Below are 230,686 nucleotides of genomic sequence, written 5' to 3'. Positions count from 1 at the left end.
ACAACTACATTTGCTGTTTTTCTCCCTACTCCTGGTAATTTCGTCAACTCGTCACGGTCTTCTGGAACTTTTCCATTGTAATCATCCAGCAACATCTGACACAATTTTTGAATGTTTTTTGCTTTATTTCTATACAACCCAATAGAACGTATATCTTGTTGTAACTCTTCCAAAGATACACTTAAATAATCTTCTGGTGTTTTATATTTTTGAAATAAATTTTTCGTCACTTTATTTACAAGTGCATCTGTACATTGTGCAGATAGTGCCACCGCGATTACTAATTCAAAAGGATTCTCATGAATTAATTCACAATGTGCTTCTGGATACATATCCGCCATTGTGTCTAAACAATAGCGAATTTGCGTTTTATTTAACATATACTTCCTCCTATATTACTGCTCCAACCAATTATAAAAAGGCACTTTTCCAGTAAATTTCGTCTCTTGTTTTGTCATTTGTTGTGCTCTTTGTTGATTCGCTCTAAATTTTTGACCTTGATTTTGAGCCTGATCTACCGTTTTAATTCCATTCTTTTTCCACTCAAATAAAATACGATCAATATATCGGAAATTTAGTTTTCCACTCATTACAGCTTCTCTAAGAGCCGCTTGAATTAAATTTGGATGATGTTGATCTTGGTCCTCCCACATTCCTAACGTTTCACATTCGAACGGCGAAAGTGGTCTTCCAAATTCTTTTTCAAATACTGTATATAAATTTACTTGCAGCTGTTTTTTTTCTTTTTGCTCTTCCTCTATTGATTCATCCATTAAGAAATGTAATATTTTTTCCCATAACGGTTGTAAAGAATAACTTTCGCACATCATCGCTTCTGATCTTTGTCCACCTTCTAGTGATAAAAACCCTTTTTGAATCAATGCTTGAATTACTTCCATACATTTCATTTCCGTTATCGTCATCCGTTCAGAAATCTCTGATGGAGTCGGAAACGAATTACCTGATTCTAAAAATGTGTGTACATGAAGTACGACCATAAATTCCGTCTCATTTAAACCTAATTTTTTATAATGCATCATAAGTAATTTTGGAATTGCAATGCTTCCCTGCTCAAACCACTGTAACATCATTTTCTTTTTCATCACCAAACACCTCGCTCTCTAGTATAACACACCTTTAGCTATTTCTTTTTGCCACAATTCGTCAAAAAAACCTCCCTATTAATGGGGAGGTTTTTTATATTACATGAATGAAATATAAAATTAAGCTTGCACTTTACTTTTCATAAATGTATGGATACGCTCTAATGCTTTCTCTACTTGTTCAAGAGATGTCGCATATGATAAGCGAACATTATTTGGAGCACCAAATCCTGTACCTGGTACAAGAGCCACTTTTTCCTCTTCTAATAGAGCTTTTGCCCAATCATCAACTGTTGCATATCCTGATAAAGCTACAGCTTCTTTTACGTTAGGGAATAAGTAAAATGCACCTTGCGGTTTAATGCAAGTAAAGCCAGGGATTTGAATTAATTTATCATAAATGATGTTTAATCTCTCTTCAAAGGCTTGACGCATTGTTTCCACAGGTTCTTGTGAGCCTGCATATGCCGCAATTGCGCCGTATTGAGCGATTGAAGTAGGGTTTGACGTACTATGACTCGCTAAGTTCGTCATCGCTTTAATAAGCTGCTTATTTCCTGCAGCATATCCAATACGCCATCCTGTCATAGAATGAGATTTAGATACACCATTAATAATAAGTGTTTGTTCTTTTAATGCATTAGAAAGCTGGGCAATTGAAGTATATTCTACGCCACCATAAATTAATTTTTCATAAATTTCATCAGAAACGATTAAAATATCATGTTCTAAACATACTTCTCCAAGCTGTTGTAATTCTTCTTTGCTATAAATCATTCCTGTTGGATTGCTCGGTGAATTAATAATAACTGCTTTCGTTTTCTCTGTAATTGCCTCACGCAGCTGCTTTGCTGTAATTTTGTACTCATTGTCTTCTAAACCTTCTACATAAACCGGCTTACCGCCAGCAAGCTTTACTTGCTCTGGATAGCTTACCCAGTAAGGAGTTGGGATGATAACTTCATCTCCCTCATCAAGTAATACTTGGAATAATGTATACAATGCATGCTTTGCACCATTACATACAATAATTTCAGATGGATCATACGCAATACCTTGATCGCGAGTAAATTTCTTCACAATTTCTTGTTTTAACGATTGTAATCCACCTGTTGGTGTATACTTCGTATGCCCTTCTAACATCGCTTTATGTGCAGCATCCATAATATGCTCTGGTGTATTAAAGTCAGGTTCCCCTGCCCCTAATGCAATTACATCATGACCCTCTGCTTTTAATGCTTGTGCCTTTGCTGTAATTTCTAAAGTTGAAGACGGTGTTAAAGCAGCTACTCGCTTTGCTAATTTCATTTGTAGTTCCCCCTACATCTATTTTTCAATGCTATATCGTCTTAAAAATTTTCCATCTTTAAATTCAAGATAGTAATAACTATAACGATTGTCATCATCAATATATGTAACTTCCCATAGTGGTACATCATTTTCAAAGCCTAATTTCACTTTCATAATCTCTTTCGGCTTACTTTTTGATTCCTTACTTTCATTGCCGACTTGCTCTATTGTTCTTTGTATAGCCTCTTTTTCAGAAATACCTTCGCTCTTTTTCCTTACTACAGTATCCCCTTTTTTCTCAGGCACCCAAACGATAAGTTGTTCTCCCTTTTCATCTGTACCTTGCACGACTATATATGCAGATTTTCCGTTGTAATAATCAACAGATTTCACCTTTGTAAGCTTTGCTTTTTCTTTAGCAATTTCTACAAATTTCGACTCTTTTGGAATTTTCTTTCCCATCGCTTTATTATAAACATACGCCCCATATATTCCGCTAGCAACGATAACAATAATGATTGCAAAGATCCACTTTTTCATTGTATCACTACGTTCTGTAAATCGTAAATACAGCTGTTTCTTTATCTTTTTCGTCTAATGCTAGTCCGAACATGAGGTCCTGCTCTTTTAACGTACGATTTAAACTATCAACAATTTTATACAAATCCGACGAATATTTAATACGCGTCGTTGATAGTACTTCGATTTTCTTCTCCATGAAAAAACTCCTCCGTTACACAAAAATTTCTAATTATAGAAGAACGCAATGCGGTTACAATAAGAGTACATTCTTTACAACCCCTGCTTCATCACCCATCTATTATAGCAGGACATGTACAGCAAAAAAAGGTTTCAAGTCGAAAACCAACACATTTTGTATACAAGAAGTAAGAAAAATAAAATTCCTCCTACCCACATTTTTTACGCCTGAAGTTTATAAGTACTTCAGGCGTATTTTTCTTCCATTTTTATTCATTTGGTGGTTCTTCTAATTGTACTAACAATTCTTCTAATGGCCCTTCATAAAGAGGTACGTTAGGAATCGATTGTAGAAATCTTTTTCCATAGGAAGAACTCGTCAAACGACGATCTAACACTACTACCGTTCCTGTATCTGTATTCGTTCGAATTAAGCGGCCGAATCCTTGTTTGAAACGTAATATTGCTTGTGGAAGCGCTAATTTAGCAAATACATCTTCACCTTGATTTTTTAGCCACTCACCTTTCGCTTCCATCATCGGCTGATGAGGAGGTGTAAATGGTAGACGGACTATAACAAGACAACTTAAGGCATCTCCCGGAATATCTATTCCTTCCCAGAAACTGCTCGTCCCTAATAAAATTGATTTGTCGAATTCTTGAAACTTTCGAATTAAGCGGCTTCGACTTCTATTATTCACACTTTGGGTCAGTAATAAATACCCCTCTAATTCATCATTATTTTTTAAATTCGCATACGCTTCTTTTAACATTTCATACGAAGTGAATAAAACGAGCATTCTGCCTTTTGTGGCTTTCGCTATCTTTGCAATATGTTCCGATACAGATTCAATATATCGCTCATTACTTACTTGCTTAATAAAAGGTACATCCGTTGACACCATTAATTTCATCTGTTCATCATAACGAAATGGCGACGGAACCTTTAAAGTATTTGGAGCGAAATCATGTAAACCAAGTTCCTCTTTTATATAATCAAACGTATCGTTAACTGTTAGTGTTGCGGATGTAAAAATAACACTCTTTTTTTCTGTTAAAAATTCATCAGCAAATCTTTCACCAATATGAACAGGCTGTGCATATAGAACTGTTGAATGAATCGTCCCTTTCGTTTCAGTCTCCATCCAAGTTACATACGAATTCTTTTCTAATACGAGTAACTGTAATGATTCTGCCATCTTTCTCAGCAACTCAATTAAATGCATAAATTCACCTGTTACAACATGCATCTCCCATTCTAACTTACTTTGCAATATATCCACTTGCTTCTCAAGAGCAGTTACTACCCTTCTTAATTCATATATAAAACGATTTGTTAATTCGACGATACTATCCCACAACTTACCTTTTTCTAGTTCTGCGTTATACCTATAGATGAGCGGCATATTATTCGTTCCTTGCTCTTGCTTTGTTTGTTTAAATATAAAAGTACGTAACATTTGGAAGAGTTCATCCGCATCAAACTTAAGTTCCTTCAAACTATAACTTATCATACGGAAAGTTGAACGAGATGCTTGCTCTGATTTTTTCATCATTTTATATACTTTGGAGAGTACATCTTCTGTTTCTAGTGTCCCAAGACGAGATATAACCAATTGAAAATACATACAAGAGAACTGTTCACCCAATGTTCTACTCGCGGCTTCTTCAATATGGTGAGCTTCATCAAAAATAATATGTTCGCATGAAGCAAACAACGGTTCTTCACTTGAAAAATCTTGAAATAATAACGCATGATTTGTAATAACGATATCTGCAAATAAAGCTTTATTCTTCGCTCGCTGGTAAAAACAACGACTAAACCAATTACTTTGCATACCGCCTGGACTATACGCATCGCTACAAATACGATTCCAAAGTAACTTTCCGCCCTCAGGAATATTTAATTCGTCTCGATCACCTGTTTCAGTTTGCAATAGCCAAACTAAAATCTTCGCCTTTGTAAGTGCCATATCATAATTTTTTTCTTCCTCTTGCAAAGCATACTCAAATTTATGTAAGCATAAATAATGCTTTCTTCCTTTTAGAAGAGCTACCTCAAATGAAAATGGCATTATTTTTTGTAATAACGGAATTTCTTTTTCTAATATTTGTTGTTGGAGTTGTACCGTTTGTGTACTTATAATGACAGGTTCTTCTTTTCTCTTTGCAAAATAAAGACTAGGAAGCAAATAAGCGAGAGTCTTTCCTGTTCCTGTACCGGCTTCAATTAGTGAAAAACGAGAATCTCTTAACGCCGTATATATCTCTTTCATCATCAGTTGTTGACTTTCTCTTCTTTCAAACTTTGGCATATGTGATTCCAATTTATCCATCGTTTTATTCAAGAAAGCATCAAACTTTGATGAACACGTTTCTCCAAGGTTTAAGGAATAGTTCCGCTTTTTCAGCGCAATATTTCGATGTATTTCATACTCCGCTATATCTTCTTTACCGTGCATTACTTTCTTTAAAATATTTTCAGAAAGCACATCAGCTATATCGCTTTGGAACACATCACTTAATTCATAAAGCGATTGCAACGTGACAAGTGGTAACTTTACAATTTCATTTAAAAATTGTAAAAATAATTCCGCTGTTGCAAGAGCATCACTATCCGCACGATGTGGTTGATCGTGCTCTAGTTCATGCTTTTTAGCTAAATCACGTAATTTATAACTATCGGCTGTCGGCAAAAGAATTTGAGCCAATTCAACCGTGTCGATTTTCGGACAATGTATTTCTGTATATCCAGCTTGCCTTAATTCTTCATTTAAAAAATTCCAATCAAAGTGAACATTATGCGCAACGAAAGCCGCACCTTGTAATAGCTCAACAATCATCGGGGCTACATCTTGAAATAACGGGGCTTGTTTTACAAGACTTTCATCAATCCCTGTTAATTCTGTAATAAATGGTGGGATCTCTCTCTTTGGATTAACAAAAGACGAAAAAATCTCCAATATCTCTCCATCTTCTACTACAACAGCTGCAATTTGGGTAATTTTATCCTTCCCATCTTTCCAGGAGTTCCCTGTCGTCTCTAAATCAACAACGACATAACGCTTACTCATATATGTAACACCTCAATTTCTTACCTTTCAAACAACAATAATTTATATAATGTTACTATACCACGTTTTATCTCATCTTAATGAAAAGATGCACAAAAAAGCTATCTCCGCAATGGAGATAGCCTTTCTACTTATAATATCGTACCCGCTTTTTCAGCACCTAACATTTCAATAATTTGATTATTATCGTCTAGTACTGCAATTTTTGGTTCTTGTGTATGAATCTCTTCTTCCGTAACTAGCCCATAACAAATAATAATTACTTTGTCCCCTGGTTGTACAAGTCTTGCCGCCGCACCGTTTAAACAAACAACACCACTACCGCGTTCCCCTTTAATAACGTATGTCTCTAAGCGAGCACCATTATTATTATTTACAATTTGGACTTTTTCGTTTTCTACAATATTTACTGCATCCATTAAGTCTTCATCAATTGTAATACTACCTACATAATTTAAATTTGCCTCCGTTACAGTTGCACGATGTAACTTTGCTCTCATCATTGTGCGAAACATAGATGCTCCCCCTTATTTAACCGTTAATGTTATATTGTCAATTAATCTTACATTTTCAAACTTAACTGCAATAGCTAAAATGATTCTTCCTTCGACTTTCTCTACCATTGTTAATGACGGATATGCATATAAATCCGCATAATCTACAGTGCCTTTCGTATGCGTCTCAATATAATCTTTCACAAGATTTGTAATGATTTCCGGATTACGTTCACCTGCCTCAATTCTTTCTTTCGCTATACATAGGCTGCGGTATAAATGAAGAGCTTCTTCACGTTCATCTTGTGATAGGTACACGTTACGAGAACTTTTCGCTAAACCATCTTCTTCCCTTACAATATCAACTGGTACGATTGTAACTGGAATATTGAAATCAGTTACAAATCCTTCAATTACTGCAACTTGTTGAGCATCTTTCATACCGAAATAAGCACGCGTTGGCACCGTAATATTAAATAGTTTCATCAGTACAGTTGCAACACCAGCGAAATGACCAGGTCTTTGTTGACCGCATAATACGTCCGTGCGCTTCACAACTTCTACTGTTGTTGTTTGTTCTGCTGGATACATTTCTTCTACACTCGGATAAAATAAATAATCTACACCGTTTTCTTTTGCTACATTTTCATCTCTATCAATATCACGAGGATATCGATCTAAATCTTCATTTGGGCCGAATTGTAGCGGGTTTACAAATACACTTAAAACTACAATTTCATTTTCTTCTCTTGCCTTACGTAATAAAGTAGCATGGCCTTCATGTAAATAACCCATTGTTGGAACAAAACCAATACTCTTTCCACTTGCACGAAGTTCGCTTGTAATTTGCTGCATCTCTTGCACTGTAGTTACGATTTTCATTATTGTTTTCCTCCGTATAACGCTAAGCATTCTTCCTCTTTCATTGTGAACGAATGTTTTTCTTCAGGAAATTGCCTTGTCTTTACTTCAGTAACATATTGTGAAATCCCACGCACAATCTCCTCTTGAACAGACGTATATTGCTTCACAAATTTCGGAACACGATTTACGCCGTATGAGATAAGATCATGATAAACAAGCACTTGCCCATCTACTTTTTGTCCTGCACCAATCCCAATTGTTGGTATTGTTAGTTGCTCTGAAATAAGTTCTGCTAACTGCATTGGTACACATTCTAACACAAGCGCTATTGCACCAGCTTCTTCACATTTCTTTGCATCTTCTATTAATTTTTTTGCACTCTCCGCATCTTTTCCTTGCACTTTATATCCACCCAACACTCCTACAGATTGAGGGGTTAAACCTAAATGCGCTACAACAGGAATTCCTGCGTTCGTCAAATATTGAATCGTCGATATAACTTCTCCAGCACCTTCTACCTTCAGTGCGTGTGCCCCGCTCTCTTGAACGATGCGACGTGCATTCACCATCGTTTCTTGTAATGATACGTGATACGACATAAATGGCATATCAGTTACAATAAACGTCTCTTTCGCTCCACGGCGTACAGCTTTCGTATGATGAATCATATCCTCTACTGTTACAGGTACTGTTGAATCGTATCCGAGTACAACCATTCCAAGAGAATCTCCAACTAGAATCATATCAACTTCAGCTTCTTCTGCTAATTTAGCAGATGGATAATCATACGCCGTTAGCATTGTAATCGGCTCACCTTGCTCTTTCATCTTCAAAAAATCTGTTTTTGTTTTCAAAAACTACTCCTCCTTTATGCAGGAGAGAGGAGATGGCCGAAATCATATAAAAAACCCCTCTGACCATAAAAGGGCAGAAGGGTTGTGTGTTAGTCGGCATTATTCATCCCTCTGTCCCAGTCCGTTATTGGATCAAGGCAGAATCCAAGTTATTATTTTTCGTATGACTTCGAATCATGGTGCAGTTCGCTCTGATACTGCCCACATTCGAACTAATTATAGCAAACTACAAAAAGGAATTACTACATTTTTTTGAAAAAATAATTTTTTATTCTTATTACGGTATATGAAATTTAACACGAGAGTATATATGCTATACAGTTTTTATGGAGAATTCAATCCTGAAAAGATACATGTTTTTTCAACGCATGCTAAAAAAGTCCAAGTTAATTTTTTCTGTAATCCATTTAACTGTATAGTATAACTCTTAAACTAATGATGCAGGTTAATTGAGGAAAGTACTTAACAAAGGAGAATTGCAGATGTCTATGAACAGGTGGTTATTTCGATTCAGCAGTTTGCTTGTAATGATTGTATGGTGGATGTCTTTAGGATCCTCCCATGTATTTGCCTCAGTTACTGTCGTAACACCCCCCACCGATTTAACGAAAGTGATTGAGGTTGAACTAAATGATGATTACTTTAATCCAAATGTTATCACGATTCCGCTTGAAGGATCAACAACATTACTATTGAAAAATAAAGGTAAAAACGAGCACACCTTTACAGTGAAAAAACTCGGCATTGACGTCGTAATCGAGTCAGGAAAAGAAAAGCATATTACCGTGAAACCTAAAAATACTGGTACATATGAATTAATATGTCGATACCATCTTCTTAAAGGAATGGCAGGCAAAGTAATCGTCAAATAACATGCCCTGCCAACTAGGCGGAAGATATTTTGAAATGAACTTTAAATATGAAAAAAATTTATTATCATGTTACAAATTCAACTCAAAACTATTGAAATAAAAAGAAGTTCCAAAAGAGGAACTTCTTTTACTTAATTTCAATATCTGCAGAATGAATATGATGTACTTTCCCCTCATGATCCTCCAGAAGTAATACACCATCCTCTGTGATTCCTTTTGCTAACCCCGTAATTGTCTCTCTCATCGTTCGAGCGGTAATTTCTTTCCCGATGCTCACAGCGTAACTTTCCCAAAGAATTTTAATGACAGAGAAACCATTTTGTAAATACTCTTCATATAATTTTTCTAGTTGTAAATAGATTTGTTGCATAAGTTCTGCACGAACAATCGGCTTACCTGATTCAATCGCTAATGAAGTAGCAATGTGCTGAATTTCTTCATCAAAATGTTCTTGCTTTTGATTCGCATTAATACCGATGCCCATAATGACAGCATTAATTTTATCAGGATCCGCTTGCATTTCTGTTAATATACCTACAGCCTTTTTACCTTGAATTAAAATATCATTTGGCCATTTTATTCCTACGTTTACACCCGTGCATTTTTCAATTGCCTGTGCAACACTAACGGCCGCTAACAAAGTAAGTTGCGGTGCATGATGAACTGGGATTGATGGGCGTAAAATAATACTCATCCAAATCCCTGTTCCTTTTGGTGAATGCCATTTTCTGCTTAAACGACCTCTTCCCGCTGTTTGTTCTTCTGCTACAACGACTGTTCCTTCTTCTGCACCTTCATAAGCAAGTTTTGCTGCAATGTGCTGCGTTGATTCAACAGTTTCTTCAAAATACACTGTTCTACCAATCCGCTTCGTTTGTAGCCCTAACTGAATTTCATTAGCGGTCACTTTGTCTGGCTTACTTGCAATTCGGTAACCTAATCGACGCACAGCTTCAAGTTCATATCCCTCACTCCGCAGATCCTCCATATGTTTCCACACAGCAGTTCTTGAACAACCAAGTTTATCACTAATTGTTTGGCCGGATACAAACTCGCCATCCGCTTCAGAAAAAACTTGCAATAACTGCTTTCTTATAGTAGATTGCATCCTTGTAGCCACTCCCTTATACGCTCTTTCTCATTAACTACGTTTCCTTGTACGATTGCTTCTTCGATTTTCTGAAGCATCTCAGCAACCCACGGACCAGGCTTTTTGTTTGCCCAGTTTAATAAATCATTACCAGTCACATTCATTTCTTGACGCTCCTGGATTGGCAATGCATGAAACATTAATTGTACTCGTTCAACAGATGTAGGGTCATAGCGTTCAATCATCGCTTCATATACTCTCTCTGCCATTTCAGCGATATGAATTCCCGTTTTATAAAGAAGGACTGTATCCCAATCCTTCTCCTTTCTAGTACGGATTGTCAATAAAACTGCAACAATATCTTTTATTTTTTTATTCGAAAACTTCCATTGACGTAAAAAGACAGATGGATGTTCTTCTCCGATACAATATAAGAAAAATGCCCACGCCTCAATATCCGTTTCGAAAGAATCCCATTTATACTGCGTAGCTTTTAACAGTCTCTCTTCTGACATTTGTAAATATGGCAAATGAGAAAATAGCTTCGTCTCTACTAATTCTTTGAGACCTTTCACACAATATGTACCAGTTAACAGTTTCTCAAACTCTACTGTAATACGCTCAATTGCTATATGTTCTAGCAAATGCCCATACGTTTCAATCGCTTGCTTCGTTTTCATTTCTAATGAAAAACCTAACGTGCTTACAAACCGAATACCACGCATCATTCGCAGGGCATCTTCTTGAAAACGATCCGCAGCATTTCCAACTGTCACAATTTCTCTCTGTTGAATGGCTTCCTGTCCAGCAAATAAATCGACCATTTCGCCTTCTTCTGTCATAGCAATTGCATTCATCGTGAAATCACGACGTTTTAAATCCTCTTCTAATGAACGAACAAATTGAACACTACTAGGTCTTCGAAAATCTTCATATTCGCTTTCTGTTCGAAAAGTAGTTACCTCATAGGGCTCACCATTTTCTACAACAATTACAGTTCCATGCTCAAGACCAACAGGAACATTTCTTGGGAATATAGCCATCACTTCTTCTGGTAGAGCAGATGTCGCAATATCAATATCTCCAATCGGCCTATCGATAATAAGATCTCGTACGCTCCCACCAACAAAGTAAGCCTCATGTCCTTGTTGCTTTAATGTCTCAATAATAGAACTAGCTTTTTTAAATCTTTCCATTTTTGTCATCCCTTAGTACGTCATAGTAAATCGTTTCATATTGTGAAACAATTTTTTCTGAGCGAAATTGCTCATAAACACTTTCTCTTGCTCGTTCTCCCATATTACGGTGAAGTTCCTCGTCCTTTAATAGCTGAATAGCTTGATTTGCCACTCCTGTTGTATCGCCAACTTCACATAAATATCCTGTTTCCCCGTGTTGAATAACCTCTGGAATACCTCCAACCCGTGTTCCGATACAAGGTACACCACACGCCATTGCTTCTAATAAAACAAGACCAAAACTTTCCTTCTCTGATAGAAGCAACATTAAATCACTCATCGCAAGTAGTTCTGCAACATTATCTTGCTTCCCTAGGAATAAAACGCGATCTTCAATATGTAAATTCTTCACTATCTGTAAAATCGTACAGAATTCTGGTCCGTCTCCAACAAGAAGCAACTTCGCATCTACTTCTTTAACAATTTTAGCAAATGCCTGAACAACATCCTGCACACGTTTCACTTTACGGAAATTCGAAATATGAATAAGTACTTTTTCACTCTCACTTATACCATATTCTTTCTTTAATTGAGACATATTACGCTTGAAATATACACGTTCGTCTATAAAGTTATATACCGTTTGAATTTCTTTACTTGGTTTTACAAGCTCATGTGTTTCGTTAATTAATGAATGCGAGACAGCAGTAACAACATCCGATTGCTCAATACCAAAACGAATTAAATTATTTAACGAAGGGTCGGAACCTAACACAGTAATATCTGTTCCATGTAAGGTTGTAACAATTTTAATACGCTCTCCGATCATTTGTTTTGCTAAATATGCACAAATTGCATGTGGTATTGCGTAATGCACATGTAAAATGTCTAAGTTTTCTCTTTGTGCAACCTCGGCCATTTTACTTGCTAACGCTAAATCGTATGGTGGATATTGAAATACAGAGTATTGATTTACCGTCACTTCATGAAAATAAATGTTTGGATATACTTTATTTAACCGGAATGGTAAACCCGATGTAATAAAGTGAATTTCATGCCCACGTTCCGCCAATTGCTTTCCTAATTCTGTTCCAACAACTCCAGAACCACCTACAGAAGGATAACATGTAATACCTATTTTTAATTTCATTTACATCCCCCTAATAAATCAGCATGTAATAAAACCGGTTTCTTACTCATAAATCCTTCGGCATACAAGACTCCAACTTCTTTTCCAAACATCTTCTCACGAGCAATCACAGTTTCAACGTAACCTTCTGTTAACGGTGTCTTAACACCATCACTCCCTGTTGAAAACTGACTTTCATACGCTTCTAATGCTTCCACCTTTATAGAGAGGTACTCACTTATATCTATACAAAAATTCGGTTTATGAAAACCATTAATCATATAATTATAAAAAGACTCCACACGATGTGGTGAAAGTTCCGGCATATATTTACGGATTCCTGCTGAAAAAATAGCCTCTTCCACAAGCTTTGCACAATTTGCATGATCTGGATGGCGATCTTCATAGTACGGCGCAAAAACTAGTTTTGGTTTATATGTACGGATCACCTTGACAATTTCACGTATATACTCTTCTTTCATATACAAACCACGGTCTGGCATCGCTAAATTCAGCCTCGTTTTTACTCCCACTATACGAGCTGCGACCTTCGCTTCTTCTTTTCTCAACTCTATCGTTCCATTTGAAGAAAGATCAGCTTCTGTTAAATCACAAATACCTACTTCATACCCTTGCTTTGTATATTTAGCGATGGTACCAGCCATGCCGATTTCAACATCATCGGCATGAGCACCAAACGCTAATATATGTAATCCACTCATAATTGTTCCCCTCATTTTCTTAACTTACGATAATCTAAATCTCCTCGCTCTAATGCGTGCATTAACATTTCAGCACTTGCCATATTCGTTGCAAGTGGAATCGCATATACATCACATAAACGAAGTAATGCATTCACATCCGGTTCATGCGGCTGTGCTGTTAATGGATCGCGGAAGAAAATCACCATATCTAAATCGTTCTTTGCAATCATTGCACCAATTTCTTGATCTCCACCAAGAGGGCCAGATTGATATCTTGTTACAACTAATCCAGTCGCTTCCATAATGCGAAGCCCTGTCGTTCCTGTTGCAAATAATTCATGTTGTTCAAAAATTGGTTTATATGCGTATGCAAACGAAACCATATCATTTTTCTTTTTGTCATGTGCGATTAAGGCAATTTTCATCCGTTGTCTCCCCTTTAGTCGATAATATTTTCTAAACCGTACACAAGATGATCAAGGTTCATTACTGTCTCAATTGATAGTTTTACACCTGACATAAATGATGCACGATTGAATGAATCATGACGAACTGTTAACATTTGTCCATCTCCACCAAACATTACTTCTTGGTGTGCAATAAGCCCTGGCAAACGTACACTATGAATGTGAATACCGTCTACATTTGCACCTCGTGCACCTGCTAGTTGCTCTACTTCATTTGGATGACCTTGCTGCTTTGATTCACGATTTTGGCGAATTAACTCTACCGTTTTTACAGCTGTACCAGATGGTGCGTCTAATTTTTGATCATGATGTAATTCAATTACCTCAACATCTTGGAAATATTTCGCTGCCATTTGTGAGAATTTCATCATAAGAACTGCACCAATTGCAAAGTTTGGAGCAATAATTGTTCCTACTGCTTTTTCTTTTGCATTCTCTGTTAAACGTGTCAATTCTTCTTCTGTAAATCCAGTTGTACCAATAACCGAACGAAGTCCACGCTCAACTGCAAGTGTAACGTGTTGTTTCCCCACTTCTGGTGTTGTTAAATCTAACAACACATCTGCTTCTACTTCATCTAAACAAGTATGTAAATCAGCGTAAATCGGCGCATGTAATGCTGGCATGCCAGGTAAATCAGAAATCTTCTCACCACCATGCTTATAATCCACTGCTGCTACTAAATTAAAATGTTCCGTTCTTTCCATAAGAAGGACTGCTTCATGTCCCATACGTCCTCTTGGTCCGGCGATAATTACTTTAATTTCTTTCATTATTCTTTCTCTCCCTCATCAATACGTGTCCAGCGATCTTTATCACGTGTATTAAATTTATTCATTACAATGTTATGTGCTGTCTCTAAATCAATATTTAAACTATTTGCCATACAAATCATAACAAATAATACATCTCCAAGCTCTTCTTCAATACTTCTTTCTTTTTCAGTTGTTTTCTTCGGTTTCTCACCATAATAATGATTTACCTCTCTTGCAAGCTCTCCCATTTCTTCCGTTAAACGAGCCATCATTGCAAGCGGACTGAAATAACCTTCTTTAAACTGACCAATATATGCATCTACTTCTTTCTGCATATCTTTCATCGTTTTTGCTTCCATACTATTCACCTCTAATCCTTCCTCTTTCATGTTAGCCAATTCATCGCGATTTGACAAATATTATTCCCCGCCAAACACCTATTTGCGACCCATTTTTGGATAGACTATAATAAAGTGAAACTTCTTTTGTGATTTTTTTGCAAAAGATTAGTTGAACTAATCGGGTTCCTACGGCTGGTTTGCCTTTCTTCAGAGGTTTATCTCCTACCAGCCGTTGGTACGGGGTAAAGTGAAACTTCTTTTGCGATTTTTGCAAAAGATCAGCCCACACCAATCGGGTTCCTACGGCTGGTTTGCCCCTCTTCTTTGCTTCATCTCCTATCAGCCTTTAGAGCGGGATAAAGTGAAACTTTCTTTTGCACTTTTCACAAAAAATCAGCCCACATCAATCAGGTTCTTACTATTTTCACTAGCAACTAGAAATTACTTATTATTATGTTTTACCGTTTCAGCGGAGCAATGCAATCATTACATAATTAGGGGGATTTCTATATGACATCAAAATTGAAGATGCGAAATATTATTTTTATTTTAATTGGTTCCGCTATATTTTCTTTCGGTATTGTCAATATCAATATTGAAAACCACCTTGCAGAGGGTGGGTTTACTGGTATTACACTATTATTGTATTTTTTATTTAAGTTTGATCCTTCCTACTCAAACTTAATTTTAAATATCCCTATATTTTTTATTGGCTGGAGGTTACTTGGCAGAACGACATTTTTATATACATTAATTGGAACCTTTAGCGTATCTTTATTTCTATGGATTTTCCAGCGTTACGAAGTACTCAACTTACATTTAAACTTGCAAAATGATATGACACTCGCAGCTTTATTCGCCGGGGCATTTATCGGTATCGGCCTTGGAATAATATTTAAATATGGCGGGACTACTGGCGGTGTAGATATTATCGCACGACTAGCGCACAAATATGTTGGCTGGAGTATGGGGAAAACAATGTTTATGTTTGATGCTGTCGTTATCGTCGTCTCTATTCTTACCTATTTATCATACCGTGAGGGCATGTATACGCTAGTTGCTGTTTTTATCGGTGCTAAAGTCATTGATTTTATGCAAGAAGGAGCTTATGCTGCCAAAGGAGCGACTATTATCTCAGAGAAAAACGATGAAATTGCTGCCAAAATTTTATCTGAAATGGAGCGCGGAGCAACCTTTTTAAAAGCTGTTGGATCGTATACAAAAGTGGAACGTAATGTATTGTATTGCGTTGTTGCTAAAAATGAAATCGTGAAATTAAAGAATATCATTACTTCTGTAGATCCTCATGCTTTTGTCGCTGTAAGTGATGTACATGATGTAGTTGGTGAAGGGTTTACGTTAGATGAAAATAAAAACCCTTTACATAATTAAATATAACTAGAAAAGCGCCTTAGCTTTTCTAGTTTTTTATTACAAGTCTTTTAAGCTTCTCAAAATCCTCATGAATAAGCTCCAATAAACTCCGATTATAAAAAATGGAAGCTGGATGAAAAGTCGGAAAAACATGATATTCTTTCTCTGACCATGTAAACTCTGCACTTTGCATATCCTTTAATTTTTGAATGGGCTGTTTTAATAATTGCCCGTGTACATCTGTGATTTTTTTATTTTTTCCTGTTAAACGTTGAAGACCGATATTTCCAAGCGTGACGATAAGCTTCGGATGTATTTTCTCTAATTCATAATCTAACAAAGGCGCATGGGCAACTATTTCTCCCTGATTTGGCGTTCTATTATACTTTTTTTGTATGATTTCACCATTTCGTTCTTTTTTCTCTCGCCATTTATAAGGTCTACTCCGAACAGCGCTCGTAATATATACTTCTTCCCTTGTAACGTGGATACGCTCTAAAAAAACCATTAATTGTTTTCCCGCCCTCCCGCTAAACGGAATCCCATTATGAATTTCTGTTTCACCAGGTGCTTCTCCTAACAACATAAATTTGGGATTTTCAGGACCTTGTCCACTTAAAAAACCTTCTAGTTGATAAGGAGCACTACGCTCTTGTACTTGTTTTACTAAATGGTCTGGATATTTCATTTCCCCCACCACCTTTCCGCATTACTTCTATTATTTCTATTTGCAATACATTATATAATTCAATCCACACAACAAAAAAAGACTATCAAAATTGATAGTCTTTAGTCGTCGCTACGCTGCATACCAGTATACATTAATACGAGACGTAATAATTCAAATACCGCTACAGCTGCAGCTGCTACATATGTTAATGCTGCCGCATTTAATACTTTACGAGCTTGCCCATATTCATCTGTTGATACAATACCTAACGCTTCAATTTGTTGCATTGCGCGCTTTGACGCATCAAACTCAACTGGCAATGTAACGAGCTGGAACACAACACCTGCTGCCATTAAAATGATACCTAATAACAATAGTTTTGACATTGTCGCAAATATACCAATCATAATAAATACCCATGATATATTCGATCCAAAATTAGCCACAGGAACTAACGAATGACGAATACGCATAAAGTTATAATCTTGTGCATCTTGAATTGCGTGTCCTACTTCGTGTGCTGCAACTGCTGTACCAGCAACTGAATGTCCATAATAGTTATCTGTTGATAATCGAACCGTCTTAGCGGTTGGATCATAATGGTCTGATAAATGACCTGGTGTTTCTTCGACAGCTACGTTGTATAATCCATTTTCATCTAAAATTTTTCGAGCCACTTCCGCTCCTGTCATACCTGATGTTGAATAAACTTGTGAATACTTGCTATAGGCACTACGTACTCTTGACTGTGCATACAACGGTATGATCATTATGATCGCGAAGTAAATTAAATAAAACATCATGAACCTCCATTGAAGTTTTAATTATAGTACTTCTCATTCTATTTTCTTCTGCCACTATTGTCAATGAATAAACCTTACAATCCATATCTTTATTTATTGCATTATCTATTTTTAGAATGTACATTACTTTTTCTTTTTTCTCTCTCTCCTTTATACTTTCTCCATCCAACATAAGTTAATGTGAATAAAATAAGTCCCCCAGTAATTGTCATAAACCAAATGAGAGAGGGTGCAATTTCATCTTTTTTTACTGTGTGAAATATCTTTTGCAAATCCCCTTTAATAATCCCTAATTGCATTTGGCCGCCTTTCGTTTTTAACATAACGTTACGAAATTCATCTAAATAAGATAAATGAACATTTACACGCTGGACCTCGTTTTCTGGCAAAGCAATCATTAAGCTTGGATAAATAATATTGAATTCATTTAAAAACGTATTTAACGTTTGTTGAAACTGCCCAGCATCTTCTTTTTCCATCGCTTTTTCCATTTGAGAAAAGGCATCCATTACTTTCCTTTCTCTTTCCATCCAAAGTGGTTGATATTTCGATACTTGTGCATCAACAGCAAGTTGTAATGCCAGCACATTATCAATTTTAGCTTGCTTACCTAAACCTTCTTCAGAGAGCGATTGTTGCGCCTTATCGTAAGCTAAAGAAATAACTCTAACTTGATCTGGTGTTACTTCCTGCTTCTTTTCATTCCCCTTTATTAAAAACTGCTCCGAGAAATGTTGTAATACTTGTACCGCTTTTTCATCTTCATTACGCTTCACTAACTGTAACGAGTCGTCTAACAACCCTGTTAGCTCATTCCACTCTTCAGCATATATACGTAACGGAAACATTATAATTAGAAATGCTATCAATCCAATTAATGTTCTCTTCATCCCGGTCCCCCCTTAACTACTAGTACAAAATATGTTAATTTGGACAAGAATAGAACAGAACTAGACCGAAAAATATATTATCGTTTTACAAAGAAAAAAATTCTCTTTAAGCAGAGAATTTTTTCTGTGACATCCTTTTCTTTTTTACGAGATATCTATATAAGCTGTAACAAAGTATACTCCCACCTAAAATGAATAATAAAATAGCACACGCAGCATGCATAAAGAACTCTTCTGGTAACATTAATATAATTGGATCCTTTTCAGGATCAAAAACCCAATAATCATTACTAAATAAAAGTTTATGGAATAATACAAAACTCTTTTCAAAATTAATAGCAATTGGTAACATAAGCGCTATCGGAAAAATGATTGTTAAAATCGATCCGTGCAGTAAAAACTTTTCATTTTTCTTTTTTAATAAATAAATTCCGCCTATCACTGCAATCATAATTGTCGCATACATCACATATTGAATCTTTACTAAAATATTTTTAACATCTACAAAATGAATACGGCCATTTGTGGACATATCTAATGTGGGCAAATGTAATGCTCCGTCATAAAACGGGGATAAATATGTAATAAGCACATCGTAATTTCTTTTAATTTCATCCTTCGTCATATCCGCTAAATCAGCAATATTTAAAAAATCAATTTCAAAATAATACAACCATTTTCCATATACAACTGCCGTTGTTGCGAGTGCAAAAATAGAAAATGCTATGCTATATGAAACAACTAAAGTAATTAATCGATCCAATATTTTTGTACCACTCTTATTTTTCTCCATGTTCTCCCCCTAAATGTTCTAACCATCATAAAGAAAATTGTTTTCTTTGCTCACGTAAGCAACAATAATATGTAATACATAGTACAGCAATACTTAACCAAAACGTAAAATAACCAATTTCCTCTACAAACAAATGCATAATTCCATATCGCGGCATTTGCCAAAATAAATAATCAATTGCATCGTTATGCAACGTCCACACAGCTGCTACTATAAAATGCCATTTTTTTATACGATAGAATGGAGCATATAAAAATCCTTGTATTGCCATCGCGAAGTGCGAAAGCATTAACATGTAGCCCATAAGGCCTATAGGCCCTTTTACGTAAATCATAATCGCGTTTACAACAACAGCCCAAATACCATATTTTATTAAAGTTACAATCGCTAACGCTTCTATTAATCCCCAGTTTCTCTTTGCCAAAAAAGCAATTAAAACAAAGACAAAAAAGAGAGTCGCCATAGGACTATCTGGTACAAACGGCCAAAATATAGGTGACGTTTCTTTCAATTGATTTCCGTACCATATAAATCCATAAATTGTACCTAATAAGTTAACAATTAATAAAAATAATAATACCGAGCGTTGTCTTAACATTGCATACAAGTACACCAATCCGTATGTCCAACACCTTTCAAGCAAAGTAATTCATTCACTAAATCCTACTCTATTATAACAAACTTCATCCAACTAAATAGAAAAGCTGACTACAAATTTTGTAGTCAGCTTTTTTATTATTTTTTATTATACTTTGCAACGAATTCCGAAAGCTTCTTCAGTTCCTCATCCGTACCTTTAAATACACCTTTAGGCATTGAACCTTTTCCCTCTTTCGCAATTTTAGCAATTTCTTCTGGCTTTAAAGTTAAGTTTTGCAGTGCCGGTGCTGCTGCCCCGCCTTGTAAATTGTCACCATGACATGTTAAACAAGTATTTTTTTGCATTAATTTATAGCCATCATCATTTTTATCAACTGGCGCTGTTTTTACAATTGCTCCTTGTTTTTTTGCAGCTTCCCAGTCGTGGTGTGCTACAGATTCCCAAGTTAAAAAGATAATCGATGCAATTGCTAAAAGCATAAATCCAGTTGCCACAGGACGCTTCAATGGACGTCTTTCTGGACCTCGATCAAGAAATGGAGCTAACAGTAATGCTCCAAACGCAATCCCTGGCATAATAAATGCTCCAATTACAGTAAATGAACCGGAAGCATACGAATACTTTAATAACTGATACAAGAATAAGAAATACCAATCTGGAAGTGGTATATATCCAGCATCTGTTGGGTCCGCCATTCTCTCAAGCGGCGACGGATGCGCCACTGTTAAACATAAATAACCGATTAAAAAAACTGCACCAACCATCCATTCTTTTAACAAGAAGTTCGGCCAAAATGCTTCTGTTTTCCCTGGGTATTCAGAATAGTCTTTTGGAATATTTGGTTTCCGAGCTACTGGTACCCGAGAATCTCCTACAAACTTCATCCCTTTGCCGCGATGCATAATCTCCCTCCTTTAGTTCTTTCCCCTTTAATTTAGCAATCTCTTATAGTGGACCGGAAATACCTTGTTTGCGAATCATGATGAAGTGGAAGGCCATTAAACCTAGAAGTGCTGCTGGTAAGAAGAAGACGTGAATAGCAAAGAAGCGAGTTAATGTTTGAGCGCCAACAATTTCGGAATGACCAGCGAGTAATGTTTTAATATAAGGACCAATGAGCGGTGTTTGCTCTGCAATTTGAATCCCTACTTTTGTAGCAAATAAAGCTTTCATATCCCACGGTAATAAATATCCGGTAAAACCAAGACCTAACATAACAAAGAAAATAAGAACACCAACAATCCAGTTTAACTCACGGGGCTTTTTATACGCACCTTGGAAGAAAACTCTGAGTGTATGTAAAAACATCATTACAATTACGAGACTAGCACCCCAGTGGTGCATACCACGAACAATTTGCCCATAAGCAACTTCATTTTGTAAATAGTAAACTGATTCCCAAGCATTTTTAATATCAGGCACATAATACATCGTCAAAAACATTCCAGATAAAATTTGAATTACAGTAACGAAAAAGGTAAGTCCTCCAAAGCAATAGACGAATGCAGAAAAGTGATGTGCCGGGTTTACATGTTCAGGTACTTCATGATCAGCGATATCACGCCATATTGGTGTAATATCTAATCTTTCATCCACCCAATCATAAATTTTATTTAACATCTACTTTGCACCCCCTCTTGGCTTCGCTTTTCCTAGATACAGCGTTCCATCTTTCACTTTAGACTCGTACACATCAAGCGGAGCAAGGGGTGGCGTACCTTTAATGTTAATCCCATCTTTTGTATAACGACCCCCGTGACATGGGCAAAAGAATTGATTCGGATGTGCTTTGTCCGAATTCCAGTTAACTGTACATCCTAAATGTTTACATACTGGAGAGAACGCAACAATGTCTCCGCTTTCATCTTTATGAACCCAAGCTGATTTTGGTTCTTCAGACTTGTACCAACCATCAACCTGCTTCACTTTAAAATCGAAACGCTTCGGCTCTGTTGTAATATCCTTTACTTGCGCAACAGCAACCATATCCGTTCCCGCTTCTTTTCTTAACACCGGATCAAGCGCAAATCGCGTCATCGGCATTAAAATACCGGCAGCCATAAAGCCTCCTACCCCTGTGAGTGTGTAATTTAAAAATTGTCTTCTTGACACGCGATGTTCTTTCTCGCTCACGAAAATTTCCCCCCTCTATCAGAAATTGTCCCCTCGTGATAAATTATATAAAAAATAAAAACTAGGACACTATCATGATATAATACGCTCATGCACAGGTCAATATCATACTACTCATAATAATAAGAACTTTCTGTTTATTATGAGTTTCCCCATTTCTCTTCCAACATCACCATTATATTTTTTATATGTGCATGAATAACTTCTCTTTTTGCTTGATCACTAAATTGTTCTAATGCTAATGAAGGAAACCAAAACAAATCTCCCTGTAACTCTTGCATATCCTCTTTCCATGAAAAATCACTTGTAACATAAGCAATATGCTTAAAACCTTCACTTCGTAAATGATTTGTCCATTCTTGCAAACGACCTTTTTCATTCTTTTGACTTTCTACCAAATACGTAAACGCAGGCAGTAAAAGCACTCTTCCCTTATACTCTCTTTCCAATTCCGTGCTCAACAATTCGATAAATTCACCTTGTTCTACAACCATTTTCATTTCTTTTGCTGCCGAAATTGATAACAGCGGTATTACTCCTGTATCAACATACTCTCTTGCTTGCTCAAACTGTTCCACATCTTTTACAATCCACTTCAAATTCCTTCCCTCCTTCACTTACAAATGACAGAACTTTCACTTTATATATATTAAACCATACTAAAAGAGGTAAAAAAAGAAAAACTACCCAATATAGGTAGTTTTTCTTGATGAAAGTCTGAAATTTGTAAAAATTTATTAATCCAAATAAATTCTATAAAGTTTTTAACTCTGCCGTTAATCTATGAAACGCTTCCTTATCTTGCTTATCTAACGCTTCATCAATTTGTTTCAAAAGGCGTTCTCTCCTAAACGAAAATACACTTTCTTCCAAAAACCTTTCTGCAAGTAAACGATCTTTTTCATTTACTTCAATATGCTTTGGTAGATATGGGTTTTCTTCTAATACAGCTACATAATTCGCATTTTGAAACGATGATTTAAAGTTGAGTTGAATATAAATATCCTCATCTCGATTTAAACGAATATCATGAAACGATTTTTCAGCATCTGTTGTCATAACATTTTGTTTAAAAAAGTGAAACGGTGTGTCTTTCACACAATTTGCTGACATCACTAAGCCACGCGGACAATATTTTGCATGCTCTACGAAGTGGACTTTATGCATCAATTGGTCGTGACTCATTAAATAATTCAGAATCCATACACATTCACGCTGTTTCAGTTGGTAATTATTCAAAAACCATTTTACAAAATCCTTCTTCTCGTTTACAGAAACAGGGGTATTCATAGCAATTAAGTCCCTCCTCTGTCTTTCTCTTTTCTTTTTAGATTCAAGAAGCGGCATTCAGTTTCCTTCCAACTTATGAAAAATCCTCTAAATTATATAACAACTCTTCAATATGAATTTGTGTCGGGTCTAGTTGTAATAACTGGGTAAATACTTCTTTCGCCTCTTTTCGTTTTCCTTCTTCCAATAAGAAATAACCGTACTCTTCTAAGAAGTCTGGATGATTCTTAAAAGAAGTATATGCACTTTCATAGTGTTTTAATGCATCCGAATACATTTCTAATTGTTTTTTTGCATACGCAAGATCCCAAAGTAGTTGTGTATCTGGTTCTCCACTATCAATAGCACGCTCTACAATTGCAATTAACTCTTCGTACTTTTCTTGTTCTTTTAAGATATATGCATATTTTAATGTTGCACCTAAATGCCCTGGATCTAACTCAAGCGCTTTTTGAAGAACTTCCTCTGCTTCTACTATTTTTCCTAATTTCGCCGCAATGTTCGCTAACTCTACATAAAATGGAACTGAAAGCTCATCTACTTTAATTCCTTCATGAAGCGTTTCATAGCTTTCTTGAAGCATTCCTTCTTTTTCATAGCTTTTCGCTAAATACATGTACAGTGATGCGTACTCAGGGTCTAATTCTTTTAGTTCTTGCCAAGCACCAATTGCTCTCTGATATTCTTCACCTTGGTATAATGTGAAGGCATATCCAAATAATGAGTGAATATCTTTTTGTTCCTCTAGGCCTGCTTCATAATAAGAAATCGCTTCTTCCCAGTTTCCGATCGCGCTTAACGTTTCTGCGAGGCGAAGTGCGATCACAACACCACCCATTACTTTATGTTCCGCTAATAGCGATTCATAATAAGTAATTGCCTTTTGTTCTTCACCTTTACTACTATATAATTCTGCTAACCCAAACGTAATAACAGGTTCATCAGGCATCATTTCTTTCGCCTTTAATAGTTTTTGCTCTGCTACATCATCAAAACCTTGCATTTGGAATAAATCTGCAACAAGTAATAACGATTGAACATATAAATCGTCATTTTCTGGAATATCATGAAGCACTTCAATCGCTTCATCTTCTTTATCTAGATCAATATATAATTCTGCTAAAAATACAGTGAATTCACTTTCTTCTGGATACAGTAAACGTAAGTCTTCAGTAATTGCTAATGCCTCATCTGTAAATCCAAGTGTATGATAGTAACGAGCGATATCATACTTCTCTTCATCATTCGCAATTTTTAATTGTTCTTTTAATAATTGTAATCCTTTTTCTGCTTCACCATTTTCAATATATGAAACAGCTTGTTCAAACTTTTGCATAAACGTCTCCTTTAATTCTAAAAAATATTCTCTTCTGTTCATTTATCATAAGCAACTCACTGTTAGAACGCAACCTTTAGAATGAGCATGCTTCTTCTTATACTTCTTCCTACAGAGTAGTTAATTGTTCAAAAGGTTCGGATATGACACCGATACCTTATCATCATCTTCTATTGTACCGCTTTCTTTTATGACCGTGCAAATAACTTCTCTCACTAATTATCAAGCCATACAAACCGTGGTTTACAGAATAACTTAATTAGCAGTCTTCAACCTTTATTTTGAATGCGATAAAAAAGGCTCCTATAATAGGAGCCTCCACAATCTCTTAAGAATATGTTTCTTCTTTCTGTACTTGCTCATTTACAAGCTCTTTCAGTAACTCTATAATTTCATCATTTTCTTCCTTCAAACCGACAGTAATACGAATACCATCATCGATACCAAATGCAGCACCAGAACGAACGATATATCCTTTTTTCATTAATCGTTCGAAAGCTTCATTACCTGGTATACCGAGTTTTAAGAAAATGAAATTTGTTTGAGATGGATAATAGAATACGTTATATTCTTTACAAAATGCATAATACTGATTTAAACCTTCAGCATTCTTTTGCACACACTCTTGTAAAAAAGCTTGATCTTCTAATGCAGCGAGTGCTACAGATTGGGCTACAGTTGATGTATTGAATGGTAACCTAGCTACTTCTAGCTGTCCGATTAACTTCGCATCCCCAATCGCATATCCGATACGAAAAGCAGCTAAACCATATGCTTTTGAAAACGTGCGTAAAACCATAAGATTTTCATACTTTTCAAGAAGTGGTAATGTTTGCGGATAGTCTTCTGCTTCCGCGTATTCATAATATGCTTCGTCCATAATAACGAGAGCCGACTTAGGAACTGATTCTAAAAATGAAAGTAATTTTTGTTTCTCAACATATGTACCTGTTGGATTATTCGGATTACAAATCCATACAATTTTCGTTTTCTCATCTACTTGCTCTAGCATTGCATCTAAATCGTGAATACCATCTTTAAGTGATACTTCACGAACTTCTGCTCCTTCAATAACAGCATGGTGATGATATTGTGAAAACGTAGGATTCGCCATTACAACGTTTGTTCCTTCATGTAGTAACGCTCGGCTAATCATTTGAATGACTTCATCTAATCCACTACCAAATAGTAGTTGTTCTGCTTTTACACCTAAATGTTCCGCTACTTTTGTCCGAAGTTCAAAGGCATATCCATCTGGATAAAGGGCATATTGGCTCGCTAAAGAAGTTAATGCTTCTGTCACACGTGCTGAGCAACCGAATGGATTTTCGTTGGATGCTAATTTCACAATTTTTGATAAACCATATTCTCTTTTTACTTCTTCAATGTTTTTCCCAGGCACATACGCTCTCAAAGTTAACAATTGCTCTTTCACTCTCATTTTTCTTCCCCCAGTCATTTCATTCAATTTGATTACAATACGGTTATAGCCCCTTACTGTAATCTTTTGTCATAACCGTCACTATTACGAGAATACCTCTAAATGAGCACTTCACAGCACTTCGCTATCATTTTAAACCATATCTTTTTGAAATGCCTCTAACGCAATATGAACAGTCTCATCTGAAATAGATACGACATTCACTACCCCATATTCCTGCATAAGCACCATATGAATTGCTCCTGCATTTGCTTTCTTATCTTGTTTCATCAATTGAACGAGGCGCTCTACATTCAAATCTCCTGGCATTTTTGGATAGCCGTATTTCAAGAACCACTGCTTCATATCTTCATAAGCAAGATCAACCTTGTACACTTGCTCACTTAAAAATATGGCGAATAACATTCCAACCGCTACACCGTCACCGTGAGTAATATTTCCATACCCTAGCTCTTTTTCAAGAGCATGTCCTAACGTATGTCCAAAATTCAAATGAGCACGTACACCCTTCTCTGTTTCATCTTGTGACACAACATTTGCCTTTACAGGAATCGCCTTCGTTAATATATGGATTAACTTCTCATCATGAAGATCCGCTAATGTTTGCACTTCTTCTTTTAACCAATGGTATAGCTCCACATCACCGATAAGAGCATGCTTTATCACCTCTGCATAACCTGAACGCCACTCTTTTTCAGGAAGAGACTGTAAAAACGGTGTATGATATACAACTGCTTCTGGCTGATGGAATGCACCAATCATATTTTTACCTAACGGATGGTTAATCGCTACTTTCCCACCCACTGCGCTATCGTGCGCTAATAAAGTTGTCGGAACCTGCACAAAGCGAATACCACGCATAAACGATGCAGCAACAAAACCAGCTAAATCTCCAATCATTCCGCCTCCAAGTGCAAGAATTAAAGAATTTCTATCTAATTTATTTTCAAGAGCTGACGTATGAGCCGCATAGAAATTTTCGAAAGACTTCTCTTTTTCGCCACTTGGTACAACAAACGAAAACACGTGCTGCTCTACTTGTAATGCATCGATAACTGTCTGTAAATGTAGTGATGCAACAGCTTCATCTGAAATAATCATTACGTTAGATACCGCTGGCTGCATATTTTGAACGATCGTTGTTAAGTTTGACAACACTTCTTTACCAACATGTACATCATATTCTTTTGATTTCGTTTGAATATGTATGTTTCCCATTAAAATCCCCTCGCATATTCATTATGTTTCTCAATATTTTCACGAATTAGTTCCATACGATCTAATCCGAATTGTTCTATTAAAGCTGTCGCTAATTCCCAAGCCACAACCGCTTCTGCAACGACACTAGCTGCTGGCACTGCACAACTATCTGAACGTTCAATGCTCGCTGTAAAAGGCTCTTTCGTATCAATATCTACACTTTGAAGAGGTTTATAAAGTGTAGGTATCGGTTTCATCACACCGCGCACAACAATTGGCATTCCAGTCGTCATACCGCCTTCTAATCCACCTGCATTATTTGTTCTTCGTGTATATCCATGCTCCTCATTCCACAGAATTTCATCATGAACTTCACTTCCTGGTCTATGCGCTGCTTCAAAACCAATTCCAATCTCGACACCTTTAAAAGCATTAATACTCATAATTGCAGCTGCTAATTTCGCATCCAGTTTTCGATCATAATGCACGTAGCTACCTACTCCAATTGGCATCCCTTCCACAATTACTTCAACGATTCCACCAATTGAATCACCATTTGCTTTCGCATCATCAATCGCTTTCATCATTTGGTTACCAGCTTCGTCATCTAAGCAACGTACAGGAGATGCTTCGGTAATACTCTTTAATTCTTCAATTGAACTATACGTAATCTCCTTAGCTTGTACACCGCCAATTTCAATTACATGGCCCGCTACTTTAATACCAAGTTCTGCTAACACCTTTTTAGCAACCGCACCAGCAGCAACACGCACCGTCGTTTCGCGCGCTGACGAACGTTCCAGTACATTCCTCATATCTCTATGACCATATTTAATCGCACCATTTAAATCAGCATGCCCAGGCCTTGGTTTTGTCACTTTCCTTTTCATCTCTTTTTCTTCTTGCTCAGTTAAAGGCTCCGCCCCCATAATTTTTGTCCAGTGTGCAAAATCACGATTTTCAACAACAAGTGCAATAGGGGAACCTAATGTTTCTCCATGTCTAACACCACTTAAAATTTGCACTTGATCCGTTTCAATTTGCATGCGTCTACCGCGCCCATATCCCTTTTGCCTTCTAGCTAACTCTTCGTTTATATCATCTGCTACTAAAGACAATCCTGCCGGAACACCTTCTATAATCGTTGTAAGTTGTGGACCATGAGATTCACCAGCTGTAATATATCGCATACGTTATTCCTCTTTTCGTATATGTATTTATCTCACTATATTAACTTTTATCATTCTAAAAATATTAAAGAAATTATATCATAAATCGACCATTTTCTTATTCTATATTTCCGATAGTCCTAATTTAAATATCAACATATCATAACAGTTCAAACTTCGTAACTAACTGAAAATAAAAAAAGTGCAAGAAGAATACCCCTATTCTCCTTGCACTTTTTACTATTATCACAGTGATTAAAGCGTTTACAAATTATTTCAAAATAATTAGTAAATCCATTCATTCATTATTTTTGAGTAGTCAACTAATTCTTCTTCTTTAAAGAAAATAGCAATCTCGCGCTCTGCGCTTTCTAAAGAATCAGAACCATGGATAATGTTTTTCGCAACAGTTACACCGAAATCTCCACGAATTGTTCCAGGAGCTGCTTCATGTGGTCTTGTTTTCCCCATCATGTTACGAGCTGTATCTACTACACCTTCACCTTGCCATACCATTGCGAATACAGGTCCAGATGTAATAAAGTCTACTAACTCACCAAAGAAAGGTTTTTCCTTATGCTCAGCGTAGTGTTGTCCAGCAATTTCTGGAGTGACTTGCATTAATTTTGCACCAACTAATTGAAAGCCTTTTTTCTCAAAACGAGCTACAATTTCCCCAATGAAGGCACGTTGTACACCGTCTGGTTTTACCATTAGAAATGTTTTTTCCATAAAAAATCTCTCCACTTCTGAATTATGTATGTAATTGTATATCCCCACACACATATTATCACCCTTATCACAATTGTGCAATAGTTTTGAAATAGAGAGATTATTTTATTTTTTAGAATAAACCTTAAAATTTTCGTTTTCCAATATACTTTGCAACATTTTGTAATGCGTACTTTGCTTTTCCACGTGGGAGTGGTTTTATTATTTCTAAAGCTTTATGTAAATAACGTTCACTAAACGCAAATGCTTGATCAATTGCTGTACTATTTTTTACAGCATCAATAATTTCTTGCATTTCACTTGCTGTTGAATTTTCATGTACAGATGTGATTTTCTGACGAAGTACGGGATCTTCCATCGCATATAAAGCAGGAAGTGTAATATTCCCTTGTAGTAAATCCCCACCAGCAGGTTTTCCAAGTTTCTCTTCTGTAGAAACGAAGTCTAAAATGTCATCAATAATTTGATAAGACATTCCTACAAAATACCCATACCAAAATAGACGATTTACCGTATCACGATTAGCACCAGCAGCAATCGCTCCCAATTGACAACTCGCGGCAATTAATAATGCTGTTTTTCGCTTTATTCTTCTTAAATACGTTCTTAAATTTTGGTCATAATTGTATTTATCTTTAATTTGTTCAATTTCACCTTTACAGACTTCTAAAATAGTATGTGATAACGCTTGATGTGCCTCTGGAATTTCGATATTGGTTATACATTCAAGAGACTTAGCGAACAGATAGTCCCCTGTATACATCGCAATACGATCTCCCCATTTCGCATTCACAGTCGCACTGCCGCGTCGTAAAAATGCAGCATCAATAACATCATCGTGAACAAGAGAAGCCATATGAATAAGTTCTAACGCAACAGCAACATGCTTAATCGCATCTAACTTATAATCTCCAAATTTCCCTGCAAGCAACACAAATACAGGACGAATTCGTTTCCCACCAGCTTCAATAAGCTGTAATGCTGCCTCTTCTACTAATGGCTGTTCAGAAGCGACTGTCTTTTTTAATTCTTTTTCTATCACATTAATATCCGATCGTAAAAAAGAGTACATAAGTTGTAACTTCATATTGTTCACCTTAACCTAAAACTTCTTTTTTCTATTTTGATTCTGGTTTAATTCCTAAATGCATTGCTGCTACCCCAAAAGTAAATGGTTTCACTTGCACACGTTCAAGTCCAGCTTGCTCAAACATTTGAGCCAATTCTTTCATCCCTGGGAACGTACTAGCAGATTCTTGAAGCCATGAATATTCTTTATAACTTTTCGCAAACATCTTTCCAAATAACGGCATGATATATTTAAAGTATAAAATATACCCTTGTCGAAAACCAATCATTGTTGGTTGAGATGTTTCTAAACAGATTACTTTTCCACCTGGTTTTACTACACGCGTCATTTCTTTTAATACGTGCATATAATCCGGTACGTTACGTAAACCAAACCCAATCGTCACATAATCAAACGTATTATCTTCAAACGGAAGTTCCATTGCATTCCCATGTAGAAGTTCTACTTGTTTTAATTGTAACGCCTCTACCTTTTGCTTACCAACAGATAACATATTTTCACTGAAGTCTAAGCCAACAACCTTTCCTTGCTCACCTACGGCTCCAGCTAGCGCAATTGTCCAATCTGCGGTTCCACAGCATACATCAAGCGCTTGACTGCCTGGTTGTACATCCATAATTCGCATCGTTTCTTTCCGCCACGCTTTATGTCTTTGAAAACTAATTACAGAATTCATCACATCGTATTTATCAGAAATCTTTTCAAATACGTCATGTACTCTTTCTTCTTTTGATTGTTGCATGCTCGTACCTTCTTCCAATGTAAAATTGCTTATGTCTTCTATTTATTCCTTAACACAGAATTTATTTCATTTATGTCTGTGTGATTTTCTAAAAATTGTTTTTCTTTCTTTCTCAATTCCTTCATCCAACCATTAATCACTACTTCTGCTTTATCCCCTAAAGCATCTTGCATAGCTTGAAAAACAGGTGAATGTTGCTTATCAGCATACAATTGAATTTCTTTTTGAAGGCGATTTCCACCTAATACGTATGTGATAAATGGCTTCCAATGTGATAACTGAAAATGATCACATGTTTTTTGAAGGAGCGCAGACTCAATCGTTACTATGCTTTTCATTATGTCATCCGTCGTTTCATGCGCTTTTTGGTATAACATAATTTTGTGTTCATTTATCTCTTTAATTCCTTCAGCAAGTGCACGAATTAAAACAATATCACGATTCATAGACAATAAATAATAATATAGTCCACTATAGTAATCGCCTGCAAGTACTGTTAATTGACGACATTTATGGAATTCAATCTCTTCCTCGCCTGCTTTATTTGATACCCTTTCATGCGTATCAAGCGCAATTTGTACAAGCATAATTGTTACTACGTAATGCTCAATTTGTTCTATATGTAAGTTTGCACTCTTTAAAGCACCATATAACAATGCTATCTTTTCTTCATCAATAAATGGTTCTTCAATATAGTTTATAAAATAAGGATGGCGTAATTTCTCCATCAATTTTTCTTTTATACCCGCATACCCTCCGTAGATGTCACACACAAAAAATCACCCTTGTTTTCTAATTCATAAAACTTATTATAACACATACACTCTATTTTCTATAACCAAAACTTGGCTACACCTACCATTCATGTAAGCAATCTTTCTAATCTCACTCTGTCTAGTTAAAACTATATCATTTATTTACTAAAAAAAAAAAAGAAAAGCAGTTTCCCGCTTTTCTTTACTTCGTTTTAATAAACGATAAAATTTCACTGCGCGCTGCAGCATCATTTTCAAGCACACCACGCACTGCTGTCGTTACTGTTTTCGCACCTGGTTTTTTCACACCACGCATCGTCATACACATATGTTCTGCTTCTACTACTACCATTACACCATGAGGCTCTAGTACTTCCATAATAGAGTTCGCTACTGTTGATGTAATACGTTCTTGCAGTTGTGGGCGACGTGCAATTGTATCTACGGTACGAGCTAATTTACTTAACCCTGTTACCTTTCCACCTTGCGGAATATATGCAACGTGAGCAACTCCATAGAATGGTACTAAATGATGCTCACACATCGAATAAAATGGTATATCTTTTACTAGTACAAGCTCTTCGTGATCTTCTCCGAATACTTTATGCAAATGCTCTTTCGGATCTTCATGCATACCTGAGAACACTTCTGCGTACATTTTTGCAACACGCTTTGGTGTATCAAGTACTCCCTCACGATTTGGGTCATCCCCAATCGCCTCTAAAATAAGGCGTACTGCATGTTCAATTTGTTCTAAATTAACTTTTGCCATCCGCTAGCCCTCCCGAAAACCTAAAAGTGATACGAACACATTCTAGCATATTTATGTTTTTAAAAGCAAAAAGAAGAGTTCCCAAAAAGGAAACTCTTCTTCCCTGTTAATATGTAAGGATTATTTAACCGCATCTTTTAACGCTTTACCAGGTTTGAATGCAGGTACTTTACTTGCAGCGATTTCAATCTCCTCACCTGTTTGTGGGTTACGACCTTTACGAGCCGCACGCTCACGAACTTCGAAGTTACCGAATCCGATCAGTTGTACTTTATCACCTTGTTTTAAAGCTTCTAAGATAGAATCAAAAACAGCGTCTACTGCTTTTGTTGCGTCCTTTTTAGAAAGGGAACTTGCTTCTGCAACAGCATTGATTAAATCTGTCTTGTTCATGCCATTCACCTCCTCCCAAAGATAAGACTGTATAATGATCATAAAATGAGTCTTACTTTCATTTGTAGGCAATTTTTGCAAATTCTATACTACAAAGATGTAGATAAATCATTATCAACGCCTATATTATACGATTCTCCTTTATAATTCAATATTTTTAAGGAAATTGTTACTCTTAAAATGTGAAAATCTGATGAAACTTGACAATTTACAACAATGTATTAGATAATGACTATTTATTTTTCTATTTTATAATCAAAAAAAACAAAAAATCCCTCTACAATGAGAGGGATTTTTTCTTATAGTATAATCGCAATTAATCCGCCAGATCCTTCATTAATAATTCTTTCTAGCGTTTCTTTTAATTTATATCTAGCATTTTCTGGCATTAAAGATAATTTCGCCTGAATTCCTTCTCGAACAATCGAGCTAAGTGAACGTCCAAATATATCAGAATTCCAAATTGATAACGGGTCATCTTCAAAATCTTGCATTAAATAACGAACTAATTCTTCACTTTGCTTTTCAGTACCAATAATCGGCTCAAACGTTGACTCTACATCTACTTTAATCATATGAATAGATGGCGCTACCGCTTTTAACTTCACACCAAACCTTGAACCGTGACGAATAATTTCTGGCTCATCTAAGCTCATATCCGCTAATGCAGGTGCTGCTACACCATATCCTGTTTGCTTAACCATACGCAGTGCATCCGCCACTTGATCGTACTCTATTTTCGCATGAGATAAATCGAGCATAAGCTTTAACAAATGATCTTTCCCTCGAATTTCTACTCCTACTACTTCTTTTAAAATCTGATCATATAATTCATCTGGCGCATATAAATCAATCTCCGCCACACCTTGCCCCATATCAATGCCAGCTAGGCTCGCTCGATCAATAAATTCATATTGACTAAACTGCCAAACAACGCGATCCACATCACGAAGACGTTTTATATCCTTCACAGTTTCTTGAACTGCTTCTTGATAACTTTGACGCAACCAATGCCCTTCATTTAGCACCATTACCCAACTCGGAAGGTTCACATTCACTTCTAATACAGGGAATTCAAATAGCGCTTCACGAAGTACATTATATACATCTGTTTCTCTTAAACTCTCCACACTCATTGCAATAACCGGGATATCATATTCTTCTGATAAACTTTGGCGTAATTGCTCTGTATCTGGATGATACGGCTGTACCGTATTAATTATCATAATGAAAGGTTTTCCTACTTCTTTCAACTCATTTACAACGCGTTCTTCTGCCTCTATATAATCTCTTCTTGGAATTTCACCAATTGTTCCATCTGTTGTAATTACAACACCAATTGTTGAATGTTCTTGAATTACTTTACGCGTGCCGATTTCTGCAGCTTCATGGAATGGAATAGGTTCTTCATACCAAGGGGTATTAATCATACGCGGGCCATTCTCATCTTCATAGCCCTTCGCTCCAGGAACCGTATATCCAACACAATCTACTAATCGAATATTCACTTCAAGTCCTTCATCTACTTCGATAGAAACCGCTTGGTTTGGAACAAACTTCGGTTCCGTCGTCATAATTGTACGACCAGCAGCACTTTGAGGCAATTCATCCTGCGCTCTTTGACGGTCAGACTCATTCTCAATATTTGGAATAACTACAAGTTCCATAAATTTTTTAATGAATGTTGATTTCCCTGTTCGAACAGCTCCTACAACTCCAAAATAAATATCACCGCCTGTTCGTTCTGCAATATCTTTAAAAATATCTACCTTTTCCAAGTGATTCCCTCCCTCAAAATTTTTGGGAATAATTCCACGTTTATAGTCAACTAATACCTTCTCTAACGTTGCCTATAATATCTGATATAATATAATGGTATTCTAGAAGTTCGGACAATATATCATATAATTTTGTCCAATTTCATATGACTATTAAAAAATATCTTTTGTTTGCATCGTAAGTTGTATAACATAAAAAACCTTTCTTCTAGAACTTATTCACTAAAAGAAAGGTTCATGACTTATCATTTTAAAAAAATTGGTTCTCCGTCCTTTACTGTGTACGGTAAAGAATAAGCTGGTACAAACGGGGAACCTTTCGAAAGTATATTTCGAATATCTTCTCCCTCTGTAAACTGCCCTTCATTTTTTTTCAAAGCGTCATATAGGTCGATTCTATAATCAACAAAAACTTCTCCTTTTTCATTAATTACAAAAGGAAGTCCTTTACCAGAATATGGACTTGTCACTTGTGGCACATCTTTATATCCTAGTTTTTTGAAATCCAATTCATATACACCATCTGAAATTACTTTTTTAAAAGGTGGATATTGATGTTCATCACGATACATCCTAAGCTTTAAAGATAGTTCCTGAATTTGTTCAGCCATCCTAACATCAATTAACTTTACTGTCGGATTTGTTTCAACGTCTATTAATACGTATTGATATACTCCTCCACTTTCATACGCATTCCCTGGCGCTTCTTGTATGTAACGCGGGGCAATCTGTTGAAAATCGATTGGATACTTTTGATAAATAGGTGTACTCATATCCCTCGTCTTAATTGGCAATATCCCATCATTTTGCTCCTTAAATGTCACAACAGCTTTTTGAACAACCTGTAGCTGATCTTCATAAGGAACCGCATTTTGCTTCATATTTTCTTTCGGATACAGACACCCCGTTAAAAGGCTCATACAACAAAATATTAAAATAATATGGAATTTTTTCACTAGCATCACCTTTTCATACTAATCTAATTTGCTCCGTATGTAGTATTTTCGAGACCATTCCATTTACTGCTGTACAGGTCCACTAAATACAACAAGAAAAATAACAATTCCTGACACAATCATAAGGGTGTACGCTACTAACGCTGTAATCCCTTTCAAAAATTTATTCTTTATTCTATGTCTACTTAATAAAATAAAACTTACTGCAAAAAACATAAATCCAATTGCCCCTAAAGCCAGCCACATTTTCATAAGCCCTTCTGACATATACACACCCCCTTTTATTAATCTATTTTTATACTATTTTAACAAATTAAAATCTTTAAACAAATACAAAAAGAACATTTTACTACAAATCGCGAGTATGTAACTTTAATCAATAGGTTTTCCAGCATTTCTCACCAATCTAGGCAAAAATAAAACCGAAGCGATTGTATCTCTCGCTTCGGTTGACCAAATATGCCCAAAAACAGCTCTATTCCCATTCTTTCATGGCTATCATATGCAATCTCCAAACTCTTTGTTTCTCATAATTTATTTTTTAAACATTTTGCTTAACGAACCAAAATCTGTTGGCATATTATTATTAATAATCGCTTTTACAATTTGATCCTCTTGCTCTTTCGGCACTTCACGTCCCGCCATAAGAGCCACTTGATGAATTAATTGACGAAGTACAGTTTCATCACGTAAATTCGCATTTTGCACGGATGATGCTAATTTAAAAATATCCTCTTTATTTACTTTCGCTTCCTTCTCAATATTATTAAAAATATTATTATCCATTCTTTTCACCCTCTCCTCAAGTTACTCTTCATCCTATGCAAAAATGAAAAAATGGTGAAAAGACCCAAAAAATAAAAAAGCGACAGAAGTACAAATGTACTTCTGTCGCTTTTCTTTACAGTAAATCAGGTATAGCTTCCACTTCATGTTTTCGAACACGTCCCATCAATGAGCCTACTGCATCTTTTACGTTATTCCCATTGAACAGCACGTCATATAAAGCAGCTGTAATCGGCATTTCAACTTCCATTTTCTCTGCCAATTCATGAGCAGCTTTCGTTGTTCTTACACCTTCCACAACCATACCCATACTTTCTAACACTTCTTCTAAAGAGTGTCCTTTTCCAAGCATATTTCCAGCGCGCCAATTTCGGCTATGAACACTTGTACAAGTTACAATTAAGTCTCCCATACCAGTTAGACCAGCAAACGTTAACGGATTCCCGCCCATTTTTCTTCCTAAACGAGCAATCTCTGTTAAACCACGTGTCATCAATGCCGCCTTTGCATTATCACCTAATCCAAGACCATCAGTTATACCAGCAGCTAATGCGATAATATTTTTTAACGCACCACCAAGTTCAACTCCAACGATATCTGGATTTGTGTATACACGAAAATAACTATTCATAAATAAATCTTGTACTTCCTCAGCCGCTTCCATACGCTTTGCTGCAGACGTAACTGTTGTCGCTTGTCGTAAACCGACTTCTTCAGCATGACTCGGTCCAGACAGTACAACAACATCTTTAATTAAGTGCTCTGGAATTTCTTCCTCAATCACTTCCGAAATACGTTTTGACGTACCAGGTTCAATTCCTTTGCTCGCATGAATCCAAGTAATTGGTTCAGTAACAATTTCTTTCATCTCTTGTAATACATCTCTGTACGCTTTCGTTGGTACTACTAGCAGTACTGTATTTACATCTACTAATGCTTCTTCTAAAGAAGAGTAGGCTACGATTGTGCTTGGCAATGTAATGCCTGGGAGATATCGACTATTCTCATGTTTCGTATTAATTTCATCCATAAGTTCTGGGCGATTTCCCCAAATACGTACATCATGTCCATTGTCAGCTAATACCATCGCTAACGCTGTTCCCCAGCTACCTGCTCCTACTACTGTGATTTTTGTCATAAAATCACATCCTCTCCATTAGTCTCTTGCTCTAGCGATAATGTGAATCGGCGTTCCTACGAAGCCAAATGATTCACGTAAGCGATTCTTTAAGAAACGCTCATATGAGAAGTGCAATAATTCTGGATCGTTTACAAACACAACAAATGTCGGTGGTTTTACCGCAACTTGTGTTGCATAGAAAATTTTCAGACGGCTACCATTATGAGTTGGCGTCGGATTCATCGCTACCGCATCCATAATTACATCGTTTAATACGTTCGTTTGAATACGGATACTATGACTTTCATTTACCTCATCGATAACCGGTATTAATGTTTGTGTACGTTTTCTCGTTTTTGCAGATAAGAAAACAATTGGTGCGTATTCTAAGAATTGGAAATGAGCACGGATATTTTCTTCAAATGCTTTCATTGTTTTTTCGTCTTTTTTCACTGCATCCCATTTATTTACAACGATAACAACAGCTCGCCCTGAATCATGAGCATATCCAGCGATTTTTTTATCTTGCTCAATAATTCCTTCTTCACCATCTAAAACGACTAAAACAACGTCAGAACGTTCAATCGCTCTTAGCGCACGAAGTACACTATATTTTTCTGTACTTTCATACACTTTTCCTTTTTTACGCATACCAGCTGTATCAATAATTACATAATCTTTTCCATCTTTACTATATGGTGTATCGACAGCATCACGAGTTGTTCCTGCTACATTACTAACAATTACACGCTCTTGACCAAGAAGAGCATTTACAAGTGATGATTTCCCTACGTTTGGACGTCCAATTAAAGAGAAACGAATTGTGTCTTCATCATATCCGTCTTCTTCAATCTTTGGAAAATGTTGTGCAGCTTCGTCTAGTAAGTCACCTAACCCTAATCCGTGTGTACCTGAAATTGGGAATGGTTCGCCAAATCCTAATGCATAAAAGTCATAAATGTCACTGCGCATTTCCGGATTGTCTACTTTATTTACTGCAAGTACAACCGGTTTATTTGAACGATATAAAATTTTTGCAACTTCTTCATCAGCTGCTGTTACACCGTCACGACCGTTTGTCATAAAAATGATAACATCCGCTTCATCAATTGCTACTTCAGCTTGTTGACGAATTTGTGTCAAAAACGGCTCGTCTCCAATATCAATTCCGCCCGTATCAATAATGTTAAATTCATGATTTAACCATTCTCCAGCGCTATAAATACGATCGCGCGTTACACCTGGAATATCTTCTACGATTGAAACTCTTTCTCCAACAATTCTATTGAAAATAGTAGATTTCCCTACGTTCGGGCGACCTACTATCGCTATTACTGGTTTCGGCATATACTTTCATCCTTTCAACTTGCTTCTGTTTATTATGTAAAAAACCCTTCTTTGTGCAAGAAGGGATTTGCATTCCAGAATATTTCTCAACGTATCAAAACACCTCACATTATAACACACGTTGCTAATGTTTCACAATAATATATACATTCTCTTGTAAGCGATGTGCTATACCATCTAAAATTGCTTCTAAATTATTTGCAACAAATTCTAGTTCCTCCGTCGATTCGCAAACGAATAAAGGAGCACCACCTGCAAATTTTTCTGGAGTCGTTGTTATAACTGCCAGAATAACACTTTCTAACATCATCTCTTATCTCCCCTTCCTTTTGGGGCTTCCGATGACATATGGACAGCACTTTCTAACGTTGGTACATTTCCTATGACACCTATCGCTTTCTCTGCATCTTGATCTTGCGGCAGGACAAAAATCCCAACCCTGCCATCCTCTAAATCACGCTTTGCTAACGGTACAAGCGCTGGTGTACCAGAATCTCTATAAATCCCTAACGCTACTGAAACATCGTGTAAAATAGCTTGTCGTTGCCCTAAATTTGAGATTGTAACCATCGCATCAATTGATTTCGGCTTTAAAATAAAACCCATACCATATTTCATAATTTCTTCTTGTCTTGCTGGCAATCCAATATTCATAATGTAAATATTGTCAATATAAAGCCCTGCTCCTTCAAAACGAAGCGGAACGTGCTCAATTTCAACAAGATCATGTAGCCTTTTACCAGACATTAATTTTTTCGCGATAAAAAATGCGATTATAGCCATAATTACTCCTGCAATCCATGAACGGAATCCTATATACGCAAACGTCGTTGCAAACGACGTTAACATTGCCAAATAGTTGCGACTTTCAAAAACCAATGCAATTCCTTCAATGTATGTATTTCCACGCGGTACGAGCTCATACCCATCTAATTGTTGAAGCGTATTTCTTTCCATATTACGTACATCACGAAATTGTGTCGCTGCTAATGTAAGAAATGTAATGGCAGAAAAATCTTTTTTCAAAATAGACGGGATTGCAATCGCTCCTAAAGCAGCTGCAATTAACCCCATTGCAATATGAATAATTTTCCCATGTAGCCTCGTCGGATATTGCCGCGTATCCGTCCGAAGCATTAGCACCCTTGTAACTGTCCCCGCTATTACGCCGCATAAAATGGCTGGTGTATATTCAGTCATGTATTACCCTCGCCTTTCTTTTACGTGTTTTTCTCTTAAACCGTTCCATGTATACTGATGCTTTTGCAATCCAAAACAATATTGCCATGAATAATGTAGAAATGGCGACGATATCAAAAAATGCTAAACTACCGTAATCATATGGAAAATTCAATTTCCTAAAAATAAATGTCACTAGCAGCTCTCCTTGTAACATCCCTACATATAGAGAACATAATCGTAATATGCGATCCCCATGCAATAACACCGATGCATACACAAGAGCACTACTTAGCAGAAACACTCTATCCACCACAATCCAAATCGGATCATATATTTCTAACAGATGAAAACTTGTATATAACATTGCAATAATAAGTGCTGAAAGTAAGCTATACAATTTTTTCCAGACGGAATATAGCGTGATCCCTATAAAAGAAATAATACAAAGTAAAAGAGCATTTACTGATACCACGAATGAGGCAATCGTTACATGTAACGGAGAGCAAATTATAAAAATCAGTATACAAGCGCCTAACTTCCACCGGATAGGGTCCTTTTTCATAAAAAAGGTTACAATGATCCACCCTATCCAAGCTACAAAATAAAAAGTACTTCCATCCATCAACTTCACCTCCTATGTTTTCCATTATGGGAACTTTTTATGAAAGTTAATCCACTTTATTTACGCATAGTTTTTTCTTATAACAGCAACACTTTTAACAAGGAGGTGTTATTCATTATGGGTAAAGATCGCCAAGAACGAAAACTACGAGAATCACGCCGCGTTGAATCCGATCGTGATCAATCACTACAATATCCAGGTGCAACTGGACTTGATACACCAGAACAGGCTCGAAAACAAAACCAGCACTAATTAATACAAAAAGACGGTTTCTATATTGTACGAAACCGTCTTTTACATAATCAGTTTAATGATTTCTATTTATATCGAAATAATATTTCGCATACTATATCTTCCCATTACTTCTTTTTACCTTCACCTATTCCCATTAAAAATTAAGTTCTCTCCAGTAATTCGACAACACACCATCTACATTTTTCAACCCTTTTTCAATTACAATTTTTACGAAATTATATTTTTATATAATACTAATTCCATTCTCCACTTTATATTACGAAAAAGAATAGAACAAAAAAAATCAACCGAATGGTTGATTTTTTATCTCCTACTATAATGCGCAGTATCAATACCACGCTGCATTAACCAATGATATGTTTCACCCTTTACAACAAGAGGTACAGATTGCAACTCTTCTATCGTCTTCGCACCAAGAGCTGTCATTATAAATTTCAAATCTGTATGTAGAAGCTCAATTTCATCTACTAACTTCTCGATACCATCTTGCATTAAAATACGTAAAAAATAACCAGCAAACGCAGTTGTATTCGCCCCTAATGCGATTGCTTTCGCTACGTCAAGCGCTGTTTGTATACCCCCAGATGCAATAAAAGAGAGGTTATTATTTGTAGAGGTTGCTTCAATAATCGAGGTTGCTGTTTGTATGCCCCAGTTATTAAAATAAGAAAGCATTCGCTGTCTTCTTTCGTTTTCAACAGCAGCAAAATTCGTACCACCTTGCCCACCAATATCAATTGCTGTTACACCTACGTTCACTAACTGTTGCATTGTTTCCTTACTCATCCCAAATCCAACTTCTTTTACAATGATAGGAACTTTACTATTTAAAACAATTTTCTCAATGCGCTGAAGTACTCCAGTAAAATCACGGTCTCCTTCTGGCATCGTTAACTCTTGTATGACATTTAAATGAATTTGTAATGCATTCGCTTCAATCATATCAACGGCGCGCTCTGCCTGCTCGATAGTTGCCTCACTACCTAAATTAGCAAAGAAAATACCATTTGGGTTTACCTTTCTAATCACCTTATAAGAAGCAGCTTCACTTTCATCTTTTAACGCCGCCATTTGCGAACCTACAGCCATAGCAAGGTTATGATGTTTCGCTACATATGCTAATTGCTCATTAATATGTAACGTTTTCTCTCCCCCACCACCAGTCATCGCATTGATAAAAATCGGCGAACTTAGTGAAAGTTCGCCGATTTTTGTTTCACATGTTATTGTGTCATAATTTGAATTTGGCAAGCTTTGATGCACAAAATCAATATCATGAAAGCCATGCGTACGAGACTGACCAGTAGAAAGAGCGTATTCAATATGATCTAATTTACGTTTTGCCCTTACCACTTGTACCCCTCATTATTTCTTTAATTTTTTCAGTTGTTCACCAATAATATCACTTAATTGGAAAGTAGCAGAATCAGCATTTGGCTCATACTGACTATAATCTTCAGTTACATTATTTTCCTCAAGCGCTTCTTTTATACTTAAAGAAATACGTTTCTCTGCTACGTGAACTTCAAGTACTTTCACTTTTACTTCTTGTCCCATTTCCAATACTTCATTCGGATTTTTCACGTGACGATTTGCAATTTGAGATACGTGTACAAGCCCTTCAACGCCCGGTAAAATCTCAACGAATGCACCAAATGTAACAAGGCGTTTTACTACTCCCTCACGAATATCTCCAGCTTTTATTTCGCCAGCAACGTTTTCCCAAGGTCCTGGTTGAGCTGCTTTAATTGATAAAGAAATACGTTGTGTATCAGCATCAACAGATAACACCTTTACCTTAACCTTTTGACCTTGCTCTAACACTTCAGAAGGTTGCTCTACACGTTCGTGTGAAATTTGTGAAATGTGAACTAAACCGTCCACTCCACCAACGTTAACGAATGCGCCAAAGTCAGTTAATCGTTGTACTGTTCCTTCAACAACGTCCCCTTCTTTTAATGAAGAAATTGCTTCTTTTTTCTTAGAATCTAGTTCTAATTCTACTACCGCTTTATGCGAAAGGATTACACGATTTTTTTCACGGTCTAATTCAACAATTTTCACCGCTAATGTTTTACCTTTATAGTCAGTAAAGTCTTCTACATAATGTACTTCTACAAGTGAAGCTGGAATAAAACCGCGAACACCAAGGTCCACAACTAATCCGCCATTCACAATATCTTTTACAGTAACATCAAATACATGACCAGAAGTAAATTTCTCTTGTAGTTCTACCCAAGCTTTTTCTGCATCAACAGCACGTTTAGATAAGACAAGATCATCTTCTTCTAATTTAATAATTTTCAACTCTAGTGTTTGATCTAATTCTACAACATCGCTTGCTTTTTCAATATGAACGTTAGCTAATTCACTAATTGGAATTACGCCATCTGTTTTGTATCCAACATTTACAAGCACTTGTTTCTCTTCAACCTTCGTTACAGAACCTGTAACAACGTCACCAACTTGTAATTCTTTTGAATCCATAACTTCTTCATTCATTTTCTCTACCATGGAAATACCTCCCTACAGAATTGACAAAGCATTTTTTATGTATATACGAAATGAAAACAAAGTTTTCATTTGCATGTTTAAGAATTTCTCATCACATACTCTTTTTCAATAACATTCACAAGAAAATATATTAAACCTATATAAATAGTATACAGCAAAACCAGCTTGAAAAAAGTATGTTTTGAAATATAATAGCGAATATATTCTGACAGTTTTATTCCTCTTTAACTAACTTCTTACAAATCAGCTCATTTGTCAAGGAAAGAGACTCACAATTCACGTATCCTTTACATTTCTATTTAAACAAAAAAAGAAAGAGGACTATCCCCTTTCTTTATTTCGCAAACACTCCAGAAACAATGCTCATAATTTTTTGGACAACTTCTTCAATTGATAAAGAAGTCGTATCTAATTCCAATGCATCATCAGCCTTTTTTAGTGGAGAAACTTCGCGTTCTGAATCTAATTTATCACGCTGAGCAATTTCTTCTTTTAGCTGCTCTAAATTAGAATCGAAACCTTTATTTAAATTTTCTAAATGTCTTCTTTCCGCTCTTTCTTCAACAGAAGCAAGCATAAAGATTTTCACTTCAGCATCCGGTAATACATGTGTACCAATATCACGGCCGTCCATTACAACGCCGCCTTTTTTCGCTAACTCTTGCTGACGACGTACCATTTCTTCACGAACAAGGCGATGTTTCGCTACAATAGATACTCGATTCGTCACATCAGGTGTACGAATTACTTCAGAAACATCTTGTCCATTTAAAAATACAAGCTGTGTATTTTCTCCTTGCTGAAACTCAATATTTACATTCTTTACAACTTCCATTAACTGCTCTTCATTTTCAATGTCTACTTTTTGTTCAAGGGCTGCATATGTAAGCGTACGGTACATTGCGCCTGTATCAATATAAACGTAAGAAAGTTCCTTCGCAACAACTTTTGCCACTGTACTTTTCCCAGCAGCTGCTGGACCATCTATAGCAATTGAAATTCGTTTATCCATTGTAACACCTCATTTTTTCACTTATAAAACAAAACGAAAAGCAGGTGTTCACCCTGCTTCTTCTCATTTGCTTCACGTCATTAAATCCTCAATTATTGTAGCATAATCCTTCATAGAAGAAAATGAAAACTACCTATTCACCTGCAAGATTTCCACTTTGTTTTTTACCATGACACCCTCATAATAAACAATTTTAGATAAATATTTCACTGATGACTTATGTATAAATAACAATTGCACAACAGAAAGACAAATGAATTGTATTATTAATATACGAATAAAAATTCTTTCCATCTTTTTCACCGGAATTCTTCCCTCCTATACTATATTTGCACATTTCGTTTCATGATTTTATACATCGTACATATAGCAGTTAATTTTATTGTCATTTTCGAGGCATACTTTTATACATTTCCATTGTCGAATTTACTCAAAACATGTTATGTTCTAAATGTATTTTTTTACTTGAAAGGGGTATAAGCATTGAAAAGAATCCTAGTTTTACACACAGGTGGAACAATTGCAATGGAGGAAGATAAAGAAACTGGGGTCGTACAACCAGGTGAAAAAAATCCTCTTTTAAAATTCATTCCTGATTTAGAAGGCGATGTTGATTTAATCGTTGAAGATGTGTTCCACCTACCATCTCCTCATATGACACCGAGCGAAATGTTACAATTACAAGTCATCATTGATGAAAGAGTAAAACAAGACAACATTCATGGCGTAGTCATTACGCATGGCACGGATACATTAGAAGAAACAGCTTATTTCTTAGATTTAACAGTACAAGCAACTATTCCGATCGTAGTGACAGGTGCAATGCGCTCTAGCAATGAGTTAGGTGCTGATGGTCTATATAACTTCTTATCAGCTGTAAAAGTTGCTAGTTGTGATGAAGCTGCAGAAAAAGGTGTTTTAGTCGTATTAAACGACGAAATTCATTGCGCTACAAATGTAACGAAAACACATACAAGTAATGTTGCAACATTCCAAAGCCCACAATACGGACCAATTGGAATGGTAACAAAACGCGGCGTTGTCTTCCATCACGCTTTAGTACATCACGAAACATATACGATAAACAAAGTGTCTAAAAATGTAGTTGTTCTAAAAGCATATGCTGGCATGGATGATACATTATTAGCAGCAATCGAAAATCTTCCTGTAGACGGCATTGTTATCGAAGCTCTTGGACAAGGTAATCTCCCTCCAAGAACACTACCTAGTCTAGAAAGATTATTAAATAGAGGTATTCCTGTCGTATTAGTTTCTCGCTGTTTCAACGGTATCGTTCAAGACGTATATTCGTATGAAGGTGGCGGTAAACACTTAAAAGATATGGGCATTGTATTCACATACGGCTTAAATGCACAAAAAGCACGCATTAAATTACTTGTTGCATTAGAGAATACAAATTCTCATGAATCCATTCAAAATATGTTTATGCACGAATAAAAAGGAGCTGTCGAGGTTTTCCCGACAGCTCCTTTTTATTTTTCTCTTGATGCAATGGTTTGCGCAATCGCATCTCCATGAAATCTTCCGTTCTCGATAAATATTTCATTTGCATTATTTCCAGCAGCAATGACACCTGCAATGAAAATATTTTCAGCATTCGTTTCCATTCTATCCTCTGTATAAATTGGACGTCCTGTTTCTTCATCAATCTGAACACCCATCTTCGTTAAGAAGCTATGATCAGGATGATAACCAGTCATCGCAAATACAAAATCGTTTTTGATTGTAAGAGCTTCACCATCAACTGTAAACGTTAATGTATGCTCAGTAATTTCTTTCACATGAGCCCCAAAATGCATTTGAATTGTACCATTTCGTACTAACGCCTCAAATTCCGGCAAAATCCAAGGCTTTACGCTTGGTGAATACTCACTTCCACGATACAGTACCGTTACACGTGCACCAGATTTAACAAGTTCTAACGCGGCATCTACACTCGAGTTTTTCCCACCTATAACTACTACATCTCGATCAAAATAAGGATGCCCCTCTTTAAAATAGTGAGCTACTTTCTTCAATTCCTCACCTGGAACATTCATATAATTTGGATTATCATAATATCCAGTTGCTACAACAATATATTTCGCTATATATATTTCCTTACTTCCGTCACGCTTTGTCGTCTCAACCTGAAAAGCTTCTCCATCTTTTTGAACTTTCTCCACTCGCTCAAAAGCATTTACACGTACAGATTTACGTCTTACTACTTCACGATAATACGCAAGCGCTTGATTTCGAACTGGCTTACGATTTTCTGTAATAAAAGCTACATCACCAATTTCTAATTTTTCACTAGAAGAGAAAAATGTTTGATGAGTTGGATAATTATAAATGGCATTTACAATGTTTCCTTTTTCAATTACTAACGGATTTATCCCTACCTTTTGCAACGAAATTGCAGCCGCTAATCCGCACGGACCGCCTCCGATTATAATAACTGTTTCTTTCTGCATACTCGTCCACTCCTAGTCTTCTACCAATACACTATTTATAAAAACAAGAAAAAACCTACTTACAGCAGTAGGCACCTATCTTTATTGTATTCATTTTTCATATATTTGTCATCTAAACGAAACGTACATACGATAGACATCTGCTAAAAACTGCTGAAATTTAATACCTTGTTTCCCTAATACATTCTCAGGATCAATCTTTCTAGCTGGATCAAGCGTTTTATGTGACACGATATCTTTTTTCGGATTTAAGCCAAAGTTTTGGCATAAATACGCATGATACCATGTAAAACGATTATATGCTTCCCAAAAGTTAACATCACCACCATAACAAAGTTCCACTCCAATGGCCGCCTTATTCGCGTCATAGCCATATAAGTCATTATCCGTCGGCACACCATATCGAACATGATACGCAACTTCATTTATAGGAATAATCTCCAATATTGTTTTATCATCTATAAATGTATGCGCCGAAGCTTTCGGTTGTAATTCATTAAAGTAATCTCGATTCCCTATCGCATTGCTTCCAGGATTCCCCGTATCATGGCTTACAATAAATCTCACTTTAGTCAGAGGAATCCCCGGTCGTGAACTTCCATATCCAATATAGTTGCGCTCTATAGGAAACATCGCCATTGCTACCAACTCCCGCTCTAGAAGATTACCTTACTTCCTTATATATGTATTCGGTAGCAATGTCCTTATCGCATATTTCTTACGCGAAGAGAAAATCGAAAATATTTGAAGTGAACACCATAAACAACAAGATACTTACAGCCACTCCATAAAAACCGTAAAACCAAACACAATCTTCTTTCGTATCTAAACCGAAAAATTTATTTACCGATTGTAATAATGTGCCACGCTTGCTTTGTTTGTTTCGTAATACTTCCACTCGCTCTACAACATCTGCTGGCATCATAAATCTTTGGTCTACTGTCATTTTCATCATTTATCTCTCCTTAAAATCATTTCCGTTTTGTTTATCTAAGGAGAGTATAGCACGTTTGTTCGCATAGAACAAGCGTTCTTTTTATTTTTATTTTATTTTATTTTTCAGCAAGCCAAGTAAAAAATTTAGATTACAACGGCAATAATCGGCCCTACTACAACCACACCAAATACCAAAAACAGTAGCCCTTCCCCGAACATCCGAACGGTACTTATTTTTCGAGCTTTCATCGTTCTTGCAAGTTCTCCCTCTAACCTCTTAACCTTCTCTTCTAATTGTTCTACTCGTTCCAGCATTTCATTCTCCATATACAACACCTCATTTAATACTTCAACAAAAAAACGTGATTCCCTCGAAAGGAAATCACGTTTTCTCAAGATATAATATTTTATACCCAACCTCTGAAGCGGCTTGCTTCAGCCATTTTACGAACACCAACCATGTACGCCGCTAAGCGCATGTTCACTTTACGAACTTGTGCTGTTTCATAAATAGAATCAAATGATCTTACCATTACTTTTTCTAAACGTTGTTCTACTTCTTCTTCAGTCCAGTAGTAACCTTGGTTGTTTTGTACCCACTCAAAGTAAGATACTGTTACACCACCAGCACTTGCTAACACGTCTGGAACAAGCAAAATTCCGCGATCTGTTAAAATTTTAGTCGCTTCTAATGTTGTTGGACCATTTGCAGCTTCAACAACGATTTTTGCTTTAATATCATTAGCATTTTCTTCTGTAATTTGGTTCTCAATTGCAGCTGGTACTAAAATATCGCAATCAAGTTCTAACAATTCTTTGTTTGAAATTGTATTGTTAAATAGCTTTGTTACTGTACCGAAGCTATCACGACGGTCTAATAAATAATCAATATCTAATCCGTTTGGATCATGTAACGCGCCGTAAGCATCTGAGATTGCAATAACTTTCGCACCTGCATCATGCATAAATTTAGCTAAGAAGCTACCAGCATTACCGAATCCTTGAACAACAACGCGTGCACCCTTAATATCAATACCACGTTTTTTAGCAGCTTCGCGAATACAAATTGTTACACCTTTCGCTGTTGCTGTTTCACGTCCATGTGATCCACCTAATACAAGCGGTTTACCTGTAATAAATCCTGGTGAATTAAATTCATCAATACGGCTATACTCATCCATCATCCACGCCATAATTTGAGAGTTTGTGAATACATCTGGAGCTGGAATATCTTTCGTCGGACCTACGATTTGGCTAATTGCTCGTACATAACCGCGGCTTAATCTTTCTAACTCACGGAATGACATTTCACGTGGATCACAGATAATTCCACCCTTACCTCCACCATATGGTAAATCAACAATACCACATTTTAAACTCATCCAGATTGAAAGTGCTTTCACTTCATTTTCTGTTACATTCGGATGGAAGCGAATTCCACCTTTCGTTGGACCAACAGCATCATTATGTTGCGCACGATATCCTGTAAATATTTTAACAGTCCCGTCATCCATACGAACTGGTATTTTCACTGTCATCATACGAATTGGTTCTTTTAATAATTCATATACTTCGTTTGGATAACCCAATTTTTCTAACGCTTCACTAATAACAATTTGTGTTGAATTCAATAGTTCAAAATGTTGTTCCCTTTGTTGTTGTGTTTTTGTTTGAGTTCCCTTTTCGGCTACCATAGTAAGTAAACCCCCTGTAATTTCACTTGTTTAGTAAACCTTCATTGCCTAGTATACACCCTTAAATTTGGAATGCAATAGAAAACGCTAACAAATATATACAAACTATTTTCTGTTGCAAGCGTTTTCACTATTATTATAGTCCTTTTATTACTTTTAGAAAAGTAAAATACTTAAATATTTAAATATTTTTTATTTTCATCAACCACACTCCCATAAAACTGCATATTTTATTTTCAAAAAGTATGTTCGAGTATTTACAATCATCCCTTCCCTTCTCCAAATAAAAACAAAACCTCAGCTATGTTGTATTAGCTGAGGTTTTGTTTTTTCACAAAGTAATTGTGTATTTGTTCTATCGCGTTAACATCCATTAATTCTTTACCGTACTCCATGATGCGATAAATGGTTGCTGTAGACGGATTACCGTATTCCGCTAAAATAGCTATAAAATCCGCCTTTAACAATTGAATTTGTTCCTCTTCTTCCACCCAAAGATAGAAGCGCTCATCCCACGTATATAGCTTTCCGCCAGTTACACCAAGGTTATATAAGCGATTCGACAGGTTAATTACGTCATCTAGCGTAGCAAACTCATATAATATATGCTCACTTTCATCTAGAGTCACTTGCATTTCAATAAACTCGTCACGGAACTCATCATCTGTATCCATTTCTTGATTTTCTTTCGTTACAATTACAACCATCCCTTGTGCTTGTAGAGAAAACACTTCAACTGCAATCGGACCATCTGCTTCAAACCCTAATTCCTTATTTGCTTCTTGCATCATATCACGAAATAATTGCTGTACTTTCGGTGCATTTCTCCATAAATCTTCTTTCGTTAATCCTCGTTCAGATAAATCATCAAATGTTAGAAAAATTTTTATCTTATTGTAATTTAATCGTTCCAGCCTCATCTCATACCCTCCCTACGTAACCAATGCATCTAATTTTTATTATATGAAATAGAAAATAGATGGTTCTTTTCGAACAACTATTCCGACATTTTTAACCATCCATCCCATTCTTCTTTCGTATCACCAATTAAGATTGTTTCAATGTCCAACTGGTTTAGAACGCCTAGCTTTCCGATAAATCCAACAGAAAGAGATTCCCTTTTTTCTTGTAATAAATTTATAAAGTTCATCGTCTTTTTCATTTCTTGTTCGTCAGCAAAAGATATAAATACATATTTCGGCTGTATTTCCTCTACCGCTGATAACATACCATCTTCAGCTAAGCTTGTCCTAATATATATCGCCTCATATCCTTTTAAGCGTAAATAAGTTGAAAAAATAAATCCTTTCAATGCATCCTTTTCTAACACAATAACTTTGTATAAAGAGGAAAACATTGAGGCATTGTGATACACCATCCCTAGACGCGTTTGTAAAAATGATAGTGCATATTGAAATTGCACCATTGAAATCTCATTATTATTTTTTGACGTTAATAATTTGTCTGTCACTCGAAGAACGATACTGGCAACAACCTTTTCTGTTGAATATATACTAAAAGCTTCGTTTAATAATGCAGCAATTGTAATTTCATCAAATTTTAACAAAGCTTGTAGCAAATCGTCCACTAAAACAACTTCTTTATCGAAATGTATCTCTTTTTGAACTGTACTCTGCAAACGATTCTCTTCTAATAACTGAACTGCTTGTCCAATCATCATACCGGAAGAAACTTTTTCCATTAACCATTTTAAAATTTGAATATGCTCTTCTGTATATAAGCGATGCCCAGCTTGATTCCGCTTTGGGGCAATAATTTGATATCGTCTTTCCCATGCACGAAGCGTACTCGGCTGAACTCCAATTATATTCGAAACGGCTTTTATATTATATTTCCCACTAAGAGTTGGCATCATTTCCCTCCGCACAATGTAATGATATGTGTTTGAGCAGGTGCTCGGAAACGAAGTGGTATCAATGTTGTTCCATACCCATTACTAACAAAGAGAATCGTATTCAAATGGTTATATACGCCACCTTTTAAATATTTTTTAGATGGGAATAATCGGATTTGTCCTCCATGCGTATGTCCACTTAACACAAGTGAAATCTGTTCATTTCCAGACATTTTTTTTATTATATCAGGGTTGTGACTAACTAGGATACGAAAACCCTCTTCTTTACAATCCGCCAATGCCAAATCTAGACGATCACGGTGCAATCCAACATCATCTATACCGAGCAAACAAATTTTCTCTCCTAATTCAGACTCAAATACCACTCTTGTATTATCTAAAACTTTTACGTTATTTTCTAATAATAACGCATCTAATTCATGATATTCTATCTCATAATCATTGTTTCCCCACACAAAATATACAGGACCTATCTCTCTTAACTTTTGAATATTCGCAGAGATTTTTGATAAAGAGACACCTTTCTCTGCTAAATCTCCTCCGATAATTACGAGATCTACTTTTCCTTTTACTTGTTCAATTAACAAATTCGAAATGACCCTTCTATGAATATCAGAAATAAAAAACACATTTACTTTTTGAAAACTTTTCGGAAATTCTTTAAATACTAAAGTATGTTCCAACACCGTATTACGCATCGCTTCTTTATACATCACAAAAAGTAATAAAATCCCCATGCCTATGAGAGTACTGAATAATATAATCCATATCATATTTTTGACTCCCTCCTCATAAAGATAATCCTAGGCTTTTATAACAAACTGTGATCGCTTAACTCGCTAGCTTTCTTGCTTTGTGGACTTATCTTTTATCGGAATTTTTAATTCTTGACCTGCACTCACTTCATCTTCCTGCAAGTTATTATACTTTTTAATTACTTCAATTCCATTTCCATCTGAAAAATATTGCTTCGCTATACTTTCTAAAGTTTCTCCCTCTTTCACAGTATGCGTTATTAATTTTTCAGAATGTTTCTGCGACTCAGATTTAGCTGAATCAAAGAAGATTACTTCAAACGCACTTTTTCCAGCATTATTACTATCACCCTTCACCTGAATATATTTATCCGTGTACCACAAAATACTAATCGGCAGAAGAATGAATAGAAATGTTAAAACCCGGACGAAAATGTGATTTATTTTAAACTTTTGTTTTTTCTCTTTATTTCTATGAATTTCACTACGCGGCGGTAAACTTTCTTTTTCTTCCACTCGCTCAACTTCTAATTCCTCTTCAAAATCAGGAATTCGTTTCCTCATGTTGTTCACCACCACCTTCCATTTATTTTCTTAATTGGAGTCCCATTATAAAATCAACAAGAAAGTGTGCAAAGATTGTTATAAACAAATTTCCTGTCCATTCAAATACATAACCAAAGACAAAACTAATGAAACAGACGAAACAAAATAAAAATGGCTTTGTTATATAACGAATATGTAACACTGCAAATACGAAGCTCGCAATTACAATTCCAAAATGAGTCTGTACTACACCTCTAAATAAAAATTCTTCTGCAAAACCAATCAAGAACGTAATAACGAGTAAGTGTAGAACGGACATTCCTCGAAACATCTTATCGTTAATACCACCATCATCAAACCATGACTCCGGAAACACTCGCATTGCAACATAATCTAATAACACAATACCAATCGCTAACAAACCACCTATAATAAGTATAGATACTGGTTCCCATTTCCATAAATTAAAGACTTCTTTTACATCTTGAAATAATATATATGCCAGTAAACAGCCAATACCGATAATAATTAACTGTGTTATATATAGATTCAGCCTTATTTCCTGCGGACTCATATCTTCAACATTATGCCTTTGAATGTTCATCATTCCTCCATCTTTTCTAGGCCGAAAAGCTTTTGTAACTCTGTTTCCCAATTATAGTCGAAATCCGATTGTTGCGCTCGTCTTTTTTTATAATCTTCTTTGGTAATACCGCAATAATCGCAGCAATTAATTAACTCTTGCTCTTTCCTATAACCGAACTGTTGCAGCACATATTCACGTCTACACCCTTTAACTTGTATCCATGACTTCATATTTTCTAGCTCACTATATTTATTACGCAACCTTATTTCTACTTCAGCTATTAATCGGTTCATGATTTCATCTGACAAACCTTCTAATAATAATCTTCGTTGTTGTATAATTCCAACCTGTTCGAGATGATAACGAACGAAACGCCAATATTGCTCATTAAATCTTGCTGCATTATAACAAATTTCTTCTACATCTTCTATTGGTAATTCCTTCGTTTGAAATATTCTTTCTTGTAGTAAAGAAAATAAAAATTTTATTTGTGACTTACTTGGCAATTCATCCTCAATGATTGAAATTGGTAAATCATGATCCAACGGACTACATAATAAAATAGCTATACTCGGTTCGCCATCTCTTCCAGCTCTTCCGATTTCTTGTAAGTAAGAGGCTATATTAGTTGGATAATGAAAATGAATAATATATCGCGTATTCGCCTTATTTACCCCCATACCAAATGCACTTGTGCATATTACAAGTTGCAATTGATCGTTCATAAACTGCTGTTGAATTAACATACGCTCTTCATGTTCCATACCACCATGATAAAAAGCTACACCAGTAACACCTTTCCCTCTCAAGTATTCCGTTAACCTTTCTGTCCACGCTCTACTTGAGCAATATACAATCCCCGGCCCTTGTAAATACATCACCTGCTCTAAAAGCGCCACTTTCTTTTCTTCTATCGTCTCTACAAATTGCACATCCATTGCAATATTAGGACGATCAATAGAGTATACATGTTCCGCGGCACCCTTTAAATTTAAACTATCTGCGATATCCTGCAGTACCCCTTTTGTCGCTGTGGCTGTCAATGCTAATACTGTAGGAGAACCAATATTTTCAATAACTACATTTAGTTTTTTATAGTCCGGTCTAAAATCATAACCCCATTGAGAAATACAATGAGCCTCATCAACAACAAATAATGAAATATGAATTTTCTTCAATTCCCTAATTAATAACTCCGACTGCAACATCTCTGGTGAAACAAAAATAAATTTATATGAAGATAATTTTTTCATCGCTTCTCTTTTTTCATTTAATGTCCGAAAACTATTAAATGCTATCACTCGGTTTTTCACAACATACTTTAATTGTGTCACTTGATCTTCCATTAAAGATAATAACGGTGATACAACAAGCACTGTTCCTTCTCGCATAAGCCCCGGAAACTGATAGCACATAGATTTCCCTCTTCCAGTCGGAAGCATTGCTATCACATCTTTTCCTTCTAATAAATCTGTAATTACTCCTTTTTGACCTGGACGAAATTCAGAATATCCAAACCACTTATATAAATATTCTTCAAGTTTCATTTACACCCTCCATCCGCGCTAATACAAGACGAACTTCAAAATAAGAGATATCTTCTCCAACCGCTTGTTTCAAAACACGTAACTTCCGCGTTTGCAATGCTTCAATTACTTTTATTACTTTGTCTATCTTTTCTTTTTCCATAAACATTTCAATAGAAAAATCTTTTTCTCGCAAAGCAATTTCAACAAAATGATCTTCTATCGTTGCAACCTTTAAATTCCGAATCGTCGCTATTTCTTCTAAAGAACGTCCTTGTCTCCAAAAATTATATGTTTTTTTCGTGGATAAACTAAATAATTCAGCTCTCTCATTTGGATAAGATATAATTTCAGCTAATAGTGGAAATTCATTTTCTTTATCACGAACTTCTTGTATAAAGAAATGTATTGTACCCCAAAATAAAAAATACACCCTGAATATATCTTGTTTCGTAATTTCTGCTAATTGTTGCAATGTACAACCAATGCGTTCATAACCCGTTAATCGATATGTTACAATCGTCGCTTCTATCGCATTACTCTTTTCTAAAAGATTATGTACTTCCGTCCATAGTTTTCTCGCCAACTCACTTCTCTTATATGGCCTTCCTGTTAGAAAACGTTTCACCCACATCATTATTTCTGTATCTTGCTGAATTGGAATAAATCTCGTATTATTCTGTTGTAAATTTGATATGGTTTGAATAATTAATGATAATCTTTTCCAAAATGTTTCACCTAATTCACCATAATGTAAACCATGCAAATGCGCCGGAAAAGCATAAACTTCCTCCCATTTATGTAACTGCATTTTACCCGTAGGTGTTAACACATATGTATTTTCATGTATTTCTTGAATAAAATCCGCTTGCAACAACTTTGCAACTTCACCATCATAGTCATTTCTATTTAATGATTTATATATTCCGAACAAAAAAGAAATTCGGAACATATTTCCATCTTGTAAAGTTTGCGAAGAACGTTTGCCCTTTAGTAAATAATAAATAGAAGAAACGGTTCTTTCACCATTCAATTGTTTTAAACAATGCAACAAAGTATATTGTATTTGCATGACCGCTTCCACCTTCCAATCTTAACTTCATTCTTTTCAGTACAATTACACTATCTACTGTCGCTCATTAAACTTATCATATAAGAACTATATACTTGTATATATTCTATTGTATCAAACGAAATCATATTTACGTATTTTGAAAATCTTATGACATAATTCAAAAATAAGTTGACACTCTAATTGATAAGCATTATCATTATAATTTTATGTTGAAAAGTTTTACAAACCGTTTTACAATAAGGTTATAATTTTTATGGCGAGCTTTTCACATACATATTATCAGGAGGGAAAAAAGATGGCAAAATATACAATCGTTGATAAAGATACTTGTATTGCATGTGGTGCTTGTGGCGCTGCTGCACCAGACATTTATGACTATGATGATGAAGGTATTGCATTTGTAACATTAGATGATAACCAAGGTATCGTTGAAATTCCAGATGTATTAATTGAAGATATGATGGATGCATTCGAAGGCTGTCCAACTGACTCAATTAAAGTTGCTGACGAATCATTCGACGGAGACGCTTTAAAATTCGAATAGTCTTTTATTAACTTCAAAAAACGCCCCTCCTATTGATGAGGGGCGTTTTTTGTATCTAAATTTTATTTTCCTTAATAAAAAACCATTAGTAGTTTCACACTACTAATGGTTTTAGTATATATTATGCATTTTTCATTTTTGCAAACACCCATACTTTCAGGCGTGAAAATAATGCTACAAATACAATTGTTACAACAATCCCTTTAATTAAATTAAATGGTAAGATTGCCGTTACAACCGTTGTTTTTATAGCTTCGCTAGACATAGCTGGTGAATTTAAAAACCAAGTGTACGCCGGGAATATGATGATGTAGTTTAATACACTCATAATAAGTGCCATTGTAATTGTCCCTAGCATTAATCCTGTAGTTAAACTCTTCACAGTACGATACTTTCTAAATAAGAAAGCTGCTGGCCCAATAAATAAACATCCTGCAATAAAGTTTGCAATTTCTCCAACTGGTACTCCCGTTAAACTTCCTTGAATCCCGTAATGTAAAATGTTCTTTATCGCCTCTACAATCACTCCTGCTACTGGTCCAAAGATAATTGCCGCAATTAGAGCTGGTACATCACTAAAATCAATTTTCAAAAATGGCGGAAGCCCTGGGAACGGGAAATCCAACATCATTAGTAAATATGCAATACTACTTAGCATCGCTACACTCACCATCTGCACTACACTGTTTTTTTGTTTCATCTTTCTCTCTCCTTTTCCATCGATCATCTCATGGAAAGTGGAAAGGTTCTGCTATGCCTATTTTTTCATAGAACGAAAAAACCCTTTGTGTTTTACACAAAGGGAGAATTTAAGGCACATCAAACAGACGTTCAAATCCATATCTTTTTTGAACGCTTGAACCTCCATCTTCTCCCATCCAGACTATACTGTCGGCTTTGGAATCACACCAAATCCTGCCTTAACGGCTCGCGGGCTTAGAACAAAATCATAAATAGTTCATCACCGCCGGTCGGGATTTTCACCCTGCCCCGAAGATAGACCGATATTCTATTTTCCCCTTCATTATACAACAACCTCATAACATTGTGAACTAAAAAATTGTAACTTATTTAAAATTAGTTATTTATTTTTCGTAACAACAAATAAATTGCGAGATATTTTACAATACAATCCATATTTTTTATTATTCGGCATTTCTCTTTTGAATTACCTAGTCATATATAATTAAAAGTGATAAGATATTGAATTGTTAAGATAAGAACATTTTCTGAGTTATGGAGGAAATGTCATGAAAAAAGACAAGAGACATTCTATTCGAGAAGCAATGAAAAAAAACTTAAGAAAAGAATACTTTTACTTAAAAAAAGAATTACTTTTCTACTGCCCAATTGATTTAGGCACATTCTCAAACGAGACATACTATGCTACTTTCGATGAAGATGGCATCAGTATTTATCAGTATGATAAAAAAACAGAAAGTAAATTAAAATTGTGTGAGCGTCATCCGTGGAAGAGTTGGAATAAAGTGAAGATTGATCACTATTTGACAACTTCTCAATTTATTTTTCAGGGTGAGCGAAATTGGATCTTATCTCTTTTTCAAAAAGGAAAAGAAGCTCAAAAAATTATTGAAGAGCATACATCTTTACAAACAGAAGTTGTTTCCCGCTCTTTCTTAAAAAAACTTCCTGGTTTTCGTTCTAATACACCACTGAATAAATACATCGGTAGTATTTGTTACACTGCACTTATTGCATTTTTATTAAAATGGATGATTCCATTTCAAGCACCACAAATCGCCCTGTATTCTATCTCGATTGGTTGTATGCTTCTTGGCCTACTTTGTTTGACAATCGGTTTAATTGAACCGACTATCGTACTGTTTCGAACAAAAGAGAAAACAAGAACAAAAGTTTTTTACTTATATAGCTATTTAGCTATTTCTGGATTTATATGTGTCTTTATTTTTTGGTAAAAGAAGCCGTCCCAAAATAAATTTTGGGACGGTTTTCTTTTAGATATAGATGCTCTGATTCACTCAATTGTTCTAGCAAAAGCGCCCATATAATTTCATTTACATTGAATCTTATTTAAGAAGAACATAAATTTGTTCAAAGTTTAATTTTTGAAGCGTTTCCTTTACTTAACATATAATTGTTGATTAGGATAAATTAGCTCTTGCTGCAATCCATTTTTTTCTTTAATTTCCTTAAGTGTCATACTAAATTTCCGTGCAATACTAACTAAAGTATCCCCTTTTTGTACGACATATAATGACGAAGAAACAACTTCATTTCTTTGTTCACTTAAAACAAGCAATGGGTTCATCGCATTCTTTTTCGCCATCGTCCATCTTCCTTGATGAAGTTCTAGATGTAAGTGCGCACCTCGCGATTCTCCCGTGTTCCCTACTTCTCCAATTTTTTCTCCTTTGGAAATATAATCTCCTTGATCCACATATCTCTTATTTAAATGTGCATATACAGCCTCATATTCTCCGTGTTTAATAAATACAACATTTCCATAACTACTTGAATAATAAGATCTCGTTACCTTACCATCTTGGATAGCTGCCACAGGCGTTCCAATCGGCGCAGCTACATCAATACCGTAGTGTTTTCCATGCCTTGTCCCAAAATAATCACTTATCTGACCTTCAACAGGCCATGTCCATCGATTTTCTTCTGCATAAACATGTAATTGAGATACAAACAGTATACTCAATAACATGACACCGCATTTTAAAACTTTCATATACATCCTCCGTTTTCTAATTACCACCATACCTTCTCTATTTTGGTATATTACAGAAAAAAGTATACAAAAAAAGAAAGTGAATTACTCCACTTCCTTCTCTTTCTTATCACGAAAAACTAATGCACTACGGTTATACTCCACATCTTTCACTTGTAATCGGGCATTTATTACTCGAGCTACCGCAAACAAATAATCAGATAATCTATTTACATACTTTAATACAACTTCATTTATTTTCACTTCTTTTTGCAATGATACTATAGAGCGTTCTGCTCTCCTTACAACAGTACGTGCAATATGAATAGTAGCCGCTGCCTCGCTACCACCTGGCAAAATAAAGCGTTCTAGTGGCGGGGCTTCTTCTATATATAAATCAATCTTTCTTTCTAAACTTTCAACCATCACAATTGTCACTTTATAAGGAATTTTTTGTTCCACTATTGCCAAGTCTCCTCCGCAATCAAATAGTTCATGTTGAATATTTTCGAGCTCATTGTAAATATCTATAAAAGCCCCGCCTTGAAGCTTAGTCATTGCATATCCAATATGAGAATTTGCCTCGTCTATTGTTCCATACGCTTCCACACGGATATCATCTTTATCAACCCTGCCACCTATTACACTTGTCGTTCCTTTATCTCCTGTTTTTGTATATAATTTCATTTCTTCACAGCACCTCTCTTGTTATTCTTTATTCGAGCAACATAGAAAAAAGTTCTACCATTCTTTATTTAATTGAGTTTACAAAAAAATAAAAAACAGCAGAACTTTATTCATTATCAACTTTAAAAACGCATATCTAAATTATACGATTCGGTAAATATACAGAGAATGTAGTTCCTTCTCCAACAACACTTGATACAGAAATTTTACCATCATGGCCTTGCACAATATTTTTCGCAATCGCAAGCCCGAGTCCTGTTCCACCCTTTTTCCCACGTGTTCTTGCTTTATCAGCTTTATAGAAACGATCAAATAAAAATGGAATATCTTCTTCTGGAATGCCTGCACCCGAATCTTGTACTTCAAAAATAAGACCGTTATTTTTCGTATCAATTACAAGCGTTACATGTCCGCCTGCATTCGTATGACGTATTGCGTTATCAATTAAATTCGTCAATACTTGTTCCATACGATCTGCATCAAACGGGTATTGTTCAATTGGACCTTTGAAATCAACCGTTAACGCGACCTCTTTATCCTTTGCAATCCCTTGGAATTTACGACCAATTTTTTCAACAAACGGATGTATATCCACTTCACCAATATGTAACTCTACATGACCGCTTTCCATACGAGCTAAATCTAACAATTCATTTACAAGTTTACCTAAACGAACAGATTCATCATAAATAATTTGAACAAACTCATCTATTTCCTCTTTCGTTTGCACAATATCATCTAAAATCGCTTCACTATACCCTTGCAGCATGACCATTGGTGTACGAAGTTCATGTGATACATTCGCAATAAAATCTTGACGCATCTTTTCAAGACGACGTTCTTCCGTCATATCTCGCAGCACTGCTACAGCTCCACGAATTTTCGTTTGATTGTAAAGCGGCGTCATAAGAACTACATAGTTTCCTTTTTGTAAATTAATTTCAACAACTTGTTGTTGTTCGCTTTCTACAACGAGATGGAATAATTCCACAAGTTCAGAAGGTAGTTTTTTACTGAGCTCTATCTCTTTTTCTTCTTGCCAAACTTGTAAGAAATGTTCGGCCGGCGGATTGATTACAACGACTTCACCTTCTTGATTTAACGTAATAACCCCATCTGCCATACTACTCAAAATACTTGCTAACTGCTCTTTTTCTTGTTGCAAGGCGTTCATATTAAACTTCAACTGTTTTCCCATTTGATTTAAGGCCGTTGCAAGCTCACCAATCTCATCCTGAGATACCATAGGAGCCTTTGCATCAAACTTCCCACGTGACACTTCAAAAGCAACCTCACGCATTTTACGAAGCGGTGCTGTAATCCGAGTAGATAAGAAGAACGCAAAGAAAGTTGTTAATATAATCGCAATTCCAGCCGATAAGAAAATAAAATCAGTTGTTCTTTCCATACCTTGTATCGGTACTTGTAAAGATTCATATACGAACACTGCACTTTGATTTTTTGATTGCACTGGTTTTCCGACGATCATAATATCATTTTCGGTGTTTTTATTCTTCCTACTATTAGACGCTTTTCTAATATTATTCTTAATTTCTTTTTTGTCTGTAAACACAGCCGCTAATTCTTTATCTTCTTTTAAGTCATCCATTGTAAGAGTGACTAACCCTTCTTGTTTCGGTGAAGAAGAGATTTCTTTACCATCTTCTACAATAATAATCCTTGAAAGTGGGTCAGAGAATTTGTAAGCGATATTCTCAATCGTTTTTACATCGGCACCTTCTTCAATTAACTCTGAAACACTTGTTGCAACTTTTTGAAGCCTAGCTTCACTCATATCAACATAATACGTTCTAAAAAACTGTGAAAGTAAAATCGCAACAAATCCAAGAACAAACGAAACGAGAAGTAATATGGTCATCCATAACTTCCCTACTACACTTCTCCAAAGCATCAGTCGTTCACAACCTCAAATTTGTAACCTACACCCCAAACAGTAACGATCATTTTCGCTGCATCTGGTGATTTTTTGCTTAACTTCTCACGTAAACGCTTTACATGTGTATCAACTGTACGTAAATCTCCGAAGAATTCATATTGCCATACTTCTTTTAACAGTTGCTCACGATCGAATACTTTATCAGGAGCTTTCGCTAAAAATAATAGTAACTCATATTCTTTCGGCGTTAAGTTTACTTCATTACCATCTGCAGTAACACGGTGTGCATCGTTATCAATTGTTAAGTGCGGGAATACAGTAACATCTTTTGTCGTTGTATCTTGTGTAAAGAATGTTGTTGGTACAGCACGACGTAATACCGCTTTCACACGTAGTACGACCTCACGTGGACTAAATGGCTTTACAATATAATCATCTGTTCCAACTTCAAATCCTTGTACTCTATTTACTTCTTCACCTTTTGCTGTCAGCATAATAATTGGTGTCGCTTTCTTCTCACGAACCCCTTTACATACTTCAATGCCATCTTTACCAGGCATCATAAGATCTAATAAGATTAAATCGTAATCATTTTGCAACGCCATTTCTAAAGCTGTATCACCATTATCTGCTTCTTCAATCGTATATTGTTCTCTTTCTAAGTACATTTTCAATAAACGACGAATACGATCCTCATCATCTACAATTAAAATTCTTGATTCATTTTCCATCTCTACCCGCTGCGCACTCTCACCTCAGCGGTTCACACCTACCCTTCTTTAACTATTATGTTGCGCTATTCTCGTTTATTTAAGCAATCTTCTAAATGTTTCACTTCCCATATTATGCTTCACAAGAATAATAAATTTTGTTCAATTTTTTTCCAAAACTATGTATTTTTTTTGAACAGCATATAATGTCCTCGACATCATTTTACAAAATCAACCGCTACTTTGTCATGTTTTTCTCAAAAAAGAAGAAAAGTTGACAAAAATAAAATAGGAAAGTGACATGCACTCCCCTATTTTATTTCTCTATGCATATGAATGTAAACCGGCAATAATTAAGTTTACTACAATAAAGTTAAACATAATGATTGCAAAACCAATTACTGCAAGCCAAGCTGACTTCTCTCCATGCCATCCTTTTGATAGGCGTAAATGTAATACTGCCGCATAAAAGAGCCAAGTGATAAGTGCCCAAACCTCTTTTGGATCCCAGCCCCAAAAACGTGTCCACGCTATTTGTGCCCAAATCATCGCAAAAATTAATGCACCTAATGTGAACACTGGGAATCCAATTGCAATAGATCGATATCCGATTTCATCTAGTAAATCACTATTCGTATTCTTTACTAACGGCTGAAGTGCCGCCGATACTCGCTTCCGTAAAACAAGTCTTAATACAATATACAGTAATGTTCCAACTAACACTGACCAAATAACAGTATTTAATTTTTTCGCATTTACAATCGCTGGAACTTCAACTGCCGGTTCTAATTTATTTTCTGTCAGTAACTTCCCTTCGTGCGGTCCAACTAAAGCCGGAAGATTGTATTTCATTTCCACTTGTTGTTCATTTTTATCAATCCATTGAAACTTCGCTTCATATTTCATACTAGAAAATACCGTTGTTACTCCAATAAATCCAACTGTACAAACAAGTGTAAATACTACCGTCTCTAGCCAAAATGTACGTTTACTTCTCGTCGATTGATCTACATTTTTCAATAAATACATAACACCTGTAATAAAACTAATCGCTAAAATGGCTTGTCCTGCTGCTGCCGTCGTCACGTGAATATGTAACCAATTACTTTTTAAAGATGGAATAAGCGGAGATATTTCCCTCGGAAACATACTTGCATAGGCAATTAATAAAAGCGCAACTGGTAATGCAAATAGTCCGATTATGCTTACACGGTACATAAAATACATGACAATAAATGCTCCTACAAGCATCATGCCGAAAAATGTACCGAATTCAAAAAAGTTACTAACTGGCGCATGTCCTGATGCAATCCACCTTGTAACAAAATATACTGTTTGTGCAATAAACCCTAAAATTGTAATCGTTATTCCTACATTTGCCCATTTATGACCCTTTTCTTTAATTGCTCCCCCGAAAAATAGAGTGGCAATTAAATATAAAATAAATGCGGTAAAGAGAAAGTTACTACTTATTTGCACCATATCGTTTCCCCACCTTAACTAATTTTTTTATCAATTACTTTATCATTTGGCTGTGGAATTGCTGTACCTTCTAGTACTCTTTCAATATCTTTCTTTAAACCGAACCAATTTTTATTTGTATGCCCTGCAATCCACCATTCATCATTAACACGTTGTATCCAAATACGGCGATGATTCCAATACATACCTTGAATGACACCAACCATAAATATAAATCCTCCAATGCCGAGAATCCAAAGCGTTAAATCTTTTCTTACAGTAAGTGCTGTTGCATTTTGCATTTCAACACCTGCAAACGACATTTTATATTTGTTGTTTCCATCTGGTTCTATATTTTGCTGAATACCAACAAAACTCACTTCACCATCTGGTGTTTCAGGTGTAAACATTTTAAATACAAATGCAGGATTGTTTGGTAATTTCGTTTTTGTATTTGGTTTTCCATTCTCATCAAAATAAAAATCAGGAAAATAGCTTAATAGTTCTAGAGAATAACCATTTCCTAAATCATATTTTTCCTTAGGATTCGTTAAATCTACTTTAATTGGTCCCCACTTTTGATTATTTTCTTTATTTTGCAAGTTAAAGGACATACTTTTAAATTCACTTTCTTTATAATCCACTTGATACACTGCAAATTGATCAAATTTCAGTGGTTCATTCACTCGAATTTCCGCTTCTTTTACTTTTTCTAATTTCGGTTTTTGTCCTGCTATATTTTCTCCTACTGCTTTATATAATACGGCATTCGTTTGGAAGTTTTTCGCAATCATTTTATCGCCTACACGATCAATCGCTTCATCAAAAACTTCCTTGTCCTTACTTTTATCATAAACTTCTTTTATAAATTTCTCGTTTTTTAAGTAGTATTGTCCATCCGTCCCTGGTATTTCTTTCGTTTCACCGTCACGTAACCAAAGTGCTTCGTCTACGTACATACTCGGTAAAAAACGAAGCATCGCACCGAATAAAAAGATAATAAGACCGATATGATTTACATATGGACCCCAACGCGAGAAGCGTCCCTTTTCTGCTAAAACGTTTCCGTCTTCCACTTTCACGTTATAGTTTCTTTTCTTTAAATTCTCTTGCACTCTTTCCAGGTCACCTTCTTGCGGTATACCAGTCCCATATAATCTCTGTCTCTTTAAAAAACTAGGATGTCTTTTTACGCCTTGCTTTTTTAAAGCTTTATAAAGTGGAATAACGCGGTCTAAACTACATATCACAAGTGAAATACCGATAGAAGCAATCAAAATCATATACCACCATGAACCGTATAAATTATTAAACCCTAATTGATAGTATAATTGTCCTAAAAATCCATATTCTTGTTTATAATATTCAGCTGGTGCAATACCTGGAGTTATGTACATTTCTTGCGGAAATATAGTTCCTATCGCTGATGCAGCTAAAGTTATTACGATTAGCCATACACCTACTTTTACAGAAGAGAAAAAGCTCCAAATTTTATCGACTATCGTTTTTGTCTGCGTGAGAGATCTCCGTGCACTCCCCTCATAGCGCATATCCAATAGTTTTGCATTTTCATTGCTTTCAAATGGTTTCCCGCAAGCTTCACAAAAAACAGTTCCTATCGGATTAACATGTCCACATTCACATTTAATTTCTTTCAACACTCTCACCGCCCCTGTATCTATATGTACTATTGTATATTCTAACCTCAAGTTACCGCAATACTCAGAATTTTTAAACCAGAGGCACTATAAACACGCACCCCTTATGTAAAGGCTTTCTTTATTACGGAGTAATTTTCTTTAAATACCCTTCTAACTGTTCTTTCGTTTGTTCCCCTATAATTTGCTCCACTACTTTTCCATCTTTATCAATCAAAAAGCTTGTCGGTAAAGGACCTACTCCATATGTTCCTATAATCTTTTGTCCTTTATCAATGGCAACTGGGAATTTCAAACCATATTGGTTCACAAAGTTCTTTACTGCAATATCCGTTTCATCTGCATCTAACGCTATGATTTCAACGCCTTTTTCTTTATACTTTGGATATAATTCATTCATATAAGGCATTTCTTTTTCACAAGGTTTACACCACGTGCCCCAAAAGTTTAAAAATACACCTTTTCCCTTTAAATCTTTTAGTTCAATTTTCTTTCCTTCTAAATCCGTCACAATAAAGTTAGGTGCTTCTTTTCCGATTTGCATTTTCTCTTTATTAGCAAAGAATCCTTGATAAAGGGTAAATCCTACAGCACCACATAAAATGAGTAGAATAATAACGCGAAATAATAAGCGATTTTTCTTCATATTACCTCTCCTCTCCTCGGTAAATGTTATGTATTATCTTCTGTAAATGTTGTATTGAATAAATCACCAGCAGAGCACTCCACTGGTGAATTTTTAACTCTATAGCTTATCTTGGCTTTGTAGAAGCAAGCGCGCGTAATTGTTTCACCTCATGTGGTGTCAATTCTCTCGCATCACCAGGTCGCAGGCTTCCTACTTCTAAGAAAGCATAACGTTCACGTTTTAATTTCACTACTTTACAGTCTAACGCTTCAAACATACGACGTACTTGACGATTACGTCCTTCATGAATTGTTAATTGTACAATAGCCATCTCTTTACGCTTGTCCCAAGAAATAATTTTCACACGTGCTGGTGCTGTTTTACCGTCTTCTAACGTAACACCGCGTTCTAACATGCGAATTTTCTCACCTGTTAATGGCCCTTTTATTTTTGCAACATATGTTTTTTCAACTTTATATCTAGGATGCATTAATACGTTTGCGAAGTCCCCATCGTTTGTCATTAATAATACGCCAGACGTATCATAATCTAAGCGTCCGATTGGGAATAAACGTTGTGTAATTTCCGGGAAAAAGTCCGTTACAACACTTCTTCCTTTATCGTCTGATACACTTGAAATTACGCCAGTTGGTTTATATAGTAAAAAATAAACAGGTTCTTCTTTTTCAAGAGGGATATTATTTACTTCTACTTTATCTTGAGGAGTTACTTTTGTCCCTAACTCTTTCACTATTTTTCCATTAACTTTCACTTTTCCTTGCTGAATTAATTCCTCAGCCTTTCTTCTCGATGCAATACCTGCTTGCGCAATCACTTTTTGTAATCGTTCCATTTCTTTTTTTCACCTCGAATTTATCTTACCTTACATTAGAAAGACTTGGCAACCGCATACGCTTTACGGCTATTCGCTTCATCTTACTTAAACAACATAGCGATGATAATAAACATATAAAGGTCAAATCATGTTTTTACCCTTTATTATTGTCCATATTTTTCATATTTCTCACAATAAAAGTTCATCATTTTGTCAAAAATACCACATAAAAAAACCACTATTAAGCTACACCTTAATAGTGGTCGTATACGTATTATAAGCGAAATAGCGTAAAAAATGAATAGTATTACTGAAACAATAAAGAAACGAACACAATTGAGCATATAATCCCGATTAAATCTGCAAAAAGTCCTACTTTTAGTGCATCCCCCATTTTTCTAATCCCAACCGCTCCAAAATATACAGTTAAAATATAGAAAGTCGTATCTGTGCTCCCTTGCATCGTAGAAGCCAATCTCCCAATAAACGAATCTGGCCCATATGTTGCAATTAAATCGGTCGTAATACTTAAACCAGCAGAGCCTGAAATAGGGCGTATAAGTGCTAAGGGTACAATTTCTGCTGGAACATGGATCAAATCTAACATTGGCTTCATTACCGATATCATTGCATCTAACGCACCTGAAGACCGGAATATAGAAATAGACACAAGCATTCCAACCATAAACGGTAAGATGGAAATTGCAATTTGAATCCCTTCTTTTCCTCCCTCAACGAACGATTCATACGTCGGCACTTTCTTTATTGTGCCATATAAAAGGATAAAACCAATTACACAAGGGATTACCCATAAGGAAATTGTATTTACAATGCTCATTTTTTCCGCCCCTTTCTACTCCTTCTTCGGTAAAAATAGCGGTCAATCCAAATTGCCCCAATCATAGAAAGTACTTGTGCAATAAATGTTACCCCAACAATTTCAGTAGGATTCGCTGATTCATACGTCATTCGAATGGAAATGACTGTCGTAGGAATTAATGTAATAGCTGATGTATTTAATGCTAGAAACGTCACCATAGAACGGCTCGCCGAATCCTTTCCTCCATTTAACTCTTTCAGTTGTTCCATCGCTTTAATACCAAGAGGGGTCGCTGCATTACCTAGACCAAAAAAGTTTGCCATCATATTTGATAGAATAAATCCCATAGACGGATGATCCTTTGGTATTTCTGGAAACAACCTTTTTACTATCGGCATAAAAAGTGTAACTAATTTTTTTAACAATCCGGCTTCCTCTGCAATTTTCATTAAACCGAGCCAAAATACTAAAACACTAATAAGTCCTATACAAATCGTTACCGCATCTTTTGCTCCGTCAAATACAGCTTTATTCACTTCTTCCATCGTTCCATTTATCATGGCGTATACAATCCCAATGACAGCCATCGCTACCCATACGAGATTAACCATCGTTCCCAACACCTATCATGTAAGAAAAAATTTCTTTCACATTATTCCAGTAAAGTCCCGTTGTAGCTACTAACTTTCGTTTACTATAAAATAAATTCCGTTCTCCAACTTTTTCATTACCAACATAAATGTCTGTCTTCCCAACCTTTACTCCATCCGTAAGTTTTGTACTTTTATCGAGTTCAACTTTTAATACTACGTTCTTTTTTTCTTCTTCAGTTAACGGTACCGAAAAACTATTTTTCGTATAAACATGGTTGGCATACTTCTTTTCATTTATTTCAGCAATTGCTCCTTGTCCTAAAACCTTCGTTTGTTTGAAACGGTCAAAACCTTTATCAAACAAATTCATATGATCATCCCAATCACTAGAGGCACTCAAAGTTACGACAATTAAATCTAGTCCACCTTTTGATGCCGTTGTAACAAGCGTTCGCCCAGCTTTCTTCGTAAAGCCTGTTTTTCCCCCTGTTGCAAATTCATAATAAGACGTTACCAGCTTATGTTTATTTTTCCACGGGTAATCCCAAGAATCTGATTTATATGTTTTGGTTCCAAAGATTTTCTTAAATGTCTCGTTTCCCATTGCATATTTCGTTAATAATGCCATATCGTAAGCCGACGAATAATGTGATCCATCTCCATCTAAGCCATGAGGGTTTGAGAAGTGCGTATCTTTCATTCCAATTTCTTTCGCTTTTTGATTCATTAAATATACGAATCCATCTATACTCCCACCCACACTTTCAGCAATTACTTGCGCTGCGTCATTACCAGATCTAAGCATGAGTCCGTATACTAAATCTTCTAACTTCACTTTTTGTCCAGGCTTTAAATAGATTGCCGATCCTTCCACCCTCACCGCTTCATTACTAACTGATACCATTTCTTTCATCTTCCCTGATTCAGCAGCTAATAAGGCGGTCATAATTTTTGTTATACTAGCAATTTTTTGAGGCTCATGTTCTGCCTTTCCGTATAATACACGACCAGACTGTTGCTCCATTAATACAGCATTTCGAGCACTAACATTGCTGTTCATCTTTGCATATGTAGGAATCGGCATAACGCTTGCATACATCATAAGAAGCGTAATGATTACACAAATTCGTCTCATATTTCCCCCCACGTCCTTTTGGCACTTTTTGTACAAGTGTATGCTTGGCCTTTTAAAATATGAACGAAATCTTCCTTCTACTTCCATTAAAAAAGACGCAGAGAATTTGCGTCTAATATGGTGTCCATTCAATTTGTTTCGCAGTTTCAAACCTTTTTTCTACATCAGGCCAATTTACAACATTCCACCAGTTTTTAATATATTCATCTTTTCGATTTTGGTATTGTAAATAATACGCATGTTCCCAGACATCTAGTACAAGGAGCGGTATCGTATCCCATTGTGTAAATAATTGATGAAGTGTACTTTGCAAAATTTCTAACCTTCCAGATCGGGGTACCCAAACGAGAATTGCCCAGCCTGAACCTTCTACTTTAGAGGCTGCTTCTGTAAAATGTTTTTGGAAACGTAAAAAGCTCCCAAAATCTTGTTCAATTTGTTGTGAAAAAGTTCCTCTTGGACTTCCACCACCGTCTTTTTTCATGTTATTCCAAAATATCGTGTGTAAGTAATGACCTGACCCATGAAAAGCCGCTTCCCTTTCCCAATGCTTAATTAAATCAAATTTATTTGTTTTTCTCGCTTCTTCCATCATCTTCTCTGCTTTATTTAATCCTTCCACGTAACTCCGATGATGTTTATCATGGTGTAACATCATAATTTCTTTAGAAATATACGGTTCTAACGCATTATATGGATAAGGTAATGGCGGGAGTGTATGTCCTCCAATTGGGACAGCTCGTTCACTATCCCCTCTTTCATATAATTCATATTCCTCTTCTTCTTGCATAAATACTTCCTGCAAGTGATGCTGAATATGTTCTACATCATCGCTTATTTCATACATAAACTCTGCATCTGTTTCATACTCATGCTCTTTCATACGCTCTAATAACGTCTGAATTTTATAAGCAAGCATATGGACATCATACACTTCCATTGCGCGACTATCTAATACGTGAAGAACACTTTCACACCAATTTTCTACTTCATGAAAGTAATCTGTAAATACACCTTGCTGATTCATGTTGCACCTCCCTAATGCTATCCACTTAACTATATTCAATGAAAATCCCTTATATAACTGTACAAAAGGAAAAGAAGCTAAGTCACCTTAGCTTCTTTTCCTCAATCAATATTTGTGTAACATCTTTGTCTGATAATCCGTCTCATAATATTCTAGTTCTTCACGCATCAATTGAAATTTACCTTCTAAACTCTTCATCACTTGCTCTAAAGATGCAGGTGGTGTTTGTTGAAAAACGATAGAATTTTTCCCTGTATATGCAGACCGACTATTTTCATACCAATGATCACTCTTCGGTGAAAAAAACTCTGCAATTACTTGATGGTAAATCTTATATAAAATTTTTTCAGCTGCTGTTTTTCGAAATGGCTGGCTATTCAACAAAACAAAACATGCATCCTGTCCTTCTTCGCAAAAAACGAGAAGTCGTCTCATTGATGCTAATAACCCTTTATAATATCGCTCATTCCCTGCTGGTGTTTCCTCTAATAAAGAAGGTAACGTATGATAATTTACATAATTGGTTATCAAATTAATAGCATCTTCTAAAAATATAGAAACTTGTTCTGTTTGATTTTCAACCATAAAATTAGACATTTTTTCTCTCTCCTTTGCCATTTCACGCTATTTCTACTCTTTTATTTTTATGTAATTCAGCCAATATTTCTTGTACTTTCGACACCGTTCCCTCATCAAAATATTGTTGAAATTCTTCCATATTATTTAAATACAAACGTTTTTGCGCACGAAGCTCCTTATCTTTCATTAAACAACATATCGCTACAATATCGCGCAAATATATGTTTTGTTCTTCTACTTTATACACTGGATTTCCTTCAAAAGGAGTAATTTCTTGTAAAACTTCTTCAAAATATCGAACGTATAAAACCGAAAAAGTTTTCTCTTTACCATTTAATATATATGTCACTTCAGATCTGTTAAAAAAATCTTCTGATGTATTAGGTTTCTCTTTTTCTAACTCATATCCTACGTAACCTTTTATAATCATATACTCCCCCCTCAACCTTCTTTCACCTTATTCTAACTTAATTTTCTGATAAACAAAATATTCTTTTAAATATACCTATATAAAAAATAGCTCCCCTATACAGGAAATTACCTTTTTATTTTTCTTGAAGTTTGTCATAATAATATTATTGTCTCAGTTTTCTTATACAAGGAGAGTTGTATTTATGTCGTTTTCATGGAAACGTTTCTTACAAATCGGGAAAATTATCTTCCCATTTGTTGTATTAACAATTGTATTCTTTCAAGCAAAAAAAGAATTAGCGGGCATTTCTTTTTTAGAAGCGATTGATACAATTAAAAACATTCCAACTGGAGGAGTTTTTTTAGCAATTACACTTGGTGCATTCGCTGTATCAACAATGTTCTTTTATGACTATGTTATGCTTCGTTACTTAAAAGCTGACATTCCTGTCCAAAAGATTTTCCGTATCTCGTGGATTGCTAATACTTTAAATGGATTTATCGGGTTTGGTGGTCTTGTTGGAGCCGGCGTACGCACAATGCTTTATCGTCCATATATAAAAGAAAATGGAAAACTTATTAAAAGTATCGCTTGGATGACAACTGCCTTTATTAATGGATTAGCCATTCTTTCATTTCTTGGTCTTATCGGAATATTAGACACGAGATTTATTTTGCATGAAAAACCATGGCTATGGCCTGTTCTTATCTTCTTCGCTCTTTTCGTCCCTATATATATCGGATTTTCTAAATTAAAAAATAGAAAAGCGACGCAAACAGAGGAACAAGAAGAAGAGGAGAGAAACCCAACTGTTTTATACTCATTAGTTTCATTAGTCGAATGGGTATCTGCTGGTATTGTTATGTACGTCATATTACTATTATTTGGCATTGAAATCGAATTCCAAAAGTTTTTAGGCGTATATGTTATTGCTGCTTTAGCTGGTGTCGTTAGTCTTGTTCCTGGTGGCCTTGGATCATTTGATCTTGTCTTCTTAACTGGGCTTGGGCAATACGGCATCGATACAGGTGTTTTACTCCCTGCTATGTTATTATATCGTCTCGTCTATTACATCTTGCCCTTCTGCCTTGGTCTCATTTTTGCAGCTTTTGAAATGACAGGAGTAGCCATTAAAAAGTTTGAAGATAAACCTTTTATTGCGCCTGCATTAGAGACAACTGGTGTTATATGGACTTTGCAGCGTGACTTTCTAGGAAAGTTAGGTTCTTGGGCATCTGCTGCTTTAACAGTATTTGCTGGCTTAATGGTTATTTTATCAACCATTCTACCGACAAGTATAAATCGGGCACACGCCTTACATATTCTAGCTCCAAAACATCTTATTCAATTTTCTTTTAGCTTATCGCTAACATTCGGTATTCTCCTCCTCATTCTTTCGCGGGGGATATATTACGGAACAAAACGTTCTTATTATATGACGATTGTATCTTTAATTGGAGCGGCTATTTTTAACACACTAAAAGGAATTGATGTTGAAGAAACTTTTATTTTATTAATCGTACTCGCTGTATTGTATATGCTTCGTAAAAGGTTTGTACGTGAGAAAATGGAAGTCTCACTTTCCGATATCGTAAAAGTTTTTATATTCCTACTTGTAACGTTATATTTATATAAAAACTTAGGTATTTTATTTGCAGGTGCAAAAGAAGCTTTCAAACCTGATTTTGTCGTTCGTAATATTACACAAGTAAAACGAAGTGCATTAGCAGCTGCCTTTTTTGTTCCTACTTTTTTACTAATTGGTTCACTCATTGCAAATCGTTATCGAAATGAATTTCCCGGACAACCAGCTAATGATAAACGATTACAAAACTTCTTAGATGAACATGGTGGAAATGTACTTAGTCATTTAGGTTTTTTAGGAGATAAACAGTTCTTTTTCAGTAGTGATGGAAAAGCACTCATTCTCTTCTCAATAACTGGAAAACGACTTATTGTACTGGGTGATCCAATTGGGGACCCTTCCTCCTATCGTACTGTATTGCAAGAGTTTTTAGCTGAGGCTGATCGATTTGGATACATTTGTGTATTCTATCAAATTGAAAGTAAATGGATGAGTTTATACCACGATTTTGGTTATAACTTCTTTAAGCTTGGTGAAGAAGCTGTTGTTGATTTAAATACCTTTACAATAACAGGAAAGAAACGCGCTGGCATGCGAGCTACTTTCAACCGTTTTGAAAGAGAAGGCTATACATTCTCTATTCATGAGCCATCTTTCTCCGACGAATTATATGAAGAGTTAAGAAAAGTTTCAGATGCATGGCTTGGTGGAAAAAAAGAGAAAGGTTTTTCACTCGGATACTTCGATCGTGAATATATTAGTCGCGCTCCTATCGCAACATTATCTGATGCGGATGGAAAAATTATTGCATTCACAACATTCATGCCTGTATATCAAAACGGATCATTATCTGTCGATTTAATGCGATATTATCCAGATGCGCCTAGCGGCATTATGGACGCAATTTTCATCCACTTATTCCAGTGGGCAAAAGAAAATGAATACCACTCCTTTAATATCGGTATGGCACCACTTTCAAATGTTGGTTTATCCACACAGTCTTTCTGGTCTGAACGAGTGGCTGCTGCAATCTTTAATAACGTTCGTTATACGTATAGTTTCAGCGGATTACGACATTTTAAAGAAAAATATAAACCAGCATGGAGCGGTAAATATTTAGCATTTAGGAAGAATCATTCTTTACCAATTACAATGCTCTCTGTAACAAAATTAATAGGAAAAAGAAAAAACAGCTAAATTCTTAGCTGTTTTTTCTTTTTTGAACTTGTACAATAAATTCTTTTTCATACTTCTTACCATTTATATAGAAATTCCCCCACATTTTATACGTGCCCTCGGCAGGAAATGTAATTCGGTATTGTAATTGCTCATCCGTATCTACAGGCATAGCGTATAAAAAATTCTCCTTCGTTTCATCCACTATATAGAGTGACTCTACTTCTCCTCTCTCTGAATGCAATTTCAATTTTTCACCCTTTTTCGCTTGAAACTGAAATGTTAACGTAACTGGTTCATTCGGATGTAATGCGCCAAATAAAAGAGAAACTTCATACTCTCCTATTTTTTTTGTAAGTACACTGTCGATTGGAAATTTCACTTTTTTCTTATTGTTCTCCTCTTTCGTTCTACCAAAATTCTTCCTAGCGAATGACTCTACGGACTTATTTTTGTCTTCGTATAAAAATATTGTATATTCTTCGTCTTTTGCTATTTTGGAAGATAACTTATATGACCCGTTCCCTGCAAATGTGGGTTTAATTTGTTGTATGTTTTTTAACTGTCCATCTACAATCACTGCCCGCATTTGATCATTTACACCACGAATTTCATTATTCTTGTTGTTTAACAACTGAAATACAATATCTACTTTCTCATTTCCCTTTCCATTTGAAACATCCCACTTTACTTCCTGAACATCTCCTACAGTCTCTTCGTTTTCTTGATATTTTTTTATGTAAAATCCTCCTGCCACAATAAGTACTAACGCAATAAGCCCAATGACAAGATTTTTCAAAACATCACCTACCATTTTTATTGTCTCTATTCATACAAAACTTCTTAAGATATATATTCTAGATTATGATTTATGAAATCCTCCTATTTTGCACATATTACAAATAATAAAAAGATTTTAATTGAAAGGATTCGTAGTGTATAATGCAAATGATATTGATTTCTATCAATACATTATAAGGAGGACTTTTTTATGAGTGTACATATCGAAGCAAAACAAGGCGAAATCGCTGAATCTATTCTATTACCTGGTGATCCATTACGTGCAAAATATATCGCTGAAACATTTCTAGAGGACGTTACTTGCTATAATAATGTGCGTGGTATGTTAGGTTTCACTGGAACTTATAAAGGAAAACGTGTATCTGTTCAAGGTACAGGTATGGGTGTTCCTTCTATTTCTATTTATGTAAACGAATTAATCCAAAGCTACGGAGTTAAAAATTTAATTCGCGTTGGAACTTGCGGTGCAATTCAAAAAGATGTAAAAGTTCGTGATGTTATTATCGCAATGACGGCTTGTACTGATTCTAATATGAACCGTTTAACATTCCCAGGATTTGATTTTGCACCAGCTGCAAACTTTGACCTTTTAAAGAAAGCTTATGATGCTGGAACTGAAAAAGGATTACACGTTCGTGTCGGTAACGTTTTAACAGCAGATGTGTTTTATCGTGAAAGCATGGACATAGTTAAAAAACTTGGAGATTACGGTGTATTAGCAGTAGAAATGGAAACAACTGCTCTTTACACATTAGCAGCGAAATACGGTGTAAATGCATTATCTGTATTAACAGTTAGCGATCACATCTTCACTGGCGAAGAAACAACATCTGAAGAGCGTCAAACTACATTTAACGAAATGATTGAAATCGCTTTAGATGCAGCAATTCAACAATAATACACTAAAGAACTTGTCATACGTCTGGCGAGTTCTTTTTATGTGACTTTTTATAAATAACTACTTTATAAAGAGACAGATTTCTCCCCTCTACTTTCTTGTAACGTTTGTTATAATGAAGTGAAACTTTAATCAGTGGAGGTTTTTTCCATCCCCCACTGATTATTAGTTGAACCAATCGGATTTAACGGGATAAAGAAATCATTTACAGTATTTCTCATAAGAGGTGACGCAGTGAAAAACAGAAGTATTGTCTTTAAACTATTTTTATTAACATCCACTTTATTTACAATCATATTCCTACTTTTTTTCCTAGGACAATCTCTATTTTTAGAGAAATTTTATATTAATAAGAAAGTAAAAACAGTCCAAACTGCTTTTGAAAAATTCGTAGATAATTATGATAAAAGTGATAAAAGTTATGAGCAGGTTAGAAAACTAAAACAAGAATTTCATGATAAAACAAATGCCGATATGCAGTTTTTGGATTCTAACGGTATTATTAAAAGTGATAACAATTACTATATCGATGTATTTAATCCCAATAATAATAAACAGTATTCCATTCCACTCAACAATCTTTTAACACCAGAAGAATATAATAAATTCGAAAATTTAGGTTTAAAAAAAGATGTAATAATCAATGTTGATGGAGTCGTACAAGAGAATAATATAATCACACCACAAAAATTAGGAACGAATTATAATCAATGGCAGAACGAACATTTCTATTCGGATTTTCAGTCAATTAATGGTAATCCTTCTAAGAACAGACTTGCAAGCCGATACAAATCTACAACTCGAATCGTCTTTACAGGTGTTATAACTAAGTTACAGCTCCCATCCAAAGCGGAGGTTCGTCTTGCAAATGATATTGAAACATTACAAGCCGTTCAATATTTTGCAGATATGATTAGAGAGGGAACTTCTAACTCGAACCAATTAAGTACTTTCATATTAGATGGCGGAGAAAATATAAAAAATAGTATCTTTGTAAAACCGATTATAGAAAATGGAAGGATTACAGAATACGCTTTTGCGATAGCATCTTTGCAGCCTGTTAATGAAGCGATGCTCGTTTTAAAAGATTATTATGTCTATGCCTTAATCATCGTGTTTCTCGTAATTATTTTGTTATCCTTCTACTACTCAAAAATCATTGTTAAGCCATTAATTAAAATAAATCGTGTTACAAAAAAAATGGCTAATTTTGATTTCAGCGAGAAATTACCTGTTACAGCTGACGATGAAATTGGCGGGCTTTCTGGCAGTATCAATACATTATCTGTAAATTTAAAAGATCGAATCGATCGATTAAATGTTGCTAATACAAAGTTACAACAAGATATTGAACGTGAACGTCAATTAGAAAAAACAAGAAAAGAATTCATTTCTGGCGTATCACACGAATTAAAAACACCGCTAAGTGTAATTAGAAGTTTTGCAGAAGGAATTAAAGATGGTGTTAGTAAGGATACTTCGTATTATACTGATGTTATTTTAGAAGAAACAGAAAATATGAACAGGCTGATTGTTGAAATGTTAGAATTAGCAAAGTTGGAATCTGGTACTTACAAACTAGATATGACGACGTTCTCAATCGGTGAATTAACGCAACAAGTCTACACAAAATTATTATTTAGCATGGAAGAAAAACATTTACAAGTGAACATCGATGCAGACCCTTCTATACTTGTTAAAGCAAATCGCAGTCGCATTGAGCAAGTAGTTGTGAACTTACTAAGTAATGCAATCCGTTATACGCCAGAGGGAGAAAAAATACAAGTCTCCATTATAGAAGCAGAAGATACCGTAAAAGTCGAAATCGAGAATACAGGAAACCCTATCCCTGAAGAAAGTCTTGAAAAAATTTGGGATCGCTTCTATCGTCTAGATGCATCACGTAGCCGTCACACTGGAGGTACCGGTCTCGGATTATCTATTGTAAAAAACATTTTAGACCTCCATCATGCCGAATACGGTGTGTATAATACGACTAACAGTGTTGTATTCTATTTCAATTTACAAAAAGTAAAAGAAGTCAAATAATTTGTCTTAATTTCACTAGGAGTTCACATGAAATTCACACTCTCCCTTTATAGTAAGAAACAAGTTAATCCTTTCCTTTACACATATAAAAGAGGAGAGTGCGTGAAATGAAACAAGCAGGACAACCTATTCAAAATGAAAAACAATTAGAAACTATCAAAAATATACTTTTACAATCTTCGAAACGTGATGGCTTATTATTCGTATTAGCTGTAAATTCTGGCTTAAAAGTAAGTGAAATCTTACAATTAAAAGTTAGTGATGTAATCGATGAAAATGAAAATGTTCGCCATTCCATTTTATTTTACAATGAAAAAGTGAAGAAACATAAATGGTTTGCTGTAAATGAAGACTTACAGCACGCAATCGAAGACTACATGAAAGAACGTAAAACTTGGAAACGTAATGAACCATTGTTAAAATCTCAAAAAGGAACAAAATCTATTACGAGACAACATGCATGGTACATTTTAAACAAAGCTGCAAAAGAAGTTGGATTAGAAGGGATTAGCTCACATACACTTCGAAAAACTTGGGGTTATTGTGCATACAAATCAGGTGTTGATATTGCATTTTTACAACACTTCTTTGATCACAGTACTCCATCAAAAACTTTAAAGTATATCGGTATTGCTTAATAACTCTTATACATAAAAAAGGTTACCATTTGAAAATTTGGTAACCTTTTTTATATTTCATATTCTCTTTTCTTGTCTCTCCTATACTGTAGTGGTACTCTAATAATAAGGGGGAGAAATTATGAACACACTTACAATTGAATTACCAAAAGAAACGGCTGAAAAACTTGATTTATTAAAACAAGCTTATGAAAAGAAAACAGGTGCTTCTATCTCTGAGAGCACTCTCGTTCAAACACTTATCTCAAAAGAATTTATCCAGGCGATAACTCCTTTTGATTTACAACAATTCGTCAACGGAAAAGAACAGCATTAATGCTGTTCTTTTTTATCTCTATTTAAAATATACAAAGTTTTTTATATATTTTTAGAAAAACCATTGACAATGATAATGATAACCATTATCATTTATTATGAAGCCAACAATTGATGAATCAACCAAACGCTCAGTAACATTGTTACCCCTCTTTTTCATATAGAAAGGCACTGTACATTCCCCCTGTTTGTACAGTGCCTTTCTTGTTTATTATCATTCAAAAAAATTTAATTGCTCCGGCTTCGGCTCACCATATGTAATGTTCATCATTTTCATAAGCTGTTTCGCATTATCTGCTGCATCCCCACCTGAATTGTTGTTAAACAGTACGTATATATCCTTTGTTTTCTTTTTTAATTGCTCTAATCGTTCAACCCATTCTTCCAGTTCTTTATTGTTGTAGCGATATAAACAGCGAACTGCTCTCCAGTTTTCCCCTTTATCAAGCCAACCATGAACATTTCGACCGTGAAAACGTATTAATGCCATGTCTGAATTCGTAACCTCTAACACGAGTGGCACAGAACCTATCCCAGCCTGTGGTTCATCACAAATTGTATGAATCCATTTCTCTTGTTCTAGAAACTGTAACGTCCTATCTCTCATTTCTGGATAAAACCATGTTTGATTTCGAAATTCTATTGCACATGGTAAACCTTCCATTTTTTCTTTCGTATATCGAAGAAACTCTACATTTTTCTTTTTACAATCAAACCATGGTGGATATTGAAATAAAATCGTTTTTAATTTACCAGCTTCAATTAAAGGAAGAATAGATTGTTTATATACATCAAACATCTCATCGAACGTAGAAAAAGGAATTTCACCTTTCATATGTCCTGTCATTCCTTGATATGCTTTTACGATAAAAGAAAAATCTTTCGGTGTTTCCATTGCCCATTTTGTATAGTTTCGTGCAGGTTGCATCGCATAAAATGAGCTATCCACTTCTACTATAGGAAAATACTCGCTGTATGTTCGTAATTTATTTCTATTTTCATAGGGATTTATGTATAAAGAATCATGATCTCCCCATCCTGTCACTCCAATAAACAGCACATATACCCCTCCCTTTTTAACTTCATCTTCTATTCACTTTCCAAACACTTTGCATCATGTAGCCTTTTCTTTAAGAGTATCCTTATAAAAATATGATATACTATATGGAAGAATTTTTAAAATGAGGGGTTATTTATTTATGCTTCCAAACGATGCTACTGTATCTCATGAAAAACGAATTGAAGAACTAGAAAATAAAGTACGTTTTTATGAAGAACTTGTGAATCAATTACCACATCATTTCACATACAAAAATCCACATATTGGTTTACGAATAAAGAAAACTAGAACAACCCATTCCATTCAAGAAATACCAAAAGAGAATAAAGAGGCTCATTTTCAACTTACTTGTGATTCATTATTTTTATTTGAACAACTCGAAAAACACTTTGTACATATTTTTGATGCCTTTTCACATCATGTAACTTTTGTCGATAATAAAGGGAATATTACTTTATGTAATCAAGTTGCTGCAGATGATTTCGGTGTAATACGAAATGATATTATCGGAAAACCGATTCAACAATTACTAAACTTGCCGGAAGAAAAAATTAAAGCGATTGAAACATTAAAAACGGGAACAGAAATATATAATGAAGAAGTTTTAGACAAAAACTATGGCATTATAAATAACCGAATTATTCGTGATTATAACGGGGAGATTTTTAGAGTTATTAGTGTCTTTCATTATTTAAATACAGAACGTGATGCAGAGAAGTTTTCGTTAGCAGGGCGAATCGCAGCTGGAATTGCACACGAAGTACGAAATCCTCTTACAACAGTACGAGGATACTTACAATTTTTACAAGAAAGTGTTTCTCCATCTAATAAAGAACTATTTAAAAATTTACTTATTCCTGAATTAGATCGAGCAAATAGTATCATTACAAAATTTTTATCTCTTTCAAAAACACGTGAATTTAAAAGAGAACCCTTTCCCATTAATACATTTTTACGTGAGTATATTCAACAGTTACTAGTTAGTGAAGTTTCCTTGCATAATATTTCAATTGATTATAACTTCTCTAATGAATTAGATGATATTTTAGTCAATATTGATCGACATGAACTTGTTCAAGTGTTTTTAAATCTATTTCAAAATGCCGTCGATGCTCAAGGCGACAAACCTCTTTCTATTCAAATTACTAGTTATCGCCTTGATAACTTCGTTCGGATTACTTTCACAGATAATGGAATTGGTATTCCTCCAGCTATTCAAGAATATATCTTTGATCCATTCTTCTCAACGAAGGATTCGGGAACAGGACTAGGCTTGTCAGTAACAAAAAAAATCATCCAAAATCATAACGGCACGCTCAAAATGACTAGTGCTTCAAACGGTACAACTTTCACTATTTCTATTCCAATCTTACCTAAAACAACCCTTGAAAAATTAAATCAATGTAAATAAAGGACTAATGCACGAACTACATGCCAATTGTTAAACACTCCCAACAATTAGCATGTAGTTTTTTATGTTGCACTTTTCTTCTTTACATTATATAAACCTTTCTCTATATCTTACTTATTTCTTTCTAGGTGGGCCAATTTCTTATTTTTTTAGAAATGGTAGTTTGTCCATCACGAATTTAGTATAAATTTCATTTTAATATATAGTAATGACTAATGATTCTATGAAAGAAAAGAATGAAAAGATGAACAATAAAAATAAAGGAAAAGTATTTTATGGTAATGATTGTTGTGAAGTCAGAACTTGCAGTCACATTAACATCTCTAAGTCCGAACTTACAGAATTCGTTAGACTTCTTCAAGCTCTTGGCCAAGCTATTCAAGCTGTCTTTCAAAACCCTTCTCAAAATAATATCAATAACTTGATCGCTGCCCTAAATAACTTACAAAAATTCCTCAATTGCTTAGATTTATCTCCAGCACAAAAACAAATTGGAAATTCTATTATTGCTAATCTATTAACTATTTTAAGAACAACACCTTTCTCGTGCGGAGCATTGTACGTTGAGCTACAAAGCTTGCTTAATTATTTATTGTATATCGCTAAGTTATTCAAAGTAGATTGTTGTACGATCGACAAACTAGTTAGACTCATAACAGAGATCCAAACTATCCTAGTTCAATACGGATCAGGTTGTCTTGGAGGTGGAGGAGCAACAGGCGCTACTGGTGCTACTGGTGCTACTGGTGCTACTGGCGCTACTGGACCAAGCGGGTACGCCAATTCCTGTAACGATCGCAGCAATCGGAAACTCCAATGCTCAAACAATATCGCCTGGAATGGATATCCAATTTAACCAAGTTTTCGAAATAAATAATATCGATTTCAATGACACTACAGATACTCTAACAGTTTTAGAAACAGGCGTATATGATATTAGTTTCTCAGCATCTACAACTTTCCCAGGATCTTCACCGTTTGGATTCGGTATTTCATTCAACGGCCAACCACCTACTCGTAATTTCTCAACTAACGTTATCGGTAGTGCTGTATCGTTCTCTACAATCGTTACTTTACAAGCTGGTACAACAATTTCTGTACAACCTACAGCAAACACTATTTCTATTCCAAACACGGGCGATACAACTGCAACACTATCTGTATTCCGAATTTACTAATTTTCACTTGAAAAATATATTTATAATAATATGTATCGTTTAACCGTGCATTAAATCTCTCTTTATATAGAAAGGAGCACTTATTTGGGAGGATAAGTGCTCCTTCTTTACGTTTCTTTACCTCAAATTTACTCTATCTTAATCCTCTTTTTGTATGATAAATAATGAAGTCAAAGATATGAAAGAGGGATGAAAATGAGAGTTATGTCACTAATACGCATTTGGTTTGCTCTTATGGTATGCATTATTTTATGTGTAGGATTTTTTTTAACTCTAAAATATTCCACTATATCAAAAGCAGAGAGAAAAACTGTTCCATACAAACTTTTGTATACAAAACAAAGCAACATCCCTTATTCCAATGCAACAAATAATGAAAAAAAAGTTATAAAAGGAATGCTTATTACGAAAGCTTCTAGTTCCGAGGCGTTACTCCAAATTGCTGAAACGATTAAAGATCAGTATACAAATAAAAAAATCGATGAAATTACACTTTCTATCCACAATGAAAATAATGGTAATTACGAAGAAGAATTGCCTTACGAACCTATTAGTAAAGGCAAAATAATCGTCACATACGATTCCGAATCCTTTGGCAGTACGAATATTGTACTTAATGAGTAATATCATGTATCTCAACGGATATGGATTAATAGCTAATTAAGATAGACAAAAATCTCTACCGATTAAAATTTTATTTTGTTTTCATACAAAAAAGAGGCGAATTTTTTTATTCGCCTCTTTCTTTTACCAAAATGAAGGAATCCATTCTTTCACTTTATCAAGCCACTCTTGTTGCTCTTGTTTTCGTTGTTGTTCCTCTTCTTTCCTTCTCTTCTCTTCTTCTTTTCTTCGTTTTTCCTCTTCTATTGTAGTCAATTGTTTTTTATAATCAGCCTCAGATATGAGCGATAACTGGAATGCTTTTTGAGCTGGATTTGCGTTTGCTTTTTTCATAATATCCCGGAACATTGTCGTCGTAATTTGACTACCACCCGGAACATAATGATCGCTATCTGTTTTATCATATCCTACCCAAATCGCACCTACCAAATCTGGCGTGTATCCAACAAACCATGAATCCTTTGCACCGGTGCTCGGGCCATTTACAATTTGAGTAGTTCCTGTCTTACCTGCCGTATCAACATTATTAACTTTCGCCTTTTCGCCCGTTCCCTTTTCGACAACACCTTTTAATAAATATGTCATCTTTTGAGAAATTTTCTCGCTCGTCACTCGTGTCTCTTTCTTATACCACTTTCCAAGCGTTTCACCTTCAGCATTTTGTACCTCCCTAATTGCATGAGCTTCCACTTGGACTCCATCATTTGCAAATGTACTGTATGCTTGAGCCATTACAAATGGAGATGTCCCCACATGCATACCGCCTAAAGCAATCGGATACGTACGATCTTCTGGCACTAATGGGATACCAAATCGCTCTAAAGATTTCAATCCTTTATCTAATCCAATTTGTTCTAATAGCCACACAGCTGAAACATTGTACGACTTTGCCACAGCTTCATACATTGTCACATCACCGTGAAAAGTATGATCGCTATTTTGTGGTTTATATTCTTTAATGTTAAATGGTTCATCTTTTAATATATCGTATACTTCATATCCTTGTTCTAACGCTGGTACATATACAGCCAAAGGCTTTAACGTTGAGCCAGGTTGTCTTTTTAATTGGGTTGCATGGTTAAACTGTAAAAACTGATACGGCCCTCTGCCTCCAACTAGAGCTGGTACACCACCTGTTTTTGGGTTCATAAGAACTACACCCGTTTGCATAAGTTGGTCTGAGCCACTATCTTTGAAATAACTATCATTATTCACAACGTCTTCTACAGCCTGTTGTTTTTTCGGGTCAAGCTCTGTATAAATTCGATAACCACCCGCTAAAATTTCATTTTGTGTTAATTCGTACTTTTCCATCGCCTCTCTAACAATATAGTCTACATATTGAGAGTATTTTCCCTTGTATTTATCATCAACGCCACGTTTTAACACAAGTCCGCTCTCTTTTTCTTTATTATACTGTTCGTCAGAAATATACCCTTGCTCTTTCATTAAACTTAATACAACATTACGTCTTTCAATTGACTTGTTAAAGTTTTTATAAGGTGAATACGCAGATGGTGCTTTAATCAAGCCCGCAATCGTTGCAGCTTCTGAAATTGTTAAATCTTTTACATCTTTATCAAAATAAGATTTAGCTGCCCTTTTTATACCCCAAGCACCTTCACCAAAATAAATTTGGTTCATATACATTTCAATGATTTCATCTTTCGTATACGTGCGCTCTATTTTTTTCGTTAAAAAATATTCCTTTATTTTTCGGGAGTATGTGCGGTCTTGTGTCAGAAATACATTTTTCGCAAGTTGTTGTGTTATTGTACTTCCCCCTGCTACAACTTCTCCTGCTGTAATATTTTTAAAAACCGCACTTATAATTCCACTATAATAAATACCATGATGGTTAAAAAATTCCTTATCTTCTACTGCAACAATTGCCTGAACCATAATATCAGGAATATCTTTTCTTTTAACGCCTTCTGTTTTCGAAGAAGCTAATTTAGTTGCGACCTCATTATTTGCATCATAAATTAAAGTCGGTTGTGGAACAGCTTGTTTTAATTCAGATATGTCTTGAATGGAAATTATTATATTTACAGCAATAAATAGAGTAACGAATACACTTCCCAATACAATTAATGAATTACGAAGTTTCTTCCTCTTATTGAACCACTCAAGCATTTTTTTAAAATGAGTGTTCTTCAATTTCATTCGTTCACTTCCTTCATTTATTTACACTCTTCTTTTTAAAAGGAAGAATATACCGCCTTTTAAATTTATTATAATAACGTAGTCATTCCTATAGTGTAAAGCTTTTCTTTTGCATTCATACTTTTTGCAAGAAAAGGACATTCTACAAGTAAGATATTCACTATTGGATATTAATATTATTAATAGAACAACGAGAGTTATGTTAAGTTTTTGTAAACTTTTCGATAAAATGTTTTAAAAAACGACAGTTTTTTGTTAGAATTGATTAGCCAATATATTTTACATATATTACTTTTGTGGGGGTAACAATAATGGTCTTTAAATCAAAAAAAGATAAATTTTCTGAAATGTTAATGAATGTTTCCGAAAATTTAAAAGAAGGCGCGCAGTTTTTCGTGGAGTATAAAATTAAAAATGCTAGCGATTTAAAAGAGTTTTCTATGCGCATGAAAGAGTATGAGTCAAAAGGTGACTCATTTATTCACGAAATCATTATGGAGTTAAACAAAGCGTTTATCACTCCGATTGAGCGTGAGGACATCCTACAACTTGCAATGAGTATGGATGATGTATTAGACGGATTAGATCACAGTGCTGGTCTGTTCGAAATGTATTCTATTACAGAAGCTGATGAATACATGATTAAATTCGTAGAAGCAATTAATCAATGTGCGATTGAGATTGCAAACTCTGTTGAATTAATGTCTAACAAAAAATTAGTCGACATTCGTACAAATGCGATTAAAATTAAGGATTATGAATCACAGTGTGATGATATTCGCCGTCATGCGATTAAGAACTTATTCTCTCGTGAAAAAGATCCGATTAAGATTATTCAATTTAAAGAGATTTACGAAGAGCTTGAAGAAGTAGCTGATAGCTGTCAAAGCGTTGCAAACGTATTAGAAACAATTATTATGAAGAACGCGTAAGGAGTTTGATCATGGATACACTCTTGATACTGACCGTTTTAGTAGTCATTTGCGCTTTAGCTTTTGACTTTATCAATGGATTTCACGATACAGCAAACGCTATTGCAACGGCTGTTTCAACGAAAGCTCTAAAGCCTAGACATGCCATTATTATGGCGGCTATTATGAACTTTTTAGGCGCAATGACATTTACAGGTGTAGCAAAAACGATTACAAAAGATATCGTTGATCCATTCGCCTTACAAAATGGTTCTCTTGTAATTTTAGCTGCTTTGCTTGCGGCGATAGCTTGGAACTTAATTACTTGGTACTACGGTATTCCAAGTAGTTCTTCGCATGCAATTATCGGCTCAATCGCAGGTGCAGCAATTGCGGCCGCTGGGATTAGCTCGCTAAATCTTAAAGGATTTATTAAAATTATTGAAGCTTTAATCATTTCACCGATTATCGCTTTCGTTATTGGTTATATCGTATACAGTATTTTTAAAGTAGTATTTAAAAACTTTAACTTAACAAAAACGAATAAGAACTTCCGTATATTCCAGATTTTCACTGCAGCATTACAAGCCTACACACACGGTACGAATGATGCACAAAAAGCAATGGGAATCATTACGATGGCTCTTATGGCTAATAACTATCATACTTCTAGCGATATCCCGTTCTGGGTACAATTATCTTGTGCTATCGCAATGGGGCTTGGTACTTCTGTCGGTGGATGGAAAATTATTAAAACTGTCGGTGGACAAATTATGAAAATTCGTCCTGTAAATGGTGTAGCTGCCGATTTATCATCATCACTTGTTATTTTCGGTGCAACATTCATTCACTTACCGGTTAGTACGACGCACGTTATCTCTTCTTCTATTTTAGGGGTTGGTGCTTCTCACCGTGTGAAAGGGGTAAAATGGGGAACTGCAAAACGTATGTTAATTACATGGGTTATTACACTTCCTATTTCAGCTTCTTTAGCTGCTCTGTTTTACTACCTATTACATTTTGTTTTCTAATTAAAAGTCGTCTTCCTTATTTTTCTAGGAAGACGACTTTTTTGTGAACAAGCCTATTTCTCATTAAAAAGCGTGTATAATAATTGATGGATAAGTTATTTAGAGGAGTTGGCAATTTTGGAATACATCATGTTACTTTTCATCGGACTAATCGCCGGAACAGTCGGCAGCCTAGTTGGGCTTGGAGGCGGAATTATTATTGTTCCGTTATTAATTGGATTACACAGTTTATCACCACAACTTGCAGTAGGGACTTCTATGGTAACAGTCGTTTTCACAGGACTATCTTCCACCCTTACTTACATGAAGCATAAGCGAGTAGATTATAAAAGTGGACTTATTTTATTTATCGGAAGCGGCCCTGGTGGTATTATCGGATCATGGGCAAATAAATTTTTAAACCAAGACACATTTTCTTTATACTTTGGGATTTTCCTTATATTCGTCTCAATTCTACTTATGCTTCGAGACAAATTAAAACCTCTTTCCCTCTCAAATACGTCTGTAATTAAGCGTTCTTTTACAGATAATGATGGAAATACTGTACACTACCAATTCCCACCGTTTCTTGCTATCTTTATCGCTTTTATAGTTGGGTTTATATCTGGATTATTTGGAATTGGTGGCGGTGCCTTACTTGTTCCAGCAATGATGCTTCTTTTTGCATTCCCAGCACATATTGCAGTAGCAACTTCAATGTTCATCGTATTTCTATCAGCAATTGTAAGTTCTGCAACTCACATCTCACTTGGAAATGTCAGCTGGATTTATGCATTAATCCTGATTCCGGGTGCATGGATTGGCGGAAAAATCGGGGCTTACATTAATACAAAACTAAGTGGTAACGCCGTAATTAATTTATTGCGTATTACGTTAATTATTCTTGGAACTAGATTAATCATTATTTCCCTTTTATAACGTATTCTTTTTAGAATGCGTTTTTCTTATACACATGAATATAAAAATCCTCCGAGGAGAACAAATAAAATTAAACAAACACATAATAACATATAATTTGAAATATGTACTTTCTTCAAGTTGACCACTCCTATAACTGCGACTGTTATCTTTATGATAGCGAAAAAATAGTTCACTTGCAGTTACAGAGTGCTAACAATGCAAAATCAATTATTACAAATTTTATCCTTATATTTCATTTCTTTGTATATTCTATCGATTTAATAAAAAAAGATGTCATATTGACATCTTTTTTAGTGAAGAAGTGACCATCCCATGAAGTCTTCATGTACTTGGCACGCCCTCTTATCCTTTCGATCATATAATTCAGCATAACTATCTGTTTCTTCATCATAAGCCATCGTATAAATAATTTGGCCGTCTACTTCAACGGATAAAACGACTCCACCTTTCATCTCTTCTACATGAATGATAGCATTCGCCGGAATTCTCATATCCGTCATTCTCATCGCATCTAACAATATACTAAACCCCCTACAGCGTATTCATTGCTAGTACTATTACACACTAAATAGTATACTACTGTAATAGCATACATTTCGTCAATGAAATTGCTGTTGAAATAGCATATTGTCTATATACATATACGCTAAAATAGAAGAAATAGAAACATATTAATGGGGGGCTAACATTGATTCTACACAAAGGAGATGTACTATTCCGTCAAGGCGAGGACGGTCCTTTATACTTTATAAAAACAGGCTTATTAAAAGTAGTTCGGCTAGAAGAAAACGGAACACCATTTTTATTCAACATTATCGTTCCAGGTGAAACGATACCTCATCATTCTTTAATTTCACCGAAAGAATATCACGGTACAGCTATCGCTTTAATAAAAACAGAAGTGGAACCGATCACTAGTAGTGAATGGTATGAGAGACTTCAAGCAAATCCCGAATCGTATGCTAACATTGCTATGCAATTGCAATCTAAATTAAGAATGATGCAACAACGAATTGATCAATTGACAACCGTCTCCCCGAAAGAACGTCTTCATCGTTTACAAGAATGGTTCACCCTATATTTAGGTGACATTCCTATATATGAAATATTAACACAAACCGAAATTGGCCAACTGATAGGTATACGCCGTGAAACAGTAAACCGTTTATTACGAGAACAAATAAAAAACGAGGTAAAATAAATACCTCGTTTTTTTGCTTATTGTAAGCTTGTTGCTGGGCCGAAAAATTCATAATGAATATGCTCTTGTTTCACACTTAAATCAGTTAGTGCAGCATTTATATGCTTCATAAATGCTACTGGACCACAGAAATAGAACTCTGCTTCAGTTGTCGGAATAATAGTTTTTAACCATTCACTTTCAATGAAACCTTCTTTATCAAAGTTCTTCATTTCTAAATCTTTTTCAGTCGGTGCAGAATAACAAGTATATGCTTTAACTTGTTCATATTCATTTTCTACTGCCTTAACGTGTTCTTTCATTGCATGTGTATTACTATTTATTGCTGCATGAACAAAATATACATTACGTTTTGAATCTTGTTCAATTAACGTATTTAACATACTCATCATCGGTGTAATCCCTACTCCACCACTAATTAGTACAACTGGTAATGTTGAATCCATATTTAACACGAAATCTCCCGCTGGTGCACTTACTGGTAAAACATCTCCTTCTTTTACATGTCCATGTAAGTAATTAGACACTTTACCGTCTGGTGTATCTACACCTTTTTCTTTTTTTACACTAATACGATAATATTCTTTCCCAGGAGCATCGGATAAACTGTATTGACGATTATGTGTATATGTCTCACCTTCAATATTGATTTGAATCGTTACATATTGACCTGGGATGAATGAAGAAACTTTCCCTCCATCTTCAGGTTTCAAATAAAATGACGTAATAACATCGCTTTCCTTCACTTTTTTTACAATCACAAAGTTGCGGAAGTCTTTCCATCCACCTTCTTTATGTGCAGCTTCTTCATACATCTCTGCTTCAATGCTAATGAATGCATCAGCAATTACACCATATGCTTCTCCCCATGCATTTAAAACTTCATCAGGTGCACCTGCGACCTCTTTAATGGCACGTAGTAAACATGTACCTACAATCGGATAATGCTCAGCTTTAATCCCTAAACTTCTATGCTTATGACCAATTTGTTTTACAACTGGAATAATTGCTTCTAAATTATCAATGTACGTTGCAGCTGCATAAACAGCATTCGCTAACGCTTGTTGTTGTCTTCCCTTTTTCTGATTCGTATGGTTGAAAATATTCAACAATTCCGGATGTTCCGAAAATAAAATTTGATAGAATCTCGTTGTAATTTCAACACCTTTTTCTTGTAATAATGGTACTGTTGACTTTACGATTTCAATTGTTTTTGCACTTAACATTGTATCCCACTCCTCTATTTCCTTAACTGTTTTTAGTTTAACTGAATCTTATAATGCAGATTGTGATTTTAATCACTATTAACACGGTGTTTTTGTGAATAATATATGAACATTGCATTTACAAAAGAAAATAAGCTAACTAGAATTCTAGCTAGCTTATTATTTTGTTTGTATAGCTTGTTCGATTACTTTTATATCTTTCCCATCGCCAAACTCCGTATACCCCCAGATATTCGTTTCACCTCTATATTTATTTACGATAATATCCAAGTCATGATATACACGGTGGGCATACACTACATACTCAATATTTTGAAGTTCCACACCTTTTTTTACAATTTCATAGCTTCTATTTACATCGCGTTTTATTTTTTCATTCTTTATTTCCGTATGTATATTTTTTAAAGATTGTTCTTGTTGTTGAAACCATTGCTTAAATTGATTCCAATCCCCGTCTGTATAATTCTCTGCTTTACCATAATTTAAGAAATTATTATAGCTTTCATGTGTCATTCGAATAAAATCTAGCACTTTTGTCTCTTCTTGCACATCTTCTATTTGAGCTATTGTATTTACCTCAGCAGGCTTATTCGCATAATGTAACAGCACTTTCATAAGACTATAACTCGCAATGATCATCACGATAATAATACCTAATACATTTAACAATTTCTTCATACACAGAACTCCTTCTCTACTAAAAATATTACAACGTATGACTATACTTGTAACATTCTCTCGTAGAAATATAATTCCTGTATTAATTCTTCCTATCATTTCGACAATATTTTTCTATACATTTCTCGTTGGCAAATGTTCTTGTAAAACAATATATCCTTCATAAGCTGTGTAACCGAGTATAATCATTAATCCGATATAACAAGCAAATACTGTCCATTTCGTTTTCGCATCCACTTTATAATAGTTTTCTTGTTGTTCCTTTTCTGTTTTCCATTCATTTAATTTTCTTTCTGACGCTTCAAATGCTTCCCTTATGTGAATTGTATACTCATCTTTTTCATCTTCATATGGAACATAATCTAACGGTTCGAACTTCGGTAAAAGATACTCTAACACTTCCATTTTTTGAAGTTCACCTATTTGTAACTCTTTTTCCCGTTCTCTTTGTCTTAATGCATTCATCTCATGATGCATCACGTATATAGTCCGATGTACAGCACCCGTTTCTTTTAATTCCTCTTCAAGCCTAGTAATATATTCCTTCATCCCATCAATTTTATGCCCTAATTCCTTAATCGGCTCATCTCTCTTTATTACTCTATATAACTCCATACAACCGATAATAACAATAAATCCTCCCAAAATACTTTTAAAGTAAATTGAATAGCCAAGTAATAAAATAAGGCCTGCTCCCCAAATTTTAGTACTGACAACTGAAATAATTCTCCCACCATCTAGCGGCGAAACGGGAATTAAATTAAAGAAATTAATCATACTTCCAAGCAAAATAACAAGCGCCCAAAATGGCTCTTTCGTCATTATATAAAGCGGTATCGCCGGTAAAAATGACAGAAGTCCGAAAAGCGGCCCCATATAGGCAATGTAAGCTTCATCTTTCGCATTTTTCGGCATCTCTTTCATTCCAATAAGGGCCCCCATAAATGGAATAAAGATTGCTGGCGATGTCGGGATCCCCTTTCTTTTCGCAGCCCATAAATGGCCCATTTCATGAACAAACAACAAATAAATGAGCGCTACTCCAAATTTCCAACCATATAGAACTGCGTATGCGCCAAGCGATAGAAACATACTAAATACCGTTGAAAACTTTGCTAATTTAAAAATTGCAAATACCCACTTTAACTTAGACAGTAAAAATAGACCTACCGCAACAATAATTCCCCATAATCCTTTTTTATTATTTTTCATATTCCTCTCCTTTATCTCTCATTAATGAATCATATTCATTCATCAAAGCTTGTTCTTTTCTCTATTATGACATATTTTTTTCTATTGTTAGAAATAATGTTTATATAATCCATTTTCAGCCAAAAATATAAATAAAAGGAGGTGTACACAAATGAATTTACAATCTCTTATAATAGGTGCTCTATCGTTTTTAGCTTCAACTCTTATTTTTTATACCGTTAGTTACGTATTATTATTAGATTTGTTGCCCAATCACGTATTTATTGCCCTTGTCATCCTTTCCGCTCTTATGATTTCTTTTCTTATTACACGAAAATCAATGAATGAGCCATCTGCAAAAGCAAAGTAATAGAGAGGGGTGCTTTCCCCTCTCTATTATCATTTCCTAGGAAAGGCCATATAGATTTGACGAGTTTACATTCATTCCAATCCGTAAGGGCTAATTAAAGGCTCACTTTATCTTTGAAAATTCATTTTTTCACCATAATCTTTAACAATCTGAATTATATTTTGAAACACACCTATTTTTTCTTTTTCACTGTTTAATATTTTCAAATCATAATTTTCGTAATATGTTTCTAATGATTTTAATTGTGATTGTGAAGCGCTTTTTATCAGAACAGTAGCATGCAATTCATATTGCTTATACCCTTCCTTTACTTTTTCACCTAAAATTATTTCACTCTCTTTTGCTCCAATTAATTTTTGAACTTTTTCTGGAAAATTGAGTTGCAAATAATATTCTTGCTCCTTCACTAACTTATTGTATAGTGATTGTGAAATCGTATACCGTACCGTATAATTCACGTTTTGATCGCCTGTTTTAATATGAAATGCGGTAATCTGTAAATCTTTTTTTGTTACTTCTGTTAAAGGGCTTACCTGCATCTCATCTTCTTTTTGTTCTGAGACATTTGGAAATATATCCAAAAGCTTTTCCGTATCTTTTTCATGCAACATATACATAGCTTTCTTATATTGCACCCATCCTCGTCTATCTTCTCCTCTTAACCATGCATAATAAGTTTCTTTTTTCCCATCTCTACTAATTTGTATTTCATATTCAGGTTCACCGAAGCTTCCTGTTATTTCTTGTTTCTCAGCTTTATTCAAAATGTCTATTACTAACTTCGCTTCTGATTCCTGCAACTTTTTCTCTTTATGTTTTTTTTGTATAACGGTTACCCCTATTGTTTCTTTCACTTCATTCACCGTCTCTTCTACTTTTTTTGTTTCTTTTTTCGGCTCAACTTGACCACAAGCTGCTAGTAACATAACAAACAACAACACCAATACATATTTCCCTTTCAAATTAATCCTCCTCTTACGATAAGAAATCCTTATAATCTTCATACATAAAACAAAAACGTGACATCCTATTAAATACGCTATACTAATCATTGAAAGGAGGTCTTTATCATGTCCATTAATTTTCATGATGAAAATAATAAGTACACATATGCAACAAGAAACGCTCATATTTCTTGGGCTGAAATGGTAAAAAACATTACAGAAATACAAAACAAGCAAATAATTGATATCGGCTGTGGTGGTGGGATTTATACGAAAGAACTCGCTCTTATGGGAGCCAAAAATGTTGTGGGACTTGATTTTTCAAAAGAAATATTACAAGCTGCAAAAGAAAATTGTAACAACTTTTCAAACATTTCATTCATCCACGGTGATGCACATAATATCCCATACCCTAATGAAACATTCGACATAGTTATTTCGCGTGCAGTTATTCATCATTTACAAGACATTCCTACATTTTTACGTGAAGCTTCTCGTATATTAAATAAAAACGGTGTACTTATTTTACAAGATCGAACAATTGAAGATTGTACAATTCCAGGAAGTCCCGAACACATTCGCGGATATTTTTTCTCTCTATTTCCAAAACTTATTGAAATAGAGTCAAAAAGACGTCCAAAAACCAACACTATACAGACAGAATTACAAAAACATTCTCTTCATGTACTTCCCGCACAAACACAATGGGAAATACGAAAAATACATGATTCTGTAGAAGCATTATTGCAAGATTTATCTCCTCGAACAGGTCGATCCATTCTATATGAGTTAACAGATGATGAACTTTCTCAACTTCTACAACATATACAGACCGCATTACAAAACGTCTCTCCTATTATTGAAAGAGATCGATGGACAATTTGGAGCGCCATGAAGTTGTAAGGAAGGAAGCCTCACAAAATAATGTGAGGCTTCCTTTCTTTCATAATCTAATTTTGCAACACTCTTGATATCCTCCACTTCTGGCCTGTGCACTTCCACACTTCGGACATACTAAATATCTAGACTGATTTGTCAATAAACTACCTTTTTGAAAGAGTAAAACTTCTGCTTGTTTAAACGAACGCGAATAATATAACCACATAAAACCAATTATAGCAATAATGCCAAATAATACTCCCATCGCAAGCATTTCAGTCACCTCTTTTGGTTTGTTCTTTCCAGCAAGTGGATTGTTGTATTATTCTCTGTAAATTCAAACAATCCCTTCTTTACTCCTATAAATATCAACTTTCTCTATAAATTTTACAATTCTCCGCAAATTTTTACTCCTATTTTACAATTCATTATTCCTTTTGCAACAACGAATATCACTTTCGATATTTCCATATATAAATATATCTTCCAAAAAACATATTGACTTTCTAAAAAAAACATGCAACAATACTGTCAGAATACTTGAATAAAAATTCATTGACGAGAACGAGTACGTTATAGAACTGTTCCCCAGAGAGTTGGCGATTTGCTGAAAGCCAACGTTCAGTGCGTAACCGAAAATCATCTCCGAGAAGTAGAACCGAATGTTACAGTAAGTTCTTACCGGCCGTCCCCCGTTACAAGGAACACGTATCATGTTGTACGTTGCAAAGCCGTATACATATAGATTTATTTCTACATGTGTAAATTAGGGTGGTATCGCGGGTAAATATAACTCGTCCCTTTCTTTAGGGACGAGTTTTTTGTGTTCTTACAAATGAATGAAAAAGGAGGAAAAACAATGAACACTGTATCAAAAAAACATATTTTTTTCACGGGTCTTATGCTATTTTCTTTATTTTTTGGGGCAGGTAATTTAATTTTCCCTCCCATGCTTGGGCAAAACGCAGGTGAAAACTTTTGGCCAGCAATGATTGGATTTTTACTAACAGGAGTTGGCTTACCACTACTTACTGTTATCGCAATTTCTCTATCAGGAAATGGAATGCAGCAACTTGCAAGTCATGCCCATCCATTATTCGGAATTTTCTTTACAGTAGTTGTATACATTGCCATCGGTCCATCCATGGGCATCCCACGTGTTGCAAATGTCGCTTATGAAATGGGGGTTAGTTCTTTCTTGCCAGAAACAATCCGCTCTAGCAGCCTAGTGCTATTTGTATATACAATCATCTTCTTTACTATCGTATTTTGGCTGAGTTTGAATCCATCTAAACTTGTTGATCGTATTGGGAATGTATTAACACCTATTTTATTACTCTCTATTTTCTTATTATTTGTTAAAAGTGTATTTACACCACTTGGGCAATCAGGACCAGCGATGCAAGAGTATCAAACTTCTCCAATCTTCAAAGGCTTTATGGAAGGCTACTTAACAATGGACACTATTTCAGCACTTGCATTCGGAATTATCGTTGTAAATGCAATTCGCTCTAAAGGTGTGAATGATCGTAAGTCCATTGCCATCGCCACAGCAAAAGCAGGGCTTATTGCCGCTACAGGGCTCGTACTTGTATACGGTGCACTCGGCTGGCTTGGGGCAACTAGCGTCTCGCTCGGATATGCAAAAAATGGCGGACAGCTACTTACTGTTATCGTACAACAATTATTCGGTCCATACGGTTTGCTCCTATTATCTCTTATCGTTACACTCGCTTGTTTAACGACATGCGTTGGACTCGTATCTGCGTGCAGCCAATATTTTTCAACATTATTGACTACATTTTCATACAAAACGTTCGCGAGTATCATTTGCGCATTAGGATTACTAGTTGCCAACTTAGGTTTAACGAAAATTATCGCAATCTCTGTTCCAATTCTACTTGTTGTGTATCCAATTGCGATTGTACTCGTACTACTATCATTACTTCATAAATACTTCGGTGGATATCGCTCTGTTTATGTAGGTGCTTTAATTGGAGCAGCTGTAGTGAGCGTATTTGATGGATTAAAACAAGGTGGTATTTCAGTTTCATTTATCACACCATATTTTGAATTTATCCCTTTATATAATGAAGGAATCGGCTGGCTAATACCAGCATTAGTAGGAGGTCTTATTGGTCTTGCAACGGCTAGGTTAAGCGGTACGAAAAAAGTTCCATTAGTAACCGAATCTCACGAAGTAAAAGCCTCCTAAAAAAACTCCCAAAAGGGAGTTTTTTTACATTTGATACGCAGCATGATTAAAACTGCTTATTTTATAAGCCTTCGTATAATATTCAATATTTGTATCAACTGTTTCTACCTTGACAACATCATAGCGCTCTTCTTGCTTTACTAAAAATAAATAGTATTCCTCTGTTGCCTCAATAATCGCAATTTTATCTGTTTCAACATTATATTGTTCACAAAGCGCTTGTAATGCGTTCACATAATCCCCTAATTTTTTAGACTTATCCATTCCGAATATAGTTTGAACTAACATATACATTCTCCCCTTTATATGTACTGTTAACACCTCAATGATAACGCTTACATTATTTATCGTCAATAAAAACATTCAATTGTTTTAATGCCAAATCTATATTGTATCGAGCCAATAATCAGCGAGGAATTCCCCTCCAATTAAAGCTTCGCATTAACTGCCCGTAAAAGCCCGATTGGTGAGGGCTGATAATCAGTGGGAGAGGAACAACCTCCCCACTGATTAAAGTTTCACTTTATCACTTCGTTAATTGATGCCTAAATGCATAAATAACCGCCTGAGTACGGTCACTTACATTCAATTTATTTAATATATTACTCACATGTGTCTTTACCGTTTTCAGTGCAATAAATAACTCGTCCGCAATCTCTTGATTACTTTTTCCCTCTGCAATTAATAACAAAATCTCAAACTCTCTTTCCGTTAAATCATCATGCAAAGGTTGCTCTTTCTTTTGACGCATACGGGACATCATTTTCCCGGTAACTTTCGGCTCTAATACTGTTTCTCCATCATAAGTAGCTCGTACAGCATCAGCAATATCACTTGCTCTTGATGTTTTTAATAAGTAACTGGTCGCCCCAGCCTCAATAACAGGATACAATTTTTCGTCATCTAAAAAGCTTGTTACAACTACAATTTTTGCTTCTGGCCATTCTTGAATAATAGCACGTGTTGCTTCGACACCATCCATCTCATCCATAACAAGGTCCATTAAAATAATATCCGGCCTTAATTGCAATGCTAATTCTGATCCTTTTCTTCCATTCTCAGCTTCCCCTACTACTTCAATATCTGGCTGTGTAGATAAATATGCCGATACACCCATACGAACCATTTCATGATCATCGACAAGCAATACTTTTATCATGCTTCTCCCCCTCTCTCAATCATAATCGGTACTTTTACTTCTATTTGTGTACCTTTGGCCGGGAAACTAAGTACCTTAAGTGTCCCACCAATTTCATGAACACGCTCTTGCATCGATCTTAGGCCATATGAACCAGCCTTATTAACCCCTACTTCAAACCCAACGCCGTCATCAATGATTTTTAAAATCGCATATTGATCAATTTTTCGAAGGCGCACTTCTGTTTTCTTTGCCTTCGCGTGTCGCAACGTGTTTGATAGCGCTTCTTGCACAATACGGAATAAATGATCTTCTACACCTTTTTTTAATTCTATTGGCTCAATAAGCCATTCAATTTTCATATGTTGTTTTCGCGATAATTCCGTTAATAATTCCTCTATACCTTCTGTCAGTTTCTTACCTTCCAATTGTACAGGACGTAAATGAAGGAGCAATGCTCTCATTTCTGATTGAGCATTTACAACCATATTTTCAACAAGTTGCAATTGTTTTTTTGTCACCTCTGGAAATTCAGTTATTTGTTCATTAATCGCTGACATCATCATCGACATTGCGAAAAGCTGCTGACTTACTGAATCATGCAACTCCCTTGCTAAACGATGCCTTTCTTGAGAAATCGCTTCTTGTCTCATCTCTTCATTCCAATGAGCTCGTTCATTCGTTACTTTTTGAAAGAGTCCAGCTTGCTCCTCTAATCGACGAGCCAGAACGATTACTTTTCGTTCCACTTCATGAAATTCATCATCTGCAGTAAACGAAACATCGCTCGGAAAATTCCCTCGCTCTACTTCAAATAGAAAAGTATTTAATCCTTGTATACGCTGCTCTATATAATAACCGATTGCATATCCTACAATTCCCCCGATAAGTAAACTTGTAGTCATAATAAACAAGCCAATTGGAACAGAAGCGATGGATTCCTTCCATAATAAATCATACACTTGTTGCTCGCTTTTCCATACATATACAATTGTACAAATGAGTGCGATACTAACAGAGGACAACATAGAATAACGAATATACATCCACGAAATATTTTTTTGTTTCTTCATTATACTTTCCTCACTTCCGTGTCGCCTACGACAAGCGAAGAAATAATTTTAATACGACGAGGAGCCTCTTTATACTGCTCTGTTCTAAATGTAACATTGCGGTTAAACCCTGTCTCTTCATGACCTGGCAAGAGCACACGTCCGACAATAACAGAATGATTTAAAGAAAGTTCAATATCATATGGCACATATAAACGAATATTACCAACGACACCCCGAATAACAATTACCGTTTCCCCTTCTGGAATCATAGCAGTTGTTAAATCTATTTCCACATCACAAGCACCATATTGAACATTAATATCCTCAAGTTCATAAATATGATCCATCATTCGTACATTGCCTACAAACATATTTTTCAAATATGTTTCTGTACGATATATTTGCTTCTCTTCGTCTATAATCCCTTTTTCTTTAATTTCAACCTTCATTGCTTTTTGCTGATGCCCTTGTTGAATCAATTGATAACCAATTAAAGCTAAACAAGCAAATACGACAAGAACAAATGCTGCTGATGAAAATAAGAAAAATAAAAATACGATACCACCAACAAATAAAAATACATTTCCCCGTACATAACGATTCTTTTTACGATAATGCCTTCCAAACATAAGCATAATAAATGCAAAAATGAGACCACCTGGTTCAAAATGTCCAAGTATCATATCAAGAAAAAGACCGAATCCAAATATGATGAGGAGCATCCCCATTAATTGTGTCTTTGAAAAATGTTTCTTCATTTCAGCTCCCCCCTTCTTGTCACATATACATAGAAGAAAAGGCATTGCTTTCCAACACCTTTTCTCCTATCACTATATCATAAGCCTGTTTTATAATATACTACTATTATTTTGTTAACTCTTTCGTTAACGATACATCATTCTTTTCTTTCATTTCACGCTCAAGTTTTGCAATTTTCATATCAAACGTGTCACGCTCATGCTCTTCATTCATACGAGTTTCTAAGTCACGAATATGATCTTCAATCTCTTCAAATCGTAAGAACGGATTATTTTCATCCATTTTATGCATCGCAGTATTCATACGACGATTTGCATGTGCCATATTTTCACGTGCCATTAGTTCCATGCGCTTTGCGTGCATTTCTTTTAATTTATTTTTCATTTCAGAAAGACGACGCTCTAACTCATCAATTTGCTCTACAACACCTGCATACATTTCTTCTAATCGAGTTACTTGCCCTTCATAATAAGCTACCTCTTCTAACGCACGTTCGTGCAATTGTAATTCGTCTGCTTCTTGAGCAATGATAGCTTGCTTTGATCTTTTATTAACGAAATAACGTGCTTGCTCAAGCTCACGAGCAAAATTAGATTTTAATGTTTTATGACGCTCAATTAACTTCTCAATTTTTGTTATTTCACGCTCACTATCACGTAAATATTGGTTTAACATCGCAATTGGATTTTTTCTTTCCTTCTCATCTAACACGTTATGAAAATCAGCTAAAATTGCATCGCGTACACGTCCGAATAAAGATTGTTTCATTATAAATCTTCCTCTCTTCTACTTTATTTATAATTTGATTTATTGTTTTAATTTTTCATTAATTTGTTCCACTCATCTTCAAAGTTACTATATGGTTTAGAACTTTCTGGAGCAGATTCAACAACTACATCTTTTTCTTTTTTCCACTCACGGTATCCGTAGTATAAAACCACTAAAGCAGCGATACCGATTAATGCTGGCGAATGAGAAAGTGCAATGGATAAACCGATTAAACCCACAATACCCCAAGCTAACTTTCCAAAAAATGATTTAGCTCGCACAAATGATTTATAGCTCCAATATACAACTCCTGCTCCGATTGCGAATCCTACAATACCAGCAAGACTACCAAGAGCAATTAAAGCCAAAATACCGGCTGCGATAAACGCTAGAAATTGTTTCATCTTGTGCTTGCCTCCCTTCGATTTGATACTCTTATCTTAACTATTTTTTCATCTTTCCATAACGAGCTTAAGAACCGTTTTTAACTCAGACTTAAGACCGAGTCATATTCAGCCCTTTACGCAAAAAAACGTGCAGAGTCTATTCTCTGCACGTTTTTTAATTACTAACATTCATATTAAATTAAGCTGTTTTATGATACTCTTTTTTCTCAGCTACTTTCGAAAACCTTGGAAACCCAATTAAAATAGAAACAATACCACATACTCCAACTAAGATTGGATAAAATGCATATGGCAACAATTCAACCGGAGATAACGCTGCAAATCCTGCTGCCGTTAACATTTGGGCACCGTACGGAATTAATCCTTGCACACAACATGAGAAAAGATCTAATACACTCGCTGATTTACGAGGGTCTATTTCATATTGATCTGCAATATTTTTTGCAAGCGGGCCTGTAAAGATAATTGAAATCGTATTATTCGCTGTACACATATTCGTCATACTCACTAAACCAGCAATACCAAATTCCGCTCCTTTTTTCGAACGAATATTACGTGTTAATACATTCATTAAATATTGAATACCACCATTATATTGGATTAATTCAACCATACCGCCAATTAATATAGCAAGTAATACTAACTCCATCATACCGCCCATTCCAGTCGTTACACTTTTAAAGAAACTTTCTAACGTGTAACTTCCATCTATAAGGCCGATAACACCAGATAGTACAGTTCCACCAGTTAATACAATAAGTACATTCCAGCCAAGTAGCGCTGTAATAAGTACTCCTGCGTACGGTAAAATCTTTATCCAATCAAAGCTATGTGCTTTAATCTGCGTGTCACTTCCTGAAGTAACTATTACTAATAGTACAATTGTAATAATAGCCGCTGGTAACACAATTAAAAAGTTCGTTTTAAACTTATCTTTCATTTCTGTTCCTTGTGAACGAACAGCTGCGATTGTTGTATCTGAAATAAATGATAAATTATCACCAAACATCGCTCCGCCAACAACAGTAGCCATTGCAAGCGCAATTGAGATATCAGTTTGACCACTAATACCTACAGCAATCGGCGCTAATGCTGCAATTGTTCCCATTGAAGTTCCCATCGCTAATGAAATAAATGCACCAATAACAAAGATTCCAGCTACGATAAATCCTGGCGGTAAAATAGTTAACGCTAAATTAACAGTTGAGTCTACTCCGCCCATTCCTTTAGCAGTTTCAGAAAACGCACCTGCAAGCACAAAAATTAATACCATAATCATAATATCCGGATTTCCTGCACCTTTAGCGAACCGCTCTACTTTCACATTAAAACTTTCTTTACGATTCATCACTAAAGCGACCCCTACAGCAATTGAAATCGCTACAAGTATCGGCAATTTATAGAAATCACCTGTAATAATTCCAGAACCAATAAATAGCGCCAAAAATATCCCAAGTGGTAATAAAGCTAAACCATTTCCTCTCGTTTCTTTCAAAGTACCATCTCTCCCTAGTTTCAACCTTTTTCTAATAAATAACAAAAGACCTCTTCCGATGAGAAGAGGTCTTATACATCTATAAGAAACACTCTTCTCATCTTTCAAGCACACGCTTGCTGGATTTGGCACAGCACTCTGAAATCGAGTCCGCTGCCGAGGCATCGTAGGGCCAGTCCCTCCGCCTCTCTTTATAAGAAGGTTTCATATTTATTTTTTAATAATAATTTCTTCCCTAACTTTACTCGCTTACAAAACAAAAGTCAATTATTTTTTGTATAGATTTTTTTGGTAATTATACAAAAATTTGAATACAACAATCATTTTAACTTTTCGATTTCTTCTTCCAATATTGAAATCCAATAAAATTCACTATTTTTTATTGTTGCTAATATCCATTTCGTAGTGTGCCAAGCTAGCTCATACTCTTCCTTCGTGACATCACCACTTTTATAAGCATCCTCTAGCTCCTCTTCATCTAATACATACACCTTACCGCTAGATAATAATACTACATCTAAATATAAATCATCAAAATACGGTAAACCACGATCGTCTATTTTATATTCTTTCGCCACATCGATATAATATTGCACTAATTTTTTCTGATCATCTAACATAGCGGTAATCGCAAAGTTTTTCCCGTCTATGAAATATTGAATCCACGTATACTGATCTGCTGCAATACAAAGTTCTTCACCATCATATTCTTTACAACTAGGCTCTCTCACCTTTTTTATATCCAGTATTCCGAGCATTCCCTCTTCCACTTGCTTAACCGTATAACTCTTTTCTATTAGTCTCTTCCACGAAGAACCGTCACCATATTTTCGTTTCATTATGTCTGCTCCTCTTCTATATACAGAAAAGCTCCCACATATTATGTGAGAGCTTGTTCATATTATAATTAAGCCGCTTGACCCTTTTCAGAAATCTCTTTTAAATAAGCTTGTCCTTTTTCAGCGTCATATTGACCTTCCCACTTAGACATAACTACAGCTGCTAAAGAGTTTCCTACAACGTTAACTGCTGTACGAGCCATATCTAAAATACGGTCAATACCAGCAATGAACGCTAAGCCTTCAGGTGGAATACCTACTGTACCAAGTGTCGCTAATAATACAACGAATGATACGCCCGGTACACCTGCGATCCCTTTTGATGTAACCATTAATACAAGCAACAATGTAATTTGTTGTGTAATAGATAAATCAATACCGTACATTTGCGCTAAGAAAATAGCCGCAATTGCTTGATATAAAGTTGATCCATCTAAGTTAAATGAGTAACCTGTCGGAATAACGAAAGATGTAATTGCTTTCGGACAACCGAATTTCTCCATTTTCTCCATGATTTTTGGTAAAACTGTTTCTGAGCTTGCTGTAGAATACGCTAAGATCAGCTCGTCTTTTAAAATCTTAAAGAATTGGAAAATGTTAATTCCAAATATTTTCGCTGTAAGTCCTAAGACAACTACGACGAAGAAAATCATTGCTCCATATACGACAATTAGTAATTTCCCTAATGGAATTAATGAAGCAAGACCAAATGTAGAAACTGTAACACCAATTAGTGCAAATACACCAAATGGTGCAAATTTCATAACTTGGTTTGTTACGTAAAACATTGCGTCAGCCACACCTTGGAAAAATTGAAGAACTGGTCTTCCTCTTTCACCAATTGCTGCTACACCTAAACCAAATAGTACAGAGAAGAAGATAATAGCTAGCATATCTCCGTCAGCTAACGACTTCATAATGTTCGTTGGAACAATATTTACAAATGTATCTGCAAATGAATGACTTTGTACTTGCTCTGTCGTATGTGTATATTTCGAAATATCTGTCTTTGTTAACTGCTCCATATTTACGCCTTTTCCTGGTTGGAAAATATTCGCTATTAATAGACCGACAATAATTGCAATTGTTGTAATGATTTCAAAGTAAATAATTGTTTTTCCGCCTAGTCGACCTAATTTTTTAACATCGCCAACACCAGCAACCCCAACAACAATACTTGCTACAACAATTGGCACAACGATCATTTTAATTAATCGGATGAAAATATCACCAATTGGTTGTAAATAACTCACCACTGCTGGATTGCCAAAGAAAATCGCCCCAACCGCAATACCAAGCGCAAGTCCTATTAATATTTGCCATGCTAGTCCTATTCTTTTCATATTTGTTGTAACCCCCTCTTCGATGTGTCACTCTATCTCTCATTCTATCTCTATAAAACTAAGAAATTAAGAGTATTACATATTATTCGACAATTCACTACATTTTGTCCCTGTTAAAAATCATAAATCAAAAATTTAAATCTGACAACAAAATAACTTTGCCCGAACGCAAATAATTTTCTTGACAAAAAGTAGACCCATGTCAGAAAACCTCACATGAGAACGATTCCTCACTAGTGTTTTATTAGCTTTCCAAGTAATATTTCACCTCATAAAAACGAGTACTTTCCTCCTTCATTTTACAGGAAAATTCCAAAATATACCTTTTTTACACATATGAATAAAATGTAAGCACTATGACAATTACAGTTGAAAAATGATAAATTCCGACAAAACTTAGCAATTTTATAAAATTTCCTTTACATTATGATTACAACGATAGACACCCTTCTTCTTATGATATATAACATTCATAGGGAAAGGAGTCAGACAACAATGAAAAAGAAATTTGCAGCGTTTAGTGTTTTAGCAGCAGGAACGATTTTTGCTTCCCCGTTACTTTCACCCGTATACGCTGAAACGAATCAAGATAAATTATCTAACATTCAATCTGAATTAGAAGGCAAACAAAGTGACTTACAAAATAAATCAGTCGAGAAAGAACAAATAGAAAAAGAAATTCAAGAATTACAGAAGAAAATCGATGAATTAACTACTTCCATTAATAAAAATGAGACTGAATTAAACGATACAAAAAAAGAAATTAGCAAAACACAACAAGTAATTACTGACAAAAAGAAACATATAGAACAATTACAAACAAACATAGATACACGTCAGGAAGTTATTAAACAACGATTACAATCTATGCAAGAAAAACCGCGTACAAATATCATTACAGAAGTATTAACAAACTCTACAAACATTGCTGATCTTGTTGATAATATGTACTCCGTAAGTTTAATATTAAACAACGATACAGATATTGTAAAAAAACAAACATCTGATCAAAATGCTGTAACGACAGAAAAAGAGGCTGTTGAGAAAAAAGAACAACAACTGAAAGACTCTGAACAAAAACTAGAACAAAAACAACAAGAATTACAAAATAACCAACAGCAGCAACAAACTCTTATTAACGATCTACATACGAAAGTAGCAAAAGTAGATTCAGAGATTGAAGGATTAGAAGAATCCAAGGGCATTTTAGAAAATCAACGTCAAGCTGTTCAAAAAGCAATTGAAGAAGAAAAACGGGCGGAAGAAGCTCGTAAAGCGGAAGAAGCCCGCCAGGCAGAAGAGGCTCGCAAACAACAAGCTACTAAATCTGCTCAAGCGGCCCCAACACCACATGATACAAATATCGGTGGTTTTATCAAACCAGCAGCTGGATCAAAAACTTCCGGATTTGGTGTACGTTCTTTAGATAACCATAAAGGAATTGACATCGCTGCTTCGGGAACGGTTCCAATTATCGCTGCTGCAGATGGCGTTGTTATTCGCTCAGAATTATCATCTAGTTACGGAAACGTAGTGTATTTATCTCACCGTATAAACGGAAAAACATATACGACAGTATATGCTCATATGAATAGTCGTTCTGTATCGAATGGACAAACTGTAAAACAAGGCGATCAGCTTGGATTTATGGGGAATACGGGCCAATCATACGGACAACATTTACACTTCGAACTTCATCTTGGAGAATGGAATGTCGGCAAGACAAACGCAGTTGACCCATCTCCTTATATCGGATTATAAAAAACCTCGGTGCCTACCGAGGTTTTTCATTTACACTTCACACACTATAGGCATTCTACATAGACTATAACTAAATGCCTATAGTTTACGAGGTGATCCATATGAATACGCAATTACAACAAAAAATAGAAGAAGCTAGAGAAACGTATATTGGCCGGATATTTACATTTGGCGGCTCAGTTTTATTTTTAATCGGTTCATTCCTCGCAGTCACCACAGCCTATAAAGCGTATAATCGTCTATTACATTCATCAACATAAAAAAAGACGGGAGATCCCCGCCTTTTTTTATGCAAACATTTTAAATACACCTATCGCATTTAAAAATACAATTATTACAGTTACCGGAATAACATAACGAAGTAAGAAGAACCAAATGTTAAATAACGTTTTCCCTTTCGTTTCCGTCACTTCTAATTCTTTCATCAACAACTCTTTACTCATTTTATTTGGTACAAATAATGAAATAGCTAGTACTCCTAACGGCAGCAATACGTTACTTACCGAAAAGTCGACTAAATCAAAGAATGTTTTCCCAAATATTTTCACGTCACTCATAATCCCAAATGATAACGCTGATGGAATACCGACTGCAAAAATAAGAATACCAATTAATAATGATGCTGACGGACGCTTCTTCTCATTACCTTTCGCAACAGATGCTACTACAATTTCAAGCATTGAAATTGCTGATGTTAAAGTCGCAAAGAAGAATAAAATTAAAAACATAATAAAGAAAAATTGACCAAATGGTATTTTTGCAAATACTGCTGGAAGGACGATAAACAGTAATCCCGGTCCTTCAGTCGGTTTAACTCCTAATGCGAAAATCGCTGGGAAAATTGCTAATCCTGCAAGTACTGTAACAAAAACAGTTAAACTTACAATAGATGTTGCCGATTTCGCTAAATGTTCCTCTTTCTTTAAATACGAACTATACGTTACCATTACCGAGGCACCTACAGTTAGCGAGAAGAAAGATTGTCCCATCGCATATAAAATTGTATCTGCTGTAAGCTTTGAAAAATCTGGTTTTAAGAAGAACTCTACTCCAGCAAAAGCACCATCGAGTGTTAACGCACGAACAATAATCGCAATAAATAAAATAAATAATAGCGGCATCATGTACTTACTTGCCTTTTCTATACCTTTCTCTACACCTTTACTTACAACAAAAATCGTACAAAGCATAAAGATAAATTGTGCTCCAATCGCACTTAATGGATTTGAAATCGTTTCACCGAACAATTGTCCATAATCAGCTGCACCATTCCAGAAACTTCCTGTCACACTATAATATAAATAAAGTAAAATCCATCCACCTACAACACTATAAAAAGATAGTACACTAAAACAAGTAACAACTCCCATACGACCAATCCAAGGATATAATTTGCTATTTGGCACTAGTACTTTATAAGCTGTAACCGCCTCTTTTTGCGTGCTACGTCCAATAACAAACTCCGCTATTAGAAGAGGCATACCTATAAATAAAGTTAATAGTAAAAATACAAGGAAGAATGCGCCTCCCCCGCCATTACCTGCAACATATGGAAATTTCCATATCGCACCAAGACCTACTGCGGCTCCGGCTGCTGCGAGTACAAAGCCTATTTTCGACGTCCATTGCTGTGTTTCTTTCATCATAACTTCTCCTTTTCTGAATATTTAAACTTTTGTTAATTATACACTTTCATTTCATACTCGCACACCTCCTTTAGAAAATAAAAAAGTCCCCTACACGCAAATATGCATGTAGAGGACGATATATGTAATATAAATACCGTGGTACCACCTCAATTGGATTGATAAATCCCACTTGTTCAAGTACAGGAATAATTCCGATACTCTATCCTTTTAACGGCGGAACCCGGGTTGCCTACTACAATGTTCAACATACCTCTCGCAAGCCCATTCTGTATATTTTATCGTACCGGGCTCCCACCTAACCCCAGCTCTCTGAACGCATCAAATATACGTACTCTTCTTGCTCATCGATTTCATCTATTGAAGTTACTTGTGATTATAAATTATATTTTTATATTTGTAAAGCGCACTTTATCTTTTATTATTTTAAAAACTTTTCCTCTAACTCACGTAAAAAACTTTCTCTTTTCCCCTCATTTTGCACATATACTGATTTCAACACTTCTTGGAGCAATATATTTCGTTCCCTCTTTTCTAACTGTAAATCTTTTAACTTCAACCTTACTTCATATAAAAAATCTAAATACGATTCATATGTCTCATCATATCTATTTGCAATATCATCTCGAATTTTTTTTGCGAGCTTCGGGCTCGCTCCCCCAGTAGAAACTGCTATATTAAGTAAACCACGATGAATCGCTGCCGGAAAATGAACATTACCACTTTCCGGATTTGTAATAACATTTACTAATTGATTCTCAGCGGCATCTTCAGCAACTTGTTCATTTAATATTGAATCACTACTCGCTGCAACAACTAAAAAAGCACTTTTAATATCACTTTTTTCATATTCTCTTTGATACCAACGAATTTTCTTTTCTTCCACAAGTTTTACTAAATTCGCATCTAATTCTGGACTTATCACAACTATATCCGCACCCTGTTTGAGTAAAGGAATAATTTTAAATCCTGCAACTTTTCCCCCGCCAATAACAACAACGCGTTTCTCATTAACTCGCACTGTAAGTGGATACATACTGATCTCCTTTCAATAACTCCGTCGTTTTCTGAATTAACATATCTTGAAACGCTTCATTCTTCCCTAAATATGGACTAATTTTTATCTCTTCCACTTCATATTGGCGCACTTCTTTCTCAATATGTTTCATAAGTAAACCTGTAAATAACAAGTAAGGCAGTACAACGATGTTCTTTTCTTTTCGTTCTACAACTTCCTTTAACTTCTCCTCAAATTTTGGCTCTGCAGCCGCTAAATAACAAACTTCTACTTTTTTAACCTTCTCTTTTGTTTGAAATAAAGAAGCAATCCAGTTTATATCTCTTAATACTTCAGGATCACTGCTCCCTCTTGCAACAAGAAGTAACGTCACTTCATTTTTATCTTCCTGTTCGATGCCACTTCCGCTATACACCGATTTAACAAGTGTTTCTGATACACCAAACGGATTACCATAGGTAACTTTAACATCCGAAAATTGATTGGTTAACTTTTCCAATTCAAAAGGGATATCTTTTTTTACATGACCTGCCGCTAATAAAAAAACAGGGATAGCAATAATCTCAGTGGCCCCACGCTTCACACATGTACGAAAACCATCTTCAATAGAAGGATTCGCTAACTCTAAAAAACAAACTTCTTGAATAGTCGCTTCTATACGGCTCATGCACGATGTAATAAATTGAATCGCCTCTTCTTTCGCTGTCTTCAAACGACTTCCATGACATATATATAAGACGGCTTTCATTTTACAACACTCCACTTACTTGATAAGCATTTTCTGTCTGCTTCTCAAACCAATGAATTTTTTCTCTAAAACGGACAACCTCTCCAATTACAATCATACTCGGATTTTGAATTTGCTCTTTTTTCGCAACATCTACAATTGTCCCTAACGTTCCAACAACTGTGCGTTGCATAGACGTCGTCCCCTGCTCAATAATAGCAGTTGGCGTACTTTTATCTTTTCCATGCTTCATAAGTTGCTCACATATGTAGGGCAAATTACTAACCCCCATATATACCGCTAAAGTCTCTACACCTTTCGCTAAACTTTCCCATTTCACTTCTTCTTCAGCACCTTCTTTCCTATGCCCAGTCACAATAGCAAAACTTGCACTTGCATCACGGTGCGTCACTGGAATGCCCGCATAAGCAGGAGCAGCTATTCCAGCTGAAATACCAGGAATGATTTCAAATGGTACACCTTGCTTTGCTAATGCTTCAGCTTCTTCTCCCCCTCTACCAAACACAAATGGATCGCCGCCCTTGAGCCTCGTTACAACTTTTCCTTTTTTCGCATACTTAATAAGAAACGTGTTAATTGTCTCTTGCTTCATCGTGTGATAATTCGGGAGTTTTCCACAATAAATTAAATCCGCGTCAGGCTTTGCGTATGAAAGCAGCTCTTTATTCACAAGTCGGTCGTATAAAATAACATCTGCCTTCTCAATACATTTCAACCCTTTAACAGTAATTAAATCTGGATCGCCAGGACCCGCTCCAACAATATAAACCTTCCCCATCATCTCTCCTCATTTCTACTATTAAAATGAAACTTCCATTCGTATATAAGAATGGAAGTTTTTATTTTTTCGTATTACTGATCTCTACTCATGGATAACAAATGCCCCACCTTTTCGAATCTTCTTTTTTTCAAACAAAGAAATCTCTTTTACCTCTGGCAACGGTAAAAAATGCTTTTCAAGCTCAATCTCCGCAAGCTTAAATGCCTGTTCTTCACTTTGAGCAACAACAACAATCGGAACAATACTATTTACTAACACAGCTTCAAATCGATATAAATCCATATCGTCCCTCCTAAGACGCTATTACTTCTTCTAGCACGTTATTTAACGCTATTTGTAATGTATCTACACCAACACGACCTACAAAATCATAAAATGTTTCGGCTGGTAATTTATTCTCTTTGAAATAACTTATAAATGATGCGAGTACATCAGGTAGATCCTCGCCATCTATTTTTCCTTTTAACTTTTGATTGTAGGCACCGCCATCTAACAATGTTCCACCTACGTATATTTCAAACGCTTCAACAATACCTTTTTCCTTCGTTTTCATTTTCACCCCTTGTAGCCCAATGTCAGCAATTTGACGTTGACCACATGAATTTGGGCAGCCTACCATATGAATTCGAACTGGAACATCGAGTGCAATTTGTGTATCTAAGTATTCTGCAATTTTTCGTAATCTTTCTTTCGTTTCTACTAGTGCAAGATTACAATATTCAATACCGGTACATGAAACCGCATGACCAATAAATGATTTCGGGCTAGCAGATATCGCTTCAAACAGCGGTTCACTAAGTAATCCTTTTACATTTTCCGGAGGAACGTTCGGAATAATGAAGTTTTGCGAGTTACATGTACGAATTTGTCCATTTCCATATTGCTTTGCGATTCTTGCAATCTCAAACATTTCTTCTGCATGTAAACGACCTACCGGTACATTAAAACCTACATATTTTAATCCCTTTTGTTTTTGGTCTTGAACACCATAAAAATAGCCTGCATTCCATCCTTTGAGTGCACTTTCCCCTTTACTTTGTAAAGGCCCTGTATACTCTATTAGTTTCTCTTTAAATTTCTCTGCTCCCCAGTCCGCAACAAGAAATTTCAACCGAGCTAAATGACGTTTTTCACGATATCCAAAATCACGGAATATAGTAGCAATCGCAATCGCCACCGCCTTCACTTCTTCTGGTAAAACGAATACATCTAATTCATCAGCTAAATACGGTCGAGCTGATAATCCTCCACCTACTTTTATATGAAAACCAACTTTTTTCTCACCATCTATTTCTTTCGTTGCAGGCGTAAATGCAACACAGTTAATTTCTGCGTTTGCTGAATTATAAATATTAGAACTAATAGACATTTTAAATTTACGTGGCAAGTTAGAAAACTCTTCATTATGTTGGAAGTAATCATATACTTCTTTTACAATATGCGTTGTATCGAATAGTTCATTTGCATCAATGCCAGCAAGCGGATTACCTGTAATATTCCGCGTTATATCACCACAAGCCCCCGCTGAAGATAACCCCACTCTTGCTAATCTTTTAAAAATATCTGGAATTTGCTGAATTTCTAACCAGTGAAACTGAATCGCCTGTCTCGTCGTAATATCTATTACATTACGTCCATAATCTTCAGCGATAGAAGCAAGTACTTCTGCCTGTGCATTTGTAATAATCCCTGACGGAATATTTACCCGCATCATAAAATAACCAGCTTCTTTCGGTCTTTGTAAATACAAGCCTGCCCATTTAAAGGCATCCCACTCTTCTTTCGGAATAGATTCGAAACCATTTTCCGCATAGTAAGGAATATCATTAAAAATTTCTAAGCCATCTTTTTCTAATTTATTTTTCTCGGTCTGATTTAATTTTTCATTGTTAGCCCATACTTTTTCATAACTCATTGTTTATCCCCCTATATAAAACTACGCTCTTGTAAGTACTTCACGATTTGTTCTGCACATTCTTCAATAGAATATTTGTGCGTTTCTACAATTAATTCCGCTTGCTCTGGCTCTTCATAAGGCGAATCAATACCTGTGAAATCCTTAATATCACCTTTTCTTGCCTTTTTATAAAGTCCTTTCGGATCACGTTTCTCACACTCTTCAATCGGACACTTCACAAAAATTTCAATAAATTCATCTGCCGCTAATAAATCTCTTACTTGTTTGCGGTCTACTCGAAATGGTGAAATAAATGCTGTAAGGACAACTGCTCCTTGGTCTACAAATAACTTTGCCACTTCGCCAATACGTCTTATATTTTCCATGCGATCACTTTCAGAAAATCCTAAGTCTTTATTTAAACCGTGGCGAATGTTATCCCCATCCAGCACATAATTTCCAATATTCTTTTCAAACAGTTTACGAGCGACCGCATTCGCTACTGTAGATTTACCCGAAGCTGATAAACCAGTAAACCAAATTACAAAACTATGATGTCCATTCTTCACTCTTCTCTCATCTTTTGAAACCGAAGCTGTATGCCAAGTAATATTCGTATCCATCTCGTTCTCTCCCTATTCTGTTACTACTTCTGTTTTCAAGCCTTTAATTAGCACTTCCACTACTTCTTTACGACTAAATGTACTTGGCGGAATCTCACCGTTTCTTAATAATTCCCTTACTTTTGTACCCGATAAAATAACATGATCTTCTTTTCCGTGCGGACATGTTTTCGTTGAAGCCATCGCTTCACATTTCGTGCAGTAAAAACTATGCTCAAAGAATAGTGGTGTAATTCCTAACTCTTCTATCGTAAAATTTGTGAAGATTTCTTGCGCTTCATACGTTCCGTAATAATCTCCTACTCCAGCATGATCACGCCCTACTATAAAGTGGGTACATCCAAAATTCTTTCTTACTAACGCATGAAATATCGCTTCCCTTGGTCCTGCGTAACGCATGGCAGCAGGAAATACACTTAAAAAGACACGATTTTTCGGATAATAGTTTTGAAGAAGTACTTCATAGCTTTCCATTCTTACATCAGCAGGAATATCATCCGATTTCGTTTCTCCAACGAGCGGATTTAAAAAGAGACCATCTACAATTTCAAGAGCAGATTTTTGAATATACTCATGGGCACGATGTACCGGGTTTCTCGTTTGAAATCCGACCACTGTTTTCCACCCACGTTTTTTAAATGCTTCCCTCGTTTCAATTGGGTCTAAATGATAAGAAGGAAATTGATTATTTTCAAAGCGTTTTGTTAGAATAATAGTTCCTCCAACGTAAACGTTTGGTCGTTCATATAATTTTTTCACTCCTGGATGAGCCTCATCCGTTGTTTTATATACAAGTAACGCTTCTTTTTCTTTATCTGGTACAAAAATATCTTCTATTTGAATGACACCGTATATATTTCCATTGTTGACAAGCTTTACTTCCTCTCCAGCCTTCAGGCTTTCTGCGACTTTTTCTGTTACCGGTAATGTAATCGGTATACTCCACACACTACCATTTGCTAAACGAAGCGTTTCTACAACAGAATCATAATCTTCCTTCCCTAAAAAACCAGTAAGGGGGCTATATCCACCTGTCGCCAATAGTTCTAAATCACTTAACGCAATATTGTCTAATTTAATTTCTTTTTCAATTTGTGATACGTCATATGTCTCATCTATACGGTTTACTAATTCGTTTACTATGCTCATTTTTCTATATCCTCTCTTAGCTTTATTTCAAGATTCATCTTATTGGTAATGAAGACCACATTCAGTTTTCACTTTTCCAGCCCATCTACCATCTCTTGAATCGCCACCATCCCCTACAGGTAACGTACATTTCTCACACCCAATACTTGGATAGCCAACATCATGCAACGGGTTATACGGCAAGCTATGTTTGTATACATATCGCCAAACTTCTTTCCACGTCCAATGAATGAGTGGACAAACTTTAATAGATTGAAAACGATGATCTTGATTTATAAACTTTGTATGCTTACGTGTTTCTGATTGTTCCCTTCTTAAGCCCGATATCCATGCTTTTTCCACGACTAATGATTTTTCTAAAGGTAAAATTTTTCTAATCTTACAACAAAGATTCGGATTGCTCTCCCACAGTTTTTCACCATGCAACTTCGCCTGTTCATCAAGTGTAAGTTCTGGCTGTTTTTCTATAATATTCAATGAAGGAAATCGTTCCCGCACTTTTCGAATTAATTCATACGTTTCTTGAAAATGAACATTTGTATCCAAAAATACAACTTTAGCAGATGGATTTACTTGGTTTATAATGTGCAGCAATACCATACCTTCCACCCCAAAGCTACATGCGTAGACAACCTCATCTTTATATTCTTTATAAGCCCAATTTAATACTGATAACGCACCTTTTGTTTCATCTTCTTCCGAAAACGAAACAACATTTTCTTCCCACGTTTCATACGTCAACATGTTTTTTCCCCCTGTAAAAGCAAAAAGACGGTTTTAACCTAATGAAAATAGGTTAAAACCGCCTCTAGTTTTTCTAGTCAGCGCTTTTCACTTTAAACGTACTTTTTCACTTTTCTCTAACTGAATTACTTTCCCATCTTGCACAACAATTGTAATTGAACCATATTTCATATCAGCAAGCATCGCTTCAATCTTCTCGGATACTTCATCAAAATGTTCCCGTACACTCACGCGAACAGCCCCCCTTTTTATTCATAAAAAAAATCTTTCCCATTTCGAAAAGACTGTTCGGTAATATATTTTACCTTATCTTTCAAAATGGATCCCATTTTGCTGGATTTAGCACCTTGCTTTCTATAAGCAGGTTGCCGAGCTTCTTCGGGCCAGTTCCCTCCGCTTCTCTTGATAAGCTTTGTATTTGTATTTTATCACAATTCTGATTTTTTTCAATCCTAGTTTTCCGATATATTTTAATTATTTTATTTTATAAAAAAGGAATTGCCCATTCGAACAACTCCTTTTCCTATTTAGACAAGCTCTTTAATACGTATGCGATCGTTCCCAATAATATTTTCATATGTTTCGCGTTCCACAACTACTTGCGATGTTCCGCCTTTTGCAAAGACAACGGCTGGTCTTCGAATCCGATTGTAATTATTCGCCATCGAGTACCCGTATGCTCCTGTACAGGAAACTGCTAGTAAATCAGAAGCAGCGACTTTCGGTAAATGAATATCCCAAATCAACATGTCTCCACTCTCACAGCATTTCCCGGCAATCGAAACGAGTTCCTCATTCTCATCATTCGCTCGATTCGCTAACATCGCTTCATAACGCGCATTATATAAAGCAGGTCTTAAATTATCTGTCATTCCACCATCGACTGATACATATTTCCGAATACCAGGAATATCTTTCACAGATCCAACTGTATAAATTGTTGTCCCAGCATCACCTACAATGCTACGGCCTGGCTCAATCCATATTTCTGGCAATGGATATTCACATACAGTAAATTGTTCTCTCACTGCACTTGTTACAGCTCGCACATATGTCTCAAGAGTTAATGGTGTATCTGACTCTGTGTAACGTATTCCAAATCCCCCGCCTACATTTAACACTTTTACTACATAGTTTGTTTGCTCTCTCACTTCTTCTAAAAATTGGCGAAGAACTTCAATTGCTCGAACAAAACCAGCTGTTTCAAATATTTGCGACCCAATATGTGAATGGATTCCTAGCACATTATAATTGGATTTTTGTAAAGCAAATCCAATTGCCTGCATTGCTTGACCGTTTGAAACACCAAATCCAAATTTCGAATCATCTTGACCTGTTGTAATATATTCATGTGTGTGCGCCTCTACTCCAGGCGTTACACGAATTAATATGTTCACAAATTTCCCATGTTGCATCGCTAAATCGTGTAAAACTTCTAATTCAAAGAAATTATCTACGACAAAACAACCGATATTCGCCTGAAGAGCCATCACTATTTCTTCTTCTGTTTTATTATTTCCATGAAAATGAATACGTGATGCCGGAAATCCTGCTTGGAGCGCAGTATATAATTCTCCCCCAGAAACAACGTCTAATGACATATTCTCTTCACGAGCTACTCGGCACATCTCCATGCACAAGAACGCCTTGCTTGCATATGCTACTTGATAAGAGAAACCACTTTCTTTAAAAGCACGATGAAATGCTCGGCATTTTCCTCGAATAGACTCTTCATCGTATACATAAAGTGGTGTTCCGTATTGCTTTGCTAGCTGCGTCGTATCGCACCCTCCAATTTCTAAGTGTCCTTGCCCATTAATTCGGCTTGTGCCGTGTAAATACATTTAAATTCCTCCCTTATTTCCTCTAAAACTCATAACCCCAATCTTCTATTCATTGCAGCACGCTTTTAGATAGACAAAAAACGCGCGGAACAATGTTCACACGCGTTTCTTATTAGGAAAAATATATATTGAAAAAATAAACGAGTTGTTATCTCCTCAAAATAAGAAACCGCATCAACATCTCCAAATAGCTCTCCATAAAATAAATCTTATGACAGTACTACATTTATTCAATGCAGTCCCAATATATGAATAAGATGGTTATTCTTATATTTCGGCAATAGTCCCTTTCAACCTATGATCACAGATTCCATTAAATCTCCCATAGCTTACTCTTTCCTATCGCGGCCTCTACCTTTGAGAGTAGATGAGGTAAGTCTATTTAATTTTCAAACATCTAATTGTTGCTATTAACAATACCAAAGGACCATTTTATTTGTCAAACAATTTTTTATATTGTTTTTTTACAGTTTAGTTTCGTATCATTTGGTAAGCGCTTTACTGAAATCTTTGTCACTTCCCATTCGCCTTCTTCGTTATTAAATGTAATCGTTACCTTCTCAAATGGTGGAGCAATTTTCCCAGCAACACGTTCATACTTTGTCACTTCAATACTTGCTTGAAATAAATATGTACCGCTATACACTTTTTTTAAACTAATAATTTTAGGACATTGATAAGGTTTCAAACTTCCATATTGTTTTTCAATTGCTTTATTTATTTTTGGAAATAAAACAGAATAAAGTGCATCTTCCATAAGAGGTGCATCATATTGGGCTACCGACACACTCGGTGAAGTAAAAAGTATAACACTACTGCATGCTATAAAATATAATAATTTTCGCATTATAACCTCCGTATTATCACGCGATTCTTTCTGCGTACAATAATTATCATACATAGAAATTCTGTTTTATTGTCTCCCACCACTCTTTTTCTACTCGATTATTATAAAAAAGCCCACAACCTTCTTTTATTTTCGTATAATGATACTCATAGTATAATAATCATAATAACAAAGGACTGTTCGTATATATAAAATGAGTCGTTAAGCAAACTGACTCACAAGAACTGTCATGCTTTTTAGGAGAGGAGTCTATTATGCTACAACATCTGTTTCCAAAACTGCGATTTGCACTCGTTGCAGTCGTTTTACTATGGATTAAAACATATATTGTGTACAAGCTAGCATTTGATATTAAAATTGATAATTTCTTTGAAGAATTCATGCTTTTTATCAATCCACTAGCTGCGTTACTTTTATTTTTCGGCTTAGCTTTACTTGCATCTAAGCACCGAAACCGAATTATAATTGGAATCAGTTTTATACTGTCATTTATTTTATTTGGAAACGCAATGTTTTATGGGTTCTATAACGATTTCGTTACTTTCCCTGTTTTATTCCAAACAAACAATATGGCTGATTTAGGGACAAGTATAAAAGAACTCTTTACGTACAAAACATTACTTTTATTTGCAGATGCAATTATTTTAATGTTTATTTCACGTAAATTCCCATCATTTGGCGACAAAACACCACTTTCCCGCTCAGAGAAGCGAACTTTCTTTAGCGGTGTAACAGCTTTATTAGCACTACAAATTGTTGTATCAGTTATTTATAAACCACAAATGTTCTCGCGCTCATTTGACCGTCAAACTGTCGTGAAGAATTTAGGTTTATACACATACCATCTATTTGACATTACGCTTCAATCCAAGTCTTCAGCTGAGCGTGTATTTGCAAGTGGAGATGGGTTTTCTGAAATTAAAAACTATACAGACTCAAAAGACAAACAAGTTGATAAAAACTTATTTGGAGCTGCAAAAGGTAAAAATGTAATTTTAATTTCAATGGAATCTACACAAAACTTTGTTATTAATAAAAAAATAAATGGAAAAGAAATTACACCATTTTTAAATGAATTTATTAAGGATAGTTTCTATTTCGATAACTTCTATCATCAAACTGGACAAGGCAAAACTTCTGATGCTGAATTTATCGTTGAAAACTCACTTTATCCGCTAGATCGTGGTTCTGTATTCTTTACTCATGCAACAAATGAATACACAGCGACACCAGAACAATTAAAGAAATACGGATATTCTTCTGCCGTCTTCCATTCAAACGATAAAACGTTTTGGAATCGGGATGTAATGTATCCTGCGCTTGGATATGATCGTTATTTTAATTTAAATGATTACGCAGGAACGGAGCAAATGTCTGTCGGTTGGGGATTAAAAGATAAAGAGTTCTTTGAACAATCTATTCCAAAGTTAAAATCTTTACCGCAACCGTTCTATACAAAATTTATTACATTAACAAATCATTTTCCGTTTCTTCTAAATCCGGAAGATCAATATGTTGATGAATTCAACTCGGAAAGTGGTGTTGTAAACCGCTACTTCCCAACTGTTCGTTACACAGATGAAGCTCTTAAATTATTTATTCAACAATTAAAAGAAGAAGGATTATATGATAATTCCGTTATTGTCATTTATGGTGATCATTACGGTATTTCCGAAAACCATAACGCAGCTATGGCACAGTTCCTAGGAAAAGATACTATTACACCATTCGATTCTATGCAATTACAACGAGTCCCTCTTATTATTCATGTGCCTGGCCAAGAAGGAAAAGTTGTTTCTAAAGTATCCGGTCAAATTGATATTAAGCCAACGCTCCTTCATTTACTTGGTATTAAAACAAATAAATCCGTTGAATTTGGAACTGACTTATTTATTAAAGAGAAAGACCCGCTTATGGTAATGCGTGATGGTAGCTTTGTTTCTGAAGAGTATGTTTATACAAAAAATATGTGCTACAAAAGAAGTACGGGTGAAGAAGCTGACATGACGTTATGTCAGCCGTATATTGAAAAAGCAAAAACAGAATTAAAACTCTCCGATAAATTAATTTATGGAGATTTATTACGCTTCGATCCTAATAATCGATATAAAACCGGAACGATGACAACGAAATTTGAATAGTAAAGGAAGCAACTTTATACAAGTTGCTTCCTCTTTTTATTTCCACTTAATTTTCGAACCATCCTTCTATGAAATCTTTCACAAATTGGTAATTTCTTTCGTATGAGGAATAAATTTATGGTATGATAAAATAAGTAAACTTTCATACACTAATTAAGAATTTATTACAGAAAGCAAGGGATCAGATTTTGTATAGAGCAGCTATTCCAAACTTATTTACGCTCGGAAATTTATATAGCGGATTTTTATCAATCGGCTATGCATCTTTAGGATATTATAAATCAGCTGCTATTTTAGTACTTATCGGGATGATGTTAGATAGTCTTGATGGTCGTGTTGCTCGTTTATTACGTGTTGATTCACAAATGGGAAAAGAGCTCGACTCGCTTGCAGATGTCGTAACATTTGGTGCAGCACCAGCTGTTTTAATGTATTACACATCTTTCTCAAACTACGGAATCATCGGATTATACATAGCGGGATTATTCCCTCTTTTCGGAGCATATCGTTTAGCACGATTTAATGTAACACCATCTTCTACTTCAATGAAATATTTCACTGGAGTACCGATTACAGCAGCGGGAGGGCTTGTTGCTTTCTTAACATTATTTTCACATACCATTCCAAAAATCGTTCTTATTACCGTATTTGTAACGTTCGCATTTTTAATGGTGAGCCGCATTCGTATCCCGAGTTTAAAAGATGTACCAATTCCACGATATAGCATCATTATTACACTATTTTTAGTTGGAATCATTATTACAATGTATCAAACAGGATTTGGAAATTTTTCTGTTTTCTTATTCATTGCCATTCCACTATATATTTTGTACATGTTATCTCAATTCATTAGACAAAGACCGTCTAAAAAAGCCAATAAAGAAAAATAAGAAAACCTTCCGAGTCCGGAAGGTTTCTTTTTATTTTGTAACTAATACCTTTTGATTTACAGGTGTTACTGGCTCTTCGCCGTTTAATACAGCTAAAATATTTCTGACAGCCATTTCAGCCATCGCATCACGAGTTTCAAATGTTGCATTCCCTACGTGTGGAGCAAGTACTACATTCTTTAATTCTTTTAGCTCTTCTGTAATTTTCGGTTCAAATTCAAACACGTCAAGAGCTGCTCCTTCAATTTCATTCGTTTTTAATGCATGAGCAAGTGCTGTTTCATTCATAATTGGTCCACGTGAAGCATTTACAATATACGCTGTTTTCCTCATCATTTTAAACTGCTCTTCATCAATCATATGATGTAATTTCGGATTATAAGCACAGTTAATTGTAATAAAGTCTGCTGTTTGTAATAATTCTTCCAACGTCACATACGTTGCTCCCAGTTCACTTTCAGCTTCAAGCTTACGATTTGGCCCTGTATATAAAACATCCATTCCAAATGCTTTCGCACGTTTTGCAACAGCCTTCCCGATTTCTCCAAGACCTATAATTCCGATTGTCTTACCATGGACTTCTCGTCCTAAGAAAAATAACGGTGCCCATCCGTTAAATCCAGTCGTACGACATAACGTATCCCCTTCAGGAATTCTACGCGCCGCTGCTAAAAGAAGTGCAAATGTTAATTCTGCAGTCGCTTCCGTTGATACTTTCGGTGTATTCGTAACTGCAATTCCTTTTTCGCCCGCATACGTGTAATCAATATTGTCGTAACCAGCACCATAGTTTGCAATAATCTTTAAATGAGGCGCTGCATCAATAACTTCTTTTGGCACCTTTGTCGAAAGTAAACTTAACAATGCATCTTTATCTTTTACACGCTCTGTTAATTCATCTATAGAAATTAACTCCTCTTTATTGTACATTTCTACATTATGATCTTTTAATAGTTCTAATCCAATTTCCGGAATTTTTCCCGCTACTAATATTTTTGCCACTACTAACACCTCTTCTATAGAAAATAAGACATCTCTTATATTTCATTGTAAGAAATCCACATATAAAAACCAAGGAATTTGATTATAGTTTTGAAAATCGACACTTTTCCATGAAAAAAGAGGAGATGCAACTCTCCCCTCTTCTTACGCTTTTTCCTGCGATTCTTTTCCAAGCTTCACATCAATAGTTCCTTCTGCAACCGTATCGCTAATTTGCTCCTCAATAACCGATTGAGATGCAGCATTCGTTTCAGAAGTATAAGCTTGTTGCTGTGCACCTTGTACATTTTGTTTGTTTTGTTGTTTCGCCATTTCTTACCCTCCTTTTCATTCTTTCTTATTTTGAACAAAAAGGACAGTTTTCATCAAAAAATTGCGTTTCATTTTGAATTTGTTACTTCTTCTTCAAGCGACCTCATTACTCTTGCTCGCTTCGTAAATGTTGCAACCTGAGTAACACCGTGAGCTCGTAATGTTTGTATATTTTCTTGTACATAATTCCCTAAATCATTTGGGTAATGGGCATCCGAAGAAATCGTAATTGGAACACCATACTTAGCTAATACTTGTAAATATAGTGGACTTGGGCACATTTCACGAACAGGATAACGATAGTATAATCCTGCATTTATTTCTGTTGCCGTATTCGTTTCTACTAATGCACAGGCAATTTCTTCATAATAAGAAAGCTGTTCATTCTCATCCAATCGATAATTAAATACCTTTATATTATCAAGATGAGCGATAATATCAAATAACTCGGTACGAATCGCACTCTCAACTGTTTTAAAAAACATATCATATAATGCGCGTAGGTCATGCACCTCAAAATATTCTTTCGTATCTGGATTATCAAATCCCCAGCCATTTAGAAAATGAACGGAACCAATTACATAATCAAAGTCTCCTAGCGCTAATAATTCTTTTAACTCTCCTTCACAACCAATAAAATAATCCGCTTCAATTCCAAGTTTAAGTGTGACACCTCTTTTCCCCCATCGTTCTTTCGCCTCTTCAATTGCCTTTGTAAAATCATACAGTGAAACTACCCTTACTTGATCTAACCATTCTTTCTGTATACGACCGAGCTTAGAATCACTAATATCTACATATTTTTCATAATATCCTTTTGCTTCATGAAAACGATATAGATGATCAACAATTCCCACTTCTTTTATTCCTTTTCGCACAGCTTCTTCTAAATATAGATCTATCCATTCTGTTGTAAATGGCCCTTCCTTCACACGCTTTTGCAAACGCTCTTGTGTTTTCATAAGCCAATCAATAGAATGTCTTTCTTGAAGCGGTTCATAACATTCCAACGCTTCATTTATTTTAGCAAGCCATCCTATTGAATACGGTCCTTCTTCTAAGTGAAGATGATAATCTACTTTCATATACATTCCCCCTTATAATGTATCTATTTCCCTTCTATCCCCAACTCTCGAAAGCTTTCCATTTCGTTCTTTCACCTCTCGCATCACATCTTCCAATGCAATATTTTTTTCAGCTAATAAAACAAAACAGTGATAAAATACATCAACCATTTCTTTCACTACTTCTTCTTTATCATTATTTTTACATGCGATAATTACTTCAGCACACTCTTCACCAATCTTCTTTAAAATTTTATCTTCTCCTTTTGAAAATAAATAATTTGTATACGATTCAGGAAGTGGGCTTCCCTTTCGTTCTTCAATTGTTTTATACAGCAACTTAAAGGCATTTTCCATATGTATCCCCCTATATAATTTGATAGTGAAAACATGTCTTCTCTCCCGTATGACAAGCAGGTCCTACTTGTTTCACATTCACAACAATTGAATCTTGATCACAATCTAAATATAAAGATTGCACATATTGAACATTCCCTGATGTTTCCCCCTTATTCCATAACGACTGCCTCGAACGAGAATAAAACCATGTTCTTTTCGTCTCTAACGTTTTTTTATATGCTTCTTCATTCATATAAGCTAGCATTAAAACGTCTTTCGTACCTTCTTCGATGACAATTGCCGGTATTAATCCTTTTGAAAAATTAGGTTTCATAACCGCACCTCAATATTTGCATCTCTTAATTTTCGCTTTACACTCTGCACTGTCGCCTCACCATAATGAAAGATGGATGCCGCTAACGCTGCATCAACCGTTGTCTTTTGAAAAACTTCTATAATATGATCCGTATGACCACAGCCTCCTGATGCGATGACTGGAATAGAAACACTTTTTGAAATTTCTTCTGTTAAACGAAGGTCATATCCGCTTTTCGTTCCATCTGCATCCATACTCGTTAACAAAATTTCACCTGCCCCAAGTTTAACAACACGCTTCGCCCATTCTATGGCATCCATTCCTGTGTCAACTCTTCCGCCGTTGACATATACGTTCCATTTACCTTCTGCTACTTTTCTAGCATCAATTGCCACGACAATACATTGTGATCCAAAGTGTTCTGCCCCTTCTTCTATTAACTTCGGGTTTCGCACTGCCGCTGAGTTTATTGAAACTTTGTCTGCCCCAGCTCTTAGTAAATTGTACATATCTTTCACACTTGATATCCCCCCGCCAACCGTAAGAGGAATAAATACTTTTGCTGCTGTTTTTTCTACAACATCTATAATCGTTTTTCTTCCTTCATGAGTCGCCGTAATATCTAAAAATACGATTTCATCTGCCCCTGCCTCGTTATATGCTTCAGCTATTTCAACCGGATCACCGACATCTTGTAATCCTATAAAATTTACACCCTTTACGACTCGCCCTTCTTTCACATCTAGACATGGAATAATTCGTTTCGCTAACATAACTTCGTTACCTGTAATACTTCTTCTAAATCAATCGTTTTCTCGTAAAGCGCCTTTCCAATTATGACACCATATATATTCATATCATTTAACTTTTTCACATCTTGAATAGATGCCACTCCTCCAGAAGCGATGAGACGAATGCCCACACTTTTTTGAAGTATCGCTAATTGTTCAAAATTTGGACCTGCAAGCGTCCCGTCTTTCGAAATGTCTGTAAACACAATCGTTTGAACACCTAAACTTTCCATTTGTTTCGCTAAACTAACGTAAGAAATTTCAGATAGATCAAGCCAACCTCTCGTTGCTACGAAACCATTTTTCGCATCAATTCCAACAATGATTTTCTCTTTATATAGACGAACTGCTTCCTCTAAAAATGACTTATCATAAAGAGCTGCTGTTCCTAAAATCACTTTTTCTACACCTGCTGACAATAACTTCTCCACCGTTACAAGTGAACGAATTCCTCCTCCCACTTGCACAGGAATACGTACCGCCTTGCAGATTTTTTCAATGACGGGCAAATTTAAAGACTCGCCAGCAATTGCACCGTCTAAATCAACAATGTGTAGTATTTCCGCTCCAAGCTTTTCAAATATGATCGCCTGCGCTACTGGATCTTCATTCATCACCGTTTCTTTACTAAACTCTCCTTGATAAAGTCTAACGCATCGTCCTTCTTTTAAATCGATAGCTGGGAAGATTTCCATGCTTCTACCACCCCTTGAAAATTTTTTAATATTTGCATGCCAATTTCGCCACTTTTTTCTGGATGAAACTGTGCACCAAATACATTTCCTTTCGCGACAAACCCTGGTACTTGCATTCCATAATCACTTACTCCGCATACAATTTCATCTGGACAATCCGCGTAATATGAGTGAACATAATACACGAAAGAACCATCCACTAATCCATTCCAAAGCGGAAATTCTCTTTCCTTCCTTAATTCATTCCATCCCATATGAGGAATTTTATACGAAACTTTTAACTTACGAATTTCCCCTGGTAGTAAACCTAACCCGCTACAATCTTTTAGTTCCTCACTTCGTTCAAATAAAAGCTGCATGCCCAAACATATACCGAGGAGTGGTTTTCCTATATCACAAACCTCTTTTAGTACACACACTAAATCTCTTTCTTCTAATACGTCCATCGCTTTCGGAAATGCACCTACTCCCGGTAAAATCACGCCATCGCTTCTCAATATCTCTTTTTTATCACTCGTTACAATGTACTCTGCGCCAATATATTTTAATGCTTGCTCTACACTGCGAATATTCCCCATTCCATAATCTATAATGGCAATCAATTACAACATTCCTTTCGTTGAATTTACACCAGTAATGTTGGCATTTTTTTCGACCGCTTCTCTAAGCGCTCTACCAAAAGCTTTAAATAATGCTTCAATTTTGTGATGTGTATTACTTCCGTATAGAACGCGCGCATGTAATGTAATATTGGCAGCATGTGCAACTGCTCTAAAAAATTCTTCCGTCAATTCTGTATCAAAATCCCCGAGCTTCGGATTTGTTAATTCCCCTTGAAATACACAATATGAGCGTCCACTTATATCAATTGCGACAAATCCTAAAGATTCATCCATCGGTACATACGCAGAACCGTAACGATTAATTCCCTCTTTGTTTTGCAATGCTTCTTTCAAGCAATTTCCGAGTACAATTCCAACATCTTCAACGGTGTGATGTGCATCGACAAATACATCACCTTCTGCTTCAACCTGCAATCCAAATCTTCCATGTCTAGCAAATAAAGTAAGCATATGATCGAAAAAACCAACCCCTGTTTGAATAGATACATTTGTACTTTCATCAAGCTGCAAATTTAATTTAATTTTTGTTTCTGTCGTCTCACGTGCTTGACTGGACTGACGCATTATTTTTCCTCCTCAAACCTTATTTGGATTGCTCTCGCATGTGCATGTAACCCTTCTTTATTTGCAAGCTCTACAATATGATGCTGTACATTTTTTAATGCTTCCTCCGTATAAGAAATAAAACTTGATTTTTTCACGAAATCATCGACTGATAACGGAGAAAAAAATCTTGCCGTTCCGCTCGTTGGTAATACATGATTCGGTCCCGCTAAATAATCCCCGAGCGGTTCAGGTGAATATGGCCCAAGGAAAATAGAGCCTGCATGTTTCACATAATCTAGAGCATTCATTGGTTCTTTTATATGTAACTCTAAATGTTCTGGAGCAATTTCATTTGATAACTTTAGCGCCTCCTCTAAAGAAGGAACGATAAAGATGGCTCCATTTCTATTTATTGATTCACGTGCAATTTCACTTCTTGGTAACGTTTCTAACTGTCTTTCTACCTCTTTTTCTACTTCTTTAGCTAGTTCCATATTCGTTGTAATACAAATCGCCGTTGCTCTCTCATCATGCTCTGCTTGCGATAATAAATCCGCTGCGATATATTTTGCATTACCTGTTTCATCCGCGACAACTACAATTTCTGATGGACCAGCAATCATATCAATATTTACTATTCCGTATACTTCTCGTTTCGCTAGAGCGACGTACAAATTTCCCGGTCCAACTATTTTATCCACTTTCGGAATCGATTCCGTCCCGTATGCTAAAGCAGCAATTGCTTGTGCGCCACCTATCGTATAAATTTCATCTACTCCCGCAAGATCTGCAGCAGCTAATATATGCGGATCAATTCCTCCTTTCCTCGGCGGTGTTACCATTACAATCTTTTTCACACCTGCGAGTTTCGCCGGCAATACATTCATTAATACTGAAGAAGGATATGAGGCTGTCCCACCCGGTACATATACACCTACATTTTCTAACGGCCGAATGAGTTGCCCTCTAATTATCCCTTTACTTTCACAATCGAATATTGAGTGCTTCTTTTGCTTTTCGTGATACGAAACAACGTTTTTCTTCGCCTCTTTTAAAGCTTCTAAAAATGAATTCTCTACAAACATACTCGCTTGCTGTATTTCTTCTTCACTTACACGAAAATTTTTCATCTCTACACCATCAAACTTTTTTGTATAGAAAGATAAAGCCTCATCTTTCCCTTCCCTTACATGTCTAATGATTTCTCTTACACTTCTTTGAACAGTTTCTTCTATTATATTAGCGTTTTCTCTTAGCACTTTTATTTTAGATAATGCCTCCTTAAATTCTTCATAAATGATTTCCATTTTAAATCCTCCTATTTCCCTGATAAGATTTCTTGCTCCATCATATTTATAATGCTGAATATTTCATCTTTTTTAGTTTTTAAGGCTGCCTTATTTACAATCATCCGAGCCGATATAAAGTACATTTCCTCAAATACAATGAGTCCATTCTCTTGTAATGTTTTTCCTGTTTCAACAATATCTACAATCGCATCTGCCAATCCAAGAAGAGGAGCGATTTCTACAGAACCTTCTATCTTAATAATTTCTACATCCTCTCCCTTATCATGAAAATAAGTAGAAGTAATATGGGGGTATTTCGTAGCGATTCTTTTCTTCCGGTAACTCTTCGGATTATACGTAGGAATAGAAGCAACACAAAACTTACAAATCCCCACTCCTAAATCCAGCATTTCATAAATATCTTTCTCGTTTTCCATTAAAATATCTTTTCCAACGATGCCAATATCAGCTACCCCATGTTCTACATAAGTAGCAACATCAACCGCTTTTACTAAAATAAATGAAACATTTGTATTTTTACTTTGAAATACAAGCTTCCGACCTTTATTTTTGAGCTCGGAACAATCAATTCCAATCTGCTCAAAAAGTGGAATGACATGTTTTTCCAATCTTCCTTTCGTTAACGCAATTTGAATGTTACGCATGAAGCCTCTCCTTCTTTCTGGACTACCCATTTCTCATTCCATACATATTCCACTAAGTATTCATTCTTTGCCTCAACGACCGTTCCTATTTTATTTTTTCTTGCAAATTGAAAGGTATCGCTTAAATTAGAGAATAGAGATAACCAAGCATTTTTCCCATCCTTTCGAAGTAAATTTCGTAACCTTTCTGCTTCCGCTAATCTATTTAACTCATAATGAATCACAATATCAATTTGATTTCGTTCATATGGTTCTTGCTGCTCTTGCAGCGCCTTCACAATTTGATTTACTTGTACCGCGAGTCCAACAGCTGGCAGCATTTCTCCAAAATTCCCAATTAGCTCATCGTATCTTCCGCCACTAACGATTTCTTCTCCAATTTCATATATATATCCTTTGAAAATAACACCCGTATAGTAATCTAAGTGTTGAATCATGCCCAAATCAATTGATATGTAAGAACCATATCCTAACGTTTCAATTGTTTCATACATTTCTTTTACTCTTGCAATTGCCATTTTCATTTCATTACTTGAAGCAAGCTTTTCTGCTTCCTCAATAACTTCTAAATTTCCAAATAGCCTTGGCAATTTCTCAAGTAATCTTACTGTCTCATCGCATCGATCTAATTTCTTTTCTCCGATAAAATTTGAGAGGGCTGCATAATTTTTACTTTCTATATACGTTCTAAGTACCCTTTCTTCTTCATCCTGGATGGAGAGTTTTTTTACAATACATTTATATAACTGTACTTGCCCAATCTCAATTGTAAAAGATTGCACCTTCAACTTTTGAAGTGCTTGAATGACACTTATTACACATTCAATTTCAGCTCTTACATTATCAATCCCGATAACTTCAATACCACTTTGTACGATTTCATTATATTTTCCAGAATGGGATTCATTCGCTCGAAATACATTCCCGCTATACGTCACTTTAAGTGGCGTATCCCATCTCTGTGTTCCAATAACTCTCGCTAAAGGAATTGTCATATCTGGACGTAAAACGATAATCCTTCCCTTTTCATCAAAAAATTTATACATCTTCTCTTCATCTATCGGTCTATTTTGAAATGCAAAAACATCATAAAATTCAATTGTAGGTGTTCTTATTTCCTCATAACCTCTCTCTAAAAAAGTAAGCCTTAATTTTTGTTCTACTTCTTCAATTAACGTACATTCTTCGAATAAATAATCTCTCGTTCCATTCGGGTTTGCTCGTTTCCATTTTGTCATCTAAATTTTCACACCTTTCCCCTTCTAATGTATGCCTATTTCATTCCCCTAAGCCGAAAATAAAAAGAGCCTTGTAGACAAAATACCTACAAGGCTCTTCAGTAGAGTGTAGGTACAACGGGAATAACCCTTGTACCTACACGTTTTCACGCTAGGTTCAAGGGTTTCATGTATGATGATGTAGTTGTGTAAGCATTGTAATAGATTGCACGATATTCATAATACTTACTCCCTTTCTCCTCTGATTTTCACATAGTATATAACAGTTAATTTTGAATGTAAATACATTTTTAATATTCCGTCATTTTTTTTAATGTAAAGCCACTTTTCTTTCATACTCTTTTATTTCTTGTTCATATTGCATTGTAATACTAATTTCATCTAAACCATTTAATAACTTCTCTTTCCACATTTTCTCGATCGTAAAATGGAATCTATGCGTATTCGTTGTCATTATTTCATTTTCTAAATCAACTGTAATTTGTTCCCTCGCATCTGTTTTAGCAAGTTGTTCACGCATATCTTTATCCATTACAATCGGTAACATGCCATTCTTCATACAATTCATATAAAAGATATCGGCAAATCCTCCAGCGATAATAACACGGAAACCATAATCAGCAAGTGCCCATGGAGCATGTTCTCTTGACGAGCCACATCCAAAATTATCACCTGTGATTAATATGCTGGCTCCTTTTCTTTCTTGTGCATTAAGCGGGAAATTAGGGTTTTCTTGGCGATTATTATCATATCGCCACTCATCAAATAAAAACTTCCCAAACCCAGTTCTTTCAATTCTCTTTAAATATTGCTTCGGAATAATTTGATCTGTATCAATGTTATCATTCATCAGTACTGCGGCAGTACCTTTATGAATACGAAATGGCTCCATCATAACTCTCCTTTCTAATATCAACAAAATGACCATATAACGCAGCCGCTGCCGCCATTGCCGGGCTAACTAAATGCGTTCGTGCTCCCTTTCCTTGTCTTCCTTCAAAATTGCGATTGGACGTAGAGGCACAATGATCTCCTTCAGGCACTTGATCTGGATTCATACCTAGACACATTGAGCATCCGGGCTCTCTCCATTCAAATCCAGCTTCTTCAAATATGCGATGTAATCCTTTATGCATCGCTGCTTCTCTTACCCTTTGAGATCCAGGTACAACAAGTGCTCGCACACCTTCTTTTACTTTTTTACCTTTCACGACAGATGCAGCAATTTCTAAGTCAGAAAGCCTAGAATTTGTACAAGATCCAATGAAAACATGTTGAACTGGAATGTCATACGTACTTTGTCCGGGACTCAATCCCATATAAGAAAACGCTCTTTCGTCATTTGCATCATGCTTTTCTGGCAATTTCTCATCGATCCGAACACCCATACTAGGATTTGTTCCCCACGTAACGTACGGCGCTAAATCCGTAACATCTACTAGAATATGTAAATCATAAACTGCATCTAAATCTGTATAAAGTTCTGACCATTTTTTCTTAATAGATTCATAGTCTTTCGGTGCATATTTACGCCCTTTTACGTAAGCAAACGTTTTTTCATCTGGTGCAATAATGCCAGCCTTTGCTCCCCCTTCAATTGCCATATTGCAAAGCGTCATCCTCTCTTCCATATCCATAGCATGAATGGCCTCTCCGTAAAATTCCATTACGTAACCTGTTCCAACTGCTACTCCGTACTTTGAAAGAAGGTGTAAAATAATATCTTTCGCATAGACACCTTGCGGTAACTTTCCTTTTAACTCAATGCCCATCGCTTTCGGCTTTCGTTGCCATAACGTTTGCGTTGCCAATACATGTTCCACTTCACTCGTACCAATACCAAACGCTAGTGCGCCAAAAGCACCATGTGTTGCTGTATGACTATCACCACAAACAATCGTTTTTCCTGGCTGTGTGAGTCCAAGTTCTGGTCCTATTACATGAACGATCCCTTGCTCTTCATCTCCGATATCCGCTAATGGCACCTGAAATTGTTTACAGTTTTGCCGAAGTGTATCTAGTTGCTGCTTCGCAATGCGGTCGGTAATATTCCAAACATCTTTCGTTGGAATATTATGATCCATCGTTGCAAATGTTAAATCTGGTCTGCGGACTGTTCGATTTGTAAGCCGCAAGCCTTCAAAGGCTTGCGGTGACGTTACTTCATGAACAAGATGTAGATCGATATATAATAAATCCAATCCATTTTCATTAGTCGCAACTACATGTCTTTCCCAAAGCTTATCTAGTAACCTTTTTCCCATTATCTTCCTCTCCCTACTAACGCTTGCTCTTCCATTTCTTGAATAACTGCCTTTGTAAATGAAGTTGTCGTTTCAGTCCCCCCGATATCTGCTGTACATTTCCCTGATTTAAGGACTGCAGAAACTGCTTCTTCAATTGCATATCCTTCTCTCGTTAATCCGAACGATTGCCCAAGCATCATTGCAACAGAACGCATCATCGCAATTGGATTCGCCTTATTTTTCCCCGCAATATCCGGTGCTGATCCGTGAATAGGCTCATATAATGAAGGTCCCTTTTCAGCGTGACTTGCTGATGGAAGCATTCCTAATGATCCAGCTAATACTGAAGCCTCATCACTTAAAATATCACCAAATAAATTTTCCGTTACAATAACGTCAAATCTTCCTGGATTCCGAATTAATTCCATAGCTGCTGCATCTACTAAAATGTGTTCTACTTCCACATTTGGGTAGCGAAGTGCTACTTCTTCTGTCACAGTTCTCCATAATTTACTAGACTCTAAAACATTCGCTTTATCAATAGATGTTACTTTTTTCTTCCGCTTATTTGCTAATTGAAAAGCATACGAAACGATACGTTCAATTTCATGGCGATGATACGTAAGTGTATCTGTCGCCACTTCTTCCGTTCGCTCTTTCGGATAAGAAAAATAAATTCCGCCTGTTAATTCACGAACGACAACGAAATCAATTTCATCAGCGTTTTTTAATGGTGATAAATGTGCAGTTGCACTTTCTACCGTTACAGGGCGAACATTCGCAAATACACCGAGTCCTTTTCTTAATGCTAATAATCCTTTCTCAGGCCTTTCTTTCGCACTATCCCACCTTGGTCCACCTACTGCTCCAAGTAAAACCGCATCACTCGCTAAACAGGCGGCAAGTGTTCGCTGTGGTAATGGTTGCCCAGTTAAATCGATAGCAATACCACCAAAGTACTCATCTTGCAAATGAAAATGATGTCCATATAGCCTTTCTACCATATGCAATACTTCCTTCGCACTCTCCATTACTTCTGGACCGACACCATCACCAGCTAAACAAACGATACGTTTTTCCATTTTTAACACTCCTTTTAACTGAATTTTCAGAACTTTAATTTGATAGGTGAGGAAAGCTTCTCTCACCTATCAATTATTTATTTCACAAGCGCTATAAGAGATTTTAATTTCCCTGCTGCATGGACATAAGCCCTCGCCGACGCTTCCAATACGTCTTGCGCAACTCCGAAACCTGATATTTGGTGACTACCTTCTTTTAATTCAACATGAACGTGAGCAAGTGCATCTTGACCTTGTGTAATAGATTGTATGCGATAATCTGCCAATTCACATTCTAATCCTAAAATTCTTTGAATCGCATTGTATATCGCTTCAATACTACCAGAACCAGTGGCTGCATCTTCATATATATTTCCTTCCTCATCCTCCAGCACAACTGTTGCGCATTGTGTACTATTTGATACGAAATGCACTTGTAATTGCGTAATGTTATATTGCTGAGCTGCAAATGCTGCTTCACCAAGCATAAGTGCGCGTAAATCTTCTTCAGTAATTTCCTTTTTACGATCAGCCAATTTTTTAAATGCTTCGAATGCCGCATCTCGCTCTTCATTTGTAAATTCATAACCAAGCTCTTTCATTTTTTCCGTAAACGCATGACGGCCAGAGTGTTTCCCAAGTACAAAGAGATTTTGAGATTCTCCTATAAGCGCTGGTTCGATAATTTCATAAGTTGTTACTTCTTTTAAAACCCCGTCTTGGTGGATGCCCGATTCATGAGCAAATGCATTCGCTCCAACGATTGCTTTATTTTTCGGTACAACCATACCCGTTAACCTGCTTACTAATGTACTCGTCGCCTTAATTTCTTTTAAAGTCATCGAAGGCTCTGCTTTATAAAAATCTTTTCTAATATGAAGAGCTACTGCAACTTCTTCTAACGCTGCATTCCCTGCTCTTTCTCCAATGCCATTAATCGTTCCTTCTACTTGCAATGCTCCCCCTTCAACCGCAGCTAACGAATTTGCTACTGCCATACCAAGATCATCGTGACAATGACAAGAAAAAATCGCTTTTTCATATGATGGAACGGATTCTTGTAAGTATTTAAAAAGAGAATAATACTCTTCCGGATTTGTATATCCAACTGTATCCGGAATATTAATTACATTCGCTCCTGCTCGAATCGCAATTTCTACTGCTTCAGCTAAAAATGCTCTCGATGTTCTTGTCGCATCTTCTGCAGAAAATTGTACTGTCGGAAATAATGATTTTCCGAGCGTAACCGAGCGATGAATACTATTTAACACATCTTCTTTTGACATACAAAGTTTATATTTCATATGAATATCACTCGTAGCTAGAAATACGTGTAGACGAGGAGATACAGCGCCTCTCACAGCTTCATACGCTCTTCGAATGTCACTTTCTTTCGCTCTAGCTAAACTCATAACCGTAGCGTTTTGAATTGTATTCGCGATGCGTTTTACCGATTGGAAGTCACCTTCGGAAGCTGCTGCGAATCCAGCTTCCATTACATGAATACCAAGCCTCTCTAATTGCCTAGCAATTTGTAACTTCTCTTGTTCATTTAAATTTACTCCTGGTGATTGTTCGCCATCACGAAGCGTTGTATCCATGAACAAAATCTGCTTCATATTATTTAATCCCTACCTTTACTCGCGGCTGTACGAAAGGCATCATTTCACGTAATTTACGTCCTACTACTTCGATTTCATGTTCATTCTCTTTCTCATTTGTCGCGTGGAAATTTGGTCTTCCTGCTTTATGCTCTGCAATCCAGCCTCTTGCAAATGTACCATCTTGAATTTCTGCTAATACTGCCCCCATCGCTTTCTTCGTATCTTCAGTAACAACGCGTGGTCCTGATACGAAGTCTCCCCACTGCGCTGTATCTGAAACTGAATATCTCATATTTTCAAGTCCACCTTCATACATAAGGTCAACGATTAGCTTCAGTTCATGTAAACATTCAAAATATGCAAGTTCAGGCTGGTATCCCGCATCAACTAACGTTTCAAATCCTGCTTTTACAAGTGCAGTCACTCCGCCGCAGAGTACAGCTTGCTCTCCAAATAAATCTGTTTCTGTTTCTTCTTTAAACGTCGTTTCTAATACACCAGCTCTCGTTGCTCCAATTCCGTCAGCATAAGAAAGTGCTTTTTCAGTCGCAACTCCTGTTGCATCTTGATATACTGCAAATAATGCAGGAACAGCCCCTCCCTCGGCGAACGTACGGCGTACGAGATGCCCCGGTCCTTTTGGCGCTACTAGAAATACATCTACATTCGCTGGTGGTTTTACTTGATCAAAGTGAACATTAAATCCATGTGCGAACACGAGAGAGTTTCCAGCCTGTAAATTTGGTGCAATTTCAGCTTCATATACTTCTGGTTGTAATTCATCAGGTAATAGAATCATTACTACATCAGCTTTTTCCGCTGCTTCTGCTACTGTATATACAGAAAACCCATCTTCATTCGCTTTATCCCAAGACTTACCTTTTCTTAAACCTACTACTACATCAAATCCGTTATCACGTAAATTTTGCGCATGCGCATGACCTTGCGAGCCATATCCGATGATTGCTACTTTCTTTTCCTTTAATACATTTACTGTTACATCTTTCTCATAATAAACTTTTGCCATTTTCATTTCCCCCTATATTTAAATGATTATTGAATTAACATAACTTGCTTATCTTGTTTTTTCATACTACGTGTAAATGCTGTTACACCTGTTCTAGCAATTTCTTTTAAACCGTATGGACGAAGTAATTCAATTAACGCTTCTACTTTATCTTGCGTACCTGTTACTTGCACAACTATGGAATCCTTCCCAACATCTATTACAGCGGCTCGAAATGGTTCAATTAAACTATATAATTCTGCCCTCGCTACAGAAGTTGCTACTTTAATAAGAGCAAGCTCTCTAGCAATCATTGCTTCTTCTGTAATATCTGATACTTTCAGAACATCGATTTGCTTATGAAGTTGTTTAATTAACTGCTCAACTTGCTGTTCACTTTCAACGTGTACAACAATCGTCATTCGCGATATATCTGATGATTCTGTATGACCTACTGAAATACTTTCAATATTAAAATGTCTTCGTGTCATAACCCCTGTAATTCGGTTTAACACACCACTTTGATTTCGAACTGTCGCTGTAACAATTCTCTTCACCCTTTTTTCACTCCCTCCATTTGGTGAACACCTTTTCCTGGTGCAACCATCGGCATAACCTTCTCTGATTGAAGTACACGACAATCGATTACGACTGGCTCTTGTAATTCGATCGCATGCTGGATTTGCTTCTTTGCAAGAAGTGGATCGTCAATACGAACACCTTTTATACCATACGCATTCGCAAGAGCGACGAAATCTGGTTGGCATGGCAATAAAGAATGTGAATATCTTTGATTGTAAAATTCATCTTGCCATTGTCTTACCATTCCTAAAGCTTCATTATTTAAAATAAATACTTTAACGGGTAAAGCGTGTTCTTTTAATACACTTAATTCTTGCAGAGTCATTTGAAACCCAGCATCACCAACAATTGCAATAACTAGTTCATCTCTCTTTGCAATTTGCGCACCGATTGCTGCTGGAAATCCGAACCCCATCGTTCCTAATCCGCCAGAAGTTACCCATTTATCTGGATTTTTCAACGGATAGTATTGTGCTGCCCACATTTGATGTTGCCCAACGTCTGTTGTTACAATCGCTTCTCCTTTCGTGATTTCATATAGCATATCAATCGCGTATTGAGGTTTAATACTTTCAGAATTTCGTTTATAAGAGAATGGATACTTTTCTTTTCTACTCTTTAATAAAGAGAGCCATTCATGATGATTTTCTTTCTTTCCTTCTGATTGAAGCAATACTTCTAACGCCCGCTTAGCACTTGCAACAATAGGAATCTCTGTTGGCACATTTTTCCCGATTTCTGCTGGATCAATATCGATATGTGCAACAGTCGCCCCTTTAGCAAAAAAAGCTAAATTCCCAGTAAGACGATCGTCAAATCTCGCACCTATATTAATGAGTAAGTCGCATTCATATAACGCCATATTGGCTGTGTAAGAACCGTGCATTCCCCCCATCCCTAGAAATAGCCCATCATCTGGCGGAAAACCACCAAGTCCGAGTAACGTATGCACAACAGGGATTTCATATTTACGGGCAAAACTTGTCAATTCTTTCGAAGCTTTCGCATGCAGTATACCTGCTCCAGCTAAAATTAACGGTTTTTTTGCGGTTTCAATTGCTTGTAGTAATTTGTTTATTTGAAGTAGATTCGGTTCATAATTAGGGTTATATCCTGGTAAATCCATTTGTACATTGCTACATCGCTCACCTTTCTCGACTACCATATCTTTCGGAAGGTCAATAACGACTGGTCCTGGTCTTCCTGTTTTAGCAATATGAAATGCTTCTTTAATAATTCGAGGTAAATCTGAGGCCTTTCGCACTTGATAGTTATGTTTTGTCACTGGCATCGTAAGTCCCATAATATCCGCCTCTTGAAAAGCATCGCTCCCAATTAACGTTGTTGCTACTTGGCCTGTAAATACAACAAGTGGCAATGAATCAATCATCGCATCCGCTAGACCCGTAATTACATTTGTAGCACCTGGTCCACTCGTTGCAATTACAACCCCTGGGTTCCCTGTAATTCTGGCATACCCTTCAGCAGCGTGAATTGCCCCTTGCTCATGCCTTGTTAAAATATGCGGAATTTCACAATCATACAGTGCATCATAGAGAGGTAAAACGGCACCACCCGGATAACCGAAAATCACTTTTACGCCTTCCTTTTCTAGCGCTTCTAACAATAGCTGTGCACCAGTTGCCAGTTTCTCTTCCGTTTTTGAAGACATTGTTCTTATAAGCCCCCTTTTTCAAACTTTTATACAATAAAAAAATCCTACGTCCACACTCCAGCTATGTGCTGAAGGGACGAAAGATTTCGCGGTACCACCCTTCTTTGCAAGAATACTCTTGCCTCAGTGATCCATAAATGGATCTAGCTAATAACGGAGCTACCGTCTAAGCCTAGACAAATGCTTTAGCTTAGCACTCAAGGGCGATGTTCGTCGACGTGAACCATCGGTTTTCAGCAACCACCGACTCTCTGTGAGGCTTCACAATCAACTACTCCTCCCTATCAACGCTTTCTTATGTTAAAAAAGTTGTTATCCAACTTTATTTTCTTCGTAAATTTTCTCTCCATCTTCTACAACTAACTTACGAAACTCTTCTAATAAACGGTTCGTATGTGGACCTGTTTGCCCTAAGCCAATCGTTCTACCATCTACTGTCGTAACAGCAATAACTTCAGCAGCTGTTCCTGTTAAAAACACTTCATCAGCTACATATACATCATGTCTTGTAAATAACTCTTCTCTTACGTCATATCCAAGTTTTTCGCCGATTTCTAAAATGGCGTTTCGTGTAATACCTTCTAACGCTCCAGCAGAACTTGGTGGTGTAATTAATTTATTTCCTTTAACAATAAACACGTTATCTCCTGAGCCTTCAGCTACATATCCTTGATCATTTAACATAAGTGCTTCTTGTACTCCAGCTAATTTCGCTTCAATACGAACTAAAATATTGTTTAAGTAATTTAAAGATTTTACTTGAGGGGATAAAACATCGGGACGATTTCGGCGCGTTGCAACTGTTACAACTGGAATCCCTTTCTCATAATATTCTTGTGGGAATAAAGATAATTGTTCTGCAATTACTACTACATTCGGCTTCTTACATGAATCGGGATCCAATCCAAGATTTCCTGCTCCTCTTGATACAACAAGGCGAATGTATCCATTAGATAATTTATTTTGTCGAATCGTCTCAACAACAATATTTGTTACTTCATCTAATGAATATGGAATTTCTAAAAGGATTGATTTTGCTGATTCATACAACCGGACAAGGTGCTCTCTCAAACGGAAAACATTACCGCTATAAACTCTAATTCCTTCAAACACTCCATCGCCATATAAATAGCCATGATCATATACTGAAACTTTTGCCTCATCTTTTGGAACAAATTCTCCATTTAAGAAAATCCATTGCTCATTCACTAGAAGCGCCTCCTATGTTCTATGAATTTTTTATTGTTTCCTAGTTTACTCTCCTTTCTAAATAAATCAAGTGAATTTTTAGAAAATTTATAATTTTTAATCGTACGTACTTCTTTACTTATATTGATTTAACAACATTGTTAACGTTTACAAAAAGTCAAAAAATTTTTTTGCCAATTTCCACTAAAAAAATATTTGTTTAAAAGAAGGATTTTCATCAATTGATGCGAATCTATTGTATTCAATAAACGGACGTCCGATTTTATAAATCCGGGAATATATAACGACTTTTGCTGAAAAAGGGGGAAAATAACAAAAATAGCGCTGTCTAAAAATAACATTCATATTTTTCATTTCGTAATCATAATCCTATTTTTAAAAAACAATTTGTCAAAATGAAGGAGGAAATAAATATGGCGTGTGTACAAATTAAAGGAACGAGACAAGAGGTAGTAGAAATGCTGCAATTATTTGATCTAATGGATACGAAAGGTTTTTGTAAATTCGATAATTACGTAGAGGTAGAACCAAATACGCAAGAACATAATCATTTTATTGCTTCAATCGACATCCATTCAAATACTTCTTCTGCCCAAGATACATTAAACGATCAATTCGTTAGTCAAATGCTTACTGGCGTATATAACGACTAAACAAAGATTTACTTCCTACCGTCTTTTCATAAATGCAGTGAACTTGAGCATACTAGCAATTAGATGGTAGGAGGTGAGAATTATGGCTAGAATTGGCGTTGAAAACTCATTAACAGACGTTCAACAAGCTCTTCAGCAACAAGGTCATGAAGTTGTTACACTTAACTCAGAACAGGATGCACAAGGGTGTGATTGTTGCGTTGTAACTGGGCAAGATTCTAATGTGATGGGCATTGCAGATACATCAATTAAAGGATCAGTCATTACAGCTCACGGTTTAACAACGGATGAAATTTGTCAACAAGTTGAAAGTCGCACTTGAAAAATGAAAGAGGACTCCTTTTAAAAGGAGTCCTCTTTTTTATATTCACCTAACGGGAAAGTAACATATACTGGATGAAAGCCCTACCTCTCTCTCATCATTACGGTTCCACTGACCGCTCCTTGATTCACTAGTATACATATATAGCTTACAAATACAATTTATAGGGTTTGTTCACAAAAGTTGTTGATAAAATTACCCGATCTTTCGCAAACTTTTCGTATTGCATTCATAAGAGATATTTACTTTACACTAGCTGTAACCGAGACACGAATTAAAATTTTAACACCAATACAATAACTTGTCAACTTTTTTCCGCAAATTAAAAACAGACATTAACGGTTTGTCTGTTTTAGAATGGAGCTTTTTCTTTTATTACATATACAACAAAGCCGCTTACTAACATAAATAAGCCAACTACTAAGTTTTTGATATTAATCATAAATTCCTCTCCCTTATTCCACACATCATATATATTTACATTTCAATTATTCCGATCATCCTAAAGCGCACTTTTTCTAATATATCATAATTCCTAAAAAATGCAAGTTCACTTTTGACGACCATTCACAAATTTATCTACAGTGCTTGGTACAGTATTTAAAGCCTTTTCAATTAAATGTGTACTGCTGTTGAGATGTAATACTTGCACCCCATTAGAACCAACTACTAAAAAAGCTACTGGACTAATGGAAACCCCAGCCCCGCTTCCTCCTCCAAATGGATGCCCTTGTTTGTTCTCTTTATGCTGATTTTGCCCACCGTTATGTTTTTCAGTAATGAAATCCCCTTTAAAATCACTTCCACCAGCTCCAAAACCAAAAGCCACTTGAGATACTGTTAATACTACATTTCCGTCAGCTGTTGAAACCGGGCTCCCAACAATTGTATTTACATCTACCATCTCTTTTAAATTTGTCATTGCCGTTTTCATTAAATTTTCAATTGGATGTTCCATTATGTATTGCACCCTTTCCTCATTATTCCTTTTTATATTTTCCAAAATAGAGGAAGTCATACTAACTTTTCCTATTTCAAGAAAACATTTTCCTCCTTTTAAAAGATACTACTCCCTGTACATGCTCCGGTATAGTGAAACTTTAATCAGTGGGATGTGTACATTGCTCGACTCCCACAAATAGCGGGATAAAAAAGAAAAAGAGATACATACTACTATTGAACCTTGTTATGAAAGGAGTCATGACTTTGACTGAGAAATTTGATGATTATAAAAGAAGAGATAGAATAGATAGTGATTATAGTGACTATAAAGAAGAGTACGCCGCTGAGGTTGCACCACAACGCATTGATTATGATTACGATGATAAAGACGATAAAGATGTTGTAAAATCGTCCGCTGCTGGATCAACTGCTGGTTTTATCGCTCTTGCGCTATCTATCTTATCGCTATTTACATTTCCAACACTATTTGGTCTTGTTTCTGTTTTACTCGGTATTTACGCTTATAATCGCGGAGCTACTGTAACTGGCGGTATCGCTGCAGTTGTCGGTGGAATTGCTGCACTTATCGCAATTTTATTCCGAGTAGCACTTATTGGTCTATTGTTCTCCCTGTTCTAAAAAAGAAAAAGGTATCTCGCTTAACGCGGGATACCTTATCCTGTAAACACATCTTCCGATGGATATTTTATTTTTTGTTTTGCTGGTCGCGCTAAAGAGAACACAAGTGTTAATGGTCCAATTAATCCGCAGAACATAACAAACATAATAATACATTTTCCGAATGCCGATAGCTTTGCAGTAATTCCCATCGTTAATCCGACTGTGCCAAACGCTGATATTGTCTCAAATAATAATTGAATAAAGCTGAAGTTTTCTGTAAGCATTAATATGAATACCGCTGCTAAAATAAGTATTTGACTGGCAACAGCAATCGCTAAGGCCCTCGTTACTGTCGACATTTTAATTGTACGCTGAAATAAAACAATTTCCTCCTTTTTTCTAAAGAAAGAAAGGACAGATGTAATTAAGATAACAAACGTCGTTAATTTAATTCCTCCACCTGTCGATACACTTCCTGCACCAATAAACATTAAAATCATCGTAAATAATATAGATGATTCTTCCATACCTCCATAGTCAACCGTATTAAATCCAGCTGTCCGCGGAGTAATACCTTGAAAGAAGGAAGCCCATAGTTTTTCATTTAAAGATAAATTACCTAACGTCTTCACATTATTATATTCCAATACAAAAATTACAATCATTGCTATAACATTTAGCACTACTGTTCCAATAATCATTATTTTTGAGTGAAGTGATAATTTTCGAAAACTGCGGCTATACCATATATCAATTAATACGGTAAAACCGAGTCCCCCAATTACAATTAAAGAGCAAATCCCAATATTAATAATAGGATCCCCTACATATCTTGTTAAATTATCTGGCCATAAAGCAAATCCTGCATTATTATAAGATGCAATTACATGAAAAATACTATAGTATAAACCTTTTCCAAAACCAAACTCTGGAATAAAGCGAAACGATAAAAAGATGACCCCAATAAGTTCAATACAAATCGAAAATATAAAGACACGCTTTACTAATTTTACAAGACCACCTATATTTGTTTGATTAAATGCTTCTCCAATTAATAAACGATGGCGTAATCCGATTTTTTTACCTAGTACCCAAACAATTAAAATGGCAATTGTCATAAGGCCTAGACCGCCTGTTTGAATTAAAAACATAATAACAATTTCGCCAAACATCGTAAATGTACTTGCTGTATCCACTACTCCCAAACCAGTTACGGTCGCTGCTGATGTTGCTGTAAAGAAAGCATCTACCCAACTAATATGTACTTTCGTTGCGAATGGTAATTTTAATAACAAACCGCCAACCACAATTAAGCAGAAAAAGCCTAATGCTAATATTTGTGGTGGGTTTAATCGTATAAGACGATTATACAGCCCTTGTTTTTTTGTTACGTCCATATCACTAACTCCCTTATTAAAGTGAAGCTTTCCCCTCATACAATAAAAAGCTTTTTAAAAGCCCTTAAATAATTGGGACAAACCTTATATTCTCATAATATAGTTGAGCATAATCCTTTTTTTCATAGATTACAACTTTTATTTATATTCAGATTCCTTTTCGTTTTATGCTGGAAAACTCTATATCCTAACTCAATATTGCTAGCAATAACAATTTCATATGTACTATTTTTCAAATCCCCATATCTTTCACTCTATGTTCACATAGAGGTCACATCCACCTTTTATAGTATATGTATCGAAGCTGTTCCTCCCTAATTTATAAGACATTCCCCAGTGTCTTTGAATAGCTTCCATCCCTAATTAAATTGACATAAATTGTCCCCTTCCTTGACCATCTTATATATGATGGTCTTATTTTTTTGTTTTCTCTATCTTTTATTCCACTATTTGTGGGCAATAAACGCCCGATTGGTTAAGGCTAATAATCAACAGGGGATGAACAAAAAACACTCATTAAATTTTCATTTTATTTAAAACTCCCTCTCTCTTTCACTCTATATTCACACAGAGGTCACATCCACCTTTTATAGTATATGTATCGAAGTTGTTCCTCCCTAATTTATAAGACATTCCCCAGTGTCTTTGAACAGCTTCCATCCCTAATTAAATTGACATAAATTGTCCCCTTCCTTGACCATCTTATATATGATGGTCTTATTTTTTTGTCTTTCTATCTTTTATTTAAAACTCCCTCTCTCTTTCACTCTATGTTCACACAGAGGTCACATCTACCTTTTATAGTATATGTATCGAAGTTGTTCCTCCCTAATTTATAAGACATTCCCCAGTGTCTTTGAACAGCTTCCATCCCTAATTAAATTGACATAAATTGTCCCCTTCCTTGACCATCTTATATATGATGGTCTTATTTTTTTGTCTTTCTATCTTTTATTTAAAACTCCCCCTCTCTTTCACCCTATGTTCACATGAGAGTCACACCTACCTTTTATAGTATATGTATCGAAGTTGTTCCTCCCTAATTTATAAGACATTCCCCAGTGTCTTAAAGCAACTTCCATCCCTAATTAAATTGACATAAATTGTCCCCTTCCCTTGACCATCCTATGTGGTGGTCTATTTTATTTTCCAAACACAAAATCAGTCTATCTACACTTAAACAAAAAAACGAAAAATTCAGAAAATATTGTCAAATTAGGTATTTTTTCGGTATAATTACTTTAGAAAGAAATTTCACAAAAACAAAAGGGGGGATTTTATTGAAACAAACAAAAGCAATCTTAATCGCATTATTTCTAGGTCTAGTTGTTGGACTCACTCTAAATTTAGCTGCTCCATCTATCTTTGAGCCACTAAATCAATATGTGTTCAACCCAATTGGTCAATTGTTTATTCGACTTATTAAAATGCTAGTTGTTCCTGTTGTGTTCATTTCTATCGTACTTGGTGCTGCCGGCCTTGGAGATCCGAAACAACTTGGAAGAATCGGTTTAAAATCAATTTCATTCTTTCTCATAACAACTGCGGTTGCCATCTCTATAGCGGTTACATTTGCACTTATTATAAAACCAGGAGCTGGCGGTAATTTTAAAACAGAAGGTCTTAAGTATGAAGGTGCAAAAACTGAAACATCTTTCGTCGACACATTGCTAAATATCGTACCAGATAACCCAGCAAAAGCGATGGCTGACGGAAACATGTTACAAATCATTGCCTTTGCCGTATTGATTGGACTCGGTATAGCTATTTTAGGAAAACGAGTTCAAGGTATCCATTCATTACTTGAACAGGGCAACGAATTAATGATGTATCTTGTTAATCTCGTTATGAAATTAGCCCCAATTGGAACATTCGGTTTGCTCGCTTCATCCGTTGGTAAAATGGGGCTTGCAGGCGTCGCTGCGATGTTCAAGTATATGATTGTCGTTATGTTAGTACTCATTATTCACGGGGTCTTTGTATATGGCGGCTTATTAAAGGTATTAGCAAAAGAAAGTATTGTTCGTTTCTTTAAACATTTCGGACCAGTAATGGCAATTGGATTTAGTACATCTAGCTCTAATGCATCGCTTCCATTTGCAATGAAAACAGCACAAGATAAGCTTGGCGTTCCAAAAGCGATAAGCTCATTTGTACAACCACTAGGGGCAACTATTAATATGGATGGTACTGCCATTATGCAAGGGGTAGCCACTGTATTTATCGCTCAAGTATACGGAGTTGAACTTACATTACCGCAATTAGCTATGGTCGTATTAACTGCTGTACTAGCTAGTATCGGTACTGCTGGTGTACCTGGTGTTGGACTTGTAATGCTTACAATGGTTTTAAATCAAGTAAATCTACCAGTAGAAGGTATCGCTTTAATTATCGGTATTGACCGTATTTTAGATATGTCTAGAACAGCTGTAAACATTTCTGGTGATGCAATTTGCGCAATGATTGTCGCAAAATCAGAAGAAAAATATAATACGGATCAATCGGCAGCATCTTAAATCAAAAAAGGAGTGATGAATTTCACTCCTTTTTTGATTTACTCCCTTTTTTAGAACGATATTCTTTTCCTTTATTATCATTACCAGTTTCAAATTCAGTGCTAAATTCCTGATTAAACTGGCCGGACTTTGGTGATCCTTGATTACCGCTCCCTTTACTACCGTTACGATTCGTCATATTTCTCCCTCCCTTCCTTGTATTAGTAGTATGGCGCTCTATCTTTTTTCATACACATTTTATTTTTTAACATCTATTACACATGAAAGAAGACCTTCCATATATAAGGAAGATCTTCTCTTTCATCACGTAAGCGTTTTCTTGTTTATAATCACTTAAATAAGTTTTTTGGAAATCGAAATCATTACATTCATTTCATCTTCTGAAAGTGTAGAGAATCTTTCTTGTAAATATTGTTTTTTCGCATCTTCCATTTTCGCAACTAAATCTTTCCCTTGTTCTGTAATCTCTAAATACACAACTCGGCGATCTGATGTAGAACGTGAACGAGTTACAAAACCTTTATTAATTAATTTTTCTGTAACAGCTGTAATATGACTATTCGACACATTTAATTCATTTGCTACACGCGATACCATTTCTTTATTCGTACGATTTAATATTCTCAGGACGATGAATTCATTCCACGGTATGTAACCACCGAATATTTTTCCGATATCATTACGCAATGTGCGAAACATAGCAAACACATTTGTCGATAGTTCTTCCATTAATTGCTCTCGATTTTGAGACAACTTTGACAGCTCCTTTTATTTCATTTAGTTAAATAAAAACCTTATTAATAATTTTACATGAAATCTTACTTTTTGTCACCTTATTTTCCCATAATTCGTAGTTTTTTAATATGTATTTCATGATAAAATGAAGTTAAATTCCAGAAAAAGGGAGTATCTTAATGCAAGAGGAGGAGAAATTCTCAAATCTCAGCCTAAAAGATAAAACGATTATCATTAGTATTATTGCTCTTTTTCTCATTATAATTTTTGCATTTATATTTTTTTGTATATGTAGGAATCTTTCAAATTACAGGTATAGAGTATAGTTCACGTATTGCGTTACTTCTCTTTTTTTTATTAATCACTTTCTTAGACAGTATTACATTTTTCATCTTCAGTTTCTTCAAAGCGCTGCTATATCCACTGACACAAAACATGCCAAATTGGATTTCTATTACTCTTTTCTCATTCATTGAAATTACACTAGATTGGTTCGTCATTCATACTGCTGATGATTGGATAGAAAGCGTACAAATGTCCAACTTAACTGAATGATGTGTCGTACTATTCTTTTTTCTATTAAATAAATTATTAAGTGACGAGAAAGAGTAAGAATACAAGCTTTTCTATATAAAAATTGGTACAATGAAAGCAAATCTTACTAAAGAGGTGTTAATTATGAACTTACAACAATGGGCTGATAAAGGTATGTCCTTTGATACATATGTGAATGAAATGCAAGTAAACCAATACGAGCTACTACACATTTACAATAACTTTTTAATTCCAAATGAATTACTTCCTGTATTAGAAGAACGTCAAAATGACGGCTGGCGTGTTATCGTATTAACTGCTGATTGGTGTGGCGATGCTCTTTTATGCGTACCTGTTATGAAACGAATTTCTGAAGTTGCAAATATTGAAATGAGTTTATTAATTCGCGACGAAAACTTAGAATTAATGGATCAATATTTAACAAATGGAACAGCACGTGCGATTCCAATCTTTATTTTCATTGATAAAGATGGAAATGAACAAGCCGTCTTTGGACCACGCGCTCCAAAAGTACAAGAATTAGTAACTTCAATGCGCGCTACATTACCCGAAAAAGAAGATCCAACATTCGAAGAAAAACAAAAAGAAATGTATGCTAATTTCCGTGCTACATTAGCTGATGATACTTCTCTTTGGGAGCATGTAATGGAAAATATGGTGGAAAAAATAGTAAAATAAAAAAACCTGCCGAGCTCGGCAGGTTTTTTTATTACATAATGAAGAAATAGAATACCGCAGCTAAAATGAAACGATAATAAGCGAACGGTGTTAGTTTCACACGAGATAATAATTTCAAGAATGAAACAATTGCAAGCATCGCAACAACGAATGCAGTTACAAATCCTGTTACAAATAGCGTTATATCTGCTGAGCTTAATACATCCCAGCTTTTAATTAAATCTAATCCACTTGCAGCTACCATCATCGGTACCGCTAAAATGAACGTATATTCAGCTGCCGCTGTATGCGACACGCGAGCTAATAAACCACCACTGATTGTAGAACCAGAACGAGAAAATCCTGGCCAAAGAGCTAAACATTGAAACATTCCAATTGTAAATGCCTGTTTATATGTGATTTCATCTAACGTTCTTGCTGTACTTGGTTTCGAAAACTTCTCAGCAACAATCATTAAAATACCACCGGCTACTAAGCTAATAACAACTGGTCCTGGACCAAATAAAACCTCTTTAATAGTGCTATGGAATAACACGCCAAGTATCCCAGCAGGAATCATCCCGATAATAATATGTAATAAATTTAACGATGGTCCGTCTGTTACTTTACCTATTCCAACTAACGACCATAGACGCTTCCAAAATATAACAACAACTGCTAAAATCGATCCCAATTGGATAACAACTTCAAAAACTTTCGCTCTCTCATCGTCAAATCCAATTAAATGTCCTGTTAAAATCATATGTCCTGTTGATGATACTGGTAGAAACTCTGTTAACCCTTCAACAGCACCCATGATTAAACCAATTAACCAATCAGCCACAAGTAGTGCCTCCTTAATAACAAATAATATGTAATTTTTTCACACCTTATCATAATACCTTATCCCTTTTCAAAGTGCATCCTTTTTTTATTGGCTTCATATGTTATAGGCGCGTATTTCTTTTCTAATCTTTGATTAAATTGTATGATAGTAAGAGTTTGTTTTTTTATACAGAAAGGGGATTTTATGAAAGAAACTACTTCATTCTCACAAAATTTAAAGCAATTTGTATTACTATTTTTTCCGATTTTCGTAACACAAATGTCATTATTTGCGATGAGTTTTTTTGATACAACGATGTCAGGACATGCAAGTCCAACTGATTTAGCAGGTGTTGCAATTGGAACAAGTATATGGATTCCAGTTAGTACGGGGTTAACAGGAATTTTAATGGCTACTACTCCCATTGTTGCACAGCTCGTTGGATCCAAGAAAAAAGAGGACGTTCCCCACGTTGTCATACAAGCTGTTTATTTAGCAATTTGTGCTAGCTTCGTTGTTATCCTCATCGGTTTTTTCGTCGTTTCACCTATTTTAAATGGCATGCGCTTAGAAGAACCTGTGGAACGTATTGCAGCGCAATTTTTAAGTATTATCGCAATAGGAATTATACCTTTATTCACTTACACTGTTTTACGTGGATTTATTGATGCATTAGGAAAAACTCGAACAACGATGATTATTACATTATTATCATTACCAATTAACGTAATATTAAATTACCTATTAATTTTTGGTAACTTCGGTTTCCCAAAGCTTGGTGGTGTCGGAGCAGCAATTGCTTCCACTGCAACATATTGGTGCATTTTAATTATTACAGTCATTATTATTCAGACGAAAGAGCCTTTTGCCTCTTTCAACATTTTCAAACAATTATACCGACCTTCTCTTTCGAGTTGGAAAGCATTCTTAAAACTTGGCGTCCCTATCGGATTTGCTATCTTTTTTGAAACGAGTATTTTCGCTGCGGTAACGCTCATGATGAGTAATTTTAGTACGACAACTATTGCAGCTCACCAAGCAGCTATGAACTTTGCTTCCTTGTTATATATGACTCCGCTAAGTTTAGCAATGGCAATGACTATTGCGGTCGGATTCGAAGTTGGAGCAAAACGTTACGATAATGCAAAACAATACGGATTGATTGGAATTGGATTAGCCCTTGCCTTTGCTTTATTATATTCGATTCTTCTCTACTTCTTTGATGATCAAATTGCTTCTATTTATACGACAGATGCAAAAGTTCATCATTTAGCAAAAGAATTTCTTATCTTTGCAATTTTATTTCAAATTTCAGATGCAATTGCAACCCCTGTACAAGGAGCTTTGCGTGGTTATAAAGATGTAAATGTTGCTCTAATTATGACTTTAATTGCTTATTGGATAATAGGTCTACCACTAGGTTACATATTAGCGACGTATACAGAATGGGCCGCGAAAGGCTATTGGATCGGTCTTATTATCGGTCTAGCATTTGGCGCTGTCTTCCTACTTATCCGTCTCTTTCAAGTACAACGAAAATATACAACACAAAACAGCCGCTAATAATAAAGCGGCTGTTTTCTTTATGCATATTTTTTCTTGTAACGTATAATATAATGAAAAAGAAAGGTGGGTACATATGGACGACAAAGAAAAAAAGCAATCATTCGATGAAGAATTTGCCCCTGAAATTTCACCTGGATATCGGCAAGATGTACATAAGCCACCTAAATATAAAAACACTTCGTTTTTAATGGGCATTACCATTTTCGCTGCTGTATTACTCATACTTATCATTTTCGTTTATTTTTGATGAAAGGTGGCCTATTATATGAAGAAACAAGATTCCAATCGTTCAAAAAGAACTGTTAAAACACAAAAAGGATATGCAGGAGATTCTGTTCATACTCTTAAACAAGTCGAGCAAGGGAATTTATATATTGCTCAAAAAGAACTTGGTCAACAAAATGAAAATCTTTAAAGGCCCTTTATTCCTTGAGGGCCTTTTTATTCCGCATTAAGTAATACACCCTCAAATGTTCTATTGGGCAATGAATTTCCTTTATTGTACGCGCTGCTTTTGTTCTAGCACCATAAAAATATTATTAACCTTTACAATTTTCACTTCATAATTCAATTTCATTTCGCTTCTCTTACCATTTTCAGTACCCGCAACGTACGCTACAGCTTGATAAAGAAAACTCTCATCGGTCTCTTCACGTATCTCCTCGCTTGTAAATTTATACTCTAAATCTCGAAAACGATTTGGATAATAATTTTCCATTAATTGTTCATACCCTCTATTTAAAAATATTTCTTCACCTTTTCGTTTCACATCTTCTTTATTATTAAACTCAAACACTGATAGTTGTTCAGTCACAAAATGCTCTCCTACCTTTTTCATTTCATTATGAGTTAAATTTTCTATACTTTTGTTCTTTAATTCCTTATTTAACTCGTACTGATCAATCGGTTTAAAGGTAGCAAAAACCTCCTCTTTATATGACCAAAACAATACAAAAGCGATACATAGAGAAATGATTAACAGTCTTTTTTTCGTAATACTCCCGCCCTTCTTCATAATAATAGATATATTTTAACATATAGAAAGAAAATTCTGATATCATAAAATAGAATAACTTAACTCAGAAACGAGGAACAATTATGGACTCTTACAAACATTATATAAAAGAAGCTTTGCCTAATCTTTCTATACATTCATATAAACAAAATGAAGAAGGATGGGATAATGTAGCAGTTATAGTAAATGATGAGCTACTGTTTCGTTTCCCGCGAAAACAGGAATATGCGATGCGAATTCCGTTAGAAAAAGAACTATGCGCAATTCTCTCTTGTTCACTACATGAAATTAAAGTTCCAAAGTATCACCTATTCTATAAAAAGGAGACTGATGCTATTCCGCTTTGTAGTTACTATACTCTCATTCATGGTGAACCTTTAAAAACAGAAATAGTTACTACACTAGAAAAACAAGAACGAAAAGCACTTATTACACAATTAGCAACTTTCCTTGCTGCTCTACATAGTATTCCTCTAAAAAGTGTTACAGCGTTAGGATTCCCTATTGAAAAAACACTTACCTACTGGAAAGAGCTACAAACTAAATTAAATCAGTATGTTACTAACAATCTTACTTCGTTCCAGAAATCAGCCTTAAATCGTTTATTCGAGAATTTCTTTGCCTGTCTAACTACATCTAAATTTCAAAATACAATCATTCACGCTGATTTTACACATCATCACATTTTATTTAACAAGCAGAACAAACGCATTTCAGGTGTTATCGATTTTGGTGATGCGCAAATTGGCGATCCTGCTTTTGATTTTGCAGGACTATATTATGATTTCGGAAATGAGTTTACTACATCTGTATATGAACAGTACAGTACACTTATTTCTCATCATGATCCATTACTCATTCATCGTATTACTACCTTTTATCAATACAGTCCTTTACTACATAATATTATTTATAACTTTGAGTCAGAGAATGAACTCGAATTCATTACAGGCACAGAACAGCTAAAAACGATATTACAGGGATGAGATTACATTCTCTCCCTATATACTCTCTCCTCATACATCATTAACTTTTTATCCATTTCAACAATAACTTTATACAATTGAAACGCCTGTAAAATTTGCAGTTGAATTTCAAAAGGAGCATTTTGTTCTTTTAACCATTGAAATACTTTTGTTTCATCTTTCATTGATTATTCCTCCCTTTATTCTGCTATTTGTGGGTAGCCCGATTAATGAGGGCTGATAATCAGTGGGTGATTGACAAAACCCCCACTGATTAAAGTTTCACTTTATTAAAATCTGCTACAAATATACCGTAAATGATGAAAAGCTTTTCATGTCAATAACAAAAAAGGATGCAAAGTTGCATCCTTTAATGAACTATATTTTTCTTCTGTTTCGCTTCTGTCTTTACTTCTTCCCCTTGGCATTCACTACGAAACGCACAACTTATACACTCAGAACGAAAATGACGCTCTGTATAATGCTCAGGTTGCTCTAACATTTCTTTCATTCTAGATAAATCAGCCATTCCAGTTATAATATCTTCCTGTTTCGGAATGTACTCATACTTAGTTCCTTCTATTAAATTAATAACTTCAATTTTTCCTGGAAGAACTCCGAAAGCTTTATAACTGAATACTGTCATTAGCTTCTGACAAAGAGCAAGCATTTCCTCATCTGCATCGACAACATACTTTTTAATTACAAACGACTCAGCACTCCACTCACCAACTTCAAATGTCAATGACATGTGGACACCTAACTCTTCCATATATGTTTGAAACTTCTCGTATAAAAACAATGGTGGTGTCTGACTATCATCCTTTTCAACGAACTGTAATAAGTGATCCGTTAGCTTCGCTAATACAATATAGTACTCCGTCTTCGAAGCAAACATATTAATCCTTACTTTTTTCCAATACTTTTCTATTAATATTAAAAGTACAATTTTCGTTTGTTGACCCGCAGGTAGCGTGTAATACTCGTTAATAATTTGATTGACAATCATTTGTGCTATTTGTTGCCATTCAAATGAAGAAGGTTCTCTTCTTTTTATGTGACGAAAATAAAATTTATGCGGACAACGCATAAAATCATACAAATGATAATCTGTCATCGTTTTGATTGAGATTTTCTCATGCACTTGCTCTTCATCTCCCTTCTGCCATTAAGAAAGGTGTTTTACAAATTCAGCTCCAAACTGTAAACATTTTTCTACATCTTCATCTTCTGGCGTTAATTCTACTTTTAGTCCTTCTAACACAACTGCTGCCCCGCGCTCTTGTAGCTTTTCTATTAAAATGTCAACTGCCACTCCGTATTTCGGATAAGCCGAATCACATGATCCGAATACTGCCGCTTTTTTCCCAGTTAAATCAATAGAATCCATTGCATCATAAAAATCTAAGAAATCATCAGGAAGATCGCCATCTCCCCAAGTGTATGCACCTAAAATAATTCCATCATACTGTTCTAATATAGAAGCTTCTGGTGAATCCATAATATCAATAACTTCAATTTCATTTTCTGTTTCACGAATTACGCCGGCAATATGGTCAGCCATTTCCTCTGTATTTCCACTCATACTTGCAAAAATCATTACTAACTTACTCAACTGAACCTCTCCCTTTACTTTGTATCTCTTTTTCTGTTTGAATGCTCTTCTTCTCATCTACATATTCAGACCGAATTACATTTCTTTGCCATTCCATATGCTGATCAACATCTTTATTTTTATCTTTTAATCCCCTCCGCAGAAGGTGAAAATTCTTTCTCATTAACATGTCGCATCCATCCTATTGATAATAATTATCAATTCCAACTATATTTAGATTAATTGACATTGATTATCAATGTCAATAACTATTTTTAAAAAAATGATTAAAATGTACAAGCTTGTCCGTTAGCTATTCATATACTATGAATGAGCATAGTTCTTTCTCAGCCCTCTCTGACGGAAAGAAATAAAAGCAACTGCAATAGAGTGCAGTTGCCTTTTTTTGTTTTTCTATGATTTTAGTAATCTTATAGTCGTCTCTAAAAATAGCTCCACTCCACAAATTAATGCTGATTCATCCAAGTCAAATTTCGGATGATGATGTGGATAACAAGTATATATATTTTCATTACCTGTTCCTAATTTAATGAAACAACCAGGTGCTTTTCTTAAATATGCTGAAAAATCTTCTCCACCCATAGAAGGTTCAAGCTTCACAACACGCTCATTCCCAAACAAATGTAGTGCACTTTCTTCTACTATTTTCGTAATATATTCATCATTAATAACCGGATCATATCCATATCGATACGTATATGTATACGATCCTCCATGTGCTTCTGTAATTCCTTTCACAATTTTCTCGATTTTCCCTTCTGCTTCCACCCTCAATGCTTGATTAAATGAACGAACAGTTCCCATTAAAGTTGCTGTACTAGGAATAATATTGTCAGCCGTTCCCCCATGAAATTGTGTAACTGAAACAACCCTTTGCATAAAAGCACTTGTATTTCTTGATACGATATGTTGTAGATTTGTAATAATCTGTGCTCCGATAGCAATAGGATCTATCGTTTCTTCTGGTCGCGCCGCATGTCCTCCTTTGCCTTGAATCTCAACTGTAAATACGTCTGGAGCTGCCATCATCGGTCCATATGCAATTCCTATCTTTCCACTCTCAAGTCCTGACATAACATGTAAACCTATTACATAATCAACACCGTCCATTACACCTGCCTCAACCATTTCTTGTCCCCCGCCTGGATACACCTCTTCTGCGTGCTGAAAGAATAGACGAATCTCACCTGCAAAATCTTCCTTTATATTTGATAACACCTCTGCTGTGCTTAATAAAATAGCTGCGTGAGCATCGTGCCCACATGCATGCATCATTCCTTTATTCACAGATGTATAAGATTTACTTGTCTCCTCTTGAATTGGCAAAGCGTCTATATCAGCTCGAATCGCAATTACTTTCCCTTGCTTCACACCTCTTTTAATTGCTAGTACACTATATTTCGTCGGTCTCGTTACTTCAAAAGAAGAAAATGAGCATAATGTATCATATATAAATTGCGAAGTTTCTTTTTCATGAAATGATAATTCCGGATACTTATGGAAATGCCTTCTCCATTTCACGATATTTTCTTCCGAAATTAGATTCTTCCACACTCTATTCATGATAATTTCCTCCTTTTCAAAAGAACTAGAAATTTAAAAGTTTACTCCGTCTTAAATGATTAATAAAAACAAACACTGTATTTTTACGTATTCTTATAGTCCACTTTTATGTATTCACACAATCCACTTTCTATTTACATGTCAAACCCATTACAAATTCATGCTGAATGTAATATAATTGCTAAGTTAGGGATTTTCTTTTTTAGTATTTAGTGCTAATATCAGAAAAGAGCCTTTTGACTTATTTTTACCTAAAATGTGGGATTTTGTTTTTTTCACAATAATGTAGGACATGATACCTACAAAGAGCTATTATTTCATTAAGAGAGGGAAAGACATGGAAAGATTAAAAGAGATATGGTCTCGACCACTCACACAATGGGTTGCAAAGACGGTTTATTATCTTGCAATTTTATTTGCATTACTTTGGTTGTATGGATTCCATGATACAAACACAAGTACATTTATTTACAATGAATTCTAGGGTGGGAACGTTATGAAGTTATTAGAACAAATTGAAAAGTGGGCTGCAGAAACGCCTGATCAAACCGCTTTTGTTTGGCGAGATGCGAAAATTACGTACAAACAATTAAAGGAAGATTCTGATGCGTTAGCACATTGGATTTCTTCTGAGTATCCAGACGATCGTTCACCAATTATGGTGTATGGCCATATGCAACCTGAAATGATTATTAACTTTTTAGGATGTGTAAAAGCTGGACATGCTTACATTCCTGTAGATTTATCTATCCCAGCTGATCGTGTACAACGTATTGCTGAAAATTCTGGTGCGAAATTACTTTTATCGGCAACAGCAGTAACTGTAACTGATTTACCAGTTCGCATCGTAAGTGAAGACAACTTAAAAGATATTTTCTTTACTCATAAAGGGAACACTCCAAATCCTGAACATGCGGTAAAAGGTGATGAGAATTTCTACATTATTTACACATCAGGAAGCACAGGTAATCCGAAAGGGGTTCAGATTACTTATAACTGCCTTGTTAGCTTTACAAAATGGGCTGTAGAAGATTTCAACTTACAAACAGGGCAAGTATTCTTAAACCAAGCACCTTTCTCATTCGATTTATCTGTAATGGATATTTACCCATCATTAGTAACAGGTGGTACACTTTGGGCAATCGATAAAGATATGATTGCGCGTCCAAAAGACTTGTTTGCTTCTTTAGAGCAATCGGATATTCAAGTATGGACTTCCACACCTTCTTTCGCTGAAATGTGTTTAATGGAAGCATCTTTCTCTGAGAGTATGCTACCGAACATGAAAACATTCTTATTCTGCGGCGAAGTGTTACCAAATGAAGTGGCTAGAAAATTAATTGAACGTTTCCCTAAAGCAACAATTATGAATACGTATGGTCCAACAGAAGCTACTGTCGCTGTAACAGGTATTCACGTTACAGAAGAAGTGCTTGATCAATACAAATCACTTCCAGTTGGCTATTGTAAATCAGACTGTCGCCTTCTTATTATGAAAGAAGATGGCACGATCGCACCTGATGGTGAAAAAGGTGAAATCGTAATTGTCGGTCCAAGCGTAAGCGTTGGATATTTAGGAAGCCCTGAATTAACAGAAAAAGCATTTACTATGATTGACGGTGAGCGCGCCTATAAAACAGGCGATGCTGGCTATGTTAAAAATGGTCTTCTATTCTATAATGGTCGTCTTGATTTCCAAATTAAGCTGCATGGTTATCGAATGGAATTAGAAGAAATTGAGCATCACCTTCGTGCGTGTTCTTACGTAGAAGGAGCAGTTATCGTTCCAATTAAAAAAGGTGAGAAATACGATTATTTATTAGCGGTTGTTGTTCCTGGAGAACATTCATTTGAAAAAGAATTCAAATTAACATCTGCAATCAAAAAAGAACTCAATGAGCGATTACCAAACTACATGATTCCACGTAAATTCATGTATCAATCTTCTATTCCAATGACACCAAATGGAAAGGTAGATCGCAAAAAATTATTGAGTGAGGTTACAGCATGACCGCATATGGATCATTTTATTTTTTCGCTATAGTGGGCATTTTATTAATACCTACTATCATAGCTGGATTAAAAGGTAAAATGTTGCGCAAATATAATGCCGTTTTAACATTAGTCATGATTGCTATTATCTTCTCAGATAAACCAAAGCAAGCAATGATGCTAGCTGCATTTATTATTTGGCAATATGTCCTTATTAAAGGCTATTTAATTTTAAGAAAACAAAATAATAGTACATTCACATTTTGCATAGCTGTTATTTTATCGATTTTGCCTCTTATTTTGGCAAAAATCGCGCCGTTTGCATCGTTTTTACCTGAGTTAAAACTTGTTGTTTTCCTAGGTATATCTTACGTAACATTCAGAGCAGTTCAAATGGTATTTGAAGTTCGTGATGGTTTAATTAAAGAGCTTTCTTTCTTTAACTTCTGGGAATTCGTTTTATTCTTCCCTGCGATTTCAACAGGACCTATCGATCGTTACCGAAGATTCCAAAAAGATATTCAAAAGCCACCTAGCGCTGAAGAATATCAAAATTTACTATATACAGGACTAAATCGTATTTTCCAAGGTTTCTTGTATAAATTTATTATTGCTTACTTAATAAAGCAATATTGTATGGATCCAGCATTCGCTCAACACGATACAATATTTTCAAATATGATTTACATGTATAGCTATAGCTTATATCTATTCTTTGATTTTGCTGGTTATAGCTCTTTTGTAATTGGTGTAAGTTATATGATGGGAATTAAAACGCCAGAAAACTTCAATAAGCCATTCCTTAGTCGTAATATTAAAGACTTCTGGAACCGCTGGCACATGAGTTTATCATTCTGGTTCCGTGATTTTATTTACATGCGTTTCGTCTTTTTTGCAACGAAGAAAAAGTTAATTAAGAACCGTTACACTATTTCGTATATCGGTGCATTTTTAAACTTCTTCATTATGGGAATTTGGCACATCCAAGGAAGCGCTGTTGCGCAGTATGTTATTTATGGTCTATACCATGCCGCACTGTTTATTTTATTCGATATTTTTGAACGAAAAAACAAGAAGCATAAGTTTTGGCCAAACAATAAATTTACACACATCCTTGCGATTGTAATTACGTTCCACGTTGTATGTTTCGGTTTCCTAATCTTCTCTGGACACCTTAACAGATACTTTTAATGCACCCTTCTTATTCCATTAAGAAGTTGCACATATAATATATTTCGGATATAAAGGAGATTTTAAAAATGGCAGAATTCAAAGAGCAAGTATTAGATATTTTAGAAGAAGTATGTGAAAACGATATTGTGAAAGAAAACTTAGATGTTCAATTATTTGAAGAAGGTATCCTTGATTCTTTCGCTGTAGTATCTTTATTAGTTGAATTCCAAGAGCGTTTAGATATTGAAGTTTCTATTTCTGATTTTGACCGTGACGAGTGGGCTACACCAAACATGGTTATTAAAAAGTTGGAAGAAATCCGATGAACAAAGCAAAATTTGGTCCGATGCTTTTAGCATTGGCCCTTTTTGCTGTATTCTTACTTATTCCAACGCGCTTCCTACTTCCACTTTTAAGTGATGAAAAAGTAGAACAAGCTGCTACTTCTTTAAAAGAAGAAAAAATTCAAAGTATGATTTTACAGCAAAAGATGTTAGCAGATCCAAAATATCTTCCGATGTACGGTTCATCGGAATTCGCACGTATGGATGCTTTCCATCCATCTAATTATTTTAAAGTAAAGCCTGAAGGATTTACGCCATTCCTTCTTGGACGCGGCGGAACACAAGACCTTGTACATGTATTAAACTTCGCATCTACAATGGATCAATTGAAAGATAAGAAAATGGTATTCGTTCTTTCTCCGCAATGGTTTGTACCACAAGGTATTGACGAAACGCACTTTGCACCTAACTTTTCAAAACAACAAGGTTACCACTTCATTTTCAACAATGATTTAAAACCTGAAATGAAAAAACAAATTGCAAAGCGTTTATTAAACTTTGAGATTGTAAAAAAAGAAACTTTATTAAAAATTTCGCTTGAAGGTATCGCTTATGATGATACGAAGTATAAAGTAAAAGCACTTGCTGCTAAACCTTTCGCTTATATTTACCGTAACATTTTAGATCGTAAAGATTTATTTACAGCTATGTTTAATATTAAACCGCACAAAGAGAAGCTCGATCCTTCATTAAAACAAATGAACTGGGAAGAGGCTCGTAAACATGCGGATCAAATAGGTGCAGCAGAATCTGGATCTAATGAATATGGTATCGAAGATGGTTACTTCAATAGCAAAATTAAGAAAAAATTAAAGCAACGTGAAGGTTACTTAAAAAATGATGCTTATGACCAATCGCCAGAATATGAAGATTTACAAATTGTACTTGATTTATTAAAACAATCTGGTGCAAAACCACTCTTCATTTCTGTTCCTGTCAAAGGTCCTTGGTACGACTACGCTGGCTTCCCGAAAGAACGCCGCGAAGCATACTATAAGAAAGTTCATGAGCAAATTGAAAAAGCTGGTTATCCAATTGCCGACTTCTCAAATCATGAATACGATAAATACTTCTTAAAAGATCATATGCACTTAGGTTGGAAAGGCTGGGTTTACATCGACGAAGCCATCCAACAATTTTATAAAGCAAACTAACGAAAAGACCGCTTGAATTACTCAAGTGGTCTTTTTGTATATATTTTGTAATTGCTCGATTGCATTCGCCGCTTCTTTCATAACTCGCTCCACTACATGCTGAGCTGATTCGATTCGTGCCAATGATGCTGCCTGTCCTGCCCAAAGTGACATATATTCTTCCTTATTTTGCTTCGCTGCCTCTTGGCGTATTTTAGAAGTTAATACGTTTTGCACTGGATATACCGGAAGCCCTTCTTCTTTTCCTTCATGTCTTTCTATAAATTCATTCCGAATACCGCGTGCATATTTCCCGGAAAACGCACGAGTTACAGTTGTGCTCGTATCTGTACTATGTAAAACCGCTTCTTTATACACATCGTGCGTAATACTCTCTTCACTTGTTAAAAAGGCTGATCCCATTTGAACACCTTCTGCTCCTAGTGCCAATGCCGCAACAAGCCCTTGTCCGTTCATTACACCACCTGCTGCGACAATTGGGATATGCGGAATAACCCCTACTAACTGAGGTATTAACGCAAAAGTACCAATCATAGCATCTCGTTCTTTCCCAATAAACGTTCCTCTATGCCCTCCTGCTTCGCTACCTTGCCCAATAATAATATCTACTCCTAGTTCAGCAAGTACTTTCGCTTCCTTCACATGGGTAGCTGTTCCGATAACTTTTATTCCACTTCTTTTTAAATCATTTATTTCTTCTTTTTCTAACGTTTGAAATGCAAAGCTAACGACCGGTACTTTTTCATCTAATAGCACTTGTAATTGTTCCTTATAGCTTTTTGGAAGCTTTAACGTTCCTTCTACTTCTATACCTAATTCTCTATTCACTCCGCTTAGTAATACTTTCGCCTCATTTACCTTCTCTTCTTCTATTTCTATCTCTTTCGTTACAAGTAAATTAACACCGAAAGGCTTATCTGTTAGTTCTCTTATTCTATAAATCGCTTCACGAATTTGTTCTGGGCTCATATAGCCGGCTCCAAGCGTCCCTAATCCTCCACTATTACTTACTGCTGCAACAAGTTCTGGCGTCGTAATCGCGCCTGCCATACCAGCTTGAACAACGGGATACTCAATTTTTAATATGTCTGTTACTCGACTTGTAAACATCATTTCCCCTCCTATTTCCTTTATATCTTCTTTATTTGATAAGCTTTCCCCTGCTTTTGCAAGGGTTGAACTTCATATGAAGCGAATATATTGAAAGAGAAGGAGGCTGAGCTTAATGATTTATCCAAATGCATTAAAACAAGGTGATACAGTAATGATTATTGCACCATCTGGTCCACCTACAATCGAAAGTGTATTAAAAGGTGTGAATGTATTACAAGAGATGGGGTTATCCGTAATAATCGGGAAGAGTGTTTACGAGAAATATGGATTTTTAGCCGGAAGTGATCAAGTTCGGCTTGACGATATACATGAAGCATTTACAAATAATGAAGTGAAGGCAATTTTTTGTGCACGAGGTGGTTATGGAAGTGCTCGTCTTCTTCCTCACATTCAATATGAAGTTATTAGGCAAAATCCAAAAATCTTTTGGGGATATAGCGATATTACAGCTTTACATACTGCTGTTTCACGTTATGCAAAGCTTATAACATTTCATGGTCCGATGATTGAAGAACTAGGAAAAGGTATTGATTCCCTATCTTTATCCTCTTTTAATCAGCTATTCCATCCGTATTCAACCATTTTATCTGCATCAGAATGTATCGTACCTAGCTCTCACAGTACAGTTACAAGTACGTTAGTTGGAGGAAATTTAGCTGTGTTAACAAGTATAATTGGCTCGCCCTACGAGATAATTACGAACAATACACTTTTATTACTTGAAGACATTGGTGAAGAACCGTACCGCATTGACCGTATGTTAAATCAGCTACTTTTATCTGGAAAGTTTAATGAATGCAGGGGCGTTATTTTCACAAGTTGTCACGACTGCACTCCTTCAAAGCCCTCTCAATCATTGCAAACAATATTATATGAATATTTCGCGCCATATCATATACCTGTCCTATTCGATTTACCAATTGGACATATAAGTCCAAACATCGGTATTCCACTTGGAGCTACAGCGACAATAAACACGAATAATAAAACAGTCTCTATTTCTTCTGGTATAGCCACTTCATATTCAAATTAAAAAGTAAAAGGAAAAGCGATTACGCTTTTCCTTTTACTTATAATAATTAAAAATTCGTCCAGATGCGATATCTGCAATTTCTTCTGGAATAAATGTTTTACTTATATCAGTGCCAACATTTAATACAGCTGTAGCATCTTTCTCAATGCTACCAAATAACTCTTTCCCACGTATCGTAATAAGGGGCGTTCCTTCTGGCAACACATCTTTTACAAATTCCATTTGTGTAAAGAACGGAACGATCCATCTACCTTCTCCTTGGAAATGACGCAAACGAAGTATTCCTTCTGTTGCCCCGTCCTCTGCTTCTAGTGAACCAGCAACATAAAACTCAGTAGATAAGAGCAATTCATAAAATTCCTTTTGCTTCTGTTTATCATCCCCTGCTACAACAAGTACCTCTTCTAATTTCTTTACTGAAATTTGCTCCATATGATGCCACCCCTATTTTCAAAATGATTGTACTTAGATTATACGAAATATTCTTATTTTTTTCTACATAATTCGCAATTATTTTCTTGAAATAATTTTAACACTTCTTTTGTCGTCACAATCGTAGCAAACTCTTCATGTAAATTTACAAGTGTCATATTGTGAATATCCTCTGCACTATACTCCTTACCATCTAAACCTTTACGGTTAAACGTAGCCGTTGCATCACTCACTAAATATGTTGTAAATCCTAAATTCCCTGCCATTCGTGTCGTAGTTTCCACGCAATGATTTGTCGTTAATCCTACAACCACTGCTGCATTACATTTGTTCTTTCTTAATTGCTCTTCTAAATTTGTCCCAATGAACGCGCTGTTAACGAATTTCTGAATAACCACTTCATCAAGTAGTGGTTGCACTTCTTCTTTAAAGTTTACCGTTTCCGCTCTCTCATAAAACATTGACTGAGCATTTTCTTTATTTACATGTTGAATATGAAAAACTGGTCGTTCCCTTTTTCTCCATTCTTCTAACAAAATTCTCATGTTTTCTTCAGCAAAAATATTATTTCTCTCGCCCCAATCTGGTAATTGAAATGCCTTTTGTACATCGATTATGATAAGTGCTATTTGATTTGTCATCATTTCCCCCTTAATTTGGCTGTAATTGAAATAGAAAACCAAGTTGTTGTGACGCAGTAATAAAGCAAACATAGGCGCAAAGCTCTACAATTTCTTTTTCTGTCCAATATTGTTTTAATACGTGAAACATATTATCATCTATTGCTTTTCGGTCATGAACAAATGTATGCGCAAAAGTAACAGCTACACCAATCTCCTCTGCCTTTTGCACATCATCAGGTCTTCCCTTTGCCATACAGTACGGACATTCATTCCCATACGCTAATGTTCTTCTCACTTGCTCCTTCAACTCTGCTGAAAGAGTTCCTTTATTGTACAGTGTATCTTCTAACGTACTCCACGAGTGTAATATATCCGAATTATGCCCTAATAACTTTTGAAACTTTGTATCTCCTACATTTGATAATGAAATTCTCTCCATCATTTCCCCTCCTATTTCCTTCTGTTTTATTGTAAAATAAATAACGTTCACTTTACATTTCATATGAATCTTAATTTATATTTTTCCTTTACAAAAATCATTATTTTACTGGAGGTATATTTACAAATGCAACTAGACCGTGTTGATCGAAAAATTTTAAATGAATTATATAATGATAGTCGCCTTTCTATGCGTGAATTGGCGAAACGAGTAAACTTATCTGCTCCGTCTACTGCAGAACGTGTTCGTAAACTTGAAAGTGAAGGCGTTATTCAAAAATATACAATCGATATCGACTATAAAAAAGCAGGACTAGTTTTAGATTGTATTTTAGAAATCACTTTAAAAAATGGTGATACAACACGTATGCAACAGTTTATTCAGTCTTATCCATCTGCAAGTTTTTGTTACCGAGTAACAGGAAGCTTATGCTACATTGTAAAAATTTCTGTTCCTTCACTCGTTGAACTTGAAGAATTTATCAATGATGTTTCTTCATATGCAACGACAGTTTCTCATATCGTATTATCAGAAGTATCTCTTACTCCTGATATTGAACATATCTTCCCAGAAGATTAATTTATTTTTATTCATAAATTATAAAAAAACCCCTTACAATAAGAATAAAAATAATATATTATGTATTAAAATACATAAAATTCGAGAAAGGGGCTTTACATTGAAAATCTGGTTTTATGAAAAAACGGCACAATTAGATGACTTGCTTGGTATTTGGGACAATGTTCCGACCATCCCGCGAATTGGTGAAAAAGTGGAGATTTTAAAGACAGTCCGCACTGTTACAGATATTAAATATGTCAAGAACGGTAATAATTTTCGTGTAGAAATTATTACAAATTAAAAAGTAGCTCCTAAGAGCTACTTTTTAATTATCTATTATGTGCTTTCTTTATAACGATTTTATCTTCTTCTACAGCTACTGTTACATAATCATTTTCTTCTAACCGAAGCTTATTTACAGCCTCATCTGGTAACTCTATGGCCATCAATCTATCGGTTACGATCACTTGACTATACACTTCATTTTCTTGTGATGAATTCACTACTTTTTGCTCATTTATAAAACGTACTGGTGGCACGCCAACTTCTTTTACTGTACGCCATTGTTTCCAAACATACGGAATTAACCATAGTAATCCAACAACTGTAAGACCGATACCAATCCATAAATTACTTTGCGCTTGTAATTCAGTAATTGAGATTGTACCACTTTCTTCTCCACCGAAAAATTGCATACTTGTTGCAATCAAATTATTTAGAGCGTGCACAGCTATATTCGTCCATATATTTTTTGTCTTTATGTATAAAAGACACATAACGACACCAAACATGAACGCACCAATAACATCAAAATGTCCTAGGCCAAAAATAATTGAAGATATAATTACAGCTTTTTTAATTCCCCATTTATGAGCCATTCGCTGTAAGAAAAATCCCCTAAAAATAACCTCTTCCATAATAGGTGCTAACACACATGCTGAAATGAAAGTAAATATCGTCATATATACGTTACTCGTATTAATAACATTTCCGTCTTCTAGCATAGTAACTAAGAAATTCGGTAACGTATGTGCTAATATGTAAAATTGAATATGAGATATGCCAACTGAAAAAATCATCCCCATTATCGTTGCTAATACAATTAATCCCCAAGATAAACGTCCTGGCTTATCAAAAAAACTGTTAAATACAATATTATTTTTATTTGTTTTTACGTATAGCCAAAGTAATGGAAATACAAAAAATACAGTTATTTGTGAAATAACCTCCATCGTATTCTCAGAAACATTTGCTAGACCTAATGGTATCATTATAAGGAACACCCCTATAATCATCCATCCAAAAAAGCTACGTAGCCTTATACGTGAAAATGCATAGTGCATATAGAACACCTCCAAAGATAGTAAAAGTAAATGGTCGGATAACTACATTATAATATGAATATAGTTGAAACTCTTCCTATTTTTCTCAATTACTTTCAAACAACATAGCTCTTAAAATATCATATCGCTGTTCTTCAAGTTGCAATCCAAGTGAAATTTATGTAATAAAAATCCCCGTTTTTACAAGCGGGGATTTCTTTTATTATAATACGTCACGTTTTTGGAATAATGCACTTGATGCTACAAGTAACACAACAAAGTATGCAGCTACAAGTAATAATGAAGTTGTAAACGTAAATTCTGTAAATGTTGGTTCCATTCCACCATTGATTAATTTATTACTATCGTAAGCTCTTAAATCCAAATGGTTGAATACTACAAACTTCGCTACACCTTTTGCAAACATTATTAATACCATATTAATTGCACCTTGTAAGAAGAATAGGAACATCGTAATAATTAATGGTAATACAGATTTTCTAAAGACATTTGCTAGGAAAAATGCAAGTGTTGCAAAAAAGAACGGTGAAAGTAGTTGATATAAAGTGGACTTCATAACGATTCCTAATGTTAATTCTGTTTTACTACCATCCATTACAATACCGCCAATAATCATTGCAATTAGCATACCAGCTAATACGATAAATAACATTGCTAATAACACTGTAATATATTTAGAAAATAAAACTGCAAGTCTTTTTCTTGGACGGATTAACAATTGTTTAATTGTACCTTTTTGGAACTCATCAGTAAGAGTACGGGCAGCAAGTGTAATCCCAAAAATCGTTGTAAATAAAACAATTAAGCCAATCTCTGAGTTTGCATAATCTAAATATGATCCCTTAAACTCATCACCTTTTCCCCACTTCAACATTGCTAAAGTACCTAAAATTTCGAGTGCCGCAATGACACCAATTAAAATATACATACCTTTTTTCGCATGCAACTTTAAAAATTCATTTTGAATTAATTTAAACATTACGCTTTCACTCCCCCAGTAATCGCTAAGAACTCATCCTCTAACGTTTTATTTTGAACAGTAACTCCGTATACAAGCACATCAGCATGAACAAGTTTTTTTACAAGTTGCGGAATGTTGTCTTTTGTTACAGATGCTACAATTACATTCCCTTTTGCTTTACCTTTAATGATTTCATTTGCTTTCTGAACTTTATCTACTTCAAACGCTACAACGACTGCCTCATCATGTTTCACTTTTTCATGTAAGTTGTACTCTTGTACAAACTCACCTTGTTTAATAATAACGACGCGATCACACATTAATTCAATTTCACTCAATAAGTGACTTGATACGATTACAGCAATATTCTCTTCTTTCGCTAAACGTTGTAAATAATCACGAATTTGGCGAATACCAGCTGGATCTAATCCATTTGTCGGTTCATCTAAAATTAAGATTTTCGGCTGATGAAGTAATGCCTGTGCAATTCCTAAACGTTGTTTCATACCAAGTGAATATGTTTTCACCTTTTTATGAATCGCATGCTCTAATTCAACAAGCTTTACAATCTCAGCAATGCGCTCTTTACTAATTGGTGTAATGGCCATGTTCGCAAAATGCTTTAAGTTTTGCATTCCTGTCATATAATCATATAGTTCAGGATTTTCTACAATCGCTCCAATTTGCTCTAGTGCCTTTTCACGCTCCGAGCGAATACTATGTCCACAAATTGTAATATCGCCCTCTGTCATTGAAATAAGACCTGTCATCATACGGATCGTCGTCGTCTTACCGCTACCGTTCGGTCCAAGGAATCCGTATACTTCTCCTTCACGAACCTCAAATGATAAACCACGAATAATTTCCGTTCCACCAATCTTTTTTCGAACATTCTCTAACTTTACTACTACGTTTCCCAATGGTGATTCCTCCTTTAGACTTCTAGTTTTTTATCGACTATGTGACCTGTAACTACTAGTAATATAATTGTTAATAAACAATTAAAAAATAGATTTAAAATTGTAACCTCTGTACCAGAATAAAATGATGTATTTAAAAAACCATTTTGATCTATAAATCCAATATTATTTATAGCAAACACATACTTTTCTATTTGCTGAAAAATATACGTTATTCCTCCATTAAATGCGGTAAAAATGACGAATAAAACTAAACAAGCAACTTTATTCATAGATGATTTCACATTTAATAGTTTTACAATTACTATAATGAAATAAATAGAAACTAGCATATTAAGAAAATCTAGTCCCCATAAGAAAATAGATAACATATGATGTAATATTCCATAATTATATAAACTGTGTATTGCTTGCTGAATACCTAAATTAGTTTTTCCATTGTAAATATTTAAAGAAAAATAGTATAGAAAAATGATTCCTATTCCTAGCAAAATCATAAAGAGTAGTACACAGAATAAACTATTTGCACATATATACTTTTTTGCTGAAATAGAAGTATAACGTAGCATAGAGTTTTTTAACATTTTCCGAAAAGACGATATACCTGTTAAAAGAATTGCAAATCCATTTATACCTAGTACGATAAAGAATATAATAATAATTATATCTTGCCTACCTGAAATTCTAACTCCTGAAACTCCTTTCATATTAAATAAAAGAATTAATGAAACTGTAATAAAACCAAAGTAAATAATGGCTATCTTTCTCTTATTACAATTATATAGATAAAGAAAAAGCTGACTCATTTCTCATAGGCCTCCTTAAACAGCTCATGTACTGCTTTACCCTTTTGAAATCGTAGTTCTTCCACATTTTCATGCAATATTATTTCTCCATCTTTCAAAAAGATTACTTCATCGAATATATTTTCGATTTCTCTTATTAAATGAGTCGATATAAGTAGCGTACAATCTTCACGATAAAATTTAAGTATTAACTCAAGTACATGTTCTCTAGAAACAAGATCAATCCCGCCCAATGGCTCATCCAGTACATATAGCTTCGCTTTTCGAGAAAACGTTAAAATAATCTGCAGCTTCTCAACCATACCTTTTGACAATGCTGTAATTTTTTCTTCTAACGGTATTTTAAATTCTGCAATCGTATCTACCGCTTTTTGAATATCGAAGTCTTTATAAAAATCTCGGTAGAAAAATAAAGCGTCTTTTACAGTCATCCAATCATCAAAGATTGGCTTATCGGACATAAATGAAACAATTTCTTTCGTCTGTAACCCTACCTTTTTACCGTCTATTGTAATACTACCTTCAGAAGGGTGTTGCAAGCCTGCAATCATTTTCAATAACGTCGTTTTCCCGCTCCCGTTATCTCCAACAAGCCCAACGATTTTCCCTTCCGTAATCTCTATGTTTAATTCACGGATCACTGCTTTTAATCCGTATCTCTTCCATAAGTTTTCTATTTTCAATAGCTCTGTCATTGGCTCTCCTCCCTCTTATCATGTAATGAAGAACGAAGAATTGTAAGAATTTCTTCTTCTGAAAAACCTAAATTGTCCATTCCATCTATAAAAGAATGAAGTAATTCTTTCGCCATCTCTTTTCGCAGCTCCATAATTTTCTCCCCTTCATTCGTTACATACCGTCCCATTCCTCTACGTGTGACAACAACTCCATCCCGTTCTAGCTCTTGAAATGTACGCTGAATCGTATTTGGATTCACTTGTAATTCACTCGCTAATTCACGGACAGAGGGAATTTTATCACCAGGTAATAAATGTCCTGTTACGATCTCTTTTTTTATGTATTCCATTACCTGAATGTAAATTGGTGTATTTGGAGAAAACTCTATTTTCATTTCTTCCCTCCTTTTGTATCAGTGTACTAGTTAAATAATACACCGATACAAAAAGTTTGTAAATACCCATTTAATTACAAAAAAGTTCTATCCGTTAAACGAATAGAACTTCCCAAATATAAATCGCTATACAAAAATAATAGTGTTATGTAAACAAAATTATAAAGAAAAACTGTCTTATCAATGAATAAGACAGTTTTTCTTTATAATCCTATATTAAAAGTTAAACACGAAGTCATCGTCAGCTAACTTTTCAACGTTCGTTGCTTTTACGTAACCATTTCCTTTTACAGAGAAGAAATCATGGTTTTTCGTATCTGTACGTAAACCATTTAAAACGATTGGGTTAATTTCTTCTTCTTCAAACTTCGGCTCAAGTCCTAAGTTCATAAGCCCTTTATTCGCATTGTAACGAACGAAACGATTTACATCTTCTACAAGACCGATAGAAGTGTAAATTTCTTCTGTATAGGCCATTTCAATTTCATATAGTTCCATTAATAACTCTTGTGTTTCTTTTTGCACTTCTTGTTGCTCTTCTGCAGAAAGTTCTGCGAAGATTTGTTGTGCTAAAATACCGACGAATACGCCGTGAATTGACTCATCACGAATTATCAAGTTGATAATCTCACCACTTGCTGTTAGTTTTCCTTGACCAGCTAAGTAAAGTGGATAGAAGAATCCGCTATAGAATAAGTAACTTTCTAAGAACACACTTGCTACCATTGCCATGTATAACTCTTTTTTTGTTACTTCAGGCTTTAATAAACGACGATAGTAACTAGTAATAATACCAGCTTTTTTCTCAAGTAACGGATGATTGTCTACCCAGTCAAAAATATCATCAATCTCTTCTTCTGTAGCTAATGTTGTGAAAATGTGACTATAACTTTTCGCATGTACTTCTTCCATAGCTCCCATGAAAGCTAATACACTTTTCGCTTGTAAATTTTCAAGATGAACCAGTACAAGTGGCATTCCTTCGCCACCTTGTTTCGTATCTAAAAGTGTTAAACCACCTAATACACGCTTATAAGCAATTTGCTCTTCTTTCGATAATTGCACCCAAGTATTTTTGTCAGACGAAACCGCAATTTCTTCTTCTGTCCAAAACTGAGCGATGTTTTGCTTCCAAAACATTAAACTAAAATCATCTTCTTTTTTGTTCCAGTTTACCGCACGCATTAAATCGCCCCTTCTCTAAATATGATAACTAAGCATGAGCAGGGTTCAGAAAACCCTGCTCATCATGTCTCACTTTTTATATTAAACGGTACAAGCCACACACTCTTCCACGCTTAATTTACGTGTTCTCGTATAATACAGACTCTTTAAGCCTTTTTTATGTGCATAGATGTAGTAACGTGCTAATTCACGTGTTGAAATATCACTATTAACGTAAAGAATTGTACTAATTCCTTGGTCAATATGTTCTTGAATTTCTGCGATTAAATCAATTAATTTAAACTGATTCATATCGTAAGAAGATTTATAGTACCAGAACGTATCTTTTGATAAATACGGCATTGGATAATATGTTGTCGCATTCGCATATGTTCTTGATTCGATTTGACTTACGATCGGCATTACGCTTGAAGTTGCATTTTGAACGTAACTGATTGATTGTGTTGGAGCAATGGCAAGACGATATGAGTTGTATAAACCATTCTTCTGCACTTGCTCTTTTAAACTTGTCCAATCTTCTTTTGTTGGAATATGAATTCCTTCAAATAGTTGCTGAACTTTTTCAGTTACTGGGCTGTAATCTGTCGTTTCATACTTTTCGAAGTATGTGCCATTCGCATAATCAGATTTATCGAAGTCCTTAAATGTCTCGCCTTTTTCTGTAGCGATTTCCATACTTTTCTCAATAGAGTAGTAATTTAACATCATAAAGAATGTACGAGCGAATTCTTTCGCTTCTGCACTTTCATAAGCGATTTTATTTTTTGCTAAATATCCGTGTAAGTTCATTGCTCCAAGTCCAACTGAATGAAGCTCGTCATTTGCTTTTTTCACAGTTGGTGCATTCGGAATAATCGTCATATCAGAAACAGCTGTTAAAGCTTCCATTCCCGCATGAACTGCTTCACGAATTTCTTTATTTTCCATTACGTTTACGATATTTAACGATCCTAAGTTACAGTTAATATCACGACGGATAATGTCATCTGTACCGTAATCATTTATTTCTGAAGTTTCTTGAAGCTGGAAGATTTCTGTACATAAGTTCGACATCTTCACAGTTCCAATATCCTTCAATGGATGTTGATTATTTGCATTTGATTTAAACATTAAGTATGGGTAACCAGACTCAAGCTGAATCATAGCGATTTTAATAAGCATATCACGTGCACTAATATCTAGTGGCTTCTTCTTCACTTTCGGATTGCTCATTAATTCATCGTACATTTCATCGATATCAATGTCATCTAAATGCTTTCCGTATTCTTTATACACCGTGTAAGGCGCGAAAACATGGAAAGGTTCGTTTTTCTCAGCAAGCTCAAAGAACTTACTTGGAACGATAATTCCGATTGATAGAGACTGAATACGGCTCTTCTCATCGGCATTTATTTTTTTGGTCAACTCGTCTTCATATTTCTATGAAGGTTGGACTATATCATCAACCTGTAACTGGTTGCCTTGCACTTCGACTGGTACCTATTTCCAGCCTACTCTACTAGCTTTCGTCTAATGACGCGCGTTCGATAGTCTCTACACCTTCTTGAAAGTATTGATAATTAGGAAAGTTATTGGATAGTACTCTATATTTTATCGTATTAGCAGGTACATTAAACACTCGTCCGGCTTCTGCTAAAGACTCATAGTAAATGTCATTTATAACAATTGGCTTTTTTTGTTTTTCTCTACCTGAATTATATTGATTTTTTTGAGCTTTACTTATCTTCATACATGTTTCTTTTGTATGCTTTTTACCTTTACGAGATCTAGACATTTTTTCTTTTGTTTCATCAGTATGTTTTCTACCATGAAATCGTTTAGTAATCTTAGATCTCATATTCTCCATATGTTGAGGTTTATCATACCAATAATTATTAGGCCCAGTATTAATTTCAGAAAGAAACTTTTTTACTTCCTTTGAGTGGGTTTTCCCATACATATGGTTCTTTTCCCCACTCAACGCCCCACCTCTAGCGATAGGATGTCCGTTGTAGCAATACTGTTTCCCATAATATTGACTTAATAAACTTTGCTCTATCTTATGAAGAATGTCCTTATCATCTGGTAATTCAATTATCCCTTTAAACTCAAATTTATTCTCACCATATAAATTCCAGGCTGCTTGTAAATGTTTACTATGATGCCGATTAGCATTCAATTGATTTCTATGAGTTTTAAATCGTACTTTAAAATTATTAGAACTACCAATATAAAACTTCCTGTTTTCCTTATTAATTATCAAATAAATTCCACAGTTCATGGAATCTCGCCTCCGGTGAATATAAGATTCCACTTCACCCAAGTAATATTTCTTTCAAGCTTGGCACGGTATTACCTGCTATCCACTTGCATGGACCGTAGGCTCTCTTAGTCAGCTTCTTCGCGGGTTCTTTTTCTTTTACCCCTTATTCAACTGATACCGTTAGCCGCTAATGCGACACCCTATTGGTTAGGTTCACAAGGTTTTCTCATACACATTACTGTGTAGAGGGACTACCAATTAATCCAGGAATTCAATAATATCCCAATGGAAAATGTTTAAATATACTGCACCGGCACCTTTTCGTTGGCCAAGCTGATTCGCATATGAAAACGAATCTTCAAGCAATTTCATAACAGGTACTACGCCACTTGCAGCGTTGTCGATACCTTTAATTTGCTCACCGCGTGCGCGTAGCTTAGATAAGTTTAAAGCTACTCCCCCGCCGATTTTCGATAATTGCATCGCAGTATTAATGTTAAAGCCGATCGAATTTAAGCTATCGTCCATCTCTAACAAGAAACAAGACACCATTTCTCCTCTTCTGCTTCTTCCCGCATTTAAAAAGGTTGGTGTCGCTGGTTGGTAGTTTTGTTTTACAATCATGCTTGCGAATTGTCTTGCCTTCGAAACATCACCGCGTCCTAAGTATAATGAAACAATTGCTACACGATCTTCATAGCTTTCTAAGTATTGTTTTTGATCATTCGTTTTTAACGCATAATCTTTGTAGAACTTAGATGCTGCCATATAAGATTGGAACTCGAAGTTTTCACCATAAGCGATGTTATATACTTCCTCTACTTCCTCCAAGCTATACTCGTCCAGAACGTTGTAATAGTAATCATGTTCTTTCATATACTCCATTCGCTCTGCCACGCTATTAAAAGGAACGGTATTCTCTCTAGCTTCTTCCATAAAGACTTCTAATGCCTCTTTATCTTTATGAAGCTGATAAAAACCGTCCTGCATTTGCGTGATTTCATTATTCAGTTCAATGTGTCGCAATCTCCCGCACCCTTTCCTTAAAATATTCTACATCGTTATTTGTTCCAGATAACTCAAATTTTGATACAATAGGCACTTCATATTTAGTAGAAATCTTGTCAGCACTTGCACCGAACATGTCTCCCCAGTTACGATTGCCGCTTGCAGATACGCCTTTTAATTTTTCATTATTGCGCTCTAAAAAGTCTAAAACACGTTCTGGTACATTGCCAAAACCTGTTGTATACGTAATAAGAATAAAGTCTTCATCTATTACTAGATCTTCATCAATTTGAACGGCCGGCATATTTAATTTGTGAATGAAACGCTTCACGTTTCCTGTCATAGAATCATATGCAACTAACATTTCCGACCCTCCCTCTCAAATCTATATTCTCTATATGTTGTTCTTGATTTCTCTATATATTGTATTACGTTTCAAAATAAGACACAAGATATATGTATAAATTCTTTCTTTTTTTAACTTTTACTTTTCGACATGATAGCCGTTTTTTTTCAATACAATGACTATGAAACAACATTCTAAAACTCATGTCAATAAAGTGCTTTTCAAAAAAGTTGTCAACGAATTTAACCTTATTTTTAAAAAAGTTAACAATATATTTTGTCATAAAACGTTAGATGCTGAAGAAATATATTTCTCCAGCATCACGCAAAAAAGAACAGATATGAAACTATAATCTGCTCTAAAAAACGATTACATTTATCAAATTTACCTTATTAAATATATTATACATATACTTTCGTTTCTCGTTACATACTAAAAGATAACTATTATAGAAAAAGATTATTATTATGGAACTTCAATTTATTTATGAAAAGTTTATTCAGAGTGCTCAATGCGCAAAATATCTTTTACAAATATATGATGCGGATTTTCATCTTTATCAATCATTGTACATACCGGAGCCTCTTCATCAAAGTATACAATCATTCCTTCTACGTACTGATATGTATGTCGAACTTGTACAGTTACTTTAATTTCTACTGCTTCTTCATATGCTCTTTTTATTTTCTGAAGCATTTTTGCTGAACATTTTCGTTTCTCTGGATACATAACCATTCCCATAAATCGATTGCCGGCTCTATCTTTCCACATATAATCCCAATGTGGTAAAATGCCTTGTTTAAAATCGCCCATAATTCCCCTCTCCTTTATCTTTTATTTATCCCGCATTAAACGTCCGATTGGTGAAAGGCTACTAATCAGTGAGAGATGCCCTGCTGATCAAAATTCCTCTTTATGAACGTGGCGTTTCTGAATATGTATAAATCACTTGCCCGCCTCGCTGTGCGTTACCAATGAAATGCTTAAAGTCTTCTCTATTTACAACAACTTCTCTGAACGTATAAAATACATCTTTCGTAACAACATACTCCTTTATTTCACCATTTTTTAGCTGATCTAAAATTGTATTTGCTAATTCTTTATCCATGTATTTCACCTCTCTGCAATATTTTATTTTATCGTATATTCTATAGGTCAACAACTGTAAATTTATCCCGCTATTTGCAGGTAGTGCGATTGGTGTTGACTACTAATCAGTCGTGGAATGAACAAAAAATCTTACTGATTAACGTTTCACTTTATCTCGTTGTTATGTCATGATTTTATTTTCGTTATTTCGCAAACAATATCGTTTTACTATATGTCCACTAAATATCATATACTAACATAGCTACTTCTCTATATCAAACATTTCGGCATTCAATTATGCAAAGTTCCATACCACTATGCTACAATATACAAATAGAACTAGGAGGGATACTATGATTCGGAAAGCAAAAAAGACAGATGCAATGGCAATAGCTCCTTTATTGTATAATGCTCTGCATGAAATTGCTGAAAAAATCACAGGTAGCACAGATGAAGTAGAAGTATTACTAGGACTTGAGACATGGTTCTCAAAAGAAAATAACCGTCTGAGCTACGAAAACTGTTTTGTCTATGAACAAGACGAGAGTGCAGTTGGAGTTATTGTCGCTTATCACGGTAGTGAAGCAACACAGCTTGACGCACCAATTGTACATCACTTAAGAGAATTACATAAAGATGAATCAATTACGTTAGAAAAAGAAGCTGAGCTTGATGAGTATTACATTGATACACTATCAGTTTCAAGTGCACACGGCGGAAAAGGTATCGGTTCTAAATTAATTGAAGCTGCCGAAATCTATGCAACTGAAAAAGGGCATGAAAAAATCGCTTTACTTGTTAATTTAGAAAACACACGCGCCTATTCACTATACGAAAAGTTAGGTTATAAAAAAGATGAAATTGTTATGCTAGTAGGCGAACCTTATGCTCATCTCGTAAAACCATTAAACGTCAAAATTTCTGTATCTTAAAAAGAAAGCACACGATTTATATAAATCGTGTGCTTTTATGTTAAATTCGTATTTAATATATTTCCATCCATCGCCTCGTGAAACGTATATGTTGTACATCCCCATGGCTTTCTATGCAAAATAGGCGAACCAAACCATCCCATTGCCCTCAGCTCCGTTCCAATCATCGAATTAAAATAATTATGACCTACAAGAGCAATACTTCCATGTACGAGAGCATAACGATGTAATACGTAAGCTGCTTGCCTTGCCCTCTCTCTTACTTCCTTATAAGATTCAACATTTTTATGGTAACCAAGTATCCATAATGCTCGTCCAATACACATCCATACGTTAAGTTTACACTTCAACCATTTTGGCGCATAAAAGCTCGCCGGAACTGCCGCTTCCCTAAAAAGAGAATTTTGTATAAAACATAAAGAATCCATTAATTCAGTTGCTGACTGTACAGCACACTTTTGATCACTCGTTACAATCAATTTCGCTACTTCAACCGCTTCTCTTGTTTCCAATGGTATAGGTTGTTTTTCTGTTATAGTATGTAAGTCATATCCTTTTATCCATTCATGAAAGGATGTAACCGTCATTGGTTCTATAGTACAATCTAAGCGACCATGACGAATAAAAGAAATCTTCATTCTTTTCACTCTCCATTCATCACTTATGAACTCTATTATGCACTAGTTCTAAACATCATACCACGCAAGAAAATAAAGTTATATACCTTTACATCTCCCCACCACTATCATGTGTTATCGAAGCATGGATACCATCCATCCCATCAAAATATGTACTCGTATCATATTGACGAATCTTTTTTAAATGCATATAAGAAAATAAAAATAAAATTAAAGCTATAACACTCCCCACAAATTCAAACATCATTTTACCGCCTCTAATTTCTCCCACTTCAGCAGGTTATTCTACTTTTTCATTATACCTCGATATAAAGATTCTCGCATTTTTGCTATTTTTTTCAAAAAACATGGATTTTCTACATATTTTCTTACAAAAAGTGAATATTTTTCGAATTTTTACTTTGGAAACATTTACAAAGTAGGAAATATGGTTCAAAATAGGAGGAAATAAAAAAACCCAAATTTATTCTTTTTTTGGGAAAACTGTAACAAGGAGAGTTGCTTATGCAGATCGCAGAAACTGGAGATATCATCGAATTTAAAGGTGGAATGCAAGGCCGTGTTCAAAAAGTAAATCAAAACTCTGTTATTGTTGATATAACAATTATGAAGAATTTTAGAGAACTAGATATGGAACCTCTTACAGTTGTAAGTCATAAAAACTATACTGTCATTAATCAAAATGCATAATATAATAGAAAGAAAGGGCCTGTATAGTATACAGGCCCTTTCTTTCTATTAACGATTATCAATTGTTTCCGGATATAGATCGTGGTTCATCATGCGGTAATCAGCCATTTGTTCATACTTCGTCCCTGGGCGCCCGTAGTTGCAGTATGGATCAATTGAAATGCCACCACGTGGTGTGAATTTCCCCCATACCTCAATATAACGTGGATCCATTAATTTAATTAAATCGTTCATAATAACGTTCATGCAATCTTCATGGAAATCACCATGATTGCGGAAACTAAATAAATACAACTTTAAAGATTTACTCTCTACCATTTTTTGCTCTGGAATATAGCTAATATAAATTGTTGCAAAATCTGGTTGTCCTGTTTTCGGGCATAAACTTGTAAATTCAGGACAATTGAATTTTACAAAATAATCACGGTTTGGATGATTATTATCAAATACCTCTAATATTTCTGGGCTATATTCAAATAAATATTTTGTATTTTGATTCCCTAGTAATGTTACATCTTTTAAATCTTCATCTAATCTTCCTGTCATTTTAAACATCCCTTCTCGTTATACGCCGCGCTTATTTCCCCATACTAACGCATGAAGCTGAGGCAATACTTTTGCATCATTCATCTCTTTACAATTTACAGCTTTATCAATCAGCCATTCATACTTATCTAATAATTTTTTTATAAGCATCGCATCATCCACTGTTTTTGTATCATCGTTTCCTACTTGTAAGAAAAATGGTACCTTTGGATAACGTTCGTGCATCTTAACTGCATATTCAAAATCATGATCATCGAATACTACTACTTTTAAACTAATATCTTTTCCTGCTAGTTTCTGAATAATAGCATCTAACCTCTGAAAATCTGTTTTCATCGTTGAACTTGGTGGTTTTGGAGAAATTGTTATCTCATCAATTTGAAGTAACCAATCTTGCCATTTACTCCCTTGCGTTTCAATTGCCGTTCGCATTCCATTTTCCTTTAATATAGAAAGAAGAAACTCAATATTTTTCAATAATGCCGGATTTCCACCTGAAATCGTAACATGAGAAAAATTTTCTCCTCCAATTGCAACAAGCTCATCCCAAATATCTTCTGGTGTCATCTGTCTAATTTGATCTTTAGCTGATCCATCCCACGTAAAAGCAGAATCACACCAAGCACAGCTATAATCACAACCAGCTGTACGGATAAACATTGTCTTTTGCCCTACAACCATTCCTTCACCTTGAATAGTCGGACCGAATATTTCTAAGACAGGGATTTTACTCATCAAGCATCCACTCCCGTCTTACTTCCGCATAACTAGTCGGCGTCTCAAATAAACGAACAAATTCAACGCGAGCTCCTTTATATTCGTTCACTCGATTCTCTTTTGTTAGTGCTTCTGCCATCTTTTCATAAATCCAAACGACCATATTTTCAGCAGTCGTATTCATTGCAGGTAACGTTTCGTTTAAATAACGATGATCTAGATAAATTTCTATTTCATTCTTCCAAATTTCTTTTATATCTCCAAAGTCAATTGCAAGACCTATTTCATTTACATATCCACTAATTCCAAATACAACTTTATATGTGTGACCATGTAAGTTTTTACATTTCCCTTCATAACAGTGTAAATGGTGTGCTGCATCAAATGTAAATTCCTTGCTGACCATTACCCTTTTATTATGGTATTTGAGTTGTTTACGCTGAATATCCTTGTCCATTTTTTGCAAATTCTCTACGATGCGAAATCCAAAAAAGTTATCCATTAGTTGTTCGCTCCTTCGCGTTCTTGTAGGTACGTATCTAATCCTGCTTTACGAAGTTGACATGCTGGACATTCACCGCAACCATCACCAATGATTCCGTTATAACATGTTAATGTTTTTTCTCGAACAAACTCAAATGCTCCAAGTTCATCTGATAATTTCCATGTTTCAGCCTTATCAATCCACATAAGTGGCGTGTGAATGACAAACGGGTAATCCATAGATAAATTTAAAGTAACATTTAACGATTTCACAAACACGTCACGGCAGTCTGGATAACCACTGAAATCAGTTTCACATACACCCGTTACAATATGACGTGCTCCAACTTGTTTTGCTAATACAGCAGCAAATGATAAGAAGAGTAAATTTCGTCCATCTACAAATGTCGATGGCAATTCACCTTCTTCATGTGTAATCTCCATATCCGTTCTCGTTAACGCATTTGGAGCAAGTTGATTTAATAAACTCATATCTAGTACCGTATGCTTTATTCCTAGTTCTTTTGCAATTTCCGCTGCACAATCAATTTCTAGCTTATGACGTTGATTGTAATTAAACGTTACAGCTTCTACCTCTGCAAACTGCTCTATTGCCCAAAATAAACATGTCGTACTATCTTGTCCTCCACTAAAAACAACAACTGCTTTTTCTTTTTTCATTTCACTCATTCTCCTTCTCTACTATAAATAAGAAGAAAGAACGTTCTTGAACTGTCACAATAAAAAAACAAAACAATACCTAAGGATATTGTTGTTTCCATAGTTTTTTATAGAGGGAGTTCGCGAACCTCTCCCGCGCGGTGCACGGAATTTCTTCTTTCATTGACATAGCTTATTGTAACATATTGTATACTAGCGTAAAAATTTCTGATTTTTCCGCTATTTATTATTTCATTTCTTTCATTTTATAGTATGATTAATTTAATATAAGAAGAGAGGAGGCATCCCACTGAAATCCTTTATTATTTATCTCTTTTTAAATATATTATTCATCCTGATTACAATGCTCGTATATCATTTATTTTGGAATCAAAAAGGGAAACGCTCTCCTAAATTAAATTCAGCTATATTCATTGTACTCTGTTGCCTCGCTACCGTACTCTGTATTACATTTGCAGCAAAAACAAATAATGGTTTTCAATTTGATATGCGCCATATTGTATTAATTGTCGGTACATTAACGGGAGGGCCTATTGCTGGTGGTTCTATCTTAGTTGTATTAAACATATATCGCTTATTATTAGGTGGGGTAGGTGTTTTCCCATCTCTTATCGGTTCTGTTCTTCTATTTATTGTTCTATTATTAACATATAAATTTTTCAATCGAACTTCTAATCGTATAAAAATAACACTTGCTATTATCTACAGTCTCACATACGGATTTAGTTGGATACCCTTCTTCCTTTCAAAGGTTACAAATAAGACTGATTATATACCGCATATTATTGTGTATGAATTATGTTCAATGCTTGGTACGATTCTAATTTTATATTTACTACACATATTACAAACTCAAGTTCGTCTCCAAAATGAACTTATAAATGCTGAAAAGTTTCATTTAATTGGTGAAATGGCAGCGTCTATCTCTCATGAAATTCGCAATCCATTAACTTCAACGAAAGGTTTTTTACAACTGTTACAATCAGATACATGCACTGAGCAGGAACGAAAATTATATATCGACATTGCCATTAATGGCATCGAACAAGCAAATCATGTTCTTACAGATTATTTAACCTTTGCTAAACCAAGCATTGAAAAAGAACAAATATTACAGTTAGAAGAAGAATTACTACATGCATTGTCGCTAATTACACCACTTGCTAATTTAACAAATGTACGTACTCATTATATAAAGCAAAGCACTTCTTTTTTTATCGCTGGAGAAAAGCAAAAACTAAATCAATGTTTATTAAATATTTTAAAAAATTGCATTGAGGCTATGCCAAAAGGCGGTGATCTTTATTTCACATTAGTTCCTGATCATAAGCATATTCAGTTATATATAAAAGATACAGGAGTCGGTATGGATTCAGAACAAGTAAAACGTCTTGGTTCGCCCTTTTATTCAACGAAAGAAAAAGGTACTGGACTTGGAATGATGGTCGTATTCAGTGTTGTTCAAGCTATGAATGGAAAAATTGATATTATAAGTGAAAAAGGAATCGGTACAACCTTTTTATTAACTTTTCCACTCATACAAAAAACGTGATGAAATACTCATCACGTTTTTTCTGTTCCTTCAACTAATTCAGCAAAAGCTTTCACTTTTCCGTGCGGTTGTTGATTTTCTTTACGTGCTTTCCAGGCGCGCTCTTCTTCTCGCTTCTTCTTAGACATGTTTTTTTCAACTCCTTCTTTTCTTTCTTATTTCTCCATGTAGTATTCCAAAATAAGAAAGAAAACTATGCACGTATCAAAAAAGAAGTGGTTTCCCACTTCTTCCACTTTAGCGTTGCAAAATTGCATGTTTCGCCTCTTTTAACTGCGTAAGATGTCTTTGTTCATGCAAATCAAGAAATTGAACCCATTGATACAAATTCAGATCATTAAAAACAGGATGCTTTAATCCATTTTCAAATAGATCTTTTTCATCTATAACACTATGAAGCGCGTGTAATAGTTCTTGGCGTGAATGTTCTAGCAATTGAATTCCTTGCTGTTTTTTCACTAAAGTTTCTGTTGGTTGCATTTGCTGAGGAGCTTCTCGTTTATCTGTGCGATCAAGCGTAAGTTGGAGGTCTTTAAATGGAGTCATGTTTCTTTCATTTTTTTGTAAAGCATATACAAGGGCAGACGTGACAGATTGTTCAACTAAATGCAAGTGGTGTAAAATTTGAATAATACTCCATTTATCACGGCGTGGCTTTACATTCACTTCTGTGTCATTTAACATTTCAATTTCTGATAATAGCGTGCTTCGAGTAGCCTGTAATGAGTTTACTAAACTTTCTAAACTTACATCCATATTAGATTGAAGCATACTTGTTCCCCCCTTTTGTTGGTGAAAAGAGGTGCTCCTTATTAGAAACACCCCTTTAGTATTCTGAATTTTCTTTTATTATCTCATCATTTTCCCATTATGTCGATGTTAAACATGTGAAAAAAAGCGCATGTTTTTTACAATTTTGTGTCGTCAATCGCATGTAACCATGCTTCAATTTCTGTAATAACACTTTTCACACAGCCTTCAGCAAATGGTGATGTTAAATTTGCAACCTCTACTAATTCTAAGAACGATTTACTTCCACCTTGTTGGCACAGATTCACATAATCTTCCCACGCCTCTTGTCTATTATCTCTTGCACGTTTCCAAAATTGTAGCGCACAAATTTGAGCAAGCGTGTAATCAATATAATAGAACGGTGAGCTATAAATATGCCCTTGACGTTGCCAAAAACCACCGCGCTCTAAATAATCATTCTCCTCATAATCACGATGTGGTAAATATTTCTTCTCTATGTTACGCCATGCTGTCTTACGCTCTTCAGGTGATGCTTCAGGATTTTCATATACATAATGTTGATATTCATCAACAGATACACCATAAGGTAAAAACAGAAGTGCTGAACTTAAGTGAGAGAAGTAATATTTATCTGCATCTTCTTCAAAGAATAGCTTCATCCATGGCCATGTAAAGAATTCCATACTCATAGAGTGGATTTCACACGCCTCATATGTTGGCCAATTATATTCTGGAATTTCAAATTTACGACTTTCATATACTTGGAAAGCATGACCTGCTTCATGTGTTAATACATCAATGTCACCAGATGTTCCATTGAAGTTTGAGAAAATAAATGGCGCTTTATAATTCTCAATATATGTACAATATCCGCCACCAGCTTTTCCTTTTTTCGCAACTAAATCTAATAAATCATTATCTAGCATGAAATTGAAAAATTCATCTGTTTCAGCCGATAACTCTTTATACATTGTCTTTCCATGATCAACAATCCAATCCGCATCTCCTTTTGGAGTTGGGTTACCTGTAGCAAACTCAAAGTTTTCGTCGTAATAAGCTAACTTCTCTACACCGATACGTGCTTGTTGTCGCTTTCTTAATTCCGTTGTAACGGGAACGATATAATCTAGCACTTGCTGACGGTAATTAGCCACCATCTCCGCATTATAATCTGTACGGTACATTCTTGCATATCCAAGTTCAACAAAGTTTTTGAAACCTAAAGATTTTGCGATTTTCGTTCTCACTTTAACAAGCTCATCATAAATACGATCTAGTTCTTCCTCATTTCCAGCTAAAAATCCGTAGTATGCTTCACTTGCTGCTTTACGTTCGCTTCTTTCTTTTCCTTGCATAAACGGAATCAGTTGCGATAACGTTCTTTCTTCTCCAGCAAAGTCAATTTTTGCAGATGCTAATAACTGTGTATATTGCGATGATAATTTATTTTCTAATTGTAAATCTTTCACGACTTCATCTGAATATGTTTTTAAATCACATTCTGCTAGAGCAAATAATTGTTTTCCATAATACGCCTCTAATTCTTCACGAAATGGAGAATTAATGAGTGCCTTATAATATTTTGTACCATATCCTTGTACAACTGGAGAGAATTCATCAAAGAAATCCTGCTCCTCCTTATAAAAAGTATCCGTCGTATCAACAGAATGGCGAATGTAACAAAGGTTTCCCATTGTACCAAAATCGTTGCGAATCTCATTAATTGAATGAATGACTTGTTTTTGTTCTTCTACAGTTTTTGCGTTATCAAACTTCTCTAAAGCAACAGTAAATTTCTCTTTTAACTCTTCAATATTTGGGCGTTTATATTCATAGTCTTTAAATGACATGAACGAGCCTCCTCTCCATTACATACCTTTATTATAATTCAATACGTATTCTTGAATTTCCTCTTAATTTTCAACAAATTTCGGCAGTGATTGCCCTGAGCTCATTACAAATAAAAAAGCCTTGGATTTATTTATCCAAAGCTCCTTTGGAACATATTATTTTTCATACTTCCCAATTTTTTTTAATAAATCAAGTAATTCATCTTTTTCATCTTTCGTTAACATTTCAAAAGACTGATGTATAACTTTCTCATGCCCCGGAAAAATAGAAGCAATAAAGTTCTCGCCAGACTCAGTTAATTGCGCGTAAATAACACGTCTGTCATTCGGACATGGAATTCTCTTTACTAATCCCTTTTTCTCCAGCTTATCTACAACATATGTAATGCTGCCACTAGCTATTAAAATACGCTCACCAATTTGCTGAAGTGGTTGACCGCCTTTATGATATAGCAGTTCTAATACAGCAAATTCAGTTGGATTTAACCCGTTACTTTGTATAGATTTATTTGTAGTATCCATAACAGAACGATGTACACGAGATAATGCAATAAATACTTTTAAAGATTGAGAAATATCTTCTCGTTCATTATTTGATGTCATACAAATTTCAACCCTTCACTTAAATTCTCAGCAATAAAAAGAAAATGCCAGTTCATACTTCCTGTAAATTCCGAATGAGCATTCACTCATCCATTTCCTCTCCCCTAATATATTAAGAATCATTCTTGAATAAAAACATGACAATTTTAACATAGTTTATATATAATGATAATAAAAAAGAAGGAGTACCACATTTGAAAGTCAAATTCCAAAGCATAATTGTATATATATTGCTTGTTATCCTACCGACAATAGGGATTGGTGCTACATTTTATTCGTATCATACATATAAAATGAAACAGGAAAACAAATTATCTGCTCATACAGTTCTCTTTTTATATAGAGATTATTTGGATCATCATCTTGGTGAAGCAATTTCTGCTTTAGACATGCTTGCAAAAGTTGTAGGCACCGAGACTGGTAATATAAATGGTATTAAACAAATTGTACATGATACAGATGGAAACGATGCACGCTTTTCTGGTCTATATTACGCTACACCAGAAGGAGTCATTACAATCGCATCTGAAGATGAATCAAAGCCTATAGATGTTTCAGACCGTAAATATATTCAAGACGCGCTCCAAACTAAAAAAACCACTGTATCATCAGTCATTACTGATCGCGTTCTTGGACATAAAGCTATTATGATTGCTGCCCCCATATTTAATAAACAGAAGGAGCTCTCAGGATTATTATTAGCTAGTTTACGCTTTGATTACATTTCATCTTCTTTAAATGCCATTAAACCACAATACCATTTTGAGGTAACTGATAAACATGATGTAGTTTTTCTAACCGATGATAATAACGACACAAGTGATACGCATTCTAATATGCTTACTACCCCACTCCAAAGATTAAATTGGAAGGTCTCTGTTTCTCCATTACCTATTCATCAAAAAACCTTATACCAGTGGGTTGCAATAGAGTGTATAGCTACTTTATTTTTAATGTCTATTTTATTTTTACTTGCTCAATATATGTTGTTAAAACGTCAAACAAAAATTGAAAGGCAACAAAATGAACTACAAAAAATTGAATTAGTTGGAACTTTTGCAGCGAGTACAGCACACGAAATCCGTAATCCTCTTACTGGAATTAAAGGACTCGTCGCTCTATTAAAAGAGAAATATAAAGATGAGCAAGATCAGTTCTACTTTTCCGTAATTGAACAAGAAATAGAGCGAATCAATGAAATTGTAAGTGAATTTCTTATTCTCGGAAAGCCAACCGCCATCATCGAACAAACGTATGATGTAAGAAAAATTCTAAATGAGGTAGCATTAATTATTCAATCTGAGGCGAATTTACATAACATTGTATTCCATTTACATTTGCCAGACCATCCTGTTCATATCCGTTGTTCGAAAGACCATATGAAACAAGTGGTTTTAAACATTACAAAAAATGCAATTGAGGCCATGACTTCTAGTGATACACTAACCATTGTAGTAAAAAACAATGAAACACACGCACAATTGCAGATTATAGATACTGGAAAAGGGATTCCGCAACATATTCAAAAACACCTCTTTCATCCGTTCTTTACTAATAAAGATACTGGAACAGGTCTTGGACTTGTCATATGTAAACGAATTGTAGAGATGTATAATGGGCATATTTTTATTGACAGTACAGAAAACGAAGGAACAGCAGTTCATATCGAAATTCCGTTACACATAGTATAATTATCCTTATCCTATAAGGGTAATTATACTTATTTCATAAAACCAGCCACAAGCATTCGCCAAAAATTATTTGATTTTCCTTCATACCCGATTTGGAAAATAGGTATTTTTATAATTGAAAACCATTTCGGTGTTTGTTTTTCTTTATAACATTGATATTGTAAAATAAGCTTGTCCAATTCTTGACTAACTTGAATTGTCTCCCTACTATTTAGCCCACTTGTTAATCCTAGTTGAATCATTTCTTCACGTTTCATATGAATATCACGTGAAAGCTTTTCTAATGTGTACTTCCTTTTTACAGTAAACATCCATATCCCCCTTATTATACTTCCATGCTCTTAACTTCACTTCTCCATTGACTTTTTTAACTACTTAATCATATGCAAATTTGAAGAATCAGAAATTTTAACATTTTCTCCCTGTAATTTACAAATCTTTACCCTCACTTTGAGAATTATTACAAATTATTCTATCTTTGTAAATACATTCGCAATAATAGACATTTTTTTCATCTTGTTTTTTTATAAATGCTACGTAAACCGTGGATTCTTAATTTTCCACCTACTTTTCTTCGACATTTTTTGTTTAATTTATATAAAAAAGCAAAACATAATGATGATTGATAAAGTGAAACTTTAATCAGTGTTTTTTGTTCAGCCCCCACTGATTATTAGCATTCACCAATCGGGTAGGCAGTGAATCTCCCACCTATCCAGCCCAATGTTGAGGTGGGAGTCTTACTCCCCACAAATAGCGGGATAACAATAGAAAGGAAATATTTATATGCGAAAATATACGATTGCATTATTCATCATTGTTTTGTTTTTACCGTCCTTCTTATTTCCTATTCAAGCAAATGCTCATACGAATAAAGTTGCTATTGTCATTGATGATTTCGGAAATAATATGAAGGGGACTAATCAAATGTTATCACTTCCCATTCCACTCACTGTTGCTGTTATGCCTTTTCTTCCTTCCACAAAAGAAGATGCAATAGCTGCCCATAAGAAAGGCCATGAAGTTATTATACATATGCCGATGGAACCTATAAAAGGTAAAAAAGAATGGCTTGGGCCGAAAGCAATTACAACTGATTTAAGCGATGAAGAAATAAACAACCGACTTGAACAAGCGATTCAAGAAGTACCGCATGCAATTGGAATGAACAATCATATGGGGTCAAAAGTAACAGCGGATGAAAGAATTGTTCGCCTTATACTTGCTGCTTGTAAAAAACACGGTTTATTTTACTTAGATAGTAAAACGAATCCTAATAGTGTCGTCCCAAAAATCGGAAAAGAATTAGGAGTTCCTATTATTGAAAACCAACTATTTTTTGATGATGTGTATACAGCAGGACATATTTCAAAACAAGCCCAATTACTCATCAAAAAAATTCAAGAAAAACCTATTATGGTAGCTATCGGGCATGTGGGCCCTCCAGGTGAAATTACATCACGCGTTATTGAAACTTCTATCCCTAAAATTCGTGAGCATGCAGACTTTATTTTCTTATCTGATCTAGCATTATCCCCGCCTCCTGTTTCAAAATAAAGTTCATTACTCACATAAAGTGAAACTTTAATCAGCCCTCACCAATTGGGCTTTTATGGGCAATCCGTCCCCCCACTTAACTTCTTTACTTGCGCTGAATTTTGAGGCTCGGATTTTACTGCCCACAAATGACGGGACAAAAAAGTACCTATCTATATATAACAGATAGGTACTTTTTTTAACTTAAATATAATCTACATGACTCACTCTGAATCCTTTTTTCTCTATTTTTCCGATTAATTGCTTTAATCTTGTTTCATCTAACTCATCTGATATATTTACAATAACGCGGCGGATATATTGATCACCGTTATCTAACGTAAATAGGCCACCGATATTATATGCTTTTAACAATGTCCCAAGCTCTTTAATCGTTCCCTTACAATCTTGTGTTGCAATTGTTAATATATAACCACCTGTTCGCATACCAAATGAATCTTCAATAACATCAAATATATTCGAATGCGTTAACATACCGACAAATTCATTATAATCATTTAGCACGGCTAAAAACGGAAGCCGACGAATTACATAAAAAGCTCTGAAGAATGAATCCTTTTCAAAAATAAATGCATTGGAATCATCAAGCATATCCCCTGCACTTACATGCTCTAATCCGCTATTGCATTTTTTTTCTAATAAATCTACTTTATAAATAATCCCCGTGAATTTCTTCTCATCTTCTGCTAATACCGGGATGGCTCGAAATCCCGTTTCGTTCATCATTTGCAGTGCCTCTTCACCAGAATCATTTATCTTGCAAAATGTTACTTGCTGCTTTGGCAGAAAATGATATTTAACTCGCAAAATATGTTCCTCCTTACATGTCAACATGTAATCTATATATAATAAGGAGACCTATATTTTATGAGTGAAATTATTTTTAAAACGCTTTCATTTGTTTATTAACTTGTAGCCATATCACATCCATTTTTATATAACAGAGCTCCTTGCACCCTTAATCATTAATAACTTTACATGATAGTTCATTAAATATTCTATACCCTCTAGCCATTTTTTCGCTTCTTCTGGCGTTTTTCCCCACACAATCATGCCGTAATTATGAACAAGAACTACTCCTCCACCTTCAATGAAATTCGGAACATTGCTTTCTAATAAATCAGCGAATTTTTTTTCATCTTCTACAATTGGAATTGTCATTTCTGTTATACCTTCTTTTCCGAAAACACGCTCCACACTGCGTTTATCGAACGTTACTTCTCCTTCTTCCCCATATAACTCTGATATTAAATGACTATCTACAGTCTGCACTTGTAAAATACATCCTGCACTACTTTTTTTATAAATATCCGCATGCATAAATGACTCTGCAGCTGGTTTTTCTTCATTTTCAAATACTGACTCGCACATGCAATTTACGACAATAAAATCTTCTTCCGAAAATAGCCCTTTATCTCTTCCCTCAACATTTACTAAAAATGTTAACGGCTCTTTTGACGTACATAGCGATAAGCTAATTTTGGTACCATAAAACCAATCACGAAGTGCCAATTCAGATTTCACATCTTTTAATTCATTCCATTTCTTCAGAAAAAATAACATTTCGTCACCCCCGGCATAATATTCATATAAGGTTCGAATCCTTTCTATGTAAAAGGAATATTTTTTGATTATTCTAAAAATTTAATTGAATTATCACATGAGAACGCTTTTTTGTCAATATAGTTTCGTGGTTCTTCTTTAAAATAGGCTATTCATATGTCTATACTCCTATCTATTTCATTTTGCACATAAAAAATACGCTATTCTTTAATTAAAGAATAGCGTATTTTCCTCATTTTTTATTCCGCATTAACGGGCAGCCCGATTGGTGAGGGCTACTAATCAGTGGGGAATGAACAAAACCCCCACTGAATAAAGTTTCACTTTATTTCTTTATTGCATTATACAAAAACTGCGCGTATTGTTCACGTGTTACGAAATTATCTCCTAAAAAATTCCCTTCCCCGTCGCCTTTTGATATTTTATTATCCACTAAAGCTTTCACATATCCTTTCGCCCAATGGCCATTTGGTACATCTTTAAAATTCTCTGCACTATTTTCATTTTCTTTTAACTGAAATACTCTTTGTAGTACTACTGACATTTCATATCGAGTTAATACTCCATCCGGACGGAACATACCATTTCCATAGCCTGTCATAATTCCAGCTTGAACCACTGCATCAATAGCCGTTTCATACATATTTCCTTTCGTATCTATAAATGCCGTTTTTTGTTCTAGATTATTTTCTAATTTTAAATACCTTTGTATTAGAAGTGCTACTTGTCCACGAGTAATGTTATCACCAAATCCAAATTCACCATTTCCATAGCCTATAAATAATTTTTCTTTCGCTAAGTAATTAATTGCTTCTTCTGACCAATGTCCCTTTGGTACATCTTTAAATTCTACCACTTCTGTTTTCTCATCTTCTTTAGATGTATTACCGTCTTTACTTTCTACTACATTTTGAATAACAGATCCTGTAAAGAAGATTCCTGTATCCGCGAATGGATCTTTCACACCAAATTCATATACTTTCTCACCTGGTGTACTCCATTTCACTACACCATTACTATACGTACCATTATCGCTCTTCAGACGGATTTTCGTAGAAATCTCACCATCTTTTTCATATATAGGTACTTTTACTTCTTTATTTACTTCTGTTTCCTCTAAAAATACTTTTTGATTTTGGACATTAATATAAGCCGTCTTACTTAGTTCTATAACTGGTCGGACATCACGGATTTCATTTGCAACAAAACTTAGAAATACTAATTTTTTTAAATTACTAACTGGTGATAAGTCTGAAATATAATTCGCTTCTAAATCAAGCTTTTGTAAGTTTACTAAACTTGATAATGGAGTAATATCCTTTAACTCATTGTTAGGTAAGTGTAATTGTTTTAACTGTGTCATCTTACTTAGAGGAGTAACATCTTTTATTTCATTTTTCCCGATCCACAATTCTTCTAATTGCTTCATTTGCTCAATGCCGGATAAATCTTTAACTTTATTACGTGTTAATACTAAGTCTGTTAAAGGTAATGAATATAACGCTTTAATATCTTCAATTTGATTACCTGCTAAAGTTAAGTATGTTACATTTTTCAAAGCGCTTAATGGAGCAACGTTCGTAATTTTATTATTTGCTAAATTCAAGTAATCTAGTTGTTCCATTTTCGCTAATGCTGTTACATCTTCTATTTGGTTGCCTGATAGATATAAACTTTTTACATTTTTCATTTCAGTTAGTGGTGCAACGTTTGTAATTTTATTATTACTTAAATCAAGAGATTCTAAATTATCCATCTTAACAAGTGGCGTTACATCTGCAAATTCATTACCACGCAAAGCTAAATGATTTAATTGCTTTAAGTTCGCAAAGAACGACGGGTCTTTTATCTTCGCATTCGCAACTGTTAAAGATTTTAAATTTGGCATATATTTTAATGCACTATAATCAAGTATCTCATTTGTATTTAAAAATAAATCCTTTACTTGTAATAACTCTTCTTTCGTAATTGGTGTATTTAAATCTTTTCTATTAAATACTTTTTTATTCACAAGTTCTCTTAATTTGTTATCTGTTATCATATTTTGATTATCAACTGGATTATCCGTTTCCGTATTTCCTGAATTAGAGTTATCATCTGGTTTCTCTGTTTCTTTGTTACCTACAGTTGGATCTTTAATTTCAAATTGAACTTGATATTTGTGATCATATCCAATAGCTGGAATAAGTATATGCATTTGCATATTGTGCTTCTTCTCAAACTCGCCAATTTCAAATTGAACTACCTTCGTTCCATTCTTCCTCTTATCTTCTGACAAAACCTTCACATCATGAAATACACCAGGCTGGTTTTTATCTTCTATTCTAAGATATTGAAAATAATCGCTATCTTGCATTGTTACAGTGACAATTTTTTTGCCAGCTGCAATCGTTACTTTAGGATCTTTTATATATTGAGAAACCATAGATGGCTCATCTTTTTGGTCCTTATATATTTTAATCTCAGTATCATACGTGCGATCACTCGCTGCTGCTACCGATTGATTTGCTTCAACTTTTAATGCCGCTAATGCTGGAGTAGAATACGTAGCAAATGGAATTGCTAATGTTGTCGCTACTACTAGCGCCTTCATATAATTTTTTTTCAAAATAATATCCCCTATCATATACAATTTTTATAATTGATAACCCTTATCAATTACCCACAAATAAATGATAATGAATATCATTATCATTGTCAATGAGAATATTACATTAAATTTATATTTTTAAAGATAAAAAATAAAAAGCCCTTTATTCAAAGGGCTTTTTTACCTATCGTATGAAGAATTTCACTTTTTTCCTTCTCATTGATGACACCAATTTTTTGCAAAATATTCGCGTACAATACAAGTTTATTATATATTCGTTCTGACATGTTCTCCCTTCTTTCCTTCGACCAACTTTTTTTGTATTGGTAAATTATATGAAAGAGATGAGAAAATGTGTCCACTTTTTGCATAAATGCAAATCTTTTATTTTACGATTTGCAGACAATAAAACTCCCTCCTAAAAATTAGGCGGGAGTTTAGGCACTTTCACTTTATTTAACAAACTGTCCACTGAATATTATGCTTCATAAGTTCTTCTTCAAAACTATATGGCATTTTTTTATCACAAATTACATGTTGAATACGTGAAAATGCTGCTATACGATAATTCCCTTTCACGCCTACCTTCGTATGATCACATAAAATATATGTCTTCTCAGCTAATTTCATCATCGCCTCTGACAATTTCGCTTTCTCTAATTCAAAGCTGGAAACTCCAAAACTAGGTAATAACCCATCAATCGAAACGAACGCTTTATGAAAATGGAATTGCTGTATTACTTGCTGAGAAATAGACCCTGATACACGCGAATGCTTTGGAGATACTTTTCCACCTATAAATAAAACTTCACCGTGAAACATCTTTTTATTAATAGAAGAAATTAATTGTGTTGCGACTGGAAATGAACTTGTTACAATCGTTAAGTTTTTACGATGAACAAGGTATGGAACCATTTGAAGCGGTGTACTTCCATCATCAATTGCAATGACATCACCATCTTCTACAAATGTCGCTGCTTTATAACCAATTCTTTTCTTCTCTTCTATATGTAGCATTTCTCTTTCTAACATTGGCGCCTCTACCCCAGCGCCTGGAAGTTGAACAGCTCCACCATACACTTTTTTCAGCTTCTTTTCACGATCTAATTCTTCTAAATATCGACGAATCGTTTCTGTTGATACAGCAAATTCTCTCGCTAATTCTGAAACCTTTACTTTTCCTTTAAATTCTACCTTTTCAAGAATGGTTCGCTTTCTTTCTTCTCCTACTACAGACATAGATTCACCTCATTTATATCTCCCTCATAAGCTTCCTTACTTATACAAAGTTATAATTTTCTTTGTAAGTAGAAACTTCTTCATGAATATGAATACCGCGCTTTGCTAGTTCATCAAAAATTAATTGTGGATTTTCAAAAGCTTCTTCAGGCGTAACAACACCCACCCTACTTGCATTTCCAGTTGCAATTAACTCTGCAGCAATCCCAAATGGAATACCGACGTTTCTCGTATACGCCCTTAATTTTTCCCATCCTACAACAGAACCATCAGATAACGGATGTGTATGATATAACACATGTCTTTGCTTCTCATTATTTTTCATACCTATTACTTCTACATGAAGTGCATAACCATAAAGCTCTGTTTCTTGTCCTTCTTTCGATTGCAATAAATACTGCGAAATACAATCCATAATGCCTATTTCTTTCCCGTTTATTTCAATCTGATCATTACGCAATATGCCGTAATCATATAAAGCACGTACAAGTTGCATATTTTGCTTCGGCCAAGTTCCTCTCGTCTCTATCAGTTTGACACCTTTATTTTCTAGTGCCTTTGCTAACGTAATCGTTTCAGAATGCGGAATGATATACTGCGTTTCCTTACCATAAGGCGCTGGCAATTCTATTTCTCTCGGACGCGCAAACGGAAGTACTTGTTTAAATTCACCATCTTCATACACTGTACGCGATGGTAAATGTGGATCATATTCATATGTCGTTGTCTCTGTAATTGAAGCAGAAAAAGCAATCGGACGATACGAACCGTGACTTACGCGGACAGACTCTACAGTATCCAGTTGATTTGCTGCATGCATTGCCATCATTTGCGTTACACCTGGCGTCATACCAAACCCAGGCAAACATGTTTTTTCATTTTGAACAAATATAGCATGCGATTCATTTTCTTCACCAAATCCATTTAAGTTCACACCGTGACAGCCTGCTTCTGCAATACAGCGAGTCGACAATCCATTTAGCTTTATCGTCGTACCGTCCATTACAATGTCATAACCTTTCATTTTTGCAACCGTATCCTCGTGATTTGTTACATCTACTTTTACAAAATCAACACGAGGATCGTTGAGCCATTCTACTACTTTACGGCCCTCTTCCTCGTTAAAATCGGCCACAGTAATCGTCTCAAAAGATGAAAATTGAACTAAATCCAAAATAGCTTCACGACAAATTTTACCTGCTCCACCTAAGCAAAATACTTTCACCCAATAACAACTCCTTTAGCAATACTATCAACTAAGCGATTAATATCTTCTTCATGTACATCACCGATATTTCCAATGCGGAACGTATCTACTTTCGAAATTTTCCCAGGGTAAATAACAAATCCATAACGCTTTAATTCGTTATATAACTGTTGAAACTCAAACCCCTCTTTTGGATAAATGAAAGATGTAATAATAGGAGATTGATATTTCTTATCTACTAGTGGCTTAAATCCGATTTCTTCCATTCTATTCACTAGTAGTTTTTGATTGTTGTAATATCGATTGTAACGTGCTCTTACTCCACCTTCTTTTTCTAACTCAAGTAGCGCTTGATAAAAAGCATGTACAACATGTGTAGGTGAAGTAAAACGCCATTTCCCATTTTGTTTTTCCATCGTTTCCCACTGATCATATAAATCAAGAGATAAAGAGCGTCCTTGCCCTTTACACTTCAATAATTCATCACGTTTTGCGATTACAAATCCGAATCCAGGAACCCCTTGAATACACTTATTCGCACTACTAATTAAAAAATCAATTTGTAAATCAGCAATGTCTATTTCAATCCCGCCGAAACTACTCATCGCATCAACAATTGTAACCTTTCCATACTGCTTTCCTAATTTACATACATCTACAATTGGATTTATAATGCCTGTCGTTGTTTCACAATGAACAACTGCAATATGCGTAATCTCTTTATCTTCTTCCAATAACTTTTCTACTTCTACAATATTAGTAGGTTCCCACTCTTCTGTTTGGCTGACCACTACATCAATCTGTAACATCTCTGCCATTTGTACAATGCGCTTACCGTACGCACCATTTGTACAAACGAGAAGCTTCCCATTTCCCTGAATAACAGAGCCAATTACTGCTTCAACTGAAAACGTACCGCTTCCTTGCATTAACACTGTTGTATATTTCTCTTCTTCCTTCGTCGCTAACGATACAAGTTTAGCTCTTACTTCTTGCACCATCGTATTATATTCAACATCCCACGTACACCAATCGTATAGCATAACTTCTTTTACTGATTTTGTTGTCGTTAATGGTCCTGGTGTTAATAATAAGTAGTGATTTTCATTCATGATCCCGTACCCCTTTTATGAAATAATAAGTTCTTGTTTCTCGATATGTTCCATTACGTTTTCGAGCTCCTGCATCGTTTCAATCGTAAAATGAGCCCCATTTTCAACAAACCGATTACGAACTATTTCTATTTTTTCACGAAGCTCTACCGAATCCATACTCTCCACTTCCTCTTCCGTTAAACCGAGCTCACTACTTCCAAGAATTACACCAACTGTCCACATTCCAGCATTTCTACCTTCTTTCATATCTGATACTGTGTCCCCTACCTTTATCATATGGTTCATCGGATACACACCAAGTTCCATTGCATTTTTATAGCACATCCATGGGTATGGGCGGCCTGCTGGAACATCATCTGGCGTAACAAGAAAATCAGGTTTATATCCTTGTAACGCTGCTTCCTTTGCTACAATTTCCATCATTTCTCTCGTATAGCCCGTTGTTGAACCGATTTTAATGCCTCTCTCACGTAAAGAAGCGATTACTTCTTTTACCTCATCAATCGGCGTAGCATAACTTGGTAAAATAGAAAAGAGAATTTCTTCAAACTCTTCATACATCTCATGGATGTCTGCTTCTGTTGGTAATTGACCGAAGACACGCTTCCACTCATCCGCAATACGAGGCATTTCTGTTAGTGCCCTTACATGATCTATTTTTAATAATCCCATTGGCTTACGTGCTTCTGCTGCTGTAATTTCAACGCCACGTTTTTGAAAAATCTTCATGAATACTTCTAGCGGTGCAAAACATCCGTAATCAACCGTCGTACCTGCCCAATCAAAAATAACTGCTTCAATTTTCATTCTGTCCATCACCCTTCTTACTTATCTTTTTTGCCATTGTGAAGTTCGGTTACGAAGTGCTTTCGTTCCCCATTCATATACAACTCTCACTACAATATTTGTAACAACAATAAGTACACTCATTGCAGCTGCTGGTGCTACATTTCCTGCATCATCCATATTTACGATTGATACGGCAGCTAGTTTAAAATCAGCTGCATATAGGAATACAACTGCCGATACAGTTACCATTGAATTTACGAAGTAGTACATTACCATTTCTAAAATTGCTGGTAAACACATTGGTACTGTTACTCGGAAGAATGTTTTATAAAACGGAATACCCATCGACTGCGAAACAAGCTCAAACTCTCGGTCTAATTTCTTTAAGGCAGTCGTTGCCGTGACAAATGTTACAGAATAAAAATGAATGATATTTACTAGTACTAATACAGCAATTGTTCCGTATAAAGAATGAAACGGATTCGTTACTGATAGTCCAAGAATTTGAATCGTTGGTTGACTAAAGAAAAAGACATATCCTAATCCGAGTACTAAACCTGGTATCGCTAACGGCACTATAGAGAAAAAGTAACCTGTTTTTCTGAAAAATTGTAGCTGGTCTATTTTCTCAATTGCATATGCGAATACAAATGTTAAAATCGCCCCAATAACTGCTGTAACTGCTGAAACAATTACGCTATTTTTAAATGCTTCAAGTCCATCTCCTGTTAAACTTGAAAAATTAAAATGCTCAAATGTAAAACTCATATTATATGGCCATACTTTCACACTTGCAGCAATACCAACTGCAACAAATAATAGAATGATCATAAGTGTAATCACACTACAATATATGAATGAGATTACATCTCTTTTCTTATTAGCTATTATTCTGTATGGTACTGCTTTTGAAGATAAGAAATTCGCCTGCTTTCTTTGCGTAATACGATCAACTACAAATGCGAATATAGCTGGGATTAATAAAATCATTCCGACAGTTGCACCCATCGGCATATTTTGCTGTCCAATTACTTGTTTGTATACGTCAGTAGCAAGCACATTATATTGACCACCAACAATTTTTGGTGCCCCAAAATCAGTAAAACTAAGTGTAAACACAACAAACATTGCACTAATTAATCCGTACTTTACACTAGGTAAAGTAACCGTGAAAAATTGCTTTGTTTTACTCGCCCCTAACATATTAGAAGCTTCATATAAACGATAATCAGATCCTTGGAAGGCAATTAGCAATATAAGAAAGGCTTGTGGAAATGTATACATAACTTCAGCTATTACAATTCCTACTGGTCCATATAAAGGGATTTGTATACCTTCAAATAAACCAAACATTCCTTTCGTTACTAGCCCTTGATTACCAAATAAATATGTAAGTGCTATACCGTGCATCATCGTTGGTGCGAACAATGGTAATAACGCTACATACTGAAATACACGCTTTCCAAAAACATTCGTACGGGCAATTGCATATGCGTAAACGAATGCGATTGCAACTGAAATAATTGTTGTTGCGCCCGAAATCCATACTGTATTTTGTAAAGACTGAACTAAAGTTGGTGTTGTGAAATATTTACTGAAATTCGCTAAACCAACGAAAACTCCATCTTTATTATAAAAAGCCTGTGTAAATAGTTGTAATAGCGGTAATACAAGTATGATAAGGAAAGAAAAAATCATACCGATAATTACGAGCCGTTGGATCCATTCCTCTTTCCCTATACTTCTCTTAATCTTTTTTTTCGTACTTTCTACCTTATAGTTTTCTAACATCTCCATCTATACAATGACCTTCTTTCCATATGACAACATATGATTTTCTGAGAAAGAGATTTGAATCGGCTTTCCTTTTCTAATAGCCGTTGCTTCTACTTCTGATGCTAATATATCCACTACAATTTTCTCATTATAAAGGTGTGTGTTTTCTTCTAAGACTCGCACTTCCGTCCGATATACAGATCCGCGAAATTCCATACTTTCCACAACTGTTTTAATACCGTCCTTTTGTACAATTGTTACATGTTCAGGACGAATTGCATGTTCTTCGTTATTTTTCGAAAAGAAATTAATAGAACCAATAAAATCTGCCACAAACGGATTGGCTGGTCTTTGATAAATCTCCTCTGGTGTTCCAATCTGCATAATTTCCGCATGATTCATTACAACAATTTTATCAGCCATTGTTAATGCCTCTTCTTGATCATGCGTTACCATAATCGTCGTTACTCCTATTTTCTCTTGCAAATCACGCATTTCCCTACGTAATTTTTCACGCACTTTTGCATCTAAAGCTGATAACGGCTCATCGAGTAACAAAATATCTGGAGACAGAGCGAGCGCACGTGCAAGTGCTACTCGCTGCTGTTGTCCACCAGACATTTGAGCAGGATATTTATCTTTTACATTCAGCAAATCTACAAGTTTTAACGCATCTAGCGCTTTCTCTTTCACTTCTGCTTTCCCATATTTTTTTGTCTTTAAGCCGTATTCAATATTTTCAAGTGCTGTTAAATTCGGAAATAAAGCATACGATTGGAAAACCATTCCGAAGTTTCTCTTTCCAGGAGGCAATGCTGTAATATCTTTTCCATTCACAGCTATACTGCCAGTCGTTGGTTCCTCTAGTCCCGCTAAAATGCGAAGCAACGTCGTTTTCCCACAGCCACTCGGGCCTAATAAACAAACAAACTCATTTTTGTTCACAGTAAAAGAAATATCTTTTAACGCTGTAAATGCATCAAACTGTTTTTGAATGTGTTGAATTGATAAATATTCGCTCATTTTTCTCTCTCCCACTCACTTACTTTTTCGGTTCTGCTTTTTGGCCAAACTCTTTTTCCCATTTTTCTAAAATTTTGTCACGATTTTCTGCTGCCCATTTAAAGTCATTCTTTTTATATAATTTTTCAGTAACATCTTTCGGGAATCCCTCTGGAAGTTTATAATCATTTTTAATTGTCGCAAATCCATTTTTCTCAAAGTATAACTTCATTACATCATCAGTAATTGCCCAATCTAAAAATGCTTGTGCTAATTTATCATTTTTCGCATTATCTTTCTTAATAAGTGCGTTCGCTTCTACTTCCCACCCTAATCCTTCTTTCGGCAGTACAACTTCAACTGGTGCACCTTTTTGTTTCTCTTTTAAAGCACTATAAACCATTGATACACCGACTGGATATTCACCTGCTCCTGCTAATTTCGCTGGTTTTGATCCTGAATGCGTATAACTTGCCATATTATCATGAAGTTTCTTCATGTAATCCCAGCCTTTATCTTCACCCATGATTTGTAGCCATGCAGAAACTGTTAAAAATCCTGTTCCAGATGATGCTGGATGTGGCATAACAAGTGTTCCTTTATACTCTGGTTTCGTTAAATCTTCATATGATTCTGGCATCGGTAAATTTTTCTTCTTTAACTCTTCTTTATTTACAGCAATCCCCGTCATAAATGCAGTATTTCCTACCCATTTTTCAGGTTGCTTATCATCTTTAAATTGTGGAAGAACACGATCTGCTCCTTTTGGAGAGTATCCTTTTAACATATCTTTTTTATCTAAAGCTAATAGACTTGATGCCGCAGTTCCCCATACAACATCTGCTTGTGTATTTTTCCCTTCAGCTAGCAATTTCGCAGTAATAACTCCTGTTGAATCACGTACAATGTTCAATTTCACATCAGGATATTTCTTTTTAAAGGAATCAAGATAAATTGGTACAAGCTCTTCTTCAATTGCTGTGTAAACAGTTAATGATCCAGATAATTTGTCATCTTTCACTTTCGCTCCAGCACTTTCTTCCTTCTTTGCACCACACCCCATTAATAACGAAAATACCATTCCAGTCGCTACAGCTTTAAAGATTGTTTTTTTCACTGTTTCTCTCTCCTTTTACAAATCTTATGTACAACTCAAATATAAACAACTAGTGTAAAAGCAGTATTAAACCAACATTAATCTTTTGTTTGTTGTTTGTTTTTGTGTAATACGTTGCTACTTCTATGTTTTTTCGCATTTTTCTGCTAATAGAAAACACTAAATTTACAAATAATTAAAAAAACCTTTATAATCCCACAAAAAAATGAGGCGTTTGTAAAAAACGCCTCATTTTTGTTTCCCTTTTTTTGAATTACGATTAGCATACTTTGCGCTATTTTCTCCTTCATACTCTAATGCAAATTCTGCATCTGGTAAGCTTTCTTTCGGAGTTTTATTATTATTGATTGCCGCATTTTGTTTCACTTTTCTTTTTACCAATACATTCACCTGCTCTCAAGAAATCACTTTCTACTCTAGTTTGAAACAACTTAAAATAATTATTACTGGCAAGTGTTAACAAGTACATAAGAGGCGTTAGATGGAAATACTACGTATGAAGAAATCATTATAAAAAGGAGCGATAATTTTGAAGAAAAAAGAAAAGATTCAATCACCAATTTTAGACGAAACGCTCCCGCATCAAATGAATTTTCCATCTTTTAAAGGAACAGGAAAAACGATGCAACAACCTTTTGTGAATCAATATGATGTTGTAATTGGAGACAGTAAATATAATTCCGAGAACAGTCCACTTAACAATTGGAGTGATAAAATAGATCCTGCCATTATGGCTGGCGATGAGTGGATCCATCCTACAAATGATATTGGGTGGATTTCAGAAGAAAATCAAGAGTTGCTAAAAAACGAAGCGGATAATAAAAATGAAGCTTTTATGCATCCACAATTTGGAATTAACGACTAAAAAACCATTCTACCTAACGTAGGTAGAATGGTTTCATACTATCCAATAATAATCCGCTCTTTCGGGTATTTATAGCGAGGTGGTTGTTCCCTTCCACCACTAGCTAAAATAAATGTTAAAATACCAACGCGTCCGATAAACATAAGCACAATAAGTACAAGTTTCCCAACAGTTGTTAAATCAGGCGTAACACCTGTTGATAGTCCCGTCGTTCCGAAAGCAGAACAAACTTCAACAATTAAGCTCATAAGCGGTACATTTTCCGTAATAGATAAAATGAATAGCGCAGTAGCACATAACAAAATCCCCATCGTCATAACGACAGATGCTTTCAGTACATCCTCTTCATGTAGCTGACGTTTGAAGACTCTAACTGTTCTACCACCCCTTGCAAAGGTATATAGTGACAATATACTAACAGCAAATGTTGTTGTACGTATTCCGCCCCCAACCGAACTTGGAGATGCCCCTATAAACATTAATATACTCATAAATAAAAGCGTCGGTTGTGACAATTCACGTATATCCATCGTAGCAAGTCCACCACTTCTCGTCGTCACAGATTGGAATAATGTATAAAATACAGTTTCATGCCATGACTTTCCTACTAAAAAATGATTTCTCTCCAGTAAAAAAATCATAATTGTACCAACAACAACGAGTGCAAAAAATGTTGTTGTCGTCAGTTTTGTAAATAATGAAAAACGGAATAATTGTTGTCTCCTTTTACTAAGGAATTGTTTCACTTCCATTAGCACAGGGAAACCAATCGCTCCTAAAATAATTAGTAACATATGAATCATTTGAACAATATAATCTTTTTTATAAGGAATTAATGATTGTCCTGTTAAATCAAATCCGCCGTTCGTAGTCGCACTAACAGCTGCAAAGAAACCGTGAAAATAAGCTTCTTTCCAAGTCGGAAAGTAAAGTAAAAATCTTGTACCTAATAGGATTGCTCCAATAAGTTCTATTGAAATAATTACAATCAAAATAGAACGCATCAATTCTACAAGACCCGATAAATTCCCTTGATTATGGTCTGCCATAATTAATCTTCTTCTTTGCAAACCAATCTTTTTCCCCGTAATGATCCAAACAAATGTACCAAGCGCCATAATTCCTAAGCCGCCTAATTGTAGAATAAGGGCTAAAACAATAATTCCTGCTGTAGTAAACGTATCTGAAATCGTAATAACAGACAGTCCCGTAACGCTTACCGCACTAACCGATGTAAAAAGCGCATCTATAAATGTCCATTTCACACCAGGCTTCGTAACAAACGGTAAACTAAGCAATATCACCGATACAACTACTGCTAACAAATAAAACAAAACGATGAGTTGTACAGGACGTAATTTTTGTAAAAACTTTTTTATATCTCTCATTCCATCACTTCGCTACCTTTTTTCTATCGATTAAATAAAGAAAAATCTTTACTTTCTTTATTTGTAAATAACTGCTCAAATAATTTGGCAAAGACCATTCCATATACAGTTCCATTACCTCCATACGGCAATGCGTAAAACAAATTATGTATCTTTTCGTCTTCTTTTAAAATGGGGAGACCATCATGAGTACCACCAAATGCGGCTGCCCAATAGTAGTCTGCCTGTATATTTTTATACTGCGGGAACATCTCTTTTACAATATTAATAAGGATATCACGCTTATGCAATAATTTCGTATCACCAATTGTTTGAATTTGCAGCGCTTCATCTAATCCGCCTACTATAATGCGGCTTCGATACGTTCGAAAATATAAGTAGGGCCGTGCCGTTTCCCAAATTAACGATCGCTCATGCCAGCCTTCAAACTGATCTATTTCATTTGTTACAATTGCATAAGAGGTGTCTACTGTTGTATTTTTTCTTTCTTTCTTTCCAAAAAGCGCTTCATAACCTGTCGCCATAATAATATTCTTTGCTACAATTTGATTTCCTATTTTCGTGTAACAAATTAAATCATTTTTACGTTTTTTTATATGTATTGCCTCTGTATGTTCATATATATTAGCTCCCATTTGATTTGCTTTATGCAAAAGACTGTGCGCTAATAAATACGGATTCACCTCGGCATCACCGTGTGTATATAATGCCGCTTGTTTTATGAAAGGATAACGTTTCTTAATATCAGATTCTGTAAAATACTCAACAGGAAATCCATAATTCTGTAACGTATTGTACTCCTCTTGTAAAAATGAGACATCCTCACTTTTACTTGCATAATATAAACTACTTCTCAGAATAAAATAGGGATCAATATCGAGAGTAGGTACCACTTTCTCCATTGTCCGTAACGCTTCGTAACACAGTTTATATGCTCGTACCCCTTTTTCTTCACCAAATGTATGGATAAGTGAGGTTAACGATTTATCATGAAGAAACTGTAATACACCTACATTTGCAAATGTACTACCACATGCAATTTCTCTTTTTTCAATAAGCATTACACTCATACCTATTTTCGCTAAAGAATACGCTATATGGGCACCTGCTTCGCCACTTCCGACTACAAGCACATCACATATCATATCATTTCCTAACGGTGGATAACAAGGTACTGAAACTCCTGTATTCCAAAACAACTTACCTGTCATAAGTTTCATAATTATACTCCTAAAATATAAATTTCTCCTTTCTATGTTTTGTTATTTTTCATAAAAAAATCCAACTAACATAGGCTAGTTGGATTTTTTATTTTTAATTAGAACGCTCTTCAAGCCAATTTCCAATCGTCGGATATGTTTGTTTTACAGCTGTTCCACCGTAAACGATAGACATATGCCCTGTTGGTAAACATACATATTGTTTATCTGTGCTAGAAATATGGTCTAGTAATGCTTCTACTTGACATGGCAAAGCGATATGATCACGTTTCCCGGAAATATTTAAGACATTCGCCTTAATATTTGCAAGATCTACCTTTTGTCCGCGAATAACGAGTTCACCCTTAACCAATTTATTATTTTGATAAAAATCACGAATCCACTGTCTGTATGATTCACCTGGGAACGGAATACCATCACCAACCCACTTTTGAACCAATCTCCAGCTTTCGACGAAGCGTTCATTCTCTGAACGATCTACTAGAGCAACATATGGACCAACAAAGTTCGTAATTGGCTTTAACATTTTGTTTCCGAAATCAATCATTTCTGGCGGAATATTTCCAAATGTATCAACCGCTTTATCTAAATTGAAGTATTTCTCATCTAATAAAGGACCATACAATCCTGTTTCAGAGAAATCAAAAGGACTTGTCATGAAAATTAAATTACGAATTGGCATGTGCGGATGAAGCGCTGCATAAATAGAAGTTAGCGTTCCACCCATGCAATAACCAAGTAAAGAAATCTCGTCCGATTTTGCAGTTCGCATTACTTTTTTTACTGCTTTTGCAATATAATCAAACACGAAATCATCAAATTTCAAATGACTATCTTCTAAACCAAATGTGCCCCAATCAAGCATATATACATCAAAACCACGATCCACTAGATATTCCACTAAACTATTTCCAGGAGTTAAATCCATAATATATGGTTTATTAATAAGAGCATATATTAACAGAATTGGAACTCTTTGTGTTTTTTCTTGTTTTGGAATGTAGCGATAAAGCTTCGTCTTATTCTTCGTCCAAATAACCTTTTTCGGCGTTAATCCGACTTGCGGCTCTGGTTCACGTAATAAAATTTCACTCGCCCTTTTCACTCGGCGGTATGCTTTTCGGTACTCTTCTGGGTATAGCTCTAATTGCTTTTCCCATTCTGTTGCGAATGTAGTCATTTTTCTATCTCCTTTTTGGTCGATTTCCTTCTTAAAAAAAAAGAAGTGCATTCCTGCTATGGATATGCACTTTTTTCTTACTTCATTACATATATAATCCGCCGTTAATGTTTAATTGTTGACCTGTGATATACGCACCGTCACGGCATAGGTATACTACACCTTTTGCAATTTCATCAGCTTGACCAAAACGTTTTTTCGGGATTTTTGCAACGATTTTTTGACGTACTTCTTCTGGTACTTCTGCTACCATTTCAGTATCAATAAATCCTGGGCAAATAGCATTTACAGTGACATTTGTTTTTGCAAGTTCTAACGCTAATGATTTTGTAAATCCTAACATACCCGCTTTTGCTGCTGAGTAGTTTGTTTGGCCAAATCCACCTGCTTGACCAATAATAGAAGAAATGCTAATAATTCTTCCTTCTTCTGCTTCCGTTATGTATGGAAGAACCGCACTTGTCGTATTAAATACGCTGCTTAAATTCACGTCAATTACGCGCTCCCAATCTTCACGATTTAACTTTTTGAATGTACGGTCTCTTGTAATACCAGCATTATTAACAAGAATATCAACTTTACCAAAATGATTCACAGTTTCTTCTACAAGTCGGTTTGCATCTTCTACTTTAGAAACATCCGCTTGCACTGCATAAACGTCATGTCCTTCTTTTCCTAATTCATTTACTAAATTTTCAGCTGCTTCTTTACTGCTATTATAGTTAATAACTACTTTCGCTCCCTCTTGTGCTAATGCTACTGTAATTGCTTTTCCAATTCCTTTTGCTCCACCTGTTACGATTGCTACTTTTCCATTTAATTGAACCATTTCTTTTCCCCCTTAAATGAATTTGTGAACGATTGTTATGAATCATTTTGGTACTCATACTATAGAGTCCATATATAATTATGTTTCGCTGTTTATACGTGAAAAGAGATTCTCCCTCTCTCTTTTATCTGTTATAAACAAGCGCTTTTATCATTTTTTATTTTCTGGTTTATTCGCAGGCTTTACCTCTTCTTTTACAGGTACTTGTAGTTTAGCTAGTACTGCATTTTGCTTTTCTAGCAATTCTAAAATTTGATCTACTTTTGTTTCAAGCGTACGAATATCTTGTTTTACTTTCGTTACATCACGCTTTAATGTAGGAGCTTGCCCTAAAGAATCTACTTTCTCCTCTAGAAACTCCTCAATGTTATCTACTTTATTTTCTAAGTTAATAACAAGCGTAGCCACTCTTGCGATATCCTCTTTCGTCGGCACATTTACTTGTTCTAAATAGTTTTTTGTCGTATCATTTAATGCTTTTTGATAAAACAAATTCAAATCTAGAACGCTGCCCATCCAAGCAGAATATTCTTCTGTTTTAATTGTTTCATTGAGCGCTTTTCCCCAAAATGTTTCGGTTTGTTCATAAGCATTTTTCCATGCTTGTAGTGGATCGAATTTTTGATCAATCACTTTACCTACACTCCCTTTTTCGTTTTTGAAACAATTCAACCTATTCACTATTTTCTAATATTCTGAATAAAACTTCAAGTCTATATTTTATTTTTTTCTATTTTCTAACAAATGTGTTGACTTTAAAAACAGATAGGTGTAAATTGCACTTATAAGCAAAAAATTCCATCTAACTGATTCATGAGGTGATGCACAATCATGCTACAAAATGAACCAGAACAACGCGAAAGTTTGGAGAGCAACCAAGCGAAACAACCAAACTCCATGCCAAAAAACTTCTTAGTTCCCTTCTTACTTCTCTGTCTAAAAGACTGGAGTCTTCATGGTTACAAACTTATTCAAATGCTAATGGATATCGGCTTTTCTTCTGTTGACCAAGGTAATGTTTATAGAACACTACGCAAATTAGAAAAAGAAAACCTTATTTCTTCTACTTGGGATACAAGCGATGGAGGGCCGGCAAAAAGAATTTATTCTTTAACTGAATATGGAGAGCAATATTTAACAACATGTGCGACTTCTTTTGAACATTATCAAAATATGTTGCGAACGTTTTTCACGTTATACACCAATGCATTCTTTCCATTTTCTACTTCTCCAGAAAAGGATGAAAAGGATTCTTCATCTTCACCTGGTGGTACAGCAGAGTAATCTGCGTTCACAATATGCAAAAAAACATTTGGGGGTCAAACAATGGAAACTAAACCATACGAATTAGTCGATGCATTTTGGAAAAACTGGTCTCAATCACTTTCCCTTTTCTCTTCAGCTGGGAAGCAATTAGAGCAACTTACTTTAGAAACATTAAAACAACAACAAGACGCTTTGCATAAATTAACATCAGGAGTAGATGAACTAGAAAAAGAACTACAACAACTCACTGCTCAGTTCAATAACCAATATACAGATTACGTGAAACAATTAACTGGAAACTCCTTAAATGATCAAATTAACGAGTGGCAGGACAAATGGAAGGAACTTTCTGCTCATATGCATCAGCTTACTGTTTCTCCTACAAAAACATCATTGTCAATTCTTACCCAAACAAGCGGCCAATTTGAAGAAACAACAAAACAATTTATTGAGCAACAACAATTACAACGTGAAGAGGCTCAAAAACAGTTAGAGGGTTTTTTGGAAGAGTTCAAGTCAAAACAGTTGGAACTCGCAAAAAAGTTCGAGGAAAACTCAAAAAATCTATTTACTTCCATCAAGTAAGAAAAATGTGGGAGCTAACCGCAGCACAAACAAAACTCTTTCTTCCTCCTACTACATCAAGATGGCTAACATTTTTCGATATGGAAAAGAAGGAGGACAAAATGAATCCATTTCAAGAAGCACAAACTGTTCCGGAGCTTCGCTATGATGAGATTCAAGTCGGTGATCAAGCATCCCTTACAAAAACAATTACAGATGAAGATGTTATCAATTTTGCAAAATTGACTGGGGATGTGAATCCTATTCACATTTTAGATTCTTTTGCAAAAACGACAATGTTTAAAGAACGTATTGCTCACGGTATGCTCGTTTCGAGTTTTATTTCTACCATCCTTGGAACGAAACTCCCAGGCAAAAATACGATTTATTTATCCCAAAATGTTTCATTCCGTGCCCCTGTCAAAATCGGTGATACACTTCGCGTTGTGGCAGAGGTTATTAAAAAGCGTGATGATAAAAAAATCATTACGCTGCAAACAAACATATATAATCAATCAGATGATATTGTCGTGGAAGGAACAGCGACAATACTAAAAAAAGAGTAGCAAATTTGCTACTCTTTTTTCTATCCAAGAACTTCTAATCGCACCGATTACTTCCGCGTATGAGTACGTCGTTTCCACATAAAATAACGTTACCAGTTTAGATAAGAACTTAGCTGAACTGGACTACTCATAAGGATGTGTATCAACATGGTAAAAACAAACAAATTATTAGTTCCAGGTGCAGAACAAGCACTTGAACAATTTAAATATGAAATTGCACAAGAATTTGGTGTAAGCTTAGGATCTAATACAGCATCTCGTTCTAACGGTTCAGTTGGCGGTGAAGTAACAAAACGTCTTGTTGCTTTAGCTCAACAACAATTACGTGGATAATAATATAACATATGGCTTAGAGGCAGATATTCTCTGCCTCTTTCTATTTTCAACATACATAATGGTGCTTTTTCACATACTAATCAAAACGAAAGGAGCGATCTGTAAAATGAAACGGATTAATATTAGCATGAGCCCTCCCCGCGTTCTTACTTTGTCTTTTCTTGTATTATCAGTTGTCGGCACATGTTTATTAAAACTACCCATTGCTACGACAACGTCCATTTCATGGCTCGATGCCTTATTTACAACCGTTTCCGCTTGTACTGTTACTGGGCTTGGTGTTGTAGATACTGGAAAAGTATTTACTTTGTTTGGACAATGTGTCATTTTAACGCTTATACAAGTTGGCGGGCTTGGCATTATGAGCTTTGCTGTCTTAATTGCGATTATGCTCGGAAGAAAAATCGGTCTTCAAAATCGAATTTTACTGCAACAAGCATTAAATCAAACGAATATCGGCGGCATCATCCGTCTTGCCAAAGCATTATTTTTATTCTCTTTTACAGTCGAATGTATCGCTACTATAATTCTTTCTTTTGAATGGGTACCAAAATATGGGGTTATGAAAGGGATCTATTATAGTTTTTTCCATTCAATCTCAGCCTTTAACAATGCTGGCTTTTCTGTGTGGAGCGATAATTTAATGTCCCATTCTCATAGCATTCTTGTCAATCTCGTCATTTCCTCTCTCATCATCTTAGGTGGAATTGGTTTTACAGTAATCGTAGACATAAAAAGAAAGAAAAACTTTAAAAACCTTACACTACATTCAAAACTTATGCTCTCTTCTACTCTAATCGTCAACATTATTGCTACCCTTTTTATTTTTATATTCGAGTTCCATAACTCCCTTTCTATGAGAGGTTTTACCCCATTTGAAGAAGGATTGGCCTCTTATTTTCAAGCAATTTCAACGCGAACTGCCGGGTTTAATACTGTTGATATTTCTACATTGTCAAAACCTTCTCTCCTATTAATGATGCTCCTTATGTTTATTGGTGCTGGTAGCGCTTCAACTGGTGGTGGGATTAAGTTAACAACATTTTTAATCATATTTTTTGGCGTATTTAAATTTTTACAAGAACAAGAGGATATTGTCGTATTTAAAAAATCCATTAAAGATACTCTCATTGTCAAATCATTAACCATTACTATTATTTCCATTTCATTTATCTTTTTTGCTATTTTAATTTTGAGTATTACTGAGCGAGTTCCTCTATTGATGAGTGCTTTCGAAGTATTTTCAGCATTTGGGACTGTTGGCCTCAGTATGAATTTAACACCCCACTTAACTATAATCGGAAAAGCTATTATTATCTTTATGATGTTTTTCGGGAAAATGGGTCCTTTAACATTGGCTTTTTCATTTGCTCGTAAAAAGAACCTGAAAATAAAATATCCGAATGAAGATATTTTAACAGGTTGACAACCGTATAAATTATCCATATAATGAGAATACAATAACATATCTCCAAAGGGGAGTAGCGTCCAAGAATATTTCTTGGAAACAAAGTCGTCATTACGTAGAACTTAGTTCTTCCGGCTTTGTTGGCATTTTTTATTACATATGTCTAGCAAGACCTTTGCCTATTAACGGCAGAGGTCTTTTTTGCATTCACTTCCAGATTTTTCCAAAGTTAATAGGCAGGAGTATGGGGAAACTAAATAGTGGGGAAATTCTTCACTTATTTAGAACTTATAGAAATGAGAGGAGAATGTACATGGATGTATCATTATTATTGGAGTATGGTTGGGTATTACTCATCCTAATTGCACTTGAAGGGATTTTAGCGGCTGATAACGCTCTTGTTCTTGCAATTATGGTAAAACATTTACCAGAAGAAAAACGAAAGAAAGCACTATTTTATGGATTAGCGGGGGCATTTGTTTTCCGATTTGGATCGTTATTTATGATTTCGTTCTTAGTCGATGTATGGCAAGTGCAAGCAATCGGTGCCATCTACCTTATGTTTATCGCTGGTAATCACTTATTTAAAACATATGTTAAAAAGAATACAGATGAAGAAACAGAAGAAAAAGAAGCAAAGAAAAAACAAGAGAACTTTTGGTGGACTGTATTTAAAGTTGAGGTTGCTGATATCGCCTTCGCAGTTGATTCAATTTTAGCTGCTGTTGCACTAGCAATGACTTTACCAAAAACAGGATTAGGTACAATTGGTAGTCTTGATACTGGGCAATTCGCTGTTATCTTTGTAGGTGGACTTATCGGATTAATCATTATGCGATTTGCAGCAACTGCTTTCGTACAAATCTTAAAACGTAAACCAGGACTTGAAACCGCAGCATTCTTAATTGTAGGTTGGGTTGGTGTGAAGCTAGCAGTTTATACATTAGCACACCCTGCATTAAATGTAATTCCACATTCATTCCCAGAATCCACTCCGTGGAAGCTTACATTCTGGATCGTATTAGTCGGAATCGCAGTTGGTGGTTGGTTCTTCTCAAAAGAAGTAGAAGTAAAAGTAGAAAAGAATTTAGACGAAAAAGCGCTGTAATTACAGCGCTTTTTCTTTTTTCTTTCTTCCTCTCAATGTCCAGAAAAAATTACATTATACTACCTTTTGTAAACGTTTTCTTAATGTATGTATGTCCTTTTTGTGAAACATTGCACAAACTTATTGAAAGTGAGAACAATTCCATGTACTTTATTCATATAAGGAGTATTTATAGAAGATTTACTAAAGGAGCGTATTACTCATGCTAGAACAAGGACTAGATTATGTTGTCAAACTGGCTAAAAGCAAAAAGAAAATACTAGATACAAACCCAATGCAATATTTCATTCGTGCTGCACTTGCGGGTATTTATATCGGTTTTATTATTGTACTATGTTTTAAATTAGGTAACTTTTTTCACATTGCAGATTCACCAGCAACTTATTTAGCTGCTTCTATGTTTTTCGGGATTGCTCTCGTACTTATTATATATGGCGGTGCTGAATTGTTTACTGGGAACACAATGTACTTTACTGTAGCAACTTTAAGAAAAGAAACAACGATTTCTGATACACTACGTAACTGGGTTGCTTGTTATGCAGGTAACTTAGCCGGCGCGTTATTCTTTGCCTTACTATTTTACGCAACTGGAATTTTTGAAGCAATTGATCACGGTCACTTAATGAATAAAGTCGTTGAAGGAAAGATGAACACACCTACAATGCAGTTATTCTTTAAAGCCATTTTATGTAACTGGCTCGTATGTCTTGCTTGTTTCTTACCTTCTCAGGTTAAAGGTGACACAGCAAAAATAATAGTCATGATGCTACTTGTTTTCACATTCTTCTTATCTGGTTACGAACATAGTATTGCAAACTTATCACTCTTTGCTTTATCTTTAGTTTCACCGCATCCTGAGACAATTTCTTTTTCAGGTGCTATTCATAACTTAATTCCTGTTACAATCGGTAACATTATTGGCGGATCAGTATTTGTCGGTATGGTATACCACTACTTAACAAAGAAAACACCTGAAGTTCAACAGGAAGAAACTGAAATCGCAGTAGCTCAACAAGAAGAGATTATTCCTTTACAAGCACATATGAAACACTAAAAACTCCAAAGTTTTACTTTGGAGTTTTTAGCTTCCCACGTATTTAACAACAAGGTGAGGATTAATTTCTCCTTCTTCCTTTCCCTTATCCATTCTCTGTTTCATCTTGTGCATACCGATGACATCATTCGTATGAAGGTGAATTTCATTTACATATAATCCCTCTGTACAAAAAGCTTCTACAAAATCTAGTCCATTTTTTGCTCCCCAGCCCATATTATAATCAAGGGAAAGAATATTCACATCATAATCCCGAACCATTTGCAAGGCACATTCTACTGTAGTTGCGGACACATACCCGAACGGGCAACTTCTTTGATCATCCATATATACGTTCATTTTCGATTCCCTCTCTAATTTGAATAAACAGCTAATACATAGCACATTGCCCCAAGACTAATAAAAGGACCAAATGGAATTGGCTTTCGTACTTCTATACGTTTTAATCCGATACCAATCCCGAAAAAACAAAGACTAAAACAAGATGCTAAAAATAAAACGATAAAAACTCCCTTCACTCCTACTATAAAACCAAGTAACGAAAGTAGTTTTATATCTCCTCCGCCAAGCCCTTCTGGATATATCTTTTGCATGCAATATAACAAAAGGAATATAACACCACTACCAACTATACTATCTGTCCAAGTAACTAATTGTACAAAAACACTTTCGAGAATGAGTAAAACCGCAAACGAAATTAAAATACAATCAGGAATTAACATATATAAGTAATCTGTAACTGAAATAATAAGAAGTAGCGAAAAAAGGGATAAAATGATAATAAGTTCTCGTTCTATTCCAATCATATACACGGTAAGAAGAAATATACTTCCTGTTATACATTCAAATGCTACATATATAATTGGAATTTTCCTCTTACAATTCGTACAACAGCCTCTTTGTATATAAAATGAAATGATGGGGATTAGTTCTTTTGGCCTTAGCACATATTTGCAATAATAACAATGTGAACGCGGGGTAATAATAGACGCACCTAATGGAACCCTCACCGCAACTAACATAAAAAAAGAACCAAACACCATCCCTGCTAACAGTGCATATAAATAAGTGAACATCCCTTCCTCTCCTTTCCCAAAAAACATAGCAAAAAAAGGAGAGAACTTCTACTTCATATTATCCTTTATTCTACTAAAAAAGCAGGCCATTTTCCGGCCTGCTTTCCCCTCTTTTATACGATGAAATATACTGCTTTTAATGGTCCATGTACTCCGACAACAAGATTCATCTCAATGTCAGCCGAGTTACTTGGCCCTGTAATAAAGTTAATACAAGATGCCGCTGTCTCCCCATTTTCTACGCGTGAGTTCATATCCTGAACTGCTTGTGTAATACGAGGCACAAGTGTTTCACGTGGAATAATAGCAAAATATACAGTCGGTAAAAAGTGTAAAGAACGTCCCTGCCCTTTATGACTTTGTACAACAATTGTACCAGATTCGGCTAATGTATAATCACTAAATGCAATACCAATATTCGCTTTTTCAGCTAAACGCATATTTTCGTCTTTTCTCTCTGGATCCCATACGTTTACTTCAACGTCTCGCTTTGGAAGTTCTTCTTTAAATAAAGATGTTAAACCATATGCATCAAAACGATCATCTGCTGATAATAAAATAGGTCCCCCGCCGTTTTCCATGATTACTTTTTGAAGTTCTTCACCTAAACGGTCATTTGTCGTTTCTACTACAGTTGTATGAATGTTTGTACATTGCTTTTTAAACACTTCTAGTAATTCTTCTTGTGAATAATCTTTTAACGTTTCTATATTCACATTACTTTTCCATACTGGACGCTCTACACCTTCTGTTTTACGTGCGCGCCCAAGTTCTTTTGCAATGTTATCTAGAAAGGCATCACGGTTTTGAATTAATCCTGTCATTATTTATCCCCGCCTTTCTTATGATCTTTATACCAATCACGGAATCGTTCTTTACTTGGAGCTGGGAATTCACGAATATCCGTCCAGTTTTTAAGTGGTCCAACACCTTTTGATACACGATTACCAGATGTAAATGGACTCATTGCCGCTGGTGCCATTTTTGAACCCATTTTATATAAAGCAGCTGAAGAAGCACCCATACTAAACATTTTCATCGCTAGTTTTTCTGCAAGTGGTGCACGACCTTCTTGCTCAACGATGACTTGACGATGTTTTAATAATAAATCATGCAATGGAATTTTTACTGGACAAGCTTCTGTACATGCTCCGCATAAACTAGATGCATAAGGAAGCTCTTTGTAATCATCATATCCACCTAGAAGCGGTGTTAATACCGCACCGATTGGTCCTGAGTAAATCGATCCATATGAATGTCCACCAACGTGACGATATACAGGACATACGTTAACACAAGCAGCGCAACGAATACATTGTAATACGGAACGGAATTCAGATCCAAGAATTTGAGAGCGACCATTATCAACAACCACTAAATGGAATTCTTCAGGTCCATCAACTTCCTCTTCTTGAATTGGTCCTGCTACTGTTACATAACTTGTTAATTTTTGACCTACTGCACTACGACATAGTAAACCAACTAAAACATCTAATTCTTCCATTGTCGGAACCATACGTTCCATACCCATTACCGCAATTTGTGTTTTAGGAATTGACATAACAAGATCTGCATTACCTTCATTCGTTACTAAACAAAGAGATCCAGTATTGGCAACAGCAAAGTTACAACCAGTTACACCAATTTCTGCATCCATAAATTTCTCACGAAGTTGTTTACGAACAAACTTTGTCATTTCATATGGGTCATCAGAATTTTCATAGCCTAGCTTTTCTTTAAATACATCGCGAATTTGCGTTCTATTTTTATGAAGTGCAGGTGCAATAATATGTGAAGGTGGATCATTATCTACTTGCAAGATATACTCTCCTAAGTCACTCTCTAATACTTCACAGCCAATCTCTTCAAGCGCATGATTCATACTAATTTCTTCTGTTACCATCGACTTTGATTTTACTACTTTTTTCGCTTGTTTCTTTTTGGCAACGTCTTGAATATACTTTGCAGCTTCCTCTTTCGTCTTCGCAAAGTACACGTGTCCGCCTCTTTTTGATACATTTTCACTTAACTGCATTAAGTAATAATCCAGATTTTCTAACGTATGTTGACGAATTTGTTCACCTAGTTCACGCCACTCTTCCCAGTTTCCTAATTCATCTGCAGCTTTTAAGCGATTCGTATATAAACGCGTTTGTGCAGAAGATACTGCTCCGCGCATAAACGAATCTTGAATTCCATCACCAACGCGATCATTAAATTTTTTCTCACTGATTTTCATAGACATAGCTTATGTTCCCCCTTCATGAGCGACTATTCAGTACCTCAGCAATATGCATTACTTTTACTTCTTTTCCTAAACGCTCAATACGTCCGCCAATGTTTAACAAACACCCACAATCTGCACCGATTAAATAATCTGCACCTGTTTCCATGACACTATCTACTTTTTCGTCTACCATTTGCTCAGAAATTGGAGTCATCTTAACTGAAAACGTTCCCCCAAACCCGCAACAATTTTGCACGTTTGGCAAATCTCTCACAGTTAATCCTTTTACATTTGATAATAAAATTCCTGGTGCTTCTTTTACTCCAAGCATACGCGTCATATGACATGATTTATGAATAGTAGCTATCCCTGGTAAACTTGCACCAACATCTGTAACTTTTAAAACATCTACAATAAACTGTGTAAATTCATAAGTTTTATCAGCAACTTTTTGTGCACGTTTAGCCCACTTTGGATCATCTTTGAAAACATGCGGATACTCATGAAACATTGTCGCACAAGAACCAGATGGCGTAACAATATATTCTGCATCTTCAAAAGTTTCAATCATATGTTTCATCGCTTCTTTTGCTGCTTCTACATGGCCGCTATTATAAGCAGGCTGCCCACAACAAACTTGTGCTTCTGGAAATTCAATTTCACAACCTAAACGCTCCAACACTTCAACTGTTGCTTTGCCGACATTTGTTTCAAACATATCGACTAAACAAGTAACAAATAAAGTAACTTTCATAACTATTACTCCCCCTTTTTACAACTTCACCAACAAACATATGGTCATCAGATGACTTAGTAGAGAAGAAATAGGCTCAACCATGGCCTATCCTCTCCCTCTTCTAAAGAAAACGCTTACTTAATCTTTCTCTATTTTATCAGAAAATTAAATTTTTAAAAGATTAAATTACGAATTTATATCGTTTTTACCTGTGACAATATGTTCTACATTTGTTAAATGATCTAGCATTGCTTGCTGCGCTAATTCTACATCTTGTTTTAACACCGCATCATATATAACTTGATGCTCTTCTATAAGTCGTTCTGATGTCGTTTGTTCACCATATAAAATAATGCGTCTTGATTCACCAATTGTTTCAGCAATCATCTCTGAAACATGATTCATGAGTTCAAGCAAAATGTTATTATGCGAAGACTCTGCAATTCCCATATGAAATTGAAAATCGGCTTTTTCGCCAGCCTTTTCATCTCCAATGCTCTTTGCCATTTCATCTAACCAATGTTTCATATTTTGTAAGTTATCTTCCGTACGTTTTGCCGCCGCTACTCGAACTGCCCCCACTTCAAGCACCTTTCGTACTTCTAATAAATTCAAAATATCTTCTTTCTTCATTAATAATCTATTGTTTAATGATTTCGTTAATGAAGAAGAATCGAAGTTCTTCACATATGTACCTTCTCCTTGTTTCATCTCAATTAAGCCCATCGCTCTTAGCGCACTTAGCGCTTCACGAACAGCAGATCTGCCAACTTGAAACTGCTCAGCTAATTGATGCACAGGGAGTAGTTTGTCACCAGGTTTTAACGTACCATTTTTAATCATTGTTAAAATAGCTTCAGATACTTCTTCGTAAATTTTTTTCGGTTTAATAGATTTGTACTCCAGTTAAATCACCTCAGTATCTTCCAAACAACAATTGAAACGATTTATAAGAACTTTGCATCATAACTATTTTAGACCGAATTGATAAGAAGTACAAATGTTTTGTTCATAAAATAGTCAAATTTTCGATATTTATTACATATTAATTTATATTTTTACGTATAAAGTGAAACTTTAATCAGTGGAGGTTTTGTTCATCGCCCACTGATTATTAGCTCTCACCAATCGGGCTTTTACGGGCAGCAGGGCCTCCACCTAACTTCTTTGCTTCCGTTGAATTTTGAGGTGAGTGTCTTACTGCCCGGCGAATAGCGGGATAAATATTTTCTTCAATATAAAGAACATGTCCTAAAAATTAGAACATGCTCCCCTCATCCTGTACATTCAGTTTAATAATAACCGTTGTTCCCTTATCTTTTTCACTTTCAATTTTCCACTGTCCACCATGTATATGAACAATTTGTTTCACAATAGCAAGGCCTAAACCTGTTCCACCGTGTTGACGACTTCTCGCTTTATCAACTCGGTAAAAGCGTTCTCCAAGATTCTCCAAATGTTCTATATCAATACCAATTCCTGTATCTTTTATTTTTAATTCACAGTAATCATCGATTTGCTCTAAAGTTATAACGATATTTCCTTTTTGATTTGTATACCGTATCGCATTATCTAACACATTATGAAGCACTTGTTGCATACGATCCTCATCAATCATGACAATGACCTCTGGATTTAAATTGGTTGAAATATGAATTTCCTTTTCTATAAACTTAATCTCATACGTATCTAATACGTCTTCAATCAGCTGTGAAAAAACGATAGGTTGCTTCTTTAACGGAAAGTGCTCACCTTCTAATTGTGCTAAGTCTAACAAGTCATGAACGAGACGCTGCATACGACCTGCTTCTTTATGAATTAGCTGCGTTACTTTTTCCTGCTGCGGTCCCTTTGCAACACCATCTAAAATAGCCTCGCTATACCCTTTTATATAACTAAGTGGTGTTCTAAGTTCATGCGAAACATTTGCTAAAAATTCCTTACGCTTTACATCTTCTGTTTCTAATGAATTTGCCATTTTATTAAATGCTTTTCCTAATCGTCCAATTTCATCCTCTGAAGAAACTGTAATCCGCTCCGAAAAATCTCCCGTAGCCAAATGATTTGCAACCCGCTCCATTTGCGAAAGTGGCTTCGTAATTGCAATTATAATTTTCCTTCCAACCCATATCGTAATTAAAATCATAGCAATTGCTAACGGTGCTAAAATAAGACCCATATCATAGATTAAATCTTTTATACTTTTTAAAGGAATATACGAATAGACAATTCCGACTAATTTTTTATTTTCCAATACAGGGATGACAACCCCCATAATATTACGGTCAAAATGTTCTTCATATCCTATTTTTGTCACAGTTTTCCCGTCTAATAGCGTTTGCCTATCTCCTTCACTTATAAGAGAATGATGATGCACATCAAAAGGCAAACATGCGCTTAAATCACGCGGATTAGACACGAAAATAACGTCTGAACTAGATATTTGATCAAACGATCTTACTTTCTCTTCAAAAGTTGATATTCCTTCACGCTTATCATATTGAGCAGCAAGACTTTTTCCTTCCATTACTAACGAAGCTTTTAAATTATCAACGTATAATTTTTCATACGAGTATAAAGATACGAAATAAAGAAAGGACACTGTTACACATACTGCACATACTACTGTAAGCCAAAGTTTTTGTACCATCGTAAACATACGTTACACCTCAAATTTATAGCCTACACCCCAAACAGTTTGAATGTAGTTTCCACTTTCTCCAAGCTTCAAGCGCATCGTTTTCACATGCGTATCTACCGTTCTTGTACTTCCGGCATAATCATATCCCCATACCTTTTCAAGTAATTGCTCCCGGCTAAATACTTGTCCTGTATGTTGGCAAAGAAAATATAATAAATCAAACTCTTTTACAGTAAGAGAAATCGGCTCACCACCCGCCTCTATTCGTCTACTTTTTTCATTGATAAGAATTGGTCCAAATTGAATCTCTTCTTGCTGTTCTTGCTTTGTATATCTTCTTAGCACAGCTTCCATACGGGCAACCAATTCACCAGGACTAAACGGTTTTACAATATAGTCATCTGCTCCCATACGTAAGCCGTTCACCCTATTCCACTCTTCACCTTTTGCCGTTAAAAATATAATCGGCACATCTGACGTTTTTCTAATTTCTTTACAAACTGAAAGTCCATCCATTTCTGGCATCATTATATCTAATACAACGAAATCATAATGATCCGTTTCTAGTTTTTTAAGAGCCTCTTTTCCATTCTCAGCTTCTCCCCACTCATATCCAAAGTTATCCAAATACATTCCAACAAGCTGTCTCATATCACTTTCATCATCTACAACTAGCACTCTATATTTATTCATTGTCCTTCCCTTCCCTCTCTATGAGTTGAAACGGTCCTTTTCCGACTTTAATTGTTTGTTTTATTTTCAAATTCTTCATATCTATAACGCACACTTCATCACTATCATAACTGGCTACATACCCTTCTGCTCCGCTCTCAAAAAATGCAAATGGATTCGACCCTACTTCTACAGAAGCTATTTCTTTATATGTGCTAATATCAAACTTTCTAAGTGTATTCGATCCATGACTGAGTGCATATACGTACTTACTATCCTTCGTTATATTCACAGGCATAAATGGAGCGTGTAAAGAACGCACCATTTCTCCACTCTGTAAAGAATACACTAACACTTTCTCATTTACTTGATTTCCATCACCATGTCCGCCAATCCATATTTCTTTCCCATCAGGACTAATCGTCGCTCCTGTTGATGCTGGCGGAATCATAAAGGATTGAATAACTTCTTTTTTCTTCGTATCAATTGTCGTTAGTTTCGTATCATAAAAGTTTAGTACAGATAACCGATTCTGATACTCTACCATCGTTATAGGCCCTTTTCCTGTTGAAACACTTCCTGTCTCTTTCCCATTTATCGTAAAGAACCTTACCTTTTGAACATTTTGATCAGCAGCAAATAATTGTTTTTTATCTGCTGATACCACCACATTTACAATGCCCTTTCCAGTTTTATATTTTCCCACTTGCCTTCCTTCCGCTAGTGAATATACATACATATATTCTAATTGCTTACCGTATACAAGTATTTCATCGCCATTTGGAAGCAGTGTGATTCCGGCCATTGGCTCATTTAGTTCCCATGTCGTAATTAACTTTTTATCTTTTTTATCAATAAAACTAATGCTGCCTTCTTTTATATTCGTAGTTATAATAACATTTTTATCTTTAGCAATTGGTGTATATGAACTTCCTTGACACCCTACTAGTAGAAATAAAAAACAGAGAAGAAAAACATACTTTCTCAAAAGATTCCCTCCATCTTCGGATGATTTCGTTATAATTGTAAAATAACAAATAAATGTGTGGAAAGTGTGAAATTTCCCTTTCTTACTCAATTTACATATATAATGTACAACAAATAGAATTTGAGGTGTGTCAATTATGCTATTTCCTGATTTAGCGAATAAAATTGTACGAGAAGTACGCAGACTAATTACAGAAAATATTATTATCATTAATATAGAAGGCGTTATTATCGCAAGTACAGATACAGAAAGAATTGGTCAATTTCATGAAGGTGCACTCCGCTGCGCCAAACAAAAGAAAACCGTCATCATTACAAAAGAAGATGAAAGGCGATTGCAAGGTGTAAAGGCTGGGATGAATCTTCCTTTATTATTTCATGATGAAGTAATTGGTGTCATTGGGATTACAGGAGAACCTGAAAATATTTCACGCTACGGAGAAATATTGCGTAAGATGACCGAATTATTAATTCATGAAAACTACTTTTTAGAGCAACTAGAACTTGAGCACCGTTCTTATGAAGCTTTTGTCTTTGATTGGCTTCAAAATACAGAGTGGTCCCCGAGTTTTCTTGATCGCGCCAAAACACTTGGCATTGATTTATATAAGAAAAAACAACTTATTTTGTTTTCTATTGGCAAAAATGACACGATGCTCCAGCGTAAAATATGGCAACACATACGTAATATTTTAACAAAAGAGCATCTATTTGTTCGTTGGGGAAATGATCGTTTTATTTTATTTACAGCAACGAGCTCAAAAGAGCAAACTTATCAATTTTTAAAACGGTTAAAACAAGACTGCGAAACTTTATTTTCTATTTCTTTATATATCGGGATTGGACAAACAGTTACCTCAAACAATATGAACATATGTTACGAACAAGCATTACGCGCTCTTTCTGTATCATTGGAAACGAAAAAAATTGTATTTAATGAAGATTTACGTTTAGAAATGTGTTTACAAGATATTTCTGCCGAAACGCGTGAACAATTTCTAGAGCGTACCATCGAAAACTTATTATCATTTCCTGAGCTTATACATACTTTGCGCTTATTTATCGATTATAACCAATCTTATAAACAGACGGCTAAACAATTACATATACACATTAACACATTACATTACAGGCTAAAAAAGATTGAAGAACATACAGGACTTGATCCAAAACAATTCAAAGACTTAAACGTTTTATACTTCGCACTCCTCCTATTAGATGATCATACAAAAAAGAACGATAAAACAGATTAATCTTTAGATGATTATACATAGAAAGAATCCCTCGACTTTTTTATCATTATAATGAAAGCACTGTTACCACGTTGTTTATTATAACTAAACACGTTAACAGTTTGAGGGGGATTTCCAATGTTAGAAAAACAAATTATTCATTCATTCGTATCTATTGTTGGCGAAGATAATGTAGATACATCCAATATGGGGCGTTTAACTTATAGTTATGATGCCACTCCAAACTTCCAAGCAATGCCTGATGCAGTCATTGCTCCTCGTAATACAAATGAAGTAGCTGAAGTATTAAAAGTATGTAACACTCACAAAATTCCTGTGTATGTGCGCGGGTCTGGAACAAATCTTTGCGCAGGAACATGTCCACTTGAAGGCGGTATCGTCCTTATTTTCCGCCATATGAACAATATTTTAGAAATTGATGAAGAAAACTTAACAATTACTGTACAAGCTGGTGTCATTACACTTGATATTATTAAAGCGGTAGAAGAAAAAGGTTTATTTTATCCACCAGATCCAAGCTCGATGAAAATTTCTACAATCGGCGGTAATATTAATGAAAACTCAGGTGGATTACGCGGTTTGAAATACGGCGTAACACGTGATTATGTAATGGGGCTTGAACTTGTCTTACCAAATGGCGATATTATTCGCACTGGTGGTAAATTAGCAAAAGATGTAGCTGGTTACGATTTAACTCGTTTATTTATCGGTTCTGAAGGAACACTTGGCGTGGTAACAGAAGCTATATTAAAACTTGTTCCTATGCCTGAAACAAAGAAAACAATGCTTGCACTATATGAAGATATTAATGAAGCTGCACGTGCTGTTTCTTCTATTATTGCAAATAAAATCATTCCAGCAACACTGGAGTTCTTAGACCAACCGACAATTGAAGTAGTAGAAGAGTTTGCGCAAATCGGTTTACCTACAGATGTAAAAGCAATTTTATTAATTGAACAAGACGGCCCTCCCGAAGTAGTCAATCGAGATATTGAAAACATGGCTAATGTTTGCCGCTCTATGAATGCAGTTGATGTTCGTATTGCAAAAGACGAAACAGAAGCAGATGCGCTTCGTACCGCTCGCCGTAGTGCTCTATCAGCGCTCGCACGATTAAAACCTACTACAATATTAGAAGATGCGACTGTACCACGTTCACAAATCGCTCCGATGGTTGAAGCTATTAATGCCATTGCAAAAAAATATAATATTCCTATTTGTACGTTTGGACACGCTGGTGATGGTAATTTACATCCAACTTGTATGACAGACGCTCGTAATGCAGAAGAAATGCACCGAGCTGAACAAGCTTTTGCTGAAATATTTGCGAAAGCAATTGAACTTGGTGGCACAATTACTGGTGAACATGGTGTTGGTGCAATGAAAGCTCCATATTTAGAAATGAAATTAGGTAAAGAAGGTATTGCAGCTATGCAAGGAATAAAGCAAGCTTTCGATCCAAATAACATTATGAATCCTGGAAAAATGTTCGCGAAAGACACTCGAAAAAGAGTGGTGGTTGAGCAATGACCACATTAAATAAAGAAAATATTCAAAAAGAATTTAAAGAACGATTAAGTGAAGATGAATTACTAAACTGTATGCGATGCGGTTTTTGTTTACCTACTTGTCCTACCTACATTCAATCCGGATATAAAGAGTCACATTCACCACGCGGACGTATTGCATTAATGAAAGCAGTCGTTGATGGTTTAATCGAACCAGATGAAGATGTTGAACATACATTAAACGTTTGTCTTGGTTGCCGTGCTTGTGAACCTGTTTGTCCATCTGGTGTAAATTATGGACATTTATTAGAAGAAGCTCGTGATATTATTAATCAAAATAAAAAATTCTCAGTGCCAGTGAAAGCTGTTCGAAAAGCCGTTTTTGAAGGACTATTCCCCCATCAAAATCGAATGAGAACATTAACTGGACTAATCGGATTTTATCAACGTTCTGGTTTACAAACGCTAACACATAAAACAGGGATTATGAAGTTATTCCCTGAAACACTTGCAACGATGGATCTCGTTTTACCAAAAGTCCCTAAAATGAAAGCCATGAAAGATCGTCCTTCATTTTTACCTGCAGAAAGCACAAAGAAAAAACAAGTTGCATTCTTCACAGGCTGCTTAATGGATACGATGTTTTTAGAAACAAATAACGCAACGATGAAACTTCTTCAATTAGCTGGTTGTGATATCGTTATTCCAAAAACACAAAGTTGCTGCGGTGCATTGCATGGACATGCTGGTGAAAAGAGTGGAGCAAAAGAATTAGCAAAGCGAAATATAAAAGCATTCGAAGATTTAAACATCGACTATATTATTACGAATGCAGGTGGTTGCGGGGCTTATCTCGTAGACTATGATTATCTTTTAAAAGATGATCCGGATTGGGCTGAACGTGCTAAGCAGTTTGTTTCTAAAATTAAAGATATTACTGCTATACTAGTAGAACTAGACTTCCATAAGCGAACTGACTTACGACTCACGCCGCAAGTTATTACGTATCAAGACTCTTGTCATTTACGCAATGTTATGCGCACATCTTCTGAACCTCGTATGTTACTAGAGGCTATCCAAGGTGCAACATATCGAGAAATGAAAGATGCCGACCGCTGCTGTGGCTCTGCTGGTATTTACAATATTGTTCATTCAGAGTTATCAATGGAATTTCTAGATTACAAAATGGACCGTGTGCATGAAACAGAAGCAGCAACCATTGTTACTGCAAATCCAGGTTGTTTATTACAAATGAAATTGGGTATTGAGCGAGAAGGGCTTTCTCATAAAATGAGAGGAATTCACATTGTGGATTTATTATTAGAAGCAATTGAAACTAACTCGTAACATACGTAATAATAGGAAAACGGCTATCTCCTTCGTCTATGTAAAGAGATAGCCGCTTTTTTGTCTGCTACAACATTAAAAATATGTTACTTTATTATAAAAAAGAACAACAGAAACATTACAGTTTTGTAAAAATCAATCCATTATATTCCTCAAAAAAACGTTCAAACCATTGATACAATAGGATTCTTCATTTTCTATTTAGGTAACTTTATCCAAAAACCCCCTCTTAAAACCAAGTATAAAAACACTATAAATTCCTTTTATACTCTATATTTCTCTTATTTTTGCTCCCTTCTTCTCTTAGGATAAATTAGGTAATTTTAAAGTCTATGAATTTTTTTCCATCTTTTTTCTCGCAAATTGTATGCTACGATGAATTTGTCAGTCAGACAGGCTGTCAAAAACAAATCGTGTGAAAACAAATTAAAACTTTATATAGGGGGACACACATCATGAAAAAGCGTGTTTTATTATCTGTAGCTGCTGCAACAGCTCTTACTTTAGGAGTATCTTCTCTAGATGCACAAGCTGCAACAGTACAACCATCTAACGTAAAGGTTCAAAATATTCAGCATTCAAAAGTAATGATGAAACAAATGAGCCAACAAGAATTACAAGCATTCTTACAATCTATGGGAGTTGAATCATTAGCACAATGGCAACAAGGAAACTTCCAACCAAACTGCTTCATTCCTGGTCAACAACCTACTGAAAATGTTGTAACTGAGCAACCAACAGCTAAGCCAGAAACTCAAAAGCCAGTTGAGCAAAAACCTGCCGAGCAAAAGCCTGCTGAAGAAGTTCAAAAACCAGAAGCTCAAAAGCCTGCTGAAAACAACAATACTCAAAAACCTGCTGAACAAAAACCAGCTGAGCAAAAGCCTGCTGAAGAAGCAAAATCTTTAAGCGAGTTTGAACAACGTGTTGTTGAATTAACAAACGCTGAGCGTGCAAAACAAGGCTTACCAGCACTAAAAATCGATACTGAATTAAGCAAAGTAGCACGTATTAAGTCTGAAGATATGCAAAAAAACAACTACTTTGATCATAACAGCCCTACATACGGGTCTCCGTTTGACATGATGAAGAAATTTGGTATTTCTTATACATCTGCAGGTGAAAACATCGCTCAAGGTCAACGTACACCTGAAGAAGTAGTACAAGCTTGGATGAACAGCGCTGGACACCGTGCAAACATCTTAAATAACGGCTTCACTCACATCGGTGTTGGTTATGTAGAAAGCGGCAACTACTGGACACAACAATTTATTACGAAGTAAATAGATTAAAAGAGTCTTCTCATAATGAGAAGACTCTTTTTTAAGTTTCATAGCTTTCTATTATGTATGAATAGAAAATATATAACATAAACAACATAGATCCACAGCTTATTACACTAAGCAATACATAAAATCCCCACTCTAAGTTCAAAAACAATGAAAACAATATGCCACATGCCATCACTTGAAAAATCCGTCTACTCACTAAACAAATTTTTTGTAATTTAATTGGATCTTTTTCTTTTTCTTTGCCTTTTATTTTCTTAAATTCTTTACTCAGCATAAAAAGAAACATACTAATCCCAATCGTTAATCCTGTTTGAAAGGATATCAAATCCCCAAAATTAATAAAGAGGATAAGCGTATGAATAAACAACATAAATAACGTAATTTTCTTTATAAATCCGCCTATAATACCATGCTCTCTTTCATTAAACTTAAATATATTATGTGAAATAATATACAAAAATCCATATGAAAAAATAATAAAACAGGGAATAAATGCTACAACGACTTGTTTACTCATAAACTCGTTTGGCTGACCATTTACATTCCAATGTACTGCCATACGATTTGGTAAATAGGGATAGAGAAATAGAGTAAGTAAAAGACAAGCGAAAAATATTCCCAGTACATACTTATATTTAATCAAGTGATTCTCACCTCTCTTTTCTCTTAACGGCTTCGCTTCTTTTAGAGAAATCCCTGCAAAAATCTACTTTTTTCAAGTTAAAACTTATACTTTACGCATTTTCTTTTTGAAATTCTTTTATTTTATTATTTAACTTTGTAGGAAACGGCACATCAACTTCAATCGCTTCTTTCGTAATTGGATGCAAGAAATGTATCTTCATCGCATGCAATGCTTGACTGGACATATATTTTGTTTGTCCACCATATAATACATCCCCAACTAATGGATTACCATTATGACTCATATGAACACGAATTTGATGTGTTCTACCCGTTTCTAATTGTAACGTTACGAGAGTCGTGTTTTGCTTCTTAAAATACTTTTCTACTTTATAATATGTGATAGCTTGGTCACCTTTTGGAGAAATACGACGCCTTGTAGCATGATGGCGATCCCTTCCGATAGCAGCATCAATCTTTCCTTGTTTCTTCTTTACTTTCCCTTCAACGAGCGCTGCGTACGTTCTTTTAATTTTTCTTTCCATTAATAAGCGATCCATAATTGAACCAGCAATTCTATGCTTAGCAAACACGACACCACCTGTCGTATCTTTATCTAAACGATGAATATGACGCACCTTCGTCTCTAAACCTTGCATTTGAAAATGAAAAGCAACAAGATTTGCAAGCGTCCCGGTTCCACCTTTTTCAGCAGGGTGTGTGTCCATTTGCTCTGGTTTATTTACGATAAGTACGTGATCATCTTCGTATACTACATGTAATTCACCATATTCTGGATCTACACCGTACTCTTCCTCCGCAAACATATGGACTTGTAACTTATCGTTCTCTTTTAAAAGCTCATTCCATCTTCTTTGTTCCCCGTTAACCGTAACACCTTTTTCCATACGAAGCTGATGTAATAGCTTTTTCGGTATTTCCCATTCTACTTTTAATACCGATTCAATACTTATACCATTCCATTTAGCTGGAACGGTAATTTCACACCATTTACCCTTTTTGTTTGTTTCCATACTGTTTATCACCTTATTTCTATTGATTCTCTCATTGTAACGGAAAACACACTTTGATGCACCGTCAAAAATAGAGGACAGTCTTATAATAGACTGCCCCTCAAGCTCTAAGTCTTTTCATTTCTAACAATACTTCTTCAGCTTTTTGTTCATACGATAAATCCTTAAAGAAATCCGCCAACCTTTTATAATCATTGTAAGCATCTAATAAATCGTCCATCTTTTCTATTTTCATCACTTGTTGTTTTTGTTTCATTTTTACTGGATAGCGATAACCTGATACTTCTTGTATTTTGTAATACTCATCCTCTACTTGAACGACCTTTACAAGTTCTTCCTCTTCTGCATCCATCGTATACCCGTCAAATTCTCTAAGTAGTTCATAAATGATATGAGTCCATTCATCTTTTGGATAAAATCCTTTTTCTAACCGATAACCGACAATGCGATACATATGCCCATCGTTCTCGGCAAACTGTACTGTATCATTTAACTTAAACTTAAAATAACGAAACATTGCCTTCACCTACTTATTATGTAATGTTCTTATCACATACTATTTGCAAAATGTAGGCTTTGCTATTCATAAAAAATGCTCATCATATTGATGAGCATTTTTTACGATGATTTTTCTCGTTTTTTTCGAAATGGTAACCACCAGTTCCAGTCTCCAAATAACTTCATTAAGCTTGGTACGAGCATAAGACGAATAATTGTTGCATCAAGAAATATTGCTAATGCAACGCCAAGACCCATCTGCTTTACTGGTAAAATATCAGTAAATGCGAATGCACCAGTTACAACAATCATTATTAAAGCAGCTGATGTAATGATTCTACTTGTTGAAACGAGCCCTTCTAACGTTGCTTGATCGTTATCTCCTGTTTCTTCATAGAGCTCATGAATACGTGAAATAAGAAATACTTCATAATCCATACTAAGCCCAAATACGAGGCCAAAAATGAAGATTGGTAAGACAAACAGAACCGGACTTGCTTCTAAACCGAAATGACCACCTTCAAATAACCAAACAACAATTCCAATGGTTGCACTTAAACTAAGTATATTCATAACAATTGCCTTAATTGGAATGAGTATAGATCGGAATGCAAATAATAATATAACAAAGGTCGATCCAAATATAACAGACATACCAATTACAACTTTATCTTTAATTTCATCTTCTAATTCTTGTTGAAACGTCGTCATTCCGCCTAGATAATACGTAACATCCGTTTCTTTATAGTTCTTTTTAAAGTCACGTACCCACTGTTTTGCAGTCTCTGTACGTGGTTTTGTTTTCAAAAATATTTCTATCGTCGTCTTATTCCCTTGCGTGTATGCTTCAAATACAGGAGTTAGTTTCGCTGATTCTGGCGACTGCAACATTCCAACAACTTGATCTGCTTTCATTCCAGTTAACCCGTCGTATAAACTTCTTACTTCATGTACTTTCTTATCACCTTTTAACTTTTGAACGACTTCTTCTATCTTTTGTAGACTTTCTTTTTCTTTCATATCTTTTTCCGTCTCTACAACTAACGTAACATCAGCGTGTGTTTTGACAGTTTCATTAAATGCTTCTTCATACTTTTCATATGCAATCCTTGTATCACTCTTTTCAGGTAAAGCTTCAACACCAGGGAACTGCAAATTAGCTGTACGTAACGGTAATAAGCAAATAACAATAAATGTTGTAACAACAATAATCATTGCAATTGGATGTTTCATCACAAATTTTGCAAATTTACGCCATGCTTTTGCCGGCGTATGTGCTACTTGATTCTTTTTTAATATTCTTTTACCGATTAACGATAATAGTGCTGGAAGAAGTGTGAGTGAGAATAAAATACTCATAATGACAACAATCATTCCGCTAATCGCGACAGATTGAATATAATCTATCTTAAAGAAAAACAAACCGGATAACCCAACAAATACGCATAATCCTGAAAATACAATCGCACGTCCTGCCGTTTGATATGTAATTGCTATCGCTTCTTTTACCGTTCGTTTAGCAACTTCCTCTCGAAAACGGTTCACAAATAATAGCGCAAAATCAATAGATAATGCAAGTCCAATCATCGGTGCAACGTTTAACACGAAAATAGATAGTTCTTTATCAACACCGATGAAATACAATATACCCATCGTACTAATAACACTAAGCGCCCCATTCAAAATCGGTAAAATTGATGCCAAAAGACTACCAAACGAAAATAGTAATACAAGAAACGCAATTGGTAATCCAATCATCTCTGCTACTTTTAAATCATTTTGCGTTCTTTCATTAATCTCTTTATTAATTTTCGGAAACCCTGTAGGTGTTACTTTTAATGCTATATTACTTTCTTTCTCAATCTCATCAGCAAATTGTAATGTCTTTTTCATTCGTTCCTTATTTGTTTTCCCCGAAAATAAAATTGTCGCATAGCCGATGTCATCTTGTAGCATTTCTTTATTTTGGATTGGGTGATGGAAAGATTCATAGTTCTCTTTCTCTTGAACATTCTTTACAATTTCATTTATTCGCTTTTTAAATTCCTCATGCGAAGCATCTTTATTTTTCTCAAAAACGAGCAGCAGCGTATCTTGAGACTTCTTAAAATCTTTATCTAAAATTTCTTTCGTTTTTTGATAGTCGCCTTCGGTTTGGAAACCGTCACCACCTAATACTCCCGGTAACTTTGGAGCAAAAATCCCAAGTGCGATTGCGAGCAACAGTAACGCTACAATTACTGTATAACGAAACTGATACAAAAAGGCTCCTAACTTCCCCCACTTATCAACTTTATGTACATTTGTCTTCACACATTTTCACCTACTTTACATAATTCAATTGTCACTTATACTGTATCACATCTTGATATAAACAAAAAACGTCTGGAAAAACTATAATAATAGTTTTTCCAGACGTTTTTCTATCTCTCTTTATTAAGCCCTAATCTCTCAGTAAGTAAACGATGGTAGTAAATCGCGATAATTAACAAAATACCACCTACGCAGTAACCAGCTAAAATATCAGTTGGGTAATGTACATTTAAAATGACTCTACTTAATCCAATCGATAGAATTACTATACCCATCAAAATCGTTGTGACACATTTCCCAGCTACGCTTTTCAAATTAGCAGCAATGATATAAGTAAGAAATCCAAATGTCATAATTGATAGCATTGCATGTCCAC

General features: G+C 35.3%; 251 protein-coding genes, 5 pseudogenes, 5 riboswitches and 3 other annotated features (2 of these 264 running past the window's edge). Of the genes and pseudogenes, 60 read left to right on the top strand and 196 right to left on the bottom strand.

The window, feature by feature from the left end; all coding sequences use genetic code 11:
• The 9 genes from nth to panB form a co-directional block, all read right to left on the bottom strand.
• Nucleotides 1–380, bottom strand: partial view of an endonuclease III gene (gene nth, locus ACTL4X_RS07885; protein ID WP_000933030.1) — the 5' portion only. Its footprint begins 268 nt before the window's first position; only the first 380 of its 648 coding nucleotides appear in the window; it begins with the start codon at nt 378–380; its stop codon lies off the left edge, out of view.
• 15 nt (nt 381–395) lie between these two features.
• A complete protein-coding gene (gene dnaD / locus ACTL4X_RS07880) occupies nt 396–1,103 on the bottom strand; it encodes a DNA replication protein DnaD (protein WP_000728542.1) in 708 nt (235 codons plus the stop codon).
• A gap of 120 nt (nt 1,104–1,223) precedes the next feature.
• The gene (gene aspB, locus ACTL4X_RS07875) at nt 1,224–2,411 is read right to left on the bottom strand and encodes an aspartate transaminase AspB (RefSeq protein ID WP_000761560.1); all 1,188 of its coding nucleotides are present in this window, start codon (nt 2,409–2,411) and stop codon (nt 1,224–1,226) included.
• Nucleotides 2,412–2,429: 18 nt separating this feature from the next.
• The gene (locus ACTL4X_RS07870; protein ID WP_000758739.1) at nt 2,430–2,933 is read right to left on the bottom strand and encodes a cell wall elongation regulator TseB-like domain-containing protein; all 504 of its coding nucleotides are present in this window, start codon (nt 2,931–2,933) and stop codon (nt 2,430–2,432) included.
• Nucleotides 2,934–2,940: 7 nt separating this feature from the next.
• Nucleotides 2,941–3,111 carry a YpmA family protein gene (locus ACTL4X_RS07865; protein WP_000412179.1) on the bottom strand — a complete coding sequence of 57 codons (171 nt, stop codon included), beginning with the start codon at nt 3,109–3,111 and terminating at the stop codon, nt 2,941–2,943.
• Between the two features lie 250 nt (nt 3,112–3,361).
• Nucleotides 3,362–6,166 (bottom strand): ATP-dependent DNA helicase DinG, encoded by a 2,805-nt coding sequence (gene dinG / locus ACTL4X_RS07860; RefSeq protein ID WP_086692566.1) that lies wholly within the window; start codon nt 6,164–6,166, stop codon nt 3,362–3,364.
• Nucleotides 6,167–6,297: 131 nt separating this feature from the next.
• On the bottom strand, nt 6,298–6,681 hold the full coding sequence (panD, locus tag ACTL4X_RS07855; protein WP_000490184.1) for an aspartate 1-decarboxylase: 384 nt from the start codon (nt 6,679–6,681) through the stop codon (nt 6,298–6,300).
• Nucleotides 6,682–6,693: 12 nt separating this feature from the next.
• Nucleotides 6,694–7,542, bottom strand: a complete 849-nt coding sequence (gene panC, locus ACTL4X_RS07850) for a pantoate--beta-alanine ligase (RefSeq protein ID WP_000707025.1) — start codon at nt 7,540–7,542, stop codon at nt 6,694–6,696.
• Complete coding sequence (gene panB, locus ACTL4X_RS07845) at nt 7,542–8,378, bottom strand: 3-methyl-2-oxobutanoate hydroxymethyltransferase (RefSeq protein WP_000851108.1); 837 nt, start codon at nt 8,376–8,378, stop codon at nt 7,542–7,544. The genes panC and panB overlap by 1 nt, the downstream gene beginning before the upstream one ends.
• A 482-nt stretch (nt 8,379–8,860) precedes the next feature.
• Between panB and ACTL4X_RS07840 the strand changes: the two genes are divergently transcribed.
• Nucleotides 8,861–9,250, top strand: a complete 390-nt coding sequence (locus ACTL4X_RS07840; protein ID WP_065212122.1) for a cupredoxin domain-containing protein — start codon at nt 8,861–8,863, stop codon at nt 9,248–9,250.
• Nucleotides 9,251–9,377: 127 nt separating this feature from the next.
• Here ACTL4X_RS07840 and ACTL4X_RS07835 read toward each other — a convergent pair whose 3' ends face one another.
• Genes ACTL4X_RS07835 through ACTL4X_RS07805 form a run of 7 tightly spaced genes read right to left on the bottom strand, consistent with a single transcriptional unit; the run spans nt 9,378 to nt 14,932 of the window.
• The gene (locus ACTL4X_RS07835; RefSeq protein ID WP_001192063.1) at nt 9,378–10,358 is read right to left on the bottom strand and encodes a biotin--[acetyl-CoA-carboxylase] ligase; all 981 of its coding nucleotides are present in this window, start codon (nt 10,356–10,358) and stop codon (nt 9,378–9,380) included.
• Entirely contained in the window at nt 10,343–11,536 is a 1,194-nt protein-coding gene (locus ACTL4X_RS07830; protein WP_086692564.1) for a CCA tRNA nucleotidyltransferase, read from the bottom strand. The genes ACTL4X_RS07835 and ACTL4X_RS07830 overlap by 16 nt, the downstream gene beginning before the upstream one ends.
• Complete coding sequence (gene bshA, locus ACTL4X_RS07825) at nt 11,523–12,668, bottom strand: N-acetyl-alpha-D-glucosaminyl L-malate synthase BshA (RefSeq protein ID WP_000768305.1); 1,146 nt, start codon at nt 12,666–12,668, stop codon at nt 11,523–11,525. The genes ACTL4X_RS07830 and bshA overlap by 14 nt, the downstream gene beginning before the upstream one ends.
• Nucleotides 12,665–13,369, bottom strand: coding sequence for a bacillithiol biosynthesis deacetylase BshB1 (bshB1, locus tag ACTL4X_RS07820; RefSeq protein WP_071740357.1), 705 nt, complete (start codon nt 13,367–13,369; stop codon nt 12,665–12,667). The genes bshA and bshB1 overlap by 4 nt, the downstream gene beginning before the upstream one ends.
• A gap of 11 nt (nt 13,370–13,380) precedes the next feature.
• Nucleotides 13,381–13,776 carry a methylglyoxal synthase gene (mgsA, locus tag ACTL4X_RS07815; RefSeq protein ID WP_000684765.1) on the bottom strand — a complete coding sequence of 132 codons (396 nt, stop codon included), beginning with the start codon at nt 13,774–13,776 and terminating at the stop codon, nt 13,381–13,383.
• Nucleotides 13,777–13,790: 14 nt separating this feature from the next.
• Nucleotides 13,791–14,591 carry a dihydrodipicolinate reductase gene (dapB, locus tag ACTL4X_RS07810; protein ID WP_000658813.1) on the bottom strand — a complete coding sequence of 267 codons (801 nt, stop codon included), beginning with the start codon at nt 14,589–14,591 and terminating at the stop codon, nt 13,791–13,793.
• Entirely contained in the window at nt 14,591–14,932 is a 342-nt protein-coding gene (locus ACTL4X_RS07805; protein ID WP_002108639.1) for a nucleotide pyrophosphohydrolase, read from the bottom strand. Before ACTL4X_RS07805 ends, dapB begins: the two co-directional genes overlap by 1 nt.
• Before the next feature lie 492 nt (nt 14,933–15,424).
• Here ACTL4X_RS07805 and ACTL4X_RS07800 point away from each other — a divergent pair, with 492 nt between their 5' ends.
• Nucleotides 15,425–16,306 (top strand): YitT family protein, encoded by an 882-nt coding sequence (locus ACTL4X_RS07800; protein WP_000202121.1) that lies wholly within the window; start codon nt 15,425–15,427, stop codon nt 16,304–16,306.
• A gap of 28 nt (nt 16,307–16,334) precedes the next feature.
• Here the strand turns inward: ACTL4X_RS07800 and ACTL4X_RS07795 are convergent, their stop codons facing one another.
• The 29 genes from ACTL4X_RS07795 to ACTL4X_RS07655 form a co-directional block, all read right to left on the bottom strand.
• Complete coding sequence (locus ACTL4X_RS07795; RefSeq protein ID WP_000876873.1) at nt 16,335–16,976, bottom strand: uracil-DNA glycosylase; 642 nt, start codon at nt 16,974–16,976, stop codon at nt 16,335–16,337.
• Nucleotides 16,977–17,077: 101 nt separating this feature from the next.
• Nucleotides 17,078–17,761: a zinc metallopeptidase gene (locus ACTL4X_RS07790; RefSeq protein ID WP_011109966.1), complete on the bottom strand. Its 684-nt coding sequence runs from the start codon at nt 17,759–17,761 to the stop codon at nt 17,078–17,080.
• Nucleotides 17,762–17,862: 101 nt separating this feature from the next.
• Nucleotides 17,863–18,651, bottom strand: coding sequence for a sporulation protein YpjB (gene ypjB / locus ACTL4X_RS07785; protein ID WP_000831584.1), 789 nt, complete (start codon nt 18,649–18,651; stop codon nt 17,863–17,865).
• 106 nt (nt 18,652–18,757) lie between these two features.
• Nucleotides 18,758–19,444, bottom strand: coding sequence for a lipoprotein intramolecular transacylase Lit (gene lit, locus ACTL4X_RS07780; RefSeq protein ID WP_071740356.1), 687 nt, complete (start codon nt 19,442–19,444; stop codon nt 18,758–18,760).
• Between the two features lie 25 nt (nt 19,445–19,469).
• On the bottom strand, nt 19,470–20,060 hold the full coding sequence (locus ACTL4X_RS07775; RefSeq protein WP_025709269.1) for a DUF1405 domain-containing protein: 591 nt from the start codon (nt 20,058–20,060) through the stop codon (nt 19,470–19,472).
• A 119-nt stretch (nt 20,061–20,179) separates the two neighbouring features.
• Entirely contained in the window at nt 20,180–20,947 is a 768-nt protein-coding gene (gene qcrC / locus ACTL4X_RS07770; protein WP_000554603.1) for a menaquinol-cytochrome c reductase cytochrome b/c subunit, read from the bottom strand.
• 43 nt (nt 20,948–20,990) lie between these two features.
• The gene (gene qcrB, locus ACTL4X_RS07765; RefSeq protein WP_000932700.1) at nt 20,991–21,665 is read right to left on the bottom strand and encodes a menaquinol-cytochrome c reductase cytochrome b subunit; all 675 of its coding nucleotides are present in this window, start codon (nt 21,663–21,665) and stop codon (nt 20,991–20,993) included.
• Nucleotides 21,666–22,178, bottom strand: a complete 513-nt coding sequence (gene qcrA / locus ACTL4X_RS07760; protein ID WP_001290418.1) for a menaquinol-cytochrome c reductase iron-sulfur subunit — start codon at nt 22,176–22,178, stop codon at nt 21,666–21,668. It abuts the gene before it with no gap.
• 140 nt (nt 22,179–22,318) lie between these two features.
• The gene (locus ACTL4X_RS07755) at nt 22,319–22,777 is read right to left on the bottom strand and encodes a YpiF family protein (protein ID WP_000871313.1); all 459 of its coding nucleotides are present in this window, start codon (nt 22,775–22,777) and stop codon (nt 22,319–22,321) included.
• 154 nt (nt 22,778–22,931) lie between these two features.
• Entirely contained in the window at nt 22,932–23,468 is a 537-nt protein-coding gene (locus tag ACTL4X_RS07750) for a ReoY family proteolytic degradation factor (protein WP_001095925.1), read from the bottom strand.
• Between the two features lie 73 nt (nt 23,469–23,541).
• The gene (locus tag ACTL4X_RS07745; protein ID WP_001168671.1) at nt 23,542–24,804 is read right to left on the bottom strand and encodes a tetratricopeptide repeat protein; all 1,263 of its coding nucleotides are present in this window, start codon (nt 24,802–24,804) and stop codon (nt 23,542–23,544) included.
• Between the two features lie 328 nt (nt 24,805–25,132).
• Complete coding sequence (gene hisC, locus ACTL4X_RS07740; RefSeq protein ID WP_071740355.1) at nt 25,133–26,245, bottom strand: histidinol-phosphate transaminase; 1,113 nt, start codon at nt 26,243–26,245, stop codon at nt 25,133–25,135.
• A 132-nt stretch (nt 26,246–26,377) separates the two neighbouring features.
• Complete coding sequence (gene aroB / locus ACTL4X_RS07735) at nt 26,378–27,463, bottom strand: 3-dehydroquinate synthase (protein ID WP_000526819.1); 1,086 nt, start codon at nt 27,461–27,463, stop codon at nt 26,378–26,380.
• The gene (aroC, locus tag ACTL4X_RS07730; RefSeq protein ID WP_001269384.1) at nt 27,463–28,635 is read right to left on the bottom strand and encodes a chorismate synthase; all 1,173 of its coding nucleotides are present in this window, start codon (nt 28,633–28,635) and stop codon (nt 27,463–27,465) included. Before aroC ends, aroB begins: the two co-directional genes overlap by 1 nt.
• Before the next feature lie 264 nt (nt 28,636–28,899).
• Nucleotides 28,900–29,346, bottom strand: coding sequence for a nucleoside-diphosphate kinase (gene ndk / locus ACTL4X_RS07725; RefSeq protein ID WP_071740354.1), 447 nt, complete (start codon nt 29,344–29,346; stop codon nt 28,900–28,902).
• Between the two features lie 124 nt (nt 29,347–29,470).
• Complete coding sequence (gene hepT / locus ACTL4X_RS07720) at nt 29,471–30,433, bottom strand: heptaprenyl diphosphate synthase component II (RefSeq protein WP_000776077.1); 963 nt, start codon at nt 30,431–30,433, stop codon at nt 29,471–29,473.
• Nucleotides 30,434–30,464: 31 nt separating this feature from the next.
• Nucleotides 30,465–31,178 (bottom strand): 2-heptaprenyl-1,4-naphthoquinone methyltransferase, encoded by a 714-nt coding sequence (gene menG, locus ACTL4X_RS07715; RefSeq protein ID WP_001187674.1) that lies wholly within the window; start codon nt 31,176–31,178, stop codon nt 30,465–30,467.
• Between the two features lie 38 nt (nt 31,179–31,216).
• Entirely contained in the window at nt 31,217–31,951 is a 735-nt protein-coding gene (locus ACTL4X_RS07710) for a heptaprenyl diphosphate synthase component 1 (protein ID WP_000332847.1), read from the bottom strand.
• Nucleotides 31,952–32,135: 184 nt separating this feature from the next.
• Nucleotides 32,136–32,705, bottom strand: a complete 570-nt coding sequence (gene folE, locus ACTL4X_RS07705) for a GTP cyclohydrolase I FolE (protein ID WP_001151482.1) — start codon at nt 32,703–32,705, stop codon at nt 32,136–32,138.
• 120 nt (nt 32,706–32,825) lie between these two features.
• Complete coding sequence (locus tag ACTL4X_RS07700) at nt 32,826–33,098, bottom strand: HU family DNA-binding protein (RefSeq protein WP_001043860.1); 273 nt, start codon at nt 33,096–33,098, stop codon at nt 32,826–32,828.
• Between the two features lie 299 nt (nt 33,099–33,397).
• Nucleotides 33,398–34,876, bottom strand: a complete 1,479-nt coding sequence (gene spoIVA, locus ACTL4X_RS07695) for a stage IV sporulation protein A (protein ID WP_000416519.1) — start codon at nt 34,874–34,876, stop codon at nt 33,398–33,400.
• Nucleotides 34,877–35,121: 245 nt separating this feature from the next.
• A complete protein-coding gene (locus tag ACTL4X_RS07690) occupies nt 35,122–35,832 on the bottom strand; it encodes a hypothetical protein (RefSeq protein ID WP_000713407.1) in 711 nt (236 codons plus the stop codon).
• 63 nt (nt 35,833–35,895) lie between these two features.
• A complete protein-coding gene (locus tag ACTL4X_RS07685; protein WP_001289008.1) occupies nt 35,896–36,099 on the bottom strand; it encodes a DUF2768 domain-containing protein in 204 nt (67 codons plus the stop codon).
• A 267-nt stretch (nt 36,100–36,366) separates the two neighbouring features.
• A complete protein-coding gene (locus ACTL4X_RS07680) occupies nt 36,367–36,618 on the bottom strand; it encodes a stage VI sporulation protein F (protein ID WP_000369754.1) in 252 nt (83 codons plus the stop codon).
• 115 nt (nt 36,619–36,733) lie between these two features.
• A complete protein-coding gene (locus ACTL4X_RS07675; RefSeq protein WP_000161763.1) occupies nt 36,734–37,756 on the bottom strand; it encodes an NAD(P)H-dependent glycerol-3-phosphate dehydrogenase in 1,023 nt (340 codons plus the stop codon).
• A gap of 18 nt (nt 37,757–37,774) precedes the next feature.
• Complete coding sequence (gene der, locus ACTL4X_RS07670) at nt 37,775–39,085, bottom strand: ribosome biogenesis GTPase Der (RefSeq protein WP_001125893.1); 1,311 nt, start codon at nt 39,083–39,085, stop codon at nt 37,775–37,777.
• A 124-nt stretch (nt 39,086–39,209) separates the two neighbouring features.
• Entirely contained in the window at nt 39,210–39,395 is a 186-nt protein-coding gene (locus ACTL4X_RS07665; RefSeq protein WP_000979059.1) for a capping complex subunit for YIEGIA, read from the bottom strand.
• The gene (locus ACTL4X_RS07660) at nt 39,392–40,285 is read right to left on the bottom strand and encodes a YIEGIA family protein (RefSeq protein WP_000141596.1); all 894 of its coding nucleotides are present in this window, start codon (nt 40,283–40,285) and stop codon (nt 39,392–39,394) included. The genes ACTL4X_RS07665 and ACTL4X_RS07660 overlap by 4 nt, the downstream gene beginning before the upstream one ends.
• A complete protein-coding gene (locus ACTL4X_RS07655; protein ID WP_000349103.1) occupies nt 40,278–40,889 on the bottom strand; it encodes a YphA family membrane protein in 612 nt (203 codons plus the stop codon). The genes ACTL4X_RS07660 and ACTL4X_RS07655 overlap by 8 nt, the downstream gene beginning before the upstream one ends.
• A gap of 117 nt (nt 40,890–41,006) precedes the next feature.
• Between ACTL4X_RS07655 and ACTL4X_RS07650 the strand changes: the two genes are divergently transcribed.
• Nucleotides 41,007–41,141: a YpzI family protein gene (locus tag ACTL4X_RS07650; RefSeq protein ID WP_000513900.1), complete on the top strand. Its 135-nt coding sequence runs from the start codon at nt 41,007–41,009 to the stop codon at nt 41,139–41,141.
• 306 nt (nt 41,142–41,447) lie between these two features.
• On the opposite strand, the gene ACTL4X_RS07645 is transcribed toward ACTL4X_RS07650, so the two are convergent.
• From ACTL4X_RS07645 to ACTL4X_RS07630, 4 genes are all read right to left on the bottom strand, one after another.
• Entirely contained in the window at nt 41,448–42,497 is a 1,050-nt protein-coding gene (locus ACTL4X_RS07645) for a type 2 isopentenyl-diphosphate Delta-isomerase (protein ID WP_000251036.1), read from the bottom strand.
• 12 nt (nt 42,498–42,509) lie between these two features.
• Nucleotides 42,510–43,658 (bottom strand): 30S ribosomal protein S1, encoded by a 1,149-nt coding sequence (rpsA, locus tag ACTL4X_RS07640; protein WP_000229559.1) that lies wholly within the window; start codon nt 43,656–43,658, stop codon nt 42,510–42,512.
• Between the two features lie 334 nt (nt 43,659–43,992).
• Entirely contained in the window at nt 43,993–44,670 is a 678-nt protein-coding gene (gene cmk, locus ACTL4X_RS07635; RefSeq protein ID WP_000361252.1) for a (d)CMP kinase, read from the bottom strand.
• A 129-nt stretch (nt 44,671–44,799) separates the two neighbouring features.
• Nucleotides 44,800–44,973 (bottom strand): YpfB family protein, encoded by a 174-nt coding sequence (locus ACTL4X_RS07630; RefSeq protein ID WP_000738057.1) that lies wholly within the window; start codon nt 44,971–44,973, stop codon nt 44,800–44,802.
• Between the two features lie 180 nt (nt 44,974–45,153).
• Between ACTL4X_RS07630 and ansA the strand changes: the two genes are divergently transcribed.
• Nucleotides 45,154–46,128: an asparaginase gene (gene ansA / locus ACTL4X_RS07625; RefSeq protein WP_000822010.1), complete on the top strand. Its 975-nt coding sequence runs from the start codon at nt 45,154–45,156 to the stop codon at nt 46,126–46,128.
• 35 nt (nt 46,129–46,163) lie between these two features.
• Here the strand turns inward: ansA and ACTL4X_RS07620 are convergent, their stop codons facing one another.
• The 12 genes and pseudogenes from ACTL4X_RS07620 to ACTL4X_RS07565 all read right to left on the bottom strand — a co-directional run bounded on the left by ACTL4X_RS07620 (nt 46,164) and on the right by ACTL4X_RS07565 (nt 56,135).
• A complete protein-coding gene (locus ACTL4X_RS07620) occupies nt 46,164–47,144 on the bottom strand; it encodes a YpdA family putative bacillithiol disulfide reductase (protein ID WP_071740351.1) in 981 nt (326 codons plus the stop codon).
• A gap of 108 nt (nt 47,145–47,252) precedes the next feature.
• Nucleotides 47,253–47,783: a peptidoglycan recognition protein family protein gene (locus tag ACTL4X_RS07615; protein ID WP_001240655.1), complete on the bottom strand. Its 531-nt coding sequence runs from the start codon at nt 47,781–47,783 to the stop codon at nt 47,253–47,255.
• 79 nt (nt 47,784–47,862) lie between these two features.
• On the bottom strand, nt 47,863–48,099 hold the full coding sequence (locus ACTL4X_RS07610; protein WP_001983018.1) for a DUF3961 domain-containing protein: 237 nt from the start codon (nt 48,097–48,099) through the stop codon (nt 47,863–47,865).
• 97 nt (nt 48,100–48,196) lie between these two features.
• A pseudogene (locus tag ACTL4X_RS07605) lies at nt 48,197–48,407 on the bottom strand (hypothetical protein).
• 80 nt (nt 48,408–48,487) lie between these two features.
• The gene (gene gudB / locus ACTL4X_RS07600) at nt 48,488–49,774 is read right to left on the bottom strand and encodes an NAD-specific glutamate dehydrogenase (RefSeq protein ID WP_000225173.1); all 1,287 of its coding nucleotides are present in this window, start codon (nt 49,772–49,774) and stop codon (nt 48,488–48,490) included.
• A 311-nt stretch (nt 49,775–50,085) separates the two neighbouring features.
• On the bottom strand, nt 50,086–50,694 hold the full coding sequence (locus ACTL4X_RS07595; RefSeq protein WP_001235402.1) for a genetic competence negative regulator: 609 nt from the start codon (nt 50,692–50,694) through the stop codon (nt 50,086–50,088).
• Nucleotides 50,695–50,771: 77 nt separating this feature from the next.
• The gene (locus tag ACTL4X_RS07590) at nt 50,772–51,647 is read right to left on the bottom strand and encodes a MerR family transcriptional regulator (RefSeq protein ID WP_001142720.1); all 876 of its coding nucleotides are present in this window, start codon (nt 51,645–51,647) and stop codon (nt 50,772–50,774) included.
• On the bottom strand, nt 51,647–52,423 hold the full coding sequence (locus tag ACTL4X_RS07585; protein WP_000637793.1) for a metallophosphoesterase: 777 nt from the start codon (nt 52,421–52,423) through the stop codon (nt 51,647–51,649). The genes ACTL4X_RS07590 and ACTL4X_RS07585 overlap by 1 nt, the downstream gene beginning before the upstream one ends.
• A gap of 66 nt (nt 52,424–52,489) precedes the next feature.
• Complete coding sequence (locus ACTL4X_RS07580) at nt 52,490–52,969, bottom strand: LysM peptidoglycan-binding domain-containing protein (RefSeq protein WP_071740349.1); 480 nt, start codon at nt 52,967–52,969, stop codon at nt 52,490–52,492.
• 22 nt (nt 52,970–52,991) lie between these two features.
• On the bottom strand, nt 52,992–53,555 hold the full coding sequence (locus tag ACTL4X_RS07575; RefSeq protein WP_001025780.1) for a CPBP family intramembrane glutamic endopeptidase: 564 nt from the start codon (nt 53,553–53,555) through the stop codon (nt 52,992–52,994).
• Nucleotides 53,555–55,084: an ATP-dependent DNA helicase RecQ gene (gene recQ / locus ACTL4X_RS07570; protein WP_071740348.1), complete on the bottom strand. Its 1,530-nt coding sequence runs from the start codon at nt 55,082–55,084 to the stop codon at nt 53,555–53,557. Before recQ ends, ACTL4X_RS07575 begins: the two co-directional genes overlap by 1 nt.
• Complete coding sequence (locus ACTL4X_RS07565) at nt 55,074–56,135, bottom strand: helix-turn-helix domain-containing protein (protein WP_001167004.1); 1,062 nt, start codon at nt 56,133–56,135, stop codon at nt 55,074–55,076. Before ACTL4X_RS07565 ends, recQ begins: the two co-directional genes overlap by 11 nt.
• A gap of 298 nt (nt 56,136–56,433) precedes the next feature.
• On the opposite strand from ACTL4X_RS07565, the gene ACTL4X_RS07560 reads away from it, so the two are divergent.
• Nucleotides 56,434–56,682, top strand: coding sequence for a ferredoxin (locus tag ACTL4X_RS07560; RefSeq protein ID WP_001151993.1), 249 nt, complete (start codon nt 56,434–56,436; stop codon nt 56,680–56,682).
• Nucleotides 56,683–56,803: 121 nt separating this feature from the next.
• On the opposite strand, the gene ACTL4X_RS07555 is transcribed toward ACTL4X_RS07560, so the two are convergent.
• Entirely contained in the window at nt 56,804–57,382 is a 579-nt protein-coding gene (locus ACTL4X_RS07555; protein WP_000810855.1) for an ECF transporter S component, read from the bottom strand.
• 162 nt (nt 57,383–57,544) lie between these two features.
• A riboswitch (FMN riboswitch) is annotated at nt 57,545–57,684 on the bottom strand.
• 248 nt (nt 57,685–57,932) lie between these two features.
• Between ACTL4X_RS07555 and ACTL4X_RS07550 the strand changes: the two genes are divergently transcribed.
• Complete coding sequence (locus tag ACTL4X_RS07550) at nt 57,933–58,619, top strand: hypothetical protein (protein ID WP_000710837.1); 687 nt, start codon at nt 57,933–57,935, stop codon at nt 58,617–58,619.
• A 164-nt stretch (nt 58,620–58,783) separates the two neighbouring features.
• Here the strand turns inward: ACTL4X_RS07550 and ACTL4X_RS07545 are convergent, their stop codons facing one another.
• The 14 genes from ACTL4X_RS07545 to ACTL4X_RS07480 form a co-directional block, all read right to left on the bottom strand.
• Entirely contained in the window at nt 58,784–59,398 is a 615-nt protein-coding gene (locus ACTL4X_RS07545) for a peptidoglycan DD-metalloendopeptidase family protein (protein WP_000866117.1), read from the bottom strand.
• Nucleotides 59,399–59,482: 84 nt separating this feature from the next.
• Nucleotides 59,483–60,064, bottom strand: coding sequence for a cob(I)yrinic acid a,c-diamide adenosyltransferase (locus ACTL4X_RS07540; RefSeq protein ID WP_071741186.1), 582 nt, complete (start codon nt 60,062–60,064; stop codon nt 59,483–59,485).
• A 136-nt stretch (nt 60,065–60,200) separates the two neighbouring features.
• Complete coding sequence (resE, locus tag ACTL4X_RS07535) at nt 60,201–61,976, bottom strand: sensor histidine kinase ResE (protein WP_000964677.1); 1,776 nt, start codon at nt 61,974–61,976, stop codon at nt 60,201–60,203.
• A complete protein-coding gene (resD, locus tag ACTL4X_RS07530; protein WP_000426861.1) occupies nt 61,976–62,692 on the bottom strand; it encodes a DNA-binding response regulator ResD in 717 nt (238 codons plus the stop codon). The genes resE and resD overlap by 1 nt, the downstream gene beginning before the upstream one ends.
• Before the next feature lie 303 nt (nt 62,693–62,995).
• The gene (gene resC / locus ACTL4X_RS07525) at nt 62,996–64,153 is read right to left on the bottom strand and encodes a cytochrome c biogenesis protein ResC (protein WP_000250083.1); all 1,158 of its coding nucleotides are present in this window, start codon (nt 64,151–64,153) and stop codon (nt 62,996–62,998) included.
• Nucleotides 64,154–64,167: 14 nt separating this feature from the next.
• A complete protein-coding gene (resB, locus tag ACTL4X_RS07520; protein ID WP_071741185.1) occupies nt 64,168–65,793 on the bottom strand; it encodes a cytochrome c biogenesis protein ResB in 1,626 nt (541 codons plus the stop codon).
• A gap of 121 nt (nt 65,794–65,914) precedes the next feature.
• Nucleotides 65,915–66,436 (bottom strand): thiol-disulfide oxidoreductase ResA, encoded by a 522-nt coding sequence (gene resA, locus ACTL4X_RS07515; protein WP_000742192.1) that lies wholly within the window; start codon nt 66,434–66,436, stop codon nt 65,915–65,917.
• Nucleotides 66,437–66,542: 106 nt separating this feature from the next.
• Nucleotides 66,543–67,271, bottom strand: coding sequence for a 23S rRNA pseudouridine(2605) synthase RluB (rluB, locus tag ACTL4X_RS07510; protein WP_000440556.1), 729 nt, complete (start codon nt 67,269–67,271; stop codon nt 66,543–66,545).
• Between the two features lie 289 nt (nt 67,272–67,560).
• Nucleotides 67,561–68,091: a spore maturation protein SpmB gene (spmB, locus tag ACTL4X_RS07505; protein ID WP_000029514.1), complete on the bottom strand. Its 531-nt coding sequence runs from the start codon at nt 68,089–68,091 to the stop codon at nt 67,561–67,563.
• On the bottom strand, nt 68,088–68,684 hold the full coding sequence (gene spmA, locus ACTL4X_RS07500) for a spore maturation protein SpmA (protein ID WP_000247811.1): 597 nt from the start codon (nt 68,682–68,684) through the stop codon (nt 68,088–68,090). The genes spmB and spmA overlap by 4 nt, the downstream gene beginning before the upstream one ends.
• On the bottom strand, nt 68,677–69,801 hold the full coding sequence (dacB, locus tag ACTL4X_RS07495) for a D-alanyl-D-alanine carboxypeptidase DacB (RefSeq protein WP_001252638.1): 1,125 nt from the start codon (nt 69,799–69,801) through the stop codon (nt 68,677–68,679). Before dacB ends, spmA begins: the two co-directional genes overlap by 8 nt.
• Nucleotides 69,802–69,913: 112 nt before the next feature.
• Nucleotides 69,914–70,828 (bottom strand): superoxide dismutase, encoded by a 915-nt coding sequence (locus ACTL4X_RS07490; protein WP_001075741.1) that lies wholly within the window; start codon nt 70,826–70,828, stop codon nt 69,914–69,916.
• Nucleotides 70,829–70,933: 105 nt separating this feature from the next.
• A complete protein-coding gene (locus tag ACTL4X_RS07485) occupies nt 70,934–71,425 on the bottom strand; it encodes a YpuI family protein (RefSeq protein WP_000064519.1) in 492 nt (163 codons plus the stop codon).
• Between the two features lie 22 nt (nt 71,426–71,447).
• Nucleotides 71,448–71,837 (bottom strand): hypothetical protein, encoded by a 390-nt coding sequence (locus ACTL4X_RS07480; RefSeq protein ID WP_000584367.1) that lies wholly within the window; start codon nt 71,835–71,837, stop codon nt 71,448–71,450.
• 184 nt (nt 71,838–72,021) lie between these two features.
• On the opposite strand from ACTL4X_RS07480, the gene mprF reads away from it, so the two are divergent.
• Entirely contained in the window at nt 72,022–74,601 is a 2,580-nt protein-coding gene (gene mprF / locus ACTL4X_RS07475; protein ID WP_071741184.1) for a bifunctional lysylphosphatidylglycerol flippase/synthetase MprF, read from the top strand.
• Nucleotides 74,602–74,605: 4 nt separating this feature from the next.
• Here the strand turns inward: mprF and ACTL4X_RS07470 are convergent, their stop codons facing one another.
• Nucleotides 74,606–75,394, bottom strand: coding sequence for a hypothetical protein (locus ACTL4X_RS07470; RefSeq protein ID WP_000232610.1), 789 nt, complete (start codon nt 75,392–75,394; stop codon nt 74,606–74,608).
• Nucleotides 75,395–75,571: 177 nt separating this feature from the next.
• On the opposite strand from ACTL4X_RS07470, the gene deoD reads away from it, so the two are divergent.
• The 4 genes from deoD to ACTL4X_RS07450 all read left to right on the top strand — a co-directional run bounded on the left by deoD (nt 75,572) and on the right by ACTL4X_RS07450 (nt 79,282).
• A complete protein-coding gene (gene deoD, locus ACTL4X_RS07465; RefSeq protein WP_000110703.1) occupies nt 75,572–76,279 on the top strand; it encodes a purine-nucleoside phosphorylase in 708 nt (235 codons plus the stop codon).
• Nucleotides 76,280–76,513: 234 nt separating this feature from the next.
• The gene (locus ACTL4X_RS07460; RefSeq protein WP_000797516.1) at nt 76,514–78,328 is read left to right on the top strand and encodes a sensor histidine kinase; all 1,815 of its coding nucleotides are present in this window, start codon (nt 76,514–76,516) and stop codon (nt 78,326–78,328) included.
• Between the two features lie 107 nt (nt 78,329–78,435).
• On the top strand, nt 78,436–78,966 hold the full coding sequence (locus ACTL4X_RS07455) for a tyrosine-type recombinase/integrase (RefSeq protein ID WP_000806236.1): 531 nt from the start codon (nt 78,436–78,438) through the stop codon (nt 78,964–78,966).
• A gap of 121 nt (nt 78,967–79,087) precedes the next feature.
• Nucleotides 79,088–79,282 carry a DUF3924 domain-containing protein gene (locus ACTL4X_RS07450; protein ID WP_001094860.1) on the top strand — a complete coding sequence of 65 codons (195 nt, stop codon included), beginning with the start codon at nt 79,088–79,090 and terminating at the stop codon, nt 79,280–79,282.
• A 213-nt stretch (nt 79,283–79,495) separates the two neighbouring features.
• On the opposite strand, the gene ACTL4X_RS07445 is transcribed toward ACTL4X_RS07450, so the two are convergent.
• Nucleotides 79,496–80,341: a DUF72 domain-containing protein gene (locus tag ACTL4X_RS07445; protein ID WP_071741183.1), complete on the bottom strand. Its 846-nt coding sequence runs from the start codon at nt 80,339–80,341 to the stop codon at nt 79,496–79,498.
• Nucleotides 80,342–80,480: 139 nt separating this feature from the next.
• Here ACTL4X_RS07445 and ACTL4X_RS07440 point away from each other — a divergent pair, with 139 nt between their 5' ends.
• From ACTL4X_RS07440 to ACTL4X_RS07430, 3 genes and pseudogenes are all read left to right on the top strand, one after another.
• Complete coding sequence (locus ACTL4X_RS07440; RefSeq protein WP_071741182.1) at nt 80,481–81,752, top strand: ATP-binding protein; 1,272 nt, start codon at nt 80,481–80,483, stop codon at nt 81,750–81,752.
• Between the two features lie 208 nt (nt 81,753–81,960).
• Nucleotides 81,961–82,930 (top strand): annotated as a pseudogene (locus ACTL4X_RS07435) (Gly-Xaa-Xaa repeat protein).
• Nucleotides 82,931–83,125: 195 nt separating this feature from the next.
• Nucleotides 83,126–83,554: a hypothetical protein gene (locus ACTL4X_RS07430; RefSeq protein ID WP_001265569.1), complete on the top strand. Its 429-nt coding sequence runs from the start codon at nt 83,126–83,128 to the stop codon at nt 83,552–83,554.
• Between the two features lie 123 nt (nt 83,555–83,677).
• Here ACTL4X_RS07430 and ACTL4X_RS07425 read toward each other — a convergent pair whose 3' ends face one another.
• On the bottom strand, nt 83,678–85,720 hold the full coding sequence (locus ACTL4X_RS07425; RefSeq protein ID WP_000769242.1) for a transglycosylase domain-containing protein: 2,043 nt from the start codon (nt 85,718–85,720) through the stop codon (nt 83,678–83,680).
• Between the two features lie 311 nt (nt 85,721–86,031).
• Here ACTL4X_RS07425 and ACTL4X_RS07420 point away from each other — a divergent pair, with 311 nt between their 5' ends.
• The 3 genes from ACTL4X_RS07420 to ACTL4X_RS07410 all read left to right on the top strand — a co-directional run bounded on the left by ACTL4X_RS07420 (nt 86,032) and on the right by ACTL4X_RS07410 (nt 88,580).
• Entirely contained in the window at nt 86,032–86,652 is a 621-nt protein-coding gene (locus ACTL4X_RS07420) for a DUF47 domain-containing protein (protein ID WP_000231449.1), read from the top strand.
• 11 nt (nt 86,653–86,663) lie between these two features.
• Entirely contained in the window at nt 86,664–87,662 is a 999-nt protein-coding gene (locus tag ACTL4X_RS07415) for an inorganic phosphate transporter (protein WP_000380272.1), read from the top strand.
• 117 nt (nt 87,663–87,779) lie between these two features.
• Nucleotides 87,780–88,580 (top strand): sulfite exporter TauE/SafE family protein, encoded by an 801-nt coding sequence (locus tag ACTL4X_RS07410; RefSeq protein ID WP_000455762.1) that lies wholly within the window; start codon nt 87,780–87,782, stop codon nt 88,578–88,580.
• A gap of 293 nt (nt 88,581–88,873) precedes the next feature.
• Here ACTL4X_RS07410 and ACTL4X_RS07405 read toward each other — a convergent pair whose 3' ends face one another.
• Complete coding sequence (locus ACTL4X_RS07405) at nt 88,874–89,101, bottom strand: hypothetical protein (RefSeq protein WP_000883008.1); 228 nt, start codon at nt 89,099–89,101, stop codon at nt 88,874–88,876.
• Nucleotides 89,102–89,271: 170 nt separating this feature from the next.
• Between ACTL4X_RS07405 and ACTL4X_RS07400 the strand changes: the two genes are divergently transcribed.
• Complete coding sequence (locus ACTL4X_RS07400) at nt 89,272–89,784, top strand: Crp/Fnr family transcriptional regulator (RefSeq protein ID WP_000600589.1); 513 nt, start codon at nt 89,272–89,274, stop codon at nt 89,782–89,784.
• Nucleotides 89,785–89,801: 17 nt separating this feature from the next.
• Here ACTL4X_RS07400 and hmpA read toward each other — a convergent pair whose 3' ends face one another.
• The 3 genes from hmpA to ACTL4X_RS07385 all read right to left on the bottom strand — a co-directional run bounded on the left by hmpA (nt 89,802) and on the right by ACTL4X_RS07385 (nt 92,900).
• Complete coding sequence (hmpA, locus tag ACTL4X_RS07395; protein ID WP_000947336.1) at nt 89,802–91,010, bottom strand: NO-inducible flavohemoprotein; 1,209 nt, start codon at nt 91,008–91,010, stop codon at nt 89,802–89,804.
• Nucleotides 91,011–91,169: 159 nt separating this feature from the next.
• Nucleotides 91,170–91,688 carry a hypothetical protein gene (locus ACTL4X_RS07390; protein ID WP_000735227.1) on the bottom strand — a complete coding sequence of 173 codons (519 nt, stop codon included), beginning with the start codon at nt 91,686–91,688 and terminating at the stop codon, nt 91,170–91,172.
• Between the two features lie 114 nt (nt 91,689–91,802).
• The gene (locus ACTL4X_RS07385; RefSeq protein ID WP_000794501.1) at nt 91,803–92,900 is read right to left on the bottom strand and encodes a site-2 protease family protein; all 1,098 of its coding nucleotides are present in this window, start codon (nt 92,898–92,900) and stop codon (nt 91,803–91,805) included.
• Nucleotides 92,901–93,051: 151 nt separating this feature from the next.
• Here ACTL4X_RS07385 and ACTL4X_RS07380 point away from each other — a divergent pair, with 151 nt between their 5' ends.
• Nucleotides 93,052–93,249, top strand: a complete 198-nt coding sequence (locus tag ACTL4X_RS07380; protein WP_001053356.1) for a hypothetical protein — start codon at nt 93,052–93,054, stop codon at nt 93,247–93,249.
• Nucleotides 93,250–93,356: 107 nt separating this feature from the next.
• Here the strand turns inward: ACTL4X_RS07380 and ACTL4X_RS07375 are convergent, their stop codons facing one another.
• Nucleotides 93,357–94,211 carry a hypothetical protein gene (locus tag ACTL4X_RS07375; RefSeq protein ID WP_000677060.1) on the bottom strand — a complete coding sequence of 285 codons (855 nt, stop codon included), beginning with the start codon at nt 94,209–94,211 and terminating at the stop codon, nt 93,357–93,359.
• 108 nt (nt 94,212–94,319) lie between these two features.
• On the opposite strand from ACTL4X_RS07375, the gene ACTL4X_RS07370 reads away from it, so the two are divergent.
• Nucleotides 94,320–95,096 carry a class I SAM-dependent methyltransferase gene (locus tag ACTL4X_RS07370; protein ID WP_000026281.1) on the top strand — a complete coding sequence of 259 codons (777 nt, stop codon included), beginning with the start codon at nt 94,320–94,322 and terminating at the stop codon, nt 95,094–95,096.
• 40 nt (nt 95,097–95,136) lie between these two features.
• On the opposite strand, the gene ACTL4X_RS07365 is transcribed toward ACTL4X_RS07370, so the two are convergent.
• Nucleotides 95,137–95,346 (bottom strand): hypothetical protein, encoded by a 210-nt coding sequence (locus ACTL4X_RS07365; protein WP_000880630.1) that lies wholly within the window; start codon nt 95,344–95,346, stop codon nt 95,137–95,139.
• Nucleotides 95,347–95,618: 272 nt separating this feature from the next.
• Nucleotides 95,619–95,877, top strand: a binding site (T-box leader).
• A 54-nt stretch (nt 95,878–95,931) separates the two neighbouring features.
• Here ACTL4X_RS07365 and brnQ3 point away from each other — a divergent pair.
• Nucleotides 95,932–97,287 carry a branched-chain amino acid transport system II carrier protein BrnQ3 gene (brnQ3, locus tag ACTL4X_RS07360; RefSeq protein ID WP_001099135.1) on the top strand — a complete coding sequence of 452 codons (1,356 nt, stop codon included), beginning with the start codon at nt 95,932–95,934 and terminating at the stop codon, nt 97,285–97,287.
• Between the two features lie 24 nt (nt 97,288–97,311).
• On the opposite strand, the gene ACTL4X_RS07355 is transcribed toward brnQ3, so the two are convergent.
• From ACTL4X_RS07355 to gltP, 9 genes are all read right to left on the bottom strand, one after another.
• Complete coding sequence (locus tag ACTL4X_RS07355) at nt 97,312–97,650, bottom strand: DUF3922 domain-containing protein (RefSeq protein WP_119683145.1); 339 nt, start codon at nt 97,648–97,650, stop codon at nt 97,312–97,314.
• 163 nt (nt 97,651–97,813) lie between these two features.
• Complete coding sequence (locus ACTL4X_RS07350) at nt 97,814–98,446, bottom strand: response regulator (RefSeq protein WP_000598707.1); 633 nt, start codon at nt 98,444–98,446, stop codon at nt 97,814–97,816.
• Nucleotides 98,443–99,498, bottom strand: a complete 1,056-nt coding sequence (locus ACTL4X_RS07345) for a sensor histidine kinase (protein ID WP_000744328.1) — start codon at nt 99,496–99,498, stop codon at nt 98,443–98,445. The genes ACTL4X_RS07350 and ACTL4X_RS07345 overlap by 4 nt, the downstream gene beginning before the upstream one ends.
• Nucleotides 99,498–100,238: a cell wall-active antibiotics response protein LiaF gene (gene liaF / locus ACTL4X_RS07340; RefSeq protein WP_000716095.1), complete on the bottom strand. Its 741-nt coding sequence runs from the start codon at nt 100,236–100,238 to the stop codon at nt 99,498–99,500. The genes ACTL4X_RS07345 and liaF overlap by 1 nt, the downstream gene beginning before the upstream one ends.
• 106 nt (nt 100,239–100,344) lie before the next feature.
• Nucleotides 100,345–101,007: a PspA/IM30 family protein gene (locus ACTL4X_RS07335; protein WP_000814124.1), complete on the bottom strand. Its 663-nt coding sequence runs from the start codon at nt 101,005–101,007 to the stop codon at nt 100,345–100,347.
• Nucleotides 101,008–101,054: 47 nt separating this feature from the next.
• A complete protein-coding gene (locus ACTL4X_RS07330) occupies nt 101,055–101,411 on the bottom strand; it encodes a lmo0954 family membrane protein (RefSeq protein WP_000808640.1) in 357 nt (118 codons plus the stop codon).
• Nucleotides 101,412–101,592: 181 nt separating this feature from the next.
• A complete protein-coding gene (locus ACTL4X_RS07325) occupies nt 101,593–102,909 on the bottom strand; it encodes a Na+/H+ antiporter NhaC family protein (RefSeq protein ID WP_000665496.1) in 1,317 nt (438 codons plus the stop codon).
• Nucleotides 102,910–103,003: 94 nt separating this feature from the next.
• A riboswitch (SAM riboswitch) is annotated at nt 103,004–103,109 on the bottom strand.
• Nucleotides 103,110–103,229: 120 nt separating this feature from the next.
• Nucleotides 103,230–103,748, bottom strand: coding sequence for a DUF402 domain-containing protein (locus tag ACTL4X_RS07320; protein WP_000824664.1), 519 nt, complete (start codon nt 103,746–103,748; stop codon nt 103,230–103,232).
• Between the two features lie 68 nt (nt 103,749–103,816).
• On the bottom strand, nt 103,817–105,091 hold the full coding sequence (gene gltP / locus ACTL4X_RS07315; protein ID WP_000821134.1) for a glutamate/aspartate:proton symporter GltP: 1,275 nt from the start codon (nt 105,089–105,091) through the stop codon (nt 103,817–103,819).
• Between the two features lie 495 nt (nt 105,092–105,586).
• Between gltP and ACTL4X_RS07310 the strand changes: the two genes are divergently transcribed.
• Together ACTL4X_RS07310 and ACTL4X_RS07305 are read left to right on the top strand one after the other, a co-directional pair.
• Complete coding sequence (locus ACTL4X_RS07310; RefSeq protein ID WP_000726086.1) at nt 105,587–106,852, top strand: murein hydrolase activator EnvC family protein; 1,266 nt, start codon at nt 105,587–105,589, stop codon at nt 106,850–106,852.
• 101 nt (nt 106,853–106,953) lie between these two features.
• Entirely contained in the window at nt 106,954–107,112 is a 159-nt protein-coding gene (locus ACTL4X_RS07305) for a hypothetical protein (RefSeq protein WP_001096001.1), read from the top strand.
• 27 nt (nt 107,113–107,139) lie between these two features.
• Here ACTL4X_RS07305 and ACTL4X_RS07300 read toward each other — a convergent pair whose 3' ends face one another.
• The 12 genes from ACTL4X_RS07300 to ACTL4X_RS07245 form a co-directional block, all read right to left on the bottom strand.
• Nucleotides 107,140–108,495, bottom strand: a complete 1,356-nt coding sequence (locus tag ACTL4X_RS07300) for a sodium-dependent transporter (protein ID WP_000665430.1) — start codon at nt 108,493–108,495, stop codon at nt 107,140–107,142.
• A gap of 111 nt (nt 108,496–108,606) precedes the next feature.
• Nucleotides 108,607–108,855: a binding site (T-box leader), on the bottom strand.
• A gap of 64 nt (nt 108,856–108,919) precedes the next feature.
• Entirely contained in the window at nt 108,920–109,534 is a 615-nt protein-coding gene (locus ACTL4X_RS07295; RefSeq protein WP_000283357.1) for an NAD(P)-binding protein, read from the bottom strand.
• Complete coding sequence (locus ACTL4X_RS07290; protein ID WP_000648887.1) at nt 109,509–110,264, bottom strand: sirohydrochlorin chelatase; 756 nt, start codon at nt 110,262–110,264, stop codon at nt 109,509–109,511. Before ACTL4X_RS07290 ends, ACTL4X_RS07295 begins: the two co-directional genes overlap by 26 nt.
• 1 nt (nt 110,265) lies before the next feature.
• On the bottom strand, nt 110,266–111,042 hold the full coding sequence (gene cobA, locus ACTL4X_RS07285; protein WP_441395011.1) for a uroporphyrinogen-III C-methyltransferase: 777 nt from the start codon (nt 111,040–111,042) through the stop codon (nt 110,266–110,268).
• 84 nt (nt 111,043–111,126) lie between these two features.
• Nucleotides 111,127–111,327 (bottom strand): DUF3906 family protein, encoded by a 201-nt coding sequence (locus ACTL4X_RS07280; RefSeq protein ID WP_000366914.1) that lies wholly within the window; start codon nt 111,325–111,327, stop codon nt 111,127–111,129.
• 10 nt (nt 111,328–111,337) lie between these two features.
• A complete protein-coding gene (locus ACTL4X_RS07275) occupies nt 111,338–112,960 on the bottom strand; it encodes a nitrite/sulfite reductase (protein ID WP_000119621.1) in 1,623 nt (540 codons plus the stop codon).
• A gap of 11 nt (nt 112,961–112,971) precedes the next feature.
• Nucleotides 112,972–113,565 carry an adenylyl-sulfate kinase gene (gene cysC, locus ACTL4X_RS07270; protein WP_000380499.1) on the bottom strand — a complete coding sequence of 198 codons (594 nt, stop codon included), beginning with the start codon at nt 113,563–113,565 and terminating at the stop codon, nt 112,972–112,974.
• A gap of 12 nt (nt 113,566–113,577) precedes the next feature.
• Entirely contained in the window at nt 113,578–114,714 is a 1,137-nt protein-coding gene (gene sat, locus ACTL4X_RS07265; protein WP_000029492.1) for a sulfate adenylyltransferase, read from the bottom strand.
• A gap of 39 nt (nt 114,715–114,753) precedes the next feature.
• Complete coding sequence (locus ACTL4X_RS07260) at nt 114,754–115,458, bottom strand: phosphoadenylyl-sulfate reductase (protein WP_000959022.1); 705 nt, start codon at nt 115,456–115,458, stop codon at nt 114,754–114,756.
• An 87-nt stretch (nt 115,459–115,545) separates the two neighbouring features.
• Nucleotides 115,546–115,689, bottom strand: a complete 144-nt coding sequence (locus tag ACTL4X_RS07255; protein ID WP_000116158.1) for a YezD family protein — start codon at nt 115,687–115,689, stop codon at nt 115,546–115,548.
• A 72-nt stretch (nt 115,690–115,761) separates the two neighbouring features.
• Nucleotides 115,762–115,870, bottom strand: a riboswitch (SAM riboswitch).
• A gap of 115 nt (nt 115,871–115,985) precedes the next feature.
• Complete coding sequence (gene lysA, locus ACTL4X_RS07250; RefSeq protein WP_000280642.1) at nt 115,986–117,302, bottom strand: diaminopimelate decarboxylase; 1,317 nt, start codon at nt 117,300–117,302, stop codon at nt 115,986–115,988.
• Nucleotides 117,303–117,482: 180 nt separating this feature from the next.
• Nucleotides 117,483–117,664: riboswitch (Lysine riboswitch) on the bottom strand.
• 89 nt (nt 117,665–117,753) lie between these two features.
• Nucleotides 117,754–118,149 carry a DUF3888 domain-containing protein gene (locus ACTL4X_RS07245; protein ID WP_001228823.1) on the bottom strand — a complete coding sequence of 132 codons (396 nt, stop codon included), beginning with the start codon at nt 118,147–118,149 and terminating at the stop codon, nt 117,754–117,756.
• A 254-nt stretch (nt 118,150–118,403) separates the two neighbouring features.
• On the opposite strand from ACTL4X_RS07245, the gene ACTL4X_RS07240 reads away from it, so the two are divergent.
• Nucleotides 118,404–120,290, top strand: coding sequence for an LTA synthase family protein (locus ACTL4X_RS07240; protein ID WP_000939078.1), 1,887 nt, complete (start codon nt 118,404–118,406; stop codon nt 120,288–120,290).
• Between the two features lie 188 nt (nt 120,291–120,478).
• The gene (gene pssA, locus ACTL4X_RS07235) at nt 120,479–121,180 is read left to right on the top strand and encodes a CDP-diacylglycerol--serine O-phosphatidyltransferase (protein WP_000285417.1); all 702 of its coding nucleotides are present in this window, start codon (nt 120,479–120,481) and stop codon (nt 121,178–121,180) included.
• Between the two features lie 30 nt (nt 121,181–121,210).
• On the opposite strand, the gene ACTL4X_RS07230 is transcribed toward pssA, so the two are convergent.
• From ACTL4X_RS07230 to ilvE, 20 genes are all read right to left on the bottom strand, one after another.
• Nucleotides 121,211–122,182, bottom strand: a complete 972-nt coding sequence (locus ACTL4X_RS07230) for an NAD(P)-dependent oxidoreductase (RefSeq protein ID WP_001062857.1) — start codon at nt 122,180–122,182, stop codon at nt 121,211–121,213.
• A gap of 144 nt (nt 122,183–122,326) precedes the next feature.
• Nucleotides 122,327–122,494, bottom strand: coding sequence for a YozQ family protein (locus tag ACTL4X_RS07225; RefSeq protein WP_001118878.1), 168 nt, complete (start codon nt 122,492–122,494; stop codon nt 122,327–122,329).
• A 68-nt stretch (nt 122,495–122,562) separates the two neighbouring features.
• Nucleotides 122,563–123,579 carry a histidinol phosphate phosphatase domain-containing protein gene (locus ACTL4X_RS07220; protein WP_000861836.1) on the bottom strand — a complete coding sequence of 339 codons (1,017 nt, stop codon included), beginning with the start codon at nt 123,577–123,579 and terminating at the stop codon, nt 122,563–122,565.
• 12 nt (nt 123,580–123,591) lie between these two features.
• Nucleotides 123,592–123,915 carry a phosphoribosyl-ATP diphosphatase gene (gene hisE, locus ACTL4X_RS07215; protein WP_000426358.1) on the bottom strand — a complete coding sequence of 108 codons (324 nt, stop codon included), beginning with the start codon at nt 123,913–123,915 and terminating at the stop codon, nt 123,592–123,594.
• A gap of 10 nt (nt 123,916–123,925) precedes the next feature.
• A complete protein-coding gene (hisI, locus tag ACTL4X_RS07210) occupies nt 123,926–124,231 on the bottom strand; it encodes a phosphoribosyl-AMP cyclohydrolase (RefSeq protein ID WP_000803956.1) in 306 nt (101 codons plus the stop codon).
• Nucleotides 124,228–124,986 (bottom strand): imidazoleglycerol phosphate synthase cyclase subunit, encoded by a 759-nt coding sequence (hisF, locus tag ACTL4X_RS07205; RefSeq protein WP_000880108.1) that lies wholly within the window; start codon nt 124,984–124,986, stop codon nt 124,228–124,230. The genes hisI and hisF overlap by 4 nt, the downstream gene beginning before the upstream one ends.
• Nucleotides 124,980–125,699: a 1-(5-phosphoribosyl)-5-[(5-phosphoribosylamino)methylideneamino]imidazole-4-carboxamide isomerase gene (gene hisA / locus ACTL4X_RS07200; protein WP_000402298.1), complete on the bottom strand. Its 720-nt coding sequence runs from the start codon at nt 125,697–125,699 to the stop codon at nt 124,980–124,982. The genes hisF and hisA overlap by 7 nt, the downstream gene beginning before the upstream one ends.
• Nucleotides 125,672–126,301 carry an imidazole glycerol phosphate synthase subunit HisH gene (gene hisH / locus ACTL4X_RS07195; RefSeq protein WP_000560360.1) on the bottom strand — a complete coding sequence of 210 codons (630 nt, stop codon included), beginning with the start codon at nt 126,299–126,301 and terminating at the stop codon, nt 125,672–125,674. The genes hisA and hisH overlap by 28 nt, the downstream gene beginning before the upstream one ends.
• On the bottom strand, nt 126,302–126,886 hold the full coding sequence (gene hisB / locus ACTL4X_RS07190; RefSeq protein ID WP_001249949.1) for an imidazoleglycerol-phosphate dehydratase HisB: 585 nt from the start codon (nt 126,884–126,886) through the stop codon (nt 126,302–126,304). It lies immediately after the preceding gene.
• On the bottom strand, nt 126,886–128,175 hold the full coding sequence (gene hisD, locus ACTL4X_RS07185; RefSeq protein WP_000402933.1) for a histidinol dehydrogenase: 1,290 nt from the start codon (nt 128,173–128,175) through the stop codon (nt 126,886–126,888). The genes hisB and hisD overlap by 1 nt, the downstream gene beginning before the upstream one ends.
• 11 nt (nt 128,176–128,186) lie before the next feature.
• Nucleotides 128,187–128,822: an ATP phosphoribosyltransferase gene (hisG, locus tag ACTL4X_RS07180; RefSeq protein ID WP_001244493.1), complete on the bottom strand. Its 636-nt coding sequence runs from the start codon at nt 128,820–128,822 to the stop codon at nt 128,187–128,189.
• Nucleotides 128,798–130,060, bottom strand: a complete 1,263-nt coding sequence (locus ACTL4X_RS07175) for an ATP phosphoribosyltransferase regulatory subunit (RefSeq protein WP_000170298.1) — start codon at nt 130,058–130,060, stop codon at nt 128,798–128,800. The genes hisG and ACTL4X_RS07175 overlap by 25 nt, the downstream gene beginning before the upstream one ends.
• Before the next feature lie 310 nt (nt 130,061–130,370).
• Entirely contained in the window at nt 130,371–130,952 is a 582-nt protein-coding gene (gene leuD, locus ACTL4X_RS07170; protein ID WP_000433189.1) for a 3-isopropylmalate dehydratase small subunit, read from the bottom strand.
• Entirely contained in the window at nt 130,930–132,324 is a 1,395-nt protein-coding gene (gene leuC / locus ACTL4X_RS07165) for a 3-isopropylmalate dehydratase large subunit (RefSeq protein ID WP_000518110.1), read from the bottom strand. Before leuC ends, leuD begins: the two co-directional genes overlap by 23 nt.
• A complete protein-coding gene (gene leuB / locus ACTL4X_RS07160) occupies nt 132,324–133,388 on the bottom strand; it encodes a 3-isopropylmalate dehydrogenase (RefSeq protein ID WP_000415365.1) in 1,065 nt (354 codons plus the stop codon). The genes leuC and leuB overlap by 1 nt, the downstream gene beginning before the upstream one ends.
• Before the next feature lie 77 nt (nt 133,389–133,465).
• Entirely contained in the window at nt 133,466–134,986 is a 1,521-nt protein-coding gene (gene leuA / locus ACTL4X_RS07155; RefSeq protein ID WP_000809598.1) for a 2-isopropylmalate synthase, read from the bottom strand.
• Nucleotide 134,987: 1 nt separating this feature from the next.
• On the bottom strand, nt 134,988–135,998 hold the full coding sequence (gene ilvC, locus ACTL4X_RS07150; RefSeq protein WP_001151740.1) for a ketol-acid reductoisomerase: 1,011 nt from the start codon (nt 135,996–135,998) through the stop codon (nt 134,988–134,990).
• 26 nt (nt 135,999–136,024) lie between these two features.
• A complete protein-coding gene (ilvN, locus tag ACTL4X_RS07145; protein WP_000822952.1) occupies nt 136,025–136,534 on the bottom strand; it encodes an acetolactate synthase small subunit in 510 nt (169 codons plus the stop codon).
• The gene (gene ilvB / locus ACTL4X_RS07140; protein WP_000095869.1) at nt 136,531–138,231 is read right to left on the bottom strand and encodes an acetolactate synthase large subunit; all 1,701 of its coding nucleotides are present in this window, start codon (nt 138,229–138,231) and stop codon (nt 136,531–136,533) included. The genes ilvN and ilvB overlap by 4 nt, the downstream gene beginning before the upstream one ends.
• 72 nt (nt 138,232–138,303) lie before the next feature.
• Nucleotides 138,304–138,531: a binding site (T-box leader), on the bottom strand.
• 15 nt (nt 138,532–138,546) lie between these two features.
• Nucleotides 138,547–139,443, bottom strand: coding sequence for a branched-chain-amino-acid transaminase (ilvE, locus tag ACTL4X_RS07135; protein ID WP_001005486.1), 897 nt, complete (start codon nt 139,441–139,443; stop codon nt 138,547–138,549).
• 413 nt (nt 139,444–139,856) lie between these two features.
• Between ilvE and ACTL4X_RS07130 the strand changes: the two genes are divergently transcribed.
• Together ACTL4X_RS07130 and ACTL4X_RS07125 are read left to right on the top strand one after the other, a co-directional pair.
• Nucleotides 139,857–140,096 (top strand): DUF3911 family protein, encoded by a 240-nt coding sequence (locus ACTL4X_RS07130; RefSeq protein ID WP_000752514.1) that lies wholly within the window; start codon nt 139,857–139,859, stop codon nt 140,094–140,096.
• Between the two features lie 82 nt (nt 140,097–140,178).
• Complete coding sequence (locus ACTL4X_RS07125; protein ID WP_000101022.1) at nt 140,179–140,418, top strand: YkuS family protein; 240 nt, start codon at nt 140,179–140,181, stop codon at nt 140,416–140,418.
• A 352-nt stretch (nt 140,419–140,770) separates the two neighbouring features.
• On the opposite strand, the gene ACTL4X_RS07120 is transcribed toward ACTL4X_RS07125, so the two are convergent.
• Both ACTL4X_RS07120 and ytfJ read right to left on the bottom strand, forming a co-directional pair.
• On the bottom strand, nt 140,771–140,860 hold the full coding sequence (locus ACTL4X_RS07120; protein ID WP_000608227.1) for a hypothetical protein: 90 nt from the start codon (nt 140,858–140,860) through the stop codon (nt 140,771–140,773).
• Nucleotides 140,861–140,968: 108 nt separating this feature from the next.
• Nucleotides 140,969–141,436, bottom strand: coding sequence for a GerW family sporulation protein (gene ytfJ / locus ACTL4X_RS07115; protein WP_000204234.1), 468 nt, complete (start codon nt 141,434–141,436; stop codon nt 140,969–140,971).
• A gap of 188 nt (nt 141,437–141,624) precedes the next feature.
• Between ytfJ and ACTL4X_RS07110 the strand changes: the two genes are divergently transcribed.
• Nucleotides 141,625–141,999: a hypothetical protein gene (locus tag ACTL4X_RS07110; protein WP_000136546.1), complete on the top strand. Its 375-nt coding sequence runs from the start codon at nt 141,625–141,627 to the stop codon at nt 141,997–141,999.
• A 35-nt stretch (nt 142,000–142,034) separates the two neighbouring features.
• Here the strand turns inward: ACTL4X_RS07110 and ACTL4X_RS07105 are convergent, their stop codons facing one another.
• Complete coding sequence (locus ACTL4X_RS07105) at nt 142,035–143,378, bottom strand: TrkH family potassium uptake protein (protein WP_000383526.1); 1,344 nt, start codon at nt 143,376–143,378, stop codon at nt 142,035–142,037.
• 1,280 nt (nt 143,379–144,658) lie between these two features.
• Here ACTL4X_RS07105 and ACTL4X_RS07100 point away from each other — a divergent pair.
• Nucleotides 144,659–145,894 (top strand): dicarboxylate/amino acid:cation symporter, encoded by a 1,236-nt coding sequence (locus tag ACTL4X_RS07100; RefSeq protein WP_000814804.1) that lies wholly within the window; start codon nt 144,659–144,661, stop codon nt 145,892–145,894.
• 22 nt (nt 145,895–145,916) lie between these two features.
• Here ACTL4X_RS07100 and ACTL4X_RS07095 read toward each other — a convergent pair whose 3' ends face one another.
• The gene (locus ACTL4X_RS07095; RefSeq protein ID WP_000184928.1) at nt 145,917–146,072 is read right to left on the bottom strand and encodes a hypothetical protein; all 156 of its coding nucleotides are present in this window, start codon (nt 146,070–146,072) and stop codon (nt 145,917–145,919) included.
• Between the two features lie 155 nt (nt 146,073–146,227).
• A complete protein-coding gene (locus ACTL4X_RS07090) occupies nt 146,228–146,647 on the bottom strand; it encodes a MarR family winged helix-turn-helix transcriptional regulator (protein ID WP_000081434.1) in 420 nt (139 codons plus the stop codon).
• Nucleotides 146,648–146,808: 161 nt separating this feature from the next.
• On the opposite strand from ACTL4X_RS07090, the pseudogene ACTL4X_RS07085 reads away from it, so the two are divergent.
• Together ACTL4X_RS07085 and ACTL4X_RS07080 are read left to right on the top strand one after the other, a co-directional pair.
• Nucleotides 146,809–147,184, top strand: a pseudogene (locus ACTL4X_RS07085) (YrvL family regulatory protein).
• 90 nt (nt 147,185–147,274) lie between these two features.
• A complete protein-coding gene (locus ACTL4X_RS07080; RefSeq protein ID WP_002040836.1) occupies nt 147,275–147,862 on the top strand; it encodes a thioredoxin family protein in 588 nt (195 codons plus the stop codon).
• Nucleotides 147,863–147,893: 31 nt separating this feature from the next.
• Here ACTL4X_RS07080 and uppP read toward each other — a convergent pair whose 3' ends face one another.
• Nucleotides 147,894–148,685 (bottom strand): bacitracin resistance undecaprenyl-diphosphatase, encoded by a 792-nt coding sequence (gene uppP / locus ACTL4X_RS07075; RefSeq protein ID WP_000796253.1) that lies wholly within the window; start codon nt 148,683–148,685, stop codon nt 147,894–147,896.
• A gap of 186 nt (nt 148,686–148,871) precedes the next feature.
• Between uppP and ACTL4X_RS07070 the strand changes: the two genes are divergently transcribed.
• The 3 genes from ACTL4X_RS07070 (at nt 148,872) to ACTL4X_RS07060 (ending at nt 150,648) form a co-directional block, all read left to right on the top strand.
• Nucleotides 148,872–150,230, top strand: coding sequence for an MATE family efflux transporter (locus ACTL4X_RS07070; RefSeq protein ID WP_000665561.1), 1,359 nt, complete (start codon nt 148,872–148,874; stop codon nt 150,228–150,230).
• Nucleotides 150,231–150,306: 76 nt separating this feature from the next.
• A complete protein-coding gene (locus ACTL4X_RS07065) occupies nt 150,307–150,480 on the top strand; it encodes a hypothetical protein (protein ID WP_000341062.1) in 174 nt (57 codons plus the stop codon).
• Between the two features lie 18 nt (nt 150,481–150,498).
• Nucleotides 150,499–150,648: a hypothetical protein gene (locus ACTL4X_RS07060; protein ID WP_000743742.1), complete on the top strand. Its 150-nt coding sequence runs from the start codon at nt 150,499–150,501 to the stop codon at nt 150,646–150,648.
• Nucleotides 150,649–150,729: 81 nt separating this feature from the next.
• Here ACTL4X_RS07060 and ACTL4X_RS07055 read toward each other — a convergent pair whose 3' ends face one another.
• Nucleotides 150,730–151,248 (bottom strand): hypothetical protein, encoded by a 519-nt coding sequence (locus ACTL4X_RS07055; protein ID WP_000715252.1) that lies wholly within the window; start codon nt 151,246–151,248, stop codon nt 150,730–150,732.
• A gap of 83 nt (nt 151,249–151,331) precedes the next feature.
• Between ACTL4X_RS07055 and ACTL4X_RS07050 the strand changes: the two genes are divergently transcribed.
• Nucleotides 151,332–152,234: an aminoglycoside phosphotransferase family protein gene (locus ACTL4X_RS07050; protein WP_000378978.1), complete on the top strand. Its 903-nt coding sequence runs from the start codon at nt 151,332–151,334 to the stop codon at nt 152,232–152,234.
• Between the two features lie 2 nt (nt 152,235–152,236).
• Here the strand turns inward: ACTL4X_RS07050 and ACTL4X_RS07045 are convergent, their stop codons facing one another.
• The 5 genes from ACTL4X_RS07045 to amaA form a co-directional block, all read right to left on the bottom strand.
• Nucleotides 152,237–152,398 (bottom strand): hypothetical protein, encoded by a 162-nt coding sequence (locus ACTL4X_RS07045; RefSeq protein WP_000651086.1) that lies wholly within the window; start codon nt 152,396–152,398, stop codon nt 152,237–152,239.
• Between the two features lie 185 nt (nt 152,399–152,583).
• Nucleotides 152,584–153,357, bottom strand: a complete 774-nt coding sequence (locus ACTL4X_RS07040; protein ID WP_000544574.1) for a hypothetical protein — start codon at nt 153,355–153,357, stop codon at nt 152,584–152,586.
• A gap of 24 nt (nt 153,358–153,381) precedes the next feature.
• Nucleotides 153,382–153,828 carry a flavodoxin gene (locus ACTL4X_RS07035; protein ID WP_000041153.1) on the bottom strand — a complete coding sequence of 149 codons (447 nt, stop codon included), beginning with the start codon at nt 153,826–153,828 and terminating at the stop codon, nt 153,382–153,384.
• A complete protein-coding gene (locus ACTL4X_RS07030) occupies nt 153,821–153,997 on the bottom strand; it encodes a hypothetical protein (protein ID WP_000929023.1) in 177 nt (58 codons plus the stop codon). The genes ACTL4X_RS07035 and ACTL4X_RS07030 overlap by 8 nt, the downstream gene beginning before the upstream one ends.
• 224 nt (nt 153,998–154,221) lie before the next feature.
• Nucleotides 154,222–155,391, bottom strand: a complete 1,170-nt coding sequence (gene amaA, locus ACTL4X_RS07025) for an N-acyl-aliphatic-L-amino acid amidohydrolase (protein WP_001082783.1) — start codon at nt 155,389–155,391, stop codon at nt 154,222–154,224.
• 337 nt (nt 155,392–155,728) lie between these two features.
• Here amaA and ACTL4X_RS07020 point away from each other — a divergent pair, with 337 nt between their 5' ends.
• From ACTL4X_RS07020 to dltD, 5 genes are all read left to right on the top strand, one after another.
• Entirely contained in the window at nt 155,729–155,875 is a 147-nt protein-coding gene (locus ACTL4X_RS07020) for a teichoic acid D-Ala incorporation-associated protein DltX (RefSeq protein ID WP_000440293.1), read from the top strand.
• 12 nt (nt 155,876–155,887) lie between these two features.
• Complete coding sequence (gene dltA / locus ACTL4X_RS07015; protein ID WP_000770506.1) at nt 155,888–157,402, top strand: D-alanine--poly(phosphoribitol) ligase subunit DltA; 1,515 nt, start codon at nt 155,888–155,890, stop codon at nt 157,400–157,402.
• Nucleotides 157,399–158,574 carry a D-alanyl-lipoteichoic acid biosynthesis protein DltB gene (gene dltB / locus ACTL4X_RS07010; protein ID WP_000127933.1) on the top strand — a complete coding sequence of 392 codons (1,176 nt, stop codon included), beginning with the start codon at nt 157,399–157,401 and terminating at the stop codon, nt 158,572–158,574. The genes dltA and dltB overlap by 4 nt, the downstream gene beginning before the upstream one ends.
• A gap of 68 nt (nt 158,575–158,642) precedes the next feature.
• A complete protein-coding gene (gene dltC, locus ACTL4X_RS07005) occupies nt 158,643–158,882 on the top strand; it encodes a D-alanine--poly(phosphoribitol) ligase subunit DltC (RefSeq protein ID WP_000807310.1) in 240 nt (79 codons plus the stop codon).
• On the top strand, nt 158,879–160,054 hold the full coding sequence (gene dltD, locus ACTL4X_RS07000) for a D-alanyl-lipoteichoic acid biosynthesis protein DltD (protein ID WP_001030267.1): 1,176 nt from the start codon (nt 158,879–158,881) through the stop codon (nt 160,052–160,054). The genes dltC and dltD overlap by 4 nt, the downstream gene beginning before the upstream one ends.
• A gap of 21 nt (nt 160,055–160,075) precedes the next feature.
• On the opposite strand, the gene ACTL4X_RS06995 is transcribed toward dltD, so the two are convergent.
• Nucleotides 160,076–161,164: an NAD(P)H-dependent flavin oxidoreductase gene (locus tag ACTL4X_RS06995; RefSeq protein ID WP_000495279.1), complete on the bottom strand. Its 1,089-nt coding sequence runs from the start codon at nt 161,162–161,164 to the stop codon at nt 160,076–160,078.
• A 115-nt stretch (nt 161,165–161,279) separates the two neighbouring features.
• Here ACTL4X_RS06995 and ACTL4X_RS06990 point away from each other — a divergent pair, with 115 nt between their 5' ends.
• Nucleotides 161,280–162,200, top strand: a complete 921-nt coding sequence (locus ACTL4X_RS06990; RefSeq protein WP_000640079.1) for a S66 peptidase family protein — start codon at nt 161,280–161,282, stop codon at nt 162,198–162,200.
• Between the two features lie 33 nt (nt 162,201–162,233).
• On the opposite strand, the gene ACTL4X_RS06985 is transcribed toward ACTL4X_RS06990, so the two are convergent.
• From ACTL4X_RS06985 to ACTL4X_RS06975, 3 genes are read right to left on the bottom strand one after another with little or no spacing between them, the layout of a single operon-like run.
• Entirely contained in the window at nt 162,234–162,632 is a 399-nt protein-coding gene (locus tag ACTL4X_RS06985; RefSeq protein ID WP_000435265.1) for an SseB family protein, read from the bottom strand.
• 53 nt (nt 162,633–162,685) lie between these two features.
• A complete protein-coding gene (locus tag ACTL4X_RS06980) occupies nt 162,686–163,273 on the bottom strand; it encodes a cysteine hydrolase family protein (protein ID WP_000184426.1) in 588 nt (195 codons plus the stop codon).
• A gap of 10 nt (nt 163,274–163,283) precedes the next feature.
• Nucleotides 163,284–163,694, bottom strand: coding sequence for a carboxymuconolactone decarboxylase family protein (locus ACTL4X_RS06975; RefSeq protein WP_000439755.1), 411 nt, complete (start codon nt 163,692–163,694; stop codon nt 163,284–163,286).
• A gap of 126 nt (nt 163,695–163,820) precedes the next feature.
• Between ACTL4X_RS06975 and ACTL4X_RS06970 the strand changes: the two genes are divergently transcribed.
• Both ACTL4X_RS06970 and ACTL4X_RS06965 read left to right on the top strand, forming a co-directional pair.
• On the top strand, nt 163,821–164,273 hold the full coding sequence (locus tag ACTL4X_RS06970) for an Lrp/AsnC family transcriptional regulator (protein WP_001175498.1): 453 nt from the start codon (nt 163,821–163,823) through the stop codon (nt 164,271–164,273).
• A gap of 100 nt (nt 164,274–164,373) precedes the next feature.
• Complete coding sequence (locus tag ACTL4X_RS06965; RefSeq protein WP_000707107.1) at nt 164,374–164,556, top strand: DUF3913 family protein; 183 nt, start codon at nt 164,374–164,376, stop codon at nt 164,554–164,556.
• A 28-nt stretch (nt 164,557–164,584) separates the two neighbouring features.
• Here the strand turns inward: ACTL4X_RS06965 and ACTL4X_RS06960 are convergent, their stop codons facing one another.
• The 13 genes and pseudogenes from ACTL4X_RS06960 to ACTL4X_RS06900 all read right to left on the bottom strand — a co-directional run bounded on the left by ACTL4X_RS06960 (nt 164,585) and on the right by ACTL4X_RS06900 (nt 175,246).
• Complete coding sequence (locus tag ACTL4X_RS06960) at nt 164,585–165,598, bottom strand: CPBP family intramembrane glutamic endopeptidase (RefSeq protein WP_000558807.1); 1,014 nt, start codon at nt 165,596–165,598, stop codon at nt 164,585–164,587.
• A 202-nt stretch (nt 165,599–165,800) separates the two neighbouring features.
• Nucleotides 165,801–166,577, bottom strand: a complete 777-nt coding sequence (locus tag ACTL4X_RS06955) for an ABC transporter permease (RefSeq protein WP_000475427.1) — start codon at nt 166,575–166,577, stop codon at nt 165,801–165,803.
• Complete coding sequence (locus tag ACTL4X_RS06950; protein WP_000528791.1) at nt 166,577–167,479, bottom strand: ABC transporter ATP-binding protein; 903 nt, start codon at nt 167,477–167,479, stop codon at nt 166,577–166,579. Before ACTL4X_RS06950 ends, ACTL4X_RS06955 begins: the two co-directional genes overlap by 1 nt.
• Nucleotides 167,480–167,493: 14 nt before the next feature.
• Nucleotides 167,494–168,285, bottom strand: coding sequence for an ABC transporter permease (locus ACTL4X_RS06945; RefSeq protein WP_000080432.1), 792 nt, complete (start codon nt 168,283–168,285; stop codon nt 167,494–167,496).
• Complete coding sequence (locus tag ACTL4X_RS06940) at nt 168,282–168,980, bottom strand: ABC transporter ATP-binding protein (RefSeq protein ID WP_000137738.1); 699 nt, start codon at nt 168,978–168,980, stop codon at nt 168,282–168,284. The genes ACTL4X_RS06945 and ACTL4X_RS06940 overlap by 4 nt, the downstream gene beginning before the upstream one ends.
• Entirely contained in the window at nt 168,977–169,357 is a 381-nt protein-coding gene (locus tag ACTL4X_RS06935; protein ID WP_000687512.1) for a GntR family transcriptional regulator, read from the bottom strand. The genes ACTL4X_RS06940 and ACTL4X_RS06935 overlap by 4 nt, the downstream gene beginning before the upstream one ends.
• Nucleotides 169,358–169,573: 216 nt before the next feature.
• Complete coding sequence (nrdF, locus tag ACTL4X_RS06930) at nt 169,574–170,542, bottom strand: class 1b ribonucleoside-diphosphate reductase subunit beta (RefSeq protein ID WP_001203029.1); 969 nt, start codon at nt 170,540–170,542, stop codon at nt 169,574–169,576.
• A gap of 81 nt (nt 170,543–170,623) precedes the next feature.
• Nucleotides 170,624–171,943, bottom strand: a pseudogene (locus ACTL4X_RS06925) (ribonucleoside-diphosphate reductase subunit alpha); the annotation flags it as partial.
• A 97-nt stretch (nt 171,944–172,040) separates the two neighbouring features.
• Nucleotides 172,041–172,802, bottom strand: coding sequence for a group I intron GIY-YIG endonuclease (locus ACTL4X_RS06920; RefSeq protein ID WP_000995587.1), 762 nt, complete (start codon nt 172,800–172,802; stop codon nt 172,041–172,043).
• A gap of 243 nt (nt 172,803–173,045) precedes the next feature.
• Nucleotides 173,046–173,810: pseudogene (locus ACTL4X_RS06915) on the bottom strand (ribonucleotide reductase N-terminal alpha domain-containing protein); the annotation flags it as partial.
• Nucleotides 173,797–174,156 carry a class Ib ribonucleoside-diphosphate reductase assembly flavoprotein NrdI gene (gene nrdI, locus ACTL4X_RS06910; RefSeq protein ID WP_000959447.1) on the bottom strand — a complete coding sequence of 120 codons (360 nt, stop codon included), beginning with the start codon at nt 174,154–174,156 and terminating at the stop codon, nt 173,797–173,799. The pseudogene ACTL4X_RS06915 and the gene nrdI, both read right to left, overlap by 14 nt.
• Nucleotides 174,157–174,633: 477 nt before the next feature.
• Nucleotides 174,634–174,951 carry a hypothetical protein gene (locus ACTL4X_RS06905; protein ID WP_000502205.1) on the bottom strand — a complete coding sequence of 106 codons (318 nt, stop codon included), beginning with the start codon at nt 174,949–174,951 and terminating at the stop codon, nt 174,634–174,636.
• A gap of 100 nt (nt 174,952–175,051) precedes the next feature.
• Nucleotides 175,052–175,246, bottom strand: a complete 195-nt coding sequence (locus ACTL4X_RS06900) for a hypothetical protein (RefSeq protein WP_000356684.1) — start codon at nt 175,244–175,246, stop codon at nt 175,052–175,054.
• Nucleotides 175,247–175,580: 334 nt separating this feature from the next.
• Between ACTL4X_RS06900 and ACTL4X_RS06895 the strand changes: the two genes are divergently transcribed.
• Entirely contained in the window at nt 175,581–176,159 is a 579-nt protein-coding gene (locus tag ACTL4X_RS06895; protein WP_000619545.1) for a GNAT family N-acetyltransferase, read from the top strand.
• 35 nt (nt 176,160–176,194) lie between these two features.
• On the opposite strand, the gene ACTL4X_RS06890 is transcribed toward ACTL4X_RS06895, so the two are convergent.
• Together ACTL4X_RS06890 and ACTL4X_RS06885 are read right to left on the bottom strand one after the other, a co-directional pair.
• Nucleotides 176,195–176,797: a histidine phosphatase family protein gene (locus ACTL4X_RS06890; RefSeq protein WP_078405020.1), complete on the bottom strand. Its 603-nt coding sequence runs from the start codon at nt 176,795–176,797 to the stop codon at nt 176,195–176,197.
• Nucleotides 176,798–176,885: 88 nt separating this feature from the next.
• Nucleotides 176,886–177,068: a hypothetical protein gene (locus tag ACTL4X_RS06885; protein ID WP_002004691.1), complete on the bottom strand. Its 183-nt coding sequence runs from the start codon at nt 177,066–177,068 to the stop codon at nt 176,886–176,888.
• Between the two features lie 233 nt (nt 177,069–177,301).
• Between ACTL4X_RS06885 and ACTL4X_RS06880 the strand changes: the two genes are divergently transcribed.
• Nucleotides 177,302–177,487, top strand: a complete 186-nt coding sequence (locus ACTL4X_RS06880; protein ID WP_001165082.1) for a YkvS family protein — start codon at nt 177,302–177,304, stop codon at nt 177,485–177,487.
• A 48-nt stretch (nt 177,488–177,535) separates the two neighbouring features.
• On the opposite strand, the gene queF is transcribed toward ACTL4X_RS06880, so the two are convergent.
• From queF to queC, 4 genes are read right to left on the bottom strand one after another with little or no spacing between them, the layout of a single operon-like run.
• Nucleotides 177,536–178,033, bottom strand: a complete 498-nt coding sequence (queF, locus tag ACTL4X_RS06875; RefSeq protein WP_001986050.1) for a preQ(1) synthase — start codon at nt 178,031–178,033, stop codon at nt 177,536–177,538.
• A gap of 18 nt (nt 178,034–178,051) precedes the next feature.
• Nucleotides 178,052–178,768 (bottom strand): 7-carboxy-7-deazaguanine synthase QueE, encoded by a 717-nt coding sequence (gene queE, locus ACTL4X_RS06870; RefSeq protein WP_000036294.1) that lies wholly within the window; start codon nt 178,766–178,768, stop codon nt 178,052–178,054.
• A complete protein-coding gene (queD, locus tag ACTL4X_RS06865; protein ID WP_000368414.1) occupies nt 178,761–179,252 on the bottom strand; it encodes a 6-carboxytetrahydropterin synthase QueD in 492 nt (163 codons plus the stop codon). The genes queE and queD overlap by 8 nt, the downstream gene beginning before the upstream one ends.
• Nucleotides 179,252–179,914, bottom strand: coding sequence for a 7-cyano-7-deazaguanine synthase QueC (gene queC / locus ACTL4X_RS06860; RefSeq protein WP_000711595.1), 663 nt, complete (start codon nt 179,912–179,914; stop codon nt 179,252–179,254). The genes queD and queC overlap by 1 nt, the downstream gene beginning before the upstream one ends.
• A 93-nt stretch (nt 179,915–180,007) precedes the next feature.
• A riboswitch (PreQ1 riboswitch) is annotated at nt 180,008–180,051 on the bottom strand.
• Between the two features lie 206 nt (nt 180,052–180,257).
• Between queC and kinB the strand changes: the two genes are divergently transcribed.
• Entirely contained in the window at nt 180,258–181,466 is a 1,209-nt protein-coding gene (kinB, locus tag ACTL4X_RS06855) for a sporulation sensor histidine kinase KinB (RefSeq protein WP_000964154.1), read from the top strand.
• Between the two features lie 11 nt (nt 181,467–181,477).
• Here the strand turns inward: kinB and ACTL4X_RS06850 are convergent, their stop codons facing one another.
• From ACTL4X_RS06850 to ACTL4X_RS06835, 4 genes are all read right to left on the bottom strand, one after another.
• The gene (locus ACTL4X_RS06850; protein WP_000038355.1) at nt 181,478–181,594 is read right to left on the bottom strand and encodes a DUF6254 family protein; all 117 of its coding nucleotides are present in this window, start codon (nt 181,592–181,594) and stop codon (nt 181,478–181,480) included.
• Nucleotides 181,595–181,703: 109 nt separating this feature from the next.
• A complete protein-coding gene (locus ACTL4X_RS06845) occupies nt 181,704–182,237 on the bottom strand; it encodes a DinB family protein (RefSeq protein WP_078403967.1) in 534 nt (177 codons plus the stop codon).
• A 137-nt stretch (nt 182,238–182,374) separates the two neighbouring features.
• Nucleotides 182,375–184,069, bottom strand: coding sequence for a M3 family oligoendopeptidase (locus ACTL4X_RS06840; protein ID WP_000008577.1), 1,695 nt, complete (start codon nt 184,067–184,069; stop codon nt 182,375–182,377).
• Between the two features lie 156 nt (nt 184,070–184,225).
• Nucleotides 184,226–184,672 carry a MarR family winged helix-turn-helix transcriptional regulator gene (locus tag ACTL4X_RS06835; protein ID WP_000203336.1) on the bottom strand — a complete coding sequence of 149 codons (447 nt, stop codon included), beginning with the start codon at nt 184,670–184,672 and terminating at the stop codon, nt 184,226–184,228.
• A gap of 194 nt (nt 184,673–184,866) precedes the next feature.
• Here ACTL4X_RS06835 and ACTL4X_RS06830 point away from each other — a divergent pair, with 194 nt between their 5' ends.
• Entirely contained in the window at nt 184,867–186,363 is a 1,497-nt protein-coding gene (locus ACTL4X_RS06830) for a DUF3149 domain-containing protein (protein ID WP_000865067.1), read from the top strand.
• Between the two features lie 29 nt (nt 186,364–186,392).
• On the opposite strand, the gene ACTL4X_RS06825 is transcribed toward ACTL4X_RS06830, so the two are convergent.
• Complete coding sequence (locus tag ACTL4X_RS06825; RefSeq protein ID WP_000495536.1) at nt 186,393–186,674, bottom strand: aspartyl-phosphate phosphatase Spo0E family protein; 282 nt, start codon at nt 186,672–186,674, stop codon at nt 186,393–186,395.
• 475 nt (nt 186,675–187,149) lie between these two features.
• On the opposite strand from ACTL4X_RS06825, the gene ACTL4X_RS06820 reads away from it, so the two are divergent.
• Complete coding sequence (locus ACTL4X_RS06820; RefSeq protein WP_001234107.1) at nt 187,150–187,920, top strand: divergent polysaccharide deacetylase family protein; 771 nt, start codon at nt 187,150–187,152, stop codon at nt 187,918–187,920.
• 183 nt (nt 187,921–188,103) lie between these two features.
• Here the strand turns inward: ACTL4X_RS06820 and cbpA are convergent, their stop codons facing one another.
• The 11 genes from cbpA to ACTL4X_RS06765 form a co-directional block, all read right to left on the bottom strand.
• Entirely contained in the window at nt 188,104–188,727 is a 624-nt protein-coding gene (gene cbpA / locus ACTL4X_RS06815; protein WP_001264208.1) for a cyclic di-AMP binding protein CbpA, read from the bottom strand.
• Between the two features lie 126 nt (nt 188,728–188,853).
• Nucleotides 188,854–189,483 carry a class II aldolase/adducin family protein gene (locus ACTL4X_RS06810; RefSeq protein WP_000896006.1) on the bottom strand — a complete coding sequence of 210 codons (630 nt, stop codon included), beginning with the start codon at nt 189,481–189,483 and terminating at the stop codon, nt 188,854–188,856.
• 325 nt (nt 189,484–189,808) lie between these two features.
• Nucleotides 189,809–192,109 carry an NEAT domain-containing leucine-rich repeat protein gene (locus tag ACTL4X_RS06805; RefSeq protein WP_078386599.1) on the bottom strand — a complete coding sequence of 767 codons (2,301 nt, stop codon included), beginning with the start codon at nt 192,107–192,109 and terminating at the stop codon, nt 189,809–189,811.
• Nucleotides 192,110–192,529: 420 nt separating this feature from the next.
• Nucleotides 192,530–193,312 (bottom strand): DeoR/GlpR family DNA-binding transcription regulator, encoded by a 783-nt coding sequence (locus ACTL4X_RS06800; protein ID WP_000117666.1) that lies wholly within the window; start codon nt 193,310–193,312, stop codon nt 192,530–192,532.
• Between the two features lie 40 nt (nt 193,313–193,352).
• Nucleotides 193,353–194,537: a saccharopine dehydrogenase family protein gene (locus ACTL4X_RS06795; protein WP_000862162.1), complete on the bottom strand. Its 1,185-nt coding sequence runs from the start codon at nt 194,535–194,537 to the stop codon at nt 193,353–193,355.
• Entirely contained in the window at nt 194,534–195,631 is a 1,098-nt protein-coding gene (gene phnW, locus ACTL4X_RS06790) for a 2-aminoethylphosphonate--pyruvate transaminase (RefSeq protein WP_078385930.1), read from the bottom strand. The genes ACTL4X_RS06795 and phnW overlap by 4 nt, the downstream gene beginning before the upstream one ends.
• A gap of 15 nt (nt 195,632–195,646) precedes the next feature.
• The gene (gene phnX / locus ACTL4X_RS06785; RefSeq protein ID WP_000687397.1) at nt 195,647–196,441 is read right to left on the bottom strand and encodes a phosphonoacetaldehyde hydrolase; all 795 of its coding nucleotides are present in this window, start codon (nt 196,439–196,441) and stop codon (nt 195,647–195,649) included.
• A gap of 21 nt (nt 196,442–196,462) precedes the next feature.
• Nucleotides 196,463–198,220, bottom strand: a complete 1,758-nt coding sequence (locus ACTL4X_RS06780) for a putative 2-aminoethylphosphonate ABC transporter permease subunit (protein WP_000425521.1) — start codon at nt 198,218–198,220, stop codon at nt 196,463–196,465.
• A complete protein-coding gene (locus ACTL4X_RS06775; protein ID WP_000006197.1) occupies nt 198,221–199,222 on the bottom strand; it encodes a putative 2-aminoethylphosphonate ABC transporter ATP-binding protein in 1,002 nt (333 codons plus the stop codon).
• A 19-nt stretch (nt 199,223–199,241) separates the two neighbouring features.
• Nucleotides 199,242–200,318 carry a putative 2-aminoethylphosphonate ABC transporter substrate-binding protein gene (locus ACTL4X_RS06770; protein ID WP_000750893.1) on the bottom strand — a complete coding sequence of 359 codons (1,077 nt, stop codon included), beginning with the start codon at nt 200,316–200,318 and terminating at the stop codon, nt 199,242–199,244.
• A 228-nt stretch (nt 200,319–200,546) separates the two neighbouring features.
• Complete coding sequence (locus ACTL4X_RS06765) at nt 200,547–200,684, bottom strand: hypothetical protein (protein WP_162200384.1); 138 nt, start codon at nt 200,682–200,684, stop codon at nt 200,547–200,549.
• Between the two features lie 163 nt (nt 200,685–200,847).
• On the opposite strand from ACTL4X_RS06765, the gene ACTL4X_RS06760 reads away from it, so the two are divergent.
• Entirely contained in the window at nt 200,848–201,183 is a 336-nt protein-coding gene (locus ACTL4X_RS06760) for a DUF3905 domain-containing protein (RefSeq protein ID WP_000726025.1), read from the top strand.
• 38 nt (nt 201,184–201,221) lie between these two features.
• On the opposite strand, the gene ACTL4X_RS06755 is transcribed toward ACTL4X_RS06760, so the two are convergent.
• From ACTL4X_RS06755 to phaR, 5 genes are all read right to left on the bottom strand, one after another.
• Nucleotides 201,222–202,571: a TrkH family potassium uptake protein gene (locus ACTL4X_RS06755; RefSeq protein ID WP_001204705.1), complete on the bottom strand. Its 1,350-nt coding sequence runs from the start codon at nt 202,569–202,571 to the stop codon at nt 201,222–201,224.
• A 23-nt stretch (nt 202,572–202,594) separates the two neighbouring features.
• Nucleotides 202,595–203,791, bottom strand: coding sequence for an NAD(P)/FAD-dependent oxidoreductase (locus ACTL4X_RS06750; protein WP_000772573.1), 1,197 nt, complete (start codon nt 203,789–203,791; stop codon nt 202,595–202,597).
• Between the two features lie 94 nt (nt 203,792–203,885).
• Nucleotides 203,886–204,971 carry a class III poly(R)-hydroxyalkanoic acid synthase subunit PhaC gene (gene phaC / locus ACTL4X_RS06745; protein WP_000206340.1) on the bottom strand — a complete coding sequence of 362 codons (1,086 nt, stop codon included), beginning with the start codon at nt 204,969–204,971 and terminating at the stop codon, nt 203,886–203,888.
• A gap of 85 nt (nt 204,972–205,056) precedes the next feature.
• Nucleotides 205,057–205,800: an acetoacetyl-CoA reductase gene (locus tag ACTL4X_RS06740; protein ID WP_000250414.1), complete on the bottom strand. Its 744-nt coding sequence runs from the start codon at nt 205,798–205,800 to the stop codon at nt 205,057–205,059.
• 150 nt (nt 205,801–205,950) lie between these two features.
• Nucleotides 205,951–206,433 (bottom strand): polyhydroxyalkanoic acid synthase subunit PhaR, encoded by a 483-nt coding sequence (gene phaR / locus ACTL4X_RS06735; RefSeq protein WP_000566942.1) that lies wholly within the window; start codon nt 206,431–206,433, stop codon nt 205,951–205,953.
• 198 nt (nt 206,434–206,631) lie between these two features.
• Between phaR and phaQ the strand changes: the two genes are divergently transcribed.
• From phaQ to ACTL4X_RS06700, 7 genes are all read left to right on the top strand, one after another.
• Nucleotides 206,632–207,084 (top strand): poly-beta-hydroxybutyrate-responsive repressor, encoded by a 453-nt coding sequence (gene phaQ / locus ACTL4X_RS06730; RefSeq protein ID WP_000939955.1) that lies wholly within the window; start codon nt 206,632–206,634, stop codon nt 207,082–207,084.
• Nucleotides 207,085–207,126: 42 nt separating this feature from the next.
• Nucleotides 207,127–207,651 (top strand): polyhydroxyalkanoic acid inclusion protein PhaP, encoded by a 525-nt coding sequence (gene phaP, locus ACTL4X_RS06725; protein ID WP_000448594.1) that lies wholly within the window; start codon nt 207,127–207,129, stop codon nt 207,649–207,651.
• A 101-nt stretch (nt 207,652–207,752) separates the two neighbouring features.
• The gene (locus ACTL4X_RS06720; protein WP_001067916.1) at nt 207,753–208,196 is read left to right on the top strand and encodes a MaoC family dehydratase; all 444 of its coding nucleotides are present in this window, start codon (nt 207,753–207,755) and stop codon (nt 208,194–208,196) included.
• A 147-nt stretch (nt 208,197–208,343) separates the two neighbouring features.
• The gene (locus tag ACTL4X_RS06715) at nt 208,344–208,529 is read left to right on the top strand and encodes an alpha/beta-type small acid-soluble spore protein (RefSeq protein WP_000241212.1); all 186 of its coding nucleotides are present in this window, start codon (nt 208,344–208,346) and stop codon (nt 208,527–208,529) included.
• Nucleotides 208,530–208,638: 109 nt separating this feature from the next.
• A complete protein-coding gene (locus tag ACTL4X_RS06710) occupies nt 208,639–209,958 on the top strand; it encodes a TrkH family potassium uptake protein (RefSeq protein WP_000822360.1) in 1,320 nt (439 codons plus the stop codon).
• Between the two features lie 295 nt (nt 209,959–210,253).
• Nucleotides 210,254–211,048 (top strand): TerC family protein, encoded by a 795-nt coding sequence (locus tag ACTL4X_RS06705; RefSeq protein WP_000383314.1) that lies wholly within the window; start codon nt 210,254–210,256, stop codon nt 211,046–211,048.
• Between the two features lie 202 nt (nt 211,049–211,250).
• The gene (locus ACTL4X_RS06700; protein ID WP_000893025.1) at nt 211,251–212,102 is read left to right on the top strand and encodes a formate/nitrite transporter family protein; all 852 of its coding nucleotides are present in this window, start codon (nt 211,251–211,253) and stop codon (nt 212,100–212,102) included.
• A gap of 27 nt (nt 212,103–212,129) precedes the next feature.
• Here ACTL4X_RS06700 and ACTL4X_RS06695 read toward each other — a convergent pair whose 3' ends face one another.
• The 9 genes from ACTL4X_RS06695 to ACTL4X_RS06655 all read right to left on the bottom strand — a co-directional run bounded on the left by ACTL4X_RS06695 (nt 212,130) and on the right by ACTL4X_RS06655 (nt 220,442).
• On the bottom strand, nt 212,130–212,441 hold the full coding sequence (locus ACTL4X_RS06695) for a cyclic-phosphate processing receiver domain-containing protein (RefSeq protein ID WP_001103770.1): 312 nt from the start codon (nt 212,439–212,441) through the stop codon (nt 212,130–212,132).
• Nucleotides 212,442–212,455: 14 nt separating this feature from the next.
• Complete coding sequence (locus ACTL4X_RS06690; protein WP_000495726.1) at nt 212,456–213,178, bottom strand: prepilin peptidase; 723 nt, start codon at nt 213,176–213,178, stop codon at nt 212,456–212,458.
• Between the two features lie 113 nt (nt 213,179–213,291).
• A complete protein-coding gene (locus ACTL4X_RS06685; protein ID WP_000147189.1) occupies nt 213,292–214,002 on the bottom strand; it encodes a LutC/YkgG family protein in 711 nt (236 codons plus the stop codon).
• Nucleotides 214,002–215,423, bottom strand: coding sequence for a LutB/LldF family L-lactate oxidation iron-sulfur protein (locus tag ACTL4X_RS06680; RefSeq protein ID WP_000061930.1), 1,422 nt, complete (start codon nt 215,421–215,423; stop codon nt 214,002–214,004). Before ACTL4X_RS06680 ends, ACTL4X_RS06685 begins: the two co-directional genes overlap by 1 nt.
• A 16-nt stretch (nt 215,424–215,439) precedes the next feature.
• A complete protein-coding gene (locus ACTL4X_RS06675) occupies nt 215,440–216,159 on the bottom strand; it encodes a (Fe-S)-binding protein (protein ID WP_000869148.1) in 720 nt (239 codons plus the stop codon).
• Nucleotides 216,160–216,327: 168 nt separating this feature from the next.
• Nucleotides 216,328–217,017, bottom strand: a complete 690-nt coding sequence (locus ACTL4X_RS06670) for a FadR/GntR family transcriptional regulator (protein ID WP_254904515.1) — start codon at nt 217,015–217,017, stop codon at nt 216,328–216,330.
• Between the two features lie 382 nt (nt 217,018–217,399).
• Nucleotides 217,400–218,800, bottom strand: coding sequence for a sensor histidine kinase (locus tag ACTL4X_RS06665; protein ID WP_000494796.1), 1,401 nt, complete (start codon nt 218,798–218,800; stop codon nt 217,400–217,402).
• 3 nt (nt 218,801–218,803) lie between these two features.
• Nucleotides 218,804–219,475 carry a response regulator transcription factor gene (locus ACTL4X_RS06660; protein ID WP_001046398.1) on the bottom strand — a complete coding sequence of 224 codons (672 nt, stop codon included), beginning with the start codon at nt 219,473–219,475 and terminating at the stop codon, nt 218,804–218,806.
• Complete coding sequence (locus ACTL4X_RS06655; protein ID WP_001234154.1) at nt 219,468–220,442, bottom strand: YncE family protein; 975 nt, start codon at nt 220,440–220,442, stop codon at nt 219,468–219,470. The genes ACTL4X_RS06660 and ACTL4X_RS06655 overlap by 8 nt, the downstream gene beginning before the upstream one ends.
• A gap of 136 nt (nt 220,443–220,578) precedes the next feature.
• Between ACTL4X_RS06655 and ACTL4X_RS06650 the strand changes: the two genes are divergently transcribed.
• The 4 genes from ACTL4X_RS06650 (at nt 220,579) to ACTL4X_RS06635 (ending at nt 225,832) form a co-directional block, all read left to right on the top strand.
• Nucleotides 220,579–221,694, top strand: a complete 1,116-nt coding sequence (locus tag ACTL4X_RS06650) for a CdaR family transcriptional regulator (protein WP_000898641.1) — start codon at nt 220,579–220,581, stop codon at nt 221,692–221,694.
• A gap of 117 nt (nt 221,695–221,811) precedes the next feature.
• Entirely contained in the window at nt 221,812–223,224 is a 1,413-nt protein-coding gene (gene glcD / locus ACTL4X_RS06645) for a glycolate oxidase subunit GlcD (protein WP_000890755.1), read from the top strand.
• Nucleotides 223,221–224,549: a (Fe-S)-binding protein gene (locus tag ACTL4X_RS06640; RefSeq protein WP_000209619.1), complete on the top strand. Its 1,329-nt coding sequence runs from the start codon at nt 223,221–223,223 to the stop codon at nt 224,547–224,549. The genes glcD and ACTL4X_RS06640 overlap by 4 nt, the downstream gene beginning before the upstream one ends.
• Nucleotides 224,550–225,004: 455 nt before the next feature.
• Nucleotides 225,005–225,832, top strand: coding sequence for a CAP domain-containing protein (locus tag ACTL4X_RS06635; RefSeq protein WP_000747596.1), 828 nt, complete (start codon nt 225,005–225,007; stop codon nt 225,830–225,832).
• Between the two features lie 40 nt (nt 225,833–225,872).
• Here ACTL4X_RS06635 and ACTL4X_RS06630 read toward each other — a convergent pair whose 3' ends face one another.
• The 5 genes from ACTL4X_RS06630 to ACTL4X_RS06610 all read right to left on the bottom strand — a co-directional run.
• A complete protein-coding gene (locus tag ACTL4X_RS06630) occupies nt 225,873–226,484 on the bottom strand; it encodes a DUF1648 domain-containing protein (RefSeq protein ID WP_006917704.1) in 612 nt (203 codons plus the stop codon).
• A gap of 91 nt (nt 226,485–226,575) precedes the next feature.
• On the bottom strand, nt 226,576–227,499 hold the full coding sequence (locus tag ACTL4X_RS06625; protein WP_000449648.1) for an RluA family pseudouridine synthase: 924 nt from the start codon (nt 227,497–227,499) through the stop codon (nt 226,576–226,578).
• 100 nt (nt 227,500–227,599) lie between these two features.
• Nucleotides 227,600–228,016, bottom strand: coding sequence for a hypothetical protein (locus ACTL4X_RS06620; RefSeq protein WP_000490301.1), 417 nt, complete (start codon nt 228,014–228,016; stop codon nt 227,600–227,602).
• 101 nt (nt 228,017–228,117) lie between these two features.
• On the bottom strand, nt 228,118–230,310 hold the full coding sequence (locus ACTL4X_RS06615; protein ID WP_000856412.1) for an MMPL family transporter: 2,193 nt from the start codon (nt 230,308–230,310) through the stop codon (nt 228,118–228,120).
• Nucleotides 230,311–230,420: 110 nt separating this feature from the next.
• Nucleotides 230,421–230,686 carry the final stretch of a phosphatase PAP2 family protein gene (locus tag ACTL4X_RS06610; protein ID WP_000727797.1) on the bottom strand. 382 nt of this gene lie beyond the right edge of the window, so the window shows 266 of its 648 coding nt (coding positions 383–648); its start codon lies off the right edge, out of view; its stop codon occupies nt 230,421–230,423.

The sequence above is a fragment of the Bacillus sp. RE35 genome (genome assembly GCF_052146655.1).
GTDB classification, from domain to species: Bacteria; Bacillota; Bacilli; order Bacillales; family Bacillaceae_G; genus Bacillus_A; species Bacillus_A cereus.
This window is presented reverse-complemented; position numbering and strand designations above follow the sequence as displayed.

Excerpts from the sequence above, each read along its gene's own strand:
- dnaD (WP_000728542.1), bottom strand. The coding sequence starts at position 1,103 with ATGAAAAAGAAAATGATGTTACAGTGGTTTGAGCAGGGAAGCATTGCA.
- aspB (WP_000761560.1), bottom strand. The coding sequence starts at position 2,411 with ATGAAATTAGCAAAGCGAGTAGCTGCTTTAACACCGTCTTCAACTTTA.
- ACTL4X_RS07870 (WP_000758739.1), bottom strand. The coding sequence starts at position 2,933 with ATGAAAAAGTGGATCTTTGCAATCATTATTGTTATCGTTGCTAGCGGA.
- ACTL4X_RS07865 (WP_000412179.1), bottom strand. The coding sequence starts at position 3,111 with ATGGAGAAGAAAATCGAAGTACTATCAACGACGCGTATTAAATATTCG.
- dinG (WP_086692566.1), bottom strand. The coding sequence starts at position 6,166 with ATGAGTAAGCGTTATGTCGTTGTTGATTTAGAGACGACAGGGAACTCC.
- panD (WP_000490184.1), bottom strand. The coding sequence starts at position 6,681 with ATGTTTCGCACAATGATGAGAGCAAAGTTACATCGTGCAACTGTAACG.
- panC (WP_000707025.1), bottom strand. The coding sequence starts at position 7,542 with ATGAAAATCGTAACTACAGTGCAAGAGATGCAGCAAATTACAAGCGAA.
- ACTL4X_RS07840 (WP_065212122.1), top strand. The coding sequence starts at position 8,861 with ATGTCTATGAACAGGTGGTTATTTCGATTCAGCAGTTTGCTTGTAATG.
- ACTL4X_RS07835 (WP_001192063.1), bottom strand. The coding sequence starts at position 10,358 with ATGCAATCTACTATAAGAAAGCAGTTATTGCAAGTTTTTTCTGAAGCG.
- ACTL4X_RS07830 (WP_086692564.1), bottom strand. The coding sequence starts at position 11,536 with ATGGAAAGATTTAAAAAAGCTAGTTCTATTATTGAGACATTAAAGCAA.
- bshA (WP_000768305.1), bottom strand. The coding sequence starts at position 12,668 with ATGAAATTAAAAATAGGTATTACATGTTATCCTTCTGTAGGTGGTTCT.
- bshB1 (WP_071740357.1), bottom strand. The coding sequence starts at position 13,369 with ATGAGTGGATTACATATATTAGCGTTTGGTGCTCATGCCGATGATGTT.
- mgsA (WP_000684765.1), bottom strand. The coding sequence starts at position 13,776 with ATGAAAATTGCCTTAATCGCACATGACAAAAAGAAAAATGATATGGTT.
- dapB (WP_000658813.1), bottom strand. The coding sequence starts at position 14,591 with ATGAAAGAAATTAAAGTAATTATCGCCGGACCAAGAGGACGTATGGGA.
- ACTL4X_RS07805 (WP_002108639.1), bottom strand. The coding sequence starts at position 14,932 with ATGGAAGCAAAAACGATGAAAGATATGCAGAAAGAAGTAGATGCATAT.
- ACTL4X_RS07800 (WP_000202121.1), top strand. The coding sequence starts at position 15,425 with ATGACATCAAAATTGAAGATGCGAAATATTATTTTTATTTTAATTGGT.
- ACTL4X_RS07795 (WP_000876873.1), bottom strand. The coding sequence starts at position 16,976 with ATGAAATATCCAGACCATTTAGTAAAACAAGTACAAGAGCGTAGTGCT.
- ACTL4X_RS07790 (WP_011109966.1), bottom strand. The coding sequence starts at position 17,761 with ATGATGTTTTATTTAATTTACTTCGCGATCATAATGATCATACCGTTG.
- ypjB (WP_000831584.1), bottom strand. The coding sequence starts at position 18,651 with ATGAAGAGAACATTAATTGGATTGATAGCATTTCTAATTATAATGTTT.
- lit (WP_071740356.1), bottom strand. The coding sequence starts at position 19,444 with ATGGAGAAAAATAAGAGTGGTACAAAAATATTGGATCGATTAATTACT.
- qcrC (WP_000554603.1), bottom strand. The coding sequence starts at position 20,947 with ATGCATCGCGGCAAAGGGATGAAGTTTGTAGGAGATTCTCGGGTACCA.
- qcrB (WP_000932700.1), bottom strand. The coding sequence starts at position 21,665 with ATGTTAAATAAAATTTATGATTGGGTGGATGAAAGATTAGATATTACA.
- ACTL4X_RS07750 (WP_001095925.1), bottom strand. The coding sequence starts at position 23,468 with ATGAATACCCCTGTTTCTGTAAACGAGAAGAAGGATTTTGTAAAATGG.
- ACTL4X_RS07745 (WP_001168671.1), bottom strand. The coding sequence starts at position 24,804 with ATGCAAAAGTTTGAACAAGCTGTTTCATATATTGAAAATGGTGAAGCA.
- hisC (WP_071740355.1), bottom strand. The coding sequence starts at position 26,245 with ATGAGAGTGAAAGAGCAATTGTTAACTTTGAGAGCGTATGTGCCTGGG.
- aroB (WP_000526819.1), bottom strand. The coding sequence starts at position 27,463 with ATGGGAAACATACATATTCAAACGAAATCAAAAGAATATGATGTACAT.
- aroC (WP_001269384.1), bottom strand. The coding sequence starts at position 28,635 with ATGCGATATATTACAGCTGGTGAATCTCATGGTCCACAACTTACAACG.
- ndk (WP_071740354.1), bottom strand. The coding sequence starts at position 29,346 with ATGGAAAAAACATTTCTAATGGTAAAACCAGACGGTGTACAACGTGCC.
- hepT (WP_000776077.1), bottom strand. The coding sequence starts at position 30,433 with ATGAAGTTACAACTTATGTACTCTTTTTTACGATCGGATATTAATGTG.
- menG (WP_001187674.1), bottom strand. The coding sequence starts at position 31,178 with ATGCAACAATCAAAAGAAGAAAGAGTACATGACGTATTTGAAAAGATT.
- folE (WP_001151482.1), bottom strand. The coding sequence starts at position 32,705 with ATGGCAAAAGTTAATTTAGAACAAATTGAACATGCAGTACGCCTTATT.
- ACTL4X_RS07700 (WP_001043860.1), bottom strand. The coding sequence starts at position 33,098 with ATGAACAAGACAGATTTAATCAATGCTGTTGCAGAAGCAAGTTCCCTT.
- ACTL4X_RS07685 (WP_001289008.1), bottom strand. The coding sequence starts at position 36,099 with ATGTCAGAAGGGCTTATGAAAATGTGGCTGGCTTTAGGGGCAATTGGA.
- ACTL4X_RS07680 (WP_000369754.1), bottom strand. The coding sequence starts at position 36,618 with ATGGATAATAATATTTTTAATAATATTGAGAAGGAAGCGAAAGTAAAT.
- ACTL4X_RS07675 (WP_000161763.1), bottom strand. The coding sequence starts at position 37,756 with ATGACAAAAATCACAGTAGTAGGAGCAGGTAGCTGGGGAACAGCGTTA.
- der (WP_001125893.1), bottom strand. The coding sequence starts at position 39,085 with ATGCCGAAACCAGTAATAGCGATAGTAGGTCGCCCGAACGTAGGGAAA.
- ACTL4X_RS07665 (WP_000979059.1), bottom strand. The coding sequence starts at position 39,395 with ATGATGTTAGAAAGTGTTATTCTGGCAGTTATAACAACGACTCCAGAA.
- ACTL4X_RS07660 (WP_000141596.1), bottom strand. The coding sequence starts at position 40,285 with ATGACTGAATATACACCAGCCATTTTATGCGGCGTAATAGCGGGGACA.
- ACTL4X_RS07655 (WP_000349103.1), bottom strand. The coding sequence starts at position 40,889 with ATGGATGGAAGTACTTTTTATTTTGTAGCTTGGATAGGGTGGATCATT.
- ACTL4X_RS07650 (WP_000513900.1), top strand. The coding sequence starts at position 41,007 with ATGGGTAAAGATCGCCAAGAACGAAAACTACGAGAATCACGCCGCGTT.
- rpsA (WP_000229559.1), bottom strand. The coding sequence starts at position 43,658 with ATGGTAGAGAAAATGAATGAAGAAGTTATGGATTCAAAAGAATTACAA.
- cmk (WP_000361252.1), bottom strand. The coding sequence starts at position 44,670 with ATGGATAAACGAATTTCAATTGCTATAGATGGTCCAGCAGCTGCTGGG.
- ACTL4X_RS07620 (WP_071740351.1), bottom strand. The coding sequence starts at position 47,144 with ATGCAGAAAGAAACAGTTATTATAATCGGAGGCGGTCCGTGCGGATTA.
- ACTL4X_RS07615 (WP_001240655.1), bottom strand. The coding sequence starts at position 47,783 with ATGGCGATGTTTCCTATAGAGCGCAACTATATTGGATATGGAAGTTCA.
- ACTL4X_RS07610 (WP_001983018.1), bottom strand. The coding sequence starts at position 48,099 with ATGATGAAAATGACAGTAGACCAAAGATTTATGATGCCAGCAGATGTT.
- gudB (WP_000225173.1), bottom strand. The coding sequence starts at position 49,774 with ATGGTAGCCGAAAAGGGAACTCAAACAAAAACACAACAACAAAGGGAA.
- ACTL4X_RS07595 (WP_001235402.1), bottom strand. The coding sequence starts at position 50,694 with ATGAGGCTGGAACGATTAAATTACAATAAGATAAAAATTTTTCTAACA.
- ACTL4X_RS07590 (WP_001142720.1), bottom strand. The coding sequence starts at position 51,647 with ATGCCAACTCTTAGTGGGAAATATAATATAAAAGCCGTTTCGAATATA.
- ACTL4X_RS07585 (WP_000637793.1), bottom strand. The coding sequence starts at position 52,423 with ATGATATGGATTATATTATTCAGTACTCTCATAGGCATGGGGATTTTA.
- ACTL4X_RS07580 (WP_071740349.1), bottom strand. The coding sequence starts at position 52,969 with ATGAGGAAACGAATTCCTGATTTTGAAGAGGAATTAGAAGTTGAGCGA.
- ACTL4X_RS07575 (WP_001025780.1), bottom strand. The coding sequence starts at position 53,555 with ATGAACATTCAAAGGCATAATGTTGAAGATATGAGTCCGCAGGAAATA.
- recQ (WP_071740348.1), bottom strand. The coding sequence starts at position 55,084 with ATGAAACTTGAAGAATATTTATATAAGTGGTTTGGATATTCTGAATTT.
- ACTL4X_RS07565 (WP_001167004.1), bottom strand. The coding sequence starts at position 56,135 with ATGCAAATACAATATACTTTGTTGCATTGTTTAAAACAATTGAATGGT.
- ACTL4X_RS07560 (WP_001151993.1), top strand. The coding sequence starts at position 56,434 with ATGGCAAAATATACAATCGTTGATAAAGATACTTGTATTGCATGTGGT.
- ACTL4X_RS07555 (WP_000810855.1), bottom strand. The coding sequence starts at position 57,382 with ATGAAACAAAAAAACAGTGTAGTGCAGATGGTGAGTGTAGCGATGCTA.
- ACTL4X_RS07550 (WP_000710837.1), top strand. The coding sequence starts at position 57,933 with ATGAAAAAAGACAAGAGACATTCTATTCGAGAAGCAATGAAAAAAAAC.
- ACTL4X_RS07545 (WP_000866117.1), bottom strand. The coding sequence starts at position 59,398 with ATGAAAGTTTTAAAATGCGGTGTCATGTTATTGAGTATACTGTTTGTA.
- ACTL4X_RS07540 (WP_071741186.1), bottom strand. The coding sequence starts at position 60,064 with ATGAAATTATATACAAAAACAGGAGATAAAGGAACGACAAGTGTAATA.
- resE (WP_000964677.1), bottom strand. The coding sequence starts at position 61,976 with ATGCTTTGGAGAAGTGTAGTAGGGAAGTTATGGATGACCATATTACTT.
- resD (WP_000426861.1), bottom strand. The coding sequence starts at position 62,692 with ATGGAAAATGAATCAAGAATTTTAATTGTAGATGATGAGGATCGTATT.
- resC (WP_000250083.1), bottom strand. The coding sequence starts at position 64,153 with ATGGTGCAAATAAGTAGTAACTTTCTCTTTACCGCATTTATTTTATAT.
- resA (WP_000742192.1), bottom strand. The coding sequence starts at position 66,436 with ATGAAGAAAAATCGCTTATTATTTCGCGTTATTATTCTACTCATTTTA.
- rluB (WP_000440556.1), bottom strand. The coding sequence starts at position 67,271 with ATGGAACGATTACAAAAAGTGATTGCGCAAGCAGGTATTGCATCGAGA.
- spmB (WP_000029514.1), bottom strand. The coding sequence starts at position 68,091 with ATGAGCATTGTAAATACAATTTCCTTATGGGTAATCCCTTGTGTAATT.
- spmA (WP_000247811.1), bottom strand. The coding sequence starts at position 68,684 with ATGGTTAATCTCGTATGGGTAGCGATGGCTGTCATTGGGATTGTATAC.
- dacB (WP_001252638.1), bottom strand. The coding sequence starts at position 69,801 with ATGAGACGAATTTGTGTAATCATTACGCTTCTTATGATGTATGCAAGC.
- ACTL4X_RS07490 (WP_001075741.1), bottom strand. The coding sequence starts at position 70,828 with ATGAATCAGCAAGGTGTATTTACAGATTACTTTCATGAAGTAGAAAAT.
- ACTL4X_RS07485 (WP_000064519.1), bottom strand. The coding sequence starts at position 71,425 with ATGTCTAATTTTATGGTTGAAAATCAAACAGAACAAGTTTCTATATTT.
- ACTL4X_RS07480 (WP_000584367.1), bottom strand. The coding sequence starts at position 71,837 with ATGATTATAAAAGGTTACGTAGGATATGAGTTAGAAAAAGAGAAACCT.
- mprF (WP_071741184.1), top strand. The coding sequence starts at position 72,022 with ATGTCGTTTTCATGGAAACGTTTCTTACAAATCGGGAAAATTATCTTC.
- ACTL4X_RS07470 (WP_000232610.1), bottom strand. The coding sequence starts at position 75,394 with ATGGTAGGTGATGTTTTGAAAAATCTTGTCATTGGGCTTATTGCGTTA.
- deoD (WP_000110703.1), top strand. The coding sequence starts at position 75,572 with ATGAGTGTACATATCGAAGCAAAACAAGGCGAAATCGCTGAATCTATT.
- ACTL4X_RS07455 (WP_000806236.1), top strand. The coding sequence starts at position 78,436 with ATGAAACAAGCAGGACAACCTATTCAAAATGAAAAACAATTAGAAACT.
- ACTL4X_RS07450 (WP_001094860.1), top strand. The coding sequence starts at position 79,088 with ATGAACACACTTACAATTGAATTACCAAAAGAAACGGCTGAAAAACTT.
- ACTL4X_RS07440 (WP_071741182.1), top strand. The coding sequence starts at position 80,481 with ATGCTTCCAAACGATGCTACTGTATCTCATGAAAAACGAATTGAAGAA.
- ACTL4X_RS07430 (WP_001265569.1), top strand. The coding sequence starts at position 83,126 with ATGAGAGTTATGTCACTAATACGCATTTGGTTTGCTCTTATGGTATGC.
- ACTL4X_RS07425 (WP_000769242.1), bottom strand. The coding sequence starts at position 85,720 with ATGAAATTGAAGAACACTCATTTTAAAAAAATGCTTGAGTGGTTCAAT.
- ACTL4X_RS07420 (WP_000231449.1), top strand. The coding sequence starts at position 86,032 with ATGGTCTTTAAATCAAAAAAAGATAAATTTTCTGAAATGTTAATGAAT.
- ACTL4X_RS07415 (WP_000380272.1), top strand. The coding sequence starts at position 86,664 with ATGGATACACTCTTGATACTGACCGTTTTAGTAGTCATTTGCGCTTTA.
- hmpA (WP_000947336.1), bottom strand. The coding sequence starts at position 91,010 with ATGTTAAGTGCAAAAACAATTGAAATCGTAAAGTCAACAGTACCATTA.
- ACTL4X_RS07390 (WP_000735227.1), bottom strand. The coding sequence starts at position 91,688 with ATGAAGAAATTGTTAAATGTATTAGGTATTATTATCGTGATGATCATT.
- ACTL4X_RS07385 (WP_000794501.1), bottom strand. The coding sequence starts at position 92,900 with ATGAAAAATAATAAAAAAGGATTATGGGGAATTATTGTTGCGGTAGGT.
- ACTL4X_RS07380 (WP_001053356.1), top strand. The coding sequence starts at position 93,052 with ATGAATTTACAATCTCTTATAATAGGTGCTCTATCGTTTTTAGCTTCA.
- ACTL4X_RS07370 (WP_000026281.1), top strand. The coding sequence starts at position 94,320 with ATGTCCATTAATTTTCATGATGAAAATAATAAGTACACATATGCAACA.
- ACTL4X_RS07365 (WP_000880630.1), bottom strand. The coding sequence starts at position 95,346 with ATGCTTGCGATGGGAGTATTATTTGGCATTATTGCTATAATTGGTTTT.
- brnQ3 (WP_001099135.1), top strand. The coding sequence starts at position 95,932 with ATGAACACTGTATCAAAAAAACATATTTTTTTCACGGGTCTTATGCTA.
- ACTL4X_RS07355 (WP_119683145.1), bottom strand. The coding sequence starts at position 97,650 with ATGTTTTTATTGACGATAAATAATGTAAGCGTTATCATTGAGGTGTTA.
- ACTL4X_RS07350 (WP_000598707.1), bottom strand. The coding sequence starts at position 98,446 with ATGATAAAAGTATTGCTTGTCGATGATCATGAAATGGTTCGTATGGGT.
- ACTL4X_RS07345 (WP_000744328.1), bottom strand. The coding sequence starts at position 99,498 with ATGAAGAAACAAAAAAATATTTCGTGGATGTATATTCGTTATTCTATG.
- liaF (WP_000716095.1), bottom strand. The coding sequence starts at position 100,238 with ATGAAGAAACATTTTTCAAAGACACAATTAATGGGGATGCTCCTCATC.
- ACTL4X_RS07335 (WP_000814124.1), bottom strand. The coding sequence starts at position 101,007 with ATGAAACAATCTTTATTCGGACGTGTACGCGATGCAATTTTAGCTGAT.
- ACTL4X_RS07330 (WP_000808640.1), bottom strand. The coding sequence starts at position 101,411 with ATGAAACAATTTCTAGCGTTTATCGCAGCCGGTATTTTGGCTTTAATT.
- ACTL4X_RS07320 (WP_000824664.1), bottom strand. The coding sequence starts at position 103,748 with ATGAAACGAAAATATGGTGACGGTTCTTCGTGGAAGAGACTAATAGAA.
- gltP (WP_000821134.1), bottom strand. The coding sequence starts at position 105,091 with ATGAAAAGAATAGGACTAGCATGGCAAATATTAATAGGACTTGCGCTT.
- ACTL4X_RS07310 (WP_000726086.1), top strand. The coding sequence starts at position 105,587 with ATGAAAAAGAAATTTGCAGCGTTTAGTGTTTTAGCAGCAGGAACGATT.
- ACTL4X_RS07305 (WP_001096001.1), top strand. The coding sequence starts at position 106,954 with ATGAATACGCAATTACAACAAAAAATAGAAGAAGCTAGAGAAACGTAT.
- ACTL4X_RS07300 (WP_000665430.1), bottom strand. The coding sequence starts at position 108,495 with ATGAAAGAAACACAGCAATGGACGTCGAAAATAGGCTTTGTACTCGCA.
- ACTL4X_RS07295 (WP_000283357.1), bottom strand. The coding sequence starts at position 109,534 with ATGTATCCACTTACAGTGCGAGTTAATGAGAAACGCGTTGTTGTTATT.
- ACTL4X_RS07290 (WP_000648887.1), bottom strand. The coding sequence starts at position 110,264 with ATGAAAGCCGTCTTATATATATGTCATGGAAGTCGTTTGAAGACAGCG.
- cobA (WP_441395011.1), bottom strand. The coding sequence starts at position 111,042 with ATGGGGAAGGTTTATATTGTTGGAGCGGGTCCTGGCGATCCAGATTTA.
- ACTL4X_RS07280 (WP_000366914.1), bottom strand. The coding sequence starts at position 111,327 with ATGGATTTATATCGATTTGAAGCTGTGTTAGTAAATAGTATTGTTCCG.
- ACTL4X_RS07275 (WP_000119621.1), bottom strand. The coding sequence starts at position 112,960 with ATGAGTTATGAAAAAGTATGGGCTAACAATGAAAAATTAAATCAGACC.
- cysC (WP_000380499.1), bottom strand. The coding sequence starts at position 113,565 with ATGGATACGAATATTACTTGGCATACAGCTTCGGTTTCAAAAGATGAG.
- sat (WP_000029492.1), bottom strand. The coding sequence starts at position 114,714 with ATGAGCATAGTAAACGAATTAGTAAACCGTATAGATGAGACATATGAC.
- ACTL4X_RS07260 (WP_000959022.1), bottom strand. The coding sequence starts at position 115,458 with ATGTTGACGTATGAAACGTGGGAAGAAAATGTTGTTTCGTTTTCGGAA.
- lysA (WP_000280642.1), bottom strand. The coding sequence starts at position 117,302 with ATGTATTTACACGGCACAAGCCGAATTAATGGGCAAGGACACTTAGAA.
- ACTL4X_RS07245 (WP_001228823.1), bottom strand. The coding sequence starts at position 118,149 with ATGCGAAAATTATTATATTTTATAGCATGCAGTAGTGTTATACTTTTT.
- ACTL4X_RS07240 (WP_000939078.1), top strand. The coding sequence starts at position 118,404 with ATGCTACAACATCTGTTTCCAAAACTGCGATTTGCACTCGTTGCAGTC.
- ACTL4X_RS07225 (WP_001118878.1), bottom strand. The coding sequence starts at position 122,494 with ATGGCGAAACAACAAAACAAACAAAATGTACAAGGTGCACAGCAACAA.
- ACTL4X_RS07220 (WP_000861836.1), bottom strand. The coding sequence starts at position 123,579 with ATGAAAGTAGATTATCATCTTCACTTAGAAGAAGGACCGTATTCAATA.
- hisE (WP_000426358.1), bottom strand. The coding sequence starts at position 123,915 with ATGGAAAATGCCTTTAAGTTGCTGTATAAAACAATTGAAGAACGAAAG.
- hisI (WP_000803956.1), bottom strand. The coding sequence starts at position 124,231 with ATGAAACCTAATTTTTCAAAAGGATTAATACCGGCAATTGTCATCGAA.
- hisF (WP_000880108.1), bottom strand. The coding sequence starts at position 124,986 with ATGTTAGCGAAACGAATTATTCCATGTCTAGATGTGAAAGAAGGGCGA.
- hisA (WP_000402298.1), bottom strand. The coding sequence starts at position 125,699 with ATGGAAATCTTCCCAGCTATCGATTTAAAAGAAGGACGATGCGTTAGA.
- hisB (WP_001249949.1), bottom strand. The coding sequence starts at position 126,886 with ATGCGTCAGTCCAGTCAAGCACGTGAGACGACAGAAACAAAAATTAAA.
- hisD (WP_000402933.1), bottom strand. The coding sequence starts at position 128,175 with ATGGAAATCATTTATGAAGAATTTAAGGAGGCATTATCTAAAATAAAA.
- hisG (WP_001244493.1), bottom strand. The coding sequence starts at position 128,822 with ATGCGTAACATTCAAATTGCGTTAACGAAAGGAAGATTGGAAAAACAT.
- ACTL4X_RS07175 (WP_000170298.1), bottom strand. The coding sequence starts at position 130,060 with ATGACAAAATGGAAACGAGCAAACCCGAATGGAACGAGAGATTATTTA.
- leuD (WP_000433189.1), bottom strand. The coding sequence starts at position 130,952 with ATGGAGCCATTTCGTATTCATAAAGGTACTGCCGCAGTACTGATGAAT.
- leuC (WP_000518110.1), bottom strand. The coding sequence starts at position 132,324 with ATGGGAAAAAGGTTACTAGATAAGCTTTGGGAAAGACATGTAGTTGCG.
- leuB (WP_000415365.1), bottom strand. The coding sequence starts at position 133,388 with ATGGAAAAACGTATCGTTTGTTTAGCTGGTGATGGTGTCGGTCCAGAA.
- leuA (WP_000809598.1), bottom strand. The coding sequence starts at position 134,986 with ATGAAGCAGATTTTGTTCATGGATACAACGCTTCGTGATGGCGAACAA.
- ilvC (WP_001151740.1), bottom strand. The coding sequence starts at position 135,998 with ATGGCAAAAGTTTATTATGAGAAAGATGTAACAGTAAATGTATTAAAG.
- ilvB (WP_000095869.1), bottom strand. The coding sequence starts at position 138,231 with ATGTCTTCAAAAACGGAAGAGAAACTGGCAACTGGTGCACAGCTATTG.
- ACTL4X_RS07130 (WP_000752514.1), top strand. The coding sequence starts at position 139,857 with ATGGCGTGTGTACAAATTAAAGGAACGAGACAAGAGGTAGTAGAAATG.
- ACTL4X_RS07125 (WP_000101022.1), top strand. The coding sequence starts at position 140,179 with ATGGCTAGAATTGGCGTTGAAAACTCATTAACAGACGTTCAACAAGCT.
- ACTL4X_RS07120 (WP_000608227.1), bottom strand. The coding sequence starts at position 140,860 with ATGATTAATATCAAAAACTTAGTAGTTGGCTTATTTATGTTAGTAAGC.
- ytfJ (WP_000204234.1), bottom strand. The coding sequence starts at position 141,436 with ATGACTTCCTCTATTTTGGAAAATATAAAAAGGAATAATGAGGAAAGG.
- ACTL4X_RS07105 (WP_000383526.1), bottom strand. The coding sequence starts at position 143,378 with ATGGACGTAACAAAAAAACAAGGGCTGTATAATCGTCTTATACGATTA.
- ACTL4X_RS07095 (WP_000184928.1), bottom strand. The coding sequence starts at position 146,072 with ATGACGAATCGTAACGGTAGTAAAGGGAGCGGTAATCAAGGATCACCA.
- ACTL4X_RS07080 (WP_002040836.1), top strand. The coding sequence starts at position 147,275 with ATGAAAGCAAATCTTACTAAAGAGGTGTTAATTATGAACTTACAACAA.
- ACTL4X_RS07070 (WP_000665561.1), top strand. The coding sequence starts at position 148,872 with ATGAAAGAAACTACTTCATTCTCACAAAATTTAAAGCAATTTGTATTA.
- ACTL4X_RS07065 (WP_000341062.1), top strand. The coding sequence starts at position 150,307 with ATGGACGACAAAGAAAAAAAGCAATCATTCGATGAAGAATTTGCCCCT.
- ACTL4X_RS07060 (WP_000743742.1), top strand. The coding sequence starts at position 150,499 with ATGAAGAAACAAGATTCCAATCGTTCAAAAAGAACTGTTAAAACACAA.
- ACTL4X_RS07055 (WP_000715252.1), bottom strand. The coding sequence starts at position 151,248 with ATGAAGAAGGGCGGGAGTATTACGAAAAAAAGACTGTTAATCATTTCT.
- ACTL4X_RS07050 (WP_000378978.1), top strand. The coding sequence starts at position 151,332 with ATGGACTCTTACAAACATTATATAAAAGAAGCTTTGCCTAATCTTTCT.
- ACTL4X_RS07045 (WP_000651086.1), bottom strand. The coding sequence starts at position 152,398 with ATGAAAGATGAAACAAAAGTATTTCAATGGTTAAAAGAACAAAATGCT.
- ACTL4X_RS07030 (WP_000929023.1), bottom strand. The coding sequence starts at position 153,997 with ATGTTAATGAGAAAGAATTTTCACCTTCTGCGGAGGGGATTAAAAGAT.
- amaA (WP_001082783.1), bottom strand. The coding sequence starts at position 155,391 with ATGAATAGAGTGTGGAAGAATCTAATTTCGGAAGAAAATATCGTGAAA.
- ACTL4X_RS07020 (WP_000440293.1), top strand. The coding sequence starts at position 155,729 with ATGGAAAGATTAAAAGAGATATGGTCTCGACCACTCACACAATGGGTT.
- dltA (WP_000770506.1), top strand. The coding sequence starts at position 155,888 with ATGAAGTTATTAGAACAAATTGAAAAGTGGGCTGCAGAAACGCCTGAT.
- dltB (WP_000127933.1), top strand. The coding sequence starts at position 157,399 with ATGACCGCATATGGATCATTTTATTTTTTCGCTATAGTGGGCATTTTA.
- dltC (WP_000807310.1), top strand. The coding sequence starts at position 158,643 with ATGGCAGAATTCAAAGAGCAAGTATTAGATATTTTAGAAGAAGTATGT.
- dltD (WP_001030267.1), top strand. The coding sequence starts at position 158,879 with ATGAACAAAGCAAAATTTGGTCCGATGCTTTTAGCATTGGCCCTTTTT.
- ACTL4X_RS06995 (WP_000495279.1), bottom strand. The coding sequence starts at position 161,164 with ATGTTTACAAGTCGAGTAACAGACATATTAAAAATTGAGTATCCCGTT.
- ACTL4X_RS06990 (WP_000640079.1), top strand. The coding sequence starts at position 161,280 with ATGATTTATCCAAATGCATTAAAACAAGGTGATACAGTAATGATTATT.
- ACTL4X_RS06985 (WP_000435265.1), bottom strand. The coding sequence starts at position 162,632 with ATGGAGCAAATTTCAGTAAAGAAATTAGAAGAGGTACTTGTTGTAGCA.
- ACTL4X_RS06980 (WP_000184426.1), bottom strand. The coding sequence starts at position 163,273 with ATGACAAATCAAATAGCACTTATCATAATCGATGTACAAAAGGCATTT.
- ACTL4X_RS06975 (WP_000439755.1), bottom strand. The coding sequence starts at position 163,694 with ATGGAGAGAATTTCATTATCAAATGTAGGAGATACAAAGTTTCAAAAG.
- ACTL4X_RS06970 (WP_001175498.1), top strand. The coding sequence starts at position 163,821 with ATGCAACTAGACCGTGTTGATCGAAAAATTTTAAATGAATTATATAAT.
- ACTL4X_RS06960 (WP_000558807.1), bottom strand. The coding sequence starts at position 165,598 with ATGCACTATGCATTTTCACGTATAAGGCTACGTAGCTTTTTTGGATGG.
- ACTL4X_RS06955 (WP_000475427.1), bottom strand. The coding sequence starts at position 166,577 with ATGTTTAAATTAATTCAAAATGAATTTTTAAAGTTGCATGCGAAAAAA.
- ACTL4X_RS06945 (WP_000080432.1), bottom strand. The coding sequence starts at position 168,285 with ATGAGTCAGCTTTTTCTTTATCTATATAATTGTAATAAGAGAAAGATA.
- ACTL4X_RS06940 (WP_000137738.1), bottom strand. The coding sequence starts at position 168,980 with ATGACAGAGCTATTGAAAATAGAAAACTTATGGAAGAGATACGGATTA.
- ACTL4X_RS06935 (WP_000687512.1), bottom strand. The coding sequence starts at position 169,357 with ATGAAAATAGAGTTTTCTCCAAATACACCAATTTACATTCAGGTAATG.
- nrdF (WP_001203029.1), bottom strand. The coding sequence starts at position 170,542 with ATGCGTGCGGTAAACTGGAACAAAAAAGAAGATGATTTTAGTTTAATG.
- ACTL4X_RS06920 (WP_000995587.1), bottom strand. The coding sequence starts at position 172,802 with ATGAACTGTGGAATTTATTTGATAATTAATAAGGAAAACAGGAAGTTT.
- nrdI (WP_000959447.1), bottom strand. The coding sequence starts at position 174,156 with ATGTTAGTTGCATATGATTCTATGACAGGAAACGTGAAGCGTTTCATT.
- ACTL4X_RS06905 (WP_000502205.1), bottom strand. The coding sequence starts at position 174,951 with ATGGGCGATTTTAAACAAGGCATTTTACCACATTGGGATTATATGTGG.
- ACTL4X_RS06900 (WP_000356684.1), bottom strand. The coding sequence starts at position 175,246 with ATGGATAAAGAATTAGCAAATACAATTTTAGATCAGCTAAAAAATGGT.
- ACTL4X_RS06895 (WP_000619545.1), top strand. The coding sequence starts at position 175,581 with ATGATTCGGAAAGCAAAAAAGACAGATGCAATGGCAATAGCTCCTTTA.
- ACTL4X_RS06890 (WP_078405020.1), bottom strand. The coding sequence starts at position 176,797 with ATGAAGATTTCTTTTATTCGTCATGGTCGCTTAGATTGTACTATAGAA.
- ACTL4X_RS06880 (WP_001165082.1), top strand. The coding sequence starts at position 177,302 with ATGCAGATCGCAGAAACTGGAGATATCATCGAATTTAAAGGTGGAATG.
- queF (WP_001986050.1), bottom strand. The coding sequence starts at position 178,033 with ATGACAGGAAGATTAGATGAAGATTTAAAAGATGTAACATTACTAGGG.
- queE (WP_000036294.1), bottom strand. The coding sequence starts at position 178,768 with ATGAGTAAAATCCCTGTCTTAGAAATATTCGGTCCGACTATTCAAGGT.
- queD (WP_000368414.1), bottom strand. The coding sequence starts at position 179,252 with ATGGATAACTTTTTTGGATTTCGCATCGTAGAGAATTTGCAAAAAATG.
- queC (WP_000711595.1), bottom strand. The coding sequence starts at position 179,914 with ATGAAAAAAGAAAAAGCAGTTGTTGTTTTTAGTGGAGGACAAGATAGT.
- kinB (WP_000964154.1), top strand. The coding sequence starts at position 180,258 with ATGCTCGTATATCATTTATTTTGGAATCAAAAAGGGAAACGCTCTCCT.
- ACTL4X_RS06850 (WP_000038355.1), bottom strand. The coding sequence starts at position 181,594 with ATGTCTAAGAAGAAGCGAGAAGAAGAGCGCGCCTGGAAAGCACGTAAA.
- ACTL4X_RS06845 (WP_078403967.1), bottom strand. The coding sequence starts at position 182,237 with ATGCTTCAATCTAATATGGATGTAAGTTTAGAAAGTTTAGTAAACTCA.
- ACTL4X_RS06840 (WP_000008577.1), bottom strand. The coding sequence starts at position 184,069 with ATGTCATTTAAAGACTATGAATATAAACGCCCAAATATTGAAGAGTTA.
- ACTL4X_RS06835 (WP_000203336.1), bottom strand. The coding sequence starts at position 184,672 with ATGACATCAAATAATGAACGAGAAGATATTTCTCAATCTTTAAAAGTA.
- ACTL4X_RS06825 (WP_000495536.1), bottom strand. The coding sequence starts at position 186,674 with ATGTTTACTGTAAAAAGGAAGTACACATTAGAAAAGCTTTCACGTGAT.
- ACTL4X_RS06820 (WP_001234107.1), top strand. The coding sequence starts at position 187,150 with ATGCGAAAATATACGATTGCATTATTCATCATTGTTTTGTTTTTACCG.
- ACTL4X_RS06810 (WP_000896006.1), bottom strand. The coding sequence starts at position 189,483 with ATGTTATTTTTTCTGAAGAAATGGAATGAATTAAAAGATGTGAAATCT.
- ACTL4X_RS06805 (WP_078386599.1), bottom strand. The coding sequence starts at position 192,109 with ATGATAGGGGATATTATTTTGAAAAAAAATTATATGAAGGCGCTAGTA.
- ACTL4X_RS06800 (WP_000117666.1), bottom strand. The coding sequence starts at position 193,312 with ATGTCTGTAGTAGGAGAAGAAAGAAAGCGAACCATTCTTGAAAAGGTA.
- phnW (WP_078385930.1), bottom strand. The coding sequence starts at position 195,631 with ATGAATGAAAATCACTACTTATTATTAACACCAGGACCATTAACGACA.
- phnX (WP_000687397.1), bottom strand. The coding sequence starts at position 196,441 with ATGAAAATTGAAGCAGTTATTTTTGATTGGGCAGGTACGACGGTTGAT.
- ACTL4X_RS06780 (WP_000425521.1), bottom strand. The coding sequence starts at position 198,220 with ATGGAGATGTTAGAAAACTATAAGGTAGAAAGTACGAAAAAAAAGATT.
- ACTL4X_RS06775 (WP_000006197.1), bottom strand. The coding sequence starts at position 199,222 with ATGAGCGAATATTTATCAATTCAACACATTCAAAAACAGTTTGATGCA.
- ACTL4X_RS06755 (WP_001204705.1), bottom strand. The coding sequence starts at position 202,571 with ATGAGAGATATAAAAAAGTTTTTACAAAAATTACGTCCTGTACAACTC.
- ACTL4X_RS06750 (WP_000772573.1), bottom strand. The coding sequence starts at position 203,791 with ATGAAACTTATGACAGGTAAGTTGTTTTGGAATACAGGAGTTTCAGTA.
- phaC (WP_000206340.1), bottom strand. The coding sequence starts at position 204,971 with ATGACTACATTCGCAACAGAATGGGAAAAGCAATTAGAGCTATACCCA.
- ACTL4X_RS06740 (WP_000250414.1), bottom strand. The coding sequence starts at position 205,800 with ATGGTTCAATTAAATGGAAAAGTAGCAATCGTAACAGGTGGAGCAAAA.
- phaQ (WP_000939955.1), top strand. The coding sequence starts at position 206,632 with ATGCTACAAAATGAACCAGAACAACGCGAAAGTTTGGAGAGCAACCAA.
- phaP (WP_000448594.1), top strand. The coding sequence starts at position 207,127 with ATGGAAACTAAACCATACGAATTAGTCGATGCATTTTGGAAAAACTGG.
- ACTL4X_RS06720 (WP_001067916.1), top strand. The coding sequence starts at position 207,753 with ATGAATCCATTTCAAGAAGCACAAACTGTTCCGGAGCTTCGCTATGAT.
- ACTL4X_RS06715 (WP_000241212.1), top strand. The coding sequence starts at position 208,344 with ATGGTAAAAACAAACAAATTATTAGTTCCAGGTGCAGAACAAGCACTT.
- ACTL4X_RS06710 (WP_000822360.1), top strand. The coding sequence starts at position 208,639 with ATGAAACGGATTAATATTAGCATGAGCCCTCCCCGCGTTCTTACTTTG.
- ACTL4X_RS06705 (WP_000383314.1), top strand. The coding sequence starts at position 210,254 with ATGGATGTATCATTATTATTGGAGTATGGTTGGGTATTACTCATCCTA.
- ACTL4X_RS06700 (WP_000893025.1), top strand. The coding sequence starts at position 211,251 with ATGCTAGAACAAGGACTAGATTATGTTGTCAAACTGGCTAAAAGCAAA.
- ACTL4X_RS06695 (WP_001103770.1), bottom strand. The coding sequence starts at position 212,441 with ATGAACGTATATATGGATGATCAAAGAAGTTGCCCGTTCGGGTATGTG.
- ACTL4X_RS06690 (WP_000495726.1), bottom strand. The coding sequence starts at position 213,178 with ATGTTCACTTATTTATATGCACTGTTAGCAGGGATGGTGTTTGGTTCT.
- ACTL4X_RS06685 (WP_000147189.1), bottom strand. The coding sequence starts at position 214,002 with ATGACAGGATTAATTCAAAACCGTGATGCCTTTCTAGATAACATTGCA.
- ACTL4X_RS06680 (WP_000061930.1), bottom strand. The coding sequence starts at position 215,423 with ATGTCTATGAAAATCAGTGAGAAAAAATTTAATGATCGCGTTGGTGAT.
- ACTL4X_RS06675 (WP_000869148.1), bottom strand. The coding sequence starts at position 216,159 with ATGAAAGTTACTTTATTTGTTACTTGTTTAGTCGATATGTTTGAAACA.
- ACTL4X_RS06665 (WP_000494796.1), bottom strand. The coding sequence starts at position 218,800 with ATGTTTACGATGGTACAAAAACTTTGGCTTACAGTAGTATGTGCAGTA.
- ACTL4X_RS06660 (WP_001046398.1), bottom strand. The coding sequence starts at position 219,475 with ATGAATAAATATAGAGTGCTAGTTGTAGATGATGAAAGTGATATGAGA.
- ACTL4X_RS06650 (WP_000898641.1), top strand. The coding sequence starts at position 220,579 with ATGCTATTTCCTGATTTAGCGAATAAAATTGTACGAGAAGTACGCAGA.
- glcD (WP_000890755.1), top strand. The coding sequence starts at position 221,812 with ATGTTAGAAAAACAAATTATTCATTCATTCGTATCTATTGTTGGCGAA.
- ACTL4X_RS06640 (WP_000209619.1), top strand. The coding sequence starts at position 223,221 with ATGACCACATTAAATAAAGAAAATATTCAAAAAGAATTTAAAGAACGA.
- ACTL4X_RS06635 (WP_000747596.1), top strand. The coding sequence starts at position 225,005 with ATGAAAAAGCGTGTTTTATTATCTGTAGCTGCTGCAACAGCTCTTACT.
- ACTL4X_RS06625 (WP_000449648.1), bottom strand. The coding sequence starts at position 227,499 with ATGGAAACAAACAAAAAGGGTAAATGGTGTGAAATTACCGTTCCAGCT.
- ACTL4X_RS06620 (WP_000490301.1), bottom strand. The coding sequence starts at position 228,016 with ATGTTTCGTTATTTTAAGTTTAAGTTAAATGATACAGTACAGTTTGCC.